This is a genomic window from Pseudalkalibacillus sp. SCS-8 (genome assembly GCF_040126055.1).
Taxonomy (GTDB): Bacteria; Bacillota; Bacilli; order Bacillales; family Fictibacillaceae; genus Pseudalkalibacillus; species Pseudalkalibacillus nanhaiensis.
Map to the genome: position 1 here is coordinate 1,842,981 of NZ_CP143541.1, position 230,686 is coordinate 2,073,666.

At 42.0% G+C, this 230,686-nt stretch carries 257 protein-coding genes, 1 other RNA gene, 2 pseudogenes and 1 riboswitch (2 of these 261 only partly in view); of the genes and pseudogenes, 142 read left to right on the plus strand and 118 right to left on the minus strand.

Annotated features, from left to right (window positions below):
* A protein-coding gene (locus V1497_RS09540) for a M20/M25/M40 family metallo-hydrolase (RefSeq protein WP_349407331.1) crosses the window boundary here: on the minus strand, positions 1–298 show its beginning. 758 nt of this gene lie to the left of the window's left edge; only the first 298 of its 1,056 coding nucleotides appear in the window; its start codon is at positions 296–298; the stop codon falls past the left edge of the window.
* Positions 299–470: 172 nt separating this feature from the next.
* On the opposite strand from V1497_RS09540, the gene V1497_RS09545 reads away from it, so the two are divergent.
* Complete coding sequence (locus V1497_RS09545) at positions 471–1,151, plus strand: GDSL-type esterase/lipase family protein (protein ID WP_349407332.1); 681 nt, start codon at positions 471–473, stop codon at positions 1,149–1,151.
* 49 nt (positions 1,152–1,200) lie between these two features.
* Here the strand turns inward: V1497_RS09545 and V1497_RS09550 are convergent, their stop codons facing one another.
* Together V1497_RS09550 and V1497_RS09555 are read right to left on the minus strand one after the other, a co-directional pair.
* Positions 1,201–2,049, minus strand: a complete 849-nt coding sequence (locus V1497_RS09550) for a metallophosphoesterase (protein WP_349407333.1) — start codon at positions 2,047–2,049, stop codon at positions 1,201–1,203.
* Between the two features lie 70 nt (positions 2,050–2,119).
* Entirely contained in the window at positions 2,120–2,689 is a 570-nt protein-coding gene (locus V1497_RS09555) for a YkoP family protein (protein WP_349407334.1), read from the minus strand.
* A 148-nt stretch (positions 2,690–2,837) separates the two neighbouring features.
* On the opposite strand from V1497_RS09555, the gene V1497_RS09560 reads away from it, so the two are divergent.
* From V1497_RS09560 to V1497_RS09570, 3 genes are all read left to right on the plus strand, one after another.
* Entirely contained in the window at positions 2,838–3,959 is a 1,122-nt protein-coding gene (locus tag V1497_RS09560) for an MGDG synthase family glycosyltransferase (RefSeq protein ID WP_349410785.1), read from the plus strand.
* Positions 3,960–4,001: 42 nt separating this feature from the next.
* Positions 4,002–4,421, plus strand: a complete 420-nt coding sequence (locus V1497_RS09565; protein ID WP_349407335.1) for a YhcN/YlaJ family sporulation lipoprotein — start codon at positions 4,002–4,004, stop codon at positions 4,419–4,421.
* Between the two features lie 100 nt (positions 4,422–4,521).
* Positions 4,522–5,151 carry a TVP38/TMEM64 family protein gene (locus V1497_RS09570; RefSeq protein ID WP_349407336.1) on the plus strand — a complete coding sequence of 210 codons (630 nt, stop codon included), beginning with the start codon at positions 4,522–4,524 and terminating at the stop codon, positions 5,149–5,151.
* 19 nt (positions 5,152–5,170) lie between these two features.
* Here V1497_RS09570 and V1497_RS09575 read toward each other — a convergent pair whose 3' ends face one another.
* Positions 5,171–5,422: a hypothetical protein gene (locus V1497_RS09575; protein ID WP_349407337.1), complete on the minus strand. Its 252-nt coding sequence runs from the start codon at positions 5,420–5,422 to the stop codon at positions 5,171–5,173.
* A 79-nt stretch (positions 5,423–5,501) separates the two neighbouring features.
* On the opposite strand from V1497_RS09575, the gene V1497_RS09580 reads away from it, so the two are divergent.
* Together V1497_RS09580 and V1497_RS09585 are read left to right on the plus strand one after the other, a co-directional pair.
* Positions 5,502–6,380 (plus strand): 50S ribosomal protein L11 methyltransferase, encoded by an 879-nt coding sequence (locus tag V1497_RS09580; RefSeq protein WP_349407338.1) that lies wholly within the window; start codon positions 5,502–5,504, stop codon positions 6,378–6,380.
* 78 nt (positions 6,381–6,458) lie between these two features.
* Positions 6,459–6,749 (plus strand): hypothetical protein, encoded by a 291-nt coding sequence (locus tag V1497_RS09585; protein ID WP_349407339.1) that lies wholly within the window; start codon positions 6,459–6,461, stop codon positions 6,747–6,749.
* Positions 6,750–6,798: 49 nt separating this feature from the next.
* Here V1497_RS09585 and V1497_RS09590 read toward each other — a convergent pair whose 3' ends face one another.
* Positions 6,799–7,704, minus strand: a complete 906-nt coding sequence (locus V1497_RS09590; RefSeq protein WP_349410786.1) for a LysR family transcriptional regulator — start codon at positions 7,702–7,704, stop codon at positions 6,799–6,801.
* Positions 7,705–7,903: 199 nt separating this feature from the next.
* Between V1497_RS09590 and gltB the strand changes: the two genes are divergently transcribed.
* From gltB to V1497_RS09655, 13 genes are all read left to right on the plus strand, one after another.
* A complete protein-coding gene (gltB, locus tag V1497_RS09595; protein WP_349407340.1) occupies positions 7,904–12,424 on the plus strand; it encodes a glutamate synthase large subunit in 4,521 nt (1,506 codons plus the stop codon).
* A gap of 14 nt (positions 12,425–12,438) precedes the next feature.
* Complete coding sequence (locus V1497_RS09600) at positions 12,439–13,920, plus strand: glutamate synthase subunit beta (RefSeq protein ID WP_349407341.1); 1,482 nt, start codon at positions 12,439–12,441, stop codon at positions 13,918–13,920.
* A gap of 72 nt (positions 13,921–13,992) precedes the next feature.
* On the plus strand, positions 13,993–14,136 hold the full coding sequence (locus tag V1497_RS09605; RefSeq protein ID WP_349407342.1) for a hypothetical protein: 144 nt from the start codon (positions 13,993–13,995) through the stop codon (positions 14,134–14,136).
* Positions 14,137–14,300: 164 nt separating this feature from the next.
* Entirely contained in the window at positions 14,301–15,578 is a 1,278-nt protein-coding gene (gene egtB, locus V1497_RS09610; protein ID WP_349407343.1) for an ergothioneine biosynthesis protein EgtB, read from the plus strand.
* 145 nt (positions 15,579–15,723) lie between these two features.
* On the plus strand, positions 15,724–16,665 hold the full coding sequence (locus V1497_RS09615; protein ID WP_349407344.1) for a S8 family peptidase: 942 nt from the start codon (positions 15,724–15,726) through the stop codon (positions 16,663–16,665).
* A gap of 129 nt (positions 16,666–16,794) precedes the next feature.
* Complete coding sequence (locus V1497_RS09620; protein ID WP_349407345.1) at positions 16,795–17,649, plus strand: chemotaxis protein; 855 nt, start codon at positions 16,795–16,797, stop codon at positions 17,647–17,649.
* 77 nt (positions 17,650–17,726) lie between these two features.
* Positions 17,727–18,557 carry an aldo/keto reductase gene (locus tag V1497_RS09625; protein WP_349407346.1) on the plus strand — a complete coding sequence of 277 codons (831 nt, stop codon included), beginning with the start codon at positions 17,727–17,729 and terminating at the stop codon, positions 18,555–18,557.
* Positions 18,558–18,797: 240 nt separating this feature from the next.
* A complete protein-coding gene (locus V1497_RS09630; protein ID WP_349407347.1) occupies positions 18,798–19,703 on the plus strand; it encodes an ABC transporter ATP-binding protein in 906 nt (301 codons plus the stop codon).
* Entirely contained in the window at positions 19,693–20,490 is a 798-nt protein-coding gene (locus V1497_RS09635) for an ABC transporter permease subunit (protein WP_349407348.1), read from the plus strand. Before V1497_RS09630 ends, V1497_RS09635 begins: the two co-directional genes overlap by 11 nt.
* A 14-nt stretch (positions 20,491–20,504) precedes the next feature.
* Positions 20,505–21,149, plus strand: a complete 645-nt coding sequence (locus tag V1497_RS09640) for a TetR/AcrR family transcriptional regulator (protein ID WP_349407349.1) — start codon at positions 20,505–20,507, stop codon at positions 21,147–21,149.
* Positions 21,150–21,214: 65 nt separating this feature from the next.
* Complete coding sequence (locus V1497_RS09645; RefSeq protein WP_349407350.1) at positions 21,215–21,814, plus strand: DUF502 domain-containing protein; 600 nt, start codon at positions 21,215–21,217, stop codon at positions 21,812–21,814.
* A 2-nt stretch (positions 21,815–21,816) separates the two neighbouring features.
* On the plus strand, positions 21,817–22,332 hold the full coding sequence (gene mug / locus V1497_RS09650) for a G/U mismatch-specific DNA glycosylase (RefSeq protein ID WP_349407351.1): 516 nt from the start codon (positions 21,817–21,819) through the stop codon (positions 22,330–22,332).
* Between the two features lie 81 nt (positions 22,333–22,413).
* Entirely contained in the window at positions 22,414–22,743 is a 330-nt protein-coding gene (locus tag V1497_RS09655) for a hypothetical protein (RefSeq protein ID WP_349407352.1), read from the plus strand.
* 97 nt (positions 22,744–22,840) lie between these two features.
* Here the strand turns inward: V1497_RS09655 and V1497_RS09660 are convergent, their stop codons facing one another.
* Positions 22,841–23,035 (minus strand): hypothetical protein, encoded by a 195-nt coding sequence (locus V1497_RS09660; protein WP_349407353.1) that lies wholly within the window; start codon positions 23,033–23,035, stop codon positions 22,841–22,843.
* A 47-nt stretch (positions 23,036–23,082) separates the two neighbouring features.
* Complete coding sequence (locus V1497_RS09665) at positions 23,083–24,468, minus strand: MATE family efflux transporter (protein WP_349407354.1); 1,386 nt, start codon at positions 24,466–24,468, stop codon at positions 23,083–23,085.
* A gap of 131 nt (positions 24,469–24,599) precedes the next feature.
* Between V1497_RS09665 and V1497_RS09670 the strand changes: the two genes are divergently transcribed.
* The 4 genes from V1497_RS09670 to V1497_RS09685 all read left to right on the plus strand — a co-directional run bounded on the left by V1497_RS09670 (position 24,600) and on the right by V1497_RS09685 (position 27,884).
* Entirely contained in the window at positions 24,600–25,610 is a 1,011-nt protein-coding gene (locus tag V1497_RS09670; protein WP_349407355.1) for an NADP-dependent oxidoreductase, read from the plus strand.
* A 77-nt stretch (positions 25,611–25,687) separates the two neighbouring features.
* Positions 25,688–26,308 (plus strand): LysE family translocator, encoded by a 621-nt coding sequence (locus tag V1497_RS09675; protein WP_349407356.1) that lies wholly within the window; start codon positions 25,688–25,690, stop codon positions 26,306–26,308.
* A gap of 17 nt (positions 26,309–26,325) precedes the next feature.
* The gene (locus tag V1497_RS09680) at positions 26,326–27,063 is read left to right on the plus strand and encodes a hypothetical protein (protein ID WP_349407357.1); all 738 of its coding nucleotides are present in this window, start codon (positions 26,326–26,328) and stop codon (positions 27,061–27,063) included.
* Positions 27,064–27,164: 101 nt separating this feature from the next.
* A complete protein-coding gene (locus V1497_RS09685) occupies positions 27,165–27,884 on the plus strand; it encodes a class I SAM-dependent methyltransferase (RefSeq protein WP_349407358.1) in 720 nt (239 codons plus the stop codon).
* A gap of 42 nt (positions 27,885–27,926) precedes the next feature.
* Here V1497_RS09685 and V1497_RS09690 read toward each other — a convergent pair whose 3' ends face one another.
* Positions 27,927–28,694: a DeoR/GlpR family DNA-binding transcription regulator gene (locus tag V1497_RS09690; RefSeq protein WP_349407359.1), complete on the minus strand. Its 768-nt coding sequence runs from the start codon at positions 28,692–28,694 to the stop codon at positions 27,927–27,929.
* Positions 28,695–28,928: 234 nt separating this feature from the next.
* On the opposite strand from V1497_RS09690, the gene V1497_RS09695 reads away from it, so the two are divergent.
* From V1497_RS09695 to V1497_RS09705, 3 genes are all read left to right on the plus strand, one after another.
* Positions 28,929–29,441 (plus strand): DUF6141 family protein, encoded by a 513-nt coding sequence (locus tag V1497_RS09695; RefSeq protein ID WP_349407360.1) that lies wholly within the window; start codon positions 28,929–28,931, stop codon positions 29,439–29,441.
* Between the two features lie 119 nt (positions 29,442–29,560).
* On the plus strand, positions 29,561–29,875 hold the full coding sequence (locus V1497_RS09700; RefSeq protein WP_349407361.1) for a thioredoxin family protein: 315 nt from the start codon (positions 29,561–29,563) through the stop codon (positions 29,873–29,875).
* Between the two features lie 160 nt (positions 29,876–30,035).
* Entirely contained in the window at positions 30,036–30,254 is a 219-nt protein-coding gene (locus V1497_RS09705; protein WP_349407362.1) for a hypothetical protein, read from the plus strand.
* Positions 30,255–30,349: 95 nt separating this feature from the next.
* Here the strand turns inward: V1497_RS09705 and V1497_RS09710 are convergent, their stop codons facing one another.
* A complete protein-coding gene (locus tag V1497_RS09710; RefSeq protein WP_349407363.1) occupies positions 30,350–31,714 on the minus strand; it encodes a YjiH family protein in 1,365 nt (454 codons plus the stop codon).
* Positions 31,715–32,103: 389 nt separating this feature from the next.
* Between V1497_RS09710 and V1497_RS09715 the strand changes: the two genes are divergently transcribed.
* Positions 32,104–32,193 carry a YjcZ family sporulation protein gene (locus V1497_RS09715; RefSeq protein WP_349407364.1) on the plus strand — a complete coding sequence of 30 codons (90 nt, stop codon included), beginning with the start codon at positions 32,104–32,106 and terminating at the stop codon, positions 32,191–32,193.
* 274 nt (positions 32,194–32,467) lie between these two features.
* Positions 32,468–32,689, plus strand: a complete 222-nt coding sequence (locus V1497_RS09720) for a spore germination protein (RefSeq protein WP_349407365.1) — start codon at positions 32,468–32,470, stop codon at positions 32,687–32,689.
* An 82-nt stretch (positions 32,690–32,771) separates the two neighbouring features.
* Here V1497_RS09720 and V1497_RS09725 read toward each other — a convergent pair whose 3' ends face one another.
* The 6 genes from V1497_RS09725 to V1497_RS09750 all read right to left on the minus strand — a co-directional run bounded on the left by V1497_RS09725 (position 32,772) and on the right by V1497_RS09750 (position 34,969).
* Positions 32,772–33,197 carry an Hsp20/alpha crystallin family protein gene (locus tag V1497_RS09725; RefSeq protein ID WP_349407366.1) on the minus strand — a complete coding sequence of 142 codons (426 nt, stop codon included), beginning with the start codon at positions 33,195–33,197 and terminating at the stop codon, positions 32,772–32,774.
* Between the two features lie 30 nt (positions 33,198–33,227).
* Complete coding sequence (locus tag V1497_RS09730) at positions 33,228–33,455, minus strand: spore germination protein GerPB (protein ID WP_349407367.1); 228 nt, start codon at positions 33,453–33,455, stop codon at positions 33,228–33,230.
* 12 nt (positions 33,456–33,467) lie between these two features.
* The gene (locus V1497_RS09735) at positions 33,468–33,839 is read right to left on the minus strand and encodes a spore germination protein GerPE (RefSeq protein ID WP_349407368.1); all 372 of its coding nucleotides are present in this window, start codon (positions 33,837–33,839) and stop codon (positions 33,468–33,470) included.
* Between the two features lie 4 nt (positions 33,840–33,843).
* Positions 33,844–34,023 (minus strand): spore gernimation protein GerPD, encoded by a 180-nt coding sequence (locus V1497_RS09740; protein WP_349407369.1) that lies wholly within the window; start codon positions 34,021–34,023, stop codon positions 33,844–33,846.
* Positions 34,013–34,648, minus strand: a complete 636-nt coding sequence (gerPC, locus tag V1497_RS09745) for a spore germination protein GerPC (protein WP_349407370.1) — start codon at positions 34,646–34,648, stop codon at positions 34,013–34,015. Before gerPC ends, V1497_RS09740 begins: the two co-directional genes overlap by 11 nt.
* Positions 34,649–34,744: 96 nt before the next feature.
* The gene (locus V1497_RS09750; RefSeq protein ID WP_226548762.1) at positions 34,745–34,969 is read right to left on the minus strand and encodes a spore germination protein; all 225 of its coding nucleotides are present in this window, start codon (positions 34,967–34,969) and stop codon (positions 34,745–34,747) included.
* Positions 34,970–35,116: 147 nt separating this feature from the next.
* Here V1497_RS09750 and V1497_RS09755 point away from each other — a divergent pair, with 147 nt between their 5' ends.
* Both V1497_RS09755 and V1497_RS09760 read left to right on the plus strand, forming a co-directional pair.
* A complete protein-coding gene (locus V1497_RS09755; protein ID WP_349407371.1) occupies positions 35,117–35,341 on the plus strand; it encodes a spore germination protein in 225 nt (74 codons plus the stop codon).
* Positions 35,342–35,369: 28 nt separating this feature from the next.
* Positions 35,370–35,837, plus strand: coding sequence for an Hsp20/alpha crystallin family protein (locus V1497_RS09760; RefSeq protein ID WP_349407372.1), 468 nt, complete (start codon positions 35,370–35,372; stop codon positions 35,835–35,837).
* A gap of 103 nt (positions 35,838–35,940) precedes the next feature.
* Here V1497_RS09760 and V1497_RS09765 read toward each other — a convergent pair whose 3' ends face one another.
* Positions 35,941–36,375 (minus strand): hypothetical protein, encoded by a 435-nt coding sequence (locus tag V1497_RS09765; RefSeq protein ID WP_349407373.1) that lies wholly within the window; start codon positions 36,373–36,375, stop codon positions 35,941–35,943.
* Between the two features lie 237 nt (positions 36,376–36,612).
* Positions 36,613–38,007, minus strand: a complete 1,395-nt coding sequence (locus V1497_RS09770) for a S8 family peptidase (protein WP_349407374.1) — start codon at positions 38,005–38,007, stop codon at positions 36,613–36,615.
* A gap of 363 nt (positions 38,008–38,370) precedes the next feature.
* Here V1497_RS09770 and gvpQ point away from each other — a divergent pair, with 363 nt between their 5' ends.
* The 11 genes from gvpQ to gvpU all read left to right on the plus strand — a co-directional run bounded on the left by gvpQ (position 38,371) and on the right by gvpU (position 43,554).
* The gene (gene gvpQ / locus V1497_RS09775; RefSeq protein WP_349407375.1) at positions 38,371–38,817 is read left to right on the plus strand and encodes a gas vesicle protein GvpQ; all 447 of its coding nucleotides are present in this window, start codon (positions 38,371–38,373) and stop codon (positions 38,815–38,817) included.
* A 23-nt stretch (positions 38,818–38,840) separates the two neighbouring features.
* Positions 38,841–39,104, plus strand: a complete 264-nt coding sequence (gvpA, locus tag V1497_RS09780) for a gas vesicle structural protein GvpA (protein ID WP_349407376.1) — start codon at positions 38,841–38,843, stop codon at positions 39,102–39,104.
* Between the two features lie 79 nt (positions 39,105–39,183).
* Entirely contained in the window at positions 39,184–39,444 is a 261-nt protein-coding gene (gene gvpO, locus V1497_RS09785; RefSeq protein WP_349410787.1) for a gas vesicle protein GvpO, read from the plus strand.
* Positions 39,445–39,474: 30 nt separating this feature from the next.
* A complete protein-coding gene (gvpN, locus tag V1497_RS09790; protein WP_349407377.1) occupies positions 39,475–40,374 on the plus strand; it encodes a gas vesicle protein GvpN in 900 nt (299 codons plus the stop codon).
* A 14-nt stretch (positions 40,375–40,388) separates the two neighbouring features.
* Entirely contained in the window at positions 40,389–41,156 is a 768-nt protein-coding gene (locus V1497_RS09795; RefSeq protein WP_349407378.1) for a GvpL/GvpF family gas vesicle protein, read from the plus strand.
* Entirely contained in the window at positions 41,156–41,413 is a 258-nt protein-coding gene (locus tag V1497_RS09800) for a gas vesicle protein GvpG (RefSeq protein WP_349407379.1), read from the plus strand. The genes V1497_RS09795 and V1497_RS09800 overlap by 1 nt, the downstream gene beginning before the upstream one ends.
* A gap of 10 nt (positions 41,414–41,423) precedes the next feature.
* Positions 41,424–42,233 carry a GvpL/GvpF family gas vesicle protein gene (locus V1497_RS09805; protein ID WP_349407380.1) on the plus strand — a complete coding sequence of 270 codons (810 nt, stop codon included), beginning with the start codon at positions 41,424–41,426 and terminating at the stop codon, positions 42,231–42,233.
* Positions 42,234–42,251: 18 nt separating this feature from the next.
* Positions 42,252–42,518, plus strand: coding sequence for a gas vesicle protein (locus V1497_RS09810; RefSeq protein ID WP_349407381.1), 267 nt, complete (start codon positions 42,252–42,254; stop codon positions 42,516–42,518).
* On the plus strand, positions 42,472–42,756 hold the full coding sequence (locus V1497_RS09815) for a gas vesicle protein K (protein WP_349407382.1): 285 nt from the start codon (positions 42,472–42,474) through the stop codon (positions 42,754–42,756). Before V1497_RS09810 ends, V1497_RS09815 begins: the two co-directional genes overlap by 47 nt.
* Positions 42,757–42,805: 49 nt before the next feature.
* Entirely contained in the window at positions 42,806–43,144 is a 339-nt protein-coding gene (locus V1497_RS09820; protein ID WP_349407383.1) for a gas vesicle protein, read from the plus strand.
* Complete coding sequence (gvpU, locus tag V1497_RS09825; protein ID WP_349407384.1) at positions 43,141–43,554, plus strand: gas vesicle accessory protein GvpU; 414 nt, start codon at positions 43,141–43,143, stop codon at positions 43,552–43,554. Before V1497_RS09820 ends, gvpU begins: the two co-directional genes overlap by 4 nt.
* A 358-nt stretch (positions 43,555–43,912) precedes the next feature.
* On the opposite strand, the gene V1497_RS09830 is transcribed toward gvpU, so the two are convergent.
* Complete coding sequence (locus tag V1497_RS09830) at positions 43,913–44,191, minus strand: hypothetical protein (RefSeq protein ID WP_349407385.1); 279 nt, start codon at positions 44,189–44,191, stop codon at positions 43,913–43,915.
* A gap of 428 nt (positions 44,192–44,619) precedes the next feature.
* A complete protein-coding gene (locus tag V1497_RS09835; protein ID WP_349407386.1) occupies positions 44,620–46,239 on the minus strand; it encodes an ABC-F family ATP-binding cassette domain-containing protein in 1,620 nt (539 codons plus the stop codon).
* 182 nt (positions 46,240–46,421) lie between these two features.
* On the opposite strand from V1497_RS09835, the gene V1497_RS09840 reads away from it, so the two are divergent.
* Both V1497_RS09840 and V1497_RS09845 read left to right on the plus strand, forming a co-directional pair.
* Positions 46,422–47,132: a SatD family protein gene (locus V1497_RS09840; protein WP_349407387.1), complete on the plus strand. Its 711-nt coding sequence runs from the start codon at positions 46,422–46,424 to the stop codon at positions 47,130–47,132.
* Positions 47,125–48,015, plus strand: coding sequence for a DUF3307 domain-containing protein (locus tag V1497_RS09845; protein WP_349407388.1), 891 nt, complete (start codon positions 47,125–47,127; stop codon positions 48,013–48,015). Before V1497_RS09840 ends, V1497_RS09845 begins: the two co-directional genes overlap by 8 nt.
* Positions 48,016–48,091: 76 nt before the next feature.
* On the opposite strand, the gene V1497_RS09850 is transcribed toward V1497_RS09845, so the two are convergent.
* Positions 48,092–48,598, minus strand: coding sequence for a DoxX family protein (locus V1497_RS09850; protein WP_349407389.1), 507 nt, complete (start codon positions 48,596–48,598; stop codon positions 48,092–48,094).
* A gap of 209 nt (positions 48,599–48,807) precedes the next feature.
* Here V1497_RS09850 and V1497_RS09855 point away from each other — a divergent pair, with 209 nt between their 5' ends.
* Positions 48,808–48,999 (plus strand): hypothetical protein, encoded by a 192-nt coding sequence (locus V1497_RS09855; protein WP_349407390.1) that lies wholly within the window; start codon positions 48,808–48,810, stop codon positions 48,997–48,999.
* A 57-nt stretch (positions 49,000–49,056) separates the two neighbouring features.
* Here the strand turns inward: V1497_RS09855 and proC are convergent, their stop codons facing one another.
* Positions 49,057–49,866 carry a pyrroline-5-carboxylate reductase gene (gene proC / locus V1497_RS09860; RefSeq protein WP_349407391.1) on the minus strand — a complete coding sequence of 270 codons (810 nt, stop codon included), beginning with the start codon at positions 49,864–49,866 and terminating at the stop codon, positions 49,057–49,059.
* 131 nt (positions 49,867–49,997) lie between these two features.
* Between proC and V1497_RS09865 the strand changes: the two genes are divergently transcribed.
* The 13 genes from V1497_RS09865 to V1497_RS09925 all read left to right on the plus strand — a co-directional run bounded on the left by V1497_RS09865 (position 49,998) and on the right by V1497_RS09925 (position 62,068).
* A complete protein-coding gene (locus V1497_RS09865) occupies positions 49,998–52,196 on the plus strand; it encodes a beta-propeller domain-containing protein (RefSeq protein ID WP_349407392.1) in 2,199 nt (732 codons plus the stop codon).
* A 98-nt stretch (positions 52,197–52,294) separates the two neighbouring features.
* Positions 52,295–52,729, plus strand: a complete 435-nt coding sequence (locus V1497_RS09870) for a DUF4395 domain-containing protein (protein WP_349407393.1) — start codon at positions 52,295–52,297, stop codon at positions 52,727–52,729.
* A gap of 93 nt (positions 52,730–52,822) precedes the next feature.
* Positions 52,823–53,359: a DinB family protein gene (locus V1497_RS09875; RefSeq protein ID WP_349407394.1), complete on the plus strand. Its 537-nt coding sequence runs from the start codon at positions 52,823–52,825 to the stop codon at positions 53,357–53,359.
* A 236-nt stretch (positions 53,360–53,595) separates the two neighbouring features.
* Positions 53,596–55,011 carry a sodium:alanine symporter family protein gene (locus V1497_RS09880; RefSeq protein ID WP_349407395.1) on the plus strand — a complete coding sequence of 472 codons (1,416 nt, stop codon included), beginning with the start codon at positions 53,596–53,598 and terminating at the stop codon, positions 55,009–55,011.
* Positions 55,012–55,152: 141 nt separating this feature from the next.
* On the plus strand, positions 55,153–55,803 hold the full coding sequence (locus V1497_RS09885; RefSeq protein WP_349407396.1) for a methanogen output domain 1-containing protein: 651 nt from the start codon (positions 55,153–55,155) through the stop codon (positions 55,801–55,803).
* A 208-nt stretch (positions 55,804–56,011) separates the two neighbouring features.
* Positions 56,012–56,179 carry a hypothetical protein gene (locus V1497_RS09890; protein WP_349407397.1) on the plus strand — a complete coding sequence of 56 codons (168 nt, stop codon included), beginning with the start codon at positions 56,012–56,014 and terminating at the stop codon, positions 56,177–56,179.
* A gap of 112 nt (positions 56,180–56,291) precedes the next feature.
* Positions 56,292–56,495, plus strand: a complete 204-nt coding sequence (locus tag V1497_RS09895; RefSeq protein ID WP_349407398.1) for a hypothetical protein — start codon at positions 56,292–56,294, stop codon at positions 56,493–56,495.
* Positions 56,496–56,597: 102 nt separating this feature from the next.
* Entirely contained in the window at positions 56,598–57,758 is a 1,161-nt protein-coding gene (locus V1497_RS09900) for an acyl-CoA dehydrogenase family protein (protein ID WP_349407399.1), read from the plus strand.
* Between the two features lie 151 nt (positions 57,759–57,909).
* The gene (locus V1497_RS09905; RefSeq protein WP_349407400.1) at positions 57,910–58,416 is read left to right on the plus strand and encodes a hypothetical protein; all 507 of its coding nucleotides are present in this window, start codon (positions 57,910–57,912) and stop codon (positions 58,414–58,416) included.
* 165 nt (positions 58,417–58,581) lie between these two features.
* Positions 58,582–59,127, plus strand: coding sequence for a sigma-70 family RNA polymerase sigma factor (locus V1497_RS09910; RefSeq protein ID WP_349407401.1), 546 nt, complete (start codon positions 58,582–58,584; stop codon positions 59,125–59,127).
* Positions 59,128–59,814 carry a hypothetical protein gene (locus tag V1497_RS09915; RefSeq protein WP_349407402.1) on the plus strand — a complete coding sequence of 229 codons (687 nt, stop codon included), beginning with the start codon at positions 59,128–59,130 and terminating at the stop codon, positions 59,812–59,814.
* 15 nt (positions 59,815–59,829) lie between these two features.
* Positions 59,830–61,158: a D-alanyl-D-alanine carboxypeptidase family protein gene (locus tag V1497_RS09920; RefSeq protein WP_349407403.1), complete on the plus strand. Its 1,329-nt coding sequence runs from the start codon at positions 59,830–59,832 to the stop codon at positions 61,156–61,158.
* 79 nt (positions 61,159–61,237) lie between these two features.
* Positions 61,238–62,068, plus strand: coding sequence for a hypothetical protein (locus V1497_RS09925; protein ID WP_349407404.1), 831 nt, complete (start codon positions 61,238–61,240; stop codon positions 62,066–62,068).
* Here V1497_RS09925 and V1497_RS09930 read toward each other — a convergent pair.
* A complete protein-coding gene (locus V1497_RS09930) occupies positions 62,055–62,501 on the minus strand; it encodes an OsmC family protein (protein ID WP_349407405.1) in 447 nt (148 codons plus the stop codon). The genes V1497_RS09925 and V1497_RS09930 overlap by 14 nt on opposite strands.
* A 148-nt stretch (positions 62,502–62,649) precedes the next feature.
* Here V1497_RS09930 and V1497_RS09935 point away from each other — a divergent pair, with 148 nt between their 5' ends.
* From V1497_RS09935 to V1497_RS09950, 4 genes are all read left to right on the plus strand, one after another.
* Positions 62,650–63,624 (plus strand): ring-cleaving dioxygenase, encoded by a 975-nt coding sequence (locus tag V1497_RS09935; RefSeq protein ID WP_349407406.1) that lies wholly within the window; start codon positions 62,650–62,652, stop codon positions 63,622–63,624.
* Positions 63,625–63,639: 15 nt separating this feature from the next.
* Positions 63,640–64,248 carry an alpha/beta hydrolase gene (locus V1497_RS09940; protein ID WP_349407407.1) on the plus strand — a complete coding sequence of 203 codons (609 nt, stop codon included), beginning with the start codon at positions 63,640–63,642 and terminating at the stop codon, positions 64,246–64,248.
* A gap of 100 nt (positions 64,249–64,348) precedes the next feature.
* Entirely contained in the window at positions 64,349–64,891 is a 543-nt protein-coding gene (locus V1497_RS09945; RefSeq protein WP_349407408.1) for a metal-dependent hydrolase, read from the plus strand.
* 28 nt (positions 64,892–64,919) lie between these two features.
* On the plus strand, positions 64,920–65,447 hold the full coding sequence (locus tag V1497_RS09950; protein ID WP_349407409.1) for a peroxidase-related enzyme: 528 nt from the start codon (positions 64,920–64,922) through the stop codon (positions 65,445–65,447).
* A 31-nt stretch (positions 65,448–65,478) separates the two neighbouring features.
* Here V1497_RS09950 and V1497_RS09955 read toward each other — a convergent pair whose 3' ends face one another.
* Positions 65,479–66,063 carry a CDP-alcohol phosphatidyltransferase family protein gene (locus V1497_RS09955; protein WP_349407410.1) on the minus strand — a complete coding sequence of 195 codons (585 nt, stop codon included), beginning with the start codon at positions 66,061–66,063 and terminating at the stop codon, positions 65,479–65,481.
* Between the two features lie 187 nt (positions 66,064–66,250).
* Here V1497_RS09955 and V1497_RS09960 point away from each other — a divergent pair, with 187 nt between their 5' ends.
* From V1497_RS09960 to V1497_RS09985, 6 genes are read left to right on the plus strand one after another with little or no spacing between them, the layout of a single operon-like run.
* Entirely contained in the window at positions 66,251–67,489 is a 1,239-nt protein-coding gene (locus V1497_RS09960; RefSeq protein ID WP_349407411.1) for an ABC transporter substrate-binding protein, read from the plus strand.
* Positions 67,470–68,336, plus strand: coding sequence for an ABC transporter permease (locus tag V1497_RS09965; protein WP_349407412.1), 867 nt, complete (start codon positions 67,470–67,472; stop codon positions 68,334–68,336). The genes V1497_RS09960 and V1497_RS09965 overlap by 20 nt, the downstream gene beginning before the upstream one ends.
* 2 nt (positions 68,337–68,338) lie before the next feature.
* Positions 68,339–69,133, plus strand: coding sequence for an ABC transporter permease (locus V1497_RS09970; protein ID WP_349407413.1), 795 nt, complete (start codon positions 68,339–68,341; stop codon positions 69,131–69,133).
* A gap of 19 nt (positions 69,134–69,152) precedes the next feature.
* On the plus strand, positions 69,153–70,160 hold the full coding sequence (locus V1497_RS09975; protein WP_349407414.1) for an ABC transporter ATP-binding protein: 1,008 nt from the start codon (positions 69,153–69,155) through the stop codon (positions 70,158–70,160).
* Positions 70,144–70,827, plus strand: a complete 684-nt coding sequence (locus tag V1497_RS09980; RefSeq protein WP_349407415.1) for a TVP38/TMEM64 family protein — start codon at positions 70,144–70,146, stop codon at positions 70,825–70,827. Before V1497_RS09975 ends, V1497_RS09980 begins: the two co-directional genes overlap by 17 nt.
* Positions 70,811–72,247 (plus strand): dihydrolipoyl dehydrogenase family protein, encoded by a 1,437-nt coding sequence (locus V1497_RS09985; RefSeq protein ID WP_349407416.1) that lies wholly within the window; start codon positions 70,811–70,813, stop codon positions 72,245–72,247. Before V1497_RS09980 ends, V1497_RS09985 begins: the two co-directional genes overlap by 17 nt.
* Before the next feature lie 32 nt (positions 72,248–72,279).
* Here the strand turns inward: V1497_RS09985 and V1497_RS09990 are convergent, their stop codons facing one another.
* Positions 72,280–72,957: a Crp/Fnr family transcriptional regulator gene (locus V1497_RS09990; RefSeq protein WP_349407417.1), complete on the minus strand. Its 678-nt coding sequence runs from the start codon at positions 72,955–72,957 to the stop codon at positions 72,280–72,282.
* Between the two features lie 123 nt (positions 72,958–73,080).
* Here V1497_RS09990 and V1497_RS09995 point away from each other — a divergent pair, with 123 nt between their 5' ends.
* Positions 73,081–73,365, plus strand: coding sequence for a glutaredoxin family protein (locus tag V1497_RS09995; RefSeq protein ID WP_349407418.1), 285 nt, complete (start codon positions 73,081–73,083; stop codon positions 73,363–73,365).
* Positions 73,366–73,466: 101 nt separating this feature from the next.
* Here V1497_RS09995 and V1497_RS10000 read toward each other — a convergent pair whose 3' ends face one another.
* Together V1497_RS10000 and V1497_RS10005 are read right to left on the minus strand one after the other, a co-directional pair.
* Positions 73,467–74,123, minus strand: a complete 657-nt coding sequence (locus tag V1497_RS10000; RefSeq protein WP_349407419.1) for a TVP38/TMEM64 family protein — start codon at positions 74,121–74,123, stop codon at positions 73,467–73,469.
* Between the two features lie 74 nt (positions 74,124–74,197).
* A complete protein-coding gene (locus V1497_RS10005; protein WP_349407420.1) occupies positions 74,198–74,722 on the minus strand; it encodes a hypothetical protein in 525 nt (174 codons plus the stop codon).
* 181 nt (positions 74,723–74,903) lie between these two features.
* Here V1497_RS10005 and V1497_RS10010 point away from each other — a divergent pair, with 181 nt between their 5' ends.
* A complete protein-coding gene (locus V1497_RS10010; protein ID WP_349407421.1) occupies positions 74,904–75,338 on the plus strand; it encodes a hypothetical protein in 435 nt (144 codons plus the stop codon).
* 70 nt (positions 75,339–75,408) lie between these two features.
* Here V1497_RS10010 and V1497_RS10015 read toward each other — a convergent pair whose 3' ends face one another.
* A complete protein-coding gene (locus tag V1497_RS10015) occupies positions 75,409–75,690 on the minus strand; it encodes a DUF3817 domain-containing protein (RefSeq protein ID WP_349407422.1) in 282 nt (93 codons plus the stop codon).
* Positions 75,691–76,382: 692 nt separating this feature from the next.
* Between V1497_RS10015 and trpD the strand changes: the two genes are divergently transcribed.
* From trpD to V1497_RS10095, 16 genes are all read left to right on the plus strand, one after another.
* Positions 76,383–77,405, plus strand: coding sequence for an anthranilate phosphoribosyltransferase (gene trpD / locus V1497_RS10020; protein WP_349407423.1), 1,023 nt, complete (start codon positions 76,383–76,385; stop codon positions 77,403–77,405).
* Positions 77,398–78,159, plus strand: a complete 762-nt coding sequence (gene trpC / locus V1497_RS10025) for an indole-3-glycerol phosphate synthase TrpC (protein WP_349407424.1) — start codon at positions 77,398–77,400, stop codon at positions 78,157–78,159. The genes trpD and trpC overlap by 8 nt, the downstream gene beginning before the upstream one ends.
* Positions 78,156–78,803 (plus strand): phosphoribosylanthranilate isomerase, encoded by a 648-nt coding sequence (locus V1497_RS10030; protein WP_349407425.1) that lies wholly within the window; start codon positions 78,156–78,158, stop codon positions 78,801–78,803. Before trpC ends, V1497_RS10030 begins: the two co-directional genes overlap by 4 nt.
* Entirely contained in the window at positions 78,781–79,986 is a 1,206-nt protein-coding gene (gene trpB, locus V1497_RS10035) for a tryptophan synthase subunit beta (protein WP_349407426.1), read from the plus strand. Before V1497_RS10030 ends, trpB begins: the two co-directional genes overlap by 23 nt.
* Positions 79,979–80,779 (plus strand): tryptophan synthase subunit alpha, encoded by an 801-nt coding sequence (gene trpA, locus V1497_RS10040; protein ID WP_349407427.1) that lies wholly within the window; start codon positions 79,979–79,981, stop codon positions 80,777–80,779. Before trpB ends, trpA begins: the two co-directional genes overlap by 8 nt.
* The gene (locus V1497_RS10045) at positions 80,766–81,731 is read left to right on the plus strand and encodes an aldolase catalytic domain-containing protein (RefSeq protein ID WP_349407428.1); all 966 of its coding nucleotides are present in this window, start codon (positions 80,766–80,768) and stop codon (positions 81,729–81,731) included. The genes trpA and V1497_RS10045 overlap by 14 nt, the downstream gene beginning before the upstream one ends.
* A gap of 36 nt (positions 81,732–81,767) precedes the next feature.
* A complete protein-coding gene (locus V1497_RS10050) occupies positions 81,768–83,948 on the plus strand; it encodes an anthranilate synthase component I (RefSeq protein ID WP_349407429.1) in 2,181 nt (726 codons plus the stop codon).
* 647 nt (positions 83,949–84,595) lie between these two features.
* The gene (locus V1497_RS10055) at positions 84,596–85,813 is read left to right on the plus strand and encodes an erythromycin esterase family protein (RefSeq protein ID WP_349407430.1); all 1,218 of its coding nucleotides are present in this window, start codon (positions 84,596–84,598) and stop codon (positions 85,811–85,813) included.
* Positions 85,814–86,033: 220 nt separating this feature from the next.
* Entirely contained in the window at positions 86,034–86,282 is a 249-nt protein-coding gene (locus V1497_RS10060; protein WP_349407431.1) for a hypothetical protein, read from the plus strand.
* Between the two features lie 5 nt (positions 86,283–86,287).
* Positions 86,288–86,767, plus strand: coding sequence for a GNAT family N-acetyltransferase (locus tag V1497_RS10065; protein WP_349407432.1), 480 nt, complete (start codon positions 86,288–86,290; stop codon positions 86,765–86,767).
* A 103-nt stretch (positions 86,768–86,870) separates the two neighbouring features.
* A complete protein-coding gene (locus V1497_RS10070; protein ID WP_349410788.1) occupies positions 86,871–87,146 on the plus strand; it encodes an MGMT family protein in 276 nt (91 codons plus the stop codon).
* A 163-nt stretch (positions 87,147–87,309) separates the two neighbouring features.
* Positions 87,310–87,915, plus strand: coding sequence for a superoxide dismutase family protein (locus V1497_RS10075; RefSeq protein WP_349407433.1), 606 nt, complete (start codon positions 87,310–87,312; stop codon positions 87,913–87,915).
* 169 nt (positions 87,916–88,084) lie between these two features.
* On the plus strand, positions 88,085–88,273 hold the full coding sequence (locus V1497_RS10080; protein WP_349407434.1) for a hypothetical protein: 189 nt from the start codon (positions 88,085–88,087) through the stop codon (positions 88,271–88,273).
* A 128-nt stretch (positions 88,274–88,401) separates the two neighbouring features.
* Positions 88,402–89,046: an HAD family hydrolase gene (locus V1497_RS10085; RefSeq protein ID WP_349407435.1), complete on the plus strand. Its 645-nt coding sequence runs from the start codon at positions 88,402–88,404 to the stop codon at positions 89,044–89,046.
* A 39-nt stretch (positions 89,047–89,085) separates the two neighbouring features.
* Positions 89,086–89,547 carry a DinB family protein gene (locus tag V1497_RS10090; RefSeq protein ID WP_349407436.1) on the plus strand — a complete coding sequence of 154 codons (462 nt, stop codon included), beginning with the start codon at positions 89,086–89,088 and terminating at the stop codon, positions 89,545–89,547.
* 75 nt (positions 89,548–89,622) lie between these two features.
* Complete coding sequence (locus V1497_RS10095; protein WP_349407437.1) at positions 89,623–90,384, plus strand: NRDE family protein; 762 nt, start codon at positions 89,623–89,625, stop codon at positions 90,382–90,384.
* 37 nt (positions 90,385–90,421) lie between these two features.
* On the opposite strand, the gene V1497_RS10100 is transcribed toward V1497_RS10095, so the two are convergent.
* Positions 90,422–90,880: a DUF2512 family protein gene (locus V1497_RS10100; protein WP_349407438.1), complete on the minus strand. Its 459-nt coding sequence runs from the start codon at positions 90,878–90,880 to the stop codon at positions 90,422–90,424.
* 132 nt (positions 90,881–91,012) lie between these two features.
* Here V1497_RS10100 and V1497_RS10105 point away from each other — a divergent pair, with 132 nt between their 5' ends.
* Positions 91,013–92,590, plus strand: a complete 1,578-nt coding sequence (locus tag V1497_RS10105) for a multicopper oxidase (RefSeq protein WP_349407439.1) — start codon at positions 91,013–91,015, stop codon at positions 92,588–92,590.
* 147 nt (positions 92,591–92,737) lie between these two features.
* Positions 92,738–93,928 carry a GTP-binding protein gene (locus tag V1497_RS10110; protein WP_349407440.1) on the plus strand — a complete coding sequence of 397 codons (1,191 nt, stop codon included), beginning with the start codon at positions 92,738–92,740 and terminating at the stop codon, positions 93,926–93,928.
* A 58-nt stretch (positions 93,929–93,986) separates the two neighbouring features.
* On the opposite strand, the gene V1497_RS10115 is transcribed toward V1497_RS10110, so the two are convergent.
* Genes V1497_RS10115 through V1497_RS10125 form a run of 3 tightly spaced genes read right to left on the minus strand, consistent with a single transcriptional unit; the run spans position 93,987 to position 96,466 of the window.
* Positions 93,987–94,412 carry a hypothetical protein gene (locus tag V1497_RS10115; RefSeq protein WP_349407441.1) on the minus strand — a complete coding sequence of 142 codons (426 nt, stop codon included), beginning with the start codon at positions 94,410–94,412 and terminating at the stop codon, positions 93,987–93,989.
* Between the two features lie 54 nt (positions 94,413–94,466).
* Positions 94,467–96,152, minus strand: coding sequence for a sodium:solute symporter family protein (locus V1497_RS10120; RefSeq protein WP_349407442.1), 1,686 nt, complete (start codon positions 96,150–96,152; stop codon positions 94,467–94,469).
* Positions 96,149–96,466: a DUF4212 domain-containing protein gene (locus tag V1497_RS10125; protein WP_349407443.1), complete on the minus strand. Its 318-nt coding sequence runs from the start codon at positions 96,464–96,466 to the stop codon at positions 96,149–96,151. Before V1497_RS10125 ends, V1497_RS10120 begins: the two co-directional genes overlap by 4 nt.
* Positions 96,467–96,751: 285 nt before the next feature.
* Between V1497_RS10125 and V1497_RS10130 the strand changes: the two genes are divergently transcribed.
* From V1497_RS10130 to V1497_RS10145, 4 genes are read left to right on the plus strand one after another with little or no spacing between them, the layout of a single operon-like run.
* Positions 96,752–97,582, plus strand: a complete 831-nt coding sequence (locus tag V1497_RS10130; protein WP_349407444.1) for an electron transfer flavoprotein subunit beta/FixA family protein — start codon at positions 96,752–96,754, stop codon at positions 97,580–97,582.
* Positions 97,579–98,613, plus strand: coding sequence for an electron transfer flavoprotein subunit alpha/FixB family protein (locus V1497_RS10135; protein WP_349407445.1), 1,035 nt, complete (start codon positions 97,579–97,581; stop codon positions 98,611–98,613). The genes V1497_RS10130 and V1497_RS10135 overlap by 4 nt, the downstream gene beginning before the upstream one ends.
* On the plus strand, positions 98,597–99,892 hold the full coding sequence (locus V1497_RS10140; RefSeq protein WP_349407446.1) for an FAD-dependent oxidoreductase: 1,296 nt from the start codon (positions 98,597–98,599) through the stop codon (positions 99,890–99,892). Before V1497_RS10135 ends, V1497_RS10140 begins: the two co-directional genes overlap by 17 nt.
* Entirely contained in the window at positions 99,892–100,188 is a 297-nt protein-coding gene (locus V1497_RS10145; RefSeq protein WP_349407447.1) for a ferredoxin family protein, read from the plus strand. The genes V1497_RS10140 and V1497_RS10145 overlap by 1 nt, the downstream gene beginning before the upstream one ends.
* A gap of 183 nt (positions 100,189–100,371) precedes the next feature.
* On the opposite strand, the gene V1497_RS10150 is transcribed toward V1497_RS10145, so the two are convergent.
* Positions 100,372–100,698, minus strand: coding sequence for a hypothetical protein (locus V1497_RS10150; RefSeq protein WP_349407448.1), 327 nt, complete (start codon positions 100,696–100,698; stop codon positions 100,372–100,374).
* A gap of 150 nt (positions 100,699–100,848) precedes the next feature.
* A pseudogene (locus V1497_RS10155) lies at positions 100,849–100,965 on the minus strand (YjcZ family sporulation protein); the annotation flags it as partial.
* A gap of 398 nt (positions 100,966–101,363) precedes the next feature.
* Here V1497_RS10155 and V1497_RS10160 point away from each other — a divergent pair.
* Positions 101,364–101,897, plus strand: coding sequence for a thioredoxin family protein (locus V1497_RS10160; RefSeq protein ID WP_349407450.1), 534 nt, complete (start codon positions 101,364–101,366; stop codon positions 101,895–101,897).
* Between the two features lie 119 nt (positions 101,898–102,016).
* On the opposite strand, the gene V1497_RS10165 is transcribed toward V1497_RS10160, so the two are convergent.
* Entirely contained in the window at positions 102,017–102,295 is a 279-nt protein-coding gene (locus V1497_RS10165) for a phospholipase (protein WP_349407451.1), read from the minus strand.
* Between the two features lie 239 nt (positions 102,296–102,534).
* On the opposite strand from V1497_RS10165, the gene V1497_RS10170 reads away from it, so the two are divergent.
* Positions 102,535–102,627 carry a YjcZ family sporulation protein gene (locus V1497_RS10170; protein ID WP_349407452.1) on the plus strand — a complete coding sequence of 31 codons (93 nt, stop codon included), beginning with the start codon at positions 102,535–102,537 and terminating at the stop codon, positions 102,625–102,627.
* Between the two features lie 107 nt (positions 102,628–102,734).
* A complete protein-coding gene (locus V1497_RS10175) occupies positions 102,735–102,980 on the plus strand; it encodes a hypothetical protein (protein ID WP_349407453.1) in 246 nt (81 codons plus the stop codon).
* Between the two features lie 56 nt (positions 102,981–103,036).
* Here V1497_RS10175 and V1497_RS10180 read toward each other — a convergent pair whose 3' ends face one another.
* From V1497_RS10180 to V1497_RS10190, 3 genes are all read right to left on the minus strand, one after another.
* Positions 103,037–103,597, minus strand: a complete 561-nt coding sequence (locus V1497_RS10180) for a GNAT family N-acetyltransferase (RefSeq protein ID WP_349407454.1) — start codon at positions 103,595–103,597, stop codon at positions 103,037–103,039.
* A gap of 75 nt (positions 103,598–103,672) precedes the next feature.
* On the minus strand, positions 103,673–103,822 hold the full coding sequence (locus V1497_RS10185) for a YjcZ family sporulation protein (RefSeq protein WP_349407455.1): 150 nt from the start codon (positions 103,820–103,822) through the stop codon (positions 103,673–103,675).
* A 155-nt stretch (positions 103,823–103,977) separates the two neighbouring features.
* Complete coding sequence (locus V1497_RS10190) at positions 103,978–105,723, minus strand: Rieske 2Fe-2S domain-containing protein (protein WP_414703560.1); 1,746 nt, start codon at positions 105,721–105,723, stop codon at positions 103,978–103,980.
* Positions 105,724–105,937: 214 nt separating this feature from the next.
* On the opposite strand from V1497_RS10190, the gene V1497_RS10195 reads away from it, so the two are divergent.
* The 4 genes from V1497_RS10195 to V1497_RS10210 are packed head-to-tail and all read left to right on the plus strand — an operon-like array spanning position 105,938 to position 110,026.
* Entirely contained in the window at positions 105,938–107,470 is a 1,533-nt protein-coding gene (locus V1497_RS10195) for a spore germination protein (protein WP_349407456.1), read from the plus strand.
* Between the two features lie 10 nt (positions 107,471–107,480).
* Positions 107,481–108,680, plus strand: a complete 1,200-nt coding sequence (locus tag V1497_RS10200; protein WP_349407457.1) for a Ger(x)C family spore germination protein — start codon at positions 107,481–107,483, stop codon at positions 108,678–108,680.
* Between the two features lie 5 nt (positions 108,681–108,685).
* Positions 108,686–108,919: a hypothetical protein gene (locus tag V1497_RS10205; RefSeq protein WP_349407458.1), complete on the plus strand. Its 234-nt coding sequence runs from the start codon at positions 108,686–108,688 to the stop codon at positions 108,917–108,919.
* A 12-nt stretch (positions 108,920–108,931) separates the two neighbouring features.
* Positions 108,932–110,026 carry an endospore germination permease gene (locus tag V1497_RS10210; RefSeq protein ID WP_349407459.1) on the plus strand — a complete coding sequence of 365 codons (1,095 nt, stop codon included), beginning with the start codon at positions 108,932–108,934 and terminating at the stop codon, positions 110,024–110,026.
* An 8-nt stretch (positions 110,027–110,034) separates the two neighbouring features.
* Here V1497_RS10210 and V1497_RS10215 read toward each other — a convergent pair whose 3' ends face one another.
* A complete protein-coding gene (locus V1497_RS10215; protein WP_349410790.1) occupies positions 110,035–111,255 on the minus strand; it encodes a DUF2515 family protein in 1,221 nt (406 codons plus the stop codon).
* Here V1497_RS10215 and shc point away from each other — a divergent pair, their 5' ends adjacent.
* The 13 genes from shc (at position 111,256) to V1497_RS10280 (ending at position 122,529) form a co-directional block, all read left to right on the plus strand.
* Complete coding sequence (shc, locus tag V1497_RS10220) at positions 111,256–113,118, plus strand: squalene--hopene cyclase (protein WP_349407460.1); 1,863 nt, start codon at positions 111,256–111,258, stop codon at positions 113,116–113,118.
* 109 nt (positions 113,119–113,227) lie between these two features.
* A riboswitch (cobalamin riboswitch) is annotated at positions 113,228–113,424 on the plus strand.
* Between the two features lie 245 nt (positions 113,425–113,669).
* A complete protein-coding gene (locus tag V1497_RS10225) occupies positions 113,670–114,641 on the plus strand; it encodes an ABC transporter substrate-binding protein (protein WP_349407461.1) in 972 nt (323 codons plus the stop codon).
* Positions 114,604–115,665: an iron ABC transporter permease gene (locus V1497_RS10230; protein ID WP_349407462.1), complete on the plus strand. Its 1,062-nt coding sequence runs from the start codon at positions 114,604–114,606 to the stop codon at positions 115,663–115,665. The genes V1497_RS10225 and V1497_RS10230 overlap by 38 nt, the downstream gene beginning before the upstream one ends.
* Before the next feature lie 2 nt (positions 115,666–115,667).
* The gene (locus tag V1497_RS10235) at positions 115,668–117,146 is read left to right on the plus strand and encodes an adenosylcobinamide amidohydrolase (RefSeq protein WP_349407463.1); all 1,479 of its coding nucleotides are present in this window, start codon (positions 115,668–115,670) and stop codon (positions 117,144–117,146) included.
* Between the two features lies 1 nt (position 117,147).
* Positions 117,148–117,708: a bifunctional adenosylcobinamide kinase/adenosylcobinamide-phosphate guanylyltransferase gene (locus V1497_RS10240; protein ID WP_349407464.1), complete on the plus strand. Its 561-nt coding sequence runs from the start codon at positions 117,148–117,150 to the stop codon at positions 117,706–117,708.
* A gap of 59 nt (positions 117,709–117,767) precedes the next feature.
* Entirely contained in the window at positions 117,768–118,484 is a 717-nt protein-coding gene (gene cobS / locus V1497_RS10245; RefSeq protein WP_349407465.1) for an adenosylcobinamide-GDP ribazoletransferase, read from the plus strand.
* Positions 118,481–119,050, plus strand: a complete 570-nt coding sequence (locus V1497_RS10250; RefSeq protein WP_349410791.1) for a histidine phosphatase family protein — start codon at positions 118,481–118,483, stop codon at positions 119,048–119,050. The genes cobS and V1497_RS10250 overlap by 4 nt, the downstream gene beginning before the upstream one ends.
* Complete coding sequence (locus V1497_RS10255; RefSeq protein WP_349407466.1) at positions 119,002–119,469, plus strand: bifunctional adenosylcobinamide kinase/adenosylcobinamide-phosphate guanylyltransferase; 468 nt, start codon at positions 119,002–119,004, stop codon at positions 119,467–119,469. Before V1497_RS10250 ends, V1497_RS10255 begins: the two co-directional genes overlap by 49 nt.
* On the plus strand, positions 119,450–120,031 hold the full coding sequence (locus V1497_RS10260) for a cob(I)yrinic acid a,c-diamide adenosyltransferase (protein WP_349407467.1): 582 nt from the start codon (positions 119,450–119,452) through the stop codon (positions 120,029–120,031). The genes V1497_RS10255 and V1497_RS10260 overlap by 20 nt, the downstream gene beginning before the upstream one ends.
* A complete protein-coding gene (locus tag V1497_RS10265) occupies positions 120,028–120,522 on the plus strand; it encodes an ECF transporter S component (RefSeq protein WP_349407468.1) in 495 nt (164 codons plus the stop codon). The genes V1497_RS10260 and V1497_RS10265 overlap by 4 nt, the downstream gene beginning before the upstream one ends.
* Positions 120,519–121,235 (plus strand): ATP-binding protein, encoded by a 717-nt coding sequence (locus tag V1497_RS10270; protein ID WP_349407469.1) that lies wholly within the window; start codon positions 120,519–120,521, stop codon positions 121,233–121,235. Before V1497_RS10265 ends, V1497_RS10270 begins: the two co-directional genes overlap by 4 nt.
* Positions 121,236–121,431: 196 nt before the next feature.
* Complete coding sequence (locus tag V1497_RS10275; RefSeq protein ID WP_349407470.1) at positions 121,432–121,977, plus strand: ribonuclease H-like YkuK family protein; 546 nt, start codon at positions 121,432–121,434, stop codon at positions 121,975–121,977.
* A gap of 102 nt (positions 121,978–122,079) precedes the next feature.
* Positions 122,080–122,529, plus strand: coding sequence for a PCYCGC motif-containing (lipo)protein (locus tag V1497_RS10280; protein WP_349407471.1), 450 nt, complete (start codon positions 122,080–122,082; stop codon positions 122,527–122,529).
* 31 nt (positions 122,530–122,560) lie between these two features.
* Here V1497_RS10280 and V1497_RS10285 read toward each other — a convergent pair whose 3' ends face one another.
* Entirely contained in the window at positions 122,561–123,628 is a 1,068-nt protein-coding gene (locus V1497_RS10285; RefSeq protein WP_349407472.1) for a diguanylate cyclase, read from the minus strand.
* Between the two features lie 282 nt (positions 123,629–123,910).
* On the opposite strand from V1497_RS10285, the gene V1497_RS10290 reads away from it, so the two are divergent.
* From V1497_RS10290 to V1497_RS10335, 10 genes are all read left to right on the plus strand, one after another.
* Positions 123,911–125,476 (plus strand): multicopper oxidase family protein, encoded by a 1,566-nt coding sequence (locus tag V1497_RS10290; RefSeq protein ID WP_349407473.1) that lies wholly within the window; start codon positions 123,911–123,913, stop codon positions 125,474–125,476.
* Positions 125,477–125,552: 76 nt separating this feature from the next.
* Positions 125,553–126,281: a sulfite exporter TauE/SafE family protein gene (locus tag V1497_RS10295; protein WP_349407474.1), complete on the plus strand. Its 729-nt coding sequence runs from the start codon at positions 125,553–125,555 to the stop codon at positions 126,279–126,281.
* Between the two features lie 97 nt (positions 126,282–126,378).
* Positions 126,379–127,011, plus strand: coding sequence for a nitrite reductase (locus V1497_RS10300; RefSeq protein ID WP_349407475.1), 633 nt, complete (start codon positions 126,379–126,381; stop codon positions 127,009–127,011).
* A 126-nt stretch (positions 127,012–127,137) separates the two neighbouring features.
* Complete coding sequence (locus V1497_RS10305; protein WP_349407476.1) at positions 127,138–129,186, plus strand: heavy metal translocating P-type ATPase; 2,049 nt, start codon at positions 127,138–127,140, stop codon at positions 129,184–129,186.
* Between the two features lie 129 nt (positions 129,187–129,315).
* The gene (locus V1497_RS10310; RefSeq protein WP_349407477.1) at positions 129,316–129,621 is read left to right on the plus strand and encodes an AbrB/MazE/SpoVT family DNA-binding domain-containing protein; all 306 of its coding nucleotides are present in this window, start codon (positions 129,316–129,318) and stop codon (positions 129,619–129,621) included.
* Positions 129,622–129,634: 13 nt separating this feature from the next.
* Positions 129,635–130,441: a response regulator transcription factor gene (locus V1497_RS10315; protein WP_349407478.1), complete on the plus strand. Its 807-nt coding sequence runs from the start codon at positions 129,635–129,637 to the stop codon at positions 130,439–130,441.
* Complete coding sequence (locus V1497_RS10320; protein WP_349407479.1) at positions 130,438–131,829, plus strand: ATP-binding protein; 1,392 nt, start codon at positions 130,438–130,440, stop codon at positions 131,827–131,829. Before V1497_RS10315 ends, V1497_RS10320 begins: the two co-directional genes overlap by 4 nt.
* A gap of 9 nt (positions 131,830–131,838) precedes the next feature.
* On the plus strand, positions 131,839–132,057 hold the full coding sequence (locus V1497_RS10325; RefSeq protein ID WP_349407480.1) for a hypothetical protein: 219 nt from the start codon (positions 131,839–131,841) through the stop codon (positions 132,055–132,057).
* Positions 132,054–133,247 carry a F510_1955 family glycosylhydrolase gene (locus V1497_RS10330; protein ID WP_349407481.1) on the plus strand — a complete coding sequence of 398 codons (1,194 nt, stop codon included), beginning with the start codon at positions 132,054–132,056 and terminating at the stop codon, positions 133,245–133,247. Before V1497_RS10325 ends, V1497_RS10330 begins: the two co-directional genes overlap by 4 nt.
* Positions 133,248–133,317: 70 nt before the next feature.
* Positions 133,318–134,028 (plus strand): cytochrome c biogenesis CcdA family protein, encoded by a 711-nt coding sequence (locus V1497_RS10335; protein ID WP_349407482.1) that lies wholly within the window; start codon positions 133,318–133,320, stop codon positions 134,026–134,028.
* A gap of 86 nt (positions 134,029–134,114) precedes the next feature.
* On the opposite strand, the gene V1497_RS10340 is transcribed toward V1497_RS10335, so the two are convergent.
* A complete protein-coding gene (locus tag V1497_RS10340; protein ID WP_349407483.1) occupies positions 134,115–134,423 on the minus strand; it encodes a hypothetical protein in 309 nt (102 codons plus the stop codon).
* Between the two features lie 150 nt (positions 134,424–134,573).
* Between V1497_RS10340 and V1497_RS10345 the strand changes: the two genes are divergently transcribed.
* Both V1497_RS10345 and V1497_RS10350 read left to right on the plus strand, forming a co-directional pair.
* The gene (locus tag V1497_RS10345) at positions 134,574–135,779 is read left to right on the plus strand and encodes an MFS transporter (RefSeq protein WP_349407484.1); all 1,206 of its coding nucleotides are present in this window, start codon (positions 134,574–134,576) and stop codon (positions 135,777–135,779) included.
* Positions 135,780–135,865: 86 nt separating this feature from the next.
* The gene (locus tag V1497_RS10350) at positions 135,866–137,824 is read left to right on the plus strand and encodes an aconitate hydratase (RefSeq protein ID WP_349407485.1); all 1,959 of its coding nucleotides are present in this window, start codon (positions 135,866–135,868) and stop codon (positions 137,822–137,824) included.
* 75 nt (positions 137,825–137,899) lie between these two features.
* On the opposite strand, the gene V1497_RS10355 is transcribed toward V1497_RS10350, so the two are convergent.
* Both V1497_RS10355 and V1497_RS10360 read right to left on the minus strand, forming a co-directional pair.
* Entirely contained in the window at positions 137,900–138,490 is a 591-nt protein-coding gene (locus V1497_RS10355; RefSeq protein ID WP_349407486.1) for a guanylate kinase, read from the minus strand.
* A 197-nt stretch (positions 138,491–138,687) separates the two neighbouring features.
* Positions 138,688–139,119 carry a hypothetical protein gene (locus V1497_RS10360; RefSeq protein WP_349407487.1) on the minus strand — a complete coding sequence of 144 codons (432 nt, stop codon included), beginning with the start codon at positions 139,117–139,119 and terminating at the stop codon, positions 138,688–138,690.
* 272 nt (positions 139,120–139,391) lie between these two features.
* On the opposite strand from V1497_RS10360, the gene V1497_RS10365 reads away from it, so the two are divergent.
* The 4 genes from V1497_RS10365 (at position 139,392) to V1497_RS10380 (ending at position 146,053) form a co-directional block, all read left to right on the plus strand.
* Positions 139,392–140,516 (plus strand): MBL fold metallo-hydrolase, encoded by a 1,125-nt coding sequence (locus V1497_RS10365; RefSeq protein ID WP_349407488.1) that lies wholly within the window; start codon positions 139,392–139,394, stop codon positions 140,514–140,516.
* A 318-nt stretch (positions 140,517–140,834) separates the two neighbouring features.
* Entirely contained in the window at positions 140,835–143,723 is a 2,889-nt protein-coding gene (locus V1497_RS10370; protein ID WP_349407489.1) for a 2-oxoglutarate dehydrogenase E1 component, read from the plus strand.
* Positions 143,720–145,012, plus strand: a complete 1,293-nt coding sequence (gene odhB / locus V1497_RS10375) for a 2-oxoglutarate dehydrogenase complex dihydrolipoyllysine-residue succinyltransferase (RefSeq protein WP_349407490.1) — start codon at positions 143,720–143,722, stop codon at positions 145,010–145,012. The genes V1497_RS10370 and odhB overlap by 4 nt, the downstream gene beginning before the upstream one ends.
* An 84-nt stretch (positions 145,013–145,096) precedes the next feature.
* Positions 145,097–146,053, plus strand: coding sequence for an aminoimidazole riboside kinase (locus V1497_RS10380; protein WP_349407491.1), 957 nt, complete (start codon positions 145,097–145,099; stop codon positions 146,051–146,053).
* 124 nt (positions 146,054–146,177) lie between these two features.
* On the opposite strand, the pseudogene V1497_RS10385 reads toward V1497_RS10380, so the two are convergent.
* Positions 146,178–146,276 (minus strand): annotated as a pseudogene (locus tag V1497_RS10385) (YjcZ family sporulation protein); the annotation flags it as partial.
* A gap of 195 nt (positions 146,277–146,471) precedes the next feature.
* On the opposite strand from V1497_RS10385, the gene V1497_RS10390 reads away from it, so the two are divergent.
* From V1497_RS10390 to V1497_RS10410, 5 genes are all read left to right on the plus strand, one after another.
* Entirely contained in the window at positions 146,472–146,714 is a 243-nt protein-coding gene (locus V1497_RS10390) for an SHOCT domain-containing protein (protein WP_349407492.1), read from the plus strand.
* Positions 146,715–146,832: 118 nt separating this feature from the next.
* The gene (locus V1497_RS10395; RefSeq protein ID WP_349407493.1) at positions 146,833–148,362 is read left to right on the plus strand and encodes a multicopper oxidase family protein; all 1,530 of its coding nucleotides are present in this window, start codon (positions 146,833–146,835) and stop codon (positions 148,360–148,362) included.
* A gap of 126 nt (positions 148,363–148,488) precedes the next feature.
* A complete protein-coding gene (locus V1497_RS10400; RefSeq protein WP_349407494.1) occupies positions 148,489–148,917 on the plus strand; it encodes a DUF1801 domain-containing protein in 429 nt (142 codons plus the stop codon).
* Positions 148,918–149,040: 123 nt separating this feature from the next.
* On the plus strand, positions 149,041–149,301 hold the full coding sequence (locus tag V1497_RS10405; protein WP_349407495.1) for a hypothetical protein: 261 nt from the start codon (positions 149,041–149,043) through the stop codon (positions 149,299–149,301).
* 200 nt (positions 149,302–149,501) lie between these two features.
* Positions 149,502–150,437 (plus strand): NADP-dependent oxidoreductase, encoded by a 936-nt coding sequence (locus tag V1497_RS10410; RefSeq protein WP_349410792.1) that lies wholly within the window; start codon positions 149,502–149,504, stop codon positions 150,435–150,437.
* Positions 150,438–150,677: 240 nt separating this feature from the next.
* Here the strand turns inward: V1497_RS10410 and V1497_RS10415 are convergent, their stop codons facing one another.
* The 9 genes from V1497_RS10415 to V1497_RS10455 form a co-directional block, all read right to left on the minus strand.
* Positions 150,678–151,919, minus strand: coding sequence for an MFS transporter (locus V1497_RS10415; protein WP_349410793.1), 1,242 nt, complete (start codon positions 151,917–151,919; stop codon positions 150,678–150,680).
* Positions 151,920–151,940: 21 nt separating this feature from the next.
* Complete coding sequence (locus V1497_RS10420; RefSeq protein ID WP_349407496.1) at positions 151,941–152,984, minus strand: metalloregulator ArsR/SmtB family transcription factor; 1,044 nt, start codon at positions 152,982–152,984, stop codon at positions 151,941–151,943.
* Between the two features lie 133 nt (positions 152,985–153,117).
* Positions 153,118–153,579: a GNAT family N-acetyltransferase gene (locus V1497_RS10425; protein ID WP_349407497.1), complete on the minus strand. Its 462-nt coding sequence runs from the start codon at positions 153,577–153,579 to the stop codon at positions 153,118–153,120.
* 65 nt (positions 153,580–153,644) lie between these two features.
* On the minus strand, positions 153,645–153,836 hold the full coding sequence (locus tag V1497_RS10430; protein ID WP_349407498.1) for a DUF4177 domain-containing protein: 192 nt from the start codon (positions 153,834–153,836) through the stop codon (positions 153,645–153,647).
* Between the two features lie 197 nt (positions 153,837–154,033).
* On the minus strand, positions 154,034–155,002 hold the full coding sequence (locus V1497_RS10435) for a sugar phosphate isomerase/epimerase (protein ID WP_349407499.1): 969 nt from the start codon (positions 155,000–155,002) through the stop codon (positions 154,034–154,036).
* Between the two features lie 6 nt (positions 155,003–155,008).
* The gene (locus tag V1497_RS10440; protein ID WP_349407500.1) at positions 155,009–156,181 is read right to left on the minus strand and encodes a Gfo/Idh/MocA family oxidoreductase; all 1,173 of its coding nucleotides are present in this window, start codon (positions 156,179–156,181) and stop codon (positions 155,009–155,011) included.
* 21 nt (positions 156,182–156,202) lie between these two features.
* Positions 156,203–157,264, minus strand: a complete 1,062-nt coding sequence (locus V1497_RS10445; protein WP_349407501.1) for a Gfo/Idh/MocA family oxidoreductase — start codon at positions 157,262–157,264, stop codon at positions 156,203–156,205.
* A gap of 221 nt (positions 157,265–157,485) precedes the next feature.
* Positions 157,486–157,764 carry a hypothetical protein gene (locus tag V1497_RS10450; RefSeq protein WP_349407502.1) on the minus strand — a complete coding sequence of 93 codons (279 nt, stop codon included), beginning with the start codon at positions 157,762–157,764 and terminating at the stop codon, positions 157,486–157,488.
* Between the two features lie 111 nt (positions 157,765–157,875).
* Positions 157,876–158,361, minus strand: a complete 486-nt coding sequence (locus V1497_RS10455) for an SRPBCC domain-containing protein (RefSeq protein WP_349407503.1) — start codon at positions 158,359–158,361, stop codon at positions 157,876–157,878.
* A gap of 217 nt (positions 158,362–158,578) precedes the next feature.
* Between V1497_RS10455 and V1497_RS10460 the strand changes: the two genes are divergently transcribed.
* The gene (locus V1497_RS10460; RefSeq protein ID WP_349407504.1) at positions 158,579–158,770 is read left to right on the plus strand and encodes a hypothetical protein; all 192 of its coding nucleotides are present in this window, start codon (positions 158,579–158,581) and stop codon (positions 158,768–158,770) included.
* A 37-nt stretch (positions 158,771–158,807) separates the two neighbouring features.
* Here V1497_RS10460 and V1497_RS10465 read toward each other — a convergent pair whose 3' ends face one another.
* From V1497_RS10465 to V1497_RS10490, 6 genes are all read right to left on the minus strand, one after another.
* Positions 158,808–159,443, minus strand: coding sequence for an FMN-dependent NADH-azoreductase (locus V1497_RS10465; protein WP_349407505.1), 636 nt, complete (start codon positions 159,441–159,443; stop codon positions 158,808–158,810).
* Positions 159,444–159,571: 128 nt separating this feature from the next.
* Complete coding sequence (locus tag V1497_RS10470; protein ID WP_349407506.1) at positions 159,572–159,799, minus strand: DUF3892 domain-containing protein; 228 nt, start codon at positions 159,797–159,799, stop codon at positions 159,572–159,574.
* Positions 159,800–159,893: 94 nt separating this feature from the next.
* Entirely contained in the window at positions 159,894–160,274 is a 381-nt protein-coding gene (locus tag V1497_RS10475) for a VOC family protein (protein ID WP_349407507.1), read from the minus strand.
* A 240-nt stretch (positions 160,275–160,514) separates the two neighbouring features.
* A complete protein-coding gene (gene parC / locus V1497_RS10480) occupies positions 160,515–162,950 on the minus strand; it encodes a DNA topoisomerase IV subunit A (RefSeq protein ID WP_349407508.1) in 2,436 nt (811 codons plus the stop codon).
* Positions 162,951–162,954: 4 nt separating this feature from the next.
* Positions 162,955–164,928, minus strand: a complete 1,974-nt coding sequence (gene parE / locus V1497_RS10485; protein WP_349407509.1) for a DNA topoisomerase IV subunit B — start codon at positions 164,926–164,928, stop codon at positions 162,955–162,957.
* A 261-nt stretch (positions 164,929–165,189) separates the two neighbouring features.
* Entirely contained in the window at positions 165,190–165,600 is a 411-nt protein-coding gene (locus V1497_RS10490) for a CoA-binding protein (protein ID WP_349407510.1), read from the minus strand.
* Between the two features lie 169 nt (positions 165,601–165,769).
* On the opposite strand from V1497_RS10490, the gene V1497_RS10495 reads away from it, so the two are divergent.
* A complete protein-coding gene (locus V1497_RS10495; RefSeq protein WP_349407511.1) occupies positions 165,770–165,895 on the plus strand; it encodes a hypothetical protein in 126 nt (41 codons plus the stop codon).
* A gap of 33 nt (positions 165,896–165,928) precedes the next feature.
* Here the strand turns inward: V1497_RS10495 and V1497_RS10500 are convergent, their stop codons facing one another.
* From V1497_RS10500 to V1497_RS10560, 13 genes are all read right to left on the minus strand, one after another.
* Positions 165,929–167,428, minus strand: a complete 1,500-nt coding sequence (locus tag V1497_RS10500; protein WP_349410794.1) for a carboxypeptidase M32 — start codon at positions 167,426–167,428, stop codon at positions 165,929–165,931.
* A gap of 179 nt (positions 167,429–167,607) precedes the next feature.
* Positions 167,608–167,799: a hypothetical protein gene (locus V1497_RS10505; protein WP_349407512.1), complete on the minus strand. Its 192-nt coding sequence runs from the start codon at positions 167,797–167,799 to the stop codon at positions 167,608–167,610.
* A 47-nt stretch (positions 167,800–167,846) separates the two neighbouring features.
* A complete protein-coding gene (locus V1497_RS10510) occupies positions 167,847–168,998 on the minus strand; it encodes a class I SAM-dependent RNA methyltransferase (RefSeq protein ID WP_349407513.1) in 1,152 nt (383 codons plus the stop codon).
* Between the two features lie 201 nt (positions 168,999–169,199).
* Positions 169,200–169,596, minus strand: an RNA gene (rnpB, locus tag V1497_RS10515) — RNase P RNA component class B.
* 68 nt (positions 169,597–169,664) lie between these two features.
* Complete coding sequence (gene gpsB / locus V1497_RS10520) at positions 169,665–169,970, minus strand: cell division regulator GpsB (protein WP_349407514.1); 306 nt, start codon at positions 169,968–169,970, stop codon at positions 169,665–169,667.
* Positions 169,971–170,068: 98 nt separating this feature from the next.
* The gene (locus V1497_RS10525; RefSeq protein ID WP_349407515.1) at positions 170,069–170,638 is read right to left on the minus strand and encodes a DUF1273 domain-containing protein; all 570 of its coding nucleotides are present in this window, start codon (positions 170,636–170,638) and stop codon (positions 170,069–170,071) included.
* A 243-nt stretch (positions 170,639–170,881) separates the two neighbouring features.
* Positions 170,882–171,184: a CotD family spore coat protein gene (locus V1497_RS10530; protein ID WP_349407516.1), complete on the minus strand. Its 303-nt coding sequence runs from the start codon at positions 171,182–171,184 to the stop codon at positions 170,882–170,884.
* Between the two features lie 337 nt (positions 171,185–171,521).
* On the minus strand, positions 171,522–172,769 hold the full coding sequence (locus tag V1497_RS10535) for a ribonuclease H-like domain-containing protein (protein ID WP_349407517.1): 1,248 nt from the start codon (positions 172,767–172,769) through the stop codon (positions 171,522–171,524).
* On the minus strand, positions 172,753–175,047 hold the full coding sequence (locus V1497_RS10540) for a DEAD/DEAH box helicase (RefSeq protein WP_349407518.1): 2,295 nt from the start codon (positions 175,045–175,047) through the stop codon (positions 172,753–172,755). The genes V1497_RS10535 and V1497_RS10540 overlap by 17 nt, the downstream gene beginning before the upstream one ends.
* A gap of 207 nt (positions 175,048–175,254) precedes the next feature.
* Positions 175,255–176,082, minus strand: coding sequence for an STAS domain-containing protein (locus V1497_RS10545; RefSeq protein WP_349407519.1), 828 nt, complete (start codon positions 176,080–176,082; stop codon positions 175,255–175,257).
* Between the two features lie 160 nt (positions 176,083–176,242).
* Positions 176,243–177,577 carry an aspartate aminotransferase family protein gene (locus V1497_RS10550; RefSeq protein ID WP_349407520.1) on the minus strand — a complete coding sequence of 445 codons (1,335 nt, stop codon included), beginning with the start codon at positions 177,575–177,577 and terminating at the stop codon, positions 176,243–176,245.
* Between the two features lie 44 nt (positions 177,578–177,621).
* A complete protein-coding gene (locus tag V1497_RS10555; protein ID WP_349410795.1) occupies positions 177,622–179,007 on the minus strand; it encodes a YjiH family protein in 1,386 nt (461 codons plus the stop codon).
* A gap of 93 nt (positions 179,008–179,100) precedes the next feature.
* On the minus strand, positions 179,101–180,468 hold the full coding sequence (locus V1497_RS10560) for a sigma-54 interaction domain-containing protein (protein ID WP_349407521.1): 1,368 nt from the start codon (positions 180,466–180,468) through the stop codon (positions 179,101–179,103).
* Positions 180,469–180,746: 278 nt separating this feature from the next.
* On the opposite strand from V1497_RS10560, the gene V1497_RS10565 reads away from it, so the two are divergent.
* A complete protein-coding gene (locus tag V1497_RS10565; protein ID WP_349407522.1) occupies positions 180,747–182,012 on the plus strand; it encodes an S-adenosylmethionine decarboxylase related protein in 1,266 nt (421 codons plus the stop codon).
* 505 nt (positions 182,013–182,517) lie between these two features.
* Here V1497_RS10565 and V1497_RS10570 read toward each other — a convergent pair.
* On the minus strand, positions 182,518–182,718 hold the full coding sequence (locus tag V1497_RS10570) for a cold-shock protein (protein WP_349407523.1): 201 nt from the start codon (positions 182,716–182,718) through the stop codon (positions 182,518–182,520).
* A gap of 301 nt (positions 182,719–183,019) precedes the next feature.
* Here V1497_RS10570 and V1497_RS10575 point away from each other — a divergent pair, with 301 nt between their 5' ends.
* Positions 183,020–183,655, plus strand: a complete 636-nt coding sequence (locus tag V1497_RS10575; RefSeq protein ID WP_349407524.1) for an SIMPL domain-containing protein — start codon at positions 183,020–183,022, stop codon at positions 183,653–183,655.
* Between the two features lie 85 nt (positions 183,656–183,740).
* Positions 183,741–183,980: a helix-turn-helix transcriptional regulator gene (locus V1497_RS10580; protein ID WP_349407525.1), complete on the plus strand. Its 240-nt coding sequence runs from the start codon at positions 183,741–183,743 to the stop codon at positions 183,978–183,980.
* A 6-nt stretch (positions 183,981–183,986) separates the two neighbouring features.
* Here the strand turns inward: V1497_RS10580 and V1497_RS10585 are convergent, their stop codons facing one another.
* The 3 genes from V1497_RS10585 to V1497_RS10595 form a co-directional block, all read right to left on the minus strand.
* A complete protein-coding gene (locus tag V1497_RS10585) occupies positions 183,987–184,328 on the minus strand; it encodes a DUF962 domain-containing protein (RefSeq protein ID WP_349407526.1) in 342 nt (113 codons plus the stop codon).
* Entirely contained in the window at positions 184,321–184,656 is a 336-nt protein-coding gene (locus V1497_RS10590) for a YciI family protein (protein ID WP_349407527.1), read from the minus strand. The genes V1497_RS10585 and V1497_RS10590 overlap by 8 nt, the downstream gene beginning before the upstream one ends.
* Positions 184,657–184,735: 79 nt before the next feature.
* Complete coding sequence (locus tag V1497_RS10595) at positions 184,736–185,011, minus strand: hypothetical protein (protein ID WP_349407528.1); 276 nt, start codon at positions 185,009–185,011, stop codon at positions 184,736–184,738.
* A gap of 199 nt (positions 185,012–185,210) precedes the next feature.
* On the opposite strand from V1497_RS10595, the gene V1497_RS10600 reads away from it, so the two are divergent.
* Together V1497_RS10600 and V1497_RS10605 are read left to right on the plus strand one after the other, a co-directional pair.
* Positions 185,211–186,542 (plus strand): cytochrome ubiquinol oxidase subunit I, encoded by a 1,332-nt coding sequence (locus V1497_RS10600; RefSeq protein WP_349407529.1) that lies wholly within the window; start codon positions 185,211–185,213, stop codon positions 186,540–186,542.
* 8 nt (positions 186,543–186,550) lie between these two features.
* Positions 186,551–187,579 carry a cytochrome d ubiquinol oxidase subunit II gene (locus tag V1497_RS10605; RefSeq protein ID WP_349407530.1) on the plus strand — a complete coding sequence of 343 codons (1,029 nt, stop codon included), beginning with the start codon at positions 186,551–186,553 and terminating at the stop codon, positions 187,577–187,579.
* Between the two features lie 196 nt (positions 187,580–187,775).
* Here the strand turns inward: V1497_RS10605 and V1497_RS10610 are convergent, their stop codons facing one another.
* The 4 genes from V1497_RS10610 to V1497_RS10625 form a co-directional block, all read right to left on the minus strand.
* Positions 187,776–187,973: a hypothetical protein gene (locus V1497_RS10610; RefSeq protein ID WP_349407531.1), complete on the minus strand. Its 198-nt coding sequence runs from the start codon at positions 187,971–187,973 to the stop codon at positions 187,776–187,778.
* 134 nt (positions 187,974–188,107) lie between these two features.
* Complete coding sequence (locus V1497_RS10615) at positions 188,108–188,470, minus strand: YppE family protein (protein ID WP_349407532.1); 363 nt, start codon at positions 188,468–188,470, stop codon at positions 188,108–188,110.
* Between the two features lie 56 nt (positions 188,471–188,526).
* Positions 188,527–189,057 carry a MerR family transcriptional regulator gene (locus V1497_RS10620; protein WP_349407533.1) on the minus strand — a complete coding sequence of 177 codons (531 nt, stop codon included), beginning with the start codon at positions 189,055–189,057 and terminating at the stop codon, positions 188,527–188,529.
* 357 nt (positions 189,058–189,414) lie between these two features.
* Positions 189,415–190,401 (minus strand): DUF2515 family protein, encoded by a 987-nt coding sequence (locus tag V1497_RS10625; RefSeq protein ID WP_349407534.1) that lies wholly within the window; start codon positions 190,399–190,401, stop codon positions 189,415–189,417.
* Positions 190,402–190,535: 134 nt separating this feature from the next.
* Here V1497_RS10625 and recU point away from each other — a divergent pair, with 134 nt between their 5' ends.
* A complete protein-coding gene (recU, locus tag V1497_RS10630; protein WP_349407535.1) occupies positions 190,536–191,159 on the plus strand; it encodes a Holliday junction resolvase RecU in 624 nt (207 codons plus the stop codon).
* Between the two features lie 64 nt (positions 191,160–191,223).
* The gene (locus tag V1497_RS10635; RefSeq protein ID WP_349407536.1) at positions 191,224–193,854 is read left to right on the plus strand and encodes a PBP1A family penicillin-binding protein; all 2,631 of its coding nucleotides are present in this window, start codon (positions 191,224–191,226) and stop codon (positions 193,852–193,854) included.
* A 41-nt stretch (positions 193,855–193,895) separates the two neighbouring features.
* Here the strand turns inward: V1497_RS10635 and V1497_RS10640 are convergent, their stop codons facing one another.
* From V1497_RS10640 to V1497_RS10735, 20 genes are all read right to left on the minus strand, one after another.
* Complete coding sequence (locus tag V1497_RS10640; protein WP_349407537.1) at positions 193,896–195,167, minus strand: glycosyl hydrolase family 18 protein; 1,272 nt, start codon at positions 195,165–195,167, stop codon at positions 193,896–193,898.
* Between the two features lie 45 nt (positions 195,168–195,212).
* Entirely contained in the window at positions 195,213–195,731 is a 519-nt protein-coding gene (locus V1497_RS10645; RefSeq protein ID WP_349407538.1) for a YpoC family protein, read from the minus strand.
* Positions 195,724–196,383, minus strand: coding sequence for an endonuclease III (nth, locus tag V1497_RS10650; protein ID WP_349407539.1), 660 nt, complete (start codon positions 196,381–196,383; stop codon positions 195,724–195,726). The genes V1497_RS10645 and nth overlap by 8 nt, the downstream gene beginning before the upstream one ends.
* Positions 196,384–196,401: 18 nt before the next feature.
* Positions 196,402–197,115 carry a DnaD domain-containing protein gene (locus V1497_RS10655; protein ID WP_349407540.1) on the minus strand — a complete coding sequence of 238 codons (714 nt, stop codon included), beginning with the start codon at positions 197,113–197,115 and terminating at the stop codon, positions 196,402–196,404.
* Positions 197,116–197,222: 107 nt separating this feature from the next.
* Positions 197,223–198,515 carry an asparagine--tRNA ligase gene (asnS, locus tag V1497_RS10660; RefSeq protein ID WP_349407541.1) on the minus strand — a complete coding sequence of 431 codons (1,293 nt, stop codon included), beginning with the start codon at positions 198,513–198,515 and terminating at the stop codon, positions 197,223–197,225.
* A 95-nt stretch (positions 198,516–198,610) separates the two neighbouring features.
* Entirely contained in the window at positions 198,611–199,795 is a 1,185-nt protein-coding gene (locus tag V1497_RS10665) for a pyridoxal phosphate-dependent aminotransferase (protein ID WP_349407542.1), read from the minus strand.
* A gap of 28 nt (positions 199,796–199,823) precedes the next feature.
* The gene (locus V1497_RS10670) at positions 199,824–200,324 is read right to left on the minus strand and encodes a hypothetical protein (RefSeq protein ID WP_349407543.1); all 501 of its coding nucleotides are present in this window, start codon (positions 200,322–200,324) and stop codon (positions 199,824–199,826) included.
* Between the two features lie 9 nt (positions 200,325–200,333).
* Complete coding sequence (locus tag V1497_RS10675; protein WP_349407544.1) at positions 200,334–200,504, minus strand: YpmA family protein; 171 nt, start codon at positions 200,502–200,504, stop codon at positions 200,334–200,336.
* A gap of 213 nt (positions 200,505–200,717) precedes the next feature.
* Positions 200,718–201,629 (minus strand): hypothetical protein, encoded by a 912-nt coding sequence (locus V1497_RS10680; RefSeq protein ID WP_349407545.1) that lies wholly within the window; start codon positions 201,627–201,629, stop codon positions 200,718–200,720.
* Positions 201,630–201,686: 57 nt separating this feature from the next.
* Positions 201,687–204,488, minus strand: coding sequence for an ATP-dependent DNA helicase DinG (dinG, locus tag V1497_RS10685; RefSeq protein WP_349407546.1), 2,802 nt, complete (start codon positions 204,486–204,488; stop codon positions 201,687–201,689).
* A 510-nt stretch (positions 204,489–204,998) separates the two neighbouring features.
* Positions 204,999–205,382, minus strand: a complete 384-nt coding sequence (panD, locus tag V1497_RS10690) for an aspartate 1-decarboxylase (protein ID WP_349407547.1) — start codon at positions 205,380–205,382, stop codon at positions 204,999–205,001.
* Positions 205,383–205,415: 33 nt separating this feature from the next.
* Positions 205,416–206,255, minus strand: coding sequence for a pantoate--beta-alanine ligase (panC, locus tag V1497_RS10695; protein WP_349407548.1), 840 nt, complete (start codon positions 206,253–206,255; stop codon positions 205,416–205,418).
* Positions 206,252–207,088: a 3-methyl-2-oxobutanoate hydroxymethyltransferase gene (gene panB, locus V1497_RS10700; protein ID WP_349407549.1), complete on the minus strand. Its 837-nt coding sequence runs from the start codon at positions 207,086–207,088 to the stop codon at positions 206,252–206,254. Before panB ends, panC begins: the two co-directional genes overlap by 4 nt.
* Positions 207,089–207,343: 255 nt before the next feature.
* Positions 207,344–208,330 carry a biotin--[acetyl-CoA-carboxylase] ligase gene (locus V1497_RS10705; RefSeq protein ID WP_349407550.1) on the minus strand — a complete coding sequence of 329 codons (987 nt, stop codon included), beginning with the start codon at positions 208,328–208,330 and terminating at the stop codon, positions 207,344–207,346.
* A complete protein-coding gene (locus V1497_RS10710) occupies positions 208,303–209,487 on the minus strand; it encodes a CCA tRNA nucleotidyltransferase (RefSeq protein WP_349410796.1) in 1,185 nt (394 codons plus the stop codon). The genes V1497_RS10705 and V1497_RS10710 overlap by 28 nt, the downstream gene beginning before the upstream one ends.
* 19 nt (positions 209,488–209,506) lie before the next feature.
* Entirely contained in the window at positions 209,507–210,652 is a 1,146-nt protein-coding gene (bshA, locus tag V1497_RS10715) for an N-acetyl-alpha-D-glucosaminyl L-malate synthase BshA (protein ID WP_349407551.1), read from the minus strand.
* Positions 210,649–211,359, minus strand: a complete 711-nt coding sequence (bshB1, locus tag V1497_RS10720; protein WP_349407552.1) for a bacillithiol biosynthesis deacetylase BshB1 — start codon at positions 211,357–211,359, stop codon at positions 210,649–210,651. The genes bshA and bshB1 overlap by 4 nt, the downstream gene beginning before the upstream one ends.
* Positions 211,356–211,772 carry a methylglyoxal synthase gene (gene mgsA, locus V1497_RS10725; RefSeq protein ID WP_349407553.1) on the minus strand — a complete coding sequence of 139 codons (417 nt, stop codon included), beginning with the start codon at positions 211,770–211,772 and terminating at the stop codon, positions 211,356–211,358. The genes bshB1 and mgsA overlap by 4 nt, the downstream gene beginning before the upstream one ends.
* A 10-nt stretch (positions 211,773–211,782) precedes the next feature.
* Positions 211,783–212,589 (minus strand): 4-hydroxy-tetrahydrodipicolinate reductase, encoded by an 807-nt coding sequence (gene dapB, locus V1497_RS10730; RefSeq protein WP_349407554.1) that lies wholly within the window; start codon positions 212,587–212,589, stop codon positions 211,783–211,785.
* A complete protein-coding gene (locus V1497_RS10735) occupies positions 212,586–212,924 on the minus strand; it encodes a nucleotide pyrophosphohydrolase (RefSeq protein ID WP_349407555.1) in 339 nt (112 codons plus the stop codon). Before V1497_RS10735 ends, dapB begins: the two co-directional genes overlap by 4 nt.
* Before the next feature lie 168 nt (positions 212,925–213,092).
* Here V1497_RS10735 and V1497_RS10740 point away from each other — a divergent pair, with 168 nt between their 5' ends.
* Positions 213,093–213,980, plus strand: coding sequence for a YitT family protein (locus V1497_RS10740; protein ID WP_349407556.1), 888 nt, complete (start codon positions 213,093–213,095; stop codon positions 213,978–213,980).
* Positions 213,981–214,433: 453 nt separating this feature from the next.
* On the opposite strand, the gene V1497_RS10745 is transcribed toward V1497_RS10740, so the two are convergent.
* The 19 genes from V1497_RS10745 to V1497_RS10835 all read right to left on the minus strand — a co-directional run.
* Positions 214,434–215,111: a zinc metallopeptidase gene (locus V1497_RS10745; RefSeq protein WP_349410797.1), complete on the minus strand. Its 678-nt coding sequence runs from the start codon at positions 215,109–215,111 to the stop codon at positions 214,434–214,436.
* A 39-nt stretch (positions 215,112–215,150) separates the two neighbouring features.
* A complete protein-coding gene (locus V1497_RS10750) occupies positions 215,151–215,963 on the minus strand; it encodes a sporulation protein YpjB (protein ID WP_349407557.1) in 813 nt (270 codons plus the stop codon).
* Positions 215,964–216,102: 139 nt separating this feature from the next.
* Positions 216,103–216,699, minus strand: a complete 597-nt coding sequence (locus V1497_RS10755; RefSeq protein WP_349407558.1) for a DUF1405 domain-containing protein — start codon at positions 216,697–216,699, stop codon at positions 216,103–216,105.
* 129 nt (positions 216,700–216,828) lie between these two features.
* On the minus strand, positions 216,829–217,587 hold the full coding sequence (locus V1497_RS10760; RefSeq protein ID WP_349407559.1) for a menaquinol-cytochrome c reductase cytochrome b/c subunit: 759 nt from the start codon (positions 217,585–217,587) through the stop codon (positions 216,829–216,831).
* 30 nt (positions 217,588–217,617) lie between these two features.
* Positions 217,618–218,292, minus strand: a complete 675-nt coding sequence (qcrB, locus tag V1497_RS10765) for a menaquinol-cytochrome c reductase cytochrome b subunit (RefSeq protein WP_226549444.1) — start codon at positions 218,290–218,292, stop codon at positions 217,618–217,620.
* 15 nt (positions 218,293–218,307) lie between these two features.
* On the minus strand, positions 218,308–218,805 hold the full coding sequence (locus V1497_RS10770; protein WP_349407560.1) for a ubiquinol-cytochrome c reductase iron-sulfur subunit: 498 nt from the start codon (positions 218,803–218,805) through the stop codon (positions 218,308–218,310).
* A gap of 143 nt (positions 218,806–218,948) precedes the next feature.
* A complete protein-coding gene (locus tag V1497_RS10775) occupies positions 218,949–219,410 on the minus strand; it encodes a YpiF family protein (RefSeq protein WP_349407561.1) in 462 nt (153 codons plus the stop codon).
* Positions 219,411–219,614: 204 nt separating this feature from the next.
* Entirely contained in the window at positions 219,615–220,151 is a 537-nt protein-coding gene (locus tag V1497_RS10780; RefSeq protein ID WP_349407562.1) for a ReoY family proteolytic degradation factor, read from the minus strand.
* A gap of 170 nt (positions 220,152–220,321) precedes the next feature.
* A complete protein-coding gene (locus V1497_RS10785) occupies positions 220,322–221,584 on the minus strand; it encodes a tetratricopeptide repeat protein (protein ID WP_349407563.1) in 1,263 nt (420 codons plus the stop codon).
* A 29-nt stretch (positions 221,585–221,613) separates the two neighbouring features.
* Positions 221,614–222,522, minus strand: coding sequence for a hypothetical protein (locus V1497_RS10790; RefSeq protein ID WP_349407564.1), 909 nt, complete (start codon positions 222,520–222,522; stop codon positions 221,614–221,616).
* Positions 222,523–222,769: 247 nt separating this feature from the next.
* The gene (aroA, locus tag V1497_RS10795; RefSeq protein ID WP_349407565.1) at positions 222,770–224,089 is read right to left on the minus strand and encodes a 3-phosphoshikimate 1-carboxyvinyltransferase; all 1,320 of its coding nucleotides are present in this window, start codon (positions 224,087–224,089) and stop codon (positions 222,770–222,772) included.
* Positions 224,086–225,213, minus strand: coding sequence for a histidinol-phosphate transaminase (gene hisC / locus V1497_RS10800; RefSeq protein WP_349410798.1), 1,128 nt, complete (start codon positions 225,211–225,213; stop codon positions 224,086–224,088). Before hisC ends, aroA begins: the two co-directional genes overlap by 4 nt.
* A gap of 22 nt (positions 225,214–225,235) precedes the next feature.
* Positions 225,236–226,333: a 3-dehydroquinate synthase gene (gene aroB / locus V1497_RS10805; protein ID WP_349407566.1), complete on the minus strand. Its 1,098-nt coding sequence runs from the start codon at positions 226,331–226,333 to the stop codon at positions 225,236–225,238.
* A gap of 1 nt (position 226,334) precedes the next feature.
* A complete protein-coding gene (gene aroC, locus V1497_RS10810) occupies positions 226,335–227,507 on the minus strand; it encodes a chorismate synthase (protein WP_349410799.1) in 1,173 nt (390 codons plus the stop codon).
* A 27-nt stretch (positions 227,508–227,534) separates the two neighbouring features.
* Positions 227,535–228,308: a protein-glutamate O-methyltransferase CheR gene (locus V1497_RS10815; RefSeq protein ID WP_349407567.1), complete on the minus strand. Its 774-nt coding sequence runs from the start codon at positions 228,306–228,308 to the stop codon at positions 227,535–227,537.
* 128 nt (positions 228,309–228,436) lie between these two features.
* The gene (gene ndk / locus V1497_RS10820; protein WP_349407568.1) at positions 228,437–228,880 is read right to left on the minus strand and encodes a nucleoside-diphosphate kinase; all 444 of its coding nucleotides are present in this window, start codon (positions 228,878–228,880) and stop codon (positions 228,437–228,439) included.
* 87 nt (positions 228,881–228,967) lie between these two features.
* A complete protein-coding gene (hepT, locus tag V1497_RS10825; protein ID WP_349407569.1) occupies positions 228,968–229,936 on the minus strand; it encodes a heptaprenyl diphosphate synthase component II in 969 nt (322 codons plus the stop codon).
* 8 nt (positions 229,937–229,944) lie between these two features.
* Positions 229,945–230,676: a demethylmenaquinone methyltransferase gene (gene menG, locus V1497_RS10830; protein ID WP_349407570.1), complete on the minus strand. Its 732-nt coding sequence runs from the start codon at positions 230,674–230,676 to the stop codon at positions 229,945–229,947.
* Between the two features lie 4 nt (positions 230,677–230,680).
* A protein-coding gene (locus tag V1497_RS10835; RefSeq protein WP_349407571.1) for a heptaprenyl diphosphate synthase component 1 crosses the window boundary here: on the minus strand, positions 230,681–230,686 show its final stretch. The gene runs 813 nt beyond the window's last position; 6 of the gene's 819 nt are visible here — the last part of the coding sequence; its start codon lies beyond the right edge, outside the window — the gene reads right to left on this strand; it ends in the stop codon at positions 230,681–230,683.

A 230,686-nucleotide genomic window follows, 5' to 3' on the forward strand; every position in this document is an offset into this window, starting at 1 on the left:
CTTTCATGCCGATGGCAGGTTTATGACTGATGCCTCCAAGCTTTGTAAAATGTAGAAACCCATTTTCATCAATGCGGTTGATCATAAAACCGATTTCATCACAATGACCAGCAAGGAGAACCTTGAATGGTGCATCAGGGTTTACAACACCGTACGCGTTACCGACGTTATCGGTTTCGATTTTATGTGCGAATGGTTGGACATAATCCATCCACTTTCGCTGAATCCCCATCTCAAATCCAGATGGTGAAGGGGTTGATAATAACTCTTTCAAAAATTGCTGTGAATTGTATTCCATATCGTACCTCCTCATATCAGTTATCCCCCTACCATCATAACTTTAAAATCGTTAAAACACAAAGCAGATCGTAACCACACACCCATTTTGACTTATCTGAGCGGTTGTCCGGAGCATGATGCGGTTTCTTTCATATCGTAATATGAACGTTTCTGGGATAAGGGGTGGGATAATGGAAGCGAAACCGTTGAAATATGTGGCAATCGGTGACTCATTGACTTTGGGAATCGGGTCTATGTTCCGACCGGATTTTGTAACACTATATATGCAATCCTTGGAAGCTGCCTGCAACCGGAAAGTTGAAAAGTCGACGTTTGCAAAAAATGGAGCGACCACAGCCAAGATACTCAGATTATGTGAAAAAAGAAAGGTAATCAAGGCTATAAAAGAGGCCGATGTCATTACAATAACAGCTGGTGGAAATGACTTGAAGAAAGTGGCTCGGAAATACATGACGTCGAAAGATCATACCATCATCAAGCGGGCTATCGAGAGGAGTATAAATAATATCCATAAGCTCCTTCAGGAAATCAAGTTTATCAAGAAGGGCCAAACAAAACCTTACTTCATTAGAATAGTGGGTCTTTATAATCCTTATCCGAAATTAGAATTCAGTGAAAAGTGGATTCGTTTATTCAATTCGAAAGTGAAAAAAGTGGAGACGGAACATATAAAGGTTGTTGATATATTTGATGTCTTCAAGAGTGAGGGAAGGAGAGTACTATCATTCGATGGTCTACATCCGAATAAGGATGGGTATAAAATGATCGCGGAAGCCCTAGATAAAAAAGGTTATTTACCATTAACAGATGAAAATCTACGAAATGAACCATTTCCTTATCAAAAAAGCTGATAAAAATCAAAGCCGCAAGGCAATCGATTTTTACCAGCATTCAAACATATCAAGATGCAACAATGGCATCCGATTGTGCTTTACTGATTTCAATATGATGAATGGTAATTTCAGGTCTTGAACCAACGCGGATGTTTACACCGGTTTGCCCCAAACCTTCACTGATATAAAATGGTTTATCATGCATATATAATAATCCCTTGACCATATTCATCCGAGCCAACTTCCCCATCTTTACTAGATGATAAGGTTTCGGCCAATGAATCTGGCCATTATGAAAATGACCGGAGAGTAAATAATCAAACTGGGTCGAATTCATTTCCAGAACGACATTCGGGTCATGTGTCAAAACAAGGTTGTAATCAGAATCCTTTAATCCGTCATAGGAAGCAGTCAAATTACTATTTCCAGTTCCGTAATCATCAATTCCGATTATGTTCATCTTAACACCGTTCATTACGATCTGTTTATGCTCATTTCGTAAGGTTATACAACCATGGTTTTGCAACGTTTTTTCCAACTGCTCGAAATGTTTCCCTTTCAATACATAATCATGATTGCCGAATACGGCATAGATGCCATGTTTGGGATTGAGCTTTTGAAAGATATCGAGATAGGATGGAAGCTTCTTTAATGTGCGTTTCCGATCCAAGAAATCACCTGTTAATGCAATCAAATCAATTGGTTCCTCTTTTAAACGATCATATAGCTCTTCCGGACTTACTGAGATGTTCTCCAAATGCATATCAGAAATTTGCAGAACATTCAATCCGGTAAGTGGTTTTGCCTGTTTTTTCTTTATGTGTACCTTTTCCAATTTGATATCTTTCGTGTTCTTGTGGGCTTTGAGCAATGCAACGATTATACCGAGAAAAAATAAAAAAGCAATTACGTACAAGCCAATCCCCTCCCACATACAATTATAGGAAAATGAGAGAGAATTGGAACCGGTAAATGCTGGGATAACCTTATTTATTCAGTTTATAACGCTGACAAAGCTGATTCTTCGACATCATTAAATATTGAGGTTCTTTATTGAATAATCGTTTGTTTCCACTCCTGGTCAACAATGATATAGGCAGCAACGCAGATAGTTTGAACAGCTTATACCATCGATTATGAATCGAGTGCGGCTCGAACCCAAGCTTCCTACACCCTTTATTCAATAATGTAATGCCGATGATTCCTTTTATTCTGTCGTGTTGATGGTGAGTCTCCAAGTATTCCGCTACATAGGGTAACGACGACTGGATCTTTTTATATAAATAGATGACTTTCTGGAAGTCATTTTCGATATTGTAGATGTCTTTCAAGATACGGACATTATGCAGATGGATCTTAACCAGTACATCATTTTTCTTGATCTGTGTCCCATCAGAAAGTACGATTGTTCTTCCTTTATAACGAGTTAATCGGACACGAAAGATACATTCACTCGCACCTTCTTTTCGATCTAGATAAGTAAGCCGTGTGACCATGTAATAGACAGGATCCAACAAGCTCCAAACTGTTATCGCATAACCTCTGATGAACTCCATATTCGTTACTCCTTTTACAAATTAAGCTTTCTCGTCATTATTGTTCTCCGCACAACCTCTCTGTAAAAGAGGTAATAACAGGATAAAGAACCACCTGTATGAATTGACGATATTCACCAAACAATAAAGGAAAAATGGGTTGGTGGAGATGAAGAGAGCTCTGATCATGCCATTACTGAAAATGAATTCCGGTCATCATCATGTGGCAGATAGTGTCGTACAAGTAATAAGTGATCATTACAAGTGTGAAAAGATCGAACTTCTTTCTTATACGTTCGGTAAGGGTGAATCCATCCTTTCCAACGTGTATTTGAAGTGGATCACATTCAGTCCCTCATTTTACAGCTCTGTATACAGACGAATTGCACTTCCATCCAAAGAAGGAAGTGTGCCGTTCAAGTTTTATGAAAAGCTCTTTTTGAACAACATGCGAAAAATCCTCATGGAGTACCAACCGGATCTTGTCATCTGTACACATGCCTTGCCATCCTTTCTATTGCAAAGCATGAAAAGGAGAGGAGAAACCCACGTTCCCGTGCTGAACATTTATACAGATTACTTCATTAATGATCTTTGGGGAACAGATGGAATCGACCTGCATTTCATCCCAGATGAACCGTTTGTTGAACGCTTGAAAAAAAAGAACGTTCCAGAAGCAAATATCATGACGACTGGAATACCGACGGATCCAGCAATAGGTACAGTTGACCGGAGAACACATAAAAACAAGGCTAAATATAAAATAATCATCTCTGGGGGATCTCAAGGAACTGGAAGGATCGAACGGTTCATTCATATGTTAAAACCTGGCGGACGTATCGATTATAGGGTACTTTGTGGAAAGAATAAGAAGCTGTACGAAAACATCAAACAAATGAACAACAGAAATATCCAAGCCCATTCTTACATCGAGGACAAAAGTGAACTGAATGATCTTTATGAAGAAGCGGATGGAATCATATCCAAGCCTGGGGGTGTGACAGTTACAGAAGGCTTGATGAAACGACTCCCAACGTTTATTTATGACTTCTTGCCTGGTCAAGAAGAATATAATTTCATCTACCTACAACAGCAAAACCTGGTACAAGATTTAAGGGATTGGAGATGGATTGAGGAACAACTTGTCCAATTCTTAGATGATGGAAAATCATTTGAAGCACTTCAAGATGCGATAGAGGACTATCATACCCGACGGACGACTCAAGAGATTTTACAAACTATATCGAACAGTATCAGCAATCATGAAAGAGAGAAGATTAATGCTAAGTGAAGAGAAAGGTTGGATTTGATGAAAATTTTCAGGGCTAGAGGAATGATAGTAGTGTTTACAGCAATCCTGCTCCTTTCGGGATGTAAAGAGGAACCTCAATCAGAATCGAAGAATACGATATCGACAAAGGAACTATCGACAGCTGAATCCACATCGATTGAGAAAGAAATCAAAAAGATGAAGGGCGTTTCTGATTTAAGATTCATTCATTCCAAAGACAAACTGCTCGTAGCCATTAAAGTTACGAATATGGATCGGTTACAGCTTGATAAGATCCAGAAAAAGGTGAAAAAGAAGATGAATTCGGAATACCCAGAGATGGATATTACGGTTTCAGCAGATAAGAAAATCTTTATGAAGATAGAAGAACTAGAGGCGAAACATGCTAAGAAGAAAATGTCCGAAAGGGATATCCATAAAAAAATCGTGTCATTGATTAAACTTTCAAAGGATGAAGGTTGATCGAAAAATATTATGTAAACAAAAAGTCCATTCTACATAAGATCTCAAAATACGCTTCAATAGCGTATAGAGGGACAAGTGATAGAAGGGGCTTTTTCTTATGGGGATTGTTTTACAACTTATAAAATATACTGCACCTATCATAGTATTGATTGCATTTTTCGTGCTTGGGGACCATCTCAGTCATGAACCAGAGGAGATAAGAAACTGGATCATGTCCTCAGGTGTATTTGCACCAATCTTTTATGTCCTGGTTTGTGCGATCAGACCTTTTTTCTTTTTTCCATTCCTCATTCTAACGGTTACAGGTGGTTTGGTATTCGGTCCCATCCTAGGAATCATCCTCACGACCGTTGGAGGAGTAATCGGGGCATCATTCTCATTTATTGTGGCTAGAAAATACGGAGATTCCTTGAAAATGAGGAAACGGGAAAGATGGCGCCGTCTCGAAAAGAGAATCGAACAAAAAGGATTCCAATATATCTTAATTTTACGTGTATTTCCGTTTTTGAATTTTGATCTAGTAAGTTACGCATCCGGATTGTCATCTGTTCGTTTTAAACCTTTCTTCCTTGGTACTTTATTTGGCATGTTACCCGGAACGATTGGATTGAATTTGATCGGCGATTCCATCGTCAGTGGTGAGTACATTCGTATGCTAGCTTTTTTAGCAGTATTCATGATCATTGGCTTTTTAGCCTACAGATTGGTTCGAAAATGGAAAAGATGACCAAGAAGTGGCGGTCATCTTAATGGATTACATTCGTTTCCCAAGTAGAAAGATCATAATATCCTGAGTCGATTTTTCTCTTTTCACGGTTCAGCAAGCAATATAGTTCCTGTGGGATATCAGGAGTAAGTTTATGATTCAGGTCCATTGAATCGTCAGGCGAGTACACGAGGATTGAAAAAAGCTTCCTGTTGAGCATATCCATCCCTGTTATGGTGATGAAATGGAGGTCCCTTGTGCGGAATGTATAGAAAATACGGTATAATTCCATTGTTATCATCCTTTTTACAACTCATTATCGCCAATAGTCAAACCCCGCATACAAAGTAAAGACGAAAGGAGCTCTGCACATGCAGTATGAATTTATCATGACGATTCCTTACCGTAATGCTGATTTGTTTATGGAAAAGCTTGCGGTGGGAGGATACTATAACACATATTATGATCAGCCAATCAACGTTTCAAAAAGTGATAATGGTTACGAATATACTGTGGAACAAGAAGATTTAGTGGATTTACATATCATCATTAAAACGGAATCGCCCTCCAACATGACAAAACAATTAGCAGATTTACTTAACCAGGATCCTGAGAAAATAGAATTTAACCCTTATGAACTGGAAGATTGGCAGCAAGCGTTTCCGCGTATTGAAGTGAACGAAGAGTGGGAAATCATCACCCAGCAGAATGAACCCACACCGGGGAAAAAACAACTTTTCTTAGAATCCATGGGTGGATTCGGAACAGGGGCCCATGAAACGACGAAAGATTGTTTGCGTGTGATTTTTAATGAGGATTTCACGTCGAAAACGGTGATGGACATCGGGACAGGCTCTGGGATTCTGAGTATTGCAGCAGCAAAAATGAATGCTCGAAGGGTGATCGCATTTGATGTGCAACCAAGTGGAAGAGAAGTACATGAAAATGCGAGACTCAATGCAGTAGATTATATAGAGGTCCATCAGAAGGACCTGATTGGGGAAGAAATAGAGTGTGGAATCAATCCAGATTGGGTCTTTATCAATATCGGTATGGAAGAGACGATTCAAATTCTAGAGAGACAACAATTCTTTAACCATACTGTTGAAAACTTCCTCATTTCAGGTTTGGTCGAATGGAGTCATGAAAAAGTCATTGCGTATTTCAGACGCAATAGATATGAGATTGTGCAAAAGAGAATGAATGAAGAATGGGTCACACTCCATTTTAAGAAAGGTCAGGGTGGATAACATTCCCTTTACAAGACCGATCGACTTTCTGTTATATTCTCATAGAGATGAAGTAGTTATGGGGGTATATCAATCGGTATGAAGTTGATCTTATTCGTCATCAGTCAGGCTTCCATCATATTTGGAGGCGTACTCTTGATGTATTGGTTCCTCTTTACGGATGAGGGGAAACGATTTTGGAGAACAAAACTGAAGAACTTGAATATGCAGCCTTTGGATGAGGAAGAGAAGGAAATTCATCCGAAGGGATTGAAGGATTTTACGAGGATCATCCAGAACAGCTCCATACTATTGAAGCTAGCTCTAGGGTCCTGGGGAGTCTTTTTTATCACATTCATCATGATGATCCTTTACGCAATTTTGACGTAATATGTGATTTAGTGGATTGAATGTGAAAGGCCCTATAAAGGGCCTTTTTTTATTGACCAAAACGATTCAGTTTTTCATAAAACTCCTTTAGGAATTCAAAGAATATCTGTTCTGATGGGGCCAGTTCCCGATTTTTCGGTATGATGATTCCTACCGTCCGTTTCACATTCGGTTCGATCACCTCAATTGCGACAGTATCGCGATCTGGCCGTTCATGAAGGGTGATTTCAGGTAATAGGCTTACACCAAGACCTGCTGATACGAGACCCTTGATTGTATCCACATCTTCTCCTTCAAAAGCAATTCTTGGGTTGTATCCGACCTGCTGGCAAGCCCTCATCACAAGATCTCTTAAAACATATCCTGATCGGAACATAACAAATGGGTCGTGACGAAGCTGACCTAACCGCAAATGAAGTTCACCAGCCAATTCATGTTGAGCTGGAAGAAGTGCCAGAACCTTTTCAGTGAACAAAATGTGCCCTTTTACATCGGTTTGTTTACCAGGTACAGGGGAAACAAAGGCGAGATCGATATGGCCTTGAATAACGGCAGTAGTCAATTCACTAACCGTACCCTGTCTTAATTGGAATCCGATCTGAGGGTGCTCTTTTCGGAATGCTGAAATGACAGAAGGGAGCGTCTTGGCAGCAAGGCTGGTCGGGAAGCCGAGACGAATCGTTCCGGTTTCTGGATTGAGGAATTCATAAACCTCTTGTTTTGCCTTTTCAATCTCTAATACCGCTAATTGAGCACGCTCTAAGAATATCCTGCCGACTGGCGTCAGTCTTATGTTTCTCCCTTCCCGGAAGAACAACTTCACCCCAAGCTCCTCCTCCAGATTGGCAATTTGTCGACTTACAGCTGATTGCGCAACGTGCAAAGACGCTGCTGCATCACTTACATGTTCCATTTCTGCAACTTTAATAAAATAATTGATTTGTCTTAGTTCCATCATATCAACCCTTGTAAGCGCTTAATCTCAAAATGAGATCAATTCGATCTAATTTATATATTGAAAGCATAACAGAAAACCCATAGTATTAAAACTAACCTTTTGTCAGAAATTTTCGAACGATTAGCAGAGTCCGGACCGTTTCTCCATTCATGGGTTCGGGTATATCTGATTTACGATAAATGCTAGGGGTGATTCGATGTTACGAACAGGACTGCCACAGAAACAGGGTTTGTATGATCCGAAGTATGAAAGTGATGCTTGTGGAATCGGTTTTGTTGCACAAGTAGATGGAAGATCAACACATCAAACGATTGTAGATGCGCTCACAATCTTATGCCGTCTGGAACACCGAGGCGGGCAAGGAGCTGATCCTGATACAGGGGATGGAGCAGGAATCATGATCCAAGTTCCTGATCAGCTCTTTCGGAAAACTTGGAATGAACTTCTTCCGAAGCAAGGGGACTATGCTGTCGGCATGGTATTCCTGCCGCAGGAAGAGGCTTTACGTAAAAAGATTGAAGAATTGATGGAACAGATAATCGAAGATGAAGGACATCAGCTCTTAGGTTGGCGTACGGTACCTGTTGACGAGACGATTGTCACCTCTACCGCAAGAACAACGATGCCGTATATTAAACAGGTGTTTATAAAGAAGCCGGAACACACACATACAGTTGAGAGGTTCAATCAATCGCTCTATCTGATCAGAAGATTGATTGAAAAACGTATTCAGTCCCTAGAAGGGATTGGCTCTGGTCCCTTTTATATCGCGAGTTTATCCCCGGATGTCATTGTCTACAAAGGAATGCTCACTTCTTATCAGCTCGACCAGTTTTATCTCGATCTCGCAAACCCTTTGACAACATCCATGTTTGGGATGGTGCACTCCCGATACAGTACGAATACGTTCCCGTCCTGGGAACGTGCTCATCCGAATCGTATGTTGATGCACAACGGAGAGATCAACACGATTACCGGAAATGTCAACTGGATGAAAGCCCGTGAAAGTGCGGCTGTTTCAAGTGTGTTCGGAGATCGACATAAAGACTTGTTGCCAGTCGTTTCAGAGGACGCAAGCGATTCTGGTATGCTGGATCAAACCTTCGAATATCTCTACATGAACGGGAGATCCCTTCCGCATACAGCAATGCTGATGGTGCCTGAAGCATGGGACTTCAATGACCAGATGACAGATCCTGAGCGTGCGTGTTTCGAATACATGAGCTGCATCATGGAGCCGTGGGATGGTCCTACAGCTTTAGCTTACACAGATGGAAAACGAATTGGCGCATCCATCGATCGGAATGGTCTTCGACCAGCACGTTATTATTTGACTGATAAAAATACCATCATTTTTTCTTCAGAGGTAGGCGTTCTCGATATACAGCCGGAAAAGATCATTCAAAAGGGACGTTTGGCTCCTGGGGAAATGATCCTTGTGGATTTAGAAAAAAATCAAGTTCTATTGAATGACGAGGTCAAAAGGGAGGTCGCTGTTCAATACCCTTATCGAGATTGGTTGAATGAGTCTCTCGTCCAATTACATGTCCGTACAGACAAACCACGGTTAGAGGGTATGATCGACAGCGAAATGCTTACCTACCAACTTGCCCATGGTTATACGAATGAAGAAATCATGAAAAACATCCTTCCGATGGTGAATGAAATGAAGGATCCGATTGGGTCAATGGGAAATGATACACCTCTTGCAGTTTTGTCCAATCGCCCTCAGCTTTTATTCAATTATTTCAAACAATTGTTTGCTCAAGTAACAAACCCGCCGATTGATGCCATCCGGGAAAAAGCGATTACGTCCACCACCTCGTACATCGGTGCGAAAAGCAATGTATTGGATGAAGGTCCACAGCATTGTAAGCGAATTCGATTGTATACGCCTATTCTCAAGAAAGAAGAGTTCGAGGAAATCATCCATAATGGACATAACGAATTTCGATCGATTAAAATTTCAACCTGTTTCAACGGTAATCCGGCCGGGCTGGAATCCGCATTGGAGCAAGTGTTCAAACAAGTGAAGCAAGTGATACGACAAGGTGTATCTTTAATTGTACTTTCTGATCGAGACATGAATAATGAACGAATCCCGATTCCGTCTTTACTTATGGTGAGTGGTCTCCATCATCATCTGGTAGAAAACGGACTACGGACGAAAGCAAGCATCATTGTCGAAACTGCAGAAGCAAGAGACGTCCATCAATTTTCGATGCTCATTGGTTACGGGGCTGATATGGTTTATCCGTATCTTGCTTATCGTACGATTCAAAGCTTGATCGAAGAGGAGCACATCACAGATTTCGATTACGTTGAAGCGGTAGATCGATTCAGGGATGCCGCTACTTCAGGAATCGTCAAAGTCATGTCCAAGATGGGAATCTCGACAATCCAAAGTTATCGAGGTGCCCAAACGTTTGAAGCAATTGGTATCTCAACTACGGTCATAGAAAAATACTTTAGAGGGACTTCATCTAAATTAGGTGGTATTGGGCTCCAAACCATTGCTGAAGAGACGATTAAACGGCATAAAAGGGCGTATTTTGAAATCAATCCATCGCTCGAGACAGGTGGAGATATGCAGTGGAGAAGTACGGGTGAACACCATTCATTCAATCCTAAAACGATCCATCTGCTGCAGCACGCATGTCGAACGAATGATAAAGAGCTGTACAAACGTTTTTCTGAAGCCGTTAATACAGAAGAAATAACCTATTTAAGAGACCTGTTGGAATTTGATTCAAAAGGCGCGACACCTATCCCGATTGAGGAGGTTGAACCCGTCGAATCGATTTTCAAACGATTCAAGACAGGTGCGATGTCTTACGGTTCATTAAGTAAAGAGGCTCATGAGATCCTTGCAGTTGCAATGAATCGAATCGGCGGAAAAAGCAATAGTGGTGAAGGGGGAGAAGACCCTGACCGCTTTATTCCGGAAGCAAATGGAGACAGTCGTAAAAGTGCAATCAAGCAGGTTGCCTCTGGAAGATTCGGTGTCAATAGCCATTACCTTGCGAGTGCGGAAGAGATTCAGATCAAGATGGCGCAAGGCGCAAAACCAGGAGAAGGCGGACACCTCCCAGGAAAGAAAGTCCACCCTTGGATTGCAGAAGTACGAGGCTCGACTCCTGGAGTCGGGTTGATATCACCTCCTCCACATCACGATATTTACTCGATCGAGGATTTGGCTCAGCTGATCTATGATTTGAAGCATGTTAATCCTAAAGCGCGAATCAGTGTGAAACTGGTCGCAAAGTCAGGGGTCGGTACGATTGCTGCAGGCGTTGCAAAAGGGAAGGCGGATGTCATCCTCATCAGCGGTTATGAAGGCGGAACAGGTGCTTCACCGAAAACAAGCATTCGACACGCTGGCTTACCTTGGGAACTAGGCCTAGCAGAAGCGCATCAAACACTTGTCCTCAATGATTTGCGAGACAAGGTTGTACTTGAAACAGACGGGAAGCTGATGAACGGGAAAGATGTCGTCAAAGCAGCACTCTTAGGAGCAGAGGAATATGGTTTTTCTTCCGCCCCACTTGTCGTGCTTGGATGCATCATGATGAGAGCCTGCCATCTTGACACATGTCCTGTAGGGATTGCAACTCAAAACCCTGAATTACGGAAAAAATTCATGGGAAAACCCGAGCATGTTGTCAACTACATGCGATTCATCGCAGAAGAAATGAGAGAAATCATGGCTTCTCTTGGCGTGCGAAAACTTGATGAGTTGATTGGAAGAACGGATCTTCTCAAATTAAAGGACAACGCACACCCTAAGGCGAAGCAACTGGATCTTACACCACTTCTGCTCCAAATGAGTCATGATTGGAAAGGAAAACGTAGACCTTATCGAACGGAATACAATGAAAATCATCTTGATACTGCTCATCTCATTCCAGATACAATTGAGAATATCATTAATAGACAGCCTGTTTCGTTATCCTATCCGATCCGAAATACAGACCGGGCTGTTGGTACGCGATTAGGCTATGAGATCACTGAGAGGTACGGAAGCAAAGGTCTTCCGGAAAATACAATCCAACTTACTTTCAATGGATCAGCTGGTCAAAGCTTTGGGGCATTTATCCCGAAAGGTCTGAAACTGAAGGTGATTGGTGACGCAAACGATTACGTCGGAAAAGGATTATCAGGGGGAAGTATTATTGTGGCGCCGCCCCGATTTAATACACTTCAACAGATGGATGAAGTGGTCATTGGTAACGTCACGTTATTTGGGGCAACCTCCGGCAAGGCATTCATCAATGGTGCTGCTGGTGAACGTTTTGCAGTTCGGAACAGTGGTGCTCATGCTGTAGTTGAAGGTGTAGGAGATAACGGATGTGAATACATGACTGGTGGCCGTGTACTCGTACTAGGTTCAATCGGAAAGAACTTTGCTGCAGGTATGTCCGGTGGAATCGCATATATATGGACGGATGATGCTAAACAAGTCAAGCAGCGGTGTAATCCAGAAATGATTCTTTTCGAAGAGTTAGGCGAGAATGAGGAAATAGAGCAAGTTAAAGCGATGTTATATGAACACATTCAATCCACTGGTAGCCCAAGAGCGAAATACATCTTGAATCACTGGAAACAATCAATCGGCAAATTTATTAAGATCATACCTGAAGAATATAAACGAAAACTTCAGCAGGACAAAGATAAGCATGGTAAGTCTTCAAATGATATAGCATCACTTACTAAATAAGGAGGGATCGTATCGTGGCTAATCCTAGAGGATTCTTAGAATATACTCGCAAAGAGAGGGATGAACGCAATCCGATCGAACGCATCAACGATTGGAACGAATATACCCTCCGACACGATGATAAGGATTTGAAAGAGCAAAGCGCAAGATGCATGGACTGTGGAACGCCATTCTGTCATACAGGGATGGAATGGGAGCGGTCTTCGATCGGATGTCCAATCAATAATCTTATACCTGAATGGAACGAACTCGTCCATCAAGGAAAATGGAAGGTAGCTCTTGATCGTTTAGAAATGACGAACAATTTTCCTGAGTTTACGGGGAGGGTTTGTCCTGCACCTTGTGAAGGGTCATGTACTTTAGCCATCAATGATGACCCTGTAACAATCAAATCCATCGAAAATGAAATCATTGAACGAGGATTTGAAAACGGTTGGGTTACTCCTACGCCACCCTCCTTCAGAACAGGGAAAAAAGTTGCCATCATCGGTTCAGGACCAGCGGGATTGGCTGCGGCAGATGAACTGAATAAAGCGGGTCATAGCGTGACTGTTTTTGAACGTGATGATCGTCCTGGTGGACTTCTTATGTATGGAATCCCAAATATGAAGCTTGAAAAGGAAACCATTGAAAGAAGGGTTAAGCTACTCGAAGAGGAAGGCATTACGTTTACTTGTAATACCGAAGTCGGAGTCGACATCAGCCGTGAAAAGCTTCAAGAAGAATATGATGCTGTCATCCTTTGTACAGGAGCTCAGCAACCCCGAGATCTGCCTGTTAAAGATCGTGACAGCAAAGGGATCCATTTTGCAATGGACTATCTTACAGACGCTACGAAATCGTTGAACAATGATGAGGAGCCAACCATTACAGCTGAAGGTAAAGATGTGATTGTCATCGGTGGAGGAGACACAGGGGCTGACTGTGTGGCCACAGCATTACGTCAAAAGTGTAAAAGTGTCGTGCAGTTCGGTAAACACCCTGAACTGCCACAAGATAGAGCTTCGGATAACCCTTGGCCCCATACACCGATGACCTTTTCATTGGAGTATGGCTACGAAGAGGCGTTCAAGCAAACGAAAAAGGATCCACGCGAGTATGAAATCATGACACAGTCCTTCAACACTACAAGTGAAGGAAACGTCAAGTCGTTAAAAACAATCCAAGTCCGAAAAGAAAAGGTAGATGGCAGGATCATCACGAAAGATCTTCCAGGAACGGAAAAGGAATGGCCAGCACAGCTTGTGTTGATCGCGATCGGTTTTACTGGACCTGAGCGTGAAATACTTGAACACTTCAACCTCGAAACGACAGAACGAGGTATGGTTTGGACGGAGCCTTCTACTTATAAGACGAGTATTGAAGGCGTCTTTACAGCAGGCGATGCGAGGCGTGGACAAAGCCTCGTCGTCTGGGCTATCCGTGAAGGAAGGGAAGCGGCATCAGAAGTAAACAAATACTTGAACAGCTTGAGTCATTCGGCTCAAACTGGCTGAGTGAATAGAAATAAAATACTGCCTTCTTGGACATCATAAACGAAATGATTTCTTATCCAAGGAGGTATTTTCATGGGAAGAGGCAAAAACTTCGAACATAAGCGTCAGGGTACGATTAACCGTCCCCCAAAAGGGAATAAAATAGCCCGAGAAGAATTCGCTCGCGATGAACCAATCGACCTGCAAAAGCAGGAGGATGAAAAAAACGAACGTTGATGAAACGAACTGTTGGTGGTGCATGTTTGAAAAACATGTGTCACCTTTTTTATTGTATATAAACAATAACAGCTAAAAGAACTGACACCAATCGTTTGCAGGAATCGTGAAAAGGGAACAGAAGAGTATATTTGTGTAAGCAATGAAACACTTGGAGGGATTGCATGTCAATGATCAACCAACAATCTACAAACCTCACTCAACAGTTCAAACAAATTCGGGAATTTACAGAAGAGATCGTGTCTCCACTTGAAACTGAAGACTTTGTCATTCAATCAATACCTGACGTAAGTCCGCCCAAATGGCATCTTGCCCATACGACCTGGTTCTTCGAAACGTTCATACTTGTCCCCTATAAAGAGGGATTTACAAGGTACAATGCTACATACGATTATTTATTCAATTCCTATTATGAAACACATGGAACACCTTATCCGAGGCATGCCAGGGGGTTGTTATCCAGACCTTCGGTAGATGAAATTTTCAAATACCGGAATTACATCAATGAACATATGACCGAGCTATTGGAAGGATGCAGTCAAGAAACGTATAGACAAATTCAACCGATCCTTGAAATAGGACTCCACCATGAACTGCAGCATCAAGAATTATTAATTACAGACATCAAATACAATTTCTCTATCAATCCATTGAAACCGATTTACCAAGAATTTGAACAGGATGATGACAACGCAATGGATGTTCCAGGTTTAGAATGGATCACTTTTAACGGAGGAGTTGTTGAAACAGGCAGTTCATCAGAGGGTTTTTCATTCGATAACGAACGGCCTGTGCATAAGTCCTATCTGAATGACTATGCAATTGCCAATCGGCCTGTAACGAATGACGAATTTCTATCCTTTATAGAGGACGGAGGGTATGAAAAGCCTGAGTACTGGTTGTCTGAAGGCTGGTCAGCTGTTAAAGAACAGAATTGGAAGGCTCCTTTATATTGGGAGAAACGAGATGGTGAGTGGTATACCTTTACCATGCATGGCATGAAAAAAGTAAGTGAAAATGAACCAGTCACTCATATCAGTTTTTTTGAAGCGGATGCATTCGCTCGATGGGCCGGTTATCGGCTTCCGACTGAAACAGAATGGGAACATGCAATGAGAGATGTTCAGATAATGGGCAATTTTGCTGATCAAAACCGTTATCATCCTTCTCCCAATTATGAAAGAAAAGGACATCCATCAATTGTCAAAGCCTTCGGGGATAACTGGGAATGGACCTCAAGCCCTTATGCGCCATATCCACAGTCCAAACCACTAGAAGGGACGTTAGGTGAATATAACGCGAAATTCATGTGCAATCAAATGGTCCTTCGTGGCGGTTCATGTGCAACCCACTCCACACATATCCGATTAACTTACCGGAATTTTTTCCACCCGGAAAAGAGATGGCAATTCAGCGGTTTACGCTTAGCGAAAGATCTTTAATACCTTTTAAGGGGGCTGGACAAGTCTACAAACCTTGTTCAAGCCCCTTTTTGCCTTTATCAGGACAAGACCCCATACCAAACCCCTTTCACTTGAATTTAATAAATAGAAGAGAAATGTGATTCAAGTGTAAAGGAGATAAAACATGGCAGACCTACAATTGTTTCCCACTCCAATGATCCACACACATAGTTACCGCAAAGAGATTCCTTATGGCGTCCGCATGATTCATGCAAATCGAATGTGGGAACTAGGGTTTAAAGGGAAAGGGGTAGTCGTTGCAGTGTTGGATACGGGGTGTCAACCAGACCATCCAGACCTTCGTGGCAGAATCATAGGTGGACGGAATTTCACCTCTGATCACGGTGGAGATCCTCGAAACTATTCAGATAATCACTTCCATGGTACTCATGTTGCTGGTACGATTGCAGCGAATCTGAATGGATTCGGGGTAGCAGGTGTAGCTCCAGAAGCAAGCTTGCTCATCTTGAAGGTGATTCATGGTAGTGGAGCAAGTTCTTACGATAGTCTAATCCGTGGAATCAATTATGCAATTAACTGGCGAGGACCCAATCGAGAAAGGGTTCGCGTAATATCTATGTCTCTAGGAGGACCAGTCGATGATCCAAGGTTACATGCCGCTATAAAACGAGCAGTCTCAAAAAATATTCTTACTGTATGTGCTGCAGGAAACCTTGGGGATGGACAGGCATATTCATTTGAGAGGACATATCCAGGATTCTATCCGGAAGTCGTTTGTGTCGGAGCTGTAACGGAGGATTGTACACCTGCTGCTTTCAACAATACAAATGATGGAATTGACCTGGTCGCTCCAGGGGTAAACATTGCTTCTACTTACGTTGGTGGAAAATATGCCAAAACATCCGGTACTTCAATGGCCACCCCGCATGTGTCCGGTGCAGCCGCACTTTTGATACAGGGATATGAAACTCAGTTGAGGAGAAGGTTGACCGAAAGGGAAATCTATAACTTACTTATCAATAACACACAAAGATTGGATTTTGATCGATCATCTGTAGGGAAAGGATTACTCGATCTATCCAAAGGGATTAAAGGAAAACATTAAGAAGTATAGGGCAGGACTCGGTATCATTCAGTCCCATAAGCTCTATACTTTTTATTTTGCAGAAAAGGGTTTCCAGGAAGATGTGTCGAAAGGCTTGTGGGCATACGGTTCATTGAAGGAGGAGAGATGATGTCAAAGCCGATAGCTGTTGCCGTCATTCACGGTGCCGGCATCCAGAGAGAAGACTTTGCGGAGATCATGATAGATCGGCTCAAAAGAAAAATTTCGAAATTACAAGGACAATCCGGCCAACGTGATGCTTTCATATTTCAGCCGATCTATTGGGGAGAAATCTTCCATGATAAGGAACGGAAGCTGTGGGAATCCGTCCAAGAAGGGGGAGAACTCGATTTTTTAACAATTCGGAAGTTCATCATTGAATTTTTAGGTGATGCCATCGCATATCAGCCTACAAATGAGCACTTTGAAAATTATGAACGTGTTCATGCCATCTTTCGAGATACGTTAGAACGTTTAAGTAAGAAAGCCGGTGAAAAAGCCCCCTTGGTTGTTTTGGGTCATAGCTTAGGGACCGTAATATCCAGCAACTACTTTTATGATCTGCAGAAAGAAACAGATCCGTTACCTTACATCGAACAATGGAAAAAGGATGCAAGCCCACTAATGAAAGGAGAGACATTGGTTCAGTTCATCTCCCTCGGCTCACCTCTAGCACTATGGAGTTTACGGTACGTAGATTTCAACAAACCGATCCAAGTTCCTTCAGAAGCCTTTAAAGCAATGTACGAAAAAGGGAAAGGTGGCTGGTGGAACATTTATGATCGGGATGATGTACTGGGATACCCATTGAAGTCGTTAAATCAATCCTATGATAAGGCTGTCATGAAAGACATCGAAATGAATGTCGGTAACTGGGTCTCCAGCTGGAATCCCGTTTCCCATTTTCATTATGTCAAAGACGAACAGGTTATCGCTTTCATTGCAAAGAAACTGTTGGAATTACAGGCCTCATTATCCGATTGACAATGAGCATATTTCTTAATCACCGATTTACTTTTCTATATAATGAGCTTAATTGAAGAAAAGGAGTGAATCTTGGAATGATTACAAAAATTGAAGATACCGTACAATTACATAATGGTCTTGAAATGCCTCGGCTTGGTTTTGGCGTGTTTAAAGTCGAAGAGGGCTCTGAGGTTGTAAGTGCTGTTAAGACTGCTCTGGATATCGGCTATCGTAGCATCGATACGGCCGCTATCTATAAAAACGAAGAAGGTGTCGGAAAAGCGATAAATGAATCCGACGTCCCACGAAACGAATTATTCATCACAACAAAGGTGTGGAACTCTGACCAGGGTTATGAAAGCACACTGAACGCATTTGATACCAGTCTTGAGAAGCTGGGTCTCGATTACGTGGATTTGTATTTGATCCATTGGCCTGTTGAAGGGAAATATAAAGACACATGGAAGGCAATGGAGAAGATCTATGAGGAAGGCCGCGCCAAAGCGATCGGTGTGTGTAATTTCCATGTCCATCATTTACAAGATCTGATGAAGGATGCCAATATCAAACCGATGGTCAATCAAATTGAATTCCATCCAAAATTGATCCAGGAAGAGGTACGTGCGTTTTGTAAGCAAGAGAATATCCTCGTTGAAGCCTGGTCACCATTGATGCATGGTAAATTGCTCGATCATCCGACCTTAAAAGAGATCGGTGATAAATACAAAAAGTCTCCAGCGCAAGTCATTTTAAGGTGGGACTTACAGCACGACGTCATTACGATACCAAAATCGGTAACACCTGCTCGAATTAAGGAAAACGCTGATCTCTTCGATTTTTCTTTGACAGAAGAGGAAATGGATCAGATTGATGCTATAAATGAAAATGAACGATTCGGACCAGACCCAGACAATTTTGATTTTTAATTGAATGAATGTTTTAAGATGCTGACTTGATGGATAGAAGTCAGCATCTTTTTTTAGGCTCTATTAAGTATCGTATTGATTTTGTTAGCTTCATGCGGACGCTTTCCGCTTCTATTTTTCTTTAACAATCAATAATAAAAGCTGACAGAGCCTTTTCTAAAAATTAGAGCTGATGGTCAAATCTGGTATGATATAATAAATATTGACCAGGTGGTCAATACCGTGGAGTGGGGGATGATCATGAAAGCGATCGAGGTGCATCATCTTACGAAGTATTATGGCAAACATCGTGCAATCAATGATTTAAGCTTTACTGTTGAAGAAGGGCAGGTTTTTGGTTTTATCGGCCCAAACGGTGCTGGAAAAAGTACGACAATCCGGACATTGTTGAATTTTATTTTCCCTACGAAAGGTTCTGCAAAGCTTCTCGGAAAGGACATTGTTACGGAAACAAAAGCGATAAAACAAGAAGTCGGTTACCTTCCATCCGAAGTCCACTATTATGAGAATATGAAAGTCAAAGAATTACTTCAGTATTCAGCTAGATTCTATCGAACGCAAGCAAATAACCGTGTCCGTGAACTGACTGAAAGGTTGGAACTTGATGTCAATAAAAGGTTTGAAGATCTTTCTTTTGGCAATCGAAAGAAGGTAGGGATCGTGCAGGCTCTGCTACATGAGCCCCGTTTGTTAATTATGGACGAACCGACAGGTGGACTTGATCCACTGATGCAGCATACATTCTTTGATATCTTACTTGAAGAAAAGAAAAAAGGGGTAACGATTTTCTTTTCCTCCCATATTTTGAGTGAAGTCCAAAAAATGTGTGATCGAGTTGGTATCATCAAAGAAGGAACATTGATTGCGGACGATTCAATTGAAAATTTGACAAAAAATCAATTCAAAAAGGTCCTGGTCCTTCTTGAAGAAAACCAGGAACTAAAGTTGTCCATCAACGGAATTATCCAACAGGAGCAGATTGGACAAACATTAAGCATTCTCTTCAGAGGAGACGTCCATGAGTTGATTACGGCTCTGGATAAAGCATCCTTCATCGATGTTGTCATCGAAGAGCCCTCTTTGGATGAAATTTTCATGCACTACTATGAATCAGATGACCAAAGGAGGGAGCACGATGATCTTTAAGCAAGAATTCAAATGGAACGTAAAAGCTTTAATGATTTGGTCGATTATTTTAGGTGGCCTCGTGTTCTTAATGATGCAGATCTATCCTGATTTTGCGAAACAACAAGGGAACTTGGAGGCTTTATTGGAAGCGTATCCAGAGGGGATCAAGAAGGCGTTTAATATGGATCGGTTAAGTATGGGAACGGTGCTAGGTTTTTATGCTATTGAAGGTTATATGTTGATTACGCTGATTGGTAGTATTTACGTTGTTCTCCTCGCTGGAAATATTCTGGCGAAAGAAGAAGGGGAAAAGACGATCGAATTCCTGTTATCGAAACCGATATCCAGAACGTCACTTCTGAGTCAGAAGTTAGCGGTCGTCATCCTGAATATCGTGTTATTCAACCTTTTTGTTTCCCTGATTAATGGAACAGGATTTTTACTAGTCGATGACGGAACGTTTGAATGGTATCCATACGTATTGATGTCTGTCGCACCGATCTTGTTGCATCTGACCTTTGCTTCTTTCGCTTTCCTACTTTCCGCTATACTGAAAAAAGGCAGGCAAATTCTATCCGTTACCGTCGGGGTTGTTTTCATTACGTACTTTCTACAGGTCATTTCGAGTGTTTCTGAGAAGTTGGAGGGATTGAAATTCTTAAGTCCTTTCGTTTATGTCGATGCAGCGGACATCATCATCGATGAGCGTATAAAGGGTGTTTATTTGCTGATTATGCTTACAATCATGATTTTGAACATAACCGCTACGTTCCTCATCTATCGAAAAAAGGATATAGCAGTGTAATAGAGGAGGACTTTATGAATCCAGCTTTTGAAAAATTGCCAGAAAGGAAGAAACAAAAGATCCTGACTGTTGCAATCGAAGAATTTGCAATGAATGGATATGAGAACGCATCCACGAATAAAATGACAGAACGTGCTCAAATTTCCAAAGGGCTATTATTTCATTACTTTACGAACAAAAAAGGGTTGTACCTTTATCTGTTTGAGCATGTGATGGGATGGGTCTCCAATGAAGTGATACGACGTCTCGAAACGTTAGAAGAAACGGATTTCTTCGAGAGAATCAAAAAAACAGCAATGCTGAAAATAGATGTCTTCTTGCATCATCCAGATGAATACCACTTCATGATGAAAGGGATTCTTGAACCAACTGAGGAGGTAAAAGAAGAGATTCAGGCGATTCTTCTAAACGTAAACCGTCAATATTCCCGTTACAACGACGAATTATTGTTTGCCTACTTGAACGAGGATGATTTGCGGGTAGGATTGACGAAGGAATTCGTTGTTGAATACGTGATGAACGTGATGGAGCAATTCTCGAACTCGATCCTGAAGCAATATAAAGGAAAGGAAAGTGCCTTACTTCATCAGTCTGAATCGTTGCTAAAACGGTTGGATATGTATGTAGATGTTCTGAAATATGGTGTATACCGGCCATAATGTTATAATGAATGAGGTTAGGGAGTGACGATTCGTTGCTCCTATTTCTTATCGTGGAGGTCAATATGAAAGTTTTCGCTAAAAATTTCTTGAACGGGATCGTGACAGTCGTCCCAATCATTCTTGTCATCTATGTCGTCATAAAAGTGTTCGAGTTTTTAGATAACATCCTAGGTCAAACCTTCCGTGGTTTACTTAAGGAGGATTATGTCCCAGGTTTGGGTCTGCTAGCTTCAATTCTACTTATCACACTATTAGGCTGGTTGTCCAAACAGTATATCAGCGGAAAAGTTGTCGAACTTTTAGACAGGTGGTTGGATCGAATTCCTCTTGTTAAGAGTTTGTATTCCATCATCAAGGATACGATAAAATCCTTTGCAGGAGATAAAAAATCCTTCTCAAAAGTTGCGTTGGTCCATATTCCAGGTACCAACATGAAGGCAATCGGCTTTGTCACGTCCGAAGAAGTGGAAGCAATCGCTGATCCATTGCAGGATCACATTGCTGTGTATGTCCCTCAAACCTTCCAGGTTGCAGGGATGACATTTCTAGTACCGAGATCAGACGTAGAAATATTGGAAATGAAGGCCGAGGACGCAATGAAATTTGTCTTGTCAGGCGGAATGAGTATCAGAAGAAATGAAACAGTCAAAAAGGAGGGCTAAGCATGCTTGAGCCTGTACCTGATTTGCTGAAGCACAATCTGAGAATCGTTTTTGTCGGTTTCAATCCTAGCCTGAAGTCTAGTGAGACAGGCCATAATTATGCGAACCCGACGAACCGGTTCTGGAAGATCCTTTATCATTCCGGGCTCACAGACAGACAGTATAAACCTGAAGATGGTGCACGATTAATGCATGAATATGGGTATGGTTTTACGAACATCGTCTCAAGGCCAACAAAGGAAGCAGCTGACATAACAAAAGAAGAGTACCAGAAAGGTAAAATAGAGTTAAAAGCTAAAATGCAGTATTTTCAACCCAAAGTGGTGTGCTTTGTAGGAAAAGGTGTATATCAGCAATTCAGCGGAAGAAGACAAGTGGATTGGGGATTCCAAGCAGAAACGATCTTACCAGATATACAGGAATTTGTGGCTCCTTCTTCTAGCGGATTGGTCCGCATGAAAGTAGAGGATGTCATAAGCATTTACCACCAGCTTGCCAAAAAAATATCGTCATATTGATGTTGTTATAGTGTGTCGATTGGTTTACCAACCGGTTAGAACGGATAAAGTATAGTAACATACTGTTGGAGGCTAAGAAGGATGGTAAACGATACAGATCGATCCATTATAGAAAAATGCAAAGAATGTCGAGATCAATGTTCAGATTGGCTGGAAAAAAATCAAATTGATCCGGATTCACATACCATTGACGATTGTACCATGTTGATTTTAGAATGCTATGATATATGTTCCTACACAGTAACAGCATTGAGCCGCGAATCACAATTTGCCAAAGAACTGTGCCAGTTAGGGGAACTGATATGTGAAGCATGCGGAAATGAATGCAATAAGCAGGAGAGTCCATGTACTGTTGAATTAGCAGAGACTTGCTATGAAGTTGCAGAACGATTCCGGAATCGTTTGTTCTAAAGAATGATGACTTGTATATCGTTTTGACGAAATAATGTCAACTCAGTTTGGATAAACAAAGGGACAGACCATGTGGTCTGTCCCTTTGTTTATCCTGTTAACCTCTCAGATCGATGCGATGTCCTGAAGTCGGATGCTGTATCTGTTGTTGTGTTTCCTGTAAATCCTTCAGCATCACTGTGCTTTGTGCAGCTTGTTTCGCTAGATTGCTATCCAATAGATTCATGTTTAACGTATGTCGCAATTGAGACAGGTTCTTAGCCATCATGGATGATAACGCTAAATCAGACACCTTCCACCTCCTAACGCATCCTTATTTCTTTTATCGGATGAGAGAATTCATTTTGAAGGGTCTGTTTGTGCAGCTAATGCAGTGGATTGATCCTCATATTTTTTTTGAAGGAAACGCAATCTGAGATATAGCGTGACTGCTCCACTTGTTAAACCTGTACTTAATCCGATCCAATACCCAAAAGGACCGAAGGATGTATCGTTCGCCAGGACATAACCTAGCGGCAAACCAATGACCCAATAGGAGATCAGTGCCATGATCAGCGTTACATTAACATCCTTATAGCCTCTTAAGGCTCCTTGAATCGGTGCAGCAACCGCATCGGATAATTGGAAGAAAATTGCGTAGATCAGAAAATGTGCCGTCAAGTCCAAAACAGCCTTGTCCTTCGTATAAAGCCCTGCAATCTCGTCGTTAAGGAACCACAGAAATACAGCAGACGTTAAAGCGAACACTACTGCAATTCCGATTCCTAATCGACCGTATTGTTTAGCATCGCTTGTTCGTTTTCCTCCAATTTCAAATCCGACTGCGATCGTCAGTGCCATTGAAACACTTAATGGGGCCATATAAAGTAAGGAAGCAAAATTGATGGCCGCTTGATGTGCTGCAATCGTAATTGTGTCAAATCGACTCATCAAAATCGTGACAGCCGCAAATATGCTGACCTCAAAGAAAATGGAAAGTCCGATGGGAATCCCAATCTTCATAACTTCAATCCACTTACGGATCGAAATCCGATAAAAGCGATTGAATACCTGATAAATCGCAAAAGGCTGAACGCGATGTACGACAAAAGCAGCCACAAAAAAGATGAACCAATAGGTAATCGCCGATGCATAACCCGCGCCGATCCCCCCTAGTTGTGGAAAACCGAATTTCCCAAATATGAGAAGATAGTTAAAGAGTATATTAACAGGCAGTGATAGAAGAGTGATGAACATCGTTATTCTTGTTTCTCCTAATGCATCGATAAAGCTTCGTAATGCAGTATAAATAAATAATGGTAATATACCTACCGAAAGACCAACCAAATAATGCTTCGCAATATAGGAAACATCAGCCTCCAGATCCATTGCACCTAAAATTGGGGGAACAACGATAAAACCAATCAAAAAGATGAGGAACGAGAGAAAAATGGCGAGATAAACGGTTTGTAAGACAGAAAAAGATACTTCCTCACTTTTCTTGCCCCCGATCAACTGAGCAACGATGGGGGTTAAAGCCATCAAAATCCCACTTAATCCTGTGAAGACGGGTACCCATATGCTTGATCCAATCGCAACTCCTGCCAAGTCTTCCGCTCCAGCACGTCCACTCATGACTGTATCGAAGAAATTCATAGCTAGCAGTCCGACTTGAGTAATCAATATCGGTAATAGAATCGTCATGAATTGACGTAGCTTTTCACCTAACGTATACGTTTGATACATCTGTCATACCCCGGTTTCTATCTAATGATTTGGTCATTATATCATAATTTGGAGATCTTCAAGCAATCTATTTCCTTTCTGACGGTTTGAAATTTATAATGGATAACATGTTGAAAGGTGGTATGAACAAAATGAAAGCAAAACAAATTCGCTTAGCAACTCGACCAAACGGCATGCCTACATATGAGACATTCAAATGGACCGAAGAAACTGTAGCTGATCCTGCACAAGGAGAAGTTGTTTTGAAGTCTCTTTATGCTTCTGTCGATCCTTATATGAGAGGCCGAATGAACGATCGTAAATCGTATGTTGAACCATATGAAGTTGGGGAAGTCATTGCTGGAGGTGTTATCGCTGAAGTGGTGATGACGAATAGCACCCAATTTGAAGTCGGTGATATCGTCATCGGTAATTTAGGTTGGGCCACTCATCAAATCGCCCATGAAGATTCACTTCGAAAGATCGACCCGTCTAAGGGACCATTGACAAACCACCTAGGCATACTTGGAATGCCAGGGATTACAGCTTATTTTGGATTGCTCGACATCGGAAAGCCAGCCGCAGGGGAAACCGTAGTCGTTTCTGGTGCTGCAGGCGCAGTAGGGACAGTCGTCGGTCAAATCGCCAAAATCGTTGGAGCGAAAGTCGTCGGTATCGCTGGTACTGAAGAAAAAATTTCGTATTTGAAACATGAATTGCAATTTGATGAGGTCGTCAATTATAAATCTGAAAACTTCCAAGAGGAATTAAAAGCAGCTTGTGCAGATGGAGTAGACGTTTATTACGATAATGTAGGCGGTACCGTTTCGGATGCTGTATTACGACTTATAAACAAATACGCCCGCATCCCGGTTTGTGGACAAATCGCCTTATACAATTTGGAAAAACCGGATCTCGGTGTGAGGGTACAACCAAATCTCCTTGTTAATAGTGCATTGATGAAAGGATTCATCGTATCCGATTATGGCGCGCATTTTGAAGAAGCCATAACAGACCTGGCCAAATGGTTGAAGGAAGGAAAGCTTCAATCGAAAGAAACGGTTCTTGAAGGATTCGAGAAACTTCCTGAAGCCTTCCTAGGATTATTTAAAGGAGATAATATCGGAAAGTATCTTGTAAAGATTGCAGAGCCATCTGAATAATCATATGAAAGATTGATCCCATGCCAAAAGGGATCAATCTTTTCTTGATAAGTTGATACATAAGGAGAGAGAAGATCATGGATTGGAACACTATCAGTTATTTCATCCTAGCTTCCGTTTTACTTACCATTACACCCGGACCGGATTTCATGTTCGTATTTGCTCAAAGTGTCTCTCATGGTAAGCGTGCCGGTTTCGCTACTGGGCTCGGTTTATGCACAGGACTGATCGGACACACGCTTGCAGCAGCCATCGGCATTTCTGCAATTATTTATCAATCAAGCGTTGCTTTTACGGTTATAAAAGTGGTCGGTGCCGTCTATCTTTTATATCTTGCTGTCCAAGCATTCCGTGAAAATGCACAACCGGAACAGCAAACTGTCAAACGTTATACCCTTATGGCTTTATACCGGAAAGGGATATTAATGAACATACTGAATCCGAAGGTTTCCATATTCTTTCTAGCTTTTCTTCCGCAATTCGTCCATGTAGGAAACGGTTCTGTTCCAGCTCAAATGATTCTGTTGGGTGTGTTATTCATCATACAAGCCTTGCTCATTTTTGCATTGTTGTCTTTCTCAGCTGGAACAATTGGTGAAAAGCTTTGGAACAATCCCGTAATCTTAAAATGGATCAATCGTATGAAAGGACTTGTATTTGCCTTTTTCTCAATACGACTACTATTTGAACAAAAATAAGAAAGGGGATGGACAAATTGGCGAAACGATTAGGAATCGGATGGGATGTCGGAGGATGGATGGGAACGAAGCAAGGCATCGCAGCTGCTTATTTTGATTCGTCCACAGATACTTTTTCATGGATCGGACAACCGAGAAACACGAACATCAAACATCATAAGGAATGGTCTCCGGAAGGAATCATAGATGCGCTTGATTCATCGGTTTCGTTGGATGATTTTGAAGACATCGTTGTTGCCATTGATGCTTCTCTCGGATTTCCGTTAAAGTTTCAGCAACTTGTCAATATGTCCAAGTCAGAGTTGGACATTCCACCTAAAGAAATTTATAATCCGTTCGCTTATCGTGAAACGGAACGACATATCTTTGAGAAATTCAATAAAAAACCATTATCGGCAACGTTCGATAAACTAGGCAACAACACAACGCTTGCATTATCGTATGCATTATCCTGGACTGCCAATCACGACTTTAAAATCATTCCTCAACAGGGATCCAACGATGAATCAAGATCGATTATCGAGGTATATCCAGCTCTTATAAAGGAATCAGAACAAGGTTTCAAAAAGGAAGGCTTATTGGATCTCATTCCAGCGGATCTCCCAAAGAAATCGGATGCGTATGATGCATCCATCTGTGCTTTGTTAGCGCTTCTATTTAAAGGAAATGGCGATCTTATCGAGAATGTAATGTTAACCCATCCACCTGATGAATTCCCATATGTGAAAGAGGAAGGTTGGATCTACTATATCTGAATCGACAGATGTTGACTATAGTCCGCAACCCATTTGTCATTATTTCTGCACTTTTTCAGGCTATCTAATTGCAAAATTGCTGGAATTGGGGATGAGAGAAGTTGAAAAAAACACGGTTATATAAGAGAGATCAAGAGTCGATCGGATACATTTTTCAATATGCTGAGTCAATAGACTATCATACGTATTATGAAAGACCTGCAACGCTCTCATTAATCCCTGATGTCGAACGGAAAGATGTTCTAGATGCAGGCTGCGGTACTGGATGGTATTCAGAATGGTTAGCGAAACATGACGCATACGTAACGGCTATCGATTCAGATGAAAATATGGTGAAAGAGACCAAAGCGCGCATCTTCAGCAGGGGGAACGTTCTTCAAGCTGATTTGAATCAACCGTTAGGAGCGTTAAAAGATCATTCATTTGATCTGATTATTTCTTCATTGACGATGCATTACATAAAAGATTGGGAAAAACCAATGAAAGAATTCAATCGGATCCTCCGAAATAAAGGACGGCTGATATTCTCCGTCATCCACCCTTTTCTGGATTACACACGATTCCCAAACGAGAATTATTTCTCACTTAAACAATTGACGGAAGTACAGGCATCGGCAAAATATAATAACGAGATAAATCTTTATCTTCGCCCTTTGAATGAGATCATAAAACCTTTATATTTAAATGGATTTATCATTGAGAGAATTATAGAACCTCTACCTACTGAAGAATTTCGCAGGGTACATCCGAAGGAATACGAAGATTTAATGAAACACCCTCATTTCCTTTTTATAAGAGCACAAAAAATGACAAGTTTGTAAATTGGGCGACCCTGATCATTAAGAATGTCTAATGGGTCGCTTTTATCTGTTTGCATTTGCGATGACGATTTGAATGTCATGTTCCTTCAAAAGCTCGTGATACCGTTTGCCAGGATCATTGTGGAATATGACGATATCGATCACATCTAAATCAATACTCCTGCAGTATCCCTTATGACCAATGATGGAATCTTCGACAAGCACAATGACTTGATCACCACATTCAGTCATCCTTTTCAAAACGAATGCTTCCTCTTCACTCGAGTGATAAAGACCAGCAGAGGTGAATCCGGTGGCTCCTATAATGACATCGTCCACGTAAGACGTATTGAGTTCTTCGATCAATGAAGCACCAAACAAAAATTTCCCCCGTTTGTCCAACAATCCTCCTAGTAACCGGACATTTGCATGACTATTCTTCGAAAGTATATTCACCTGTTCGATTGAATTGGTTAAAACCAAAACATCATCAATCTCCAATAGATGAGACAAATATTGAACTGTTATAGATCGGTCTAACAGTAGGCGGTCGCCAGACTTTATAAGTGATAATGCAGACTTTGCTAAAGCGCGTAATTCTAAGGATTGAAATTGTTCTTGGGAGTCGACAACAGTTGGTGGAAGAGGGGGGACAACCAATTTCGCTCCACCCCGGGTACGTATGATTTCATCATCATCCTCAAGCCGCACGAGATCCCTTCTGGCCGTATCACGTGATATCCCGAATAAATCAATCATTTGATTGATGGAAATACGTTTATGCTTCTTTAAATACGCTTTGATTTCAAGCAAGCGTTCGTCTTGATACATATAAGAATCCACCCTAGCTTCGTTTTCATTCATTATAAGTGTTTTAAGGCAAACGGGCAATGCATATAACGCTTAAAATGACTTAAAATAATTGAACTTCACTTTCCTTAAAACAGCTTATTTTTGCTTAAGGATAAATAAGTGGTAAAAGTGTCATATAGTAAGTGTAGAGTAGAGGATTTAAGGAATCTTCTAAAGAATGTATGATATACAGAGCTTTAGGGGGGAGTGCGAATGAAACATCCGATTTATGAAGAAGAACAACGATTCAGTGTATGGTTTGTTGTTCTAATCCTCATTCTAGTTACAGGACTTATGTGGTTTGGAATCATCCAACAGATCATCTTTGGTATTCCGTTTGGTACAAATCCTGCTTCTGACGAAGGATTAGTTGTTTTATGGGTAATCTTCGGAATTGGTTTTCCCATCTTTTTTGCATTCATCCGTCTGAAAACTGAGATATACGTAGATGGAATTTATGTTCAATATTTTCCCTTTCATTTTCGTAAGCGGAGGTTTGAATTTGATGAGATCAAAACCTTGAGAGTAGAAACCTATCATCCACTTAAAGAATTTCTAGGCTATGGCCTCCGTTTTAGTTTTAAAGGTGTGACCGCATACAATGTAAAAGGGAAACAGGGAATACGAATTGAAATGATCGATGGAAAGAAATACTTGATAGGGACCCAAGAACCAGAAGCAATCAAAGAAGTCTTGCAATCCCTAAATATAGACGTCAATAATTAAGCTATACGTACTGCCTTTCAATTAGAATCGTCGTATTAGGTTAACAAAAAACAGATTAATTAACAACGGATCATATACTCGGTATACTAGTATTTGAAGTAATAAATAGGGGGATAAGCATGAAGCAAATCAAAAGTGAAAATGATTTCTACAACCTCATTGGTCAAAATACTCACACGGTAATTAAATTCGAAACCGATTGGTGTCCGGATTGCAAACGATTGGATATGTTCATCGGTGAAATCATTGAAGAAAATCGTGATAAAGAATGGTACCAAATCAATAAGGATGAGCATCCTGAAATCGCGGAGAAATATGAAGTGATGGGGATTCCTAGCCTGCTCGTATTCAAGGATGGGGAGAAAATCGGTCATCTACACAGTGCTAACGCAAAAACCCCGGAATCTGTACGAGATTTTCTAAAATCGCAATAATAAACAAAACGGTTGATCTGAATGTGATTGAAACATTTAGGTCAACCTTTTTATTTTGATTCATGGGCGAGTATCCGTATCGTATCTTCAATTTTCCAATACCTTATTAATAAATGGTGGATAGGTTAGGCTATTTCCGTAACATGAGGAGGGGATTTTGGTGGAGAAAAAGAAGAGAAAAATCGAAAAACAGGATGAGAGTATCGTGAAGCCGCATTCTAAAGAAAAAGAGGAGCGAGAAATCAATCCTTGGGATGCGATGTGGGGAATCGGAGTAGACCGGGATGATGAAATCGAAGTGGAGAATACTGATGAGAGCAACGAGACAGATGAAGATAAAGAGGAAGAAGATACACGGGATTTCTGGTTCAATTGGTAACCCATCAAGCTGAAGAAGCTATCAAAGGCTGATTCAGCTTTTTTTGTGTACAAAAAAAGCTTGTAGAGGGTTTCTCTACAAGCTTAACCATTTAATTAAAAGATAATATGTGCCATGAGGACAATTACCGGTAACGTAATCAATGTTCTTTCAAGGAAGATCAATACAAGATCCTTGAAACTGACAGGGATTTTCGAGCCAAGTAACAATCCTCCGACCTCGGACATGTAAATCAACTGTGTGACAGATAGACACGCAATGATGAAACGTGTCATTTCGCTTTCTACAAGCTCAAACCCGATCAATGCTGGTAAGAACATATCAGCAAATCCGACTACCATTGTTTGAGCTGCTGCCGCAGCTTCTGGTACTTGCATGAGTTGTAGTAATGGAACGAAAGGTGCTCCAAGCCATTCAAAGAAAGGTGTTTCTTCAGCTACAATCAAAGCGACTGTTCCGATCGCCATTACAATCGGAATGACACCCATCCACATATCAAGGACGTTTTGTACACCACCCTTGAAGATTGCTTCAGAACTATTTGTTTTGTCCGCTTTACGGGCAGCGGATTGCAAGCCCCATTTCAAGGAAGACATCCCTTCAGGTATATCCTCACTCTTTTGTACATCAGACTCATCCACATACGTATCTTTCTTACGTGAAAGCGGTGGTATACGCGGCATAATCAGTGCTGCAGCAAGACCAGCGAGCACGATAGTCAAGTAATAGGGACCAAAGTAAGCATCCAGTTCCATTTGTTTGAGGACGACAATCGTGAAGGTGATGGATACGACAGAGAATGTGGTTCCAATAACGGCTGCTTCACGCTTCGAATAATTTCCTTCCTCATATTGCTTACTCGTCAACAGGACACCGATTGTCCCATCTCCTAACCAGGATGCAAGACAGTCAATCGAGGACCGGCCTGGCAATGTGAAAATCGGACGCATGATCTTGGTGAGTAGTGCTCCGAATAATTCAAGTAAACCAAAGTTCAAAAGAAGTGGAAGGAATAAACCAGCAAACAAAAATACAGAAAATAATACCGGTATGAGACCTTCGAGCAAAAGACCTCCTGTAGCATCAGACCATACCTGCTCTGGTCCGAGCTTGTATAAGGTCATTATTGCAAAAATCATGCCTAGAATTCTAGCAATAACCCAAACTGGTTTTACATGAAGTAATGATTTCAAAAAAGGACGATCCATAATGTAGGAAGGTTTTGCAATCGTTGCTATCAATGTCAGGATGACTGTCAATGTAATGATAACCGTCATCAAGGTTGGCAGTGTTCCTTCCAACACCCCTTGAATCCAATCAGCAAGAAGTGCAACAGGTATCGTGACTTCTCCTGCGTAACTGATCGGTATCATGAATAGGAAGATCCCAATCAGTGAGGGGATGATGAACTTGATATAACTTGCTGTACTAGGTTTAGAATACGTCTGTTCTTTGTCCATTTGCTAAGATCACCTCTACAATGTTTTTTTCGTGTTGACGTTATGTTTGGATTAATTACTAGACTACCACAAAGATACCTACTTAGAGAACTGTATAAACATGTAAAACTGTGTATTTCTCATAGAAAGGCATATACCTGTGGTGTAAAAGTTTTACTATAAAATAGTAATGCATATGGATGCAAAACTAAAAACGAAACAGCATAATTATAACATACTTAAATTTTCAAAAAAAGATGAAATTTCGAGCAAAACCTACGGAATTCAGCAAGAAGTTCAAAAAATTCACCACTTGTCCCTATCAAAACTCGTCCAACTACATAGTATGTAATGAAAAGAATATTCTTATGGGTATTCTTTTAACGACCTGAAGGAAGGAGGATGTCTTCATGGGTTACGGATATGGAGCAGGATTTGCTTTGATCGTCGTTTTGTTTATTCTCCTTATTATTGTGGGAGTAGCGTTTGTAAGCTACTAGGAGAATCCTAGGCTTGCAAAGGAGTATTGGACTCCTTTTGCAGCCTGATCTTATATAAAAAATTTTATCCAACTTATCTTTAAGGGTTGGCCTATTTGGCAGTAAGGCGAATTCAGCGCAATCTTGAAAAGGTTGTTTAACCAAAGTAAGGAGCCTACCGATGGGTCTGACTCTTTTCTTTTTAACAGATCGTTATTGATTCTGGCTTGCAATCGCTTACTACCATAGGAGTGTCTTGATTTTCCATAATAAACGATGACAAAGGAGTGGAGACATGCCATCCATTATTTTAGCTCCAATAAAAATATCCTCTGTTAATGACGGAAACGTTAACTTCGGAGATTTGTTTTACAACTCACCTGTATCGACCTCGAAGGCCGTTACTGGATCAGGTGGAGGGAATACCGGAGATTTTTCTCAAGTGAATAATTTGTTCAGTGCAGTTATTGCCATTGACCCAGATGTGTCAGATAGCAATAATGTCGGAAATGTATAAAAGAAGAGGGCTTACCCAGAAAGTTAACGACTTCACACACCAAGCGATGTGAGATGTCTTTCCAATCAGGCAAGCCCTTTTATCATTCACCAGAATCTTTTATCTGTACTTTTTTCTTTGGTCGATCATCTGTTAATAGCCGGTACAACCGAATGTACAGAACGCCCTTCTGATAATAGGCATCAATCGGATCTTCACGGACAGAGTAAGGGAGGCTGATTTCCCGCTCGAATCGTCCTTGAAAAATTTCATCCTGTTTAAGTGACATTCCATGAGTTTGTAAACTTGTATTTCCGATTAATTTTACTGAGCTCTTGTATACATAAACCTCGACATCATCAACATTATTCAAACCTGGTAAAGAAATAAGACAAAGCAATTCATTGTCAGATTCATAAATATTAACTTGGGGGCTCTGCTTTTTTGGTTGAGAATCAGGAAAAAAGCTCTGGTTCATGTATTTATCAGCAACTTGTTTCCATTCCATCATTTTAGACCAAGTATCCATAAAATCGCCTCACATGATTTTTGCAATTGGTTACCGCGGTCCTGAGAGCGGCACAAGAGGACCTTCATACGGCTGTTCCACTACACTACCGAAAGGATTTTCAATAGCAGGTGCCGGACCAGTGAAACCTCCCGAGTTGGAGAGATAAGAAACGGGTTTAATTACTCCACTGGTTCCGATTTGTAGAACAGAAGAGTTGGACAGTCCATCAATACGGATTGTTTGAATTGATATGCTCTGGTTCACATAGACATTCATTTCCAGACCCTCCTATTCATAGGGATCGATTGTAAACTGGCGAATATGTTTGACTCTCGCTTCACTGCAAACATAATCCGTCTTTCCCACACGCACGACAGATGAGGCTGCAACCCCGATGATGTTAATTGACTTGACATGGATTGCCGGTATTTCTTGGATGGTATTTACAGGAATGCATTCATATTGAAAGGGAGGGAAAGGAGCAGTGAACATCGGGTACATCTCAAATTCATGTTCACCTGGATCATATGTGGATTCCTGTCTTTGAACTGCAAGGGCCTTTGAAGAGGGCGTAAGTAATCTTGCATCCCCAATCTGGACAATTGATGCGGAAACCAAAGATACAATTTCCATCGTTTGTACAATAGAAGTCCGGTCCATAATCCTATTCCTTTGAGAGCGGGACGAGAGGTGTACCGATTATCAAAGACTCTGGGGGGGTATCAAACATGGACTGACAATTGATGACCTCGCTATCTCCAACCAGAACCATCGCGGACGTACCAAGGCCAATGATTCGAATATCTCCTACGGAAATATCACGGTTGATTACATTAAGTTCCATCCTGTTGCCCTCCTTGGAATTTCTTACGTTCGTTATTCATATATATTTCAATTCCGCTTAAAATATCTTTCTTTATCTGAGTCATGATACGTTCAGCCTCTTGTGCAGGGTTTCTCTGGGCGTTATCTTTTTTGGCAGCCATCATATAATGAGGGAGACGCACGCCCATCTGTTTTTTTATGTCTTCAATGATCAATTTTTTCTGTGAATCATCTAAATGGAATTTGGCTTTCCGTTCTTCCTTATTGATGTCATTGAAAATATCATGATTTAGATAATGATCGACTCCTTGATTGATCCAGTTATACATCTCATCGGTAAAAGGAGTATCGGGTGGTTTTTGTTGATTAACTTGAAAATTGCCTCCGTTCACACCGAGGTCTTCAATATTTTCAAAGCCATTTCCACCAGGTGTCAATCCGATGTTCAACGTTCCTTCAAGCGTCTCGATTTTCAGTTGATCAAACTTGTATTCAATAGAGGTATGAGGGGCATTTTTCAATTGTATCAATTCGTTCTGGAGGGAGGAAAGCAGGTTTTCGAATGAGTCAGATTTTGCTTGCAACTGCCTGACCAATTCTTCCAATTGCTGTATCCGTTGGTGTAAATAATCCAAATTGTTCAAGCCCTTCACCTCCTTATTTCTAACCTATGCGGAATAGAGGAGGATTTAACACAGACTACGCACAAATATATGAAACAAGTTATAGGGATGAACAATCTAGCCTTGGTTACCGATGTTACTTGAATCGATGACATCCGAGTCGATTGTATGCGTAACACTGTAACCGTTATTGACTTGTAAGTAATCCCCTGTATTGAAGGAGCCAGCCCCAGCAAATGTTTTCGTTTGACTTTGAGGTGCCATATGATACACATCTCCGACATTGAAAATAGCCGTACCTGATATTTCGTTGATTTTTATGGCTCCAACCATGGCAGGCATACATAAAACATCCTTTTACTTTCGCGTGGTTTACTTCAACATATGCGTATACCTAATGGAATGTTAAAAGGTACCTCTTCCAACCATCATGCATACACTACAATAGCAAAACCGCCTATATGATCTTTACAGAAAGGAGAGGATCATTTGCCTTCCATCATATTAGCTCCAATAAAAATCAGTACAGTTGAAAGTAATGGTACGGTAAACTTTGGTGACACCTTATACATTTCACCGAAATCCACCTCAAAATCAGCAAGTGGTTCAGGTGGCGGAAACACGGGTGACTTCATGCTTGTCAACAACTTCTGGAATATGACCAATACATTGGATCCGGATATCAGTGATTCAAATAACCTGGCGAACTTCTGATGGTAAGTTAAGGGAGGAGATGTGAAAAGTGGATTTTTTGAAAAACCAGCTGAAAAACCTCTTTAATGATGAAAGATTTGATCAATTATTGAAATCGATCGATCAGCACTTGGAGCACTCTTTGAAGGAATTCGACCATCATTTAAGTCACTTCAATAACAATTATTTTTTTCATGTAGACAGTGCGGAAACTGAAGATGAAGTGATTATCCAGGCTACCTTACCTGTGGGGAATGACGATAAGGTCCATCTGGATATGGTCAACCACCAGCTACGAATCCTGATTCAACGATTTGAAACCGAACAAATCCAGAATAATGAAGGAGAAATATTGAAAAAGGAGAACTATTCCAAACGGATTGAAAGGTATTTGCCTTTACCTCCGAACGTAGCACCTGAGAGCATCAAAGCCTCGATGTCTGGGAACCGTCTGACTGTCAGAGTTCCTAAGGTGAGCAACCAGCATTCGAATATCATAGAAATTGATGAGGAATGATCGATTTTACGTTCATCTCAAAAGAAAAGACGATAATTGAATACCCATATATGAAACAAGAGATCTAAGAGGAAGCACCACTTCCAAATAGATCTCTTTTATTTTATGGATGATGAAGCGGAACCGGCATCTCCATATGGACGAGCGGTGCTGAATAGATCGTCAGTACAATGAAACACAAGGCCCCGAAGATAAGTACACCTTTTATCTTTAATGTCAAAATGCTTGATCCAAATCTTCTATGCAAGTAAAAAAGGTTCATTGTCAGTACAGTAAAATACAAAAGCAGTAGGAAACGAATCAGCTGGTGCCAATCGTGTACCGGTATCATTGCACCGAACATCACGCCCATCATACCTCCCATGATCCCCGTAAGCATACCTTCTAACGCAATAATGTAGTGGATAGGGGATCCACCAATAAGTCCAATAACAGCTCCAATCAACATGGAAAGTAAAGTTACATAAAAGAGGTTTTCATGAAAGAAGAACATAATGAAAAAACCTGCCGTCAAACTAGTTACCATGGTCGTGGACATAACTATACTCTTTGCTTCCATAATATTAATTGCCTTTCTGAATTTGATGGTGATTAAAAGTGTATACAACAACAGAATAAGCAAGATGTAAACAAGTAAAACTGTAGAAAAAGACAATTTCATCGACTCCCTCAATATTTTCCTTCTCATACTTATGCTTCTAGCTGCTGGTACATGTATAACTCGTTTAAGAAAGAGAGACCCTCCTTTTGAATGGAGGATCTCCCTTTGTCTTTTTTAACGTATTGATTGAAACCACTCGCCGAATTTTCCTAAAGGTTGTTTTTTTCGATTTACTGCTTCAAGAGCTGCTTTCACATTGATGACTCCGTTTCCTGTATATTGATCTCTTCCAGGTTGTCCTACATCATCGGTTGTATCCTCAATGATTTTGATAATTTCAGCATTACTCAGCTCTGGCTTATAGGACCTCAGCAATCCGGCAAGTGCCGCCACATGAGGGGTGGCCATCGACGTTCCAGATAGAGACGCATATTGTCCCTTAATATACGTACTGGCAATGTCTACTCCTGGAGCTGCAACATCAATATAATCCCCATAATTTGAGAAATCCGCCCGATTCAGCCTCAAATCAACTGCGGCCACGCCGATTACATTATCAAACGCTGCGGGATAGCTGGTTTGATCCGTATTTTCATTTCCAGAGGCTGCTACCATGATTACATTTTTATCATACGCAAAGTCAATCGCTTCTTTAAGCGCTTTTGATGCTTTATAGTTACCAAGACTCATATTTATGACATCTGCACCGTTTTCAACAGCCCATCGTATTCCTTGCGCAACATCAAACGAGGTACCGTATCCATCCGCATTCATGGCTTTGATTGGCATGATACGGTTATACCACGTCATACCAGCTGTCCCAACACCATTATTGGTCTCTGAAGCGATGATACCGGCAACATGTGTCCCATGTCCGTTGTCATCAATCGGCAAAGGAGAGTCATTCAACACATTATACCCATCAACCAACCGTTTGGAGAGATCAGGGTGCTTTAGGTCGATGCCAGTATCTATGATCGCAATAAGTACATCTTCATTTCCTCTTGTAATTTCCCAACCTTCTTCCGTTCGAATTGCTGGCAAATTCCATTGGTATTGCTGATAGAGCTCATCATCGGTTTCATTCTGTAAATAGATATAATTCGGCTCTGCAAACAAAACATTATTTTTGCTACTGAAATATGTGACCATCTCTTGGGTGGATTGAGATTTGGATTGAAAAATATAAGTAGCATCCAACTCCTTGGATACATTTCCGTTTATTTCGGCTGAAAGCCTTGTCAGTTCTTCCTTGGTTGGTTTCACTTTAAAACGGACGGTCACTTCACGATCGCGGAAATGACTGCTCACTTTTGTTCGATTATGCTTGATGACTCCGATGGATGGGCTTGTATCTAGTTTTTGTACAAGATCTTTCCCATATTGGATGGAGTCCTTTTTTACAAGGTGATTTGACTGCTTCGTACCTAATTTTTCAGGAAGAATCCTTTTGGCAGATTGATCTTCATTAACAAGCGGTGCTTCCACTTTATCTGCCGGCAGGAACAGGATGACCCCTGCAATCAACACTAATAATCCGATTGATAATGCCCAGTTATTATTTTTCATACATCTTCCTCCTCGAACGTCTATCAATAGGATGCGTCGTTCAGAGGAAAATATGAATAAGCTTCAAATTACAGTTGGAGGTTCTTGAACTGTAATGTAATTGTTATCTTTGTATTCTTATCATTTTGAAATTTACATTTGTACCTTCATATCAGTCATTCATGAATTCACAAAATACGAAAATTTTTAATAATTGATGCAAATATTGCCAAGTGGGATTGGTATTCATTCATCATTGGTTTTAAATCATTTTTCCATGGGGAATAGACCCACTGTATTAAGAGACCATTCAGCGTCCTTCTACTAACATTCAATGAAAGGAGACGTGTACGTAAACAACCAGAGGAAGCATGAGGTGATAGCGTGGCGGACAAGCCTATCAAAAAGGTCATGAAAAAAGCTGCAAAGAAAGTGATTGACAAAGCGCCATCGCGTTTGAAAGAGGAAATGAAAGAGGAAGCGATGGATCATGCGGTGGAAAGGATAGAGGATCGTGTCCAGTCAAATGCAAAAACCACTGCAACCCATATATCCAGAGTGAAGGAAGAAAACGCTGAAAAAGCTCATCATCGTGCTGAGAAAGTGAAAGAAAATCTCCAAGAAGTATTACTTTCTGCTAGGGAGAAGCTTAAAAAAGTGAAAGAAGCCGGAAACGAGTTTCAAGAAAAGATGGCTTCCGGCAATGAAACAAATAACAGAATAAAGAGTACAAGAGACATTAAAGGCGTGCGAGATATAAAAAGTTCTACTGAATTGAAAAGCTCAAGGGATATTCCATCAGCAACATCGATAAAAACACTCGGTTCTTAACCTGATCGAAAGGAGAATGTCATATGGCTGTTCAAAAAACAACTGATAGTTCAAGTTTGGCAGAGGTAATCGACAGGATATTGGATAAAGGAATTGTAATTGATGCTTTCGCTAGAGTTTCTGTAGTAGGTATTGAAATATTGACAGTAGAAGCGCGTGTTGTTATTGCAAGTGTTGATACGTGGTTACGTTATGCAGAAGCCGTCGGACTGTTGCGTGATGAAGTGGAAGAGGAAGGGTTGCCTTCTCAATCAAATGAACGGAGAAATGCTCAATTCAGTGTTTAAGAGTTAAGGGTGGTCCATTATGTCAAAGTTTTGGGTCACCCTCTCTATTCTGAAAAACGATAGCAGACTGGAGGAGATTATGGAAATTAAGAAGATTATGGATCATGTCGCGGATTTCTTTCATGAGCATGTAGCCCCTCCACATAAATTTACTTCGGTAGAAGCAAATGGTGATGATGGATGGAAGGTCACGCTTGAAGTGATTGAAGAAAAAGAATACATGAAGAAATATGCAAAGGACGAAATGATTGGAACCTATGAAGTCTTTATAAATAATGAGCAAGAGGTCACCTCATTTAAAAGACAAGACGTTCGGTTCCGAAGTGCTGTGAATGTATGAAGAAGGAAGGGTGACCATTAGGAGGCTCCAATGACTGCATTGAAGGAACGGATATACAAAGATTCACGAACATTCATTCAAGACCGTAAAACAAATCAGTTGATTTCACGCTCCCTTCAATACTTACGGGCTGGTTTTCCAGTTCATTTCACAGGTCCTACTGGAACGGGTAAAACGTCCCTAGCTCTTGAACTGGCGGAGAGACGAAGCAGACCAGTAAGACTCATACACGGTCACACCGAATTGAACAACAAGGATTTGATTGGTAATTATACTGGCTATACCACAAAGAAGGTCATCGATCAGTATGTCCGCTCGGTATATAAAAAGGATGAAACCGTGTCAGAATCATGGGTGGATGGACGCCTGCTTGAAGCAGTTAAGAATGGATACACATTGGTCTACGATGAATTCACGCGTTCACGACCCGTTACGAATAATCTCTTCCTCTCCATATTGGAGGAAGGTGTTCTCCCATTGTACGGAGTGAAGCAGACCGAATCTTTTTGCAGGATTCACCCTGAGTTCAGGGTGATTTTCACAAGCAATCCTGAGGAATATTCCGGCGTTTATCAAAGTCCGGATGCTTTACTTGATCGGATGATTACCATGTACATTGATTACAAGGATATTGAGGCGGAGGCAACAATCCTTACAGAAAAATTCGGTATAAACAAACAAGAAGCCTACTTAATTTCGTCTTTAACCTCTAGACTGCGTAAGAATCAAAATGGCCCGAGTATCCGGGCATCCATGATGATTGCGCGAATTTCAATTGAAGAAGATATTCCGATTGATGGTGGCAATGAAGAATTCCAACAGTTATGTATTGATTTATTATGCTTTCCGATAAGCAGGTCCATTGAATCTGAAGATCCTTTTTCTGAAGCAGAAAAGACAATCTTAGAACTTCTAAACAATTTGAAATAAGGGAGAGGAACGATATGGAACAGAAGGATGAACTCGGAATCTATTTGTTTTGCGGGATCCAAACAGATCAAGAGGATGAGTTTGGTACGGTGGAGATTGAAGGACAATCAAGGAATATTTTCACCATTCATTATAAAGATGCTGCGATGGTAGTGGCTGAGGCTCCATTGAAAATTTACCATCCGAATAAGGAAAACCTTATGTTCCACCAGAATACCGTTTCTGAAGTAATGAACCGTAACGACACAGTGATTCCAATCAGCTTCGGTAATATTTTCAAAACACGTGAAGATGTGAAAGTACTCTTGGAAAATCTTTATCCGCAATTCAAAAAATTGTTCCCGGAAATCAAAGGGAAAATGGAACTTGGATTAAAGGTGATAGGCAAGAAAGAATGGCTCGAATCAAAAGTGAATGAATATGAAGACATTGTGAATAAAGCAGCATCAGTAAATAACAAATCTGAGGCTGCCAGTTATTACGAGCGAATCCAATTAGGAGACTTCGCCCAAAAAATGGTCTCACAAATTCAACAAGAAATAATTGCGGAAATCTATGAACCGCTGAAGGATACAGCTGAAGCTGCAAGGAACAATCCACCGCATGGTGAGAAAATGTTGATGAATGCTTCGTTTCTCATTGATCGGAAGCAAGAGGGTATGTTTGATGAGAAAATAAATGCTGCCCATGAAAAATGGAAGGATAAAGTTGATTTTAAATATACAGGACCTTGGCCAGTTTACAATTTTGTCAACATCCGCTTAAGTGTGGAAGAAAGCTGATGCTCCACAAGCTGGTTACTGCACCTATGAATCTGGTGATCAAAGTAGGTGAAAAGGTCCAAGAGGAGCTCGACAAGGAACTTTATGATCTCCCCACCATCCAACAGAAGCTTATTCAATTGCAAATGATGTATGAATTAGGAGAAATCTCCGAAAGGGCATTCCAAAATAAAGAAGAGGAACTATTAGCCCGCTATGAAATTGCGAAGAAGATGGAGTTGGAAGAATGGGAAGAGCTGACTAAGAAGAAGGAATGAGGAGAAGAAGATGGAACGCTTAATCTACTTATATGGATTTATACGATCTTCTGAATTAACACACAGTTCCTTACCTTCACTAGAAGGTTTCGATCGTAAATCCGAACTTTACCCGATACAAGGGAATACAATCACAGCAATCGTTTGTGGTTTGGATTCGAATGTATATACAGAAGAAACACTACAACAAAAGGTTGATCAGGATGTAGAGTGGTTGAAAAGGAAGGCCCTCCACCATCACGAAACCTTGCTTTCAATAAATGAATTTTTTAATCCTGTAATTCCGTTATCGTTTTGTACCGTCTATAAGTCAGAAAATAGTTTAATCAATAAGATGATTGAAAATGAACAAATGATTTCTGAGACCTTGAACACACTTGATGGAACAGAAGAATGGAATCTGAAAATCTACTGCGATCAGGATAAAGTAAGGGACGTTCTGAAGCAAAGCAGTAAAGAACTAGAAGCAAAAAGAAAAGAGATTCAAGCATTGCCACCAGGCAGGCAATATTTCGAGAAGAAAAAACTTGATAAATGGGTAGAATCACAGCTTGAAAGTAAAAACAATCAAATTTGTGAGCGTATTCATGAGAAGCTGAAAGCATTCTCTATTCAACAAGAAGTTAAGAGCACATGGAGTAAAGAGGTTACTGGATCTAAAGATAAGATGGCCTGGAACAGTGTGTTTCTTCTTCCGGAACATAGGATTAAAGACTATTTGAAAGAGATCGAACGAGAAGAAAGGGCGCACGGAAATAACGGATGGCGATTTGAAGTATCAGGTCCGTGGCCAGCCTATCACTTTTCGAGTATATCTTAGAAATGAGGGATGGATCGTATGTCCCCGAGGCAATCAATTGAAAATAAAGAAGTGGCACTTGTTGATATTCTAGATGTCGTTCTGGATAAAGGGGTTGCAATCAGAGGAGATATACTGATTTCGATTGCTGGAATCGATCTTGTTTATTTGGATTTGAAGGTATTGATCTCTTCAGTTGAAACCCTCGTGAATAACAGTGAATCTGAAAATATGGAGTTTAAAGAAGGTGATATGTGCCATGCATCAAGGTCATCAAACCAACTCACAAATCAATATCGATCCTGATAACGCTCAACAGGGTCTTGCACAATTGGTCATGACTGTAATTGAACTGTTGAGACAAACCATTGAGCGTCAAGCGATGAGAAGAGTAGAAGGCGGGACACTTACAGATGAACAAGTAGAGCAACTAGGTGTCGCCCTCATGAATTTAGAAGAAAAAATGGAAGACCTGAAAGAAATATTTGATTTGAAGGAAGAAGACTTGAACATCGATTTAGGTCCGCTAGGGAATTTGCTTTAATCCGAATTTAACAGACTCCTGCCAAAAGCGGCATAAGGAGGGAAATCGTATGTCTATAGAACATCCTGGACAATCTCATTCAATCGTCGATGTCTTGGAGAAAGTATTAGATAAAGGTGTTGTTGTTGCCGGTGATATACGAGTAGGTCTTGCTGATGTTGAACTATTATCGATAAAAATCCGTTTGATCATCGCATCGGTCGATAAGGCGAAGGAAATCGGCATGGACTGGTGGGAAACGGATCCTTATTTAAGTTCTAAGGCAGCCGAAAAACAAACCCAAGCATTAGAAGAAGAGAACAATGAACTGAAAGAACGCCTGGAGAAGCTGGAGAACAGTCTTCTCCAAACAAACAGATGGAATGCAAATGAGGAGGGGAAAGAATGACGACAATTGCTCAGACTGATAAAGATAGTATATTAGAGTATTTTGTTAGAGCTTCAAATACAGAGGACTTATCTCTAGACATTACATTGAATGTAAAGGGAGCATTGATTTCAGGAACGATGATATCGGCTAAAGAGTATTTCGAAATATTGAGCGGGAAACTGGAAAACGGAAGCAAATCCGCTCAAAAACTTAGTGAAGAGTTTGCCGCGGCAAGTGATGCGGCAGAAAAGCAAGATAATAGAGAAGTCGATTATATTCATATGAAGAATACACGGGTATATTGTGGTGACCGTCATCCGACGCCATCCAAAGGGAAGATTCTCTGGAGAGGGAAGCTGGATCAAATTGACGGATTCTTTCCAGGTAAGATTTCAGAATCAAAAAATGATTCGAAAGAGGAATCCTGACCAATAATGCCAAAAGAAATCCCCCTGAATTTCTCAGGGGGAAACAAGTATTAACCAATAACATGACTTGTCATGCCAAGAAAAGAACCTGCAAAAATGCTTACGATGACCAGGCGCTTCCGGAACAAGGTGAACCCTCCAAACATAATAAAATCCATTGGGCTAATTACGACTGTACAGTATTAATTACCTTTTGCCGTAAATTTTAAACCTCTTCAAAAAGATGGTAAATATCAAGTTGCTTATATGTTCTATAAGAGACACATAAGTTTATCTTATTGAACTGAAATGCGTTCAATAAAAAAAGCTGACTCGAAATCAATCCAGTCAGCTTATCTCTCATCCATGAGTCCTTACTTTATTCAACTGCTACATTATCACAATCGTCACAATAGACATTCTCAATCAATATGTTTTTCGATTCAAAAAACTCTTTAACCTTATCATTGGATAACAATTGACTCACAATAAAGCCGTGACGACTAGGGTCCCTAAGCAGTTCTTGGTCGTAGGTTTGCAGGTTCCAACGGCCTTGTTCGTGTGACCACTGCATTAACATCGTATAGAGACGGCCATTATATACAAAAGCGAACCGCACTTCGTCATTTTGATAAGAGCGTATAACAATCGATTCCATGCTACAACCTTCTTTCTTCAAGAGAATAACTTCTTAGCGTGAGTCTTGGTTCTCAGTGAGGAGACAAGCTGTCGAACAGAATTTATAGAGAACGATTCTTTCGAAAACGGAATAGTCGGGGGTTGATGATAACGTAGAGTGATGGATGATAAATAAGAATGGATGATCGAAAGCAAGAAGACTCTAACGAAAATTTAACGTTCGTAAAAAACATCTACCCTCAGTATATCGGAGATTCTCGTATAAATAAATGTTTCTTTCTTAAAATTAGTACAATTTTAAATAAACAGCCGAATATTACTATCCAATAAGACAAGTATTGAATAGATATTACAAAAACAAGGAATTTGATAGGATACCAATATACTCATTCCCACTGAATAGACATAGAAAACCACCCATCATTTTGAAGGGTGGTTGGAAAGTTTTTAGGCGTACATTTTTTCTAATTCAGCTTGAATTTGTGCATCTTCTAAATATTCGTCATAGGTCATCACTTTGTCCATAAGACCATTGTCTGTGATTTCAATGATACGATTCGCTATCGTTTGAACGAATTGGTGATCATGTGATGCAAAGAGCATGGACCCTTTAAATTTGATCAATCCATTGTTCAATGCTGTAATGGACTCTAGATCCAAATGGTTCGTCGGCTCATCCAGCAATAATACGTTGGCATTGCTGAGCATCATTTTCGATAACATACAACGTACCTTTTCTCCTCCAGATAGAACACTGGCCTTCTTCTTAACTTCCTCTCCGGAGAAAAGCATCCTTCCAAGGAATCCTCTCAAGAACGTATCACTATCATCTTCTGGAGAGTATTGACGCAGCCAATCAACAAGATTCAGATCACAACCCTCGAAGTACTTGGAGTTATCTTTCGGGAAGTAGGCTTGCGAGGTCGTGATGCCCCATTTGTATGAACCACTGTCTGGTTCCATTTCACCCATCAGGATCTTCATGAGGGTGGTTTTTGCGATTTCATTTTTCCCTACTAAAGCGATTTTATCGTCTTTATTCATGACAAAGCTGACATTGTCCAACACTTTAACGCCATTCACAGTCTTTGTAAGTCCTTCAACTCGTAACAAATCATTTCCGATTTCTCTAGCAGGGGAGAACCCTACGAATGGATATCGGCGTGACGATGGCTTGATATCATCCAGAGTAATCTTCTCGAGCAATTTTTTACGAGAGGTCGCTTGCTTGGATTTGGATGCATTCGCGCTGAACCGGGCGATGAAGTTTTGCAAGTCTTTGATTTTTTCTTCCTTCTTCTTATTTTGCTCTTGTGCCATTTTCTGTGCCAATTGACTGGATTCATACCAGAAATCATAGTTTCCGACATAGATCTGAATCTTACCAAAATCCAAATCTGCAATATGCGTACATACTTTATTCAAGAAATGTCGATCATGTGAGACGACAATAACGGTGTTTTCGAAATTAATCAAGAATTCTTCAAGCCAGTGAGTCGCTTTCAAATCCAGACCGTTTGTCGGCTCATCAAGTAAAAGGATATCAGGATTACCGAATAATGCTTGAGCCAACAAGACCTTTACTTTCTCGCTGTTCGTCAAGTCCTTCAATTCTTCCGAATGCAAGTCTTCCTCAATTCCAAGACCTTTCAGAAGGACTGCAGCATCTGATTCTGCTTCCCATCCGTTAAGCTCAGCAAACTCTCCTTCAAGCTCTGCAGCCTTGATTCCATCCTCTTCAGAGAAATCTGGCTTGGCATATATGGCATCCTTTTCTTGGATGATCTCATAAAGCCTTTCGTGTCCCATCATTACTGTATCTAATACTTTATATTCTTCATATTCGAAATGGTTTTGCTTCAATACGGCGAGACGATGTCCTGGTGGGATGTGCACATCACCTTGTTGAGGTTCGATTTCCCCCGATAGGATTTTCAAGAATGTGGATTTACCAGCACCATTGGCCCCAATCAATCCATAGCAGTTACCAGGGTTGAACTTGATGTTCACATCTTCAAACAATTTGCGGTCTGCAAAACGTAAGCCTACGTTTGTCACATTTATCATAATTTAACATTCCTCCAAAAATCAGCTACGTGGAGATTATATCACGTTCTTTTAATTAGAGCGAGGCAGGTGGCAATTCGTACGTTAAGATCATTGCAAAAACGAATCAACATGATATAGTTGTTATAAATATATCAACTTATTTAGGGTTGTTAGATTTACAGCGACCAGGAGGTGACCGAATGGTGATGCAATCGTGTGTATGTATTGCTTCTGATGTGAAAGACTCACGGAAAAAGAATAAGACAGAGCTGCTGGAATCGTTAATGTCTTGCATCAAGTCTCTGAATGATACTTATAAGGAAGATCTATTGGTTGATTTCGACATCCGTAATGGAGATGAATTGATTGGAGTAGTGAAGTCTTTTAAAAAAAGTTATGAGATCGCGGTTACGATGAAATCCATCCTTCAGAAATCCAACATCACGTTATATATCGGGTTGGGGCTTGGCGAGTTGGAAACATCCAATCCTACGATCCACACGATGAATGGGTCAGCAATTTTGAATGCGTTCGATGCTAGAGATCGTTTTTTGAAAGAAAAACACCCGGATTCAAAACATTGGATTCTAGATGAAAAGGAGAGTTCCTTGTTCTTTTATGGGAAGGGGTACCCTTATCAAGCTTTGAATGCCCTCCATTTTGCCATTCAAGAGAAAAAAGAGAAACGAAGTGACAAACAAAACGAAGTGATTTCTCTTGTGAAGAAAAAGCCAGATGCCACTTATGAACAAATCGGAAAAGAGCTCGGATATAAATCAGCTAAATCAACGGTATCCTACTTGCTATCCAGGGCTCAATTCCACATCGTCAATGAGATGGAGAAGGGCTTGACTGATTTATTGAGAAACCTGCAAACAGAGAGGAGGAAGGGGGGACAAAACGATGCATGAACTCCTATTTTTATTTCTTTTCACCCATTTTGCAGCTGATTTTCTATTTCAAACGAACCGTATGATTGAACTGAAAAAAAACAAAAAGCATAAAGGCTTGGGGCTACATATTCTTGTCCATTTCCTTCTGACTTCCGTCGGGGCTATCTTATTCATTTTCCTCACGCAGGGCGGTATGATCCTTATCAGTCAAATTTCCATAACGATCGTACTTGTTCTGATTAGTCATTATCTTATGGATTGGTTAAAGGAGTACCTCCTCTCGCAAGAACGCAGTGTGACATATTCAGCGACATTATTTCTTCTTGACCAAGTTCTTCACGTTTTCTTTATTATCTTGTTCTTCAACGTGACAGGACTGCTGTCCATTCCATGGTCTGAATATTTTGAGATCAGTATGACCTTCTTATTTGATGGAGTCGAAGTATCCAACCTTTCTAAGCTTCTATTAATCGGGATATTTCTTATCCTTGGAACAGAAGGAGCTGGATATTTATTAGGAATCCTTCTAAGGAATTTAGGGCCGAACCCAACACTGCATAAGGACATGTACAGCATTACAGATGAAAAGACAGAAATAAAATCCTCTTTCAACGAGAAAGGGGAAGAAGTGAATGAAGTAACGACGATCAGAACAGAACAATTCTATAAGGATTCTCCACAAAAAATCGGTCGATATATCGGTATGATTGAACGAGTCCTCATAATTGTCTTCATTGTTCAAGGGATTCCTCATGGGATGACGTTCCTTATTGCCGTTAAATCATTGACGAGATTCAAGCAATTTGAAAGTAAGGATTTTGCCGAATATTATTTGATCGGTAGCTTACTGAGTGCCGGCATTGCAATTTTACTTGGATATGCTGTAGTAAGGGTGATTTGATTCTTACCAGCCGGATAACAAGTAAAGTTAAAAACAGACACCTAGAAAGGTGTCTGTTTCATTTTTCATAGCCTGATTAATGATGAAGAGCAGGCTTTTTAGCTTGTGATTTTACTTCGTCCTGATTCGTATGACGGAATATCCAACGGTCCAATCCCAAAACGGCTGCGTTGGATCCAGCAACTATAATCAGGAAGCCTAGAATAATCATGCTCGGATTTTGACCAGCTGAACCAGAAAAAATATATGAAAAGTTCATTATCAAACCCATTAATACGGAAAAGGTCGTGAACACCCCAAGGATGAGTGCAACGCCTACTAAAAACTCTCCCCACGGTACGAGGAAGTTAATGATGGACACATTCGGTAAGGCGACGTGTTCAATGAAATTCGCCCACCATGATTGGACAGCAGGGTGTTCACCTTCTGCTTTCGATAGTGCTCCTTTCAAATAACCTGTAGCATCAAATGAACCCGTGATCTTACCCCAACTGGCTTGTAACCAAACAAAACCTAGATAGATACGTATCAAAGTAAGAACGTATCTGGCTCCTTTATTCGTCCTTAAAAAGTTGATCATCATTTTACCTCCAGACTATTTGTTTACCTAATGCAACATTTTGGATTATATGCACATTATAGGATTGACTTGATTAAAAGACAATACGGAATCCCATAATCATGACAAAACGCACACTAAAAAGGAAATTAACGGAAAGGAAGGGGATGTATAAATTTTATAATTGGTAAAAACCTAATTAATGAAGTGATTTAAACAAAGGAGGATCTGATATGAGTCATAAACGGAATGACGGACAGCGTGCAGTGGAAAGAACTGCGAAGACAATTAAAGATGGCGCTGATACAGCATTTGATAGTGTACAAAACGCTGTTGAAGCAACTGAGAGTGCTGCTATGAATGCAGTAGATAAGACTGCTGATGCACTCAATAAACAAATCGAGAGAAACAAAGATCGTTTTTAAGCAGGTTAAGGATGAAATATAATGAGGCTGACCTTTTGGGTCAGCCTCTTTTTCTTGTTATTCTTTCGTACTTTTACGGGCGTGTTCATTCGTCGCGATAATTGCATCTTTTATGATTTTCTTCAAGCTTTGTTCCTCAAGGACACTTACGCCAGCAGCGGTTGATCCTCCTGGTGTGGTGACCTGAGCTCTTAGTTCATCAGCATTGGTCCCGGTCTCAAGCATGGCGGCTGATCCACTGATCATTTTTGTTACAAGCCTTTTCGCTTGTTCGTTCGTTAATCCATATTCCTTTGCGGTCTCTTGGAGTGCTTCTGTAACAAGATAAAGAAATGCAGGTGCACTTCCAGTAACGGCAGTTAAGTCGTGAACTTGCTGTTCAGTCAATTCTTCATACTCACCAATGGAAGAAAGGATATGTTCAATAATCTTCCGATGATGGTGTTCAATGCTTTTCCCACATGCGAAGGTGGTCATTGATTTTCCAATCAACGCAGCCGTATTGGGCATGAACCAACATACTGGAGTATCTTCAGGTAAATGTACTTCCATTGTAGATGGATCAATTCCGGCTGCAACAGTTATGATAAGTTGTTTATCAAGATGGTTAGAAAGTTCTGAGAAGAGTGCTTCATGAGCTGATGGAGGTGCAGCGAGGATGATGACATCACTCTTATGTACGACTGATTTCCAATCGCTCGTAGTATGAACTTGATATTTTGTCTTTAGTTTTGATAGTCGTTCCTGATCTGATTTGTTAGACACCGTAATCGAGTTAAATGCAGTTTCTTCTTTATTCCTCAGACCGGATACGATCGCTTCTGCCATACGTCCAGCACCAATCATCAACAGATTATAGTTGGCCATTTCTCATCAATCCTTTCCCAATATAGCCATTCTTTAACGTTATCAAAACTCTTTTCTTTTTGAAAGCGATTCATTCCTATTGTGTAACGAAATGTTGGTCTTGAACGTCAAAAGGGGAAAGGGGGATTGTCATGAAGAAAAAATGGTGGATGATGATCGGAATGGGCATTCTGTTGGCACTGTTTACGGTGGGGCTACAACGGCCCGAATTCGAGGTAATGAATGAGTGGGATGAGGAACAAGTCGTGATGCAGAACAAGACATGGAATGTTATTTTTTCAGATAAAATAGATGTTTCAACGATTACATCTCATACGATTTATGTAGAAAATAGTGAAGGTGAGAAGCAGTCGATTACTCTTTCCATTGATCGTGATGGGCATTCTGTGAACGTCCAGCCCCCTGAAGATGGGTATGGTATGGCTTCTGAACCCTATACGCTTCATATAAAAGACAGAGTTCTTTCTCAAGATGGAGAGAAATTATCGAGTGGGAAAACACTTCCGTTCATCGTGAAGAAAACCTTGCCTGTAATTGGTTCCAAACAAAAATTGGAATCCTATTTTACACGTGTGATGCAAAAACAACAAAGGGACCATCCCCGTTTTCATGTTGATGAACAAGCGACTGCTGAATCCAGTGATGCAGCTGGTCAAAACAATGCAGGTCCGCAACAGTACTCAAAAACCAATAACCAAGTCAAGGGGATCGATGAACCCGATTTCATTAAGAATGACGGATCATTCATTTATCAGATTGCCGAAAACAATGTGATCATCACAAAAGCAGCTCCCGTCAATAAAATGAAAGTGATGACGACTCTTCAATATGAAGATGAACAATTCTCTCCACACGAACTACTTTTGTATAAAAACCATTTGATTGTCATCGGTCATCAATATCAGGAATTTGCTGAGGATGGACGAGAGAACGAAAGCCTCTCAAAAATCATGCCTATGAACCACTCAGTAAAAGTGAAGGTTTACAATATAAAAGATCATGGAAATGTCACCCTTGAACGTGAGGTTGAAACAGAAGGGTATTTTGTATCGGCACGTAGATCAAAAAATCATGTTTACCTCATTACACAGTACCACCCAAATTGGTTGTACTCGATGGAGAAGGAATCATCGGATAAGGATCTCCGGCCTCGTATTCGAGATACTGCAGGATCTAAAAACGCACAATTCATCGATTATGATGATATCCACTACTTCCCTCAATCGAGCGAAACGAATTACACGATGGTCACCTCTTTAAATATGGATAAGTTGAACGAGCCGATGAAAGTGGAGACATTTTTAGGTGGGGGAATGAGCCTATACATGTCACACGAGAATCTCTACATTGCCCTACCAATTTATCCTGAAATACAGGCTGATATGGCTGGACCGATTCATGTAAATACAAACATATACAAGTTGAAGATCGATGAAGGAGTTGTCACTTTTGATACGACCGTTGAGGTAGAGGGCAGAATATTGAATCAATTTTCCATGGACGAATACGAAGGGAATTTTCGAATAACAACAACAAGCGGATCAGTATGGAATGAGGAAGAACGATCAGCTAATCATCTTTTCATTTACGATGAAAACCTCCATCTATTAGGAAGCATCAAAGGGCTTGCAGAAGGAGAGAGGATCTATTCTGCACGATTTATGAAGAATCGGATTTATATTGTGACCTTCAAACAAGTTGATCCTCTATTCGTCATTGATGCAAGTGATCCGAAGAACCCAGTCGTAAAAGGAGAGCTTAAAATACCTGGTTTCAGTAATTACCTGCATCCAATCGATGAGAATTACATCATTGGATTCGGTCAAAATACAAAGCTTGTCGAGAATTCTTCTGGTGGTGAGCCACTAGTGCAAACAGCTGGTGTGAAAATCTCGATGTTCGACGTGCGTGATATGCAACACCCGAAAGAGCGTTTCACTGAAATTATCGGGGGCAGAGGAACATACTCTCCTCTGAATCATGATCATAAAGCGATGCTCTATTTGAAAGATCATCAGATAATGGCATTTCCTGTATTCATTTATAATGATGCACCACATTCTGAACCTTCTTATCATATTAACTTCCAGGGAGGACTTGTTTATCGGGTTTCACCTGGAGAAGGGTTTTCTTTGGCAGCAAAAATCAGTCATACAGACAAGGTTTCCACTGAATATCTGTGGCTGAATGAAATCAGAAGAATGGTTTATATTGAAGGGCAGCTTTATAGCATTTCGAACAGCAAAATCACCACACATGATATTACCACTTTTGAAAAGACTGGTGAAGTCGACTTGACGAAATGGATTTTGACCGATTCAAAAGGATGAATATACTATTATTTTAACAAAGTAAATGCGCACACTTCACAAATGGATGGAATATGTTTATGATAATCATATATTCTGATGCGAAAGGTCGGATTTGTGTGTCACATAAACAAGAAACAATTCCTCGTCCCCTTGTTCGAATAAACCAATGGTTCATCCTATTATCTGTTGTGATTACTTGGATTACAGGGATCAGCCTTATATTAATTCTTCCACTTCTATCCGGTGTTATGGCATTGTTGTTCAATGTAAATCCTGTCATGAAGATCGCTAAACTGTTTTTAAAAGACCCTCCAAACAAGTATGTGTTAGAAGATCGAAAACAACAACAGTTCAATCAATGGATTGCAACGATATTATTAGGGTTAGCGCTCCTCAGTGCACATTTTAATTTCCTTGCTGTCTTCTGGATAACGACCATCATGCTCGCAATGGCTACATTCATTGCTATTCTCGGCTTTTGTATCGGCTGTTACATCCGCTACAATTGGAGTCAATTCCAATATCGGAGATCTCAGAAAAATTCATTATAGTAGGAAAGAGGTTGACCAATGGTCAATCTCTTTTTTATTTTCCGTTGTACGATTTCATGTAAAATTAAGAAAACGAGTAAGAGGAGGAGAAGGATGCAGTTTGAATTCCATGAAGCTCTAGAAATCTTGAGACGCACACCTGCTGTTTTATCGTCGATGCTTGAAGGATTGCCTGATTCTTGGACCCGATGTAATGAAGGAGAAGGTACATGGGGCAGCTTTGATGTTGTCGGTCATCTAAATGATGGGGAGAGGAAGGATTGGCTTGAACGCGTTTCAATCATCCATGAACAAGGGGAAAACCTAAACTTTCGGACATTTGATCGTTTTGAGCACCTTAAACGGAACAGCAACCGGACTTTGACTGAACTCCTCGAAGAGTTCAGAGCATTACGTATGCATAACATTGAAAAACTCGAATCCCTCATTACACCTGAAACGGATCTGAAATTGAAAGGGATACACCCGGCTTTTGGAGAAGTGACCTTGCACCAGCTTCTATCCACTTGGGTTGTTCATGACTTGGATCACATCAGTCAAATTTCACGAGTAATGGCAAAACGATATCAAGAGGATGTGGGACCCTGGAAGGCGTATTTACGAATTCTATCAGAAGCTAAAAGAGACTAGTAATACATCCCGCTTTTTTCCATAAAACACCACATTTCTCACTGTTACAAAAAATTCTCTCCGAACGAATAAACATGTAAGAAAGTGTTGATTTATAAGGGTTTATCGCTGTTATTTCGGCCTCCGAAATGTAAGAATATGCAGAAAATTGTTGCAAACAAAAAATCATATACCTATAATTATATTTAAGTTAAAAATTCAGAAAAAACAAAAAAAGGGAAAAGGGGTTAGGTATCGTGTTAGAAGAAATTGTAGGTTTTCTTAATACGTATTTATGGGGTTATGTCCTTATCGCCGCATTACTTGGTTTGGGAGTGTACTTCACAGTAGCAACAAGATTCGTACAGTTCCGTTACCTTGGCGAAATGACAAGAGTACTATTTGAAAAATCAACGATTACAGATGGAAAGAGTATCTCTTCTTTCAAATCTTTCTGTATCGGAGCAGCTACACGTATCGGAACAGGTAACCTTGCAGGGGTTGCTGTAGCAATTGGACTTGGTGGTCCAGGGGCTGTATTCTGGATGTGGATCGTAGCTTTAGTAGGTGGAGCAACAAGTTTTGTAGAGAGTACACTTGCTCAGGTTTACAAAATCAAGGATAAAAAAGCATTCCGTGGAGGTCCTGCTTACTACATCGAAAAAGGCCTCGGGAAAAGATGGCTTGGAATTATTTTTGCAGTACTCATTGCTTTGACTTTCGGACTTATTTTTAACTCGGTACAAAGTAACACAATTTCAGCTGCATATGAAAACGCATTTAACATGAATGGGACTGTAGTTGGTATCGTCGTTACAGTTCTTACAGGATTGGTCATTTTCGGTGGAGTACACCGTATCGCAAATGTATCTTCTGTAGTCGTTCCGATTATGGCAGTACTTTATATCATCCTTGCGATTGTTGTACTAGTCCTGAATATTGGACAAATTCCAGCAATGTTTATGTTGATTGTGAAGAGTGCATTTGGTTTAGAACAGGCAATCGGTGGTGGAATCGGTGCCGCAATCATGAATGGTGTTAAACGTGGACTATTCTCAAACGAAGCTGGTATGGGTAGTGCACCGAACGCAGCAGCGACTGCAAGTATTTCCCACCCAGCTAAGCAAGGTTTCATCCAGACGTTAGGTGTATACCTTGATACGTTGATTGTGTGTTCTGCAACAGCCTTCATCATCTTGATGTCAGGTATTTACCAAACAGGTGATGTAGCAGGAATTCAATTACTTCAAGATTCATTAGGGGATCATGTAGGTAACGCAGCTACAATCTTCATTGCGGTAGCAATCTTCTTATTCGCTTTCAGTTCGATTATCGGAAGCTACTACTATGGTGAAACGAACATTGAATTCATCAAGGAAAGCAAACCAGCCATTTTCGTTTACCGATTAGCAACAATGGGAATGGTCATGGTCGGTGCAACGCTCCCACTTGCGTTTGTTTGGAGTCTAGCTGACTTGTTCATGGCATTAATGACCTTGATTAACTTGATTGGGATTGCCTTGCTCGGTAAAGTCGCTTTCAAAGTTCTTAAGGACTATGAAATGCAGCGTAAGGAAGGAAAAGATCCAACATTTGATCCGCAGAAGCTTGGCATTCCTAATACAGAGTGTTGGGGTGCGGATGCAGGTAAGAAGAAGGATATTGCAGGATAATCTGTATGAAGAGGCAGGCATTGAGCCTGCCTCTTTTTTGGATAAAAGACTTTTATATTAAAAACTTTAGTAAGGACCTATTAAATTTTCTTAATTTTCTGTATAATAGACTTACCAATAAAGTTTGAGAGGAAGGTTCATTTGAATACACAACCAAAGCTAACAGGAACAATCTTTCTGTCCAAACTTATAACGCAATATGCCCATCTTCATGGTCGTACAGTTGGGAAACATGCTGAAGAATATATTAAACAAATTGGAATCAAAACGGGAGAATGGATTGAATCCTTTTATAGTGGACAGGATGAAGTTTGGTCAGTGGACAGGTATGCTGAGGTCATTGTAGATTTAAAGAATTCAATCGGCGGGCACTTTCAGATCGATGAAGTACATGATGATCATGTAATTGTGAAGGCGAAAGATTGTCCATTCGGAGAAGTTGTAAAAGATGCCCCTCATCTTTGTATGATGACATCAAGTGTTTTCGGTGGAATTGCCGCACGTCGTTTTGGGTTTGGCAAAGTAAATTTGAGGAAACGAATCGCAACCGGGGACAGTGGCTGTGAGGTTGCCATTTACTTTAAGCCTACCGATGTCGAAGAAGGAATTGAGTATGCGGACATCCCTATCACTCCTACGCATGGCAATCCTTTTATATGGGAAGAGGAAACCATCATGTACCTTAATGAAGAATTGCAAAAGAGCGATGAAATGGTATTGACCTTGTTGGAGGAGCTTGAAAAAATGAAGGGTGAAGTGGACCGGCTTCGAAATCGCACGGTAAAACAATGAAGCATCAGGCTAGTCAACACGACCAATACGTGTAACACCCATTTGAGAGGTGTTTTTGTCGAACGATAAGAACTTTCGACGAAGGGGTATCAATATCCGAGAAAAACCTTCATACTGAATGATAATACAAGTCATTCTAGTGGATGATTGCCTTAGTTTTTTGTCTGACTTTGGGATTGTCTGTATTCTAGGGATGGAGGGGAGTCGTTTGGTCATAATGGTCACGGATCCTAAGAGTACTTCTATGAAGCAATGTATGAATCATATGGAGGTTCTCGGGGTTGAACCGAAGATTCGTCAGTTGGTCGCGATGTATCTGGAAATGGCCTATAAAGAAGGGGCGGACAAAGAACGACAACAGGCAATAAAAAAATGAAACCCTTTGAAATCTTTTGGATGAATTGATCCAAAGATTTTTTTTGTTCATAAAGAAATCTCCTTTGGTGAAAAATAGGATTAAAAACTAAAAACCATAGGAGTGACCATTTATGAATCTTAAAGATGGTACCGTTTATGAAATTCTGGATCCTTCTTCTCTTAATTTCAATTCAGCCCGAACACTCAGAATCACTTCGCACTTCAGAAGTGTCGTTTCTTTTTCATTAGGCGAAGAACAGGGGTATGGGTCTATGCCCGTACAACATTTAAGGTATCTGTTAAAGCGAAATTTCTTGAAAGAAGCAGCGAATTAATCAGGGTTCCCCACTTTAAACTTCTAAAAAGCGTAAGGGTTGGATAAATTCTGACAGGTTTAGTAAGCTTTATGTATCCATAAACGTTGGAGTGGTCTGAACATGTGGAATTTATACAAACCATTTATAAAATCAAAAAGACAAAATGAATTGTTTGAAAAAGCGGATCAGTTGGCGACAAGGATCAAAACGAGAGCATCGGAAACGGATCGGATAGGTAAATTTTCAAACGAGAATTTAAAAGATTTGAAAGAGATGGATTATCACTCGCTTACATTGCCTAAATCTATGGGCGGAGAAGAACTTTCATTGTATGAATTTGTACTTCTGCAACAAAAGCTTGCTGAAGGTGATCCTTCTGTGGCTCTTTCGATAGGTTGGCATCTCGGGATCATCATGGAGATTCGGGATGAACAATTATGGGAAGAGAAAACATTCGAATGGATGGGCCGAGAGATTAAGGAACATCAAAAACTTATCAATCGTGCAGCTACAGAGCCAGCAACAGGTAGTCCAACACGTGGGGGAATACCAGAAACAACAGCAACTAAAACGAAGTCTGGATATATTCTCAATGGAAGAAAATCATTTACGACCATGGCTGAAGTATTGGATTATTTCATCGTATCCGCTTTTATTCAAGAAGAAGATGATATCGGATGGTTCATCGTGGAGCGAGAACAAAATGGGGTTTCCATTAAACATACGTGGGACACCTTGGGAATGAGAGGGACTGGCAGTGATGATCTCCTATTAAAAGATGTCATTATCCCGAGTTCACGACATGTTGAGAAAAAGCAAGAAAGAAAGACAGTGCCGAAGGGTTGGCTGCTACATATCCCAGCCTGTTATTTAGGTATCGCCATCGCCGCTCGAAATGAAGCGATTCAATTTGCAAAACACTATCAGCCTAATAGCTTGAATAAACCAATCTCAGAGGTCCATCATATCCAAGATAAAATCGGGAGAATGGACTTGGAGTTGTTAAATGCTCAGTATTTCATGTATGCTGTTGCTGATAAATGGGATCAAAACCCTGAGTATAGAACAGAGCTTGGACCAGATCTTGCAGCAGTGAAAACACAGGCGACGAACGCAGCGAATAAAGTGGTCGATCTGGCGATGAGAATTGCAGGTGGGCATGGGCTTTCCAAAACAGCTGATTTTGAACGATTTTATCGAGATGTCAGGGCAGGCTTACACAATCCCCCAATGGATGATGCGGTGCTCCAAACACTTTCAAAAAGAGCCCTTGATGATTAAATACAAGAACCGGTTCATTTCAGAACCGGTTTTTATCATGATTTGAATTTTCACCTTTCGTATTGTAGAATGGACAATTGTGTATGGGTAATTCGTATGAGTTTAGCACAATCGAAGGTACAAAACCTTTCTGCAAATAAGGGGGATTCGAATGTCTACTGCACTGCGACAATCCTATTTCCAGGAAGATACACGCGATTTGGAACAACTGGAATTCCAGGTATTCCGAATGCAGGAAGATATGAAACGTATTGCAAAGAAATGGGATGTATTAGGAATTGACCAGACGAAGGAAGATAATTTAGTCATTGTCTATAAATCAGAGGAAAAGAATCGTTGTTCGATCATGTTGAATGATTGTGAGGATGCCTTTAAAGGGGTATGGGATTTCTCTCTCCAAACGTATCGCCCTGATCATGACCGAATTCATATAGGGGATATCAAGGGGCCAGAAGATAAAGGCTATGGATCGATTTGTATGAGCTACTTGAAGGATTTAGCGAGGGAAAGGAATATTCCATATATTACAGGTGATATTGCGGAGAGAGATTGGAACCATCTGGATCGCCTCATCCACTTTTATGAAAAACACAATTTCCAAGTGGAAGTCGACTACGATGCCAAGAGTGGAAAGATTATATGGAATCATAGTGACTGATTATAAGGATTGATTGATAGCTTTTGACCATTACAGGTCAAATCGTTGTCATCAATCCTTTTTTAATTTCCAATTAATTGGGTATATAAAAATAAAGTGGTTTTTGAATTGTTTATACAAGTTAGTCGTCTAATTAAGTGGAAGGTAAAAAGGGTGGTTGTAAATTTGGACAGCTTACTTAATCGATATAGGGAAAGACAATTGAATAAAGAAGAAGTCTTATCTGAACTCATGAATGAATATGGTACGCAAATCACTCGATTGGCTTATTCCTATGTTAAAGATTTAGCTAAGGCTGAGGACATTACGCAAGAGGTTTTTCTAAAATGTTATATGAAGATCGACTCATTCAAAGGGAAGTCTTCGCTTAAAACATGGCTCAATCGGATTACGATAAACAAATGTAAGGATCACCTGAAAAGTGGCTGGAAGAAGTATATCCAATTTGAGCTACCCGTTTTTAAAGAACCGAAAACTCGAACCTCTCCAGAAGACCAGATAACGAAACGAGACGAGCACGATGAACTAACCTCTTATGTATTGCAGCTGCCTATCAAATATCGAGAAGTGATAATTCTTCATTATTTCCAAGAACTCTCAACCAAAGAAATCAGCCAATTATTGAACCTGAAGGAAACATCCATCCGAACAAGATTGAGGAGAGCTCGGAACATTCTAGAAGAGTACTGGGAAAAAAGGAATGACGCATAAATGAAAAAACACCTTCGTGAGTTGAAAAAACAATCATCCTTAAACAAAATACATTTCTCTGAACAAAAGAAGCGGGAAACCTTCCAAAAGATAAAAGGAATGACACCGCGTAAAGAAAAACCATCCTTTTTGTTCAATAAATCATTAAGCTTTGCCGCATTGTCCATCTTACTGGTGCTCGTAGGTACAATCGGTTATGAATCATTAACATCCGAATCCGGTGGCAAACATGAAAACCAGCCATCTAAAAACCATATTGAACAGGAAGACGTTCAGGATGAGAAAAGAGATATTAAGTTGACTGACGATAAAGCAAAAATGATATTGAACACATTTTATGAAAAGTTTTTCCCGGAAGTTGATGAGAAACATTACGTCAAACAATACAACACGAAGGAAGAGATGATAAAGCAAATGCAAACGATAGCTTCTGAAGAGGTCACAAGCTATTGGATGGACCATTTTTATCATGAAGAAAATGGGAAACTACATCTGGAAACCTTACATGGCATGCCAAAAATCAACTTCAAACTTATGACATTAGAAAGAGTGGATGAAAAAGTCTATTCCATAGACCAGGAACAAGAAAACAATTTGAATGGTCGTTATGCAATCCATGTTACATTCGAATACATCTCAGATAAATGGATGATTACGAAGTATGATGTTGACTATCTAGAAAATTAAAAGGAGGCATTAGAAATGAAGGTTTTGTCGGTACTACTTTTTTCAATGCTGATTGTTCTAGGAGGGTGTAACCAAGAACAAGCTGGTACTGACGAGCAAAAGAACCAAGACGAAGTAAAAAATGAAGAGCGTAAAGAGAAAGAAGATCATCAATACCAAGAGTCAAAACCTGATGGATCACCTGATGTGGCCATGCTTGAGGCGGACCTTAGAGATAAATTGATTCAGGAAACAAATGAAAATGATAATGTGGAAAGATTTGATACGAAAGATGCCCTTTCTGTCTATCTTGAAGACATTCTAGTGAAATCATTGGCAGACACTTATGTGGAACGGTTCTACAAAGAGAATGGACAAGGCTTATTTTTGCAGCAAAAAGAATCCCTTGTATGGTTGGATACGAATGAATCCTATCAAACAGAAAACCTCTCAGAACGAAAATACAAGATTGTCCAAAGCTCAGAGAATGAACTGCTCGGAGAATATGAATTAACGATTACCTATATCTATGACAACGAAACGTGGAAAATCCAAGAGCGGAATCTGCAATCAGAAAAGGACGAGAAATCACAAGATAACAATGTTGCAAGGAAAGATGATTCTGAGGAATCAAATGATAAGAAAGAAACAGAGCAAAATGATAGAAATAAAGAAACGGAAAAGAAGAAACCAGTTGAAAAAAAGAATGATAACAAGGATTCAAACCAAAAGGAAGACCCACAACAAGAGAAGCAACAACAACCAACAGAACAATCTCCAAAAGTGGTAGATGACCCGGATGACCTCCTTGTTGTCGTTAACAAGAAATATCATTTACCTGAAGGATACGTTCCTCATGATCTCATTGAAGCACCTGTGCCTTTTCCATTTAAAGAGGACCTACCAAAGAAACAAATGCGCGCAGAGGCTGCAGCTGCATTAGATAAAATGTTTCAGGATGCGAACAGCCAAGGATTGAATCTTTATGCTCAATCCGGTTACCGTTCCTATGAACGACAGGAAGCCATTTTTGCGGCGAATGTTGAGCGGTACGGCAGTAAAGAAAAGGCAAACCGTGTGAGCGCAGAACCTGGAGAAAGTGAACATCAAACCGGCCTCGCCATGGATGTCACGTCACCAGCAGTTGATTACCGGCTTGTACAATCGTTCAGTCAAACGAAAGAAGGACAATGGGTTGAGAAGCACGCTAGTGATTATGGCTTCATCATCCGTTACCCTAGGGGAAAGTCGTCCATTACGGGTTATGATTTTGAACCGTGGCATTTAAGATACGTTGGTAAGGAAGCAGCCAAATACATTGATTCCCAGAACATTACACTTGAAGAGTATCTAGGTGTACAATAAGATTGGAGTAAAGGGTGATTCATAAAAGTGAATCACCCTTTATTTATCACATACACACGAAGGAAGAGAGGTGAAAAGGATGAAGGTCATAATAAGCCGAAAAGGATTCGATTCTTCATCTAGTGGTTACCCAAGTCCAATTTTGGAGGATGGCACCTTATTGTCACTCCCGATACCAGATCCTGATTCCCTTGTGTCCTACCATCACCTTACATCAAGAGAAAAAAACTATTTTGACTACATGAAATCAATTAATAACACGATCAAACTAAAGAATAATTGGAAAGAGCTCGATGAAACGATTACATGTCATCTTGACCCGGATCTTGATGCGAATACGCTTAAAAGAGAGAAGGGATGGAAAGGGGTGTTCGGACAAAGTGGAGCCGCTCAACGTCACCTTGAAAATCAAGGGGTAGAAGAGGGCGACCTATTCCTTTTCTTTGGATGGTTCCGTAATACAATCGTTAAAGGAGATCGAATCCTTTTCGATCCCCAAGATAAAAAGGGCAGACATATCATCTATGGATACTTACAAATCGGTGAAATTCATAAAGTCGATTCAGCATTTAACATACCAAAATGGATGAGTGATCACCCACATGTGACTCCCCAGAAACGTGAAAAAGAGAGAAATACCATCTATGTTGCTAGAGATTCCTTGAACTGGTGTGAAAATACACCCGGATATGGAACATTTAATTTTCATGAACGACGTGTTTTGACGAAGCAAGGAATGAACAAGTCTTGTTGGGACCTTCCTGACATCTTCAAGGACCGGTCGATCAGCTATCATAAACCCTCAAGCTGGAAGGAAGGCTATTTTCAATCAGTCGCCCGAGGACAAGAATTTGTCGTGGAATCAGATGAAAGCGTTCTCCAATGGGCGAAAGAGCTTATTCATACTTGATGATCGGTTCAACAGTTACATTTACATTACCTTTAACTGCCCTTGATATCATGCAAGATTGTTCCGCTTTTTCAATAAGCTTCAGTGCCTTCTTATACGCCTTATCCGAATCGGTTTCGTTCAATACCAGTCTCGGGCGATGAATGATTTCTTTATATGTAATTACCTGATTCGTTACATCGACAATTCCTTCCGATTCCATGGACAAAGACGTTTTTTCGATTTTACCTCGCTCTAGCATGGCTGCAAGCGTAATGATATAACAAGTCGCTGCCGCTCCAAGCAACATCTCGTCTGGATTCGTACCAACACCTGGTCCATCCATTTCGGTAGGGATTGAAACTTTCGTTTTCAAATTTGCTGTTTCAATTTCACCAATGTCATTTCTAAGTCCTGGCCATTCAGCCTTCAAAAGAAAGCGATGCTGTGCCATTATTTAACCCCCCTATTCCTATTTCTAAAGACTATTTTATGTTTATTAACCCACAAGCACAAATGTTTCATATCGGTTTTTATATGGTATACTATAAAGTAAAGTTTCACTTACTATTTGTTAGTAAAACAAGATTGGAGTGTTGGACATGAGCGATAAGAGGTCATTGAAAGGGATCCATCATGTCTCTGCTATAACAGGAGATGCAAAAAGAAATTATCAGTTTTATACAAAAATATTGGGAATGCGTCTCGTAAAGAAAACGATCAATCAAGACGATCCTTCCGTCTATCACCTTTTCTATGCTGATGAAAGAGGCAATCCCGGTACAGACCTCACCTTTTTTGAAATTCCGATGGCTGGCCAGACATATTACGGTACAAGCAGCATTTCAACTTCTTCCTTAAGAGTTCCATCTGATGCAGCGATAAACTATTGGAAGAAACGGTTTATCGAATTTGAAGTAGATCATGATGAAATCAGTCATGTAAATGGAAGATTGGCTTTACCTTTCAGGGACTTTGAAGGTCAACGCCTCATGTTTGTTTCAGATGAAACCAACACAGGTGTAAAAGGTGGGAAGCCCTGGGAAAAGAGTCCTGTTCCAGAAGAGTTTGGGATCGTCGGGCTTGGCCCCGTATTCATTACCATACCAAAACTAGAAAAAACCGAACAAATACTATTGAATGTTCTTGGTTTCAATAAAAAGAACAGCTATGATACACAAAATCGGAATGTTGACGTATATGAGACCGGAGAGGGCGGTACAGGAGCAGAGGTACATCTAATGGAAAGAACGGACCTCCCTCCAGAGAGACCGGGACGTGGGAGCGTCCACCATGTTGCCTTCCGTGTAGAGAATGAAGAGGAACTTCATAAGTGGGTCGATTATATTAAAGAATTAAGGATTCCTAATTCAGGCTTTGTTGAACGGTATTATTTCAAATCCTTGTACTTCAGGGAACCGAATGGCGTTCTATTTGAACTGGCAACCGATGGACCTGGTTTTGAAGGGGATGAACCTTTTGAAACATTAGGAGAGAGCCTGGCACTACCACCTTATTTTGAGAAAGACCGAAAAGAAATTGAGGAAAAGTTGAAACCACTCGATACGAAAGAATAACGAGGAGGAAATTATTTGGAACACATCTATATTGCAGGTAAAGAGAAGCATGGCCCAACCTTACTGCTTTTACATGGTACTGGCGGTAATGAAAAGGATTTGTTACCTCTAGCCGATATAATTGCTCCCAAAGCTTCTGTACTCGGAGTGAGAGGGAATGTGAGTGAAAATGGCATGCCCCGGTTCTTCAAACGAATTCGTGAAGGTGTTTTTGATGAAGAAGACCTGAAGTTCCGGACCGAGGAGCTATACAATTTTATCGGAGAAATGTCAGAACGATACGAGTTTGACCGTGATCAGCTGATCGCGATCGGTTATTCGAACGGTGCAAATATTGCGGGGAGCCTTTTGTATCACTATGAAGATGCGTTGAAAGGCGCCATTCTCTTTCATGCAATGGTACCATTAAAGGGTGTAACATTACCTCCATTAAAAGAAACCCCGGTTTTCATTGGTGCAGGTGAAAATGATCCACTTATTCCAATGAATGAAACAAAAGAACTGGCAGAAGTGTTAAAAGGAGCAGGAGGTAAAGTGGAAGAGTTTTGGACGAATAGTGGACACCAATTGACGAGAGAAGAGGTTGAGAAAGCAAGGGAATGGTACGAAAAGAATTTTCATTAGGAGGATGAGAAATCATCCTCCTTTTATGTATTCTATCTTACAGTAATCTAACGTAATCGATGATTTACTAGAACAAGATAGGATTAAAGGAGGTGGAGAAATGAATACGATCCATCATGGCTTTTGGACCTATTTCTTTTTCCGTAAACAAAAACACCTCGTAAAATACTATGTCTTCGGAAGTATATTACCGGATATCATCTACTACATCATGTTCCTGTATATGGCCATTCGCTACCCCTTAGAAGAAGATACCTTTGATTTACATAGCATTGTCCATCAGATGTTCGATCACCCGATCGTCATCGTTTTGAGACAGCTCGGACATTCCATCATTGTTTGGATCGTATTGATGATCATTACCATCATGCTGTCGAAATGGAAGCTCTCTCCCTGGAAGGCTGTTCTGTATGGTTGGTTTGGGCATATCATCATCGATTTGTTCACACATGTTCGTGATGCTGTTCCAATCCTTTATCCATTAAATGAATACATCGTTCGAGGACCGATTTCATATTGGGATCCGGATTTCTATGGGAGGGAGTTCAGTATCATCCATTCCGTTTTCTTCGTAGCAGCTATCTTTTATTTGATTGTTGAACGGGTGAAGATCAAAAAATCGAAGAAAAGGAAGGAGATCTGATAAACTATTGAAAAGGAGGTCATATCATATGTCTGCTAGGATTGAAGTAATTGACTATGAACAAGCTGAAGGTAAAATGAAAGAATTGTATGATCGTTTCAATGGTCGCATGGCAAACATCCTTCGGGTCCAGTCTTTGAATCCGAAATCTTTGGAAGCACACTTGGATTATTATCGCGTCATCATGTTTGGGAAATCACCATTACCTAGACGCCTGCGTGAAATGATTGCAACAGTCGTCTCTACAACCAATGAATGTTTCTATTGAATGGAACATCATGGGGCGGCGCTCCATCTGCTTGTGAAAGATGAACGATTTGTTCAGCAAATGAAAGAGGATTATCGGGATGCCGATCTTTCTAAGAAAGAACGAGCAATCTTGGATTATGCAGTGAAATTAACTGAAAAACCATCCAGCGTTGTGGATGAAGATGTACATACATTGCGGCAGCTTGGTTGTACAGATCAAGAAATTCTTGATATTTGTCAGATTACTTCGTACTTTAACTTTGTAAACCGAATGGCTGAAGGACTTGGCGTTGAGTTGGAGAAGTAATATCAACTTGGAAAGGGTTGACGATAATACGTCAACCCTTCAGTAGTTTACGGGCTTCGAATAACCTTTGAAACGTCGTGAACAATTCAATGGCAAGGAAGATAAGGGTGAGCACGGTCAAGTATTTAGAGAATAGGATCATTACCGATAAAAGGATGAACCCCTCCGTTCGTTCGGCTAAGCCAGCTTGGTAATAAAAAGACTTGACCCCATTTTTCTCAGATAGTGCACCAACTGTCAGAAATACCGTCATGGCAAAGATAATCGACACACTAAGCAATAGCAGTGCCCACATCGATTCCTGAAAACGGAAGGCCAAACCTAGGATTACACTGATTTCAACAAGGCGGTCAAACGTAATATCTAATAAGGTTCCCCAGGATGATGGTTTTGTCTTACGAGCCATTGTTCCGTCAACGGCATCCAAGAAACCGGATAGCCAAAGAATGACGACGGCGAGCACGGGATGCCCGAAATACACCAATAAACCTGTTGATACCCCAACGAAAAAGCCTAAATAGGTCACCTGATTTGCACTTAGACCTTTGTTTAAAAAAAGATCAGCTGTTTTTTCAATCAAGGGCTGCACATATTTCCTTGCATGAGTATCTAGCATAATTCAACCACCTTTAATAATAGAACTTGACGTATCGTACTAAGTGTAACCATATTTGGGCAGAGTTACAGTAATGCACCTTACATCGACATTGTAAGATTACTTACATAAATATCTGCAGATAACTATTATACTTACATTAGACGAGTTTGAAAAATCAAATAGGAGTTGGAGGTTCAGAAGACAAATGAAGTTTAAACTTACAGCATTCATCATTCTTTTATCAATGGGTCTGGCTGCTTGTAATTCCAGCAGTAGTAATGGTGAAGGACAAACCTCGGAAGTACTCGATAAAGAGTGGAACCAAATAGAAAAAGAAGCCGAAGGTTCGACAGTCAACCTTTTCATGTGGGGCGGGGATAATGGCATCAACCGTTATATTGATGACTGGGTAGCCCCAAGGCTGAAAGAAGAATATGGTGTTACGTTGAAAAGACGTCCTATGGACACAAATGAATTCATCCAAAAGCTTCAAACCGAAAAGAAGGCAGGTAAAGCTGAAGGTACGATTGACATCATATGGATCAATGGGGAGAATTTCAAAAACGCAAAAGAGAATGGGTTATTGATTGGCTCATTCGCATCAAAGCTTCCGAATAACAAGAAATACATCGACCCGAATAAAAATTTCACAAAATCAGATATGGGTACGGAAATCGAGGGCATGGAAGCACCTTGGGGAAATGTACAGTTCGTCATGTGGTATGATGCGGCAAAGGTTGAAAATCCACCGAAAAACACAGAAGAATTAAAAGCATTCGCAGAAAAAAATCCTGGCAAATTCACTTATCCTAACCCAAAAGACTTCACTGGAAATGCATTCCTTAGACACGTTTTATACGAAAAAACCGGGAAGGACAAGATGCTTAACGAAAAAGGAGATCCCTCTTGGCTTGATGCAAAGGATGACGCATTCTGGGACTATCTAAAGGAAATTTCACCGAATTTATGGAGAAAAGGAAAGACCTATCCGGAATCGTTGACTCAGTTAGACCAACTGTATAGTAAAGGAGAAGTGTGGTTCACGTTCGGTTTCAATGAAGCCCGAGGTGAAGGCTTGATTAAGGATGGGGTTTTCCCTGAGACGACGAAATCGTATGTATTGGATGTGGGGTCAATCGGCAACACCCATTACTTGAGTATACCATTCAACAGTCCAAATCCTGCTGGTGCTATGGTTGCCATCAATTTCATGGAATCACCTGATGCACAATTGGCTAAAATGGATCCTTCCATGTGGGGCGAAGGAATGGTCCTGGATACTGAAAGATTACCTGATGATCTTCAATCCGATTTACAAGCTCTTGACCGTGGAAAGGCGGTCCTTTCAACCAATGAGCTAGAAGAAGCTTATTTACCTGAATTGAATTCTACGTATATTGATTGGATCAAGGAGCATTGGCTGAATGAAGTTGTTAAGAAATAAAAAGGTGCGTCCTTACTTGCACATTGCACCAGCATTTCTAATGATTGCTGGACTGCTTGGATATGGAGTAATCAATGGAATTTTGGAAAGCCTGCAAATGGACCTTTCATGGTCGAATGAAGCATATCGATTCCTGTTCGTGGAAAGTACATTTTGGACGTCGCTTTGGTATACCTTTTATATTACGCTCATTTCAACTCTGATCGCTTTGATGATCGGTTTTGGTATCACACATTTTCTTTTCCCCTATCTTGTTAAGGACCGGTGGAAAGCAATCATTTGGGTACCGATGCTTTTCCCACACTTCGCAGCAGGTTATTTGATTGTCCTTTTATTTTCAGATAGCGGCTGGATATCAGGGCTGTCTTATAAGGCTGGTTTCATTTCAGGACTTGAGGAATTCCCAAACCTGGTAAACGACTCGATGGGAATCGGCATCATCTTAACGTATGTATGGAAGGAGATCCCCTTCGTCGTCCTGATGCTGTTACCCGTCTATGTCCAGATGGATAGCAGATTGAAAGACGTCGTTCGTACGTTAGGGGGGAAGAAACGGAATGAATTTTTAACAGCACAGTGGCCATTTCTTTGGCCGACGATTATCGAAATTGCGATCATCTTGTTTGCGTTCATCTTTGCGGCGTTCGAAGTCCCATATTTGTTAGGTGTAACGTTCCCTCAGATGACACCCGTGTTAGCTTTTGAATGGTTTTTCGAAGGGAACTGGGAACAAAGACCACTCGCGTTTGCAGCAATGGTCGTTGTGACACTCATCATCATTTCGTTTACCATTCTCATCTATTCAACCACTCAAAAATACCGACACCGTTTGATGAGAGGAAGTTAACCATGCTTAGGAATCTATTGAAAAAATCGTTGATGGTTTCCGCAGTTATCCTGACAGTAGGACCTGTTATACTCGTTATGCTGCAAAGTATATCATTCCGATGGAAATGGCCTGACATCATTCCTCAACAATTTGGGTTAAGAGCATGGCAAGGCGTATTTCGTGATCCGAATCTTTTACAAGCATTAACCTATTCGATGATCATTACTGGTGCGGTCGTCATGTTGACGATGATCATCAGTATGCCAGCTGCTAGAGCACTCGCTTTTGAACAATTTAAAGGGAAAACCGTCATTGAGACGGTCCTTATGCTCCCATTATTAATCCCTTTGCTATTCATTGTGATGGGCATACATTTAACGATGATTCGACTCAATCTCGCAGACACGATTATCGGTGTTGTCATTGTTCATTTATTACCTGCGGTTCCTTATGCAATTCGAATCTTGCGAACAGGTTATGAACGTATCGGAACACGTTGGTACGAACAAGCGACCGTATTGGGCGCGAGCCGGTTCAAACAATTTTGGACGATCACTGTACCGATGTTGATGCCGAGTATACGAAGTGCGATTGTACTCACAGTCGTCATCACACTCAGCCAGTATGCTTTGACCGCAATAATTGGAGGAGGTATCATCACAACACTACCGATGATTTATTACCCTTATTTCAACAGCGCTGACCAATCGATCATGGCTGCTTTCACCTTATTGTTTGCTGTGTTGCCAATCCTGTTTTGGTTTGGAATCGAATTGGTTTGCAAAAGCATAACAACGATGATCAGACAACCTTGATGGAAAGGATATCGGATTTATGAAGAATTTCATTGAATTGCAAAACATTACAAAAAGATATAGCGACCAAAAGATCGTCTTGAACGATATCTCTCTATCGATAAAAAAGGGTGAAATCTTAAGTGTAGTAGGACCTTCCGGATGTGGAAAATCGACATTGCTCAGGTGTATTGCTGGTCTTGAGGATCATGAGGGCACTATTAAAATGGAAAATACTGAACGGTCAGCACATGGTACGGAACAACGAACAATCGTCCTTATGTTTCAGGATTCACTCCTTTTTCCACACATGAATGTATTGGAAAACGTAACGTACGGATTAAAAATGAAAAAAATACCAAAAAAGGCACGTATTCGATGTGCTCTTGAAATGCTTGAAAAAGTGGAAATGGAAGATCATCTTAAGAAGTTCCCTTATGAACTATCCGGGGGCCAGCAGCAACGTGTCGCATTAGCCAGAGCTCTTGTCACAAAACCTGATTTACTTCTATTGGATGAACCATTCAGTAGTCTAGATCAGTCCCTTCGTCTTGAGTTAAGGCAGTACGTGAGAAACGTTCTCTTGGAAGAAGGGGTAACTGCTCTTTTCATCACTCATGATATTGAAGAGGCGTCATTCATGGGCAATCGTTTGGCAGTGATGGGAAAAGGCAGCATTCAACAAATCGGTGACCCTATCAATCTTTCTTTAAAACCTGTTAACTCGTTTGTTGCGCGATTCTTTTCAGATGGTCTATTAGTTGAAAATGGATTCATCCCAACACGTGCATTAAGCGTCAAGCCTTCAATAACCGGCAAATCGGAGTTTCAACTAGAAGGGGTAGTTAAGAATTCAAGCCTGGAATATGGGCAAACAATCTATCATATCTACATCCCTAAGATAAATCAGATGATAAGCCTCCCTTCAACGAATTATCATTTCTCAAAGGGAGATCCAATTTTGTTGAATTATACGGAGGAAAGCATTCATTACTTTAATGAACTAACAACGGAAGGGGGAGAGAAGGACAATGAAAACCTTGCTTAACAACAAATGGGTAAAATGGACATTGATTTCTGCTTTTATTCTTTTTGCCATCTGGTTCAGTACCACTCAATTGGATTTGAATGCTAATGAAATTCGAGATTGGATCATCGGTTTCGGCGTTTTTGCGCCGCTCATCTATATGATTTTATATACCGTCCGGCCATTGATTTTCTTTCCTGCTTCAGTCCTATCTATCACTGGTGGACTGGCATTCGGTCCGTTGTTCGGTACGATTTACACGGTACTCGGAGCCACAGCAGGGGCGATATTATCCTTCATCGTCGCTCGGAAACTCGGAAAAAATATTGCGAATAAAGAATGGAAAGGGAAAGGACGGGCGATCCAGTCTCAACTAGAGAAAAATGGATTTTTCTACGTTCTCTTGTTCAGGTTCATCCCTTTGTTCAACTTCGATTTGATTAGCTATACCGCCGGAGTTTCAAAGGTCCGTTTCAGAGACTTCTTTCTGGGAACATTAATAGGGATTATTCCTGGTACGTTCGCTTACAACTTTCTCGGTAGTAGTTTGGTGTCAGGAGACCCGAAAATCATCCTCTTTGCCGTCATCGTGTTCGCAGCATTATCCTTGATTCCGATGTGGGTCAGGAACAAATGGGTGAAGAGACAAGAAGTCAAGGAAGGAGTGCTTGATGATGAGACCATATGATTTGATTGTTATTGGAGGAGGTGCTGGAGGACTGACCGTCGCAGCAGGTGCAGCGAGCCTCGGAGCTCAGGTTGCTCTGATTGAAAAGAATGAGCTGCTCGGTGGAGATTGCCTCCATTATGGCTGTGTACCTTCAAAAGCACTCATCAAAAGCGCAAAAGAAGTCTATACCGCTCAAAAGGCAGCGGAAGAATTCGGTTTAAAAATAAATGGTCAACCAGATATAACAGTCGCAATGGAACGAGTCAAGGCAGCAATTTCAGGTCTTCAGCATCATGACAGCCATGAACGGTTCGAATCGTTAGGTGTGGATATCTTTTCGGAACGTACAGGCCGTTTCGTTAATCCCGAACAGCTTAAATTGGATAATGGGAAGATTTTAAAAGGAAAACGGTTCGTTATTGCTACTGGATCCAGACCTTTCATCCCACCGATCGAGGGGATTGAAGAAGTCGATTACCTCACGAACGAAACGATATTCAACTTGAAAGAATTGCCAAAACGGCTCGTTGTCATCGGAGGTGGCGCCATAGGACTCGAAATGGCTCAATCCCTTGCACGATTCGGATCGGACGTTACGGTTGTCGAAACATCCGAAACTTTATTCGGGCGTGAAGACGAAGAAATGATTCCAATCATCACGAACGAACTCCAAAAAGAGCTTCATTTCACCTTCAATTCGATGGCGAAAAGTGTACGTATGACGGAAAATGGGACAAAGCTCCTTACCATTGAAAAAGAAGGGAATACCTTCGATCTCGAAGCGGACGACATACTAATTGCAACTGGTCGAAAACCAAATACAGACAACCTTGGACTTGAAGAGATCGGAGTCAAACTTGATAAAGGCCACGTCGTCGTAAATGACCACTTGCAGACCACAGTTCCGAATATTTTTGCAGTAGGGGATACCAATGGGAAATACCCCTTCACCCATGCGGCAGGAATGGAGGGTAAACTAGTTGTACGGAATGCCCTGATCGGATTTAAGGGGAAGATCAATTATGATAACCTTCCTTGGGTCACGTATACCGATCCAGAGGTTTATCATCTTGGAATGACGGAAAAAGAAGCCATGGACAAGTACGGGGATTCAATAAAAGTTTTTAAAGTGGAAAATAAAGAGGTCGATCGCTTCGCTACTGACAGGGATGAAGTTGGTCTAGTGAAAGTCATTACGACTCAAAAAGGGGAAATACTTGGCGCCCATGCGGTAGGACGGAATGCCGGTGATTGGATGCAAGAGATTGTATTTGCAAAGACTCAAGGGCATAAAATCGGAGACCTTTCAAATGTCATCCATCCGTATCCGACACACGGTGCAATACTAGAAAATACAGCAAACCAGTATTGGAGAGAGAAACTGTTTGAAGGTGTCCTACCAAAGGTAACAGAGAAGTATATACAGTATTTCAGATAAAAGAAGGTGACCTCTTTGGTCACCTTCTTTGGTTAGTCGAGTTCCTGCATCGCTTTGTCCGCATTGATTTTCATAGACACGATGGTCTTTTTGATGATTCCTTCTTTTTTTAATTGACTAATGATCGCACTTACCGTTTCACGGCTTGAGCCGACCATGGTTGCAATATCATGATGGGTGATTTTCACATCAATGGTCTGCCATTCTTTACTCCGTTTTCCAAACTTTTCACTTAACTTCAATAACAATGAGAGGACGCGATAACGGACGTCTCTTAACGCAATTTGTTCACTTACCTCATAAATATCCTTAAGTCGAGAGGAAAGAATTTCAATCAGTTTAATGGCAAGCTTTGGATTTTGTTCAATCAGATTTTCAAACTCAGATTTCCCGATTACACAAAGATAGACATCGGACATTGCTTCTGCATAATCTTGTTCTTCCGTTAATGAAAAAGTAGCTGTTTCACCAAAGATATTACCGTCTCCTAGAATATCTACAGTGAATTGCTTCCCATTCTCGCTCATACGATAGAGACGTACTTGTCCTTTTTTCAATAAATATAAAGCTTGGATGTTCGTTTCAGGAGTGAAGATCGTTGTACCTTTCTTCAAAGGCTGCATATCTGATATTCGATCGATTTCTTCTAATTCGTTCATCGGCATTTCTTCAAATAAGTTGATTTGTGATAGGTATTTAAGCTTGTCCATATCAGTTATCCCTCCTATAGCTACTTCTATTATAAATTGCTTGCACGCTCATAAAAGTAATATACCTTACATACTTTTCACATTTGATTAAGATAGTATGAGGATGAAGAGGAGGTTTGTGTCATGTATGATACACCTGTACTTTATACGATTAATAGTTGCTCTCGATGTCAAATCGTAAAAAACCATTTACTATCAATGGATATCGATTTCAGCGAAGTGAATTTGTCCCAAACACCCGATCGACATCGGGATTTAAAAGCCTATATCGGTGAAGTTTATGTACCGCTTTTCATATATGGTAATCGTATCATTAAAGGTGATTGTCTAGAAGAAATTAATAAAATACTCATCCAAAGTGGTGATAGAATTGTCAAAAGCAACATTAAACCCGATTCAACATGTTGAGTAGGTAATAACGGAGTTTACGAACCAGCCAAGAACGACAAGTAAATCAATACAAATGAAAAACCAGGGTTTCAGATGGGGTAGTCTGTCTCCCTGATTTTTTATTTATTGAGCCATTTTTTCCGGAATACAAAGCCTATGATGGTCAGAATTCCAAGTATACCAATGATGATGAGCATTCTTTCATTGAACGTTTCAATCTCTTTCATATCGTGACCTAATACCGTATAAGCAATCGTTGCCGGCAGCATGCCTATGCCGGTTGAAAGAAGAAAAGTTCTCATTTTCATTCCTGCAAGACCCGCTGCAAAGCTGATCAAATCAAAGGATACGACAGGAATTAAACGAGCGAAGAGAACAATCCAAAAGGCATATTTTCCATTGAGATGATCTAATTTATGGATCAGATGGCTATTCGACACTTTCTTTTTAACATATTCATACCCCAGCTTCTTTGCAAGGTAATAAGCGACTAGAGCTCCCAACATCGCACCCGTCCATGAGATGATCGTTCCCCAAAGCAATCCAAATAACAATCCGTTTGTACTCGTTACAAGAAAAGCAGGGATAGGCGCCGCAACTGCCTGAAATATCATCAATCCAATGCTTATAAGAGGTGCAAGAATCCCCCAAGATTGGACATAAACCACAACATGGTCCAAGGAATCGCTTGTTAATAATCCGATTAAATCCTGCCCGTTATTAATAAGAAAAACTGTAAGGATAATAAAGAGAGCAATGGTTAGCGTTTTTTTCACTATGAAGACTCCTAAAAGATAATTGCTCTCCATTATACTGCTTCTCCTGGTAAAAGACGAATAAACTGGATCTTTTAGAAAATTGAAATATCCGCATCAGCAGTATTCGTTTGTTTCGGAAATAGAAGTCTTTCTGTATAGGCTGAACTTTGATCCCCTTTATTGTAAGCATTGGCGATCTTACCATAAAATGCTCTTGCTTCTCGTACGGTTCGTTTTCCGGTCACGATATCATGCACAAGATTCAACGTCAGGATATTCATTGCTTCATTATGACACTTGACCGAAACTTCTCCTTTTGTCCGGTCTGGATACACACTCCCATCAAAGGTGGCAATTTCATCATAGAGATCAATTGGAATTTTGTAACTGATCGTTTGTTCTAAAAAGTCCTTGTGAGGAGTAGGGAAATCATGAGCAACGGACTCTCGGAACAACATGATATTATTCCATGGTCCTCGATGGAACCAAATGAGAGCACTCGTCGTATATTCATCTGGCATTCCGTATTTTTGTATCAGTTCATAACCGACGTGTCGTTGTGGTTCAGGCCAGTATCCTAACAGTCTCATGATGGTGTAGTAATATTGATGCATCATGTTCCTCCTGTGGGTAGTTAGATGCTGTAAGTATATGAAATGAAGTCACAAATTGTGCGAATGCCTATTCTGACTTTCCTTAATATGGAACTCATTGACCGAATATTTTGTAATTTACCTTACAGTAATGAAAGGGGATTCTTTTTATAATGAAAGTAACTTTTGAAAGGAGTGAAAAATAATGGCAGAAGTCAAAAGTGTGAATGAAACGAATCCATTGACTATGGGAACATCACTGAAAGCATCCGCAATTGGAGGAATTGTAGCTGGTATTGTATTTGGGCTCTTTATGCAGATGATGGGCAAACTCCCGATGGTTGCAATGTTGGTCGGTTCAGAAAGTGTGGCAGTTGGCTGGTTCGTCCATATGGTCATCAGTGTAATTTTCGGATTAGGGTTTGGTGCGCTGGCATCAGGCAGAAGCAACATCTATGGTTTAGCCATCATCTATGGAATTGTCTTATGGATAATCGGACCACTATTAATCATGCCTGCAATGCTTGGAATGGGTGTGATGATCGGAAAGGCGTTTACAGGCGCTCAACTAATGAATTTGATGACACATATCGGTTTCGCCTTAATCCTTGCCTTTGTATACAATAAGACGAACAAATAAAACCCCTTGTGATACCCATTAGAGATATGTAACGAAAAAACCCCGCCAACTGTTGTTGGTGGGGTCAAATTTATGAGTTTTGTATCAATTTCGCGTCGAATACAAAAGGGCCGAATGGAAGGACGGAAGCGATGATTCCTAAGGCAGCTTTTCTCATCGACCAGTCCAGATTGAATTTCAGATAAACCACCATCATGCAGTAGAGGACGAATAACCCTCCATGGATCGCGCCGACAATACTAACAGCGAGCGGATAATCGAATATGTATTTTAATGGCATTGCAATTCCTAACAATAATAAGAAAGACACTCCTTCAGAATATCCTACGTATCGGAACATTTTCAGCATCATATCACTCCTGTTTCTAGATCATTGTACGTGTTCCATTGTCATTATAACAACCTCATATGCATAACATACTTCTTTTTTGTAGACGATTTATGACAATTCCTTTTGAGGGGTTATGCTAAAAATCAGGCTTGATATTAGGAAGAATAGAAGTGTAAGGCGGCGACTCCAGCGGGAAAAGCAACAGCTGAAGACCCCACAGAGCGAGGAATTAAGGATCTTCGACTAACAACCACCACGTCCTGTGGTGAACGTCGAAGCCACCACATCCTGTGGAAGTGAGGAGGCTGAAGCGTTGCCCGCGGAAAGCGTCCGCCTGAAGCATACTATATGCATCCTTTAACAAAGCGAAACATTGTATAACAATTAATCCTTGACAAGTTGTCAGTAAATTTACTAAGATATGTTTAAGTTTTTAGAATAAAGTTAGATTAGTTGAGATGAGAATGAGAGACGAGTTTGAGAGAGTTGAGGCGAGCTAAGGTACGTTTAAGCATGACGATTCCTTGGGTACCTTTATGTCCTTGGGATTTTTTTATTTTATACCTTCCAATATTTATACCTCAGCTCTATCAGTCTCCATAAATAGGAGCGTGATAGAGATGTCTATTCATTATGTTAAACAATTCAAATTTATCCCACCTTGAACTTCTCTTGGTCTATGAACGATAAAAAAGATCGAGAGGAGACTCTAAATGATACAAACCCAATTAAAACACGCCATAGAAGGGGCGACATTTTCAGAAAAAGAAGCCCACTCTATCATGGATCATATTATGACAGGCAAGGTCAGCTCAAACCAGATTGCGAGTTTACTGACCATCTTACGTATGCGAGGAGAAACCGTCGATGAATTGACTGGTTTCGCAAAATCGATGCGAAAACATGCTGTTCAATTCCCCCAACCACTGGAAGATGCAGTTGATACATGTGGTACTGGCGGGGACGATTCTGGGACATTCAACATTTCAACAGCTTCTGCCATCGTGATGGCAGCGTTAGGTGTAAAGGTAGCGAAGCATGGAAATCGTTCTTTTTCATCAAAAAGCGGTAGTGCAGATGTCTTGGAACAATTGAACATACCCACCCAATCGGGAGTGGAGGAAGCGATCCAAGCACTCGATTCGCATTCCATGACGTTCCTGTTTGCACCGTTATATCACCCTGCGATGAAGCATGCTGTTCATCCAAGAAAAGACATCGGATTCCGAACAGTCTTTAATATTCTAGGACCACTCTGTAACCCTGCAGGCTGCAGCCGTCAGTTGATCGGAGTATATGATCACAACCTTGCCCGTAAAATGGCCCAGGTCGTACAAAGACTCGGTATACAAAAAGCACTGATTGTTTCAGGCAAGGATGGCTTGGATGAATGTACGATTACGACAACCACGAACGTACTCGTGGTGACGCCAGATAACATTGAGTCAATGGTCATTCACCCTGAAGATGTTGGACTAAAACAAGGCTCCTTAACAGAGATCCAGGTGAAATCACCACCTGAGAGTGCAGCCTTGATTCGGCGGATTTTCAACGGTACATCCAATCCTTCCGCTAAGAATATCGTCATCCTGAATGCTGCTGCAGGCCTTGTCGCTTCAGGTAAAGCTGAAACGTTTACAAGTGCTGTTCCGATCGTGAAGGATGCACTTGAGTCAGGTCGTGTTCTCAATCATTATCACCACATGACAAACACAGAGGAGAGATCCTATGCTTAGTCAGATTGTGGATACCAAAAGACAGGAAGTTAAGGAAATTCCCGATACGTTTCCTGAAAAACCTTATCCAATCCGCTCATTGTCAGAAGCTATCCTTAATCCGAATCAAGCGCTCGGACTCATAGCGGAAGTAAAAAAAGCTTCCCCGTCTAAAGGACTCATCCGAAAGGATTTTGATCCGGTTATGATTGCGAAAACGTACGAGAAATCAGGCGCTCACGCCATTTCCGTGCTAACCGATCGCGATTATTTTCAAGGAGCAAAAGAGTATTTGACACAAATAAGGGAAATGAACAACCTCCCGCTTTTGAGGAAAGATTTCATCATTGATCCGATTCAAGTCAAAGAAAGCAGGGCAATCGGCGCCGATGCCATTCTTCTCATACAAGCGATACTCGAGCCCAATCAAGCCAAGGAACTTTACTTGAGTGCAAAAGAGATTGGATTGGAGGTCTTAATGGAAGTCCATTCCGTCAGAGAATTAGAAACCGTACTGGATACCTTTACACCAGATCTACTCGGAATCAATAATCGCGACTTACGGACGTTCGAGACGAACGTGGAACATACTCAGGTTATCGCGCAGCATGTACCGAAGCATATCCCATTCATCAGTGAGAGCGGGATTGCGAGCGCTAAGGATATCAGCTTAGTCAAACAAGCAGGAGCGAAGGGCATCCTGGTCGGAGAAACCTTGATGCGTGCCACGTCAATAACGGATTGTATATCAAGTCTTTTTGGTGAGAACACATGACGAAATTAAAGATCTGCGGAGCACGTACACAAGAAGATTTTCACTTAATCAATACGAGCTCAGCCGACTATGTCGGATTCATCTTTGCAAAAAGTAAACGACAGGTTACACCCCAAACAGTGAAACAATGGATACCTGATGATCGGAAGAGCTTGCTTGTCGGGGTGTTTGTCGATCCAACAGTAATGGAAGTCCAGGAGGTATTAGAGGAAGTCGATTTGGATGTCCTTCAGCTTCATGGCACCGAAAGCATTACGTTTATAAAGGATCTGAAGGTACGCACAGGAAAGGAAATCTGGAAAGCACTTTCCCATTCTGAACGTACGCTCGACGAAATGGAGATTTATGTGGACGTAGTGGAGGGCTTCGTCATTGATACGAAAGTGAATGGTCGAACTGGCGGGACTGGAGTCCGATTCGACTGGAAGGCGATTCCTTCCTACACGCATTTTGCCAAAAAACATAACAAACTTTGCTTTATAGCAGGCGGTTTGACTGCCAAAAATGTCCAAGAATGCCTTGGCTATGGACCGATTGGCATCGACCTATCCAGCGGGGTAGAACGAGATGAAGCGAAAAGTGAAACGGAAATAACAAAACTGATAGAAAGGATGAATGCACATGCATACGGTATATCCAGATGAAAAAGGACGGTTCGGCCAATTTGGCGGACGTTATGTACCAGAAACGTTGATGTTTGCACTTGAAGAATTGGAAGAAGCCTTTCAGAAAGCGATGGAGGACAATACGTTTCAAGAACAACTCAATAAAGAATTGACCTTGTATTCGGGAAGACCCACACCGCTAACTTTTGCCGAGAATACGACGAAACGTTTCGGAGGAGCGAAGATCTACTTGAAACGTGAAGATTTGAACCATACAGGCGCACATAAAATCAACAATGCAATTGGACAAGTGTTACTTGCCAAAAGGATGAACAAGACGAAAGTTGTGGCAGAGACAGGAGCAGGACAACATGGGGTTGCCGTCGCCACTGCATGTGCCAGATATGGTCTTTCCTGTAAAGTGTTCATGGGTCAGGAAGATATTGCAAGACAATCGTTGAATGTATTTCGAATGAAGCTTCTGGGAGCTGAAGTCGTCTCAGTGACAAGTGGAAGCAAGACATTGAAGGATGCCACCAATGAAGCGATTCGTTATTGGGCTGGAGCCGTACAGGATACGTTTTACTGTATCGGATCGGTTGTAGGACCACATCCTTATCCACGAATCGTACGAGATTTCCAACGGATTATCGGTTTAGAAACGAAGGAGCAGTTCAACGAATACGAAGGAGGAGCTCCTGAAACAGTCATTGCTTGCGTTGGAGGTGGGAGCAACGCGATGGGAATGTTCCATCCATTCCTTGAGGATGAAGAAGTGGAACTCATCGGAGTGGAAGCAGGGGGATTAGGCCTCGAAACTGGAAAGCATGCTGCCTCCATTACAACGGGATCAATCGGTGTTCTACATGGATCGATGACTTTTTTGAACCAGGATGAGAGCGGTCAGATCCTAGAGCCTTATTCCATTTCAGCTGGGCTCGACTATCCAGGTGTCGGTCCTGAACATTCTCATCTCGCAGCAACAAAGCGAGTCACCTATAAAACGATTACGGATGCTGAGGCCCTTGAAGCCTTGAAAATCTTATCAGAGGAAGAAGGGATTCTTCCTGCAATTGAGAGTGCACATGCGCTAGCCCAGGCATTCGAGGAAGCCGTCAATCAACCTGAACATACATCCATCGTTGTATGCCTTTCAGGTCGTGGCGATAAGGATGTATCAACAATCATGAACCTTCTGGAGGAGGATGGAAGTTATGAATAACCGATTCCAAACATTGAAGAATGCACCGAAACCTATGTTCATCCCCTTTATCATGGCTGGAGATCCATCACCCGAAGACACAATTGAAACAGCACTTCTTTTACAAGAAGAAGGAGCAGATGTATTGGAACTCGGAATTCCATATTCTGATCCCCTCGCTGATGGCCCTGTTATCCAGGAGGCAGCAAAACGTGCGAAGGGGATGACGATCGGGAAAGCAATGATCCTTGTCGGAGAAATGCGGAAACGGGGATTGGATATACCTGTGCTCATTTTCACCTACATCAATCCGTTTCTAAAACTTGGAGAGGATCGATTTTTCCAATTGGCAAAAGAAAACGATGTAGATGGACTCCTTATACCAGATCTGCCGTTTGAAGAAAGTCATAGCTTGAGGGGTAGATGTCGAGCAGAAGAAATCAGCTTCATATCCCTTGTCGCTCCAACCACGTCACGTGAAAGGCTGTTCCGAATTGCTGAAGAAGCTCAAGGATTCTTATATTGCGTTTCTTCACTTGGTGTGACCGGTGAACGTTCAGACTTCCATCCAGAAACGAAACGGTTGCTGCAGGAAGCGAAGTCCTACACAACGATACCTGTTGCTCTCGGCTTTGGAATTTCAACCCGACAACAGTTCGTCGATGTCGGGGAATTATGTGACGGAGTTATTATTGGAAGCTCTTTGATTAAAAAAGCACATGAAATTCGAATCGATCCTACATTGGAATTTGGAAGCAGCTTCAAAGCTTATGTTTCTTCACTCGTAAATGGTGAGCAACATGTCAACAGCTGAGAGCTTGAATATCATCGACTGTACAATTAGAGATGGAGGGCTTGTGAATCAATGGAACTTTGGTGTTGAGTTTGTAAGCCGTCTATATGAAACGCTCAACCAAGCAAGGGTTGAATACATGGAAATCGGCTATCGGAATTCGCCTGAACTAGTAGGCGAGGTAGGTATAGGACCTTGGCGTTTTTGTGAGGAAAAAGTAATCAGAAAAGCCGTTCCTGTAAAAAAAAGCACGAAGCTGTCTGTCATGGTGGACATTGGAAAGTTTTACGTAAATGAAATTCCGCCTAAAGATGAGAGCATTGTTGATTTGGTGCGCGTCGCTTGTTACAGTTCACAAATTGAGGAAGCAATCGGCGCAATTAACGACCTTCATGTAAAAGGCTATGAAACCGCATTGAACATCATGGCGATCTCACGTGTCAACGAGACGGAACTAAGACAACAACTATACAAAGTACGATCATCTAAAGTTGATATCGTCTACATTGTCGACTCATTCGGCAGCTTATATATGGATGATATCAACAGGTTAACAAAGATTTATAAAAGATCCCTACCTGGTAAACAGATCGGCATCCACGCACACAACAACCTGCAGCTGGCTTTTGCGAATACCATTACCGCAAATCAAGCTGGATGTCGTTTCATGGATTCTACCGTCTATGGGATGGGGAGAGCAGCTGGCAATTGCCCAACAGAGTTATTGATCGGTTATCTCTATCCGAAATATAACATCAAGCCTATTCTAAAAGCGATTGAAGAATTGTTCATACCACTTCGCGAATTAGAAGAGTGGGGATATCTGATACCCTATGCATTATCAGGCCAATTGAATGAGCACCCAAGAACTGCAATCGAGTTACGTAATCAAACAGAAGCAAAAGACAACTATCTAGAGTTTTATGAACAGACGACTAAAGATAAAGATCGCCCACTACAAGTGGCGAGATAGTTGAGAGAAGAGCTGAGACAGGAGAGTTAGGTGAGCATGCAGAATTTCTTACAGTTGATGAAAGATGGAATCCAGCACAAATATGTGTCCAGTGGTGGAATTCAGATTAGCCGGACGAAAAAAGTGGTAGATGGCACAAAGCAACTGAATCATATCCTAGAAAAGGTAGATGAATACCGTGGGGCGCTATTTTCAAGCCGTTACGAGTATCCCGGTCGATATTCAAGGTGGGATGTCGGGTTCATACATCCTCCCATCGTCATCCGTGCAAAGGAGAAGAGCTTTACGGTTGAGGCACTGAATAAACGAGGGTTTGTGTTGTTGCCCCCTATTTTTGAGCAGTTGAAGAAGCAAAACGATTTATCAGCCCTCTCAATGGAGGAGTCCGTTATAAAAGGATTGGTTTCTGATTCAACAGGTGTATTTGCTGAAGAGGAACGGAGTCAGCAACCGTCCATTTTTACGGTCATTAGAGAGATCAAGTCGCTTTTCGCATCCGAAGAGGATTCGTTTCTGGGATTATATGGTGCGTTTGGGTACGATCTCGTCTTCCAATTCGAGCCGATTGAGCAAAAACTGGAAAGGTACGATCATCAATCCGATATCGTTCTCTATTTACCAGATGAAATCATTGTGGTCGATCATCAGGCAACCAAAGCCTATCAATTGTCCTATGAATTCCAATATGAACATTTGTGTACGAACGACAAGGAAAGAATCGGCGACAAGTCAAGAGGACAACGAAATCGTGCTCAACCTTCCGAAGAATACCGACCAGGCCATTATGCAAGTCTCGTCCACAAGGCGAAAGCCGCTTTTAAAAGTGGTGACATGTTCGAGGTCGTACCCTCACAGACCATCTATGAAACGTGTCATTCCAAACCTTCGGAGGTGTTTAATCGACTCCAGAAAATCAATCCAAGTCCTTATGGTTTCATAATCAACCTCGGTGAGGAATTTCTTGTCGGTTCATCACCTGAAATGTATGTCAGGGTAGAAGGAAAACGTGTTGAAACGTGCCCGATATCAGGAACAATCAAGCGAGGAAGCAATGCACTGGAAGACGCAGACCAGATCCGGAAACTCCTCAATTCAAAAAAAGATGAAGAAGAATTGACGATGTGCACGGACGTCGACCGAAACGATAAATCACGAATCTGCATCCCCGGTTCTGTAAATGTGGTGGGAAGAAGACAAATTGAACTGTATTCCCATTTGATTCATACGGTTGACCATGTTGAAGGGTATCTACGTCCGGAATTCGATGCACTGGATGCATTCCTATCGCATATGTGGGCAGTAACTGTGACCGGTGCTCCAAAAAAATCAGCGATTGATTGGATTGAAAGACATGAAGAGACACCAAGAGGATGGTACGGCGGCGCCGTGGGCTGGTACAGCTTCAATGGTGATCTGAATACGGGTTTGACGTTGAGGACAATCCGCTTGAAGGATGAAATTGCTGAGATTCGAGCAGGCGCAACACTTCTTTATGATTCGATTCCGGAAGCGGAAGAAGAAGAGACATTGATCAAAGCGGCGGGTCTGCGAAAAGCAATCCAGGAAACCGAAACGAAACAGGAGACGAATCGGGAAAAGCAACAGGGTGTGGGAAAGAGAGTGCTCATTATCGATCATGAGGATTCCTTCGTCCATACGTTGGGGAACTACTTTAAACAAACCGGTGCTGAGGTCGTGACGATGAGAGCTCCAATTGCCCGACAGGTCATCCAGGAGGGTCTTCATTATGATCTGGTTGTCCTTTCACCTGGCCCTGGTTTACCAGAAAGGTTTCAGGTGTCGAATACGATTCGCTTATGTTTGGATAAGGAAATTCCGATTTTCGGTGTCTGCTTAGGGTTCCAGGGTATTGTCGAATACTTCGGTGGAAGGTTGGATGTCCTCAGCTACCCTCAACACGGGAAAACCTCCAGAATTACTCAACTAGGAGAGAATCAATTGTTTGCGGGATTACCAGAAGCGTTCAACGCCAGCCGTTACCACTCCATTTATGCTGAGACGATCCCTGAAACGTTGAAAGTGACTGGTTGCTCTCAGGACAACATTCCAATGGCTATCGAGCATCGTGATTTTCCGATCTATGGTGTCCAGTTTCATCCGGAATCCATAGTCAGTACAAACGATCAAATCGGCTTGAGAATCATTATGAATGTCATGAAAACCATCGTCAATAATGATAGAAGTGTAAGAGTGTAGATAACAAAAACAAGCAGCCTAATAGGCTGCTTGTTTTCTTTTTTAAGAACATTATGCAGAGCTGCTATCCTACCCTCAAAACTGTATTTCTCTTATTTTCAGGGAGGATAGAGGCGTTACCTTACCCTCAAAACGCCATTTCTCTCATTTTTGGTGAGGATAGAGGTGTTATCTTACCCTCAAAACTCCATTTCTCTCATTTTTGGTGAGGATAGAGGCAATACCTTACCCTCATAACTCCATTTCTCTCCTTTTGGGTGAGGATAGAGGTGTTATCCTACCCTCAAAACTGTATTTCTCTCATTTTGGGTGAGGATAGAGCTGTTATCTTACCCTCAAAACTGTATTCCTCTCAGTTTTAGGGGAGGATAGAGGTGTTATCTTACCCTCAATACTCTATTTCTCTCATATTCGGAGAGGATAGAGGCGTTTATTCCCCCAAAATTCACATCCACTTTTAAAGGAATATTCGTCTGGTTGTTTAATAGAGAATTATACAACTTTCCATTATCTAACAAAGAGGGTGCTTCAAAATCAAGTATTCTTTTATAGGAATCCTACTCATTACTCTTGTTGCATGTACGAACACTGATCCACCCAACACAGAGACTGTAAAAGAATCAACAGAAAATGATGTAGAAACCCACATGGAATGGGTTGATTGGGCTTCTGAAAATGCAAAACCCATCCAATCTGTTGACTCTTCAGACTTCAGTGACCTACAGTTTTTGAAAGAAGTGCTGGAGGACAAGCAGGTGGTGTTTTTGGGAGAGAGTTCCCATGGTGTTTCGGAATACCAGGCACTAAAAGCTCGCCTGATTAAATTTTTACATAAGGAAATGGGCTTCAATGTTTTAGCGTTCGAAAGCGGACTTGCAGAGACGACGAGTTCATTTCACTTGATGGAGGGCATGACATCCGAAGAGATGATGAAAGAATCGATCTTTGGCGTCTGGCACAGTGAAGAATCGTCTTCATTGTTTTCTTATATCCAGCAAAAAAGCAAAACCGATAGACCGTTAACTTTGACAGGGTTTGATATTCAATTCCAGAACAGCAACATCTATCAACAATACTTCCAAACAACGTATCAATTCTTAGATAATGCTGAGGAGAATATAGCCAGCCTGGAAAAACGCTTTAAACGTCTTTGGGATGAAACGTCACAGGAAGAATTGACGACTTTAGCCCAAGACTACGAGTCTTTATTAAACACAATCGAACAGCACCCTCATCCTGATTCAAAAATACAAATGCTACATGAGAGGATACTTGAGTATCGGATCATCGCCATCGAAAAATTTTACACTGTTCAAAACTCACCAGAATTTAAGACGTCAGATGAAAAAACGAGTCTGTTGTACAACATACGTGATGATTGGTCGGCAAAAAATTTAGAATGGCTTATTGAAGAGTATTTTCCCGAAGAGAAAATCATTGTATATGCTCACAACGGTCACATTGAGAAAAGCCGATCAAATGCTTTCCAATGGAACAAAAACCTTCAAGGTTCTCGATTCGATTTCATATCAATGGGGGAAAGAATGGCTACTTCGTTAGGAGATAGGGCTTATTATATCGGCTTATATATGAATGAAGGGAAAGCAGCGTTCAACGATCGTAAAGAATACGTCATAGCCCCACGGCCAAAAGGAAGCATGGAATGGATTGTAAGTTCAAGCAACCATGACATTTCATTCATTGATTTTGGGAGCGTAGAAAAAGAAAAAGGGAGTGAATGGATTTTCAAGCCTACACCTAGTTTCATTGACGGTAATCGACTCTTTAATATGATTCCGAGTCGTCAATACGATGGTGTCATCGTGTTTAAAGAAGTCACTCCACCAAGATATATAACCAATTAACTATTTTCATTCTAGTAAATCGACGCATAATTTTTGAAATAGGTTCATTTTTTCTAATCTAGGTTCATAATTTCCAAAATAGGTTCATAAATCTTAAATTTGGTGTGATTTAACGTCAAATAGGTTCATAATTCCTATCCGCTCAACATAATCAAATTCATTAGAGGATAATGAGTTTAATGATCGAAATATTTGAAAAGCGAATTAGGAGGGATGAATAGTGAGGAAAGGCTTTGTTTCCATACTCCTAGGTGTCTTAATTGGTGTTTCCATCGCGTATTTTACACTCGATTATAACGGATGGACCTTTATGTATCCTGGTCCCGATGGTGAAGCGGTGCGGACCATCCACGAATTGGATGTTGATTTGTTATTGGACGGTACTTTAATCGTTGTTGGTGTTTCAGCATTCATATATACCATCTGGACGATGATTGAAAAAGGCAAAAGGAATCGAGAGGTGCAATAAAACGGATGTTGATAAGAAACAGTGACACGCGTGATTTTAAACGGATCATTCCTCGATTAAATGAGTGGTGGGGCGGTAGAGAGGTAGCTCATCTATTGCCTCGCTTTTTATTTGAACATTTTCAGGATACTAGTTTCATTGTTGAAGAAGATGATCACATTGTCGGATTTTTAATCGGATTTCGATCACAGACGAGAGAAGATGAGGCGTATATCCATCTCATAGGAGTCCATCCTGATTTCCGAAAACTCGGACTCGGCAGGAAGCTTTATCATACGTTTTTCGCTAAGGTACAAGAAATGAACATTAACAAGGTTTACGCCATCACGTCACCGATAAACGAGCATTCCATTCTTTTTCATAGACAGATGGGATTTTTAATCATTCCGGGAGACGAGGAAGTAAATGGGGTAAGTGTGCAAACAAATTATGATGGACAAGGAAATGATAGAGTTTTATTTGTGAAAGATTTGTCAAAAAGATAAAATGAAAATAGAAATTTGAGTTAAAAGGAAGGTTACATCCCATTTGAAGCCATTTACTAAGAAAGTTATTACCATCATAAGTGATATTCCTTCCGGCAAGGTGATGACATACGGACAAATTGCAAAGTTGGCAGGGAGTCCAAAAGGAGCAAGGCAAGTCGTTCGTGTCTTGCATACGATGAGTAAACCTTATGATTTACCCTGGCACCGGGTGATCAATTCGAAGGGCGAGATTTCAATTCAAGATGAAGTCCTAGCCTCACTCCAAAAACAAAAACTCCATCAAGAAGGCGTGCCAACGACCTCACCGTTAAAAATTGATTTAAAGCATTATCAGCACCATCCAGAAGAATGGATTGATGATGTTAACATCATATGATTATGGTTAACTAAAACTTCAGCCCAAGGGTTAGAAGTTTTTTTATATGGGAAAAATGATAGAATCCATTAGGAAAATAGACCATTCTTTCTTGGATAAAGTTTAATGACAGATAAAGATGTGAAAGGTTTTTGTAACGAAATCAATGGAAGGGGGAGCTCTGATGAAGCGCTCGTTATGGATTTTCTTTCTTGTCATGTTCGTTGTTTTATTAGCTGCCTGCGGATCTGATACGTCTGATGATGCTCAAAATGATGAAGAAAACCCATCATTAAGCGGGAACGAAAATGAAGGTAATGTGAAGGATGAAGTCGTCCCAATAAGTGTGGATCTGAAAAACAGTGACGGTGATAATATCGGTACGGTTGATCTCGAGCAACAATTCGAAGGCGTAAAGATCACGGTTGAAGCGTCAAATCTATCTCCGGGAAAACATGGATTCCATATTCATGAGAAAGGTGTTTGTGAAGCTCCAGATTTCAAATCGGCTGGAGGACATTTCAATCCGGATGATGTGAGTCATGGGACTGAACATGGTGAAGAAGCACATGCAGGAGACCTGCCAAATCTTTCAGTTGACGAAAACGGTGAAGTACAAGAAGAGTTTGTTGCTGAAAAGGTAACGCTAAAAAGCGGGGAACCGAACTCCTTGATAGGCTCAAATGGGACAGCCTTCATCATTCACAAGAAGGCGGACGACAATAAATCACAGCCCTCAGGTGATGCAGGTGACCGTGTAGCATGCGGTGTCATAAGCGAAATGAAATAAAATAAAGGATAGACTCTTACCAAAACACCCCAAAGGCTGTGATCTCCTACAGGGGTGTTTTGTTTTCCCATATTTACAAAAATAGAAACATATTCTGGCTAAATGCTTCATACACTTGCACCACTTACCTTTTTTTGTTTCAAAAAACAAGAGGAAAGGGGTGAGTGAGGTGCAAGGGAATATTTTCACGTATTTTGCTGCGTTAGTAGCGGGTTACATGTTACTTGGAATTTCTTTAGATGGCACCTTTTTAGAAAGCTTTGGCTCCGCAATCGATATCATTGGAATTATCACTGTCATTGTTTTTGCAGCTGTTCTTATTTTCAAAGGTGTGAAACAGCTTATTCACAAAGCTTAACTGGATGTACATGAAGGCGACCTTCTGGGGTCGCCTTTTTCTAATTAGGTGAAAAATTCAGACACATAAGGTACGCTTAGGATAGAAATTATTTTCTCTCAACTGAGAGAGAGGAAGGAGGCGGTTGAATGAAAGCAGCCATTTTTGATTTTGATGGGACCCTGGCAGATACCTTGCCCTTATGTTTCCATTCTTTCAATCGTGTGTTTTATCATTTCGATCAGAAGGACTTTACGTCCGATGAAATAAAGGAGATGTTCGGTCCTCCTGAAACGGATATCATACGAAACCAATTGAAGAGTGACGATCATGAAGATGCGATTGAAATGTATTATGAGGAATATATGAGTAAACACTCAGACTTTGTTCAATTCCATGAAGAGTTGCATCACCTGTTAACACAACTCAAGCGTGAAGGTATAAAGCTTGGAATTGTCACAGGAAAATCTCGTAGAAGTCTCAAAATATCCATGGATGAACTACGAATGAATGAATTCTTTGATATAACGATAACGGGAGATGAAGTCGAGAACCCAAAGCCTCATCCAGAGGGTGTTATTCAAGCATTGAGAGACCTGAATATCAAGAAAGAAGATGCTGTTTTTCTAGGAGATAGTGATGCGGATATTGAAGCCGGGAAACGAGCAGGTCTTTACACAATCGGCGTAAAATGGTTACCGAACACACAAGTTACCGAGTTTGCGGTAAAACCGGATCATGTCATGCAGGATGTCAATGAATTCATGAACCTGGATTTGCTCCAGAAAAAATAAGATCCTAATCCAAATTAATCGATGGGGGATACGACGATCATGCAAACTTTATTTGAATACAATTGGCAGGTCCGTAATGAATGGTTTGAATGGTGCAAACAAGTACCTGAGAATGAATTACGAGCGGAACGTACTGGTGGGGTAGGAAGCATCATTCGGACGTTATATCACGTTGTCGATGTCGAATACAGCTGGATACAGCTTCTACAAGGAAAGCCAGACATAAAAGAAGCTTATGACCGTTATGACACGCTTCAAAAGGTCATTGACTTGTCAAATGAATTTCATCCGGAAGTTGAAGCGTATATTCGAAGCTGGAGTAGTCAAATGGAAAACGAGCTTGATCACCGATTTAACAAGTACAAAAAAGGTGAAGTGCTCAGACACATCATTGCACATGAGATCCATCATATTGGACAACTTTCCATCTGGTCAAGAGAACTAGGGAAGAAGCCTGTTTCGGCTAGTCTGATTGACCGAGGTCTCGTCATATCCAATTAGAAAAGCCTTTTACGTGTATGATCCTCTCTCGTCAGGTACACTATCTATAGTGAACAGAAGAAACGAGGGAAGTGAATGTGTGTCTTATTTTTCGCATTTAAGGTCCATGACGATTATCCGTTGATTGTTGCGGCGAATCGTGATGAATTCTATGAAAGACCTACTGCACCGCTGCATTTCTGGGAAGACGATCCTTCGATCCTTGCAGGGCGGGACCTGAAAGAAATGGGAACCTGGATGGGCATCTCCAAACAAGGAAGGTTTGCTGCGTTGACGAATTTCAGGGATCCTAGTGAATCGACAGAAAATAAACGTTCAAGAGGAGAACTTGTGTCTGACTTTCTCCAAAATGGAGAGGAGCCACTGGAGTTCCTTAAACAAAAGCAACTGGAGCGTCACGAATACCGGGGATACAACCTCATTGTCGGAAACAGCGAAGTACTCTTTTATTACTCGAATGTTCAAAATGAGATTCGAAAGCTTCAGCGAGGTATTTATGGTTTGAGTAATCACTTCCTTGATACACCATGGCCTAAAGTCATGAAAGGCAAGGAAGATATGGAGCGATGTCTTTCAGGTACAACCGTTATTGATCAAGAATGTTTGTTCAACATCCTAGATAATCGTGATCCTGCTGAACAGCACAGATTACCTGACACAGGTATCGGATTAGAGTGGGAAAAGAAGCTGTCTCCGATCTTCATTGAAACGGAAAAGTATGGGACACGCTCCTCGACGGTCTTGACGGTTAAGTCTGATCGTCATGTAAATGTGACCGAACGAAGTGTAAAAGACAATCATCTGAATACGGAACGATTTACCTTTCGAATTGAATAGTGAAAAGCTGACGCAAATGCGTCAGCTTTTTTATTTGTTATTTATCCTCATCACTTTCGTTAATCAACTTATCATCGGCCGGAGCGAACTCTTCTCCTACTTCAACTGCGTAGCCATGTCCTTTCACGTCGGCTTTCGACGGGTGCAACGGGTTGGTCACTTCAATGAACATGTGGTAGACGAACTCAGAAGCCGCTATTCCGAATGAAGCGATTCCAGCACCCAACATACGGTTGTAAGGGGTATCGACGATCGGTTCAGCTAACAGCCACAGAACAATGAAGACGAATCCGAAGTCGATAGCAGTAGCAAAAAAGTTCCCTAGCTTCTTGAGGATATATAAATCTCCGATTACATATCCAATTGCTGTAATCACTGCTGAAACCCATAAGGCGTTGATGATGGAGACACCAAAGAATGGTGTTAACGTTGCAATTGAAATACAAAACACGATCAAAAACTTGGATGAAACGGCAACAACATGTCTAATATTCAATGTTGATAACTCCTTTATCTTATAAGTCTATCCCTATGATTGCCAATTTACGATGTAATATTACCTGGATCATGGTACAGGTCCTTCCCGCATACAAAAATAGAAAGGAATTCGATGATGAGGAGGGAGTTAATGAAGCTCACCCCTTTCAATACCAGGCTACCGATACCTAAAATTCAAAGACCTTTGTACGTTAAAAACGGAATCGCTCATTTTGAAATCAATATGAAGCAAGTATTCCAAAAGCTTCATAAAGACTTGCCTGATTCAGTGGTATGGGGTTATCAAGGACGATATCCAGGACCTACTTTTGAAGTGAACAAGGGAGAGCGTATCCGTGTTAAATGGCTGAACATGCTTCCAGACGAACATATCTTACCGTTGGATCATACAGTCCATGGAGCTGGTCAAGATGTTCCGAATGTAAGGACAGTCGTCCATCTGCATGGTGCACGTGTAAATCCAGAAAGTGATGGCTATCCTGACGCATGGTTCACAAACAATTTTAAGGAAGTCGGTCCATTCTTTGTTCAAGAGACCTATGATTACCCGAATGATATGGAAGCGACCTTGCTTTGGTACCATGATCATGCGATCGGGATTACCAGGCTGAATATATACGCAGGATTAGCAGGCTTGTATATCATCAGAGATGATAATGAAAAACGCCTGAAGCTACCGGAAGGGGAATATGAAATACCGTTATTGATCCAAGACCGGTCGTTCAATTCAGATGGAACGTTATACTACCCTGCAAAGCCCGATGACGAACAGACCAACGTCTTTCCTTCAGTCGTACCCGAGTTTTTTGGGGAAACCAATTTGGTAAATGGGGTTGTCTGGCCCTATTTTGAGGTAGAACCACGGATGTACCGATTCAGGATTGTGAATGGCTCGAATGCCCGGTTTTACAGAATTTCGTTAAGTAATCGGCACAAATTTCATCAAATTGGTACGGATGGTGGGCTGATCGATCACCCAATCGAGCTTAATGAATTTTTGCTCGCCCCAGCAGAACGGATTGACCTGATCATTGATTTTGCAAAATTGAATGGACAGACGATTATCATGAAAAATCAAGCGCCTGCACCTTTCCCGGATGGAAACATGCCCGATCCTACAACAACGGGTCAGATCATGGCATTCAAAGTGATTAAGCCTTTGAAGGGAGAGGAGGACACTGTACTGCCAGATCAACTGAACACAATTAACTATTTGAAGGAGAGCCAAGCGTCCATCATTCGACCTTTAACCTTAGTACACACGAAAGACGCATACGGGCGTCCCCTAATGCTATTGGATGGTAAGCGATGGGATGATCCGATCTCAGAAAACCCACAGCTTGGAGCCATCGAGATCTGGAGCTTGATCAATTTAACTGATGACACACACCCGATCCATTTGCATCTGATCCAGTTTCAAATATTGGATCGGCAGCCTTTTGATGCAGACCATTACAAGGAGACAGGTAGCCTTAAATTTACAGGTGAGAGAAGGGAACCTGCACCATATGAGAGAGGATGGAAGGATACAGTAAGCGCGAATCCTGGGGAAGTGACCCGTATTATTGGAAAGTTTCAGCCGTACACAGGACGGTACGTATGGCACTGTCATATGCTCGAGCATGAAGATCAGGAAATGATGAGACCGTATGAGGTGATCCCGAAGAAAAACATCATCGAAAAACTGTTCTCCAAAAATAAACATTGATTATTTGAGGTTTAATAATTATAATAATTTTATAAATCGTAATCGTTACGATTTAAACGAGTGATTGCTGGAACAAAGTCAGCAATCCTTTTTCTTTTTTTCTAAATCGTAATCATTTCGAAAAACATCCTAGGAGGCACGACAGTTATGAAAAAAATCCCTGTTACTGTTTTAAGTGGATATTTAGGGGCCGGGAAGACAACCTTACTGAACCATATATTGAAAAATGAAGAAAATAAAAAAATTGCGGTTATCGTTAATGACATGAGTGAAGTGAACATTGATGCATCGATGGTAAAAAAGGGCGCATTCAGCAGAACGGAAGAAAAGCTTGTAGAGTTACAAAATGGATGCATCTGCTGCACCTTAAGGGAAGATTTGATTAAAGAGGTTGAAAAATTGGTTACGCTCGATATCGATTATATTGTCATTGAATCCACCGGAATTTCTGAACCCATACCTGTTGCGCAAAGCTTTACATATGAAGATGAAGAATTGGGGATTAATCTATCAAGGTATTGTGAACTTGATACGATGGTGACCGTTGTTGATGCCAATCGCTTTTGGGAAGATTTTGCGAGTGGAGAAAGTCTGCTCGATCGGCATCAAAATCTTGATGAGAACGATACGAGAGAAGTAATTGATCTATTAATTGATCAAATCGAGTTTGCCAATGTCATTTTGTTAAATAAGGTCGATTTAGTCTCACCTGATGATAAACTGGAATTGCTTGCCGTACTTCACAAATTGAATCCCGATGCACGAATTATTGAGACCTCTTACAGCAACGTGTCATTAGAAAATGTGTTGAATACCGGATTATTCGATTTTGAGAAGGCTAGTCAAGGCGCTGGTTGGATTAAGGAACTTAACGAAGAACATACGCCGGAAACAGAAGAATACGGAATTTCATCCTTCGTCTACAAAAGAAGAAAGCCATTTCATCCAGAACGGCTCACAGAGTGGCTTGAAAACTGGCCCGTGGAGGTAGTTCGAGCAAAGGGGTTCTTCTGGTTATCTTCCAGAAATGATACAGTCGGTCTTTTATCTCAAGCAGGAACCTCCATTTCCATTCAAGGTGCGGGAGATTGGATCGCGAGCTATCCTGTGGAAGAACAGAAGAAAATCTTGATGGAAGAGGAAGAAGTAAGACGAAATTGGGATGAGGCAGTGGGAGATCGGACGCAAGAACTCGTATTCATTGGAATCAACATGGATAAAGATCGAATAGAGAATTCTTTAGATGCCTGTCTACTGACAGAAGAGGAAATGAAACTAGAGTGGAGCTTGTTTCCAGACCCTTTACCACCATTTACAATGGCTGTCGTGACTGAATAAATGTTCAAATAAAGAGACCTGCACTACACGTATGCAGGTCTCTTATTTCTATCAGAATTTAGTTGGGTGTATGAGAATCAGACTTGATAAAATGACCCGAACCTAGCCAAGCGGACAATGCAAACATGAGATAAATAGCTTGAGTGGCGTAGTTTCCTTGAAGGACAAGCTGTAAACCAACTCCGATTCCAAGCGAAGGGATGACAAGAAGGAAAGTACGCATAATCCGTTCAAAGCCTTTATGTTTGGGTAACGGCCAGATCCGAGAAAAAATAACACCTAGTGCGACACCTAATGCAGCTACAATAATGATTTGAAAGATGACAGTCGGTGTCGGGAACGGCCAGTCTGAGAGATAATGTCCAACAAGATAGAAAAGTTCCAGAAACAAAGCGATCCCTAGTGCTTTTCGTATGACTTTCAAATCCAAATAAGGCTGGAACATATAGAGCGCTAAGGTGAGCAGGCCGAAAAAGACCGTCATATTTTCATCCCTCCTTATATGTATAAAAAGGGGGACAGAACCCCCTTTTAACAATCATCCAGTCTTATCCATCACTTTCGGCACACGGATATCTTCCACCATTTGCTGGATTTCTTCTGGTGGAGCTGCCGTTCTACGGGAAACGATGAATGAGATGATGAAATTCAAGAGGGCACCAACTACACCGATCCCTTGTGCATTGATTCCGAAAAAGCTTTCCAATACAGGAGCTTCCGTACCGAAGATTTGTGGAGAACGCATCAGTAAGATCATAATGACGGTAAATGCTAAACCGACTGATATTCCCCAAATCGCACCTTCACGATTCATTCTTCGATCGAAGATACCGAGCAAAATCGCTGGGAATAAGCTTGCGGCTGCAAGGCCGAAAGCGAAGGCAACAACTTCTCCAACAAAACCTGGCGGATTGATGCCAAAATAACCAGCAACAATGACCGCCAGGAAAATCATCAGCCTGCCGACCTTCAAGCGTTGCTGTTCACTGGCATTCGGTCGATAGATCCGGAAATAGATATCATGGGAGACCGCACTGGACATGGCCAGCAACAATCCAGAAGCGGTGGACAAGGCTGCTGCTAATCCTCCTGCCGCAACTAACGCGATGACGATCGGAGCAAGTCCTGCAACTTCTGGAGTTGAAAGGACAATGATATCGCGATCAATCGTCACTTCATTCGCTGCTTCATCTGAAGAAAAGGCGAGAACGCCATCTCCATTTTTATCATCCAATGTCAGCAGTCCCGTCTCTTCCCACTTCGTGACCCAGGCCGTTTCACGAACTTCATTGATCGGCTGGTCATTAAAACTGTTGATCAGGTTATACTTCGCAAATACTCCGATTGCAGGAGCAGTCGTATATAGCAAGGCGATGAACAACAGAGCCCAGCCTGCAGACCATCGAGCTGCACGGACATTCTTCACCGTATAGAAACGGATGATGACATGTGGTAATCCAGCGGTTCCGATCATCAGCGCTAAGGTGACTGCAAACACGTTCAATGCAGACATGTTTTGGAACGGAGCCAAATATTCCTTCAATCCAAGCTCCACCTGCAACACACTTAGTTCTTTCGCAATGTCACTGAATGTCAACGCTAATTGAGGAACTGGATTTCCAGTTAATTTGAAGGATATTGCCACGGCAGGAATCAAAAACGCTACGATTAAGATGGAATACTGCACGACCTGAGTCCATGTAATTCCTTTCATCCCACCAAGGACAGCGAAGAAGGCGACAATCGCCATTCCAATCAATACCCCGACGATAATATCCACTTGTAAATAACGGCTGAAGACGATTCCTACACCACGCATCTGTCCAGCTACGTATGTAAGAGAGATGAAAATCGTGGCAACAGCAGCAACAGCACGAGCACCGTTTGAGTAATAACGATCACCGATAAAATCAGGGACCGTATAACGACCAAACTTTCGAAGATAAGGAGCCAACAAAAGAGCAAGGAGGACGTAACCACCCGTCCAACCCATTAAATAAATGGTTCCGTCATAACCTAGAAATGATATCAATCCAGCCATTGAAATGAACGATGCAGCAGACATCCAGTCCGCAGCAATTGCAGCACCGTTAGCGACTGCAGGGATATCGTTACCGGCAACGAAAAAGTTACTCGTATCTTTCACCTTTGAACGCCAACCAATATATAAATAGATCGCAAAGGTTAGGACGACGAGGGATAATGTAAGGGCTTCTACACTCATGTCGATACCCCCTTATCCTTTGTTTTCTTCTTCGTCAAGATAACTTCCTGTACGTCATACTCTTCATCAAGCTTATCCATCCGTTTGGCATAATAAAAAATCAAAATGAGAAAAATGATGATCGATCCTTGTTGAGCAAACCAAAAGGCTAATGGGACACCAAAGAATTGCACTTCACTAAGAGGTTTGGCAAGAATGATGGCAGCGACCAGAGAGACAAGAGCCCAGATCACTAATAAAACCTTGATCAGTCTCGTATTTTTCTTCCAATATTCATGCTGCTTTTTTGTCATATCCTGCTGAATATCTTTCATTTCTAAACACCTCCTGAATAGGATTCCTTGATACGAGCATTCAAGCTACTTCCTGATGTCTGCTTCGGATCCTCACCACCTCTCAATAAAGAATACCTTTCATCCAAGATTATACAATAAATGTTTGAATATTTTAAATTTTAAAATAGATAAATGAATGCTTTCTTATGAATTCCTCTGTAAAAATCCGCATTATCCCATTCTGTTCCTAATATAGTTAAAGTGTATAGACATTTGATGAATCCGTGATTTGCACGATTTTCGTAGAAAAAGGAGAGGTGTCCAATGCTACATATCGTCGCTTGCATCAAGCAAGTGCCTGATACGAAAATCATCAAGATGAATCCTAAGACAAATACAATGGATCGGGCCAGTGCGCCAGCGATTTTGAACCCATATGATGCACATGCCGTGGAGGAAGCAGTAAGAATAAAGAAGCGATATGGAGGTACGGTGTCCGTATTGACCATGGGACCCCCACCAGCTGTAAAAGCCATCAAGAAATGTATTGAAATCGGCGCTGATGAAGGGTATATGATTTCAGACAGGAAGTTTGCAGGTGCTGATACGTTGGCAACGAGTTATGCATTGACAAAAGCAATTGATAAAATTTCAAAAATCAAACCGGTCGATCTCGTTCTTTGCGGTAAAATGACCATCGACGGTGATACTGGACAAGTTGGTCCCGGCATAGCCCGACGATTGGATATCCCACCATTGACGTCAGTCAAAAAAGTGGAGGAAGTCAATCAAGTTGGTGGGTATGTTATTATCCACCGAAAAATCGAGGATGGACATGAGGTCATCCAGTCGAGTTTACCGTGCTTGATGTCAGTAGAAAAGGAAATCAACGAAGTCCCATATTCACCATTTCCGAATATGCTCAAAGCTGCACGTTACGAACCAACCATTTGGTCCGTTGAAGATTTAGAAGATGTTGATGTTAAACAATTAGGACTGAAGGGTTCACCGACCATCGTCGCTAAGGTATGGGCACCTCCGAAACCTGAAGGCGGAATAATGCTTGAGGGGAATGCAAACGAACAAGTAAAAGAGCTTCTTTCGATCGTTTTAGAAAAGAGAGAACTGTTCCAATCAAAGGGGGGAGCTTCATGAATTTCGAGGAGTACAGTGGGGTGTGGGTTTTCATAGAAGAACAGGGAGAAGGCATCGCTCCCGTTTCACTGGAGTTACTCGGTGCCGGTAGACGACTAGCGGATAAGCGGGGAGTTCAACTGGGTGGTGTCATCATCGGAAACAATGTGGAGCATCTTCCTCAAATTGCGTTTGCATATGGAGCTGATGTCATCTACCTCTATGACCAGGAAATTTTCAAGCATTATCGCACGGAATCCTATATGAAGGCTCTTCTCCACTGTAGTGAGAAACATAAACCTGAGATCATCTTATTTGGGGCTACTTCCACTGGAAAAGACCTGGCTAGTGCTGTTGCGACGGATTTACCAACAGGATTGACCGCTGATACGACTGAACTGGATGTAGAAGAGGATACAGGCTTACTTTTAGCGAGCAGACCAGCTTTTGGCGGGAACATCATGGCAACGATTTTGTGTAAAAAGTACCGTCCACAAATGGCTACTGTTCGGCCGAAAGTGATGAAAGCACTTGATCCAGAAGATGGACGAACAGGGAAGCTCGTCAAAGAAAACATAGATGTAAATGAAGAAGATATTCGGACCAAGGTCCTCGAAATCGTCCGGACCACGACCAAAAAAGTAAGAATCGATGAAGCAGATATCATTGTTGCTGGCGGTAAAGGCCTCGGAAGTGCACAAGGTTTTCAGCTTATCCATCAACTGGCGGCTACAATCGGTGGAGCAGTTGGAGCTAGCCGGGATGTCGTGGAAGCGGGATGGATCGATCATCATCACCAAGTCGGGCAGACCGGTGTTACTGTCACTCCGAAAATTTACATTGCTGTAGGAATTTCAGGCGCGATCCAACACCTCGTCGGAATGAAGAACTCCGGTATGATTATTGCAATCAATAAAGATCCGGATGCAGCGATATTCGAAGCTTGCCATTACGGAATTGTAGGGGATGCATTTGAAATTCTTCCACTCCTAATTGAAGAATTCAGTAAAGCGTTAGCTAGAGAGGAGGTCGACCATGTCCGAAAGGTTTGATTGCATTATCGTAGGTGCTGGACCAGCCGGCATCTCCTGTGCATATGAACTGGCTAAGGGTGGCGCAAACGTCTTGTTGTTGGAGCGGGGCGAATACCCTGGCTCAAAGAATGTTATGGGAGGGGTCCTGTACAGAAAAATGATGGAGGACGTCATCCCCGAGTTTTATAAAGAAGCTCCACTTGAGCGACCCATTGTCGAGCAGCGATTCATGATGATGGATAAGGAGTCAGCGGTCACATTCGGCTACAAAGGAATGGAGTGGGGGCAAGAGCCCTATAACAATTTCACGGTTTTGCGGGCGAAATTTGACCAATGGTTCGCTTCAAAAGCCGTTGAACAAGGGGCACTCTTAGTCAATGAAACGGTCGTTACGGAATGTATCGTGGAGAATGGAAAAGTTGTCGGTGTAAGAACAGACAGACCGGATGGTGATGTCTATGCTGACGTTGTCGTTCTTGCTGATGGTGTCAATTCGCTCCTCGCTAAATCGCTCGGTTTCCATAAAGAGTACCGTCCTGATGAAGTAGCACTTGCTACAATGGAGATTTTAAAGCTCGATAAAAAAATCATCGAGGATCGTTTCAACCTTGAGCCGAACCAAGGCTGTACAATCGAACTTTTCGGGGATGCGACGAAAGGGATACTTGGCACAGGCTTCCTATACACGAACAAGGACTCATTGAGCATCGGAGTTGGAACGTTGCTCTCTGGTTTAATTAAACACAAGATCCGGCCATATGAATTATTGGATTATGTGAAAAACCATCCGATGATCCGACCTTACCTCCAAGGCACCGAGCAACAGGAATACCTGGCTCATTTGATTCCTGAAGGTGGTTATAAATCGATGGGGAAAGTCGTCGGGAATGGCGTCATCGTTGTCGGAGATGCAGCACAGCTCGTCAATGCCATCCACCGTGAAGGCTCGAATCTGGCGATGACCTCTGGAAGGATTGCCGCGGAAACCGTTATGAACGCGATGGAGAAAGGTGATTACTCAGAAGGTACATTAGATCAATACCGTATGAAGTTGATGGCTAGCTTTGTCGGTCAAGATATGAAGAAGTATAAAGATTCAACCCATCATTTTGATAAGTTCCCTCAGTATTTCGATCAATATATTCCGATGATGAACAAAGCAGCCAGTCAAATGTTCACCGTTGATGGCAAGTCAAAATGGGAAAAACAGAAAAAGATTTGGAAGGACATCGGCTCACCAAGGGAAAAAATCAAAATCGCTCGTGATTTCTACCGAGCATGGAAGGTGATGAAGTGATGAGTGAAGAAAAAAAGCCTCAGTCCATTGAAGAGAAACAATACCTTGTCCGGTTCAATGCAGATACGAAATCTCATCTCCACGTCAAAAACCCTGAAATCTGCTTGACCGATTGCCCGGACAAAATCTGTACGATCTTCTGTCCGGCTGAAATTTACAAATGGGAAGACATACGAATGCATGTCGGATACGAAGGCTGTCATGAATGTGGAAGCTGCCGAATCGGGTGCCCACATGAAAACATTGATTGGGTATACCCAAAGGGTGGCCATGGGATCATTTTCAGATTAGGTTGATCGAGTAGGTGAGTTGACCTTCTTGGTCAACTCTTTTTTTATTTGTTTAAAATTAATCCTATAAAATGAAAAAACACCCTCTCAACTGGAGGCGTGTTCCAACTCGTATGTATGTCAGGTGTTTGTATATTGTTTCACAAACTATGTTAAAAAGAGAGAAAGATAGTCCTTCATCTCTATCTTTTATTTGATCAATGTGAACATTTGACCTTCTTTGGCCTTCTTTTCTAATTGGCTTGTGTAATCAATTGCCTCATAAATTGAGGTGAAATTTCCAGAGACATAGTAGGGCATTTTATAATTGAAGCCGCCACACTGCTTAGAAGGGAAGACGAATACATTCCATTGATAAGCCCCGGTGACCTTATCCATTTCACTGCCTTCTAAAGCGATGAGCCAATGCGTGCAACTCTCACAATGATTTTGTTCCTTGACTGTGGCTTGATCGCTTTCACCTATTAAGACTAGTGCTCGCTGATAAAACTCTCCATAATTAGGTGCACTCTTCATCGGCAACACTCCTTTCCGAAAATAAACCTGAAAACGTAAAAAAGGTCTTATAGCAGTATATGTACGACCTCGGAAAATGATTATTCAATTTTCTGATAATAACTAAAAAAGAGAGACTGACTAAAAACGTCAATCTCTTTATACGCGATATTAGTAGTAACCGAATCCGCAACATCCGCGTCTGCGGCGGCGAGCACCACCTACGCCAGCTGCTCCTACGATAATCAGCAAAATGAACAGTACGACCACCAAAGCAAATGCTTTCCCAGTGAACCCTGCAACTGAATCACTCAAGTGAAAAACCTCCTTTCATTCTACTATATGAATCGTCAGAGAGATTTGGACAGGCTATTGAGTATGAGATAGAAAAATAGGCAAATCTTTTTCCAAGATGACTTGAACGATTTATACTTGACTGAAAGGAGGATGAAAACATGTTGCTGGAAAAATTACCTGAGATCCGTATGCAGGATTTAAACGGAAATCCGTACAGTACGAAACAACTCGAAGGGAAAAAAGCATTGATTTTCATGTGGGCATCCTGGTGAAGGTGCCGCCAACAACTGCCAGGATGGCAGAAATTTTACGAATCAATTAAACATGAAAACTTTGAAATCTTATCGGTCGCGGTAGATGTGCAAGGTCCTGAAGTGGTGAAGCCGTATGTGACAGGTACAACGTTTAAGACAGTCGTTGATACGGAAAATCGATTAAGCAATCATTTTCAGTTCAAGATTGTCCCAAATGGGATTTTTGTTGACGAAGATGGCACAATAAGACTCGTCAAACAAGGATTTAAAGTCGACGAAGAGACACATGTCGAGGCTGTAAGAGAATTGATTGATGAGCAGGTGGATAAGGTAGAGCTGACAGATGATTATTACACTCCTCCAACTGATTTAGAGAAAATACAACAACAATTAGCCGAAACAAAATACAAATTAGCCATGCAGTATTTGCAGCATGGACAAAAAGAAGATGCGCTGACAGAGTTGGATGAAGCGATTAAACTCGATCCTGATAACTTCCTGATCCGGAAACAGAGATGGTATATCCGGTACCCAGAAAAGTTCGAAGGTACGATTGATACTGACTGGCAGCAGGCATTATTGAGAAGAGAACGTGAACAAGAGGCTCAAGAAAACGGCTCATCCGAATGTGGACCAGAAGGCTGTGAAATACCAGGAACAGACCGGTGAGATAACACTTGGACGGTTCCTCAATGGAATAAATTAAAAATGATATGTAGGGAGGACTCTGACAGAGTTCCTCTTTTTTTTGCTCTTCATCAATATTTTCTTATGTTAAATAAAAGGGACTAAAAGCGGGCAAAAAACGTTTTGATTTTCATATAGTTATACATGATTCGTGCATGACGGGCTTCTTCGGTATCGTATTGCATTTCCTCACGGAGCCGTTCCATGAATTCAAGATCACACTCCAAGCAAGGTCCATAGCATTCATAACATTCATCATGTGCTTTGCATGCTGCATCCACATCATTGATTGGAAAACCAGGACCACTGCAGCCAGGTCCACACCAACGATAGCCTGGAAACACGCAAAAGCCCTTTCTAGGTTTCCTTCTATCGCACATCTCAAGAAACCTCCTCTGTTGAAATGACATACCCATCTATAAGGACAGCCTTTACTAGTACGATATGCTTTGTCCTTACTCCAGGTTTGTCCAAACACCCACGGAAGAGGAGGTTTGTATCAATATGGGAAGAAATTTGGACAAGGTCTATAAACCCTTGTCCAAACAATTTGTTGGTACAAGCATAGCTTATTAATAAGAAGCATTCCTTCTTAATCCATTGAGAAAGGAGTTTTTTCATGTCATACGCACGTGGAGGATCAGGATTCGCACTGATCGTAGTTCTGTTTGTCCTACTAATTATCGTAGGTGTCAGTTTCGTAAACTGGTAAGCTAGATGATTGAGTGAAAATGGGGTTTGGCTGGAAGTTCTCAGTCATTCCCTTAACTTTTGTGTTTTTCGGAATGGCTCAATGATATGGTGAAGGAGGAGAATCAAATGTCAGCTGAATATTACCATGGTTTATTTTGTGAAAACATTGGAAATTGTGTAGAAATCACATGTCATGACGGCAATGTCTACCACGGTTACATCGATCATTGCGATCATCGAAATGTATACCTTCGTCCATTAAACGATGATGGTGGAAATGACACAGGTCTATTTTTCTTTTTTGGTGCCGGACTTATCGCAGTCGGTTTAGTTGCGATTGCTGCTGCAAGTTTTTCACCGTTCTTTTGGTAGGAGATAATGGCCTATCCTCTATGATGGCGATCTGTACATAGGGTTTAGGCTTTTCCTTATTTAGATGGAGCTTCATATTCTTCTTTTAACATCGCGTACAGATTGATATTCGAATACCTTTCCTTTTGGAATATGGCTTTACGTAGGGTTCCTTCTAATTTGAAATCATTTCGTTGTAGTATTCGATTTGCTGGAGCGTTCTCTTCGATTACGCGGGCATACAGACGATTCAACGAGAGTGTGTGGAAACCGAAGTCCATGATCGTAGTCAGCATCTCTTGGCCGTATCCTTGTTTCCAATACACTTTTGCAAGCAAAGCACCGATTTCGCTTTGATGAGAAAGACGATCCAAGTGTCGGAAGCCGGTCAAACCAATGAAATGGTTGGTCGCCCTTTCAAAGACAGCCCAATTAAATGGATGATTTGCAATCAGCCGTTCTATAAAATACGTTGCTTCAGTCATGCTTGAAACCGTGTAACCCAAGTCGTATTGGACGACGTCATGATCTGCCAGCAACTCCGTTACAGCAGGAAAATCCTCCGATTCAATCGCTCGATACATAAGTCGTTTAGACGTAAGTTTGGGAAGATCAACAATCCGCTTCTTTCCATCCATTATGAAGCCCCCTGACCCAGTCAAATAAGAAGGAGCTGCCCTGATTTCATTTGGACAACTCCATTGCCGATCCAATTATTTTCCGTATCCCCCATGCCCATATCCATCGTATCCGTATCCATCATAGTAGCAATAGCCACAGGCTGCTACCCCGATGATAATTAGCAGAATGAAGAGAACAACGATTAACGCAAAGCTTCCCCCATGTTTATATCCGTCACTCATTCCTATTACCTCCCAAAATTCAAATACAATAGCAATATATGTACCTAAGGGCGTTTGTGAACTGAAAAAAGGTATGATTGGGGTAAAATAGGCATTCGTGTAGAATATGGAACTATAAAAGTCGACCGGAATCTTCGGTCGACTTTTTCTGATTCTTAATCCTCTTCAAATAGTTTCTCTCCACGATGGAGTCGCATTGCGATTGTTGCCATATGTGGCGTTTCACGATGAGTGGGGGCATGAGCAGCCAAATATCTTGTCATAGCGATAATCATTGTTTCTTGTGCACGCTCTGCTAAAGCAGAGGATTCATCCTCCCAGAGGTCATGCTCCATTAATGCGGCTTCATACATCTGGAAGGAATGGAACTCTGCATCCTCACGGAGTAAAGCATGCCCGAGTGTATTGAATAATGCTTGTTTATCTCCTCCGCTTGTTAAATAGGTAACGACCCATTTCGCTGCTTGATTAACCTGTTGCTGTTTATTCAGCATTTCAAGTAATTCCGATGGATGAGCACTGGATTCCAAGTGTTCCGGCTTAGGTTTTTTTGCTTTAGGCATATTCAAGAAGCGATCCAAATAAATGCTCATTGCACTATGGAAAACAGCTCTTGTCAATTCTACGCTCGTTGAACGTCGCAATGATTCGTGTACAGCATGTGCATGCGTGAAGGTATGGAGAACAGTGATCCAATCATTGAAGTCGTTCTGCGTATGGAATCTGGCAATACGTTCAGCAGCAGCCAATGTAACAAGTTGTGCAAGACGGGCAGGGGAGACGCCTTCTCCAAGTGCTTCCATCATTGAATTTACTGTTTTCACAGGATCATCTGATAGAATTTGTTCAAAGAGTGCCTCTTCATTAATGCTGCCATCCCCATTCATGGCGATTTGTTCTGGCAATCGTTCAAAAGCTTGATGCAAGGGTTTGACCAAATTGACTGGAGATTGCCAGCTATGCGACTCTTCACTCCTCGAAACGTCTGATATTCCAGGCAGAAGAGAAGAAAGGACGTAAGGTCGAACATCGTTTCCTGTGTGGCTCAACATTTCAAAAGCTTTATTGTGGAAGTCTAACGTGTGACCGACATTAATATAAAAATGGTCTGTGACAGCGGCCAACATCATATCTGCAATCTGTTCATTCGACCAATTGGACTCTATGGCGGTCAAAAGAACCCTTTCTGCACCCTGGCTGTCCCGCACCTCCACACAATGGCGGTACCATTTTGTAAGTGTTTCAGGTGATTGTCCTTCCTGATCGGATTGAGGAAGAGAACCGAGTAAGAACCGCGTACCCATACCCGCACTTTCACGGGCAACATGTACCAGGCCATGATATAAAGCAAGGATTTGCCCGGTCTTATCCAGTTTCGGCAGAATGTTCGTCATGGCAGTAAGAATTGTCAGACCTGAACGCCAGCCGCTTTGTCGGTGCTTCGTCCCGAATTCGACTCCAACTTTTGAAATTTCTTTTGGAGAAACACCTGCTTCTACCAAACCGACAACGGCTTTTGCGATAACGAGGCTTAAGCTTTGCTCCAATCCTTCACGTAAACGCCTTAGCAACTTTTGGATGGTGGTTTTCTGGTTTGGGATCGGGGAGACATAGACCTTATCTTCTTCAATTTGAATCGGGTATGTTGGCACATCATCAGCCCAAGGATCCAGTGTCCCACCACTTTTTACATCAAAACGGGCATGATGCCAGTGACAAGTCAAGATGCCATCACATAAACTCCCCATATGTAACGGAAACCCCATATGTGGACAGCGGTTATCTACCGCATGGACTTCACCCTCATGGTAAAAGACTGCAATCGCATGATTATCTCCTTTTATGATTTTTGCACCTTCTTCTTTAATACTTGAAAGTGAACCTGCGAGAATTCTTTCCATCAGCGTACTCCCTCCTTAAATTTCAACCAAATCTGTTTTCTACCTACTACTTTAATTTAAGGAAAGGTTTAATGAATCCTTCATAAGTTGAAATTTTTCTCATTCAAAAGTCTTAGAAAGAGGGAAGGATACACTTTCTCACATATCCGGTAAATGTATAATGAAGAATCCGTAAGGGAAGCTATAGAAAAACGTACATCGGGAGCGTACTCTAATGGGCTTCAAACGAAGACATAAAAATCGTAGACAAAATCAGGATCATGGAATTGGGTATGATGACCATTTTCAAAATCGTACAATCTCGACCTGCATATCCGACAATATCGAAACCGCTACGTCCATCCTAGGTGATAGTTCAGATGTCCAAATTAAAACCTTCAAACTTAGAGCTGATCAACATCTAACCGCAAGTCTGATTTTTATTAAAGGATTAGTCGAACAGTCCTCAATTGATACGTTCACTGCCTCTTTGACCGTCGGGAGTCTTGCTGAAAAATCACTAATGATTGAAACATTACCAATCAGTGAGTTGGACAGAATTGATGATTGGCACAAAATCATTGAAGCCATACTTTGCGGGAATGTTGTCCTTTTTATTGATGATGAAGATCACGCGTATCTATTGGAAGCCAACAATGATAATTTCAGATCTGTCCAAGAGTCCACAACTGAACCAGTTGTGAGAGGACCGAAGGAAGCATTCACCGAAACAATTCAAATGAATACGGCAATGGTACGAAGAAAAATCAAAGATCCAAATTTACGGATTCAAACAAAGCACATCGGACGCTCCACGCGAACAGAGGTTGCAATTGTACATATTCACGGTATCGCCAATGAAAAGATCATTCAAGAAGTCGAAGAACGATTGGACAAAATTGATATTGATGGAATTTTGGAGAGCGGGAATATTGAAGAATTGATTGAGGATGAAACCTATTCTCCTTTTCCGACTACCTTTAATTCAGAGAAACCGGATGTAATCGCTGCAAGTCTGTTGGAAGGAAAAGTCGCTATTTTCGTTGATGGAACACCGTTTGTACTGATCGTTCCAGCTCTTTTCGTACAATTCTTCCAATCCGCTGAGGATTATTATCAACGTTGGGATATCGCCACCTTGCTACGTTTACTGCGGTTCTTCAGCTTTTTCATATCCTTATTGGGCCCAGCTTTTTACATTGCATTAACGACGTTTCACCACGAAATGCTTCCAACGAATCTCTTGATCAGTCTGGCAGCGCAGCGAGAAGGCATTCCATTTCCTGCAATATTCGAGGCGATTCTTATGGAGGTGACTCTTGAAATTCTACGAGAAGCTGGAATCCGACTACCTGTTGCTATCGGACAAACCATATCGATCGTAGGGGCACTCGTCATTGGCCAGGCGGCTGTTGAAGCAGGTTTCGTGTCACCAGCAATGGTCATCGTCGTAGCCATTACAGCGATATCGAATTTTATCATTCCATCCTATAACCTTGCGATTTCCATTCGGATCTTACGATTTTTTTTCATGCTTTTTGCCGCTACATTCGGACTCTATGGCATTGCATTGGGGCTATTTGCTCTTTCCCTTCACTTGTGCAGTTTACGCTCATTCGGTATTCCTTATATGTCCCCGTTGGCGCCATATAATTCCCAGGATCAAAAGGATACGTTATTGAGATTGCCGTATCAATTCCTTTTCACACGTCCAAAATTGATCAGCCAAAATAACAATGTTCGTCAGAAATCCAAATCCTCCAAATAAGGTGATTGTCATGAAGGCGAAAATGTTGATTCCCTGTATATGTCTCATATTTTTGTTAAGTGGTTGCTGGAACAGTAGAGAGCTGAATGAAATAGGGATTGCAGTTGGAATGGGGATCGACAAAACAGAAGGCGACCAAGTTCTCGTAACTGTCCAACTCGTGAACCCCGCGGAAATATCCACAAAGCAAAGCGGGGGTGCCAGAGCTCCTATCGTAACGTATCAAGAAAGAGGCGATACTGTTTTTGAAGCACTCCGTCGAATGACAAAGACCGTGCCTCGAAAAATCTTTTTCCCTCACTTGCGGATGCTTGTCATAGGAGATGGGGTTGCAAAAGAAGGGATTTCAACTTATTTGGACTTATTAGAACGTGATCAAGAATTCCGACCTGATTTTTATGTTGTGATTGCAAGGGATCTTGAAGCGCAGGAAATTTTAAAGTTATTGGTCCCTGTAGAGAAAATCACAGCACAAAATCTTTTCTCGAAGCTCGAAACGTCCGCCCAGGTTTGGGCACCTACCGTTGCCTTGAAATTCGGAAAATTACTGGATGAATTGACAAGTGAAGGGAAGCAGCCGGTCATCAGCGGGGTCAGGATAAAAGGGGATGAAGAGCAAGGTGAATTGATGGAACACCTCCAATCGGCTGACCCAGCTACCCGGCTCCAATATACGGATTTGGCTGTGTTTAAAGAGGACCAGCTTCAAGGATGGTTAAATGAATCTGAAAGTAAAGGCTATAACTATATTATGGGGAATGTTAAGAGCACCATCGTGAACGTCCCGTGTGAGGATACAAAAGGAGATGTGTCGGTTGAATTACTCAGAACCCATACTGAAATGAGAAGTGTGGTGAAAAAAGGAGAGCCTTCCATAAACCTGAAGTTACAAGTTTCAGGTAATGTCGGAGAAGTAGAATGCCCAATTAATTTACAGAAGGCTGAAACGATTCACAAATTAGAAAAGCAAGTTGAAAAAGATGTAATAAAGCAAATGAAGAATGCCACTAAAAAAGCAAAAGATGACTTCCAGCTCGATATTTTCGGGTTTGGTGACGCCTTCCACCGTCAGAATCCTACATACTGGCGTAAAGAGAAATCGAATTGGGACCAGATCTTTGTTGAGTTGCCTATCACATTCCAAGTCGAAGCCCGTATTTACCAAACGGGGAGAAGAAGTAACTCTTTCATAAATAACATAAAGGAGTAGGTTCGATGTGGAGTGCAATCGGAACAATTCTATTAATCGCCATGATTGTCTTAATCGATGGTGTTCCTCTTAGGAAGCGAAAACAATCACGTGACTTAAGGGTTTATGCCATTTTATTGGCAGTTGGGACTGGTTTGTTGATTTACCAAACTACTGGAAATGAACTTCCGACACCGTTGTATGCTATCAAATGGGTATTGGATCCTGTGAGTCGATCGTTTTATCAATTCTTCGAGTAAGGAGGTAGTGGAATGATCGAAAAAGGAAGAATAAGTGTCAGGCAATTCACGATATTGGTGTTACTTTATACAATCGGTACAACCATATTGATCATTCCTTCCATTCTTGCATCTAATGCGAAACAGGACGCATGGATTGCAGGACTTATTGGCCTTGCTATTGCAGTTGCTGCCACACTTTTTTACTTTCATCTCGCCTCTAAATTCCCTGAAAAGAATCTAGCAGAGATTTTTGAAATCCTGTTTGGAAAATGGGTAGGTAAGCTGTTTTCTTTTATCTATTTCTTCGTCTTTGTCTTTCTATTAGCGATATTTGTACTAAGGGATATTGGGGATTTCATGGTTACCGTAATGATGGTTGAAACACCGATCCAAGCCATCCATTTGTCTTTTCTGATCATCGTCATCATTGCCGTACGGTTAGGGCTTGAAACGTTTACACGGGCAGCAGAGCTGTTTCTCCCTTGGGTCGTCATGCTCTATATCATACTCTTTCTTACCATCACACCCCAAATTGATATGCGGTATGCACAACCCGTTCTCGAAAACGGAATAAAACCCGTTTTAAACGCTGCATTTTCTTTTGTAACGTTCCCTTATTTTGAAATGATCATTTTTTTGATGGTCATACCCTATGTAAATACGCCTAGCCGTACAAAAGGGGGATTAGTGATCGGTGGAGTGATTGGTGGGTGTTTCCTTATCATCCTATCCATGCTTTCCATCCTCGTCGTAGGAGTAGAAGAAACGAGTGAAAGCATCTATTCTTCCTATGATCTTGCGAAACAAATCAACCTGGGAGGCTTCTTTCAGCGAGTTGAAGCGATGATGGCGTTCATTTGGTTTACGACTGTTTTTGTTAAATTGACACTTTTGATTTATGTCCTCTGTTTAGGACTAGCGCACACATTCGGTCTTTCTAATTATAAAACCTTAACGCTGCCATTAGGTCTTCTCACATTCGTCTTAGCCAATGACATCTTTCCAAACATGGCTTTTCTGGTTGAATTCACTCGAACGATGCAGTTATATGTCCTCTTTTGGGGATTAATTATCCCATTACTGTTGTGGATCATTGCAAAATTCAAAAGAATTGATCGGACATAATCGGTGACTTAAGACCTTCGGTTAAATATCAATTTTTTCGTAAATACCACAAAACTGAGCTTTTCTAGTGATTTACAATGAAATTTAGTAATATTCCCTGCATCAGTTCCTTGAAAAGGAAGGAAAAGCTTCTCTACATCCTTCCAATCCTGAAACCATTCCTCATCTGCCGGATGATCATGCTCAACATTATTCCACGCATTCAAAAGCCTAGGGCTATACAGTCGGTTAGCACCTTCCTTCAGGGCACATCCTTCGATCTGCGGGTTATAGAGCCTTCCAGGAAGCGATTCGCGCACGTCATTGAAAAGATGAGGCCAATAATCTTTTCGAGATCCTGTATGAATCTGTTTATTTGTCCAATTGGTTATCCGATCTAAACGTTCATCATCTTGGAACAAGAGGGCATATAGTTTCTTACCGATGGTGACCCGTTCCTCCAAAGAAGTGAAATCGCGAACAACCGTACCAATCAGCTCCACTTGCTCTGATGATTGGCGATATGGGAATACGAGACAGTTTAGATTCAAATAATCTTGTAAGGAGAATGGCAGGGTATCTGTCACCTTTTTTTTATAGACTGGATTTTTGATTATGCGGGATTCGATATAGTTTTGTTCGTTAATTATTAATGAAATTGTTAACTGATCTCGATTACCATCCTCCCAGAAGCTTGACCATATGGCATACATGAAGATGGATACACCAAGATGAGGAAGGAGATGAAACAATGACTGATTTGCTTGTTTGGATGCCTCATAAAGCAACAGCTGTGGAAAAGCATCCTGGAAAATCAACCAATTCCCCCGTTCCAGCCATAAAAAATAGTCAACTTGTTCCTGCTCGCTCAATAACTTGGGCAGGAATTCCCCCTTCAAATCGGTCATGTTCCATCCTGCGTTTCGTGAAACAAGATGAGCAAGTAAAGCCCAGTGAATTTCAGGGTGTTTCATAAAAAAATGTAGATAAGCCATCGTTCGAGTGACATTGTTTACATTCATTGCTCTCGTCATATTCCTTATATCGGTGATTAACCTACGTCCTGACTGTGAAGGAGGGATGTTTTTAGAAGAAAGAGCTTTTTGAAGATGAACGTCAAGATAGCTTAAGTCCCATGCCCCGCCAAATGATCGCGATCTATCATTTAGAAATCCGACCAAAACACCCACTCCTTTCTTATGTATGCCGTTTTCCTTTATAGAATAGGAATGTAAGGGGAGGAGATACATGTGGTAGGTGCAATCGAACAAGAAATTAATCGTATCGTAAACATTCTATTGAGAGATCAGAAAGAGGATGGTTCATGGGATTATGCTTTTGATACAGGCATCATTACAGATACGTATACCATCATCCTATTACGAACATTGGGGATCAATGATGAGTATCTGATCTTATCTTTAATGGAACGAATACTGAAAAAACAAGAAAAGGATGGCAGCTGGAAGCTTTTCCGTGATCAAGCTGAAGGAGATTTATCAACAACAATCCAGGCCTACAACGCCTTATTATTTTCAGAGTATATCGGAAAGGATGACCCCCCTCTAAAAAAAGCGAAACAATTCATCATCAAAAACGGGGGCATTGGAGAATCAGGTACATTTACAAAAATACTTCTAGCGGTCACAGGTCAATTCGACTGGAATGATCTCGTTCCAGTACCGATTGAGATCTTGCTCCTTCCGAAGACATCTCCTTTGCAATTCTATGATATCTCGGTATTTGGAAGGGCCAATATCGCACCAATACTCATCCTTCGCGAAAAGAAATACCAACTGAAAACCAAGCATACCCCTGATCTCTCAGATTTATATATCAACCAAAATAGGTCGGTTTCAGAAGAAGTACGAGGGTTACTGGCATCTGTAAAAGATGAATTAAAGAAAATTGCAGAAAGCCCTGCTAGGCTGAAGGAAAAAGCCTTAAAAGCCGCGGAATCCTATATGTTAAAACGAATTGAACCGGATGGAACACTCCTCAGTTACTTCAGCTCTACCTTATTTATGATCTATGCTCTTATGGCATTGGGATATAACAAAAATCATCCTCTTATTCGGAATGCTATCAATGGAATCTGGAGCATGGCTCAGGAAGTGGATGGCACGATGCATATGCAATATACGACGGCGAATGTATGGAACACTTCCTTAATCAGTCATGCTTTACAACAGGCAGGAGTTGATGCTCAGCATCCGAGCATTATTCGTGCAAATCAATATTTGCTATCTAAACAACATCACCTATTTGGAGATTGGGTATTGAACAATCCCGATACAATGCCGGGCGGGTGGGGGTTCTCGAACATCAATACGATCAACCCCGATGTGGATGATTCGACTGCCAGTTTAAGGGCACTCCGAACACAAATCAGTCATCAACCCGTTTACCAACCGGTATGGACGAGAGGGACGAAATGGGTTCTTTCCATGCAGAATAAAGATGGTGGATGGCCAGCCTTTGAAAAAGGCGTGGATAAACATTGGTTAGCGTTAGCACCGATTCAAGGGGCTGAATACTTACTTCTCGATCCATCCACAGCAGATTTGACAGGGAGGACACTTGAATTCTTAGGAAACTATACACATCTGAATAAGAACCACCCTTCAATGAAGCAGGGTGTGAAATGGCTCATTGAACATCAGCTTGAAGATGGTTCATGGTATGGCCGGTGGGGAATTTGTTATATTTATGGAACTTGGGCTGCCTTAACAGGAATGGCAGCCTGCAGCGTAAGTGCTGACAACCGTTCAATTCGTAAAGCAATCAATTGGCTGAAATCCATTCAGAATGAAGATGGCGGATGGGGAGAGTCCTGTAATAGTGATATTGAAAGAAAATATGTTCCTCTTGGTGAAAGCACACTTACACACACTGCTTGGGCAGTAGATGCGTTAATCGCAGTATCTGAGCTACCTACACCCGAAATCGAAAAAGGCATCTCCTATTTGACGCTCAATGGAGGGAAGATGGATTGGACAGAACAATACCCGAAAGGCCAAGGAATGGCTGCAGGATTTTACATCCATTATCATAGTTATCGTTACATCTGGCCTTTACTGGCGTTAAGTCATTACAAGTCAAAATACGAGTGAAGCATCGAAGCTCATTCTGACAAAAGTCCTGGCATTTCGGCAGAGTTCGAATTAAAGGGTTGCGTTTTTAGAGGGTTGCTGGTGTATAATGAAAAAGTAGTAGAAAAATTTCATACATTAAGAATTTGGTGGAGGTGCCTCTATTGAAGGTAACCTTCTTAAAAGGGAAGTTGGTGCAATTCCAACGCGGTCCCGCCACTGTAATTGGGAGCTTACTGCAACCTGCCACTGTACATACTTTGTATGGGAAGGCGCAGAAAGTGATGACCATGAGCCAGGAGACCTGCCATATTCTGAAAACACTTACAAACCTACGCGGATGGGGAGGTGTGTCTCGAATTTTCGAATATTATGTCCAAGAGGCAATTCGAACATTTCAACGACATCTTCATGTTCAGGTGAAGATGTTTTTTTAATTTCTTTATTTTTGTTGATTTCTGAAATGGAACCGTAAGGCGGCGACTCCAGCGTTGCCCACGGAAAGCGCCCGCCTGTAGTTAAAATATCAACAAAAAGCGATCAATCTATCAAACCAAACAGGAGGCTTCACCATGAAAAGAATGTCTAGCTTACTAACTGCAATTTTGCTCGTAATCGGCCTATTAGCGGGGTGCGGTGCTGAACCGACAACAAGTGATTCTGATAAATCTGAATCTAGCAACACGGGACAAGCAGAACAGGATAACTTTCCGGTTACGATAAAGGATGCACTTGACCATGAAGTGACAATAAATGAAAAGCCTGAAAGAATTGTTTCTTTAATTCCTAGTAATACTGAAATTGCCTATGATTTAGGACTAAGCGAAGAAATCGTCGGGGTTTCGGACTTCGATAATTATCCAGAAGAAGTCAATGAAAAAGAGAAGGTCGGGGGACAGGAGATCAACGTGGAAAAGATCCTTTCATTGAATCCAGACCTCATTCTAGCACATGAATCTGGAGCACAGGTTGCCTCAGAAGCGTTGAAGCAGTTAAGAGATTCAGGCATAAACGTCATTATCGTCAATGAAACTGCTAATTTTGAGGAAGTTTATGCAACGATCAAAATGATAGGAAAAGCGACTGGCCAAAATGAGGAAGCTGCAAAGACGATCGAATCAATGAAGGAACAACTCGAAGGCATTCAAGAAAAGGTTGCTCAGGTTGAAGAGCAGAAATCCGTCTTCATTGAAGTATCACCTGAGCCCGAGATCTATACACCAGGCAAGAATACCTTTATGAACGAAATGCTTGCCCTCATTAATGCAAAAAATGTTTCAGCTGACATTGACGGATGGGCGAAGATTGATCAAGAATCCGTCATTCAGAAGAACCCGGATGTCATCATAACGACTTATGGTTATTACTCTGAAAACCCGAAGAAGCAGGTTCTGGAACGGGAAGGATGGAGTAACGTTAAAGCCGTGAAAAACGAAAATGTATATGATGTCCATTCCGACCTTGTTACGCGTTCAGGACCAAGATTGGTAGAAGGGGTAGAGGAACTTGCGAAAGCCGTTTATCCAGAAGTCTTTGGTGAATAATCGGCTATTCGCTTACTGTTCATCCATTTGTTTCGTGCTTGTCAGTCTGTTACTTGGCATTTCAATCGGAACTGTTCATGTTCCTATAACCAGTGTACTTAAAATTATAGGGCATGAACTATTTCCGTTCATACAAATGGAACAGGTAGACCCTATGTTCAGAAACATTGTCATGAATGTCCGTCTCCCAAGAGTTATTCTGGCAAGCCTTGTAGGAGCAGCTCTAGCGATCGCTGGTGCTGCTTTTCAAGGGTTACTCCGGAATCCACTCGCTGATCCTTATACGTTAGGGGTCTCATCAGGCGCATCAGTTGGAGCGGTGGTGACATTGTTCTTCCAACTATCGATTCCATGGGTCGAATCCTTTACCTTGCCGTTGCTCAGCATTGTTAGTTCTTTTCTGACGATCCTACTAGTGTTGAGCTTTGCGCAAAGGATTGAAAAGTCGATGAAGGTCGAAACGATCATCCTAACAGGGATCATCTTCAGCTCCTTTCTAGGTGCATTCATTTCGTTGATGATTGCACTGACGGGTGATGAGTTGAGGCAAATTATCGGCTGGTTGCTCGGAAGTGTTTCGATGCGTGGTTGGGCGTATATTCAGATCATTTTACCTTTTTTGATCATCGGTTCATGTATTCTCCTTTTCAATGCAAAAGAGCTCAACGCGATGTCCTTTGGGGAAGATCGCGCACATCACCTAGGAGTGGATGTACAGCGGCGGAAATTGCTCATTTTGACAGCAGGTTCCATCCTTACTGGTGCCGCAGTAGCTGTGTCCGGAACAATCGGTTTTGTCGGACTCGTAATCCCTCATTTGACGAGACTGCTTTGGGGACCTGATCATAAACATTTACTACCGCTTTCGATTATGACAGGTAGTGGATTTTTGATTCTTGCCGACCTGCTTGCACGAACCATCATTTCACCTACGGAGCTTCCTATCGGTGTCATCACGGCTCTTATCGGTGCTCCAGTATTCGGATTCATCCTCATGAGGAGACGAACAGAAGGAAGTGGATAACGATGCTTAGCGTTCAAAAGATAACAGGAGGATATGCCGGCGGTGATTCCGTTATTGAAAATGTAACCTTCGACGTACAGAAGGGAGAGATGTTCGGTATTCTCGGTCCAAACGGAAGCGGGAAAACGACACTTCTCAAAATGATCAGTGGCCTTCTCCCGGTTAGTTATGGATCTGTCAGCATAAATGGGAAGCCGGTCAACCAATACTCCAGAAAAGAGTTAGCGAGGATCATTGCGGTTCTTCCACAGCATTCGAATGAAAGCTTTTCCTATTCTGTAAAGGATACGGTCTCTCTAGGGAGATACGCTCATCAAAACGGCTGGTTCCAGTCATGGACTGTTCATGATGAGGAAATCGTACAGCGTGTTATGGAACAAACAGGCGTCCGCCATTTTCAAGAGAAAGATATTCAAGCCCTTTCTGGAGGAGAGAAACAGCGCGTGTTCCTTGCACAAGCTTTGGCTCAAGAACCCGAGATTCTGCTGCTGGATGAGCCGACGAATCATCTTGATCTTTCTTTTCAGAAGGAGCTGTTGGATGCATTAAGGGAGTGGACGATTGAGCGGGGCATGACGGTCATTTCCATCTTCCATGATTTGAATTTAGCTGGTTTATATTGTGATGAGCTGTTGTTACTAGAAAAAGGGCAGATGAACATTAAACATAAGCCAAATGAGGTCTTGAAGGAAGACCGGATCCAGTCCGTCTATAAAACAAAAATTCAAAAGCAACCACATCCACGAGTTCCTGCACCACAATTGGTTCTTTTACCTGAATCATCCATAGAGAGGGATATCGACCCACCAATCAACTCGTCCTTGTTGAATGTATCAAGTGAGAAAATTGTACTGCAATCCCCATACCCGTTGAAGACGCTGTCCTCGGGAGTGATCGGCTCGGGAACAGGGTGGCATGATACCTTTGTCAATAGGCGAGTGGGAATGGACTATGATTGTAGTGATCACCGTACTGAAATGACAGATTATTTGCGTATGAATGGGTACGAGCCTAGTGAGTGCGTAGGTATGATGACAGCAGTCCAGCTCGAGGACCTATCTTATCTATTCGTAGAAGAGGAGTCGTTTTCAGTCTTCGCTGTGGTCACTGCAGGAGTCGGCCATGCAATCGACGCTTCGAGAGGAACGGATCATGCTTACAACCTGCAACCCGGCACAATCAATACGTGGATTTTCATCAACGGACAATTGACTGAAGAGGCTTTTATCCAGAGTATGATGACGGCAACTGAAGTAAAGACCAAAGTGCTCCATGACCTCGAAGTGAAAGACCCTGTTTCAGGAACCTACGCGACAGGAACAGCGACGGACAGCATCCTTATTGCTGCGACACAAAGAGGAAAAGAGATTCCTTTCGCTGGAACGATCACCCCTCTAGGAAAGGTGATCAGCAAAGCCGTCTATGAATGTACGTCAAAAGCGATCCAGAATTATTTCAAAAGAAAGTTACAGGTGAACTAGCATGGGACGTCTCATATTCATCAGTGGAGGTGTACGCAGCGGAAAAAGCAGCTTTGCTGAACAATTCGCTGTAAACGTAGCATCATCACAAGGGGGAAAACTTCATTATATCGCCACGGGCGTACCATGTGATAAAGAAATGGAAGACAGAATCATAAGGCACAAATTTTCTCGTTCATCCTATGGATGGCAAACGTGGGAGGAGCATATGGATCCCGGAAAATTAGCTGGAAATTTCACTAAAAGAGATGTCATTTTAATCGATTGCTTAACAAATTGGGTTAATAACCTCTTGTTTAATGGTGGAAAGCATTCCATCCTTCAAATGAAAGAAGGCATTTTGAAGGATGTTTTTAAATTACGAATGTGTTGTCACACCCTCATCATTGTCAGTAATGACGTTTCCTTCGATACGTTGTTTGAAAATAAGCTTGTATTTTCTTTCAAGCATCTTCTTGGAAAGGTTCATCAAGATCTTGTCAGGGTTACGGATCAAGCTTTTTTAGTGGAAGCCTGCACTCCGGTCCAAATAAAATGTCTGGAAGCAGGTAGGTGGAAATGAAAGGTCTACTCATTAATTTCCAGTTTTTCACTTCCATTCCCATTCGGACACAATTTCCTATGGATCAACAACATTTAAGTAGTGCGATCAAATCATTTCCGTTACTCGGATTGTTTCAGGGTATCATTTATTATTCAATGGTCACGATCTTGATGGAGTTTACCCCTTTCTCCACATTAGCTATCTCATTTTTGCTTTGGGCGTTCATGATCGTGCTTACAGGAGGCATTCATCTTGACGGTTGGATGGATGCAAGCGATGCTTACTTTTCCTATCAGGATCATGATAAGAGACTTGAAATCATGAAGGATCCCAGGACGGGTGCTTTCGGTGTTCTTTCCGTCATCTTTATCCTCGCTGCGAAGTTTTTCTTCATCTACGAGATTTTCGCTCTTCACTCAAACAATACGCTCTACACGATCCTATTGATTCCGTTTTTAAGCAAACTGGGAATGGGGTTATTGTTACAAATACCCCCAGCTAAGCAAGAAGGTTTAGCACACATGTTCCATAAATCGTTTAGTGGGCAGGTTTTCTTCATTTATCCACTATACGTTTCTATGATAGGAGCAGCTTGGATTGGAATGGCTCCGAACCTTCTTATTCATTTCTTTACAATGGTCGTCATCACATCTGGAGCCTATTTGTTCATTCGTTTGAAATGCAAGCGTTGGTTTAGCGGAATGACGGGTGATGTGCTGGGAGCAGCAGTGGAAGGGATTGAAACGATTTTATGGATGAGCGTGTGGTTGTTACATTATTTCGTCATGGTATGACAGAAGACAATTGCAAAAAGGTATATGCGGGTTGGCGGGATCAGGGTCTAATTCCATCTGAAGCAAGCCGTTTAAAGCGTTACAATAAAGAGTTTGATGAAATTTTTTCAAGTGATCTTAGGCGTTGTGTGGAAACAGCAAAGCTCCTTTTTCCTAACAGGACCCACAGAGAAATGAGAGAGCTACGGGAAATCCATTTTGGAGAGTGGGAAGGGTTTACTTACGAAGAGTTGAAATCCAATGCGTCATATCAACAGTGGATTTCTGACTTCGAAAATCGCAAACCACCGAATGGCGAAAGTTTAGCAGCATTTCGATTCCGGATTTTTCGTGGATGGAACAAAGTAATGTCAGTGAATAAGGGAAACCGAATCGCGATCATTACACATAGTGGCGTCATTCGAGAGTTTTTGACTGCATATGCTCCTGAAATAAGAAATCCATGGGACTGGACAGTGCCTCATGGTGGAGGCTTTGAGCTTATATTTGAAGTTAAAGAACTTAGGAGGGGTGCGCGATGCACTTTGTTACAGGAGGTGCCTTCACCGGAAAACGGAGATGGGTGACCGAGTATTATCAATTGGATCAATCCAATGACTATAAGTGGTTTTCAGCTTACCAACATGATGATCTTCCCGGTCACTGGAAGTCGATTAATGAATCCATCGTCGTTGTTGAAGGGATGGAAACATGGATTAAACATGAGTGTAAATTCGGAGATTGGTCAGACAGAAGTTGGATGCAATGGCTTGAAGCGATGCTAGTGTGGGAGAACGAGAAAAGCAGAACGTGTATCATTATCGGAACAGACATCTCGAAAGGCATCGTTCCATCAATGAAATGGGAACGGGATTGGCGTGACCAAACTGGACGTTGGTATCAATCGATTACCTCGAACGCTGATCAGGTGGATGTCATTTGGAATGGATTGAATCTAACACTTAAAGAAAAAGGAGTGAAGACTCATGAAAATCTATACACGTAAAGGGGATTCAGGCAAAACGAGTCTGATTGGCGGACGTACAGATAAAGATGACGTTCGAGTAGAAGCCTATGGAACCGTTGATGAAATCAATTGCTTCGTTGGTCAAGCAATGGCTGAATTAGATCCTTCGATATTTAAGGATATCCTTGAAGACTTGGAAAAGATCCAACACGAACTTTTCGATTGTGGATCTGATCTTTCCAATGTAACCGATTCTGAACGTAAGTTGAAACAACCATCGGTTTCTTACTTGGAAGAAAGAATCGATGCTTTCATGGAAGAAACCCCTGCGTTGGAACGTTTCATCTTACCTGGAGGCACAAAACCTGCCGCATCAATACATATTGCTCGTACGGTTACAAGAAGAGCGGAGAGGATTCTCGTCCGATTGACCAAGCATGACCCGAATGTATCAGTTACGACCTTGCGCTATTTGAACCGCTTATCCGATTTTTTCTTTGCTTTAGGAAGAGTCATCAATCACCGTTTACATGTGAAGGATATCGAATATATCAGAAGTGCCAAGGTGTTCAGTTCGAAAGAAAAGGATAACCAAAAATGAATAGTAGTAAGAAAATCAGCTCCATCAGCATCTTCATTGCATTAACCGCAGTTGGGGCATCTTTTAAAATCCCTGCAATCGTCGGGAGTATCGCATTAGACATGATTCCCGCTCTAATCGCTGTATCGTTATTCGGAATTGTCCCGGGTGCACTTGTAGCAGTACTTGGGCATCTGCTTTCAGCTTTACTTGGGGGAATGCCACTTGGATTTCTTCACCTTCTTATCGGAATTGAAATGGCCTTCCTCGTCGCACTGTTCGGTAAATTTTATCAAAATGGTAAACGATTTTACGGAGCGTTCTTCTTTTTGATCGGAAATACGTTCCTCGCACCGATGCCTTTTATCTATTTGGTTAGTATGGAATTTTACATTGGTATTCTCCCATCCTTATTCATTGGCTCTCTGATCAATCTCATCGTTGCACTGATTGTCTTACCTAAACTCGTTTTCCTTAAGCAAGACAAGAGTGTGAAAGGTTTGGGAACATGAGAAACGCACAAATCCATCCCATTACCAACGTTGATTACCTTATTGTTACGAGTGATAACAGTGGGGCAATCGGGGAGAAGTTGGAAGACACTATAAGAGTAGACTATGAGACGCTAGCTTATTATTCCTTTCGAGTGGCTGTAATGGAGTGTATCGCTGCAGGGGGGACACCAATATCAATCACCATCCAGAATTTCTGTGGGGATGACAAATGGGACCAACTCGAAAATGGAGTAACGAACGGGCTGCAGGAACTCCACATCTCGGATGTCCCGATCACAGGGAGCACAGAAAGTAACTTTGGAATGAGTCAATCCGCGCTTGGAATCGTTATTATCGGTAGATGTTCCAAGCCCAAAACTCCTATGCCCCCAGCCATTGAAGGTAAATGGGCTGTCATCGGAAAACCGTTGATCGGTCAGGAAGTCCTTGATCAATCAGACGAACTCGCTCCACTGGATTTGTATAAAAGACTGAGTGAAATAGAAGGGGTCTCTCTCTGGCCGGTCGGCTCAAAAGGAATCCTTCATGAGTGGAATCAATTTACAAGTGATGAGGGCTACAAGGACACGATCAAGTGTGAACTTGATATACATAAGTCGGGTGGGCCTTCAACATGCTTTATTCTTTCATATCCAGATCAAATAGAGAAACGAATTAAAGTTCTGGCAGACCGCTTGTTTTTTCCAATACTATTGTCCTTCAAAGGCTGACTCTATGGGTCAGTCTTTTTATTGCTTATTTACCCACACATTGATTTGCACATCTGAATAAACTACTAGTAAATCAATAATCTTTTAATTTGAGTACAGTTAGATGTATGTGAAGCAAGTTTTGTCATATGATTTTTATAACTAAAGCTTTTTTGGGTAAATTATGGACAAGAAAATAAAAAGGAGATAAGGACATATGGTCGACCATTATTATTTTGCAGATCAGCCGATGGTGTTCAGGAATCTGTCCTATGCTCACTTGACATTCAATGAAGTACGTAACCATATGATTACATTCATGAAGAAAGAGCCGATGGGCAACTATAAGCTTATGATCGGTACGGATTCCCACGTATATCAAAATGAAACGATCTTCATAACGGGTCTCGTCATGCAACGTGTCGGTAAGGGCGCATGGGCATGTTATCGCAAAATCCGATACCCTAAACCAATCCACAACCTACATCAGAAAATCTCCTATGAAACCTCGTTGACCGAAGAGGTCGCTGCTCTCTTTGATGAACCGCTCAAAAATGAATTTATAAGTATCGTACTTCCTCATGTTTATAAGGGATCCACCTTTGTAATGGAGGGACATTTGGATATTGGGAAAGGCAAGAAGAATAAAACCAGGGAATTTGTAGCTGAAATGGTTGCGCGAATTGAAGCGCATGGCATCGAAGCTAAAATCAAACCCGAATCCCTCGTTGCATCCAGCTATGCAAACCGCTATACCAAATGATGATTTTCATGAAATAGTAACAAAAAATGTCGTAATTCTGTTGTATTTACAAATATATCTCTTATACTGAACTCATACGACGAATTTGTATGGGGAGAAAACATGAAAACGAAATTGTCTTTGATCATTCTTGTATGTGTAATTGTACTTTCCGCATGCAGCAGTAATGACGATGAACATTCGTCAATGACCCATGATATGGAAAGTCATGATTGGTCTCACCTTGAAGAACTTGGTGCAGATGCAGCAACGATTGAAGCATACGATTTTGCAGTAAAACATCCAGAAGTCCTTGATTACATACCTTGTTACTGTGGTTGCCATCATGATGCAGGACATGAGAGTAATACGGATTGTTTCGTCGATCAAGTTGAGGACAATGTCGCAATCCTTGATAACATGGGGCTTGGCTGAGGGATCTGTGTTAATATAGCCCGGGAGGCTAAATTTCAGTATGAAAATGGTACAGATTTGAAGAAAATACGAAAAAATATCGAAGCGAAGTATGGACAAGGCGATTTAGAACCGACGCCTACTCCAGAACCAATCTAAAAAAGACTGCCCGTGCTGGGCAGTCTTTTTTTCAATTCATGCAAACTCTGTTCCGTCCATGATGTTTCGCCTGGTAGAGACCTTCATCTGCTTCCTTATATAAAGAATCAATGTGTTGTACGGTGTCAGGGTAAGATGCGATTCCAATCGAAATCGTCATATGAATCAACCTTCCATCCGGCAATTCAAATGGGTGTGATTCCACCGCCTTTCTAACTCGTTCAGCAATATCTTGTACAAGGTCTAGCGGACACCGGTGAAGAAGAACAGAAAATTCCTCTCCACCATTTCGTGAGACGATATCTTCTTTACGTGAGTTCTCCTTCAATAGCTGACCAAGCTGCCTTAAAACAGCATCACCGGCCTCGTGTCCATATGTATCATTGACTTGTTTGAAGTGATCGATATCAATTAAGAGAATCGATAACCGTTCTCCTTTAGGTAACTTATATTTCTTATACAAATTCATTTCATCATCGAATTTACGGACATTGTTCAATTCGGTCAAGAAATCTACATTCGCTTGTTGTTTGTACATTTTGACCAACTCATTATAACGGTGAAGATAAAGACTTAGCGCTACGGTAAGAAAACCCACTGGAATGGATAAGAGGGTGAGATACATCGTGCTGACAAAGCCTTGTTTCATATCCACTAGATGCTGGATTGTCAAAAAGATAAGTGGAAGTGTAACGACATTCATGAGGAATCCTTTAACATAATTGCTGAATCTCAGCCTGGTAATCCAGCTGTAAACGGCCCCAAGAATGAGGAACAGAGCAGCTACGAGTAGAGCAGCTTCATTTACGCCAAACATTAGGATTCTTCCACTTGCTATACACACAGCAGCAACCATTGCAGATACAGGTCCACCAAACAATGCAGCAATGATCAACACGAGATGTCGTAAGTCCAAAATGACATTCTCTGAAATTTCAATTGAAAAGTACATCAAAACAATCCCCATCATGCCACAGGATACTCCGATGAGGATTCTGTTAATGAATGGACTGAAGGCTTGTTCTCTCCAGCTCATTAGAAAGCCAGTCAAAAATAAATAAGATAGAATTAACGACGTGTGAAATATCAAATCTTCCATGTATGTAGAAAACCACCCGATAATATGTTGTCACACCCATTTTACCATAGCTCTTATAGGTAGAAAGTTTCCATTTGGACTTTCACAGATAACAATCCTACATCCTAAAGATGGATCCTTTAATTTTAAAAAAACCATAGATTCTTCACAATTACCTCTTAAAATGAATATTGGCGATGCAAATTCTTTTGAAAGGTTGATGAAAAAACAATAAGTAGCAGCTCTCTATATAAGTTGGCTTTGATCGGTAGTTTAAAAAATTCATTTAAGCGGGTGGCTAGCTTGAAAAAGTATATTGTACTTGTCATTACAGGAATTCTATTATTGATTGCAGGTTGCTCCAATTCCCTATCACATCAAGGACATGACATGGGGAACGAGAGCACAAACGAGAAAAAAACAAATTCAACAAAGAACACGAAAGAAACAGAAGTAATCAGTACAACTGAATTCACCATCGTCGCAGAAGAAACAAACTTTAGTATTAATGAAGACACTACGCTTCCTGTATGGAGTTTCAATGGTTCAATACCTGGGTCGGAAATCCGCGTTCAACAAGGAGACCAATTAACGATTCATCTAAAGAACGAGTTATCAGAACCTATCGCGATTCATTGGCATGGCGTTCCTGTTCCGAATGAAATGGACGGAATTCCCGGTGTCACGATGAATGCGGTTCAACCAGGTGAAACGTTCACGTATGAATTTGAGGCAACTGTCCCAGGGACATATTGGTATCATTCTCATCAAAATGGTGCTATACAAGTGGATAAAGGTCTATATGGAGCTTTTATTGTCGAGCCAAAGGATAAGAAACAAGTGTATGATAAGGACTTCACGCTACTTTTGGATGAATGGGCAAGTTCAGGGATTGAACATGGGTCCGGGACATCTATGGGACATGGTGAACATGGCGGACATAGTGATAATCAAGAACAGGAAACGAATGCGAATCAACCCGCTCATGATATGAGTATGTATGATGTATTCACCATAAACGGTAATACGGCTGATTCAAGTAAGCCACTACTCGTCCAAGAAGGGGATAAGGTACGCCTAAGGCTTATTAATGCTGGGTTCATGTCCCATAAAATTCATTTACATGGTCACGATTTCAAGATTATAGCTGTTGACGGACAAGACATCCATAAACCCCAGAATTTAAAAGATTCATTGATTGAAATCGCACCGGGAGAACGTTATGATATCGAATTCACAGCGGACAAACCAGGTACCTGGCCGATTGAAGCACATGGCGAAAACGAAGCCTCCAAAGGAATGAGAACGTTCATCCAATATGAAGGGCTGACCGCTAATGGTGAAAAGAAAGATGATCGTAAAGAAAAAGCGGCTTTTCAAACGGTTAACATGCTGACCTATGGAAAACCTTCATCTAAACGTGCTTTTACATTGGAACAAGACTATGATTTTTCGTATACGATGGACCTTGGTACTGAAACAAATGGGGAAGGTACTTATTACACCATTAACGGTGAAAAGTGGCCAAATATTGATCGGCTATCCGTGAAGGAAGGTGACAAGATTAAAGTCACCATGAGGAATACATCACCGGATGAGGATCATCCCATGCATTTACATGGACACTTCTTTCAAATCCTTAGCAAGAATGGAATGGAAGTAAAAGGTTCCCCATTAATGAAAGATACAATTAACATAAAACCAGGTGAAGAATACACCATTGCCTTTCAAGCCGATAATCCTGGTAACTGGATGTTCCATTGTCATGACTTACACCATGCATCACAAGGAATGGTCACTCAAGTGGATTATAAAGGATACAAGTCGACATTTACCCCTGATCCTGAGGTAGACAATCAACCTGAATAAAATATCCTCAAACATCAAGGGCTGACCGAAACATACGTGTCAGCCTTTGAAATCTTTTTATAGCGAGTGGTTCCACATGTACGAATTATTCACAAATATAACAAGGTTATTCTATGATCCTCTTATTAATGCTGTATACAATACGGAAGGAATTCCGATTCTTTCTGCACTTTTCTTAGGGATTCTCGGCTCAGTTGCGCCTTGTCAATTAACTGGCAATATTGGTGCGATAACGATTTACGGAAATCGTTCTCTTCAAAAGGAGGTTTCTTGGAGTCAACTATTCTCGTTCATCTTAGGGAAGATTATGGTCTTCTCAACTCTTGGCCTTGTTGTTTTACTAGTTGGAAGTGGCATCGAACAATCCATGACCGGCATTTTACCATGGGTCCGTAAAATGGTTGGACCGCTTTTTATCTTTATCGGACTATTCATGGTTGGAATCATTCCATTAAGATGGAGTCTTGCTTTCAATCATTCCAGAATTAAAACGGATGGAAAAAGCGGTTCATTTTTAATGGGTGTCCTTTTTTCATTAGGATTCTGTCCGACGATGTTCTTATTGTTTTTTGGTATGTTTATGCCGATCGTTTTATCAACGTCGTATGGAATGGCTCTTCCTCCTGTATTTGCGATCGGTACTTCAATTCCCGTCGTTCTAATCCTATTTTTAATGTGGTATTTCGAAATCAACCGAAATTTATTGAAAAAAAGTCGTAGAATTGGTTCAATCATCCAAAAAACTGCAGGCGTATTCATTATACTGATTGGTATTCTAGATACGATTACGTATTGGACCATATAATCCAATATAACATGCGGAAAATTCATACAATTATGTTGAATACACTACGGAGGTATAGTATATTATCGGTAATGATTGTTACTAAAGGAGATATACGATGACAACCACTACTAAGAAGCTTACTTTAGCCGTCAATCCTGGAATTGGTTTTGGATCGAAGCTTACACCGAAAAAACTACTGGTACTTGCTAATTATTTGGATGATGATACGGAAATCGAACTGACCACATTTCAACAGCTTTATGTACAAGTTGCAGAAGAGAAAGTTGATCAGGTAATCGAAGAGTTTAAGAATTGTGGATTAAGCGTATACAAGGTAGGACGTTATGTGAAAAGTCTACGCACATGCAGCTTTTGTAAGGGTGAGGAAGAAGAAGGCATGCCTGTTGCGAAAGAGTTGAATGAACGAATAGCAGGCCAAGATGTGCCGTTCACCCTTCGACCTGCTTATACAGGTTGTGCCAATGCTTGCGGCGAACCCTTGATCAATGACATCGGTGTCATCAAGCAGAAAAAGGGCTATGATCTGTACATAGGCGGTAAGGCAAATGGTATGGATGCTAAAACAGGGCAATTATTTCAAAAAAATTTAGAGCCGGAACAGCTTTATAGTCTGGTAGACCAAATTCTAGAGATCTATCGCCAGAACGGGAAAAGAAGGGAACACTTTTCGAAGTTCCTGAACCGGTATACCATTGCTCAATTAAAAGAGGACCTAGGAATTACATAATGACAGCAGATGTGAACTCATTTTTGAGTTCACTTTTTTTAACCCTATAGATAAGTAGAAAGTTTATCCCACCAGCATATAGGGCAAAAGATAAATAAAGAACTTATACCGATAGGGGGTAAATGTATGTCTAATCACCATTCACATAAGGAAGACAAGCATCATGAACAAACTGATCATCATGATGGGCATCACGATCATGACTCGCATGGTCATGACCATGATCATGGCGATCACCATGCCCATATGGTAGAAGATTTTAAGAGACGTTTCTATATTAACCTAGTGGTCACAATACCAATACTCATCCTCTCACCAATGATCCAGGAATTCTTCAACTTCCAGGTAAACTTTACAGGGGATAGGATGATCCTGTTTCTTCTCTCGACATTTGTATTCTTTTACGGTGGATGGCCTTTTCTTAAAGGTGCGCTCGATGAATTCAAAGATCGCAACCCAGGAATGATGACCTTGATTGCCTTGGCAATTGTCGTTGCGTATGGGTATAGTTCATTAGCCATATTTGGACTTTCAGAAAAGAACTTCTTCTGGGAACTCGCTACGCTAATCGATATCATGTTACTCGGACATTGGATTGAAATGAAGTCAATCATGGGTGCTTCCAGAGCTTTAGAAGAATTAGTGAAGATGATGCCATCAGAAGCCCATTTGATTGATGAGAATGGCGAAACAAAAGAAGTTCCGGTTTCAGAGCTTGTAAAAGGGGACAAAGTCTTGATCAAGCCCGGAGAGAAAGTTCCAGTTGATGGCGTTATCCAAAAAGGGCAAACCTCCATTGATGAATCGATGTTAACAGGAGAGTCTGTACCCGTTGAAAAGAAAAAAGATGATCCTGTAATTGCAGGTTCCATAAATGGGGAAGGTTCATTGACCGTGAAAGTTGAAAAAACGGGTGAAGAAAGCTATCTTTCCCAGGTGGTTGATATGGTGAAGGAGGCACAGGATTCGAAGTCCAAAACGCAGGATTTATCAAATCGAGCAGCGAAGTGGTTGTTCTATACAGCTCTGTTAGCTGGTCTCATCACAATTGTTACTTGGTTAGCTATCGGATATGAATTTTCCTACGCTTTGGAAAGAATGGTTACGGTTATGGTTATTGCATGTCCCCACGCTCTAGGATTAGCTGCACCTCTAGTGGTCGCTCGCTCTACTGCCTTATCTGCAAAAAGAGGCTTGCTCATTCGTAATCGTGCAAGTTTCGAAGGGGCCCGTAACTTGGATGCGATTGTCTTTGATAAGACGGGTACGTTGACTGAAGGAAAATTCGGCGTGACAGATATCATCATCGAGAATGATATGAAAGAAGACGAAGTACTAGAATTAATCGCTTCACTCGAAAGCCAGTCCGAGCATCCAATTGCAAGTGGGATTGTAGCAGAAGCGAAAAAGAGAAATATTAAAATCCAAGAGCCTGATCAATTCGAATATATGACAGGAAAAGGACTTATCGGAAAGGTGAACGGAAAAGACATCGCTGGGGTAAGTCCTGGATATGTCAAAGAAAAGAACATTTCATTTAATGAAATGGAATTCAATCGCATGTCCGAAGAAGGCAAAACCGTTATATTTGTATTGATCGAGAATGAGTTGGCTGCCATGATTGCGTTAGCAGACCAAGTCCGTGAAAGTGCGGAAAGAGCAATCAAAAAGCTTGAGGATATGAATGTTCGGTCAATCATGTTGACCGGTGACAATCAAAAGGTTGCCCATTGGGTAGCAAAACAATTGAATTTGGATGAAGTTTACGCTGAAGTCCTTCCACACGAGAAAGCTGACAAAATTAATGAGATTAAAAAGAAGAGCCTTAAAGTAGCGATGACAGGTGATGGCGTAAACGATGCGCCAGCATTAGCTAATGCCGATCTCGGAATCGCAGTCGGGGCAGGAACAGATGTTGCCATGGAGACAGCGGATGTCATCCTAGTAAAAAGTAATCCTGAAGATGTCGTTTCCATCATCGAACTTTCTAAGGCTACCTACAAGAAGATGATACAAAACCTATGGTGGGCGACAGGCTATAACATCGTTGCGTTACCTTTAGCAGCAGGTATTTTATATCCTGTTGGAATTGTCCTGAGTCCCGCAGTCGGTGCTGTATTGATGTCATTAAGTACAGTGGTGGTTGCCATAAATGCCAAGCTATTTAAAGGGTAGTGGAGGGAGGCTGACATAAACGTTTTATGTCAGCCTTTTCCTATTTCTCAAAATCTCCATACAATCTACAAATTTAAAAGGTATAGTAGGGATGCGAAAACAGATTATCAAGAGGGAAGGTTAAGTAACATGAAAAATCCTGTAAAATTCTTTAATATCCATTCACGGAGCATGTTTATCATCCCGAAAAAATGGCGGAATGAACTGAATATCCAAATTGGTGATCTGGTGAAAATAGAAAGGAATCAAAACCATATTATAATCGAGAATGACAAGCTTGCTCCAGATTGTATGGTCAGTATAATTGGTCGAGATGGGACACTCTATCTGCCGGCTGAAGTTCGTCAATACTTTTTACAAAAAGGAATTGAAGAATTCAAAGTAACAGTTGATCGACTTTTTAATCAGATCATCCTTTCTCCGATTCAGGCATAATCGGAGGTAAGGCTTGTATGATTCGTTGTTTTTTACAACAATTGAAATATCTCCATACAAAATTCACACTTTACTACTACAATTTGAACAGAATACGGAGCAAAGAGGGTTGGTTATGCTTGGCAAGATATTAGTTGTTGATGATGAATGGAACATGAGGAACCTTTTGAAAATTTATTTATCAAGTGAAAACTACCAGATTGATGAAGCTACGAATGGTATGGAAGCAATTGATCTTGTATGTACCCATAGGTATGACTTAGTGATTCTTGATATCATGATGCCAGAAATAGATGGCTGGCAGGTATGTAAATCCATTCGAGAGTTTAAGGACATTCCTATTCTAATGTTAACGGCAAGAGATGATGTTAAAGACAGAGTAAAAGGGTTGAATCTAGGTGCGGATGATTATTTGGTCAAACCATTTGCACCAGAGGAGCTAGTGGCGAGAGTGAAGGCACTTATTCGCAGAAATAAAATACACAACACTGACGAAGAAGTGGGCAAAAATCTCGCATTACCTCAATTCACGGTCAACTATGATAGTCGAGAAGTCCGAATAAAAAATAAGCATGTGGAGTTAACTCCGAAAGAGTTCAATTTATTGTATTTGATTGCCAAACAACCGAAAAGAGTTTTCACCCGTGATATGCTTTTGGATCAAATTTGGTCACTTGATGATTATCGAGATTTACGAACTGTGGATACTCATGTAAAAAATGTTCGTGAAAAACTCCGTAAAGCCGGCCTGAGCTATAACCCGATACAGACGGTTTGGGGAGTAGGGTATAAGTTCAATAATGTCGAGGAAGAACAATGAAATTCAACCGAATCGTATTAAAGCTGGGCGGTACCATCATTATTCTTTTCTTGGTTGTACTCATTCCTTTAGGATATGTGACGAGCCAAATCTTTTCAAATTTCTATTACAGTGAAATAAAAGAGGAAATCAATGAGCTTTCTGCTAAATATGCGAGTACGATAAAGACACTTGACGACCAACAGATATTGAGTATCTTTGAAACTCTTGCAGAGCTTACGAATAAAGAAGTCATCATCGTAAGACCAACTGGTGAAGTGATTGTGAATTCTGGGATACAGAACCCTTCATTCACGAAACGTGAAAAGAAAGAGTTATTAGCAGGCAGGAAATTGAGTAAAACCTTTTCGGAAGAAGAAGACGAGAAGACCTATCTAGGATCTGGTCACCCGATATACCAAGACGGTGAACATATAGGGTCTATTTTTGTATTAGGTTCAACAGACGGGATCCAGGAGTCCATAAAAAAAGTAAAAGATCTTCTCATTCTGTCTGGAATAGGTGCTTTTTTGCTTGCCCTCGGATTTACGTTCATCGCTTCAAGAAAATTATCTGATCCATTGTTGGAAATGGAGAAAGCGACCAGAGAAATTGCAAAAGGAAATCTTGATGTTCGCCTTAAACTATCGTCGAAGGATGAGTTAGGGTCTCTCGGTAAAGCCATCAATGATCTTGCTAGAGACATCCATCGGATCCGGACGAATCGGCAGGAATTTTTCGCGAATATTTCGCACGAGTTACGAACACCGATTTCTTATATCAATGGTTATGCAACTGTACTTCGTAAAGAGTTATATCAATCTGAAGAAGAAAAGAATCAGTATTTGACCATTATTGAAGAGGAAACACAACGAATGATCCGACTTATTGAAGATTTATTCGACTTATCAAAAATGGAAGAAGGAAAAGTAGAGTTGAATCGTGAAAAACTCGATCTTAATGAACTATTCACAAATACACTCCTGAAAATAAAAATCAAATTACAAGATAAAAATATTGAACTGGAGTCTGCCATTGAAGAAAACTTACCACCAATCTTTGCAGACGGTCATCGAATCGAGCAAATTCTAACCAACTTACTCGAAAATGCAGTTCGTTATACAGAAACAGAAGAGGGTAGTATCCAGTTCCGTGCATGGGCTACTCCAAAAAAACTCATTGTGGAAATTGAAGACTCAGGTGTCGGCATCCCACCAGAGGAACTTCCATATATCTTTGAACGTTTCCATAGAGTGGACAAATCTCGATCAAGAAAATTAGGCGGCACAGGGTTAGGGTTAACCATTGTAAAACAATTGGTCGAATTACAAAATGGGACCATTAATGTTGAAAGTGAAATGAACAAGGGTACGAAGTTTACTCTGTCATTTCCACTTTCTACGTCATAAGGAGGCACCATGAAAGCAAGAGAATGGTTCTTAGTTATTTTTATCATTCTGCTAGGTATTATTTGTCTGACGATTTCGGCTACTCATATGCTGGGCCCGGAGCCGATGCATACTTATTTCTTTACATTCATACACTTATGTTTGCTCATGGGAGTCCCTTTACTACTCGTTGGACTTGTTTATTTACTTCTATTACTTAAAGAGAAAAAGAAAGGAACGAAAGAATGAAATCTATCCGATCTCTGTTCTATATACTCACGATATTCAGCATCTTACCTACCAAAGCGTTCGCTCACGGGACGGAAGAAGAGCATCAGAAAGAATTGTTAATCGATAATCTACTCGATTACACAAGTATTTTCGCTATATTTTTAATTGTGTTGTTTGCAGTGTTGATCTACTTCACCAGGAAGAAAATGCAGGGAACGCATGTGAAGACGAGCGAAGGGAGAAATCGCAGAAAGAAGCTGGCACAAAAGAACAAATATTTTATTTGGTTAGCGATTGTTTCAACGATTATTCTTGTCATTTCCCTTGGCATGAAAGGCTTCACAAACGGAGAGAGCGAATCCGTATCTTTTCCGGACATCCACGGTTTAGCATTTACTGATAATGGCCAACAATTATACGTACCAGCACATGATGGTATCAAAGTGTTTGAAAATGGAAGTTGGTCAGTTGCTGACATAGAGAAGAACGATTACATGGGCTTTTCGAAAGTGGACGATGGATTTTATAGCAGCGGTCATCCATCACCTGGCTCAAATCGAAAAAATCCTTTAGGTGTAGTCAAGTATACAAATACAGATGAAAAGTTGGAACCGTTGGATCTATACGGAGAAATGGATTTCCACGGAATGGCTGTCGGTTACCGGTCCCATGCTATCTATGTATTCAATCCTAAACAAAATTCCAAAATGGATGAAATAGGCCTTTATTATTCACTGGATGACACGAAATCATGGACTCAATCTGAAATGACAGGTCTAGATGACAATCCTACATCAATGACCGTACATCCTGATAAGGAAAATGTAGTGGCCATAGGTACCCAGACAGGTGTCTATCTGTCTGAAGACTTTGGTAAGACATTCAAAAAGGTGATTGAAAATGTTCAAGTGACTGCAATCAACTTTAATGAAGGTGGAAATCTGATTGTAGGTGGAGTAGGCATGAATGAGCATCAAAAGCACGGTATCATGCTCATGACGTACGACCTTGGATCAAAGGACCAAAAAATCCTCTTCAATCCGGTAGAAAAGGAAGATTATATTCTCTATATTGCACAGGATCCTACAAATTCGGAAACGATCGCTCTTGCTACCGGAAACAAAGATATTTTCCTAACGGAGGACCTAGGGGAAACCTGGAATGAAATTGCAGATGAAGGGGAAAGCAAACCCCTTGAAATGGAATGATTGAGAAGAGATCTCGGGAACCGAGGTCTCTTTCGATTGATTAGTACTCTTCATAGAAAGTAGGGAAAGCATGACGGACTTAAATATTTTCTTAGCATTCGGTGCAGGTTTCCTCTCCTTTATATCGCCATGCTGTTTACCGTTGTATCCAGCCTTTTTATCCTATATAACCGGGGTGTCAGTTGATGAGCTGAAAGAAGGAAATGGGATGTTGAAAAAACGTGCCATCTTGCATACCCTTTTTTTCCTATTAGGTTTCTCACTCATCTTCATTGCACTTGGTTTATCAGCATCGGTATTTGGAAACCTGTTTCTGAAATATAATGATTTGATACGAGAGCTTGGAGCGATATTAGTTGTCTTGATGGGGTTAGTCGTTCTGGGAGTCTTCAAACCGAAGTTTTTGATGATGGATAAGAAAGTGACTTTCCGTAACCGTCCGACAGGTTATCTCGGTTCAAGTGCAATCGGTCTAGGATTCGCTGCCGGATGGACACCTTGTACCGGTCCAATTTTAGCAGCTGTACTTGCACTGAGTGTCTCAAACCCCGGAGCAGGGCTAATGTATATGCTGGCCTATATTCTCGGCTTTTCAATCCCGTTTTTCTTTATGGCATTCTTTATTGGAAAAATGAAATGGATAAAGCGGCATAATCGCACATTTATGAAGGTAGGGGGCTACACCATGATTCTAATGGGAATCGTTCTCTACATGGATTGGATGACGCTGATTACGTCTTATTTAACGAACAATGTTTTCGGTGGTTTCACGGGGTTTTAACGAGAGAACGAGGGTGACCAGAATGTCTATTTAATGATCCGGTCATCCTCTTTTTTATTGTCGGGCTCGTCACATATGTTAAATCCTTATTGCTTATTTTGCTTTCGATTCTCGATTTCTTCGTTAACGACAATAGCGAGATCATCATTGCCGAATAACGACAGAACACCGAGTACAGTTTGATCTGGAATGGATTCAGCTTCTTCCTTCGATACGGTCAGTTCGATGGCTTGTCGAAGTGCAGGATTTTTTTCCTGATCAGGATATGCTCTTACATATACTTCATGTGGATCCAGGTCATGATTGACACACCATTGGGCAAAGACCAGAATCATCATATGCTCGTCTTTCTGATAATTATCAATGATTTTCTTTTCAAGATCTTTTGAATTCAACTTTCATTTCCCCTTTATATCTTATACTCTCCATTATATCGGACACACCATCCTAATCCAATTTTTACAGCATGCATATTTACATTCTGATAGGTAAAAATGTTGAAAGCATAGATATGAATCCAACTATCCTATTCGGAGCGGACCACGATGAGAGAGAACATTTGGGCACTATTCGCATTAGCTTCTATTCCACTATTGATGACACTCGGCAACTCCATGTTCATTCCGGTGTTGCCGATTATAGAAAAAGAAATTAACATCTCCTCTTTTCAATCCAGCCTTATCATTACCATCTATTCCGTTGTTGCGATTTTCTTGATTCCAATTGCGGGATATTTATCTGATCACTTCGGCCGTAAGAAAATCATTATACCAAGTCTGATCCTTGTAGGAATCGGTGGCATCTTGTGTGGATGGGCTTCGATTGCAATGGAGGATCCCTACAGCATGATTCTTATTGGACGCTTTTTACAAGGCGCTGGTGCAGCTGGAGCATTCCCTGTCGTTATTCCGACAGTAGGAGACCTTTTCAAGAGCGAAGAAGAGGTTAGTGCAGGTCTTGGAGTGATTGAAACCTCGAACACATTCGGAAAAGTTCTAAGTCCGATATTGGGCGCATTTCTTGCCATTTGGGCATGGCATATCCCTTTTTGGTCAGTTCCAATCCTTTCATTAGTGGCAATCGGTTTTATGATTCTTTTTGTAAAACCACCTAAGGCAGAGAACGAACCGATTCCTTTTGCAGCCTTCGTAAAGCTTATCAAGAAGACCTTCTCGCGTAACAAAGGCTGGCTTTCAGGTGTCTTAATCATTGGTGGCATCAATACATTCGTGTTATTCGGATTTTTAATCTATTTGTCCTTGGTATTAGAGTCGACCTACAACATTAAAGGTGTGATGAAAGGGATCTACCTTGCGATTCCCCTTCTCATACTTTGTTTAGCCTCTTATGTGACAGGTAGGAAAATTGGAAAAGAAACCACACTCATGCACCACTTGGTTCTGTCAGGTGGAGTAATCACGACTTTTTCCTTGTTTAGCATGGTATGGGTGGATCGTCTTTTCATGATTCTCCTTATTTTATCTATTGCTGGATTAGGAATCGGCATTGCCTTACCTTGTCTGGATGCATTGATTACAGAAGGGATTGAAAAAGAAGAGCGAGGGACGATCACGTCGTTTTATAGCAGTACTCGATTTATCGGAGTAGCGCTCGGTCCTCCTGTCGTATCGATTTTGCTGAAGTCTTCTGTTAACGTTGTTTTCCTTACCTTGGCTTTTATAAGTCTAAACGGCATTGTAATAACGTTATTTTTATTAGAGCGAAAACGCAGAATTGCAAGCATGCCTTAAATTTTATACTTACGATTAATTCCTCCTTCATTGGGGAACAGGACTTATAGACTATGGGTTCGTAAATCATGAAGGAGGGAATTCCATTGGCATTGAACGTTTCGCAAAAACTGATCAAGGACCATCTGGTATTTGGAGAGATGCGTCCTGGAAGTGAAATCGGACTGAAAATTGACCAGACCCTCACGCAGGATGCTACGGGTACATTGGTAATGCTGGAATTGGAAGCAATGGGATTGGATTATGCAAAGACTGAAGTGTCCGCACAATATGTAGACCATAATATTATCCAGGAAGATAGTAAAAACCCCGATGATCATGTCTTTTTACAAAGTGCAACCAAGCGATTTGGATTATATTACAGTCGACCTGGCAACGGTGTTAGCCACCCTGTGCATATGCAACGGTTAGCTCAACCTGGTAAAACATTATTAGGATCGGACAGTCATACATGCGCAAATGGCTGTATGGGAATGTTGGCCATGGGAGCTGGCGGAATTGATGTAGCGATGGCGATTGCTGGTGAACCGATCTACATCAAGATGCCGGAAATCTGGGGAGTCAAATTGACAGGAGAACTGCCAGATTGGGTGAGTGCCAAGGACGTCATCCTCGAGATGTTACGGCGTCACGATGTAAAAGGTGGCGTCGGTAAAATCATTGAATACTATGGACCTGGATTGGAAAACCTTTCGGCGATGGACCGACATGTCATCGCGAATATGGGTGCAGAGCTTGGCGCGACAACAACGGTTTTTCCGTCTGACGATGAAGTGCGACGATTCCTTAAAAGCCAGGAAAGGGAAGAGGATTGGGTTGAACTCGTAGCTGATGAAGGTGCTGAATATGATGAATATGAAGAAATTGACCTTTCTGAACTTGAACCTTTAATTGCTAAACCATCAAGCCCTGGAAATGTCGTACCTGTAAGAGAGGTTGACGGAGAACCGATTTATCAATCCTATATCGGTTCATCGGCTAACCCAGGTTACAGGGATTTCGCAATAGCTGCTGAAATCGTGAAGGGCAAAAAAATCGCCAGAGGTATTTCGTTTGATATTAACCCGACCTCAAGACAAATGTTAAGTGATCTAGTTGATGACGGACATATCGGAAGTCTTTTGACAGCAGGAGGGAGACTGCACCAGGCGGGGTGTAACGGATGCATCGGTATGGGACAAGCTCCTGCAACAGGCCGTAACAGCTTGCGTACAACACCTCGAAACTTTCCGGGTCGATCAGGTACGAAAGAGGACAGTGTCTTTTTATGCAGCCCTGAAACTGCAGCCGCTTCTGCTTTATCAGGTGAAATCACGGACCCACGCAGCTTAGATATGGATTACCCAAAAGTGATAGATAAGGACCAACCGACAGTTGATGACGCCCTGCTTGAAAAGCCGCTGTCTAAAGAGGAATCACAAACAGTGGAATTAGAGAAGGGGCCGAACATCGCTTCTATACCTGAAATGGAAGAACTACCAGATCGAATAGAGATCCCAGTCCTGCTGAAGATGAAGGATAATATTTCGACAGATGAGATTCTTGCCGGTGGCGCACGTGTACTACCTTTTCGAAGCAATCTCCCAGAAATCAGTAAATTCACCTTCGAACAAGTGGATGAATCGTATCACGAACGCGCGATGGACGTGCGTGATAAAGGCGGCCATGCCATTATTGGTGGTTACAACTATGGTCAAGGGTCAAGTCGCGAACATGCTGCATTGGCCCCACGTTACCTTGGTCTAAGGGTGGCGATTGCCAAGGATTTTGCGCGTATCCATTGGCAGAACCTTGTGAATTTCGGCATACTCCCACTTACATTCCTTGATGAATCGGACTACGAGGATTTAGAAGAAGGGGATGTTTTGGAGATTGTTGATGTGAAAGAACAGTTGAATTCTGGTAATGAATTGACCGTTCAGCTGAAAAAGAAAGATAAACGTTTTAAAATCGAGCATCATTTATCAGAGCGACAAGTGGATATCGTCTTGAAAGGCGGTTTGATCAACTGGGAAAGAAAGAGACAAGAATCACACACGAGTTAATATCTGTTAACAGTGAATAAACGTAGAGAGGGTGACCAAAATCATTTCTCAAGATTTTGGGTCACCCTCTTTGTATTAATAATCTGATTCAATATAATCTCTGTCAAGATATGATTCAACCAACTCACTGATTTGGTAGGAAACCTGTGGCAGGTCGTAATTTTCAAATGTATGCTCACACTTTGTCTTATAGGACATTGTTTCATCATAATGGTTCATATGTCTTGTGATATCTGAGTCGCTATCTTGCCGTTCTTTTTGCCTTTGTATGACGGTATCCCTGTCTGCGTATACAAATATACGGATCACTTTCTCCCCGAACATTTGCTTTAATTTATCGGCACCTTCAGGATTGAGTGCTAAATAGAGGAGTCGATGATGTTTGAATGCATTTTTGATCTCTTGTTCGCGAATCCCATATTGAAATCCATCTATATCGACAGATTCAATAAATTCACGATTCTGCTTCATCTTTTGAAACGTTTCCTCACTTACAAAGTGGTAGTCTTTCCCATCCGTTTCGTAATGCCTTGGACTCCTTGTCGTATAGGAAAGTACCGTTTCCATATCATAGACAGTCGCCACCATTCTTGCCAACGTTTTACGCCCAGAGCCATCAGGTCCAGTGTAAATGAAGATTTTCTGTTCTTCATCAAATGAATGCATCTCATACCACCTTTCTATTTTTTGAAATTTCTGTCTATTATTATACCATTTTTTAGTGGATACGTCTTTATTAAAGTAAAAAAGTGACCAACACCGCTGTACTTGAACGGTATGGTCACCCGCTTTTATTAAACAATAGGTTTCTTTTGGTTTGGGAACTGAAATGCCAAACAATTGCCCAGTCCATTTTAATCCTCCTACCAAACATTGTCCCCTGTGATTTTCATGGCAGATTGCTTCGCATCTTCTAAATGAAATTCAGCATAATCTTGCCAACGAATGATTGTTTCAATGAAGGTTTTATAGGAGTTTGGTGAATCATCGAGCATGATCATGAGATTGCTTCTTACTTCCTTATCCTGCTTTTCAGCGTTTTTGATACAACCAATATAGGTTTGAAGTAATGATTCTGATGTATTGCCATTCATTAAACGTAGTGCAGCCCCGGATGCTGTCACACGGTGGTAAGAAGCAGGAACCAGGTGAGTATGCATCTGCTCGTTTCCTTTCAAATTTGCTGTCTCTGGGATATAGAATAATTGCGTACTCATCGAACAAACCATCAATTCCCCATAAAGACTCCGATTGATGGCTGTAGCAGCGGGCTCCCACATATTGTTCTGCCTCATCAAGAAGACCTCCTTCAAGTAGGAATCGTCATATGCTTAAGCTATTGTATGTCAAGGCTGCTTGTTTTCTTGCAAAATAATAAGCCAGCATATTAGCCTGCTTCCCTATATATTCAATCCTTGTAGAACAGGATGGAACTGCTTTTTCGTTATCATCTGTATCATAGAATGTTTTTCTTAATACGGACCAGGGTATCATCAAAATGTAAGCATTTATAAGACAGGTAAGGGCAAACTATTTCAATGAAATGAATTACCAGGAGGTTGATATCATGGCTCTGGAACCTATTTCTGTGGACACGCTTGCAAAAAAGGTTTTGAAAAAGGAAGATGTATTTCTTCTTGATGTACGGAAACAAGAGGATTACGAAGACTGGTCCGTAGAAGGTACGTCGGTACGAAGTATGAATATACCGTTTAATGAATTAAAAGAGGATGTAGAAGGGGTCAAGAAACAACTCCCTAGCGATCAGACGATTTATGTCATGTGTGCCAAAGGGGTTTCATCCCAAAAAGCTGTAGATCACCTGAAAGAAGCTGGAGTAGAAGACATTACGTATGTAGAAGGTGGAATGACTGCTTGGAGTGAACACCTTGAACCGATCAAAATCGGGAATACTTCAAAGGGCGCTTCCATCTATCAATTCGTACGGATCGGAAAAGGTTGTTTGTCTTATCTTATCGAATCAAATGGTGAAGCAGCCGTCATTGATTCCAATCGTATGATTGATGTTTATCAGGATTTTGCGAACGATAAAGGATGGACGATTAAATCCGTAATGGACACACATCTTCACGCAGACCATATCTCGGGAGGTTACTCACTCGCCAAAGCAACAGATGCATCCTATTGGTTCCCACCTAGCGATGATGAAGGAGTCACTTTCTCTTATCAGTCTCTTAAGGAAAACGAACACATCAGCATCGGCGACACGATCATCAATCCAATCTACTCACCAGGACATACACAAGGAAGTACAAGCTTGCTCGTCGATGATGAATACCTATTAACAGGTGACATCCTTTTCGTCGAATCAATCGGACGCCCTGATCTTGCTGGAAAAGCGGATAAATGGGTTGATGACCTTCGGAAGACCCTTTATGAGCGGTACGAGAAACTATCTGATGACTTGACTGTTTTACCTGGTCATTTTGGAGAGATGAGTGAGATGAATGAAGATGGTAGCGTACATGATAAATTAAAGGACTTATATAAGAAGAATGAACGGTTACAAATTGAAGACGCTGAAACATTCAACCACATGGTAACAGACAACCTGCCACCACAACCTAACAGCCACGAAGAGATCCGCAAAACGAACATGGGCCAACAAGACCCTGACGAAGAGGAAAAGCAAGAGATGGAAGTAGGACCAAACCGCTGTGCTGTAAGCTGAACAAGAAAGTGACGGAAAGATACCAAATATCATAAAATACTCACGAAAGAATATAAGGGGGCATGACTTACGTAAGTCATCCCCCTTATATTATGTTAAATGTCGTTTTTGTTCGAAATTTATCATAAATTGAATTCTTTCTAGTCCATTGAAAGCGTTGTTATGTTACTATGGTCTAGGAAGTTTAGTTTACTGCATTATAAGGAATTCTAAAGAGTAGATTATGCTTCGAAAACCTTTGTCATTTCTTATTAATTAAAGACGAATGAAAATGGTCAAAAAAGTGTTAAACCATATGTACTAGGAGGGTATTATGAAATGGCTACAAAAGGACCAAACAACGAGAAGCCGTGGCAGGGATTATCCGGCCCAAACCTTGGCTATGCGATCGAATTGTATGACCAATACAAATCTGACCCTGATTCGGTCGAACCTAACTTAAAAGAAATTTTCGATAAATGGGGACCTCCACCTACTTCAGAAGATGAAGTTGGTCCAACGCCTTCATCTAATCATGGCGAAATGAAACAGGATGCTGCGACAATGAAGAAGGTGGTCGCTGCAGTCAAACTAGTCGAGAACATCCGTACTTACGGACATCTCGCTGCTGAAACAAATGCTTTAGGTGACATAGAAAAGGATTCACACCTTTTAGATCCTGCTGAATATGGACTTACTGAAGATGATTTGAAGGCGATTCCTGCTGATATTGTATGGAGTGAAGCACCTGACAATATTAGAGACGGATATGAAGCCATTTCACGACTGAAGGAAATTTACACGAAATCATTAGCGTACGAATTCAGTCATGTCCATGATGAAAAGGAACGAAAATGGTTGTATGACATGGTAGAAAGCGGTTCCGTATTCCCATCAATGTCATCAGAGGATCGAGTGGGGCTTTTGAAGCGCCTTACTGAAGTGGAAGGTTTTGAAAAGTTCTTGCACCGTACATTCGTCGGGCAAAAACGCTTTTCGATTGAAGGACTCGACTCCATGGTCCCGATGCTCGATAGCATCATCCAGGACGGGGTGAAGGATGGAGCAGAGAATGTCATGATCGGCATGGCGCACCGAGGACGTCTGAACGTACTCGCTCATGTGCTTGGTAAGCCATATGAAAAGATATTTGCAGAATTCGCCCACTCTCCGAACAAAGAGCTTGTCCCATCTGAAGGTTCTACAGGAATAAACTATGGATGGACAGGGGATGTGAAATATCATCTAGGCGGAAACCGTGAAATAGAAGAAGGAACCTCTAAACCGGCAGTCTTGACCCTGGCCAATAACCCGAGTCATCTGGAATATGTCGATCCAGTTGTTGAAGGGTACACGAGAGCCGCACAAGAAGACCGAAGTGAAGCTGGTTATCCGAAACAGGATGTCTCGAAATCCTTCTCCATCCTCATTCATGGGGATGCGGCTTTCCCTGGCGAAGGTGTCGTTGCGGAAACGCTTAACTTGAGTCAGTTGCCGGGTTACAAGATTGGTGGTGCTGTGCATATCATCGCCAACAATCTGTTAGGATTCACAACAAAAAGTACGGATTCGCGGTCTACGAAATATGCAAGTGACCTAGCCAAAGGATTTGAAATTCCGATCATCCACGTTAGTGCGGATGATCCAGAAGCATGTATTGCAGCAATTAAGTTAGCATATCATTATCGCATGAAATTCAAGAAGGACGTCCTTATCGACCTCATTGGCTATCGCCGTTATGGTCATAACGAAATGGACGATCCAAACGCAACGAATCCAAGGCTATACAATAAAGTGAATAATCGGGACACTGTCCGTTCACTATATGCAACGACTCTTCAAAATAATGGAGTCATTGATGAAGAGAATGCCAAGAAAATGGAACAAGATGTTCAAGAATTGCTTCAAGCCAAGTACGATAAAGTGGAAAAACATACAGATGATGATGATGAAGTAAATGAAATAAATACGCCAGAGGAAATTGTGAATGGTCTTCCGAAGGTCAAAACATCCGTTGCATTGGATGAACTTAGAACGTTGAATGAAGGTTTACTTGAATGGCCTGAAGATTTCAAAGTCTATCCAAAACTCGAAAAAATCTTGAAGCGTCGTGAAAAAGCCTTGCTTGATGACGGAAAGGTTGATTGGGCACTAGCTGAAACGTTAGCATATGCAAGTATATTGAAGGATGGTACACCGATTCGATTAACCGGGCAGGATTCGGAAAGAGGTACGTTCGCTCAACGCCATCTTGTCCTACATGATCATGAAACGGGCAAAACGTTCTCGCCGTTACACACCCTTCCTGAAGCAAAGGCATCCTTTGCGATTCATAATAGCCCACTATCAGAAGCATCTGTTGTCGGTTATGAATATGGGTATAATGTCATTGCGCCAGAAACATTGGTACTATGGGAAGCTCAATACGGTGATTTCGCAAACGCTGCACAAGTCATCTACGATCAATTCGTTTCTGCAGGACGTGCTAAGTGGGGACAAAAATCAGGAATGGTCCTCTTGCTTCCTCATGGATACGAAGGTCAAGGGCCTGAACACTCAAGCGCACGTTTAGAAAGATTCCTGCAGCTGTCGGCTGAAAACAACTGGACAGTGGCAAACTTGACAAGTGCTGCTCAATACTTCCATATTTTGAGGAAACAAGCTGCGATCTTGGATAAGGATGAAGTTCGTCCTCTCGTCATCATGACTCCAAAGAGCCTGTTAAGAAACCCGCGCGTTTCTTCCGCTCCGAAAGAATTCAGCGATGGAGAATTCTTGCCTGTCATGAGACAGCCTAAACATGATGTTAAAGAAAAGGAAGTTAAACGCCTACTCTTATGTTCAGGTAAGGTGGCCGTTGATCTCCAGACTGCAATGGAGTCCAATGATAAAGATTGGAATTGGGTAGACGTTCTTCGTGTTGAACAGCTTTATCCATTCCCAGAGGACGAAATCATTGAATACCTGGAGAAGTATGAAAACCTAGAAGAAATTATCTGGGTACAAGAAGAACCGAAGAACATGGGAGCTTGGACTTACGTGGAATCCAGAATCAAATCGATTGCTTCCAACCGCGTCACCATCTCTTACATTGGTCGTCCAGACCGCTCCAGTCCTGCTGGAGGAGAGCCAGATGTTCATAAGAAAGAACAAGAACGAATCTTAGATCAAGCACTGAACCTGAAACAGACGAACACTGTGACAACTGAAGGAGGTAATGTATCGTGAGTGATATCAAAGTACCAGAACTTGCAGAATCGATTTCTGAAGGAACGATTTCAGAATGGTTAGTGAACGTAGGAGATAAAGTCAGCAAAGGGGACCCTGTCTGTGAACTAGAAACGGACAAAGTCAACGTTGAAGTTAGTGCAGAAAACGATGGTGTCATCGAGGAGTTCTTGAAAGATGCCGGCGATACTGTTGAAGTCGGTGAAGTCATCGCTAAACTCAATGAAAACGGAGAAGCTTCAAGTTCATCCGATCAAGAGGAAAGCAAAGAAGCTTCCAAAGAAGAAGAGAAAACAAACGAAACCCCAAGTGCTAGTAAAAATGATGCCGAGCATAAAGCAGAAGAAAACCAGGATGAAGAGCAACAGGATGATACGGACCGTCCAATGGCATCTCCTGCAACACGCAAGCTAGCTCGTAAACTCGGTGTTGATTTGAATAAAGTGAAACCAAGCGATCCATTAGGACGAGTTCGTTCAGATGATGTCCGTGCTCATGCAGAGCAGTCTCAGTCTGATAAGAGCTCTGAACCTAAACAGTCTAAAGAGAAAAAAGCATCAAGCACTTCTGAGCAGCAACAATTTGATAAGCCTGTAGAACGAGTGAAGATGTCCCGCCGTCGTCAGACGATCGCAAAACGGCTTGTTGAAGCACAGCAAACGGCTGCGATGCTGACAACGTATAACGAAGTGGACCTTACTGCAATCGACGACCTTCGTAAGCGTCGTAAGGAGCAGTTCCTTGAGCAGAATGATGTAAAACTTGGCTATATGTCCTTCTATACAAAAGCTGTTGTAGCTGCATTAAAGAAATTCCCGAGACTGAACGCTGAAATTCAAGGCGATGAAATCGTCCTTAAGAAATTCTACGATATCGGGATTGCAGTCGGTGCAGAGGAAGGACTGGTCGTTCCAGTCGTACGAGACGCGGACAAGTTGAGCTTTGCCGACATTGAAAAGGAAATCAAGAATCTGGCTCAAAAAGCGCGTTCGAAGAAATTGACGCTGGATGAACTACAAGGTGGATCCTTTACAATTACAAACGGTGGCGTATTCGGCTCATTGATGTCATCTCCGATCCTGAATGCTCCTCAAGTCGGAATCCTTGGTATGCATAAGATCCAATGGCGTCCGGTTGCGATTGATAAAGAACGTATGGAAAACCGTCCAATGATGTATATTGCTCTCTCTTACGACCACAGAATTGTCGACGGAAGTGAAGCAGTAAGCTTCCTTGTAAAAGTGAAAGAACTGCTTGAAGACCCAGAATCACTATTATTAGAAGGATAATTACTCTTTACCTGGAGGCTGGCCATATTGGTCAGTCTCTATTTGTATGACATTTAAGCTGAGCGACTTAAGGGGGGAAAGACTATGAAACGAGGTATACTGTCACTTGGTGAGGCATTAATCGATTTCATCCCTTTGGATGAATCAAACAGTACCTACCAAAAGAGCCCTGGGGGAGCACCCGCCAATGTTGCGGTTGGAGCAGCTCGACTTGGAGCGAAATCAACCTTTGTCGGTAAAGTAGGAGACGATGTACTTGGTCATTTCTTAAAAGATACGTTTACCCAATACGGGGTTCATACGCACCATTTGTCTTTGTCTAAGGATCATCGTACAGGCGTAGTATTTGTTACGAACGGAAAAGATGGTGAACGGAGCTTTGACTTTTATATCAACCCAAGTGCTGATCGTTTTCTTGACCGAGAAGAAATCAATCAAGAGGATTTATCAAATCATAAAATCCTCCATTTCGGCTCCATATCCCTTATTAGCAATCCATCTAAAGAGGCGACCGAATATGCTGTACGATTAGCAAGAGAAAATGGCCTTCTCATCTCCTATGACCCGAACCTCAGGCTCAGTCTTTGGGACTCTGAAGAAACCGCCAAAACGACAATTCGATCCATGCTTAATCTAGTCGATGTTTTGAAAGTCTCTGAAGAAGAGCTTCAGTTTTTAACGGGGGAGGATGATATCGTTGAAGGAATGAATCGTTTGATGCTCCACCATTCCATTCCAATGTTACTTGTCACATTGGGGGCAAAGGGAAGTTATGTTTGTATGAAGAATGGCTATGAACATGTACCAGGGATACCCGTACAAGCCATTGATACGACAGGTGCTGGTGATGCATTCATGTCAGGTATCCTCTATTCATTGGATCAACATAATGAAGCACCTCATGAATTGACCTTAGAGGAGGCTGTAAAAATAGCAAAATTCGCTTCCGTATCAGGAGCTTTAGCCGCCTCGACAAAAGGAGCGATGACTGCACTCCCCACTTTAGCAGAGGTCAACCAGCATCTTGAAGACATGAATTAATTGAAAAAGGTTATGTACAAGAAACACGCCTAATAAAGCAATCAAAGAGGGACCCATTGTCCCTCTTTTTCATATCCTACCAGAAGCAGCATCCATCGTATGAACCACTGCTGTATTTTTTCTTACCGCCAGTGAAAGAAGCTCCCACAATAATCAACAGAATAAACAAGACTACAATCAAGGCAAAAGATTTACCTTTAAAGCCATGTTTTTTATCACACATCTACTTGACCTCCTCTCAGGTATACGTAATATGTATATGTAAAATTTCGTTAAAAGGACAGGCTATTATTCTATGAACTCTATAAAATGGGCATAATTTTGTGGTTGAGTTACAAAAATAACGGTTTTACGATTACTAGTTTAGGATATACCTATCGGGGAATGGGTATATTGAGATGGAAAGGAGCTGATCGTGATGATGGATGATGGAGGCATGAATGGTGGAATGATGGGGGGAGGATTTTTCGGGTACGGAATCCTATTTATATTAATCATTCTTGCTATCATTTTCATTACTGTATGGATGTTCCGATCCAAACCAAAACATCGTGAGGATCATTCGTCTGAAACTTCTCATGAAACCCTAAAAAGACGGCTCGCAAAAGGTGAAATTTCAGAAGAAGAATATGATCGAATGAAGCGAAAATTAGAAGAGTGAAATATTGGACTGTATGATGTATATCATGCAGTCTTTACATTTGCGTCATCCCTTCATAGTTTCTCCACATTTGCAGGGTACAGTAGCTCTGAATACTAAGAATCGAGAGGTGAACAAGATGAACAAAAAAATAATCGGCTCGGTTCTCATTGTTGTTTTAGTAGCATTGGGCTTTTGGGTCTTTTATCAATCTCCATTTTACAGTGGAGGTGCCCAAACGCTGCCCAATGGGGTAACCGAAGGCGGTACAAGCATCATGAACATTGGAACACAACAAACAGGTGAACGAGAAGTCAAAACTTTCAACCTGACAGCAGAACAAAAAGAATGGGAAATCGACAATGGTAAAACAGTAAAAGCTTGGACCTATAACGGAACGGTCCCTGGTGAAGCATTGACGGTTACCGAAGGCGATTATGTGAAAGTAAATTTAAAAAATGAGCTTGATGTGCCAGTAACGATTCATTGGCACGGTGTTTTGTTACCGAACAAAATGGATGGGGTCCCAGGGTTGACCCAAGATGCTGTACAGCCAGGTGAATCCTTCACGTATGAATTTATCGCAGATGATGCGGGGACTTATTGGTATCACTCCCACCAACATAGTTCAAAACAAGTGGATAAAGGCTTGTACGGAGCATTTATTGTAGAAGAAAAGGAGAAAAAATACGAGAAGGAAAAAGTATTCATCTTAGATGAATGGGCCATTGAGGATGAAAAAAGAGAAATGTCCAACATGCCGGGGATGATGATGGGTGGCATGGATGGAGATGGTGAAGCGGATACCAAACAAATGTATGATACCTTCACCGTTAACGGAAAGTCGGGAAAACAAATTGAACCTTTACAATTGAAAGACGGTGAAACCGCAAGACTCCGATTCATTAATGCAGGCTTTCAACAGCATCGTTTGGTATTTCCTGAAGGAACGATGAAGGTGATTGAAAATGATGCTGAAGCAGTTGTCGGATCGGATGGTTCAGCAAAAGTGCTGGAGATTGCACCAGGTGAGCGGATTGATGTAGCGTTTACGATGAAAGGTGACAAACTGGTTATCGGGGAAGACCCTGACGTAGAAAATGCGGAAGACCTGCAGATTCCGGTGATATCCGATTCCAATGGAAGTCAAGTTCAAAAGGAAAAGTTAAACGTTTCAGCAGGTAGGTCAGTAGCAGACGGCACTTCTTTTGGGAGTGAAAATCTAATTTTTGATAAAATACCTGATGCGGATGTTACGTATGATATGAACCTCAACATGGGGATGGAAATGGGTGAGGGAATGCAGTTCCAAATTAACGAAAAAGTATTTCCAGATACTCCTCCGATCGAAGTGGAGGAAGGAGATGTCGTAAAAGTAAAATTGAAAAACACTGGGCATATGAATCATCCGATGCATCTACATGGCCACAGATTTCAAGTTACTTCGAAAAACGGACAAGAATTCGAGCAACCGATTGTAAAAGATTTAATCCACGTCAAACCAGGTGAAGAATATATCGTCTATTTTAAAGCCGATAATAAAGGCGAATGGCTGTTTCATTGTCATGATAACAATCATGCTGCCAGGGGTATGGTGAAAATCGTGGATTACAAGGAAGTCTTTTCCCCATTTCAGATAGGCGGAGAACATGGAAATGAACCAAATTAAGCCTAAACTCGAGCTCCATCAATAAGATGGAGCTTTCTTTCTGCGGTAAATATAAAGGAATAGAACCGATTTCAAAGAAAATATAGAGATAAGAAATACTTAGTCTGAAAGAGAGGAATTATACCTATGTATGAATTGAAAACAAAAGAGAATGACAATAGTGTAATTGAGTTCATAGAGAATGTAGAGAGTCCAAAAAAGCGTGAGGATGCCTACCGCCTATTGGATATTTTCACCGAAACCACAGGTTATAAGGCGAAAATGTGGGGACCAAGCATTATAGGATTCGGCTCGTACCATTATAAATATGAATCAGGACATGAAGGGGACGCTCCACTTGTGGGATTCTCACCTCGGAAAGCAAAAATCAGCTTGTACTTTGCTGTCGGTGATGATGAGAAACGTGAGGAACTGTTAAAAGAGTTCGGGAAGCATACTTCTGGCAAAGCTTGTGTTTATATAAACAAAGTGGCAGATATTGATGTGGATGTCCTACAAGCACTTATCAAAAGATCGATTGAATTTTTAGAGGAACGATATGAGGTAAGAAAATAAATACTTTAAGAGGGAGACTGTTTACCACAGTCTCTTTTTTAATGCAATTTGTTCAATAGTTCGCATCCATAAAGGAAATACTCTACTCTAGGGGGATTTGTTGGAAAAGGAGGGGCAGATGTAATGAAATTCCACATACTCGGTGATGAGACAGCGATTGTAATTGACGTCATAAAAAGAATGTATCCTGAAGCAACCGATTTTTGGGATGTAAATTGGCTAAAATGTAACATCGATATTCGTATACCAGGCTATAAGGCTCATTTCGAAGCTGCTTTACAAACGAATGAACTGGAAACATTCTATTTAAATATAGAAAAAATGCAAAAACGAATGCTAGGGAAAGCAGTTTTAAATAATATGGAGGAGTATATTCAACTTTGATCAAACGTACTTAAAAGGAACAATAAAAGAACTGAAGGAGATCTTAACCAAGTATCCTGTAATCGGAAAACCTACATAAGGAACCGTTCTAATTTATCCCAATAATACCTTGTGTTTATTATTATGTCTTGCTGAACAAGCAGAACGCTTTATTATTTATTGCAAATGTTTTATATTTCTTCTTTAAGGAGGTTTTAATGATGAAAGCAATTGTTATCGATCAATATGGTGGAAAAGAGACTTTAAAGGAACGTGAAGTAAATACACCATCTATAAATGATGAACAGGTATTAGTTGAAATTCATGCCACATCTATCAATCCTATTGATTGGAAAGTAAGGGAAGGCTACCTTAAAGAGATGCTCCCATTTGAATTCCCGATCATTCTCGGTTGGGATGCAGCTGGGGTAATCATACAAAAAGGTGAAAATGTTACGGGATTTGAAGTTGGAGACCGTGTTTTAACAAGACCGGCAACAACCAATCATGGTACTTATGCAGAATATGTAGCTGTCGAAGAGAACCTACTGGCGAAAATGCCTGGAGATATGAGTTTCGAGGAAGCAGCTTCCATTCCTCTTGCGGGACTTACGGCATGGCAATGTCTAGTTGATTTCGGTAAGATCAAAGAAAATGACAAGGTGCTTATCCACGCTGGTGCTGGTGGTGTAGGGAATTTCGCTATCCAGATCGCCAAAAGCTTCGGTGCCTATGTCGCAACCACAGCCAGTGAGAAGAATCATGAGTTCTTAAAATCACTTGGAGCAGATGAAATCATTGATTATAAGCAAGCCGATTTCTCAGATGTACTACAAGATTACGACATCGTCCTGGATTCGATCGGTGGAGAAGTCCAATCCAAAAGCTATGAAATCTTGAAAGAAAATGGAAAGCTCGTATCAATCGTACAACCGCCTAACGAAGAAGAAGCTGCCAAGTATAAAGTTGAAGCAGGATTTGTATGGTTACAGCCTAATGGAGAACACCTGACGAAGCTAGCTGATTTATACAAGACCGGGCAATTAAAACCGATAGTCGGTGAAACTTTCGATTTCACTGAAGAGGATTTACGTGAAGCACATGCTCTCAGTGAAACACATCACGCAAAAGGTAAAATCGTTATAAAAGTAAAATGAATTTGTTAACAGCAAGTGCTTAATCAAAGCATTTGCTGTTTTTTTAAAAGGAAAAGAGGGATAAGGGCTTAGGAACTATATTGTCCTTTTTTGTTTTTCTAGTTTACATAAGATTCATTATAGGAACCAATTGAAAATAAAACAAAATCCCGTCTCAATATTAAGTATACTCGAGATATTGAGACGGAACGGAAAAATTCCACTTTTACAATATAGATTGCATTTTATTGTGAATCGTCATTAATCGTTTATTCCATCTAACGCTGGATGAATAAATAAAAATGCAGCAATTGTGGCGATCATCCCTCCAATGATGATTGTCACTGCTGTTCCGAAATAAGCAGAAAATAACCCGGATAAAAACGCTGCAATTGGCACGAATCCCCATGTCATAAAACGACTTGTAGCCTGCACACGTCCTAACAAGTGATCCGGAGTCACTCTCTGTCTAATCGTTATAATACATGGATTTTTTATGGAAGCTGCAAACGTTCCCACTGCATTTAAAATAATCAACGAAATTAATGTATCTATAAAACCGAAAAATACAATTGAAAGTCCTCCAACGAATGAAGAATAAAACAATATCTTTTGATACGTATATTTTTCTTTTAAGTAACTTGAGCTGATTGCTCCTAATACAGCAGCCCCTCCACCAACTGATAGTAATAATCCGATTTCTTTTGCACTTAAATGAATGGTATCTTTTAAATGGAACACAAGGATCGTCAAAAACAATGTTAATCCGAATATGGAAAACAATTGCGCTATGTTCGTGATTAGGATTGGTTTTGTCTTTATAACAAAGCGAAAACCTTCAATGAGATCTTCCTTTATACTTTTTTGCTGAAGCTCCTTTCTTATGGATATTTCGTATGTATACGGTATTGAAATCACAGTGAGCGCTGCAAGTATGAACGAAATGCTGTTAATCAGAAGTGCAAACCCTGGATTCATCAGGCTAATGATTATCCCTCCTAGTCCAGGTGCTATCATCGTCACAGAATTGAAGCTCCCTGTATTGATAGCATTAATCGTAGGAAGGTCCTCTTTTCTTGCTAAATGAGGGATGGTTGCAAATTGGGATGTATTGTAGATCTGACTTAATAAGCCGATGATAAACGCACAGCAAAACACATGCCAGATCATCAATTGATTGGTGATGAACATTAGAGCGATAAATCCAATGAGGATGGCCCTGCCAATATCACAGCCTATTAAAAGCCATTTCCGGTTAAGACGATCTGAAAGAATACCTGTTAAAGGCTGCAGTAAAACAGGTACCCGTTCCAGAGCAGCAACAATCCCCATACTCATAGCAGATCCAGAAACGGCCAATACCGTTAGCGGAAGTGCAATCATATAAATCTGATCACCGAAAAAAGAGATAATATTTCCCCCAATAAGGCGAAAAACCAGGTGATTTTTCTTTAGTGGTGGAATATTTGTTTTTCCTTCGAAATGAATGGCCGGCTCTCTCACATCTTTCAACTCCCCTCTTCCCTAACCATCGATATAAGCCTTCAAGTCATGCAAAATCGTTTCCAGAACATTCGTTCGCAACCCGTATATTCCGCTCTTCGCTTGAACAATTTGAGCCGCTCTTAATAACTTCAAATGGTGATGTACAGTCGTTTTTCCCATTTCCAACCGCTCCGTCAGTTCCTGTAATGATTGATCACGTTCCGACAACAATTTAACGATCCGTAGTCTGGCTTCATCACCTAACGCTTTGTGACGCTGTATTAAAGAAGGACTTGGTTTGTATGGGTCTCCTTGCTCCAAACTTTCATCGGCAACTGGATAGTAGAAGACCTTCGTTCCCTCTAAATCCGCTTCCATGTTCCATGGCCGGTAAATCGTATGTGGGATAAGTAATACTCGATGAACACCTGGCTCAGGTAAATACTCAATCCCACCCGTCGCCCATTCCACCAGCTTTTCAGAAGCCAATATCTCTACCATTTCCCACTTAGCAGCAGCATCTTTCTCTAAGATGGGGACCACTTCATCCGCTTCCTTCAAGATGATGTCCTCATACCAGCCCTGCATTACAGTGGTTAAATGATCTTTTAGCTCTATCGGGTCAACCGAGGTAATGTATTCAATATAACGAGGAATGAAAAGGTGCCCTTCTGAAGCTTGTTTTAAGACATCTATCGCAGTTTGATCCCCTCGTGCAGCCCTTTCACGTTCCCTCTCGTATTCCTCACCTAAGAAAGGAATAGCTATTTCTTTTAACTGTTGCTCAGGCAATTCATGTATGTACCAGATAAATTCTTCAATCGTGCTGAAGTCGTCTTCATGCAAAAGCTGTAACAACGTCTTCCATGTATTGTTTTCCTCCACATCCTTCAGAGCCTTTGCTGCTCCAGGTGATAACCGCTCCCTCATCTTCTGCCAATCCTCAGCCGTTTTCTCAAGCGTATGATGCAAAGGTCTATTTGTTACCGCTGCAATCCCTAATGCACACTCCCACAATAAAGAATGTTTAATTTCCACTTGATACGTTTTACGCTTTCTGCTGGTAGCTTGTAATCGTTCCATAATAGCCTCCATTTCTAAAAACTGGTTATTATTATTCTATATTTGTTGTATAAATAATTCAATATTTATTGAATCTATTGTTTCAAAAAAGCTCAGAGGTAATGGTCTCTGAGCTTTGGTTGCTAGTATAATTTTAAGTTATAAAATGTTCCATCGGTTCTGTACAATGTACATAACCGTTTTTCTTATAATAGTTGATGCTTTCCTCGCTCGGCCATACGATGATGAATTCATACCGATTTTCCTTGGCCCATTCATTTATAGTGGAAAGAAGTTTGCTTCCGATCCTTTTATTTCTAAAATCTTTAACCGTATATACATTCGTCATAAAAGCAAATGGGTAAGTTTGTCTACCTGGACGCGGAACTTTGTGGATCAATTCTATGTAAATATGGGATACAACTCTTTCATTTACCTCTGCAACCCAAATAAACCATTGATTACCTTTAATCGCATCTTCTAAAAAAGCTTTACATTCCAATTCAAAATCATCATAAGATGCCGTCTTTTTACTTTCATCATATTCAATGGTAAAATCCCACCTCATTCTTACGAGTTGTGAAATGTCTTTATTTTCGGCAAGTCTTATATTCATTTTCAGTTCCTCTCCTTACATACTCTGTCGTTAGATTTTAAGAAATTAGAGGTTATCCTATTTGGTTATTCTTCTGTCTGACGCTTAAAAATCAGTTCGAAATAATCAGGTGTTCCATAGTTTTTAATCCCTGGAGCAAATATTTGAACTAATTCCCAGCCTTGTTTTTCATGTTCATGAACAATTTCACGATAATCTTCCTGAGGCTTAAGCTTGAAAGATGATAATTTAACCTTAACAAATTTATGTTCCCACACTTTAATTTCCCCCTTTTTCAATTCCTTTATTTTACATACGAATAATGTTCAGGGAAGTTTCATCTTATATGTCGGCTTTAATGATCATTATTAAAGGGGGATAAAAAATCGAGTATAAAACCATTTCGATTTCATACTCGATTTACTGAATTGATTGTTTCTCTATTCTCTTCTAGTAGAATCAGCTGTCTAACGAGTTAGGCCCAATACATTTGAGATGGCTTTTCCGAAATCAGAACAGATTTCAGGTTGGTAACGGCTCGGTTAAAGCCTTCATCCACTGACATGATTGGATCTTCATGTTCAATGCTGATAACATGATCATAGCCGTAGATCCGAAGTGTACTGATGATATTGGACCATTCCTCTAGACTGTGACCACATCCAACAGAGCGGAAGGTCCATGCCCTCGTTTTCACTTCATGATAAGGCTGCATATCTGTCAATCCGTACATATTCACATTGTCTTGATCGATGTACGTGTCCTTCGCATGGAAGTGATGGATCGCATTCGCTTCACCAAGGATTTTTATCGCAGCAACAGGATCAATGCCTTGCCACCAAAGGTGACTCGGATCAAGATTAGCTCCAATCGCATCACAGGTCGCCTCTCGAAGCTTCAGCATTGTATAAGGTGTATGGACCATGAATCCGCCGTGCAATTCTAGGCCGATTTTCACTCCGTATGCTTCCGCATACTCGCCGATCTCTTTCCAATATGGAATCAGTTTGTTTTCCCATTGCCATTCGTAAATGTCACGAAACTCACCTGGCCAAGGAGTTACAGGCCAGTTCGGATAAGTAGCCCCTTCGTGATCGCCCGCAGTTCCAGAAAAGCAGTTCACGACAGGAACATCCATCATGGAAGCCAGCTTGATCGAGCGGCGCAACGCTTCGTCAGAGGCTTGCGCGAAATTCTTATCTGGAGAGAGCGGATTCCCGTGACAGCTGAATGCACTAATCGTCAAACCACGGTCATGGACCTTTTGTAAATATTGTGACCGAGCATTCGCATCCTCCAACAGTTCTTCGGGATTACTGTGCGCTGTACCAGGAAAACATCCTGTTCCAATTTCTACGGCTTGTAACCCGCTCTCTTTCACATGATCCAGCATCTCTTCAAATGATTTATCTCCGAATAATACGGTAAAAACTCCAAGCTTCATATACCATCACCTCATATTTGAAATTTGAACCCATTGCTTGCGTTCATGACTTTCAAGGATTGCTTCAATCAGTGTCATGATTCGATGACCATCTTCCAAAGTGGCAAATGAGGAAGTGTTCCCATAAGTATCATCCTGAATACGATCTCGCTTTTCAATTTCCCCGTAAAAATCAACCATCAAGTTCTTCAATCCGTCTGGCCAGCCTTCCTGATGACCACCTGGGTAATGGGCATATTTTGCTGCTTCAGACGTTAACAGCCCTGGATCCTTCACCAATTCTCGGTTTGCTTCATTACGACGCCCGATCCATAACCTGTTCGGTTGTTCTTGGTCCCAGGAGAACGTCTCATGCGCTGTTGTGATATCAAAATAAAATTTGTTCTTACGGCCTGGACTGACTTGAGAAACCGTGAACACACCATGAACCCCGTCCTCAAAGTGAACGAGTACACTTCCGTAATCTTCTGTCTGTATTGCGACGTCCTCTGTATCCTCCGCTTGGACGGAAGAAAATGTCGTCACATCAGATGTTGGTTTCTTCCGCGTTTCGTGCACGGTCTTCAGATCTGCGAAGACTTCAACAATTCGTTTACCGAGGATGTATTGGACCGTATCACACCAATGAGAACCGATATCCGCGATTGCACGGGAAGGACCATTTTTCTCCTCATCCATTCGCCAGCTATAATCGGTATCATATAAACACCAATCCTGCACATAGCCACCGTACACAAGATTCACTCTTCCTGGATTACCACTAAGGATTTGTTCCTTCATTTCTCTGACCATCGGATAGTGACGGTAGTTGAAGCATACGGCACTCACACGATTCGTCTCAGATGCGATCGCGTTTAGCTCAGCGGATTCTTTACTGTTCAAGGCTAGAGGCTTTTCCGACAATAAGTGCTTGCCCGCTTGCAGGACTTCTTTGTTGAAAGGAAAGTGAAGATGATTGGATGAACAATTGTGTATAACGTCTATATCTGGGTCCTGAATCATTTCATCGACTTGATCGAATGCTTTTTCAATATGATACTGGCGCGCAACTCGTTCCGCTTTCTCACGTTTACTCGAAGCAATCGCTACGACTTCAACATTCGGTAACCTTTTCAATGCTTCTAAATGAGACATTGCTGAAAAGCCTGTCCCGATAATTCCTGCTTTCAAACGTTTCATACCATTCCTCCTTGCTTTGACTTAAACCTGGATCGCTCGTTGCAGCTTGATCGCTTCGCCTTTTTCTGCTGATTCGTACAACCCATTGATGATTTGTTGCAGGTAGACACCTTCTACACCGTTGCTTATTGTCGGACCACCCGTTAGGCATGCTTCAACAAACCGTTCGATTTCGAGTTCATGATTGCCTTTATGAGGCAGATGAGAAGGAGTCGTATTAACTAAGAGGTCATGCTTTTCTTGATAAATCTTTAGCGGGAAGACATCTGCACCACCTTTATCCCCCATCAAGCTTACATTCATATCATCATGCTTCTCGACATTCGCTGCAAAAGCTGTGTCCAGTAAAATGGAAGCACCGTTTTTGAATGTAATCATTCCACGTGCCATATCCTCAATCGAGAAGTTTTCCCAATCCCATTCACCCATGAGACCGACACCTTTTCGTTTTCCTAGCTTCTGGTAGGTGACGCCAAACACCGTGTCCGGTTCTGGATAGTCCATCAGGTATAAGGCTGTATCCAGCATATGGACACCGATATCAATCAGCGGTCCGCCACCCTGGAGCTCTTTATTCGTAAATACGCCCCAGCCTGGAATTCCGCGACGACGCATGGCTGTAACGCGAGCGGCATATATTTCTCCGAGTTCACCCTGTTCAGTGAAACGTTTCAACGCTTCAACCTCGGGAGCATGGCGGAAGTGGAATCCATATGTCAGGATTTTTCCGACTTTCTCAGCGGTTTCTGCCATCTCTGTAGCCTCCTCAACAGTCATTGCTGGAGGCTTTTCACATAGGACATGGCAGCCAGCATTTAATGCAGCAATGGTTGCAGGATAGTGGAACTTATTCGGTGTACAAATGCTCACCGCGTCAATTTCGACGGATTTGAACATTTCTTCGTATGAGGAAAAAGCATAAGGAATGTTCACTTTCTGTGCCAATGCCTTCGCCTTTTCTTCAATAACATCACATACAGCGACAAGCTCTACTTTTTCTTCGCATTTCAGGTAATTGGGGATATGGACACCCTCTGCAATAGCTCCCGCTCCAATGATCGCTACTCTTACTTTCTTTTTCATTCGTTCTCCTCCATTTCGGGTGAAATTATCGAACTGTTCATCTCAATGACCTGCTGTGTATTTGCATTATGTAAGTGGTTGAAACGTTTCGTTTTTATCGTGTGAATTAATTTAGCGAATCGACTTTTCCTCCTTTTAACTTAATGACGTATGAGGTTAGATTATTTTAAGAATAGAAAATTGTCAAGATTTAGAATATTTAAATTGTGGTTGTAATCCAATCACAACCACTTTCTTAAGCGTTTAATATAACGTTTTGAGCGGAAGAGAAGTTCTGTTTTTATATACTTGGGGGCATCAATTGCATTAATGGACTTCACGGAGGGAAAGACGCCATCATCGTTGAATATGACATCAAATACAGCATGACAAATGATCTGACCCGTATCTTTATCAATAACTTCTGCATCCACAGAAGCGACTCGATTGATCAACTGTTTATCTGACGATTGTCCATCAACCGTTTGTACCTCCAGAACTTTAAACAGGAATTGCGGCAATGGAACCCCTCCTTCGCGGTTTAACTGTATCCTAGCATGGAAGGACCGATGTGAATGAGTAATATGCTCAAACCAAAAACGAAGGCAGCCTTTTTTAGACCGCCCTCATCTTTATTTCCATTTGATGTTGTCAACCGAGTCATCATCGTACGGAGAACCTTCACCTGTTTCCACGTAAGATTTGAGACTGTGTATATAATGACCCCATCCTCGTTCACATGCATCGTAGCATTCCAGCTGTGGAGTTAAACCCTCGTGGACGAATACCAATTTACTTTGGTTGTCACCTGCTGGTTCGATTTGAAAACGGATGGTCGTCCCAGTCCAGTCCTCAAGATCTTCAAATCCACTTGATTCGGGATGCTTGGATTCAACGACCTTCCAAATCACTTGTTCATTTAGGGTTAACTCTTCCGTTCGAGTTATCACGTAAAAACCTGCCGCAGGAAATCGGAAAGTTGATTTAGTGCCTTCTTGTTCACCGATATCTGCAAACCTGGTCCACCAGCCCCTTACTCCATCTTCAGTGTAAATGGCTTTGTATAGTGCATCTCTAGGTGCCTCAACGGTTAATTCAGTACGAAAATCATTTGGCATAATTCGAATCCTCCTTAGATGAATGTGTCTGTTTAATATGTGACTTAAAGGTAACATATTAATTCTTTATGGGCAATACTTATTCATAAGCAATTTTTTCCTATTAAATCATTGAGGAATCGTTTTGTATAAAAATTGAAAATGCACATAATTTATGAAGGTATCCTTCCATTAGTGGCGAATAAAATTTGGACATCTAAATAACGCAGGAGGTACCATGATGTTTGATCACAAGCAGGAAATCCCATTAACACATCTTCCAATAGAGACAGAGTCGAAGAATGCAAACCCATTGAATGATTCCGTTATGGACTATCAGAATGGAGCTGTACACTCCGATTCGTATGGCTATGATTATTCTTTAGCCATCCCATTGGACCAAGTCCCTTATCGACCGCATAATGAATAGAAAAAGGCTGACCATTTAAGGTCAGCTTTTTATTAGATTAGAATGTTTGAGCGATTGTTTTTGCCTTATCCATAGCCTCAGCTTTAATCTCATCCGTCTTATCCGGCATCATTGCATGCCCTTCAATAATGATTGAGTTATAATCATCTACTCCTAGGAATCCCATCACCGCTTTAATGTATCTGTCGCCCATTTCAAGCTCAGCTGCTGGACCTTCAGAATAAATGCCGCCACGAGCCTGAATGTGGAGCGCTTTTTTGTTTTCGAGCAATCCGACTGGACCATTTTCCGTATATTTGAAGGTTGATCCTGCAATCGAAATGGTATCGATATAAGCTTTCATTTTCGGTGGTACACCAAAGTTCCAAAGTGGTGTTACAAACACATACTTATCTGCCTTCTTGAATTGCTCTGTAAGTACATTGATTCTTCTTACCTTATCCTGTTCGTCCAGACTTAGTTCTTCATATGCTTGACCTTGCTGTAGCTTTCCCCAGCCATTGAACACGTCTGTATCAATATAAGGGATGTCATAATCATATAGATTGAGACGAATCACTTCATCATTCGGATTTGCTTCTCGATATGTTTGGATGAATTCTTCTCCAACTGCTAAACTGAGGGATTCCTCTACCGATTTAGGATTTGCTGTAATATATAAGACTTCTGCCATGAAAAAATGCCTCCAATTTGTTATTTTGTTACTTTTTTATAGTAACTATTGTTACGAATGTATATTATCATGATTTCATTAGGATTGAAATTGATATGCTCATAGCAAAAGGCTGGATCTCCCAGCCCTTAAAAAATCGGCAATCCATCCAAATTGTTGTCCTTTCGATTGTCAGGATTGGACCTGATGTAGGTCTCCCCGTCCTTTTCACGAATAACACTGACCCCTTCAATTCTTTCTTCGTCAACTTCTTGAATGGCCTCAGGATAAGATAATTCTCTACCCGAGCTTGTTTTGAACATTTGTATATTTCCGTTCTCATCTTTCCTCACTGCAGCAAACCGTTCTTTATCCATAGAATCACCCTCCATGACCTTAGTTTTATCGAGATTCCAGTTAATATTCAAAAAAAAAAGAAGGGACCTAATTGAAGGTCCCTCGATTGGCGTATTATTCCTGGTTTGAAATCAATGCAAGAACAGCACCTTCCGGATCTTGAATCACACAGAAGCGGTTCGGACCCATTGTCCTTGGTCCGTCCAGCACCCTTCCGCCTAGTTCCTCGCACTTTGTTACACTCTGATCGATATTTTCCACATTTACGTACATCAACCACTGTGGTGGCAGATTCGCATTTGATCCTCTTGCATGGCAAATACCTGCAATCGTCTCTTCACTGTCTTTAGAAGGCTTTATTTCGAAATCATCATAATCACCCATAGGATGATTTTTTGACGTCCAACCGACAACCTCCGAATAAAAATCCTTGATTTTCTCAGCATCTTTTACGGTCAAATCCTGCCAAACAATCTTTCCAAATTCAGCGTCCATAGGGACCTCCTACCATTTTATAATGAGCTTATAATCATTACACAAATTTTCTATCGTTTCCTTCTGTTTTTAATCCCCGAGGAGACAGCGATAAGAAAAATCAGAAAGAAGAATACACCTACTCCGGTCAATATCGAAAATAAGTCCATATGGCTCCCTCCTTATTTACGGTTTATCTATATTCTACCAGTTTTGAACATAAAGAAGGCTACCAAATTAGTTGGCAGCCTTTCTTTGAGGTTAACTTTCTTCTTCTTTTTCCATTTTCCACACTTCTGTGACGGGCCCTTCAGTCGTTACATCAATCATAAATGAACCATTGTTGTATCGGTCTGCAGGTCGTAATAGAGCAGGATCGACTGTTTCTTCTTTTCCTTTATCCGATTTCATCGTTACAAGATCATTATCATCGACAGGCAGGACTTTAACGACTCGATGCGGATTATTCTTCAATTCTCTAAGCATCACGACCCCTCGTTTTGCCCGTGTTGTCTTTTCAAATTCATTTTTCAAGCGCATTTTCTTCACGGCGCCACGATTCGTGACCAATATCATATGGGCTTCTGTATGCTTTTCTTTGACAAAGCCACTGACAACATAGTCTCCATCTTTCAAGTTGATGGCTTTTACCCCTGCAGCTCGCTGGCCGACAATGCTGATTTCCTCTTCATCATACCAGAGACCATAGCCATTCCTTGTGGTAAGGAAAACTTCTTTCTTACCGTCTGTAATATATACATCAACAAGTTCATCTTCAGCTTTCAACTTAAGGGCGACGAGCGGTTTAGAATACCGTTGTGCTTTATAGTTCGAAAGCTCCGTTCGCTTTACCATTCCATTCTTGGTGAAGAATAACAAATATTCGTCTGATTTGAATTCCTCGATGATCATCGCATCCACAATGAATTCATCCCTGTCGATGGAAACGATGTTCGTCACATGCTGACCAGCATCCTTCCATCTGATATCAGGAAGCTCATGGACAGGGATGTACAAATAATTCCCTTTATTCGTGAAAATCAATAACGTATTGGTTGTGTTTGCATGGAATGCCTCTAAAACCCTGTCTGTCTCCTTCATCCCAGGTGGCTCTCCATTTGAAGCGGAATACGAACGAGGACTTGTCCGCTTCACATAACCCTCTTTTGTTACGGATACGACGACATCCTCAGAAGGAATCATGACTTCAAGGTTGATCTTGATTTCGGATATCTCTGCTTCAATCACAGAACGCCGTTCGTCAGCATATTTCTTCTTTACTCTTGCTAGTTCCTTTTTGATGACTGTAAGGAGTTTTCGCTCACTGTTCAAGATCGCAAGGAGCTCTTGAATTCGTTTCTGAAGTTCTTCCGCTTCCTCTTCCAACGTCTTGATATCCGTATTCGTCAGACGATAAAGCTGCAAGGTGACGATTGCTTCAGCTTGAGGTTCTGTGAACTCAAACTGACTGATAAGGTTGTTTTTCGCATCTTTCTTGTCTTTTGATGCACGGATCGTTGCAATAACTTCGTCCAAGATCGATATCGCCTTAATCAAGCCTTCAACAACGTGCTGCCGATCCTGTGCTTTCTTCAGCTCATAGTTCGAGCGGTTCGTGACAACCTCTCTTTGATGCTGGATATATGCATCCATCAGTTGTTTCAAGCCCATCAATTGCGGCGTGCGATTATGGATTGCAACCATATTAAAGTTATAGGAAATCTGTAAGTCTGTATTTTTGAACAAGAAATTAAGAACACCTTGTGCATCTGCGTCCTTTTTCAACTCAACGACAATTCGGAGACCGGTACGGTCCGTTTCGTCACGAACTTCTGAGATACCATCGACTTTTTTATCAATGCGAAGCTCGTCCATCCGCTTTACGAGATTCGCTTTGTTCACTTCATATGGAATTTCAGTAATGACAATCTGTTGGCGTCCACCACGAAGCTCTTGTATCTCTGTTTTCGCCCGGACGACAATCTTACCTTTCCCGGTCTTATAAGCCTGCTTGATCCCATCTAGTCCTTGAATGATACCACCTGTCGGGAAGTCCGGTCCTTTGATGACCGTCATCAGCTCCTCGATGGAGCATTCAGGGTTATCAATTTGCATCGTAACCGCATCAATGACTTCACCCAAATGATGAGGTGGTATTTCCGTCGCATAACCAGAAGAGATGCCCGTCGAACCATTTACCAACAAGCTAGGAAACAAAGCGGGCAGGACAACAGGCTCTTCCTGGGTATCATCAAAGTTCGGTGTGAAATCAACCGTATTTTTCTCGATATCCTTTAGCAATTCAGAAGCAATCGGAGAAAGTCTCGCTTCAGTATAACGCATTGCTGCTGGAGGATCTCCATCAATGCTTCCGTTGTTTCCGTGCATTTCAACGAGGACATTCCGCACTTTCCATTCTTGACTTAGACGGACCATTGCATCATAAACCGAGGTATCACCATGTGGGTGATAGTTACCAATAACATTACCAACCGTCTTTGCTGATTTACGGTATGGTTTATCAGCTACATTTCCATCCTGATACATCGCATAAAGAATACGTCGCTGTACAGGCTTCAATCCATCACGCGCATCTGGAAGGGCACGTTCTTGAATGATGTATTTACTGTATCGACCAAATCGGTCGCCAATGATATCTTCTAAAGGTAAATCTAGATATTTTTCTGCGTTCGCCAAAACTTTACTCCCCCTCAACTACAGCCAAGTTCTCGTTTTCTAAGATGTTCGTTTCTTCATCCAGTCCGAAAGCGACATTCGATTCAATCCATTTACGTCGAGGTTCAACTTTGTCACCCATCAGTACCGATACTCGACGTTCTGCTCTTGCAATGTCTTCGATCTTAACACGAATGAGTGTACGAGTTTCCGGGTTCATTGTGGTTTCCCATAACTGATCGGCATTCATCTCACCAAGACCTTTGTAACGTTGAATCGTATATCCTTTACCGACTTTTTTGATGGCTTTTTTGAGGCCGTCTTCATCCCATGCATATTCAACGATTTCTTTCTTGCCTTTTCCTTTGCTGATCTTATAAAGCGGAGGAAGGGCGATGTACACTTTACCCGCTTCAATCATCGGTTTCATGTAACGATAGAAGAAGGTAAGCAACAATACTTGGATATGCGAGCCGTCTGTATCGGCATCTGTCATGATGACGACTTTATCATAATTGGAGTCTTTAATCGTGAAATCCGCGCCCACACCTGCTCCTATGGCATGTATGATCGTGTTGATTTCCTCATTCTTGAAAATGTCTGCAAGTTTGGCTTTTTCAGTATTGATTACCTTTCCTCGAAGGGGAAGGATCGCTTGGAATCGTCGATCACGCCCCTGTTTAGCGGAGCCACCTGCCGAATCACCCTCAACGAGATATAGTTCGTTCTTATTCGCATTCCTCGAAGAAGCCGGGGTCAGCTTTCCGCTCAACATCGATTCCTTTCGGTTCTTTTTCTTTCCGTTTCGTGCATCCTCACGCGCTTTCCTCGCAGCTTCCCGTGCTTGTGATGCTTTTACCGCTTTACGGACGAGCATTTCACTCACTTTCGGATTTTCTTCCAGGAAGTAGTTAAGCTGCTCCGATACCACTGCATCGACAGAAGATCGGGCATCACTCGTACCCAGCTTGCTCTTCGTTTGTCCTTCGAATTGGAGTTTCTCTTCTGGTATCCTTACCGAAACAATCGCCGTAAGACCTTCTCGAATGTCGGATCCATCCAGATTTTTATCTTTTTCTTTCAAGAGTCCTGTCTTACGTGCATATTCATTGAATACACGTGTCATTGCCGTTTTGGAACCTGATTCATGGGTGCCTCCATCCCTTGTTCGGACGTTATTGACAAAGGACAGCATATTCTCTGAATAGCCATCGTTGAATTGGAAGGCAAATTCAACTTCAATTGCATTTTGATAACCCTGGAAAGACACGACAGGGTGTAACGTATCCTTTTCCTCATTCAAGTAATGGACGAACGCTTCAACCCCTGTTTCATATTGGAATATGGTCTTCTCGTTATCATTATCGCGTAGATCCTCAAGCTCGATTTTCATGCCTTTAAGCAGGAAAGCTGCTTCACGAAGACGTTCACTCAATGTTTCAAAGTTGAATGTCGTCGTCGAAAAAATCGTCGGATCTGGCTTGAAATGGACAATTGTGCCCGTCTTTTTTGTCGTACCCACTTTTTCTAAAGTAGAAGCGGGCTTCCCACCATTTACGAAACGCTGGTTATATATGATTCCATCTCGATGGATGGTTACTTCCAACCATTCAGAAAGGGCATTCACGACGGATGAACCGACGCCGTGAAGTCCTCCACTCGTCTTATAGCCACCTTGTCCGAATTTCCCACCGGCGTGCAAGACGGTGAAGATAACCTCAGGTGTTGGTTTCCCTGTCTTATGGATACCGGTTGGCATACCTCGCCCTTCATCCACCACACTGATGCTGTTATCTTTATGTATTTTGACAGTGATGGCATTTCCATAACCCGCTAATGCTTCATCCACTGCATTGTCTACAATTTCATATACGAGATGATGTAATCCTCGACTATCTGTACTACCGATATACATACCAGGTCGTTTGCGGACAGCCTCTAGACCCTCCAACACCTGAATGGCATCATCATTATATGATAGCTGTTCTTTTGTAGCCAAAACCCTCGTGCCCCTTTCAAAAACTCAGACAATCCATTTTTTAATTGTATATTATCAGAACATTTGTTCACATACAATGTTTACTTGTTACAATGTTCATGATTCGTGTGCATTATACTCTCTCTTTTGAACAACTCACAATGAATCATTATATCATACGCACATGTTCCACTTTCTTCATTTTATCATTCGTTTTGCCCGAATGGATTGCTTTTCATTCATAAAGACGAAAGAACCACCCTTTTCCAGGTGGTTCTTGCATCACATAGAAGCATGTTCAACTTTGATGCAACGATCCATAATGACTGTGGTATCCGTGCTAGACAGAATTTCTGCTGCTTGTTCATTCTGAATCCCTAATTGTGCCCAAAAAACATCTGGATTCACTTCTTTTGCTTCCTCAGCAACCTTAGGCAGTTCTTCACTTCGTCGGAACACATTTACAATATCGATCGGTCCTTCAACATCCTTAAGAGATGGATAGGCTTTCATTCCCATCGACTCTTCAATCGTCGGATTCACTGGGATGATCTCATAGCCATTATCCTTCATATACTTGGACACTTGATAGGAGGTCCGATTTGGTTTATCAGATAAACCTACCACAGCAATCCGTTTCTTTGTTTTCAAGATATGACGAATTGTTTCTTGTTCTGGATTTTCAAAAGCCATAATCAACACTCCCCTAAATGGTTATTGTTATCCATACCTTTTCACGAAACCGATGATTTAAAACATTTCAATGTCACGAAGAAAGAAGTAGTCTCATTTTTCTCCTAGCTACATATATTGTAATTAAGAAAATATGTTGCACAAAGGCAAAAAGGAGAGAAGCTTACTTATGTCTAATCATATTAAGAAAAAACTTTCATACTATACTTGTTTGTTGAATTGGCTATCCATCATTGATGAAAAGGAAAAAGATGAAATACTAAAGAAGATCCAGAAGAGAAATCCCCACTTGTAACCAAATAAAAGGTGGGGATTTTTCTTTATGATTTTATTTGATCTTATAGACATCCCGATACTTATCTGATAGGTAGCGGATAAGATGCTCAGCGTTCAATCCTTCTCCTGTCACATCTTTGATAATTTCAATCGGCTTTTTCATCTTTCCGTGTTGGTGGACATTTTCAGTCAACCATTGCTTGATCGGAAGCAGGTTACCGTCCTTCAATTTCTGATCAAAATCCGGTAAATCCTTCAGCATCGCATTCTTTAATTGAGCAGCATAGATATATCCGAGAGCGTAAGAAGGGAAATATCCGAAATCGCCACCTGACCAATGGATATCCTGGAGCACACCTTCAGCATCATTTTTTGGTCGTATGCCAAGGTACTCATTCATTTTTTCATTCCATACTTCAGGAAGATCCTTCACTTGAATCTGATTGCTGAACAATCCCTTTTCAATCTCGTAACGGATGATGATGTGTAGCGGATATGTCATTTCATCTGCTTCAATCCGGATCAAGGATGGTCCAGCGACATTGATTGCACGATAAAAATCATCGATTGAAACGTTGTCGAACTGTCCATTTGCATAAGATTTGAATGCATCATAATTGTTTTCCCAGAAAGCGTAATTACGTCCGACGAAATTCTCCCAGAATAGCGATTGTGACTCATGTATGCCCATGGAGGTTCCCGTACATAGTAGCGTCCCGATTAAATCATCACTTATATTTTGTTCATATAAAGCGTGACCGCCTTCATGGATGGTTCCGAATACAGCTGTCCTGAAATCCGACTCATCATATTTTGTTGTAACACGGACATCGCCAGGGTTCAGACCGATTGCAAATGGATGGCTTGTTTCGTCCAGTCGCCCGGCCTTGAAGTCATAACCCATCTGATCGAGCACATGCATACTGAATGCTTGTTGTTTACTTGCTGGGAATGATTCAAACAAAAAGGAAGTTTCAGGTTGATGCTTTGATTCTACAACTTCCTTTACGAGTGGAACGATGGCTTCACGAAGCTGATTGAATACTCGATCGATCGTATCAACAGTCACCCCAGGTTCATAAAGATCGAGAAGAGTATTATAAGGATGGCCTTCATACCCCCAATAGTTCACGAATTTCTTTTTATAATCGACCAGCTTTTCAAGGTATGGTTGAAGCATCGAGAAGTCAGAATTGGCCTTCGCTTCCTCCCATACGTTCTCAGCTTTGGATTGTGTAATGATATACTCTTTGTATTCTTCCTCAGGAATTTTCCTGTTACGCTCATATTCTTCATTTGCTTCTTCAACGGCACGTTTGGTGATCACATTTAAATTCGTGTGGACGGATTCCTCACGAAGATGATCCAAACAATCTTTCATCTCTTCTGATGTAGAAAGCTTGAATACTTCTGAAGATAGCATCCCGATGACTTCTGAACGTTGTTCGACACCTTTCTTCGGTGCTCCAGTTCGCAAATCCCAGATCATTAATCCGATTGCTTCATTGTAACTTGTAATCCGCTGTGTCAGGTCCTGAAATTTCTGTTCCATCTTATTTGCTGTCGTATTCGTCAATTCATCCAACCCCTTTTATCTTCTATCAAAATAAAATTGACCCATCCTACTAATTAGACGAAATCTTGATTTATCCTCTTTTTTTATGTACGGTACGTGAAATTTAAAGAAAAAAGGTGCCTGTATTCTCTTTTAGGAGACTCAGACACCAACGTTTATTGAAGATGATGTAATTTCGAATATCGGCTCATGTCGGGATGATGCCCTGCCTCAAATGCGATCGCCTCGTTCAATTGATGCTGGATGCTTTCGCAAGAGGTGGAATAGCACTGGTGTTTGGCATCGATCTGTTGTAGTGCTTGCATCGCTTTCGTCACACGTTCGATATCTGAATAACGTTCATACATCGATTTACCACCCTTTCTCTCTCTAGTATGGGTGGTTTCGTTACGTGTTAAACCTCAACATGCTTTCTTGTCGGTTTTTTGCCGAAGTATTGATAATAATGACACTTCAAATCGCCATTATAGAGCTTTCTTTTCTTGGATGCTTTCTTTCCGTATAAGGATTCGAAGCCTTCGTGTGAGGTAAGGATATAAAGTGACCAAGTATCCAGAGCCCCGAACACTTGTCCCAGCTCACTGTATAGCTTCTCGACATAATCCCTTTCATTCAACCGTTCTCCATAAGGCGGATTTCCAACGACATATCCATACTGTTGTTTTGTACGGAAATCCTTCATTTGCATCTGCTTGAAGGAAATATCACCTTCTAGGCCAGCTTCATTCGCATTGTTTTCTGACAGTTCGATCATCTTATGGTCGATATCTGCTCCCATGATTTCGACAGGCTTGTCAAAATCAGCCAAATCATGTGCTTCCTCCACAGCTTGATACCATAATTTCTTATCAAGCCATGTCCAATTTTCTGAAGCGAATTCCCTGTTAAGGCCTGGCGCGATATTCTTGGCAATCATTGCAGCCTCAATCGGTATCGTACCTGAACCACAAAACGGGTCGAAGAAAGGTCGATCCGGACGCCAATTCGTCAACTGAATCAACGCTGCTGCAAGCGTTTCTTTCAACGGCGCTTCATTATGCAAATAACGATATCCCCGTTTGTGGAGTCCTTCGCCACTCGTATCGATCGTCAACGTTGCGATATCTTTATGTAAAGCGACCTCTACACGGTAAAACGCACCGTTCTCAGGTAACCATCCTTTTACGCCATACGTTTCTTTCATGTTTTCAACGATTGCTTTCTTCACAATAGCTTGACAGTCTGATACACTGAACAGCTTTGATTTAACAGAACGTCCGATGACCGGGAACTCGGCATCCTCCGGCAGGAAATCCCCCCACGGAAGTGCTTTCGTCTTTTCGAAAAGCTCCTCAAAGGAAAGCGCCTTGAATGAGCCCACTTTCAATTTGATACGATCTGCTGTACGGAGCCATAGATTAAGCCTCGGAATGGCCCGTTCATCTGCTTCTACGATGATCTTCCCGTTCTCTACGCTTACTCGTTCATATCCAAGTGCCTTTACTTCATTCGCGACAATCGATTCCAAACCCATTGCTGCCGTCGCAATCAAGGTAATCGGTTTCATTAGTTATAGACTCCCATCTGTTTTGTGCTCGTTTCCATTATACCCGAATGGGTGAAAAATGCTTCAAAGAGAAGCAAGATGTGTAAAACAAGATACGCTCTCAATCCTTTCATGAAGAGATTCAACACCACTATGTAAGAAATGAGAGAGCGTATCAGACAAAATAAAAAAAGCCCTGTTAAATGGGCTTTCGGTCATCCGCTTTGTAAGCCATGTTCTGTTCCCAGTACTCATGCAAAGCAAAAGCTTCTCGTACGTGGGCGGTAATCATCTATCTCCGGATGTGATTCAACATCCGCCCTTCTCTTCGTTCAATTCCTCCGAGAAGACTCCCCTACCAAAATTTGGGTTTCTCGCTCGCGGGGTTTACCTCGTTCCACTCCTCCAGTTTCCTGAAGGACTTCGTCACTGTGGCACTTTCAAGGTATTCACACCCTATCGGATCGACGTAGGTGTTTTCCCTGCCGTTACTCCAGTCCAAAACCAGAGTACCCTAACTTATGAATTCATTAGGCACGAACACTACAGTCATCACAGACTGTGCGAGCATGGACTTTCCTCTATACTTCTCTAGGAAGTACAGCGATTACCCAAGCGATATGACCACTGAGTCAAATTCCATTATACAGAACCTTCTTCAGCTTTTCAATGTAAATAATATCCAGATCAATCGTACAGTTTACTTCCGAATACGTGTTTTTCAAGATTGGATAGCCTTTTCAGGATATCGTAATTAGTGATCCCTGCTCCGTTCCCTTGCGTTTTGGTCTGTTCTCCGGAACGTTGTACTTCCTTTCGAAGCTTAACATTCTCCTCGTTCAATCGATCGATTTCTTTATGGAATTGCTCATAGTCCTTAATGATGACATCAAGGAATTGATCGACTTCATCCTGGTCATAGCCACGGAAGCTCACCTTGAAATCCTTTTCCAAAATTTCTTTAGTAGTCAAATTGATTCTCTTATTATCCATTATTATCGCCACCCCGTCATAGCATTCTAAAATTGCATATCATCGACTGACATCCTATCCAACATTATACCAATTTTATAAAATTATTCATCTGTTGATTAGGTTGCCCAATCTGTTTCATTTGATTTCAATTCTTCAATGTAATCATTCACGTCAAGAAAAGAAATGGATAGTATAGGGTATTCGTTACCGTACTCTTGATATTTGTGCGCCGTATTCAAATAATATTCAGGCGATCCCGACTGTTCAGGATCATAGAACACAAGCATAGCATCGGTCTTTTCAATGATGAATCGGTTACACGCCTGGAATTGACCAGGGTTCTCATATGGACGTTTTGAAACGGTCTCTACAAAATCTGCCTGATTGATGATTTGATGGAAATATTCCTGTGTCGGTTCTTTCCATCTGCTTTCTTGATCCTCAAAAGGCAGCAGGACTGCTAAACGAATTACAGGATAGTGCTCTTTCAATTCTAGAACAGCATCTCCGGTCCATAACTCGACACCAGGCTGCCCGGAAATGACAACCCATTCCAGCCCCTCTTCAATCAGTTGGGTAAGACGGTTCTTCATCACACCCTTTATGTAAGGTACCGCTTCGTGCTTATTCGAAAATATGCCTAGTTCATGTGCTTTATACCCTGTTACGGCTATAACTTTAATCATGTGAAGTCTCCTCTCAGGAGGAAGATTGCCTTATCGCTGAATTACTGTAAGACAGCTCCACCTTCTGCACTTTCGGACTCTATCCTAGTGTATCATAAATTCAACTTCAAAATTTGTTGAAAACCGACGCTTTGTTAAATTCATTAACCGTTTTTCAATTTGCAGTTGATCAGCATAAAAAAAGCTGTCGAAACTTTTTCGACAGCCAAATGAACCGATTGGGAACGGTTCGTATATACTATCTTACCATCCCCAGCCTGGACCAGGGCCTTGGCCATACCCACCATAGCCACCGTGACCACCGTCATAGCCTCCGCCATGCTGGCATCCACATTTAGGTGGGACCATACAATGCTTGTGGTGGGTTTTACAACAAGACTTTGTACAATGCTTCTGCATATGCTTGTGTTCATAGATGTTATGGTGGACGTGTTCTTCAATTACCGGATGGATGTGAGGCACGACCTTATAATGACAAAAATGCTTGACACACTTTTTTGGTGGATGAACCACCGGACACATCATCTGAGGTTTTTTATAATGCATCTCAAAGATTCTCCTTTTAGTAGTATTTCTTACGTTTGTATTACTGTATGAGAATTCGATGAGACTTGTCTGAGACAATCGCCTTCTTTCACAGATATCTCCTGAAAATGGTCAAGCACCTAAGGGCTTTGTCCCTGTTGGTTCCATACGTTCATTTCGTTCTAAACCTACCTAGATCCTTTTACATATAGTCCTTTTTAGGCAGTTTTCGACAATCATTGAGTGTTCCGAATCCCTTTTACGTTAAAAACAACACAAAAAAGCCCGGTATAGCACGAAAAGAATCACTTTTTGCGCTTACCCGGGGAATATTGAATCTCATTATTTCCTCAAAAAATCAACTGATTTTCCCTTCCAAACGTTCAATCCTTTTTTGATAAGCCACCCGGTCCTTCTTTTCGTCCTTACGAAGAATGCGGCTCGTCTCCTTCCATGCTTGATAGCCTTTTTCAGCGAAATACAGAGCTTGTTCAAAATCTTTGTGCCGGTGTTCAAAAACCTTCGCAAGCTCGATATAGATTTCCGCATCGTCCTTTTCCTTCAAAGCAGCCGTCCAATAATCAACAGCCATTTCCATGTTTTTGGCTTTCTTATGAAGATCAGCGATCGCCTTCTTAGCCTGAAAGGAATAGGAGGTATCTTCTAACTGCTCGAATCTGGACAAAGCTTCCGGATGGTCACCAAGACTCTCAAACCATTTCGCCACTTCAAACCGTTCCGTCACCGTCAACGAGGAATAATCCGTATCCATTAAGATATAAGAGAGGTGAATGTACAGGGCCATCAAAGTAAGAATATCCTGTTCGTTATGTTCAAACACCCCTTTTAACACTTCCGGATCCTTCTCTCTCAAATATTCAAAGTAAAGCATCGGTGCAAGATAACCAGGGGTATCTTCGTGTCGCTCGATTTGTAACAGCTCTTCCTCAACCACGGAAAGCCTTAAGGATTCATATGATTTCTTCCATACCCTTCTTGAGGCATGTAAAAGGTCGAAATGACCGAAAGGCGGCAGCTTTGGAACCATATCGCGTACAAACGTATGACGTGTTTTCACTTGCGGCCAATCAAAAGCTTTACCGTTATATGTGACCAGATTGCTCATATCTTGGACATCCGTCAAAAAGTGATGATAAAGGGCGACTTCATGACCAGGACCAGGAAGGAAATATTGTCGGACTTGAATTGTATGATCGAGGACTTTTCCTACTCCGAGCATGAAAATCGTATTGCCTGCCCCTGTCCCTAGACCCGTCGTCTCCGTATCGAAGAACAACAGGTCTGAAGGGGAACGCCCTGATGCGGACAAAGGATGCGCTCCCTTCCATTCATGCCATTTGTCGACGACGTTATACAAATCGTCTACTCGATAAGGCCCAATCTTTTTGGAACGATCGAATTGACGTTCCCGGATGATGCAGTGTTGATCCTCAAAATCAGTCCTGGTCGCCTCCAGCCTGCTCCAAGGGTTTTCTTTGTTTTCAATTTCCATGTTATTCTGTTCGTCCTGTTGAATTAGTCTGCCCTCTGAACCGACGTGAGTGAGCTGCTTCTTGAACCGGTTCAATTTATTCTGAAGTGACATATGCCGAATCACTCCTTCCTTCCATCAAGAAACGCAAAGCTAAGCCTTTAATATCGGTATGCTGCATTTCATTCCCAATACAGGATGGACAACCGCGCTCACATGGACATAAGCGGATAACCTTTTCCGCTTCGTGAAGAATGTCAGTAATATGCTCAAATACATATTCACTTAGCCCGATTCCACCTGGGTAACGATCATAAAAGAAAATCGTCGGCTTTTGAGAATGAGAAGCCTTTAATTGTGGAACGACATGTAAATCACTCACATCACACATGACGAACAAGGGTGCAACATGTCTCATGACATTGGATAAGCCGACAAGCCCTTCTTCAAGCTCCTGCTCTGATAATTCCTTGACCATCTCTTCAGGAAAACTGATCCAAGTGGCAGAGGTATGGAGCTCTTCTTCCGGCAGTGTGATCGGTCCTGAACCGATGTTATCATGTGTGCCGAATTTGATTTTTTTAAAGATTGTCGCCATCGCATTAACGGTCACATCACCGAAGGCGACATCCATCATCGGATACGTTTTCGACTTATCCTCCTCCAGCACCTTCAAGGAAACTGCGAGGTTCGCATCCGTGTAATAGTCGACATCCACTTCACGGACAAAGGCTTTCTTTTCTTCATAGTCAAGTTTTTCTACCTGGTATTGGATGCCTTGATGAAGATAGATCGCTTCTTCATGCAGAAGCGTCATTGAACTGAACCGATCCATCTCTCCGATCACCTGCACATTCGCCACATCTGTCTGATCGATGATGACGACGTTTTCTTGCGAAGCTGATCGGAGACTGATGTTATGTGCCGGGAACGATTCATTCATCCAATACCATCTGTTTCCTTGTTCGTGTAAGACGCCTTCCTCGGTCAAAAAATACATGATCTCATCAATTTCAACCCCGTCAAATGTTTCACCTGCTTTGAATGGAAGCTCATATGCGGCACACTTGAGGTGATCGACCAGAATCAAAAGGTTGTCAGGATTAATTCTTGCCGTTTCAGGATTCCTGTTAAAGAAATAGTCAGGGTTCTGTATGATGTATTGATCGAGGGGAGAGGAGCTTGCAACAAGGATGACAACCGACTCATCCTGCCTCCTGCCTGCGCGCCCGCCTTGTTGCCAGGTGCTTGCGATCGTACCTGGATAACCATTCATGATACAGACTTGAAGCTGTCCGATATCAACACCAAGCTCGAGAGCGTTGGTACTCACAACGCCCATGACCTCCCCGATTCTCAGTCCTTGTTCAATTTCACGCCTCTGCTTCGGTAGATAACCGCCTCGATAGCCACGGATAGACTTGTTTCCGATCTTCCGCTGGATCAATTCCTGCAGATAGGTCAACAAAATTTCAACGCGAACCCGGCTTCTCGCAAACACAATCGTCTGGACCTCATTCTCTAAAAACAAAGAGGCGAGCTTCTTCGATTCAAGTGTCGCACTCCTACGAATATTGAGCGGCTTGTTCACGATAGGAGGATTGTAAAAAACGAAGTGCTTCCGTCCAACTGGTGCCCCATTATTATCGATAAGTTGTACGGAATCACCTGTCAGTTTTTCTGCTAATTCCTTAGGATTCGCAATCGTGGCAGACGTACAAATAAAAGTTGGATGACTACCATAATAGGCACAAATCCGTTTCAAACGTCGAATGACATTGGCGACATGACTGCCGAATACGCCCCGATAGGTATGCAGTTCATCAATAACGATATATTTCAGGTTTTCAAACAATGAAACCCATTTCGTATGATGAGGCAAAATGGCAGAATGGAGCATATCCGGGTTTGTCATGACCACATGCCCCGCCTTGCGGATCACCTGCCTGATGTTGGAAGGCGTATCACCGTCATATGTATAACTTTTGATATCCATCCCGATTTCATCGATCAATTCATTCAATTCACTTTTCTGATCCTGAGCGAGCGCTTTTGTCGGGAACAAATACAGTGCTCGGCTGTTTTTGTTCTCAGCAACCTCCTGAATGACAGGCAGGTTATAGCAGAGCGTCTTCCCAGAAGCTGTCGGGGTGACAGCTACAAAGCTCTTTTTTGCTCTCGCCGATTCATAAGCCGAATATTGATGGGTATAAAGGGATTGAATCCCTCTCTTTTCTAATGCCTGTTTTATATTCGGATGCACATCCTCAGGAATCTCCACAGATTTCCCCTGTTTTTCAGGTATCGTCTTCCAATGTGCGATATTGGAAGCGATTGTATCGTCCTGATTCATCACTTTCAGAATCTCATTCAAATTCTTTCTGAATCTCATACCGTTCACTCCATTCTACTTTCCATTTTACCGAATAAACGTTCGCAGGGAAAGGCTTTGGCTTAAGAATGGTACGATAGCAATATAACAATTCTTGCTAATAACGGTGGTTAAAAAACGGCTTTACTCGACGCTTTAATCTGGAAATAAAAACAAGACCCGTTCGAAACGATGTTTCTACGTGGTCTTGTTTCCTAATCATGCTTTTCAGTCTGTCAAAGCAATCGCAAGCTTGGATGTTGTTGTGACTTCATCAAATTCAATACCCAATTGTACCGCAGTCTGGGCGATTTCCGGACGGATGCCGGATAATGTTGTCGAGATTCCAAGCAGCTTCAATGCCTTTATCAATTGAAAGAGCTCATGGGCCACCATCGTATCCACCACAAAAACCCCTGATAGATCAATGTAAAGATGTTCAATATTTCGATCCGCACACTGCTCTAACGTATTTTCAAGGATTGTCTTGGCCCGATGGGTATCAATATCCCCTACTAATGGTAATAATCCCTTTTTATTCGAAAGATCGATGACAGGTGAGCTTAATTCGTTGATCATCGCTTTTTGAGCATTCAACTGATTGTTCAAATAATTATTCTTTTCTTCCGTGAACCGTACCATCGCGATATCGAATTCTTTCACAATCATTTCTTTCCATAACGCGATTTGATCAGTTGAAAATTCACCTGGATGCAAGGAGACAAACTCATCAATTAATGCAAGATATTGTTTTCTAACACGTATGAATTCACGCATCACAAAATGAGTCGGTGTTTGCAAATGTTCTTCATCTCTTGCGACACTCACAACCCACTCCTCGAACTCCTTGAAAAATTCGGTCTCTTCTTCATTGAAGATGCGGATCAGATTCAAGTGGAAATCATAATTTTGTTGCTTCAACGTTTCAATAACTTCAGGATCCCTCGAGGCATAAACACCGACCGGATCGCTTTTATCTAATGATTCATACCATTCTTCCGTAAGCTGACGCGCTTTATCAAGAAGAAACGAATGTAATTTTTCATTTCTTTGCATGACAGTGACCTCCTACACGATTAAATACCTACATCCCTTCAATTCTAAACCTTTTTGGGACGAACTACAATTTCAAACATAAATAAAATTTCGAGAGCGAAACAAAGTTGTAGGTAGGTCACTGTTATTTAATTCCACTTCAAATAAGGACGGCTATAAATTAGAGTCCAACTACCGCTTGTTCTCTTTCTTCTTTATACATCAAGATGGCTTGATCAAGCATTTCCAGGCCTTCGTCGATCTGATCCTTGGTTACGATCAGAGGCGGCACCATACGGATGACATTCCCCTCATTCCCGCACAGGTAAAAGAGGACACCCTTTTCCAGCGCATAATCCAAAATTTTGAGCAGCGCCTCGCCACTAGGTTCGTTCGTGATCGGATCCATAATTTCAATACCGATCATTAAACCGATTCCTCGAATATCCGAAATGATGTCTCTGTGCTTTCTTTTTAGATCAGTCAATTTATCCATTGTATATTTTCCGATCTCATTCGCGTTCGCAACAAGATTTTCCTCTTTCAGCACGCCTATTGTAGCCAGTGCTGCTGAACACGCAATCGGGTTACCCCCGAATGTGGTCCCATGGCTGCCTAGAGGCCATTTTTTCATCAACTCTTTTGATGCGACCGTAGCACTCAACGGAAGCCCTGAGGCTATCCCCTTTGCGATTGCCATGATATCCGGCACGACACCGAAGGTTTGTGCTGCGAACCAATCGCCTGTGCGGCCGAATCCTGTCTGAACCTCATCGAATATGAGCAGGATGTCATGCGCATCACAAATCTCACGGATCTTCTGAAGCCATCCTGAAGGCGGGATGATGTAACCACCTTCACCTAAGACGGGTTCAAGTATGACACATGCAACTTCTTCCGGTGAAACTTGATGTTTGAAGAGCTTTTCAAAATCTTTCTCCAACTTCGATATAACAAAGCTTTCAGGATCTTCGACATCAGCAGGACATTCCGTCATATCCACGTATGGAATTTGATAGCTCCCTGACGGATTAAGGAATTTACGGTATTTACTTTTAGAGGTCGTCACATTCAAAGCCCCCATAGACCTTCCATGGAAACAACCGGTAAATGAGATGACGAATGGTCGTTCTGTCACATGCTTCGCCAGCTTGATTGCTCCTTCAATCGCTTCTGTACCACTGTTTGCAAAAAAGAAGCAATCCAGGTCTTCAGGAAGGATCGTGCCTAGCTCTTCAGCTAATTTCAGAATGGAATCATACATGATGACACCAGACGGCCCATGGATGAGAGAGTCGGCAGCCTCCTTGATCGCTTGGATGACTTTCGGATGACGATGACCCGTATTTGTTACAGCGATCCCCGAGGTGAAATCCAAATATCTTTTCCCATCCACTCCGTAATAATAGCAGCCTTCCTCTTTCACAACCGGAAGGTTCGGATGATCCTTTGCCATAGAGGGGGCTAACAAGTCCGGCATTTTATCGAATCGGTGCTTCCAATCATATGCTGTCATTTATAAATTCCTCCATTACGTGATATTCTCAACACTTGCTTTCCTTAAAAGAACAACAGGTGTGCCATAAGGACAATGATCGGTAATGTAATCAATGTCCGTTGGATGAAGATGATGACCAATTCCAAGAACGTAATCGGTATTTTCGATTTGATTAATAGGATGCCGATTTCAGACATGTAAATGAGTTGAGTGAGCGAAACTGCCGCAATGACAAAGCGGGTAAGTTCACTTTCAATTCCACTGCCCAACACAGCTGGCAAAAACATATCCGCAAAACCGACAATCATTGCAGGGGCAGCTTCCGCAGCTTCAGGAATCTGCATCCATTCAAGTAAAGGAATTAATGGATAGGATAAATATGAAAAGAACGGTGTAAACTCTGCAATGATGAGCGATAACGTTCCAAGTGCCATGACAAGCGGGATAAGACTGAACCAAATATCGAGTACATTTTCGAGTCCTTTTCGGACTACCACTCGGATATCTCTGACTTGTCGAGCTTTTTCAGTCCCCTGATAGATGCTCCATTTAAGGCGAGACGTTTCATTCGGCACCGTCTCGGCAATTTGCTTCCCTACCGGCTCATAATAGGTATCCTTCTTTTTTGATAACGGTGGTATTCGTGGACAAACGATTGCTGCAACAAGCCCCGCAACGACTACGGTTAGATAAAAGGGAACGAACATATGGTCCAATCCGATGAAACTGATAACGACCAGGCTGAAAGCGATTGACGTTATCGAAAAGGTGGTTGCTACGACTGCAGCTTCTCGTTTCGTATAATAGCCTTCTTCATATTGCTTTGTCGTTATGAGGACCCCTACCGTACCGCTTCCCATCCATGATGCAACTGCATCGATTGACGATCGTCCTGGCAGTTTGAACAATGGCTTCATCACCCTTTGAACCATGGTCCCGATGAATTCCATCAATCCGAACTCAAGCAATAATGGCATTAAAAGCCCGGCAAATAAAAACCATGTTGCTAGTACGGGAACAAGCGCATAAAGGACTGTGCCGCCTGTCACCTCAGACCAAACCCACTCAGGACCCCATTTGAATAACGTCATGATCGCAAAAATGAAGCCTATGATTCTCATCGTCAGCCAAAATGGGTGGATATCAAACAGATCGCCCAAAAAGGAACTCGTCGATAGCCATAGTGGCTTGACCGTTTTTGCATATAGAACAAGAAACACGGATAGACCGAAAATGATTGTCATGAATTGTGGTATGTATCCAGCGAACCATCCATTTACGGATTCTGCGAGTATGCCCACTCCAATCGTCATTTTCCCTTGAAACGTTACAGGAACGAGGAAAAGAAAAATTCCAAGTAGTGACGGAATGACGAACTTCAAGAAAGAGGTTGCTGTGATACTGCGACTTTCAGAAATCGTTAAAGTTGACTGATTCTCTAACTCCATTTCTCGTTTTTCTGCTTCCAACAAAATCACTCCTTTTCAATATAAGTTGATGTCGGTTTTGCTAGTAAGAAATGCAAGTTTCGTGCCAAACTATCATTTTATATCGTATTTTTTTAATTTTCTTACAACTGTAGGCTGACTGATTCCGAGTGCTTCGGCTATCTGAGTCGTCGTGCGATAACGCTTCCTTGCTTTTCTTAATATGGATTCTTCTACTTCATTCAGAATCACATTTAAGGTTCCTTTACCTTGAGAGTCATACGGTTCATTCACGCGCTGGATGGATTGTGGGAGGTGCTCCTGGGTAATGACCGTCGAACCAGATGTAACGACAAGCCTTTCAATAATGTTCATCAACTCCCGGACATTACCGTCCCACTCATGATGAATGAGAAGGTTCATCGCTTGAGCATCGATCGTCCGTTTGAGGTTATATTTTTCTGAAAAACGATCCAGAAAGTGGTTGATAAGAGGCAAAATATCCTCCTGTCGTTCATGTAATGACGGAATCGTGATCGGAACGACATTCAGCCTGAAGTAAAGGTCTTTCCGGAATATCCTTTCATGCACAGCTTTCAATAAATCCTTGTTTGTAGCAGCAATCAGACGGAAATTGACCTTTCGAGGCTTTGTCCCTCCCACTCGATAAAATTGTTTCTCTTGAATCAGCTTCAACACCTTCACTTGCTGCTCCATCGGCAATTCCCCGACTTCATCAAGGAAAAGGGTACCGCCTTCCGCTAGTTCAACCATCCCTAGCTTGCCTTTCCGATTTGCACCGGTAAACGCCCCTCCCTCATAACCGAAAAACTCTGCTTCAAAAAGTTGCTCAGGTATTGATCCGCAATTCACTTCAATAAAAGGACCGGTTTTCCGATGGCTTTTTTGGTGGATGAAGTTCGCGAGCATGGATTTTCCCACACCGGAGTCACCTAACAACAGAACATTCGCATCTACTGAAGCGACTTGTATGGAAGTCTTCAAGACCTGCTCCATTTTGCTGCTTTTGGCGATGATGCCACCTGGATGAGTGAAGCGATTTCTCAGGATTTCCAATTCACTTTTCACACGTGCCATTTCGCCCTCCAAGCTCTCCATATAATTCTTCATTTCCATCAGTTCGGTAATGTCATGAGAGTAACTAACGACCTTGTAGATTTCTCCTGTTTCATTGAATACAGGAACTCCAGTCACGAGCAATCTTTTCCCTTTGTCAGTCGTTTGGACAAATGTCACTTTCCTTTTCTCTTCTAATACAAGAGGGGTCGCTAAAGGTGTAAACAAACCTTCTCTTTCCAGTTCATAAACCGATCTTCCAATCAGGACGTCGGATTTTACCCCATATATGGATCCTGTCGTATCACTCACCTTCATAATGATTCCATGTCGATCTGTCACGACGATGTCATCTTGAAGCGAATCTAAAATCGCTTCCGCCTCATTCCATTTCCCCTTTTTCATAATAACCTCCTAATCCCGCCTGAATATTATTCATAACTGAATAACGCTAAGCTTTTACTTTGAAAATTTAAGTGAATTACCTATCCTAGCAGCGAATTCAAAAATGAATAGATTATTCATTTTTGAATTTTCTTTCTTTTTATCATACAAGTAATGTCCACATAAAAAAAGCCCTTTCATCGCTTGTTTGAACATGGGCACCAAATTCAAGACAGGTGTACAAGCCTTCCGAGCGAGATTTTCATAGGGTGTATAAAAAGATAGCGTGGTGTTTATTTATGAATAATCGTTCTGGATCGATTACGGTCCTAGGATCAGCTGGAGGCGTAGCACAATCCTTCCTCTCCATCCTCAATTCAGTCCTTACCGACAAACTTGATCCCCTTTATCCCTTCTTGATCACTTGCAAGCTCTATCTGATTGATTGGAAGCAAAAAGACCTTTCTTATTATCAGAAACGGTTTCCAAATCTAAAAGATCATATCGTTCTGCGTGAGTTTGACTTAAAAGATACGGCTATATTTTCAAAGCATCTGGTCGAATCAAAAACATATTTGGTTGTCGATCTTTCCTGGGCTGACACGATTGAGATGGTCACGTGTTGTGATGATTTAGGGATTGCATACGTGAATACAGCTTTAGAGAACACATGGGTAGATGAGAATGAAGACATATTCGAAGGGTTTCCGCTAGCTGAGAGAATGGAACAATTCGAGGCGAAGAAAAATTCGTTCAAAAATACCTCAGCAATCATTGGTTCAGGAATGAATCCCGGGGTTGTTCAATGGATGGCCCATGAGCTGATGAGAAAGTCACCAGATCAATTGCCAGATGGATGTTATATCGTGGAAAAAGATACATCCTTCTATCGAGACCAAAACGAAGCGAAGCAAAATGTCGTTTATACGTCATGGTCACCTGAATGTTTTTTGGATGAAGCGATCCTTAGTTATCCCATGTTCATGAAACAAGGAACGCCATTGTATTTATACAATCAGCCTTATGAATTGCAATTCCATGTAACATTAGGCGATCAATCGTTTTCTGGATGCCTCATGCCTCATGAAGAGGTGTATACGTTAGGCCGATTATACAATATGGAGACCGGATTCATTTATCAGGTTAATGGGCATACGACTCAGTTGATCAGAGACAATCTATCGAACCCAAACGAGATATGGGATTTCGAAATGAAAGTGCTGGATCCCAATGATGCGCCTTTATCGGGAGAAGACCTGGTCGGAATCCTTTTGGTCTATGAAGATAAGGAACGTTTTATGTACAATGTCATGAATAATGAAGATGTATTCAACAAATTCAAAACGAATGCGACCTACTTCCAGGTTGCATGTGGTCTTTATGCGGGAGCGTGTTCCTTACTATTGGACAAGTTGCCGAAAGGCATTTTCTATGTTGATGAGCTGCTTGTTGAAACAGAAAATCAATACGGAAATTATTTAAAGCAATATATGAAGGCGTTCATAACTGGAGAAAATGCCTCTTCGGAAGGTTTGATCCTCGACCGCATCAAAAAATGGAATTAAAAAATGGGATACGTCTTGTATTGATGGTTGAGTTATGTAGAACTGGTCAAGTTATTTTCCCGTGAGCTAGATCTAACTCGAACCAGTTAATGCTCCTCAGACAGGTGGATAGCAATCATACGACAAGTGTGTCCACTGTACTACCCTTTTCTTATTAGAACAATAACCGAAACAACGAAAGCCCTACCTCTCTTTCGTCCTTACGACTCCTAGGCCGTGCCAGTGTGATTCCGTTATCTAATCGTCTTATCAATCTCCTCTCGTTTTTCAAAGTGTTCATGTTTTTTGGAATAATCAAGTTATGGAGAATGGAAAAAGGGGGTTGGAAAATGTGTTATAAACGTTTGTTGTGCACACTTCTTAGAGGAGCACCGTCCCTTTGAGCGATATGACGACAAAGGAAGCTTAAACCATTTTCATCTTATGAGGTCTTGAATCAGCTTAATAACATAAAAAAGGTGGTATGCTAACGCATACCACCTCTTAAACAATTTATTAGTTTAAGTTACGCTTTCACTACGTTAGAAGCTTGTGGTCCACGGTCGCCTTCAACGATGTCGAAAGATACGTTTTGACCTTCTTCAAGCGTTTTGAAACCTTCACCTTGGATTGCTGAAAAGTGAACGAATACGTCGTTACCTTCAGAGATCTCGATGAATCCAAAACCTTTTTCTGCGTTAAACCATTTTACTGTACCAGTATTCATATACTGTACCTCCTAAAAATCTTACAAAATTTCACCTAAAGTTTACCGTTATACTTTAACTTGTATTTAAAAAAACCGCCCTGCATTTGTTGTTTCAGACAAATTTATCGTCCACAACAGAATACAGCTGCGACTTCCATCTATCCACCGTTCAATATAACTAACTTTTAAGCGTTAACCCTACTATAAAACATTTCGCCCCCATTGTCAAACACATTATGAGGATAAACCGCTTCTTTCTATAGGTAAGCGTACATATGAATGAATAGATTGAGAATAAAGCACGAAGTGAGGGATGACTATGAGCATTCACAACAGCGGTTTGAATAACGTCATTCAAACATTTGGTGAAGGAGAAATCTATGCCCCACCTGACATGATTTATCTGACAATCGGTGTCATCACTGAAGACAAAGACGTGAGTACCGCTACGAAGGAGAACGCAGAACGATCGTCCAATGTTTTGAAATCTCTACAACAACTTGGTGTTCCTGCAGCTCATATTGAAACCCTCCAATACGATATCCAACCTAGGTACGACTATGAGGAAGGTAAATCGACATTAAAAGGGTTTCGAGCTGAACATCTCTTCCGGGTACGGATGAAAGACGTGTCATCTGCCGGTATGATCTATGATACATCGATTCAAAATGGGGCGAATGTAGCAAGAGGGATTTCATTCGAAGTCTCTGATCCTTCCTACTATTCTTACCAGGCAATCCAGATGGCGTATACCGAAGCTTTAAACAACGCAACCGCCCTGGCGATCCGCATGAAGGTCAACCTGCTGCCACGACCATTGAAGGTTGAAGAACAAGCCCCAGGACGTAACGGCATTCCTTTCAAAGCTGAAATGCTTCAAGCTGGCGGAACTCCGATCCAGCCTCAGAGAGTGAAGATCAACGCGATGGTGAAAGCTTGGTTTTGCTATCAATAAATTTATTGTCGTTGATGTGAACCTGTATTAAAATAGAGGATGTTGACTATAGTCCGCTCTATTTTAATAGCTGGAGGTCGCTTTAATGAAATTGGAACAAGCTGTTGGATTAGTCATTCGTAAGCACCGGACGGTTGAAAAGATTTCCCAGTTCAAGCTTGCCGAATTGACAGGTTATGACCGCTCTTTCATCAGTCTTCTCGAACGAGGACACCGTGTCCCAACTGTAAAAACGATCTTTACGATTGCTTACCACTTGAATATTTCTCCCGCTCAATTCATTGATGAAGTCCATCAACTGGTAGAAAGTGATATTATGGAGTAGCTCTTTCTATGCAGACCGCTCTTCATTTTGTACATATTTTTCAACTTCCTTATTTATATTTCCAGTCAACGTGTACCCGAACATTCTGAAGTCTGCACGTAAAGACCAAAAAGGATGGCCGAAGGTAGCAGGTTTGTTCCCCTCAATGAAGAAATGACTGATCCAAGCAAAAGAATAAGCGATTACAGGTGCAGCGACCAAATACCAGGCATTCATGGATAAGAAAGCTAATCCTAAACAGATGAACACAAAACTGGTTCCGACAAAATGCCAACGACGAGTAGCTGGCTTACGATGTTGACGTAAATAAAAAGGCCAAAATTCTTCAAAGCTTTTAAAATCAGCCATTCGTAATCTCCTCCTCTGCCTTCTGTACATCACCATTAAAGGTTTGCATCAATGAAACCCGATAAGGATGTAAGGATGCTTTCATGATGCCTGCTTTAACAGCAGGATCCTGTTCCATCAAGTGTTTTGCCCGGTCAAATGACGAGGTCCGAAGAATGACAAGACCGAGAGTTCCATCCAGACAAGGACCCGCAAGCACCAACTCGCCTGTAGCCAGCAAGTGCTTCAAATGGTTGAAATGCCTCTCAAGAATCGCCTCTTCCTCTTCTGTGACTGTGTCGATGAACCCTTCTCTGACAGGAACGAGCTTATACAAAAATTCTTCCATGGTTTCCCCTCCCCTTATTTCTACTTAATGATTTCTATGTATATCGTCATTATCCTTTTTTATTACGGTACGTGAAATTTCAAGTTGTCTCATCCCAGTATTGGGCGATACCAGCAATATCCGAATCCAACTCATTTCGTTGTTCTGCTGCAATCATGATCGGGATCTGATCATGCAACGTAATCATGATCGATTCATTGAGCTGATGCGTTTCCAGGTAACTTCGAAGTCTTGTGAATTGTTTTTCAGTCAGCACGGACTGAACGTCGATCTGCTTGACCCTTTTGAGGATGAATTCAGATGTTACGTCATCCCATTCACCACTCAATACTTGACCGTCGTACTTCTCCATCACGTTCTTCCTCCTTTTTATTAGACGTTATTTTTCCTTATTCAGTAAAATGGACAATAAATCTTTCAAATATGAAAATATCTCAATTTAACGCTAGCTGAAGGTGACTACATAGTCACCTTTTTTCATGGAATAAATCACCCTTCATTGTTCAGAATAAAAGAAGCTACCAATAACGGGCGAATTCGAAAGGATAATGGAAATGGATGATTTATTGATTGCAAGAACGTTATTCGGAACGACCATGGGTGTCCATATCATTTATGCAACGTTAGGGATCGGAATTCCTCTCATGATCTTGATTGCCGAGCTCGTCTACCAGAAAACGGGAGACCGCGATTATGCCATAATGGCCAATCGTTGGACGAAAGGTTTTGCCGTCCTCTTAGGAGTAGCCATTCCGACCGGGACGATTGCGGGTGTCCAGCTGACCCTTCTCTGGCCAGGATTCATGGAGGTTGTCGGAAAAGTCATCGCCCTCCCCTTCCAAATCGAAATCTACGCCTTTTTCCTTGAGGCTTTGTTCATGTCGATCTATGTTTATGCAGCCGATCGGCTCAGTCCCCTAATGCGGATATTAAGTGTATTCTTTGTTTTTGTAGGTGCAGCGGCATCTGGCATCCTGATTACGAATGTCCATGCTTTTGAGGGGACACCGGCCGGATTCAGGATTGAGAATGGTGAAATCGTCGATGTAGATCCGTGGGCTGCATTCTTCAACCCTAGTTTTCTCGTGACAGCAGGTCATGTCGCTGTTTCAGCTTTCATGACGGGTGCGTTCGTCATCGCCTCGATTGCAGCGTTCAAAATGTGGAAGGAAAAGCAGGTGAACAGGACCTATCGCTTCCACCAGAAGGCTTTAATGATGGGTTTGATTGCTGGCGGGATTTTCTCATTGATGACCGCCGTGAATGGGCATGAAAGCGCCCAGATGCTTCATGAGTACCAGCCGGAAAAATTAGCTGCAGCGGAAGGACTTTTTGAAACACAGCGGTATGCTCCGCTTGCGATCGGTGGTTTCACTGATCGGGAGGAACAAGAAGTGAAGTGGGCGATTGAAATCCCTTGGGCATTGAGCTTCCTCGCAGGTGACCGTTTCGATACGGAAGTGAAAGGGTTGAATGATTACCCAGAAGAACTATGGCCTCCCCTGTTCGTGCATACCCTTTTCAATGCAATGGTCGGAATCGGTACGATGTTGATCTTTCTTTCCATGATCGGCTTCACAATTCGTCATATTTTCAAGAAGGAACAGTTTCCTCGCTGGTTGATGACACTTTTCATAACTGCGGGACCACTGTCGATCGTCGCGATCGAATTCGGTTGGATCTTCGCCTGTACGGGTCGTCAACCGTGGGTCATCTATCGCATATTGAAGACAGAAGATGTCGTAACTTCAGCATCGAATTTAGGGACGTTCTTCATCATGTTCGTCATCGTTTATATCATTTTGATGATCTCAACCGTATTGGTCCTTCGTTATTATTTCAGACGTCATCCGATTGAACATGAACTTGAGCCGAAGACAGAATAATAGGAGGAATGGACATGCCTGATGCTTTACTCGCAATCACCCTGCTTTGGATTTTCGTCTTCATTTATGCTGTCGCCGCTACCATTGATTTTGGAGCAGGATTTTGGTCGATGATCTATCTTGGAAGAAGGCAAATGAGAGCGACTAAAATCGCGAACCGATATTTATCGCCATCATGGGAAGTGACGAACGTCTTCATCGTTCTTATCATTGTCGCATTAGTCAGCTTCTTCCCTGGGGCAACCTATACGTTGGGAACCGTACTGTTGATCCCAGGGAGCTTCGTCATACTATTACTCGCCCTCCGCAGTGCATACCTTGTTTTTTCACACACTGCGAAAGATTATGAAAGAGTCCTGACCTATATATCCGGGATTTCCGGATTTTTGATCCCCGGGCTCCTCATCTTGATCCTGCCAATTTCTCATGGTGGTTACATCGAAACGATAGACGGAACAGGGCAATTAAGTATCGGCGCCTTGGTTACAAGCTGGAGCACCTATGCTTTTGTCGCCTTTGCGATCTCCAGCACCCTTTTCTTGTCCTCTCTCCTGCTTTGTGACTATTCGAACGTAGCGAATGATGATGAAGCCTTCCAGATTTATAAGAGAGATGCCCAGATGATTGGACCGATCGTCCTTCTTTCTGCCTTCTTCATCATGCTCGCGATAAGAATGGAAGCATACTGGCTATATGAAAACATGATGGAACAAATCAACTGGCTGATCGCCTCAATTGTCGTGTTCATGATCGGTTATGGCGTTCTTTGGCTGAAAAAACCAATTCCACGACTCGCAGTCCTCGGAATCGTCGTTCAATATTTGCTTGCAAGCTATGCTTACGGAGTCAGCCATTTGCCTTACATCGTCTATCCTTCCGTCACGATAGAATCTGGATTCACCCACCCGAGCATGTTCAGAGCATTGTTCGTATCTTATATCGTCGGTTTTGCCATCCTCATCCCAGGATTCATCTATTTCTGGCGCTTGTTCATGAAGGATCGTCGTTATATCAAATCCGGTGAGCCTGATTCTTGATGGTCCGTACGATACGTGAAATTTCCAGTATGTTTTTTTCCAAGGATTAAACTCAACAAACCTTTATTAAAATATCAGCTCTGTAAGCTTTATTTTTGAAAATGGAGCTATTCAACATCACCAACATTATTTAACAGTGTCAAAATATAAAAAGGCTGTCAGAAAATCAGTTTGCACCGATCTTCTGAACAGCCCTTCATTTATCCGTTTGCTCATGTACATTGGTATCCTTACAAGCTTCTGAATGCTTCTTTTCAAATTCGTTCAATTCTTTTGCGGAATGCTTACGAATGAACACTGTTGCGATGATGGCCCCAGTTATGAATATAAGTAGCATGATGACAGAAGGAATGTATTCCGATTTATCGTCCGGAAAATACAGGAATTCCATCATACGCGTCACTTCCTCTCTCCGTTTCCTAGCTACATTATAACAGACAGTCCTCGCTCATGTTATCCATACATCTTTTACAATTTCGTGAAAAGAAAAACCCGAGAGGTCGTACAACTCCACTCGGGTTTTCGTTATCATATCTGTTCCACAATCGATTCAAGGATATAGTCGATTGATTTCGTCATCGCGATGAACCTTTTTTCTCTCGTATCCTTTTGAAACGCCTGGACGGCTATGATCGTCATGTTTTCATACGTATCCTTGAGTTGGATCGGATAGACATACTTTGGCTTCTCTTTCAACGCCCAATCCGTTGCGAGAGGCTTCCATTCATCAGCCAGCACTTGCATCCGATCTGCGAATGGCTTCACTTCACCATAAAAATCAACCTCATAGTCTTCCCTGGATGTATGTTCGGTGAATTGGAGATAGGCCTTTTCTGTCATGTTCCGTAATTCAATCGTCAATTCTTTTAAGCGTCGTCTTTCCGTGTTCATCGTTTCACCTCGCTGAACCTATCCTAACAGATTCGATTCAGAAAAGCGATTTTCTATCAGAGCGTGAACAGGCTGACGAGCCAATTGCGCTTTTTTGCTGTTTTTACAGGATTGAATTCCGACCGGATTTCATGGGTGGCGGTCACTTGCAATAGAAGCTGTTCTTCTAGCACGAGCATCTTCTCCTCAAGCTCTGTCAACCGGGTCGACATCTGGTCCATATCCTTCCGGTGCTGCATGACCTGATAGGACAATACTTCATCCGCTTTTTGAGAAACCTTGGATTCCAACAAGTTGAGCTGCTCCTGAAGCTGATTGAAGCTAGCATCCATTTCTTTCAGCCCAGCCCCTTTTTGCGGTTTGACAACTTCCTCTCGATCGTTCAGCTTGATGTCACTCATTTGCAAGCCCTGTTTAAGCAGCTGCTGTATCTCATGTAAACGGTCAATGTCTTCTTCACGGAACAAATAATGGCCATGGTCATTTTTCGGGCATGGGATATCGAAATACTTGACCCATCGTTGAATGGTGGTCGGATTGACATTCAGCTTCTTGGAAACGACTTTCGTTTTCACCAATCTCTCCATAGTGCGGACCTCCCGATTTATTGGTAAGAGATATATTCGAGAGGCTATATTTTTTCCCCTTCCACCATGACAAAACTAGTATCCGTTCGCCAAAGAAAGTGGTTCTTCCACGATTATCCTTCCATTCGACAGCATCAACACGCTGTATAGATGAACGGTGACGTATCATACTAACAATAGGAGGTGAGGTAAATGAGCAAAAGACGCGGACCGACAAAGGAAGACAAGAAGAATGTCCAGACTGCAAAAACCGGCTACGGGGACAAAAAGCTGGAAGGACCGAACCGACCTGCAACATAAACCTGAAGCTCTGGTTGACCAAAAGCGATGTCGAGGACTCGTGAAGGTCAACCTTTTCTATAGCAGGTGTGCTTTCACTTTTGACAATACGTACAATTCATACCTTTTATGTGCGTACCATTCATTGAGATGGAGGTGCTTCGGCAGCTTGACTGGTTTGAAAAAAGGTTCGACTTGGTGACCCGATTTTGACCAATCACTGAAATCTTGCCGATGATGACCGATAATTGGATAAACAGCTCTTAACGGAAAACAGTGATCCTCATATCCCCGGGAACGGAAGTATTGTTCATAGTCTGTCCTCGCCCCTGTCGGTTCTGTGTGGATTGCAAAACGGATGAAATGATCCTTAAGACAACTTGAAGTCAGAAGAGCCAGAAGCCTCTTACCAAGTATGATCCTGTTTCGCAGCTTTTTGAATCCATGAACGGACAATCCATATAAATCACCCGATCGTGTCGGAAACAAGACAGTACTGAAATGGAATCGTTCTTGCAGCCAAAATGGCATTGTGTTGAACACCGAGGTTTGATACCGGGGATTTTCAATGACGGGTTTTTGGATCAGATTTTGTTCATTGATAATTAAAGCGGTGTCTAGCCGATTACGACCTTTTTCTTCCCAATAACGCTTCCACTCTGTTTCCATGAACGATGAAACATGAAAATGCTCAAGAAGATGGAATAACGGCCGGGAAGCCTGTTTGGAGGCTTCATAGACAAGGAGTTGTGGATACGCATCTGAAAAGATGAGCCAGTTCGCCCGTTCGTAGGTATCAAATATCCAGCGCCGATCCTCTGCTCTCATCATTACTCTGAATTCCTTTAGGATCAGATCACCCATGTTCCATCCCGCGTTCCGTGAAACCATACTTGCCAGAAAGGGCCAAAACAACTCAGGATTGCGAAGGAAATAGGATTGATAGGCTTTCGTCCGTGATATGTTGTCCATATTCCATCTGTCCGTAGCCTTCTTTATACGGGAGAAAACCTCCTTTTCATAAACATTCAATGATTCGAATCGATTTGAACGTACATCCATCATATCCATTCTCCATTCACAAACATAGGTTCGTAAAAAATCGTCATCCTACTCGACATACGTTGTAAATATGGTATATTTTTAGAGACGATGATATCATTGTCATTTACTCAATCGAAATGAAGGAGGGTGGAAATGTGAACTTCCGTTATCCGAACCGAAAGTCATCCACCACCGTCAAGCGGGTACCGCAAGCTGCACAAGGTAGTGAGCAAAACCGTTCCTACGCAAACCGTGGTATGACATTCGAAGAGGATATCAACCACTCCAATTCTTATTATTTACAGTCAGGTAAAGCGGTTATTCACAAAAAACCGACGCCCGTTCAAATTGTATCAGTCGATTACCCGAAGCGAAGCGCAGCGGTGATCAAGGAAGCGTATTTCAAACAGCCGTCAACGACCGACTATAATGGCGTCTACAAGGGACGGTACATCGATTTTGAAGCGAAGGAGACGAGAAACAAGACCTCCTTCCCATTGACGAACTTCCATCAGCACCAAATCGATCATATGAAACAAGTCATTGATCAAGAGGGAATTTCCTTCATCCTTGTCCGCTTCAAAAGCACACAAGACATTTATTTGCTGGAAGCAGAGCACTTATTCCAATATTGGGATCAACAACACGACGGTGGAAGAAAATCCATACCAAAAACCTACTTCGATCAGTATGGTCACAGGATCACCCTTGGGTATAATCCTAGAATCGATTATCTTGCTATCATCGATCGTATTTCTTTTCAAGTTCAAAAAGGGTAGTAAACTTTCCATATGATGCGAATGATATGATTGGCAGTTTACGTTCAGAAAGGTAGGAGCAACGATGAGTGATAAGATCAACTCTCGACAACAAAGACGAAAAGCGTCTTCCAATAATAAGAAGAAAGGGCCGAATAAAAGACTGTTCAAGAAGATTGCAGCGTTTCTTCTCGTATTGGCCCTCATTGGAACGACGGTAGGTGCAATCGCTGTATTCGCAGTGATCAGCCAGGCACCGGAACTCGACCCGAAGGAATTGGAAACACCTGTTTCTTCGAAGCTATATGATAAAGATGGGAATGAATTCGGCACCATCAATAATGATGAAAAGAGAATCAGGGCGAGTTTTGATGAAATCCCACAAGTCATGAAAGATGCGGTCATCGCAACTGAAGATATCCGCTTCTATGACCACTTCGGAATTGACATCCGTCGTATCGGTGGAGCCGCGATCGCAAATATTACAGGTGGATTCGGTTCCCAGGGTGGTAGTACGATCACCCAGCAGGTCATCAAGAATGTCTTTTTCACACACGAAAAGAAAATGACCAGGAAAATAAAAGAAGCGTATCTCGCAATCAAAATGGAACAACAGTTTTCCAAGGATCAGATTTTTGAAATCTATCTGAATAAAATCTATTATGGCCAACGTGCACATGGTGTGGCGACAGCAGCTAAAACGTATTTCAACAAGGACATCCAGGATCTTGAGTTACATGAAGCGGCTTTGCTTGCAGGTCTTCCGAAGGCCCCGTCGACGTATAATCCTGTTGATAACCCTGAAAAAGCAGAGGAACGTCGTAATGTCGTCCTATCTCAAATGGAGAAATACGGATTCATTACAAAGGAAGAGAAGGAAAAAGCACAGGCTATTAAAGTGAAGGATTACGTAAGCAAGAATGAAATCGAAAGCGAAAAAGATTCCTTCGATACGTTCAAAGCACAGGTCGTAGAAGAGGCTGCAAAACTCGCGGGTTTTGAGGATACGAGCGAGGTGTATACATCCGGTTTAGAAATCTATACGACACTCGATCCAAAAGCCCAGAAGGCGGTTGAAGAAGCCCTCTATACGACGAACATCATCAAGGAAGAGAACATCATGGGAGGACTTGTCGTCACTGACACGAAAACGGGTGCAGTAAGGGCGATCGGAAGTGGACGTAAGAGCTCACCAAGTGCGTTTTTCGCAACCCGTATGGATACGAGACAACCCGGTTCAACAATCAAACCGATCCTTGACTATGGTCCAGCGATCGAACACTTGAAGTGGCCGACTTACAAGATGGTGAGTGATGATAAGCTTGTCATCAATGGACACGAGTTCCACAACTATGACAATAAGCATCATGGCGACATGTCGATCCGAAAAGCGCTGTATGAATCCTATAACCTCCCTGCTATCCGTACATGGCAGGAAGTCGGTGCAGATAAAGCGAAGGATTTCGCTACCAAACTCGGTATTGAAATTGAAGATAAGCATTATAGCCCTGCTTATGCAATCGGTGGATTCAATAAGAGTCCTTCCCCGATGGAGTTGGCAGCAGCCTATGCAGCGTTCGGGAACGAAGGCGTTTATAACAAGCCATTTACCGTGACGAAGATCAAGTTCCCTGATGGACGTGAAATCAAACATGAAAGTGATCCTGAGCCAGTGATGGAGGATTATACCGCATATATGGTGACGGATATGTTGAAAGACGTCATTACGAAAGGGACTGCAAAAAATCATGTCAGCTTGAACTTCCCTGTAGCAGGAAAAACAGGAACGACCAATTTCGGGAAAGAGGTCGGATCAGAATATGAAGGGAAAACGAAGGATGCATGGTTTGCAGGTTATTCATCCGAATTGTCAATGGCCGTCTGGACCGGTTACAAAGGCAACCGTGACGAGAACGGCAATCCGCTTTATTTAGATCGTGACACAGATGATTATTCCAAGCTCATTTTCGATTATGTCATGGAAAAAGCAAGTGAAGGCTTGGATAATAAAGACTGGAAACGACCAAATTCGGTGATTGAAGTGGCGATGGAGAAAGGCACGGGTAAACGCGCAAGCGAATATACCCCTAAGGAAGAGATCGTCCGTGAACTAGCTGTAAAAGGTACAGATCTTCCGAGCGTTTCAGAAGAATATGAGAAATTGGAAGCACCACAAAATCTTCAAGCCAAGTATAATGAAAAGAAACAAGAAGCGAAATTGAAGTGGAAATATCCGAAAGAACGTCTTGAGGATGGCGTCTCATTTAAAGTTATGTATTCCATTGATGGCAGTGGATTCCAAGAATTAAGCCAGCAGAAGGAAACAGAACTTGTCGTGGAAAACTTGACCCCAGGCGTTACGATCACCTTTGCTGTCGTTGCAGTTGATGAAGAACGCGGTAAAGAAAGTGAACCTGCTACCGTCGATGTCACAACGAAGCAAGAAGATACGGAAGAACCCCCTTCTGATGAAGATGAAAATGAAGGCGAAGAAGAAGGCGATGGCGAAGAGCAAGGTGATAAAGAAGAAAAAGAAAACGGTGATGGTCAAGGAGATCAACAAGGTGATGGTTCTGAAGAAACGCCACCAGGTTCCGGTGGGGACACGAGTCCCGGCTCAGGGGATGAAGATGGATCTAACGACAACGAAGGCCCTGGTTCTACAGTACCTGGAACCGGTGGCATCGTCCCACCACTATCAAGAGAATCAGCATAATGAAAAAACCAGGATGCGCACGCATCCTGGTTTTTTTGACGTTATCTTTTGACGTTGAAACGATCCTTGATCAATGGCCAGACCGGGGTATATGGGAAAGCAAGGTTCCAAAATGACATACCGGCAAGGTCAAGCTTCTTCAACAATTCAAACTTGGCTGCCATGCTCCTTAAATCTTCGAACCAAACGATATGTTCCTTCCCGTCCTGATCATAATACGTATAGAATGGGGCCTGGGATTCCTGATCATATTGGATTTCTGCGTTTTTCGTATACGCAAGCCTCGATGCTTGTGGAACACTCAATGCTTTTGCGAATTTTCCGCCTTCGACATACGGCAACGTCCAATCATACCCATACAAATTGACGCCCATGATGATTTTTTCTTTCGGTATTTCGGTCAACGCATAGTTCAACACTTCCTCAACTTCAGGTAAAGGGCTGACAGGGAGAGGCGGCCCTCCGCTCCATCCCCATTCATACGTCATGATGATGACATAATCGACGATCTCGCCATGTGCTTTGTAATCATGCCCTTCGTAAAGAACCCCTTTTTGATCCGCTTTCACCTTAGGTGCAACAGCAGTCGAGATGATATACCCTTGCGGCTTGAGCTTTTTCGTCAGCTTGCGTAGAAATTGATTATAACGTTCTTTATTTTCTTTACCTAGAAATTCGAAGTCGACATTGATCCCTTTATACCCTTTGTTCTTCATTTCTTTCTCGATATTTGCGATGAGTGTGTCCTGTATTTTCTCACTTTTCAAGATCGTCGTCGCTAATTCCGTGTCGAATTCGGCCCCTTCTTTAATATTCGTTATCGTCATGACCGGCTTGACATTATTTTTCTTCGCGATGTCAATTAAGGATTGGTCCTTCTCAAGTGCCTTCAAATTTCCTTTTTCATCGACGTGATAGCTGAAAACAGACAACCAGCTCAGCGTATCCGCAGCGGATTTGGCATAATCGATCGTCTTCTCGAATGGTTCACCGTACGCATTGACGATGGTGCTTGTTTTCGGTTTCGCGGGTACGATGACGACCTGACCCGGATAAAGCGTCATACCTTCGATCTGTGGATTGGCCTTCTGTAGTTCTTGTATGGAAACGCCTGTTTTTTGTGCAATCGTAAAATAAGAATCCCCTGGTTGAACGGTATACCGATTTTTCGTCGGAATGAGCAGCGTCTGACCGATCGCCATCTGATCCGGATTCTCAAGTCCGTTCAGATTGACTATTTGCTGCCAAGGTATACCATACAGCTGAGAGATTCCCCATAAGGATTCACCAGATCTGACAACATGTATTTGCATGAATGTCCCTCCTGCCGAACGTCATCATGCTAATATCCTATGTTGTCATTTCCTGTCCATATGCTCTTTTTTTCGCAGGTTCATCATCCACTTCTTCTCAAGTTCATCGTATAGTTCGGTCAATTGAATATAAGCGAGGTAATGATCCGGGTTTTCGAGGATAAAAATCAACCGTTCCTTCAAATTAAAGGGCTGGTCAGGAAGGGAAGAACAGTCTTCAACGAGGTGGGTCAAACGTGCGACACGCTGTCCGTTGATCCAAAACAGAATCGTAATGAACCAGCCGATTCCTTTTATCATGGCAGGCTTTGCAGCGTGGCGATCTCGGTTCTTGAAAGAGGCTGCAATCTTTTCTTTTTCGCTTCGCCATAATCGGAAGAGATGATCGATGAGTTCATTTGTAACGACCAGTCCCGCCTTTTTTTGCTGGAATTTAAAATCGAGCAGAAACGGGATGGAAGCAAGCTCTTTTATGTCGTCGATTTCCCTTTCTTTTGTGAACGCCTCGTTGAAAAACAAAGGGTGATGAAACAGTTTTGATTGTTCCGATGTACGATCAGACATTTTCCTTCACTTTCTTCATACGCTTCTGCCCTTCTCTGCACAAATATAACAGTGGGCATACCGTGCATTGAGGATTTTGTGCCTTACAATGATAACGGCCGAAAAAGATCAGACGGTGGTGTGTTTCCGACCATTCTTCTTCGGGAATTTTTCTCATCAATGTTTTTTCAACCTCTAAAACACTGTCCTTCCATCTGCAAATTCCCAGACGTTTTGAAACCCGTTCGACATGCGTGTCAACCGCAATGGCAGGTATGCCGTAAGCAACAGAAACGATGACATTTGCTGTTTTTCGCCCGACACCTGGGAGCTTGACGAGTTCATCCCTATTATCAGGGATGTTTCCTCCATATTCATGAATCACCATCTCGGCCAATTTTCTGATATTCTTCGCTTTGTTACGGAAAAGACCGATCGAGCGTATGTCCTCCTGCAATTCTTCAAGAGGTACCGCCAGATAATCTTCAGGGGTTTTGTATTTTTCAAATAATCGCGGAGTCACTTTATTGACTAGGGCATCCGTACATTGTGCGGATAATAGGACCGCTATGGTCAATTCAAACGGATTCGAGTGATTCAGTTCGCAGTGGGCTTCAGGAAACATATTCCCCATTTCGTCCAGAACTTCTCTTATTTGCTTCTTCGTCAACATACCATATCTCGTCCTTTGCTAGGATTGTTCCAACCAATTGTAATAAGGGAAATCGGTGGAAGGCGATTGTTTAGAATCTGTCGTCGGCGTCCGTTTGTATTTTTGCTGCCTGAATTTCTCACCATATTGTTTTGCCTGCTCGACTGTCTGAATGCCATTTTTCTTCCATTCGAACAAAATCCTGTCGATATAACGGAAGTTCAATTTTCCTGATAAAACCGCTTCTTTCAATGCAGAGATGATGATAGCCGGGTCATGCCCATCCTGGTCAAGCCACATGTTCATCGTCTCGCATTCAATGGGGGATAATGGCCTTCCGAACTCTTTCTCCATAATCGAGTAGATCTGCATCTCTTCTTGTTGCTTTTCCTGTTGTGTACGCTCGACCTGATCCTCTTCCAAAGCACGGATCAATTTCTCCCAGAGCGGTCTTAGCGTATACGTTTCAGAATGGATATGCTGGACAGGATCATCATGCTCTTCGATCTTCAGCATGCCCTTCTGGATGCACGACCTCAAAAGCTGCATGCAATGATGCGTGGAAACAGCCATCCTTGAGGACAGCTCCTCAGGAGTCGGAAAATAGTTTCCTCCTTCTATGAAGGAATGCATATGTATCAATACCATCATTTCTTCTTCGTCAAGGCCTAACTTGTGATAATTCATTAATAATGCATTCGGGATGGATACCGTTCCCATCTCCATCCATTGGATAAAGCTTTCTTTTCTCATCTCTGACACCTCCCTCTTATTATAACAGTTCGACGCTATTGGCACGATAGGTTCCGCTACGAAAATGAAAATGCCCCCGCCGTTGCGGAGGCATTCAATTTAAAGGCTTATGGATAGAGACGGTTCAACAAACGTGGGAATGGAATGGATTCACGGATGTGTTCAATTCCGGACAACCATGCGACTGTCCGCTCCAATCCTAATCCGAAGCCTGAATGAGGAACGCTGCCATATTTACGTAATTGCAAATACCATTCATAAGCTTCTGGTGATAGATTATGCTCCTCATAACGCTTCTGCATTAACTCAAGGTCGTCGATCCGTTGGCTTCCCCCAATAATTTCGCCGTATCCTTCCGGTGCGATAAGGTCCGCGCACAATACGACTTCGTCACGTTCAGGGTCAGGCTTCATATAGAAGGCTTTAATGTCTTTCGGATAATGTGTGATGAAGACAGGCTTGTCATAGCTTTCTGCAATAGCCGTTTCATGCGGTGCTCCGAAATCTTCGCCCCATTCGATATCATCGAAACCTTTTTCTTTCAACAGTTTGATCGCATCATCATACGTAATGCGTGGGAATGGTGCTTTGATTTTTTCTAACATCGAAATGTCCCGTCCAAGCGTCTCCAGCTCGATCTTGCAATTTTCCAATACGGATTGTGCAAGATACGAAACATACTGTTCCTGGATTTCCAGACTTTCCTCATGCTCGACGAACGCCATTTCTGGTTCGATCATCCAGAACTCGATCAAGTGTCGGCGAGTTTTGGATTTCTCGGCACGGAATGTCGGACCGAACGAAAAGACTCGACCGAATGCCATCGCTGCCGCTTCCATATAGAGTTGTCCACTTTGTGAAAGATAAGCATCTTCATCAAAATAACGCGTATGGAACAGCGTGGTGGTTCCTTCAGCGGAGCTGCCTGTCAAAATCGGCGGATCGATTTTGACGAATCCTTCTTTATTATAGAATTCATATGTAGCGCGAATGATTTCGTTTCTTACACGCATGATTGCATGCTGCTTTTTGGAACGCAGCCATAGATGACGGTTGTCCATCAAGAATTCCGTACCGTGTTCTTTCGGTGTGATCGGATAGTCGACCGATTCGGAAATGACTTCGATATCCGTAACGACCAATTCTACTCCAGTCGGTGAACGGTCATCCTTCTTGACTGTACCTGTCACATATAGGCTCGTTTCTTGAGTAATCTCTTTCGCTGTATGCCAGATCTGTTCGTCGACCTCACTTTTTACAACGACGCCTTGGACGAATCCAGTACCGTCCCTTAATTGTAAAAATGCAATCTTACCGCTGGATCTTTTATTCGCAAGCCATGCTCCGATGGTCACTTGCTCATCAATATGATTACGTAATAATTGAACTGTGGTTTTCACGATTGTTCCCTCCACCAATCTGATGTGTTCCTATGATTTATTGCTTCTTCAGCTTTTTATATTGTACATAAACAAGAGCCGATAAACAACCGGCTCTATTTCTGATGCTTCTCCATGAAGCTTCGGATTCGATCGAGCGCTTCCTCCAGGACCGGCAGGGATGTCGCATAGGATAAACGGACATTATCCGGGGATCCGAATCCGCTGCCAGGTACAAGTGCAACTTTTTCATATTCAAGAAGCGCCTCAACCCAGCTGTCGACGGAATCAAATCCTGTCATTTCCACCGCTTCGGTCACGTTCGGGAACAAATAGAATGCACCTTTCGGCTTTTCGCATCTGAATCCCGGAATTTGAATCAATTGGTCATACACTTTGTTGAGCCGTCCTTCAAACGCTTCCTTCATCTCATTCACTGGCTCCTGTGGGCCATCATATGCCGCAATAGCAGCGAATTGAGCAATCGAGGTCGGATTGGATGTACTATGGCTCGCAAGGTTCGTCATCGCCTGGATGATGTCCCTGTTTCCGACAGCATAACCGATTCTCCATCCCGTCATCGCATGAGATTTCGAGACACCATTGATAATGATCGTTCGTTCTTTCAATTCAGGCGAAAGCTGTGCGATCGAGGTATGTGTTTCCCCGAAGTATGTCAACTTCTCGTAAATCTCATCTGAAACGATGATCAGATCATGTTCGACACAAACCTTTCCTAACGCTTTCAATTCTTCCGCGGTATAGATGGCGCCTGTCGGATTTGAAGGTGAATTGATGATCAACGCTTTCGTATTGCTGCTTATCGCCTGTTTCAGCTGATCAGCAGTGACTTTGAAGCCATTTTCTTCTTTCCCTTCAATATGGACAGGGACACCTCCGGCAAGTTTCACTTGTTCCGGATAGCTTACCCAATACGGCGTAGGGATGACAACTTCATCCCCCTCGTCTAGAATGGCTTGGAATAATGTATAAAGCGCATGCTTCGCTCCAGTCGTTACAATGACTTCACTCGGGTCGTACTGGAGCTTCTGATCAGCTTGAAGTTTATCAACAATGCTTTTCTTCAACTGAGCCAGCCCACTAGCTGGTGTATATTTCGTGAATCCTTCCCGCATTGCCGATTCTGCTCGATCGATGATATGCTCCGGTGTATTGAAATCCGGCTCACCGGCACCGAGACCAATCACATCATGTCCTTCAGCCTTCAAAGCGTTCGCTTTTGCGGTGATCGCCAATGTACTTGAGGGTGTCAATGCTTTTACACGTTTTGCTAAATTCATATTCTAACCTCCAGGAATTTTGTAACCATTACGATTTCTTCATCTTGTATGTTTTGAAGTGTGTGCCATCATCATATCTGATGTAGTGGAATGTATATTGACTCCCACTGTCCTCGTAGACGATTTCCCATACTGGTATGAAAGGAGAGGTTTCTCTGAACTTTTCCAATCCCAAACGGATGGAGACAAGCCGATCAGGTGAAAGTTCTTGTCGTACGTATTGTTTCACCTTGTTCCGATCCCATCCTTCCTTCCCATCAATCATCTGCAAATCCCCATTTTTGTCCAATGGAACAAAAATGATCCGTTCTTCTCCTTCTTTCTTTGCATGAATGACATCATAGGCTGCATATGAGCCGTAATAATGATTGATGTCCATGACCTCGCTGATGCCGTATTCCTGTTCAGCAACCGCGATACTGTTCTGTTGCTCATCGCCATGCTCATTCCATACATAATAATAATAAGTGAGACCGAGTAGAAAGGTTCCAACAATGATGGTTCCGACGGTATAAACGATTTTCTTCATACTGATCACCTATGTACGATAGATGGTGAATACCATTTTATCTTGATCTTCTTTATCAAGTGCTAAGCCGAACATCAAATCCTGATGCTTTAATGTACGATTCAATGCGTCAACGATTTTGTATAGGTCCGGAGTGGATTGGACTTTTACCGTCGACAAGATTTCAATTTTGCTCTCCATTACCAGTACACCCCATTAATTGTTGCTCATTTTTACTAATAACTCGATCAATGGAGGGAAGAATAAGACTATCGATCAATAAGCAGCCTCCATGAGACGGCTGCAATATAATCTTCCTTCCCTACACCTTTTTTAGGCTGACTTGTGCAAGTCAGCCCTTTCTTTTTCTTAACCTACCTGTATTTTCAATGAAAACCGGATGATTTTCAATACCTAATTCTTTGCTGAATAAGCCATTTCAGGTTTGAACAAAGGAACTTGAGTGATTTCATAGGCTGTCTTGTTCCATTTCACCATGACTATTCCCTCTTCAAAAGGCTTCAGCACTTCAATCCAGTGTTCATCCAACCGATCGATTACTTCATCACTTGCGATATACCCTTTCCTCTTGAAAAGGACGGCAACTTCAGGTTCAATATGATTCAACAGTTCTTCACTCGTTCCGAAATAATGACCGAATCCTCCTATTTTAAGAAGAGAGATATCCAGTGGTCCTTTCTGAATCAATGAACGATCGATTTCCATATTCGATACACCCATATAAAGGAAACGGTGGGTACCATACTCCATGAGAAGGACGAGACCACCTTCATTGTACTCGCTCCTCGTCTCGACCGTCAGAAGTCGGACATTGAGCTTATGGAAAACCGTCCATTCATCCCCCTGTTTAAGAGGTTTGATTTTATTTCTGGACAATTCGAACTCCTTCATCAGCTCATCTGCGATCAGTTCAGATGTATGAATGGATCCAACCTCCATTTCATCAACCAGCCACCCTAAATTACCTGTATACTGCTTACCAGCATTCGTAATGATCAACGCATCGATCTTCTTTACGTTGAAAATCTTCAATTGATGCTTGAATTGAGAGAGGGATGTTGAACTGCCCGTATTAAGGAGAACGTGGTGTCCTTTCTCATCCTGTATTAAAGCAGCTTCTCCGCTATCCAGTTCCAGGAAGGATATCGCGATATCATCCGCCTTAAGGTTCAGATCCAACTCTTTGATGGCATTCCCTTTCGATTCTTCCGTCATAAAAAATACCGGCTCATCACTAACCGGAATGGCACTGAAAAGAAGCATAAGCAAAAACAAAAAGAAAACGATCAACGGCTTCGCATACACATGGATCCCTCCGCATTAAACGGTATCTTATTCCTAGTGTATGCGGAGGTCAATTTCTTAATCGATGAACTGCTCCAGGTCGTCCAACAATTCATCCATCGTTCCTTGTTGTACGGGCACTTCAGGAAGGGAACGGATGAACAAATTACCATATTTCGTCGTTACTATCCTTCGATCAAAAACAAATACCGCTCCCCGATCAGACGATGAACGGACCAGACGTCCAAACCCTTGTTTGAAACGAATGATCGCCTGGGGCAGAGACAATTCCATGAACGGGCTCTTTCCTTGTTTCTTCAGCTGTTCACTTCGTGCTTCCATGACAGGATTATCTGGTGGATTGAAAGGAAGACGGACGATAATCAAACAGGAAAGATCATTCCCAGGTATGTCCACACCCTCCCAAAAACTGCTCGTTCCGAATAAGATGGCCTTGTCCATCTGTTTGAAGTGCTTGGTAAGCCTTGCTCGACTGCCGCTATCAATTCCTTGACCGATCAGTGAAAAATCCTCAGGTTCAGCATACTCTTTAAAGGAATAATACGTTTTCTTCAGCATGTCGTAGCTTGTGAACAGGACAAGCATCCGCCCCTCCGTCACATGTGCGATACGATAAATGTTCCCAGCAATCGTCGAAGCATATGAATCTGTCGACACTTCCTTGATCATCGGAAGATCCGTCGGAATCATGATTTTGGACTGATTTTTGTAATCGAATGGTGAGTTCAGTTTTACTGTCTGCGTATCTTCTCCCATACCAAGACGGTCCAGAACAAAGTTGAAACGATTGCGGATCGTCAAAGTAGCGGAAGTGAGGATGATACTCCTTTTCTTCCCGAAAAAATCCGCAGCCAACCTGTCCGAAATATCAATCGGTTGATTGTACATGGAAACAGCATTCTTCGCTCCCCCAGGATCCGTCTCCAGCCAGCATACTTCCTCTTCATTGGATGAGAGGATCATGTGTGCAAGCGTCGATCTTTCTTCATCCAACCTGTTCATGAGCCCCGTATAGTCCACAAGTGTCCCTTTTTGGCTTACTGTGAGATGTTCTTCCTTCTTCTGAGCTTTTTTGATCAAATCCCTGCCATCTCGCAACACATCATTGGTCATCAATTGGACTCTCGCAAAAACTTCCTTTAAATGGGCATACCATTCAGGGTCGAGATCATCAATCGCAAAACGGAAATTGATTTTACCGATCTCCGATTTCTTTTGGCCTTTTGCAAGTATATAGATTTTCATCATGCTGAACAATTGATCGATTTCCACTTTCAAGTCCCTCATGACCGTCAACAAATCCTCTTTGTTGTAATCAATATCGAGGGTCTTCAATACGTTTTCCAGCTTCGTCCAGAGATTGACGTTCATGTCTTCCGAAATACCGAGTCGATCCAAAAGTCGGTGGAACGAAAAGTAATCCGTTTGAAGTCCGAAGTGGTCACTTGCTACGTCATCAAGGTGATGCGCCTCATCAATGATCGCTTCCTGATAGCCCGGAATCAATGAATGATCGTTGACAAGATCGGTAAATAAAAGCGCATGATTAGTAATGATGATGTCCGCATCATAAGCCTCACGTTTTGAGCGATGGTAGAAGCATCTCGAGAACCACGGACACTTATGGTTGAGACAAGAATTGGCATCACTTTTCACTTGATGCCAGTATAACTGACCGCCTGATGGAAGGTTCAACTCTTCGATATCGCCTTCCTCTGTCGTTGTCAACCATACGAGCAACTGGGCTTTGGCCAGCAAAACATCATAGTTGTTATCATAAATCTGATCAAGCTGCTGTTCGAATTTCCTCAAGCAGAGATAATGGTTCCTTCCTTTGAGCACTGTCGCTTGGAAATCGAATGGCACCATGTTTTGCAATAAAGGAATATCCCTGTCAAGCAGCTGTTCTTGCAGCTGGATCGTATGGGTGCTGACAACAAGCGGTCTTCCGGTTTTCTTAGCATTCAACAAACCAGGGATCAGATACCCCATCGATTTACCGATACCCGTCCCTGCTTCGATCAAGGCATGACGTCCTTCTTCCAGTGCCTCCCCGACCGCATCCATCATATCCACCTGAGCAGGACGCTTTTCATAATCCGGCATCGTTTGTCCCAGGTGCTTTTCAACCTCGTGGTGGGAAAGCGTTTCGTCTATAGGATCGTCTTCCTTTTCGATGGCGGCCCATTTCTTCAAAACAAGCTGCCGATAGGTTTCTAACTCTGGTTCATCTTCTTCGAGCTGAGTAAGCTTTTTTTCCACTTGAGCTTCAACAAGGTCCGCGACATCACTGTGCATACCTTTCACTAAAGGAAGTAAACGCTGAAGCGTCAATAGTGGCAATGAACGTAATTGATCCAATAATTGTATCAAAAGATAGCCTGTCGCTTCAGCATCACTATCCGCTTGGTGGGGGTTTTCATGGGTAAGCTCCAGTGCTTCTGACAGCTGTGAAAGTTTATAGGAATCCAAGTTCGGCATGAGGATTCTCGTAAGCTCTACTGTATCAAGTGACATCCCACGCCATTCGAAATAACCCGCTTTTTCAAGCTCAGCATTCAAGAAATTCAAATCAAATTTGATATTATGGGCGACTAAACAGGCTCCATCAAGAATTTTCAAAAGACGGGGCGCGACGTCATCGAATTTAGGTGCCTCAGAAACCATTTTCTGATCAATTCCGGTCAAGGATGTAATAAAGGTCGGAATCGGAATTTCCGGATTAAGATATGTCGAAAATCGATCCACAATCGATCCTTCTTCGATGACGACCAAACCAATCTGGATGATTCGATCTTTATGTTTCGGGGAGTGTCCCGTTGTTTCCAAGTCTAATACGACATAACGATTGTTCATCATTTCACCTCAAAAAGAAAGAAACCTGGTAAGGGCAATCCCAAACCATGGTCGAAACAAGCCAATAAACTGTAGCGGCATGACCGCCATCTCCATCTCGTGTTTCCTCTCGTCTTATTTTACGCTTCCTCCACCAATTCTGCAATGACGACGAATGGGCTGAACCATGCAAGTCTTGATTGGGAGTGTATGCTTTTATTTTTTGTAGTGGAGAATGGACCGGTTTGGTGATTCTTCGTTTTTGTAGATCATTTTTGCTTTTTGTAGATAAATTTAAATTTTTGTAGATAATTCTTCATTTCCGTAGATAATTTCTTTTCGTAGATCATTTCACTTTTTGCAGGAAAATCTTCTGTTTTTGTAGATAAACACTGCTAAAATCCTGGTCTAATCCTCAAATTAGCAGTAAAATCATCAGATTACCTTTCTAAAACATGTAAAACAATTAGAAAAAGCTGTCGAGACATGCTCGACAGCCTTAAAATCCCTTGCGCTATACAATTGGCTAAATGATCAAAGGATCGTTGATGCTGGCTCAGCGCTGATTTTTTCGATGATCTTGTTGTTCTCATCCATAATCGCAATGGTTGGTTGGTGAGTTCTTGCCGCCTCTTCTGTCACCATCGTGTAGTTCAGAATGATGACGACATCCCCTTCCTGGACGAGACGAGCAGCAGCTCCATTCAAGCAGATCGTACCGCTCCCTCTCTCACCTGGAATGATATACGTTTCAAATCGGGCTCCATTGTTGTTATTGACGATTTGGACCTTCTCATTTGGAAGCATATCCACAGCATCGAGAATATCTTCATCGATTGTGATACTGCCGACATAATTCAAATTCGCCTCTGTTACCCTTGCTCTATGGATTTTACCTTTCAACATCGTACGAAACATGATTGTTTTCTCCTCCTACATGAACATTTATCGTTAACGAATGATGATATTGTCTATCAAACGGGCCTTCTGGAAACGGTACGCCAACGCAATGATTGTCGGTTGATCGAAGGTTTGGACAGCTTCCAATCCCGGATAAGATAAGATTTGGACATAATCCGTCTCGCCCAAAGCCATCTGATCAAGTTCAGACAATAGCTGGGATCGCACCGTCTCGACATCGGCTCCTTCCTCCGCCAACTTACGTGCAGAGAGAAGATGTTCATAAAGCTTCGGAGCCGCCTTTCGTTCTTCCGTGCTTAAATTGACATTTCTTGAGCTTTTCGCCAGTCCGTCTTCCTCCCGGACTGTTGGGCAAGCGACCAGTTCAACCGGAAAGAAGTAGGACCTGATGAGATCATCCACGACCGCAACCTGTTGCGCATCCTTCAGTCCGAAATAGGCACGGTCTGGTTGAATGATATGGAAAAGCTTCGTCAATACTGTGACGACGCCATCGAAATGGCCTGGACGTTTCTCGCCACAAAGAACATCGGTACGGGAAGTCACCTTCATTACCGTACCAGCTCCTTTTGGGTACATGGCCTCGGCGGAAGGATAGAAAAGGATGTCCGTCCCCCGTTCTCTCGCAAGCCTTTCATCTCTTTCAAAGTCTCTCGGGTATTGATCAAAGTCTTCATTCGGTCCGAATTGAAGCGGGTTCACGAAAATGCTTGTCACGACGAGATCGTTTTCATTCCTTGCCCGCTCAATAAGGGAAATATGCCCCTCATGCAAAAATCCCATTGTAGGGACAAACCCGATTTCTTTTCCTTGTATTTTCAAATCTTTCACGATTTGCTGCATCTCATTGATGTTACGTATGACCTTCATACTTTCCCCCCATAAAGTGAGGCAAGCTGATCCTCTTTCATCGTGAAGCTGTGTCGCTCTTCAGGGAATTGTCTCTCCCGTACATCCTTCACATACTTTTTAAGCGATTCCTCAATCTGTAGAGCAACATTCGTATATTGTTTAACGAATTTAGGAACATGGTGTGACCCATACCCAATTAAATCGTGATAGACGAGCACTTGACCATCCGTACCAATTCCCGCACCAATTCCAATGGTAGGAATGTTCAACTCACGGCTGACGACCTCTGCCAATTGACGAGGGACACATTCAAGGACAAGAGCAAACGCACCTGCCGCTTCGATCTCTTTGGCATCGTTTATCAACTGCCTTGCAGCTTCTGAATCCTTCCCCTGAACCTTATATCCGCCTAAGACAGCTACCGATTGTGGTGTGAGTCCTAGATGCCCCATCACAGGGATACCTGCAGCCGTCAACCTGTCAATGACCTTTATCACTTCCCCTGCCCCTTCAACTTTAACGGCATCGGCGGAAGCTGCCTGCATCAACTGACCAGCATTCTTCAATGCATCCGATACTGAGGTGTGATAGGTGAGAAATGGCATATCTGTAACGATGAAGGTGTCTGGAGCACCGCGCTTCACCGCTTTTGTATGATGGATCATATCATCAAGGGTGACTGGGATGGTCGATTCATAGCCAAGGACAACCATGCCAAGAGAATCCCCAACCAATATCATGTCTACCTCTGCCTGTTCAGCAAGCTTAGCTGATGGATAATCATAGCTCGTCAACATCACGATCGATTCATCTTGTTCTTTCATTTTTCTAAAGTCACTTGTCTTTTTCATTCTTCTCCTCCTTACTTATTCAGAGGAAGATGAAAGCAAACAGAAAGAATATGGACAACATGTTCCTTCCATGTAAAAAACCTTCTTTCAGACATGCTGAAAGAAGGATATGAAACGCTTACAACTTTCATCCCTCTGTCCATGTCCTTTGTGGGATCAAGGCAGAATAAATTTTGAAATGATTGTGATCGAATGGGTAAGAAAAGTGCAGTTCGTCCTATACGATACCGCCTACAAAACCATTATAGCAGAATTTTACGTATTATGGGGAAGTTCTATGTCGGCAGAATAGACACGGTGAACCGTCCCCTCGTCATCCTCGACGAGCAAGACACCTTCTTCCGTAATCCCTTGAGCCCTTCCAAACAGTACTCCTGTAATCGTCCGTACACGTACTCTTTTGCCAAGACTAGCTGCTGACCCTTCCCAAAGCAATTTGATCGGCGCAAAACCATGCTCAAGATAGAGAAGGTAAAGTTTCTCCATCTTCTCGAGGATTGCGCGAACGAGCTTAGCCCTCTCAATTTCTTCCCCTGCTTCGACCTTCAAGGACGTCGCAGTATTGGCGATCTCTTCTGGAAAGGCTTCTCGTGGTGTATTGACATTGATCCCGATACCCACGATCACTGAATTGATGCGATCGGCTTCAGCCTGAAGTTCAGTGAGGATTCCGACCACTTTTTTTCCATCGATTAAAATGTCATTCGGCCATTTGATTTGTCCATTCAACCCAGTTACTTCTTCAATTCCTTGAACCACACTCACTGCTGCCAGCAGGGTGAGTTGTGGTGACTTCTGAGGAGGGATGTTCGGTCGAAGGATAATACTCATCCAGATTCCAGATCCCTTCGGAGAATGCCACGCTCGACCTAACCGTCCTTTTCCGGATACCTGTTCATCTGCAATCACGATCGAACCTTCCTCGGTACCGTCCAATGCATGCTTATGAGCAAGCTCCTGTGTAGATGTGACTTGAGATTCATAATAAATCGTATGGCCAAATTTCTCGGTTTTCAGCTGATGCTTGATTTCACCAGGATTGAGATTGTTCGGTCTCTCGATGATCCTGTAGCCTTTTTTTTGGACCGCTTCTACGACATATCCTTCTTTTCGAAGCTCCTCGATATGCTTCCAGACTGCTGTTCGTGAACACCCGATGATTTGGCTTAATTTCTGACCGGATAAGTATCCGTCGGATTCTGAGAGGAGACTGATCAGTCGTTCTCTGGTAGTTGATGACACTTTGTAATCCACTCCTTAATTTCAGAAGGATCATTTTTAATCGATCCTTCCAGGACACGTTGTTCAATTTGTTCTAGCAAGCTCGCAATCCATGGTCCAGGCTTCCGATTGCAGATCTCCTTAAGATCATTGCCATCGATTCCCAACTCACTCCGTTCCTGGATCGGCAAGCGAGTAAAGCTCTCCCTCATTTCTTCGATTGTTACGTGAGGTTTTTCTCCGAGATAGGCTTTGACTTTATGTACGGCTTCCAAGCTTTCCAATCCATGCATATAAAGGTTCACAGGACTTTGAAAATCGATGTCGGAACGGACAAGTCGGATTATGCTGTCTACACGGGCACGTTTTTGATTCGGAAGCCTCCAAGCTTTTAACCAATCATAAGGATCAGCGACCTTGATCCTCAATAGAAAACCCGACCACCTTTGGACATCATCATACAGTATTTTCCAGTCAAAATCATACTCCTTCTTGTCCAACGAGTAAGGACCGTGTGGGAGGTGCTTGCTCATTCCACTGTCGATCAGTAGCTTAAGGGCAACTTCTGCATGAGCACCTGCAAGAAGCTTCTCGAATTCCTCCCTGATCCGTTCTACAGATATCTTTTCAAGTAAATGGGCGCGGTCAATCAAGGCAGCGAGTGTATCTTCATGTAATGTAAATCCTAGTAACGAATGAAAGCGAATCCCCCGCATCATACGAAGCGGATCCTCTTGAAACCGTTCAAAAGGATCGCCTACTGCTCGGATGATACCGTCCAGTAGATCTTGTTTACCACCATACGGGTCGATGATCGTACCATCCTGCTTCAACGCCATCGCATTGATGGTGAAGTCACGCCGAGCTAAATCTTCCTCAATGGAATCGTGGAACTCGACATCAGAAGGGCGACGATAATCCTCATACTCGCCTTCCGCCCTGAAGGTGGTCACCTCAAAGGATTCTCCATCTTCTCTGACGATGACAGTCCCATGAGAAAGACCGATCGGAATCGTCTTCGGAAAGATCCGCATCACATCCTCTGGATGAGCAGAGGTCGCAATATCGATATCCCCTAACGACTTGTCTAAAAGACGATCACGAACGACGCCTCCTACGATATAGGCTTTAAATCCGTTCGCCTGCAGCGTTTCGATAATCTTTTGCGCTTTAGTCATCGACAAGATGCTTTCACCTCTACACTTCGACAGATTGAATTCCGAGTGTTTTCAAATAAACATCCAGATATTCCTTGACGATCCGTTTTGAATGGAAGCGATTATGGACATGCTGGATGGCATGTTCTGACATCGTTTGGTGGAGTCTTTCATCTTTAAGGATATCCAATGCTTTCGAGCTTATATCCTCCAAGTCTCCGACTTCACAAATGAATCCAGTAACACCATCTTCAATCACTTCTGGAATTCCCCCGATGTTCGTACCCACAACCGGTACACCGCATGCCATCGCTTCGAGCAGAACAAGGCCAAAACTCTCTTTTTCAGACAAGAGAAGCTTCAAATCACTAATGGAAAAGAGTTCAGCAATGTTATCCTGCTTCCCCAGGAACAACACATCATCTTCAATCCCGAGCTCCCTTGTCAGCCTGCACGCAACCGTCAACTCCGGGCCATCTCCGATTAATAACAGTTTTGCAGGGAGTTCCTTGCGGATCGTGTGGAATGTTTTGACGACATCCGGCACTCGTTTGACACCACGGAAATTTGAAACATGGATGATGACTTTCTCGTCTTCAGTTATGCCATATTCTTCACGCAGGTTGCTTGATGATTTTTTGTAATAAACACTCTCGTCAATGAAATTATGAATGCAGGTGATGTCCTTTTTCGTACCAAGCAATACTTTGGTCTGTTCAATCAGACTATTTGAGACTGCTGTCACTGAATCAGATTGTTCAATCCCGAATTTGATCAATTCACTCAAGCTAGGATCATATCCGAGTACCGTAATATCTGTGCCATGAAGGGTTGTAACAATCTTCAGATGGTCTCCAACCATCTGTTTTGCCAAATACGCACAGATGGCATGAGGGACAGCATAATGGACGTGTAGGAGGTCAAGCTCCTCACGCTTTGCAATTTCAGCCATTTTGCTCGCTAACGTCAAATCATACGGAGGGTAGCGAAATACGGAATATTGATTCACTTCAACTTCGTGGAAATGGATGTTTGAATAAAATTTCTCAAGTCTGAAAGGAATACTTGAAGTGATGAAATGGATTTCATGACCTTCTTTCGCGAGCATCTTTCCGAGTTCTGTTGCGACCACACCTGACCCTCCGACTGTCGGGTAGCATGTGATACCGATTTTCAATTTTCTCATGATGATTCTCCTAACAGGTTATCCATCCGGATTGGTCTTTTCGTATGGAAGCCTTCTGCATACCGTATTCCTGCTTCTTTTCCAAATAATGCGTCCCTTGCTTCCACCGTTTCCAGATAGCCGTTGTTCAATGGTGTTACAACTCCGCCTTCTACTGTTGTAAATTGACTATTATAGGCTTTCAGGCTATCCATTTTCTGTTTTTTGACTGAAGTGATATCCACAATCATGGTCGGATGGTCAAAACCATTGATGAAATAATAATAGACCTGCTCTACTTTATGTGCAGGAAGCTTCCCCTCTGTTTCATACTTCATGATTCCTGCAGAAAAGAGAGCTTCTTCCACGAGCTTTGTACAATTACCATGATCCGGATGCCGGTCCTTCGGATAAGGGATGAATACGATTTTAGGCGCATAAGTGCGTATGGTTTCAGTAATCTTCTTAATGAATTCTTCCTTATGAACCAATCCACGATCCGGAAAGCCAAGGTTGATCCGTTCACTCAAACCTAGAATACCTGAAGCCTCATTGGCTTCCTGTTGTCTGAGATCTACATCCCCATTGGAAGACAATTCCGCTCTTGTCAAATCACAAATACCCGTCTTATAGCCTTTCTTCGCATGAAGGATGAGTGTTCCGGCCATCCCGATTTCCACATCATCAGGATGTGCACCGAAAGCAAGGATGTCCAATGTTGGTGTCATGCTTCTTCTTCACCCCTCTTACGGATGATTTCTCTCCAATCCAAGTCCCCTCTTTCAAGCGCATGGATGAAAATTTCCGCACTCGCCATATTGGAAGCCAAAGGGATCTGGTACACATCACATAGTCGGATAAGCGCAGCAATGTCAGGCTCATGCGGCTGTGCAGTCAACGGATCTTTGAAGAAAATGACAAGGTCCATTTTATTGTCTGCGATCATTGCGCCAATCTGTTGATCACCGCCTAAAGGACCTGATTGGAAACGATGAATCTCAAGACCTGTCGCTTCAGCGATTTTCATTCCCGTTGTTCCCGTCGCAAATAATGAATGATCCTTTAAAACTGGTGTATAAGCTACAGTGAAATTGATTATATCTTGTTTCTTCTTATCATGAGCAATCAATGCAATGTTCATATCTGTTCTCCTACTCCATAAGGTTTTCCAATCCGTAGACGAGGATATCGAGTTTCATGACCATTTCGACAGCCATCTTAACGCCAGGCATGAATGCACTTCGGTCGATTGTGTCATGGCGAATTGAAAGCGTTTGTCCAGTCGCTCCCATCAGTACCTCCTGATGCGCAACGAGTCCAGGTAAACGGACACTATGAACACGTACGCCGTCATAATCCCCGCCTCGGGCACCTTGTAGATCCTCTTTTTCATCCGGATGTCCTTGTTTTTTTGAAGCGCGTACTTCTTTAATCATTTGAGCGGTTTTCATCGCTGTTCCTGATGGGGCATCCAGCTTTTGATCATGATGCTTTTCAATGATTTCAACATCTGGCATATATTTTGCTGCCATCTGAGCGAATTTCATCATCAAGATTGCACCTACTGCAAAATTAGGAGCAATGACTGCACCAATCTCTTTTTCTTCTGCTATTCGGCTATAGTCCTCGATATCTTCATCTGAGAAGCCAGTCGTGCCGACAACAGGACGGATACCATACTCCAAGGCGATCTCAAGGTGCTTTTTACCGGCTTCAGGTCGTGTAAGGTCGATGAGAACATCCGCTTCAACTTCAGAAACACAGGTACGTAAATCATCATAGACCGGTACATCAATATCAGGTTGTCCTTCTAACTCTCGTAGCTTTTTACCGCCATTTTTCCTGTCAATGACAGCTACCAATGAAAAATGTTCGGTCTCTTTCACCATTTTGACAGCTTCTTTCCCCATCTTTCCTCTCGGTCCTGCGATGAGGACACGGATCATCTGTTCACTCATACATTTTCCTCCTCTATTCTTGTCCAACGATCTTTATCCCTTTGGTTGAATTTATCCATAACGATGCGAAGAGCATCGTCTAAGTCTATATGTAACGAATTCGCAAAGCAGATGATGACGAATAACAGATCACCAAGTTCTTCTTCCATTGCCTTTTCGCTTTCGGAATCCTTTTTCGGTTTTTCTCCGAATCGATGATTGACCTCACGGGACAGTTCACCAAGTTCCTCTGTCATTCTTGCAAGCATGGCTAAAGGGCTGAAATAGCCTTCCTTGAATTGACCGATATAGTCATCAACGGCTTTCTGCATTTCTTTCATTGTTCGTTCGTCCATGATTCCACCTCATTTCATACTCCTCTTCATGTTAGCTAAATCGAAACCGTTTGACAAATGTTTGAGACATGGATAGATTGATTAGGTAGTCATATTCAATAAGGTTGGAAAGAATAGTTTCAAGGCTTATTATGACCAAACCCTAAGACAATCAACAGACAGACCAGAATGGAGGTTGAACATTTGCTTAAAATCAAATTTAAAAACATCTTTTTCATTTTATTAGGAGCTGCGATTTTCAGTTTTGGCATCATCCATTTCAATATTGAAAACAACCTCGCAGAAGGCGGCTTCACCGGGATCACGTTGATCTTGTATAACTTATTCGAAATCGATCCGGCAATATCAAACCTTGTCTTGAACATTCCATTATTCCTGATCGGTTGGAGACTGCTAGGTAGGAATGCTTTCATTTATACGATAATCGGAACAGTAGCAGTATCCCTTTTCCTCTGGATATTCCAATATCATATCCGGCTGTCCATTCCTTTGCATGAAGATTTGACATTAGCTGCGTTATTCGCAGGCGTCTTCATTGGAATTGGGCTTGGAATCATCTTCAGATACGGTGGAACGACTGGCGGAGTCGACATCATCGCCAGGCTTGTCAATAAATATGTAGGATGGAGTTTCGGTAAGACGATGTTCCTATTCGATGCATTTGTCATCCTATCGGCCACAGTCACCTATTTGAATTACAAGGAAGCCATGTATACATTGGTAGCGGTTTTCGTAGGGGCAAGGGTTATTGATTTCATCCAAGAGGGTGCATACGCTGCAAAGGCTGCAATGATCATTTCCGAAAAAAATGCAGAAATCGCTAACAGAATCATCAAAGAGTTGGACCGTGGTGCCACCATACTTAATGGACGAGGAACATTTACGGGATATCAAAAAGAAGTCCTTTATTGTGTCATTGCCCGGAATGAAATTTTCCGCTTAAGGAACTTGATACAGCAGATTGATCCTCATGCGTTTGTCGCCGTCAACGATGTTCATGATGTACTTGGAGAAGGCTTCACACTCGACGAAAACAAAAATCCGTTACACGATTAAAAAAGGATTGCAGACATGGTCTGCAATCCTTTCTCTTTAATTAATGGCTCCGTTAAAGAATGTTGTTGTTTTTGAACAGCTTCAGGCGGACGCTTTCCGCGGGTTAAGAAATGCGGAATCGCCTTGTTCAGGTGCGACAAGCGCTGGAGATTCCTTATAAAAAACACTATTAGTGTTTTGAAGGAATCGAAGCGACCTCGAGCACCTAGGCGATGGAGCTGGACAAACGCTTCAGCCTCACTTCCACAGGATGTGGTGAATTCGACGTTCACCACAGGACGTGGTGGTTGTTAGTCGAAGAACCTTAATCCCTCGCTCTGCGGGGTCTTCAGCTGTTGCTTTTCCCGCTGGAGTCGCCGCCTTATGCTTCTGAATCTCACTAATAAAAACTAAGAGAAACCAAACAATAAATCGAGCTTTTTCTCAAAGTCGGGTACTCATTGAGACTTGGTGTCAATCCGATTGGTTCATACCGAGGAATATGAGCACGAACCTTGCCAATTCCAATACTGCTACGAGAGCAGAAGCCACATACGTAAGTGCTGCTGCATTCAATACCTTTCGTGCTTGTCGTTCTTCGTCATTCCGAATCAAGCCGAGCTGTACAACTTGGTTCATCGCTCGGTTACTGGCATTGAATTCAACCGGTAAGGTTACTAGTTGAAACAATACAGCCCCCGCCATCAACAAAATGCCTGGAAGAATCAAATCAGCAGCTCCTAGAAGAATTCCGATCAGGATGAGGATGTATGAAAGATTAGAACCGATTGAAGCCACGGGAACCAATGCATGCCGGACCCTGAGTGGTCCATAGTGTTCTGCATGCTGAATGGCATGCCCGACTTCATGTGCAGCGACTGCCGTACCTGCAATCGAATGGCCATAGTAATGATCCTCCGATAAACGGACGACCTTAGAACGGGGATCATAATGATCAGACAACCGTCCTCTGATTGGTTCGATACGCACATCATGAATGCCGTTATCATGCAGGATTTTCCGAGCGACTTCCGCCCCTGACATTCCTAAGGAAGAAGGCATTTTCGCATACTTGCTGTATACCTTCTTCACTCTGAATTGGGCCCATAAAGGGATGGCTAACAACAAGAGGAAATAGACGATGAACATGATTTATCCCTCCATTTGAACTTACCGTCTACGTTTCCGTCTTTAACGGAAACGATTATACTCTTTCTGTTTCGAGAACGTTTGGATCGCCTTCTTTTCTCCTGAATATTTTCTCCAACCTACATAAAATAATGTAGAAATGATGCCGCCACCGACAGTAAAGATTAGCCATAAGATGGATGGATCAGCACTGTCCTGCCTATTCAGGTCATAGGCATCCATCAAGGCAGTCTCAATCGTATGGATCTGTTGGATTTGATGGTCAGTCGTCACGATCAGCGCTCGATTCTCGTCCAGATAGCTGATATAGGAATCAATCCGGTTCAGGAGGTCTGGGGGCAGATCGACACTTAAGGCAGCGTATATCTTATTATATTTGGTCAAGAACTGATTGAAGTACGTATAAAATGCTTGAAGCTCCTGATCGGTTGCTGCTTCTTTCATCTTTTCAATCGTTGAGAAGATTTCCGACCTGGTTGATTTCCAGAGAGGCTGATGGGTGGAATGAACCGCATCTACGACCAAATGGAGACCGATCAATGCATTCACCCTTTCTTCATGCGATGCAGATGCTTTGGTCAATGCTTTCACTGATTCTTCATAACTGGTTGTAAATACCCTTAAATTATGGATCGATAACTTCTTCTGATCGTCCGACAATTCTTCGAACTCATCTCCAAAGTAGATCAAGACATCTTTCGCATCGGCATATTTCTCTGCCTTCGTCAATTGCAACGCTTTGAATGATAGTTCTCCAAGCTTCTTCCACGGACTTTCTTCTTGGTGAGCAGCGAACACTGTCATTGGCAATTGTAGGAAACATGCAATTAATAAGGTAAGGAATATCCGTCTCATAAAAAACTTGTCCCTCCTAGAAAGAAAACTCTTTCCTCATACAAGGTGTCCAGCATTTCTTTCTGAATCATGCCAAACGTCCGGTCGTACAAGTTATAGTTCATCTTATGTAGGATAGGACAAGAGTAGAACGAACTTTCTATTGATGGATAAAAGCGTTGCTAGAAGAGCGACGGATCGTTAATAGATAGACGATCGAAATCGATAGAACGCTGAGCCAGAAGGTGAAATACCCGATTTCAGTATAATACGCATCCAATACTGAGTAAGTAGGCATCATATTAAAAAGGTAATCTATCATTTCATTATGGAATACCCAGATTGCTGCAATGAAGATATGGCGTCTTTTGATTTTATAGAATGGCGTATACAGCAGCCCTTGGATCGCCATGCCCAAGTGAGAAAATATCAACATATAATTTACGAACGTCAATGTGCCGCTCACCGATCCACCGAACAAATTCATGAATACCGCCCAAATTCCGTATTTGAATAATGTGATGGCAGCCAGCGCTTCCATCAACGGCCAATTTCTTCGTAACAAAAACGCAATCAGTACAAATACGAAAAATAAGCTCGCTGTGGGGCTGTCAGGTACAAAAGGCAGAAAGTACCACGGGGTCCTTTCCAGTTGACTTGCATACCAGTAGTAGCCATAAATCGTGCCGAGAATATTGATGATGAGTAACATCCAGAGGAATGTACGGTGACGTAAAAGCATCAATAGAGTATTCATCTTGAAGCTCCTTTAAGAAGTGTTTTTTCCGATTGTGAATCACTCCATCCCCCGTAAGGAGTGTCAAATCTTCATTATGTAAAAAGAGACTGACTATATCTGTCAGTCTCTCCTTATACGTATCCATTATTACTTTTCAAGTTCGGCGATGAACTCGGATAGTTGATTCAATTCATCCTCAGTACCTTTGAAGATGCCTCCTGGCATGCTGCCAACACCATTTTTAGCTATGTCTGCGATCTCTTCAGGGGCAAGTCCAGTACCAATCAAGGAAGGTCCGCTACCTCCTTGCAGGTTGTTTCCGTGACACCCTATACACCCTTGCTCTTGATAAACCTGATACCCAGGTGCAGACTGATCGATTTCGACTTCAACAATCTTACCTTGTTTCTCAGCCTTTTCCCAGTTATGGTTGACGACTGATTCCCATGTCAAGAAGACGATCGAAATCAATGCAAGCAGCATCAATCCGACTGCTACAGGTCGTTTATTCGGACGTCGTTCTGGTCCTCGGTCTAACCAAGGAGCTAATAGAAGGGCTCCGAATGCCAGTCCTGGCATGATAACCGTACCGATCAACGTGTAATCACCAGCGGCATATTTATACTTCAATAATTGGTATAAGAATAAGAAATACCAGTCAGGTAATGGTATATAACTTGCATCAGTTGGATCCGCTTTACGCTCAAGCGGTGATTCATGAACGACTGTCAAAATGAGATAACCGATCAAGAATACGGATCCGACCATCCATTCTTTTAATAGGAAGTTTGGCCAAAACGCTTCCGTCTTCCCAGGATACTCGGAGTAATCCTTAGGAACATTCGGCTTACGTTCAGCAGGGATACGGGAGTCCCCGACAAACTTCATACCTTTGCCACGATGCATCTTTCTCCCTCCTTTATCCTATCGCATATTTTACAGTGGTCCAGAAATTCCTTGCTTTCGAATCATGATAAAGTGCGCTCCCATGAGCCCGAGAAGAGCACCTGGCAGGAAGAAAACATGGATTGCAAAGAATCGAGTAAGCGTTTGTGCGCCGATTATCGTCGCGTCACCCGCTAACAATGTTTTCAATGCTGGTCCAATGACAGGAACCGTAACCGCGATTTCAAGTCCTACTTTCGTTGCAAATAGCGCTTTCATGTCCCAAGGCAATAGATAACCTGTGAAACCGAGACCGAGCATGACACCGAAGATCAAGACTCCGACAACCCAGTTCAATTCACGAGGTTTCTTGTAAGCACCCTGGAAGAAAACACGTAGAGTATGTAGAAACATCATTACGATGACCAGACTCGCACCCCAGTGGTGCATACCACGAACGATAACGCCAAACGCTACTTCGTTCTGAAGATAGTAAACGGATTCATAGGCATTGATAATGTCTGGAACATAGTACATTGTCAGAAACATTCCAGAAAGGATTTGGATGACCGTTATGAAAAACGTCAATCCACCGAAACAGTAAACGAACGCCGAGAAGTGGTGAGCAGGGTTTACGTGCTCTGGTACTTCATGGTCTGCAATATCTCGCCACATAGGCGTAATATCAAGACGTTCATCTACCCAGTCATACATTTTTTGTAACATCGATTACGCCCCTTTCTACTGTGGTACTGCTTGACCTAAGTAAAGTTTGCCGTCTTTTACCTCTTTCTTATATACATCAAGCGGCGCAAGCGGCGGTGTGCCAGGTACATTCGTTCCATCTTTCGTATAACGTCCAGCATGACAAGGACAGAAGAACTGGTTTGGATAAGCCGGGTTCGTTGCCCAGTCTACTGTACAGCCAAGGTGTTTACAAATAGGCGATAATGCAACGATTTCACCATTTTTGTCTTTGTACACCCAAGCAGCCTGTGTGACTTCAGATTCGTACCAGCCATCTTTTTGTTTTACTTTGAATGTAAATCGTTGTGGTTCTTGTGTAAGTTTACTCTCTTCGACAACAGCTACCATATCTTGACCGGCACCTTCTTTTAAGACAGGGTCGATCGCAAAACGTACCATCGGTAAGAGCATGCCTGCAGCCATGAATCCACCGACACCCGTTAAGGTATAGTTCAAAAATTGTCGTCTGGAGACTTCATCTTTGTTGGCCATTGGTTTCCCCCCTTACGCAGTAGACTAAGTCCAACCGGACAATTTCCTTATATTACACATATATTACTAGGACATTAACATGATAGCGTAACTTATCATCATCGTCAATAATATCATTGTCCAATTCAATCAATCTATTCGTTTTAAAATGAGTTTTGCCACTTTTTTGTGACAATTTGTAGAATATGCTTGACTTGTTCCGATACAATTTCCCTCTGATAGGTTTCCTCCATATGTTCGAGAGGAACAGGCGGTATGACAATCAGCCGATCCTGGATATCCTCCAAACCACTCCATCTTGTATCTGAGGTGACGAAAACCGTATAAGGGAGTCCCTCCTTTTCTACTTCATCAGAAAAGGCAGTAATCCGTTTCAACACATCTTCTTCCGACTCACTCTCCAAATAAGTGAGGGCGGGGAAAAGGACCACTCGACCTTTCAACTGTCTCTCCAATTCCTCTGTAATCAAGAGAGGAAATTCACCTTTAAGGACAACATTTTTCTTTTGTGCGCCCCATGAAATAGGTATGAGTGGAATAATCGCGGTATCGACGTATTCGGAAGCTTGCATGTATACATCGACATCTGTTGAACGCCACTTCATCTTTTCACATCCTTTATCTTCCCAATTCGACTCCTCATTCAGTGTATCATTCCGTTCTCCAGTAGTAAAAGCATTACCTGTTCCTATTTGATCAAAATAAAAAATGTCTGATTTTCCATACCTTCTGGTGAAGGACAGGAAAATCAGACACTGCTTGTATGCAATCGATCCAAGATCTTTATTATTCGCATTGGACTCATTGGATTAAAGTTTATTGTATTCTTTACTTAAACGTTCAAAGGTGTCGTAATCCTTGCGATCCAAAGCTTCATCAATTTGGGCTTGCAGCGATTTCTTCCTGAATCGGCTGAAGGATTGATCAAGAATCATTTCTGCCCACAGTCCATACTTTTTATCCGGGACCATATTCTCAGGAATATGCGGATTCTCCTCCAGTACTGCTGCATATTGCGGCGTACGATAGGCACCCTTGAATTTCAATTCGATATAAACATCTTCCTCTTGGTTCAATCGAATATCATGAAACGACTTTTCTGCATCGGTCGTAAGTATATTTTGCTTATAGAACCTGAAAGGTACACCATCTACACAGTTGGTGGACATGATGATGGCCTTCGGACAGTACTCAGCATTTTCAACAAAATGGACATTTTCCATCAATGCCTCATCGCTGACCAAATAATTCAACAACCATACACATTCACGCTTTTTCAATTGGTAGTGGTTCAGGAACCATTTGAGAAAGTCCTTTTTTTCTAAGACGGTTACGGTGCTGCCCATTGCAATCCCTCCATCATTCACGTGTCATTCGAGATCTTACAATATCTTACAGCCTGAATAGCCTATAAACTCTACTCCAAGTATTTAATATTTTCGATATCCGCCCTATCGATTCCTTCTTATCCGAAAACTTTTTGGGAAAATATGAATCGTGTTCTCTCTTCCCACTATCACATTTCCTCTAAACGTAGCAGTTCTTCTTCAAGGTGTATTTTATTCGGATCCTTTTGAAGTGAAGCCTTAAACAAATCCTTCGCGGTTTCTCGTTTACCGATTTCAAGATGGTACCAACCGAAATCCTCAAGAAAATCAGCCTGTTCCTTAAGTTCAGTATATGCAAACTCGTAATGTTTTAATGCGTTATCATCATCTTCAAGCTCCCGGAAAGCCATGGCAGCCTTCCAATGAGCCTCCGAGGACAGATCGCCATAGCGCTCCACCTCTTTTGCAAGATCAGTCACTTCCTCGAACCTTTCCTCTTTCATATAGAGGTCCATGAGGGTCGCAGTGGCTTTCATGTTTGATGGATCCAGACTCAAAGCATGCTTCAATAGGTCGTGTCCTTTTTCCTCTTGGTCGAGCTTCAAAGCAAGCTTAGCTGCATGGAAGTAAAGCTCGGGATTGAATTCATCCAGCCTGATCCCTTCGAGGTATACATCCATCGCTTCTTTAATGGCACCTTCCTCTTCATAAGCCTTAGCCAATGTTGGATACAATGTCGTGTATTGTGGATCAAGGTCCTTTAAATGATTCAATGCTTTTATCGTTTTCTGATGGTCTCCGACTCGCTCAGTCGTCAGCGCATATCCGAACCAATCGTCTGGGTTCGATTCATCATTCAGACCTTTTTCGTAATATGCCACAGCTTCTTCAAACTTTCCTGAACCGGTTAGAGCCTCAGCTAAGCGTAATGCGACGGAAGTATGGTTGAAGGTTTCATGCCCTTCATTCAACAATGCTTCAAAATAGATGGCACTTCGATTGAAGTTCCCGTGATGCAGATAAAATTCACCTAATCCGAAGGTGATGACAGGCTCGTTCGGGGCAATCCTCTTTGCTGTCAACAGCTTCTGTTCTGCAACCTCTGAGAGACCTTGCCTTTCATATAGATCTGCTGCTAACAGCAGGGACTCTAAATATTCGTCGGAATCTTGATCGACAGAGGATAGGAGATCAATCGCTTCCTCTTCCCTTTCCATTTCCATATATAATTCCGCAGCAAACATCTTCAATTCATCAACATCCGGGTGGAAGGCGATGAGCTCTTCAGTGACATCGATCGCATCCTCGATCAGCCCTAGTTCATAATAAATTTGAGCAATTTGGAGGAGCGTTTCATGATCACTCTTTTCTCTAAGGTCCTTCAACAATGAAAGGCCTTCTTCGTGCTCTCCCTTTTCGATCTTTTCTATGGCTTTTTCTACACTCGGCATGATGAACATCCTTTCTTCCTTAAAACAACCTATAACAAATCATTGGACATGACACGAAAGATACCTGGGCGTATGATTTTCATCTCTTTACCTGCCCCTGGTGTCAATCGAATTTCATCGTTCACTTTTATGACTGTACCGTTTTGGACGACAATTACAGGATTTTTATTTCTATCATACTTGACTCTTTCCTCACCATCAACCGATATGTCTCCTTCGTAAATCAAATAATCCACATCACTACCGGTTACCCACGATCCTTTTTTCGGGTAAATGCCAAGACATTGGAGGTGGTGCTTGTTCATACGCTGACCTTCATTCGGAAAATCATCGATTGTACAGATTGACTTCTCCTTACAGATCCTCCTCCATTTATCTTGAAGCTGTGCTAAACGTTTCTCATGCAAGGGAAGGTGGGACCAATCTGCGAGAATCGGGACGGTATAAGGGAAGTTCACATTACGGATCCACTCCCAGACCACCGTGTCTAAATCTTCCTCTTGCTCCACGACTGCATTCACGAAAGGGATCTTTGCTTTCTGACACATACGGATGAGAGCAGGGGACACTCTGTTCATCGGCATTTGGACCCCGATGATGTAATCGATCGGTAGAGCCGAAAACTTTTGCCGTATTGCATTGAGACGTAAAGGGAATTCCTTTGTGAACGTCAGTGATAAAGCCGATACGATCGAGGTGCAACCTTGGTTCACCAACTCTTTACACTGATCAAGCAGGGACGTTTCATCCATTTCACATAGTGAAAAATCCCTGAAGACGTAACCGGGAACGATATCAAATCCGGTTGAGCTGACCGTAAAACACTTCATTTTCAACGGTCTCTCAGAAACATACCGCACAGTATTGTCTTTCACGTAGACATGTTTTTGCCTCGGATGTTGATCCGTGGTCCATACATTTTCCAATATATATTCCATTGACCTGTCCCCCTCCAAAAAAACACTGGTGTTATAGACAGGCTATGAATGGATAACGAAATTAAGAACTATCCGATTCTGTACATGCAAACAGAAAAAGACCCGGTAAACGTGTATTGTCTACATGTCTACCGGGACAAATGTCCATAATTATTATGGATAGGAGTGGAGAGAAACCATACTAACCTCATTATAACAAGCCTTATTGAAAAATCAATATATTTTTAGAAAATTTATATAATTTTGGTTATTCTGATAAAGAGTCGAGATCAGCTAAAAAGGATGGGTATGAAATCCCTACTGCTGAAAGGTTGTTAATCTTTATAGGGGCATCTGAAATGCACGAAGCGACTGCCAGCATCATGCCTATTCTATGGTCCCCCATGCTGTCCGCGTCCCCACCTGCGATGCTTTGCTTCCCTTCGATGATCATACCGTCCGGAGTCGTTTCGACCCTGATTCCGATGTTGCGTAGCTGCTGAGCGACTGCCTCTATACGGTCCGTTTCCTTATAGCGTAGCTCGGAAGCATCCTTGATGGTCGTTGTCCCCTCCGCTTGGGTTGCCAACAAAGCGATGATCGGCAGTTCGTCTATGAGCCTCGGGATGATATCACCTTCTATATCAACTGCTTTCAGGTTGGAGGTTGAAACGACAAGATCTGCAATTGGTTCTTCAGTGAGTACACGTTCATTTTTTATGGTCACATTGGCTCCCATACGTTCTAGAATATCGAGGATACCTGTCCGAGTGGGGTTTAATCCGACCTCCATCAAGGTGAGGTGACTGTTTGGAGTGATCACAGCAGCCGCAAGCATGAATGCTGCAGATGAAATATCCGCTGGAACATCCACTTTCGTCCCCTTTAATGTCTGCCTCCCCTGAATCTCGACTGTAGAGCCTTCCCTTCTAACCTCCACACCGAATCCTTTCAGCATGCGCTCGGTATGATCTCTTGATAGGTACGGTTCCGTTACTGTTGTCGTACCGGAACTATGCAGACCGCAGAGAAGGATAGCGGATTTCACTTGAGCACTGGCGATCGGACTTTCATAAAGGATCCCTTCCGTTCCACCACCATTAATGGAAAGAGGCGCCAACCTGCCACCATCCCTGCCAATGATCTTCGCTCCCATCCTTCTCAAAGGATCCGATACACGGCTCATTGGACGGCGATGGATAGATGAATCCCCTGAAAGCACCGTATAAATCGGTAATCCTGCCAATAAGCCAGATAATAATCGGATGGTTGTGCCTGAGTTCCCAACATCCAATACCTTATCAGGTTCTTTTAAACCTGAGTAACCTAGCCCTTCAATGTATAACGAATCGTCCCGTTCTTCAATTTGAACGCCAAGATCACGCATACATTGGACAGTACTCATGCAATCTGCACTCTTCAAATAATTCCGTACGATGGTTTGCCCCTCTGCTATTCCTCCTAACATGATCGCTCTGTGGGTGATCGATTTATCACCTGGAACCTTCAACGTCCCCTTTAAACCATTGGTCCTTTTCGATAATCCATGCTGCTCCAGCTGTATTGGATCTTGATTCCTGATGGTCATTCTGAAGCCGCCTCCGTTTTTGGGTGGATTCCTTTACGCTTCAACCAATCTGAAAGGAGATGGATGATTCCTTCATTTTGCTCTTTGCTTCCAACAGTGATCCGTACACAAGTAGGAAAACCTAATGCATTTCCTGACCGAACGATATATCCCTTCGTCAAAAGGTAATGGAACACTTCATCTCCTTGACTCGTTTTAAAATCAATCAAAATGAAATTCCCTTGCGAAGGATAATAGTCAAGTTGATGCTGTTTACAGAAATTCTCATACAACAACATCCCTTCTCTATTCCTTTCGCGACATGTCTCGATGAAATCCAGATGATCCAATGCGGTTATAGCAGCACGTTGAGAGACTCTGGACGTATTGAAAGGTTCCCTGACTGGTTCCACGACTTTCATTAGATCCTCATGAGCGACACCGTAACCGATTCGAAGAGAGGCCAGTCCGAATGCTTTGGAAAAGGTCCTGAAGATCACTAGATTCGGGTATTGCCGTTGCAAAGCAATCGTATCAGGATAATCGTTTGCCACCACATACTCGCGATAAGCTTCGTCACAACCTACGAGGACATGCGAAGGAACCTGTTCCATAAAGGAAACGAGCTCCTCTTCTGTGATGTATCTTCCGGTCGGATTATTCGGGGTGCAGAGCCACACGATCTTGGTATCTTCGTTGATTGCTTGCAGCATTTTATCCAAGTCATGCTTTCCATCATCAAGTAGTGGTACTTCAACGATTTTGGCACCTTCAATGACTGAATTATGTTTATATTGCGGGAACGTAGGCGTGGCCATAACAGTATTGGATTCAGAAGAAAGAAATGTCCGACAGAACATCTCTATCACCTCATCGGAACCATTTCCGAAAAGAATCTGCTCTGGCTTGACCGCAAGATACTCAGACAGTTTCGTCCTGACCTCTGCTGCATATCCATCCGGATAGATCGACACCTGTTCAAGTTCATCAAGAACAGCTTCCTTTACAGCAGGTGCACAACCGAATGGATTTTCATTAGACGCGAGCTTCGTAACAGATGTGAGGCCGAGTTCCCGTTTCACTTCTTCAATCGGTTTCCCAGGTTTATAAGCTTTTAACGAATAAATTTGTTCTTTTGCTTTCATCATTACACCCCTATTCTCTGTACTACTTCGTCATGTTTTCTTTCACCCAGCTCCTGTAATTCATCAGCTCTTCAATCAACAGCCGATCCTCTACACTTTCCAGCTTGACATCACCACATTTTTCAAGTAAAACCATCCTGATCTTATTTTCTTTGACTTTCTTATCTTTTTTCATCGTTTCAAGTAGAAGCTCGCTTTTATTCAGAGTCGGATGCCAGACCGTATACCCAAGTCGTTGAATCCATGATACGAATTCAGCTGGCATGATATCCTTGTCGAACATTCGTTCACTCAGTCTCATCGCAAAAACCATGCCGATCATGACAGCTTCTCCATGAGAAATCGTCTGGTACCGGCTTTCCGTTTCAATGGCATGTCCCAGCGTATGACCGAAATTCAAAAAGGCTCTGACACCTGATTCCTTTTCATCCTTCCCGACAATGTCCGCTTTAATTTCAATTGCATGCTTAATGATCGGAATGAGTCCTTCCCGTTCTATAGGAAGCTCCTTGACCTTGGCGAACAGTTCATTGTAGAAAGAAGGATCCTGGATTAAAGCTAATTTCAACACTTCTGCAAACCCCGACCGCCATTCTCTCTTCGATAATGTATTCAGAAATTGGACATCATATAAAACCGCTTCAGGTTGATGGAAAGATCCAATCAGATTCTTACCAAGAGGATGATTGATGCCGACCTTCCCACCGACACTGCTGTCATGGGCAAGAAGCGTCGTTGGAATCTGAATGAATCGAATACCGCGTAAATATGTAGAAGCGATGAACCCAGCCAGATCACCAACTACTCCACCGCCGAGAGCGAGGACGAGGGCATTACGGTCCAACTGACAACGAAGCGCATATGTAATCCCTTTGTCAAACTCCCGTAAAGACTTGCTCGTTTCACCAGCCGGAATCACCCATTCAAAAACCGACTGGTTCGTTATGCACGCCTTCACCTTTTTCAAGTACAAGGGAGCAACATTACTATCTGTAACGATCAACACACTACTGCATTGTGGGACATGCTCATCAATAATGTTCTGCAGCTGAGTAATATTTCCTTCAGAGATATAGACGGGATATGATTTCGTACCCGTATTGACATCTACCGTTTCCACATTAAAACTCCCTTGAGTAGTCGTTATATCGTTTATGTTGATCCAACATGCGGTCTATGGACTCATTTCCGAACTTTTCGGTGAAAGCTGCTGCCAGTTCCCAAGCGACGACGGCCTCGGCAACGACACTTGCAGAAGGGACTGCACAGCTATCGGAGCGTTCGATACTAGCTGCAAACGGTTCCTTGGAATCGATATCAACGCTTTGGAGGGGTTTATATAAGGTAGGGATGGGTTTCATGACCCCGCGAACAACGACCGGCATTCCGTTCGTCATGCCCCCTTCGAACCCTCCTAATCGGTTCGTCTTTCTGTAATAGCCTTTATTCTGATTCCAAACGATTTCATCATGTACTTCACTACCGGGGTTATGTGCAGCATCGAAACCGATACCGAATTCGACTCCTTTGAACGCGTTGATACTGATGATTGCAGCCGCAATCTTAGCGTCAAGCTTTCGATCATAGTGAACAAAGCTACCAAGTCCTATCGGTAGACCTTCTGCTATGACCTCGACAATCCCTCCGATCGAATCGCCCTTCTCTTTCGCCTGATCAATGGCTGTCATCATCTTTTCTCCAGCTGAAGGATCATAGCAGCGTACTGGGGATTCCTCGGTGACCTCTTGGAGCTCACCCAGCGTTTCAAATGACCGGTCTTCTGCTTCAACGCCTCCGATTTCGGTCACATGCCCCGCAATGTTTACTCCGAATTGCCTGAGCAACGCTTTCGCCACAGCCCCGACAGCAACCCTTATCGTCGTCTCCCGCGCAGAGGAGCGTTCTAATACATTCCGCATATCTCTATGGTTGTACTTGATTGCACCATTCAAATCAGCGTGGCCTGGTCGGGGTTTTGAAATGACACGTTTCATGTTTTCCTGCTCATCATCTGAAATCGGATCAGGCCCCATGATGTTTTGCCAGTGCTTCCAATCCTTGTTTTCTACAGTCAGAGCGATCGGAGCACCTGTCGTTTTTCCGTGCCTTACACCACCGACGATATGAACGGCGTCTGTTTCAATCTGCATCCTTCTGCCTCTTCCATAGCCTTTCTGCCTTCTTCTAAGCTCAACATCAATCATTTCCTGGGTCAGTTCCAGATTCGCTGGAACTCCTTCGATTATTGCGGTCAATTGAGGACCATGTGATTCTCCAGCTGTTAAATAGCGCATCATCCATATCCTTTCTTTCAACCAGTATTATTTCTTGACATAAAAAAAAGTCGCCACTGATTCAAGACCATATTGTTTTGGATTGAAGATCTGTTCAGTGCTGCCCACGAACAGGATGCCCCCCGGCCGTAATGCATCGCTGAACTTTTGATAAAGCAGCGCTTTTGCTTCTTCCGTAAAATAAATCATCACGTTCCGACAGACAATCAAATCAAAATTGGCCCCGAATGGATCAGCAAGCATATTCTGTTTTTCGAATGTGATGTTTTCTTTCAGTACATCATCTACTTTAAACCCTAAGCCCTGTTTCTCAAAATACTTTGCCTTCATTTCTGAAGGAACTTCCTTCAAGCTCCGTTCAAGATATGAGCCCAGCTTCGCCCTTTTCAGTGCGATCTCGTCAAGATCTGTGGCAAGGATCGTAAAGTCCTTTAATTGTACAATCTTCCGCAAGATCATCGCAAGCGTGTAAGGCTCTTCGCCTGTCGAACAGGCTGCACTCCACACCTTCAGAGAATCACGATCTTTTAATAAACCCGGGAGGAGTTCCTTTTCGAGCACTTCCCACCTGGAGGGATTTCTGTAAAACTCCGAAACATTGATCGTCATTCGATCCAGGAATTCTTCCAATAGCCCTTTGTTCTTGTGCATTTCCTCATACATTTCAATAAAGCTTTGAAAACCTTTCTTTTCCCTTAATGCGGTCAACCGACGTTTCATTTGTGCTTCCTTATATAAACTTAGGTCAATTCCTGTCTGTTTTTTGATTTGATTTGAAAAATCTGCATAATCTCGGTCCATTGACTTCTCCTCTGTTTACGTAATCTATCCTTAATATCGGTTGGATCGAATAAACATCAAGATTGATCTTTATCTTAGTCATTAAAAAAACCAGCCGTCATGAACGGCTGGTCTTTCGAAACCTATTATTATACCCACTTAGCAATCGTTTTCTCGTAGTTTACAAGCTCTTCTTCCTGGAAGAACAAGTTGATTTCTCTTTCAGCACTTTCAGGAGAATCGGATCCGTGAATGATATTTTGTCCAACTTGGACAGCGTAGTCGCCACGAATTGTTCCAGGTGCTGCTTCTGCAGGATTGGTTTTCCCCATCATGTTACGTGCTGTTGCAATAACGTTTTCGCCTTCCCATACCATTGCGAATACTGGTCCGGAAGTAATGAAATCCACCAATTCACCGAAGAATGGGCGTTCCTTGTGCTCACCGTAATGATTTTGAGCAAGCTCATCAGAAATCATCATCAGCTTAGCACCAGCTAGTTTGAAACCTTTCTTCTCAAAACGGTTAACAATTTCCCCGATCAAATTACGTTGAACACCGTCAGGCTTGACCATCAAAAACGTTTTCTCCATGTCACGCACTCCTATCGTATGTATGTTTTCGGACCTGCTGCCTTGTCCGAAGATGATTTTAACAAATTTTAAGCGTTTTCACAACTTTTAATAATTTCTACGTCCGATATATTCCGCTATCTGTCTTAAAGATTTCCTCGCACGATTTTGCGGAAGTTGATCGAGTGCTTCCAAGGCTTTCTTCAAATATAGATCTGCAATTGCTTTTGAACGTTCAATCGCCCCGCTAGCTTTAATTTCCTGGATCAACGTCTCAACATCAGCTCTGCTGACCGGTTTATGTTCGAAAGCTTCCTTCAGTCGCTCATCGAAATCAGTGTTCTCCCTAGCAAAGAAAACAGGCAATGTGATGTTCCCTTGTTGAAGATCTCCACCGGCTGGTTTCCCTAATTGTTTCTCCGTCCCCGTAAAATCAAGAATGTCATCCGTTATCTGGAAAGCCATTCCGACATAATAACCGAACCTTTTCAAATGGAATTGTATTGCCGGATCCGCTTCTCCAGCCAGAGCACCTAGTTCACAGCTTACAGAAATCAACAACGCCGTCTTCCGTTTAATTCTGCGCAGGTAATCCCGTAAATTTTGATCAAGGTTATATTGATCGCGGATCTGCTCAATTTCACCGAGACACATATCGACAATCGCTTCAGATAATACATGATGCGCTTCCAGATTATTCAAATGCGTAATGTATTCTAAAGATCTGGCAAAGATATAATCCCCTGTATACATTGCGACGCGATTATCCCATTGGGCTTTTATAGTCGATTTCCCACGACGCAACGATGCATCGTCAATGACATCATCATGTACAAGCGAAGCCATATGGATCAATTCTAGTGCTACCGCAGCACGCTTCACCCGTTCGGTATCATTTTTTCCGAATTGTGCAGACAAAAGCACAAAAACAGGGCGAATTCGTTTCCCCCCTGCTTTCAATAGTTGTTGGGATGCATCCTGAAGGATGGAATGCTGGGCCTCAATCGTCTTTTCCAGATCCTTTTCAATGTTGGACATGTCGTTACGAAGATGAGAATAAATTGTCGTCAATTTCATAATTTCACCTAATTCGAATCTACTGGTTGGCTATGAGGTTTGTGTCCGATGTGAGTTGCCGCTACCCCGCCGGAGTATGGGACGACCTCGACGTCCTTGAATCCCGTCTTTCTGAAAATATCAGCAAGCTCTTTTCTTCCAGGAAAGTCCCTTGCAGATTCCTGTAACCAGGAATACTCTTTATAGCTCTTGGCAAAAAGGCGTCCAAAGGCTGGCATGACATACTTGAAATACCCATAATACAATTGACGGAAAACCGGGATCGTCGGCTGGGAAGTCTCAAGACATACGACTTTCCCACCAGGCTTTACAACACGGTACATCTCTTTCAGGACTTGGTGAAGATCAGGCACATTCCTCAATCCGAAGCCTATCGTAACATAATCGAAGCTATTTTCCGGAAAAGGCAGTTCCATAGCGTTTCCATGCAGCAATTCGATATTTTCAAATCCAGATTCAGAGACTTTTCTCTTCCCTACTTCTAGCATGTTTTTGCTGAAATCAAGTCCATAAGCCTTTCCTTCAGATCCTACTGCGCTGGCCATCGCTAATGTCCAATCGGCCGTACCGCAACAAACGTCCAAGGATGAAGCACCTTTTTTGACATCCATCCGTTTCATCGTATCCTTCCGCCACGCAATATGCCGTTGGAAGCTGATGATCGAATTCATCTTGTCATAATTCTTTGAGATGGATTCAAATACTTGATGTACACGTTGTTCTTTCGTTTCTTGTTGCATGACATTACCC

What these genes read in the sequence shown, in the direction of transcription:
- gpsB (WP_349407514.1), bottom strand. Translation starts at nt 169,970, where the DNA reads ATGGATAATAAGAGAATCAATTTGACTACTAAAGAAATTTTGGAAAAG.
- V1497_RS09835 (WP_349407386.1), bottom strand. Translation starts at nt 46,239, where the DNA reads ATGATAAATGTGACAAACGTAGGCTTACGTTTTGCAGACCGCAAATTG.
- gltB (WP_349407340.1), top strand. Translation starts at nt 7,904, where the DNA reads ATGTTACGAACAGGACTGCCACAGAAACAGGGTTTGTATGATCCGAAG.
- V1497_RS10445 (WP_349407501.1), bottom strand. Translation starts at nt 157,264, where the DNA reads ATGAAAAAGAAAGTAAGAGTAGCGATCATTGGAGCGGGAGCTATTGCA.
- V1497_RS09830 (WP_349407385.1), bottom strand. Translation starts at nt 44,191, where the DNA reads ATGGAATCGATTGTTATACGCTCTTATCAAAATGACGAAGTGCGGTTC.
- V1497_RS10150 (WP_349407448.1), bottom strand. Translation starts at nt 100,698, where the DNA reads ATGAAGAGTGCACCTAATTATGGAGAGTTTTATCAGCGAGCACTAGTC.
- trpD (WP_349407423.1), top strand. Translation starts at nt 76,383, where the DNA reads ATGATACAAACCCAATTAAAACACGCCATAGAAGGGGCGACATTTTCA.
- qcrB (WP_226549444.1), bottom strand. Translation starts at nt 218,292, where the DNA reads ATGTTACAAAAAATGTATGACTGGGTAGATGAACGTCTTGATATTACG.
- V1497_RS10440 (WP_349407500.1), bottom strand. Translation starts at nt 156,181, where the DNA reads ATGAAACGTTTGAAAGCAGGAATTATCGGGACAGGCTTTTCAGCAATG.
- V1497_RS10005 (WP_349407420.1), bottom strand. Translation starts at nt 74,722, where the DNA reads ATGATGCATCAATATTACTACACCATCATGAGACTGTTAGGATACTGG.
- V1497_RS09865 (WP_349407392.1), top strand. Translation starts at nt 49,998, where the DNA reads ATGAAGAAAAAATGGTGGATGATGATCGGAATGGGCATTCTGTTGGCA.
- V1497_RS09845 (WP_349407388.1), top strand. Translation starts at nt 47,125, where the DNA reads ATGCATGAACTCCTATTTTTATTTCTTTTCACCCATTTTGCAGCTGAT.
- V1497_RS09840 (WP_349407387.1), top strand. Translation starts at nt 46,422, where the DNA reads ATGGTGATGCAATCGTGTGTATGTATTGCTTCTGATGTGAAAGACTCA.
- gvpO (WP_349410787.1), top strand. Translation starts at nt 39,184, where the DNA reads ATGGAAATTAAGAAGATTATGGATCATGTCGCGGATTTCTTTCATGAG.
- V1497_RS10365 (WP_349407488.1), top strand. Translation starts at nt 139,392, where the DNA reads ATGGCTCTGGAACCTATTTCTGTGGACACGCTTGCAAAAAAGGTTTTG.
- V1497_RS09560 (WP_349410785.1), top strand. Translation starts at nt 2,838, where the DNA reads ATGAAGAGAGCTCTGATCATGCCATTACTGAAAATGAATTCCGGTCAT.
- V1497_RS10335 (WP_349407482.1), top strand. Translation starts at nt 133,318, where the DNA reads ATGACGGACTTAAATATTTTCTTAGCATTCGGTGCAGGTTTCCTCTCC.
- V1497_RS10225 (WP_349407461.1), top strand. Translation starts at nt 113,670, where the DNA reads ATGAAAAGAATGTCTAGCTTACTAACTGCAATTTTGCTCGTAATCGGC.
- V1497_RS10135 (WP_349407445.1), top strand. Translation starts at nt 97,579, where the DNA reads ATGAATTTCGAGGAGTACAGTGGGGTGTGGGTTTTCATAGAAGAACAG.
- V1497_RS10110 (WP_349407440.1), top strand. Translation starts at nt 92,738, where the DNA reads ATGAAAAAAATCCCTGTTACTGTTTTAAGTGGATATTTAGGGGCCGGG.
- V1497_RS10115 (WP_349407441.1), bottom strand. Translation starts at nt 94,412, where the DNA reads ATGACGGTCTTTTTCGGCCTGCTCACCTTAGCGCTCTATATGTTCCAG.
- V1497_RS09665 (WP_349407354.1), bottom strand. Translation starts at nt 24,468, where the DNA reads ATGTATCAAACGTATACGTTAGGTGAAAAGCTACGTCAATTCATGACG.
- V1497_RS10655 (WP_349407540.1), bottom strand. Translation starts at nt 197,115, where the DNA reads ATGAGAAAAGAAAGCTTTATCCAATGGATGGAGATGGGAACGGTATCC.
- V1497_RS10425 (WP_349407497.1), bottom strand. Translation starts at nt 153,579, where the DNA reads ATGAATATAAGACTTGCCGAAAATAAAGACATTTCACAACTCGTAAGA.
- V1497_RS09695 (WP_349407360.1), top strand. Translation starts at nt 28,929, where the DNA reads ATGAAACATCCGATTTATGAAGAAGAACAACGATTCAGTGTATGGTTT.
- V1497_RS10525 (WP_349407515.1), bottom strand. Translation starts at nt 170,638, where the DNA reads ATGATTAAAGTTATAGCCGTAACAGGGTATAAAGCACATGAACTAGGC.
- V1497_RS09875 (WP_349407394.1), top strand. Translation starts at nt 52,823, where the DNA reads ATGCAGTTTGAATTCCATGAAGCTCTAGAAATCTTGAGACGCACACCT.
- V1497_RS10240 (WP_349407464.1), top strand. Translation starts at nt 117,148, where the DNA reads ATGGGACGTCTCATATTCATCAGTGGAGGTGTACGCAGCGGAAAAAGC.
- V1497_RS10320 (WP_349407479.1), top strand. Translation starts at nt 130,438, where the DNA reads ATGAAATTCAACCGAATCGTATTAAAGCTGGGCGGTACCATCATTATT.
- V1497_RS10255 (WP_349407466.1), top strand. Translation starts at nt 119,002, where the DNA reads ATGCACTTTGTTACAGGAGGTGCCTTCACCGGAAAACGGAGATGGGTG.
- V1497_RS10640 (WP_349407537.1), bottom strand. Translation starts at nt 195,167, where the DNA reads ATGCAAATACATGTTGTCAGATCTGGTGAATCCTTATGGGGAATCTCT.
- V1497_RS10090 (WP_349407436.1), top strand. Translation starts at nt 89,086, where the DNA reads ATGCAAACTTTATTTGAATACAATTGGCAGGTCCGTAATGAATGGTTT.
- V1497_RS10370 (WP_349407489.1), top strand. Translation starts at nt 140,835, where the DNA reads ATGGCTACAAAAGGACCAAACAACGAGAAGCCGTGGCAGGGATTATCC.
- V1497_RS09900 (WP_349407399.1), top strand. Translation starts at nt 56,598, where the DNA reads ATGTGGAATTTATACAAACCATTTATAAAATCAAAAAGACAAAATGAA.
- V1497_RS09805 (WP_349407380.1), top strand. Translation starts at nt 41,424, where the DNA reads ATGGAACGCTTAATCTACTTATATGGATTTATACGATCTTCTGAATTA.
- V1497_RS09895 (WP_349407398.1), top strand. Translation starts at nt 56,292, where the DNA reads ATGAATCTTAAAGATGGTACCGTTTATGAAATTCTGGATCCTTCTTCT.
- V1497_RS09630 (WP_349407347.1), top strand. Translation starts at nt 18,798, where the DNA reads ATGAAAGCGATCGAGGTGCATCATCTTACGAAGTATTATGGCAAACAT.
- V1497_RS10535 (WP_349407517.1), bottom strand. Translation starts at nt 172,769, where the DNA reads ATGTCACTTCAGAATAAATTGAACCGGTTCAAGAAGCAGCTCACTCAC.
- V1497_RS10175 (WP_349407453.1), top strand. Translation starts at nt 102,735, where the DNA reads ATGTCAGCTGAATATTACCATGGTTTATTTTGTGAAAACATTGGAAAT.
- V1497_RS10050 (WP_349407429.1), top strand. Translation starts at nt 81,768, where the DNA reads ATGCAGAATTTCTTACAGTTGATGAAAGATGGAATCCAGCACAAATAT.
- gvpN (WP_349407377.1), top strand. Translation starts at nt 39,475, where the DNA reads ATGACTGCATTGAAGGAACGGATATACAAAGATTCACGAACATTCATT.
- V1497_RS10565 (WP_349407522.1), top strand. Translation starts at nt 180,747, where the DNA reads ATGAATAATCGTTCTGGATCGATTACGGTCCTAGGATCAGCTGGAGGC.
- V1497_RS10015 (WP_349407422.1), bottom strand. Translation starts at nt 75,690, where the DNA reads ATGATGCTGAAAATGTTCCGATACGTAGGATATTCTGAAGGAGTGTCT.
- V1497_RS10540 (WP_349407518.1), bottom strand. Translation starts at nt 175,047, where the DNA reads ATGAGATTCAGAAAGAATTTGAATGAGATTCTGAAAGTGATGAATCAG.
- V1497_RS10580 (WP_349407525.1), top strand. Translation starts at nt 183,741, where the DNA reads ATGAAATTGGAACAAGCTGTTGGATTAGTCATTCGTAAGCACCGGACG.
- V1497_RS10470 (WP_349407506.1), bottom strand. Translation starts at nt 159,799, where the DNA reads ATGGATAAAGAACGGTTTGCTGCAGTGAGGAAAGATGAGAACGGAAAT.
- trpA (WP_349407427.1), top strand. Translation starts at nt 79,979, where the DNA reads ATGAATAACCGATTCCAAACATTGAAGAATGCACCGAAACCTATGTTC.
- V1497_RS10260 (WP_349407467.1), top strand. Translation starts at nt 119,450, where the DNA reads ATGAAAATCTATACACGTAAAGGGGATTCAGGCAAAACGAGTCTGATT.
- V1497_RS10360 (WP_349407487.1), bottom strand. Translation starts at nt 139,119, where the DNA reads ATGAGGCAGAACAATATGTGGGAGCCCGCTGCTACAGCCATCAATCGG.
- mug (WP_349407351.1), top strand. Translation starts at nt 21,817, where the DNA reads ATGCTTGAGCCTGTACCTGATTTGCTGAAGCACAATCTGAGAATCGTT.
- V1497_RS10405 (WP_349407495.1), top strand. Translation starts at nt 149,041, where the DNA reads ATGAAATTCCACATACTCGGTGATGAGACAGCGATTGTAATTGACGTC.
- V1497_RS10325 (WP_349407480.1), top strand. Translation starts at nt 131,839, where the DNA reads ATGAAAGCAAGAGAATGGTTCTTAGTTATTTTTATCATTCTGCTAGGT.
- V1497_RS09605 (WP_349407342.1), top strand. Translation starts at nt 13,993, where the DNA reads ATGGGAAGAGGCAAAAACTTCGAACATAAGCGTCAGGGTACGATTAAC.
- V1497_RS09700 (WP_349407361.1), top strand. Translation starts at nt 29,561, where the DNA reads ATGAAGCAAATCAAAAGTGAAAATGATTTCTACAACCTCATTGGTCAA.
- V1497_RS09590 (WP_349410786.1), bottom strand. Translation starts at nt 7,704, where the DNA reads ATGGAACTAAGACAAATCAATTATTTTATTAAAGTTGCAGAAATGGAA.
- menG (WP_349407570.1), bottom strand. Translation starts at nt 230,676, where the DNA reads ATGCAACAAGAAACGAAAGAACAACGTGTACATCAAGTATTTGAATCC.
- V1497_RS10410 (WP_349410792.1), top strand. Translation starts at nt 149,502, where the DNA reads ATGAAAGCAATTGTTATCGATCAATATGGTGGAAAAGAGACTTTAAAG.
- V1497_RS10235 (WP_349407463.1), top strand. Translation starts at nt 115,668, where the DNA reads ATGCTTAGCGTTCAAAAGATAACAGGAGGATATGCCGGCGGTGATTCC.
- V1497_RS10180 (WP_349407454.1), bottom strand. Translation starts at nt 103,597, where the DNA reads ATGGATGGAAAGAAGCGGATTGTTGATCTTCCCAAACTTACGTCTAAA.
- gvpA (WP_349407376.1), top strand. Translation starts at nt 38,841, where the DNA reads ATGGCTGTTCAAAAAACAACTGATAGTTCAAGTTTGGCAGAGGTAATC.
- V1497_RS10265 (WP_349407468.1), top strand. Translation starts at nt 120,028, where the DNA reads ATGAATAGTAGTAAGAAAATCAGCTCCATCAGCATCTTCATTGCATTA.
- V1497_RS09710 (WP_349407363.1), bottom strand. Translation starts at nt 31,714, where the DNA reads ATGGACAAAGAACAGACGTATTCTAAACCTAGTACAGCAAGTTATATC.
- V1497_RS10460 (WP_349407504.1), top strand. Translation starts at nt 158,579, where the DNA reads ATGATGTTTGATCACAAGCAGGAAATCCCATTAACACATCTTCCAATA.
- V1497_RS10555 (WP_349410795.1), bottom strand. Translation starts at nt 179,007, where the DNA reads ATGGAGTTAGAGAATCAGTCAACTTTAACGATTTCTGAAAGTCGCAGT.
- V1497_RS09735 (WP_349407368.1), bottom strand. Translation starts at nt 33,839, where the DNA reads ATGGACCGGACTTCTATTGTACAAACGATGGAAATTGTATCTTTGGTT.
- V1497_RS10195 (WP_349407456.1), top strand. Translation starts at nt 105,938, where the DNA reads ATGGGCTTCAAACGAAGACATAAAAATCGTAGACAAAATCAGGATCAT.
- V1497_RS10130 (WP_349407444.1), top strand. Translation starts at nt 96,752, where the DNA reads ATGCTACATATCGTCGCTTGCATCAAGCAAGTGCCTGATACGAAAATC.
- dapB (WP_349407554.1), bottom strand. Translation starts at nt 212,589, where the DNA reads ATGAGTGAACAGATGATCCGTGTCCTCATCGCAGGACCGAGAGGAAAG.
- V1497_RS10300 (WP_349407475.1), top strand. Translation starts at nt 126,379, where the DNA reads ATGACAACCACTACTAAGAAGCTTACTTTAGCCGTCAATCCTGGAATT.
- V1497_RS10500 (WP_349410794.1), bottom strand. Translation starts at nt 167,428, where the DNA reads ATGGAACAGAAATTTCAGGACCTGACACAGCGGATTACAAGTTACAAT.
- V1497_RS09720 (WP_349407365.1), top strand. Translation starts at nt 32,468, where the DNA reads ATGCCATCCATTATTTTAGCTCCAATAAAAATATCCTCTGTTAATGAC.
- V1497_RS09580 (WP_349407338.1), top strand. Translation starts at nt 5,502, where the DNA reads ATGCAGTATGAATTTATCATGACGATTCCTTACCGTAATGCTGATTTG.
- V1497_RS09640 (WP_349407349.1), top strand. Translation starts at nt 20,505, where the DNA reads ATGAATCCAGCTTTTGAAAAATTGCCAGAAAGGAAGAAACAAAAGATC.
- panC (WP_349407548.1), bottom strand. Translation starts at nt 206,255, where the DNA reads ATGAAGGTCATACGTAACATCAATGAGATGCAGCAAATCGTGAAAGAT.
- V1497_RS10140 (WP_349407446.1), top strand. Translation starts at nt 98,597, where the DNA reads ATGTCCGAAAGGTTTGATTGCATTATCGTAGGTGCTGGACCAGCCGGC.
- V1497_RS09960 (WP_349407411.1), top strand. Translation starts at nt 66,251, where the DNA reads ATGAAGTTTAAACTTACAGCATTCATCATTCTTTTATCAATGGGTCTG.
- V1497_RS10030 (WP_349407425.1), top strand. Translation starts at nt 78,156, where the DNA reads ATGACGAAATTAAAGATCTGCGGAGCACGTACACAAGAAGATTTTCAC.
- V1497_RS10085 (WP_349407435.1), top strand. Translation starts at nt 88,402, where the DNA reads ATGAAAGCAGCCATTTTTGATTTTGATGGGACCCTGGCAGATACCTTG.
- V1497_RS09800 (WP_349407379.1), top strand. Translation starts at nt 41,156, where the DNA reads ATGCTCCACAAGCTGGTTACTGCACCTATGAATCTGGTGATCAAAGTA.
- V1497_RS10590 (WP_349407527.1), bottom strand. Translation starts at nt 184,656, where the DNA reads ATGGAAGAATTTTTGTATAAGCTCGTTCCTGTCAGAGAAGGGTTCATC.
- V1497_RS10075 (WP_349407433.1), top strand. Translation starts at nt 87,310, where the DNA reads ATGAAGCGCTCGTTATGGATTTTCTTTCTTGTCATGTTCGTTGTTTTA.
- V1497_RS10345 (WP_349407484.1), top strand. Translation starts at nt 134,574, where the DNA reads ATGAGAGAGAACATTTGGGCACTATTCGCATTAGCTTCTATTCCACTA.
- V1497_RS10465 (WP_349407505.1), bottom strand. Translation starts at nt 159,443, where the DNA reads ATGGCAGAAGTCTTATATATTACAGCAAATCCTAAATCGGTAGAGGAA.
- V1497_RS09655 (WP_349407352.1), top strand. Translation starts at nt 22,414, where the DNA reads ATGGTAAACGATACAGATCGATCCATTATAGAAAAATGCAAAGAATGT.
- V1497_RS10400 (WP_349407494.1), top strand. Translation starts at nt 148,489, where the DNA reads ATGTATGAATTGAAAACAAAAGAGAATGACAATAGTGTAATTGAGTTC.
- V1497_RS10785 (WP_349407563.1), bottom strand. Translation starts at nt 221,584, where the DNA reads ATGCCGAGTGTAGAAAAAGCCATAGAAAAGATCGAAAAGGGAGAGCAC.
- V1497_RS10545 (WP_349407519.1), bottom strand. Translation starts at nt 176,082, where the DNA reads ATGCAAAGAAATGAAAAATTACATTCGTTTCTTCTTGATAAAGCGCGT.
- V1497_RS09985 (WP_349407416.1), top strand. Translation starts at nt 70,811, where the DNA reads ATGATGAGACCATATGATTTGATTGTTATTGGAGGAGGTGCTGGAGGA.
- hepT (WP_349407569.1), bottom strand. Translation starts at nt 229,936, where the DNA reads ATGAAATTGACGACAATTTATTCTCATCTTCGTAACGACATGTCCAAC.
- V1497_RS09690 (WP_349407359.1), bottom strand. Translation starts at nt 28,694, where the DNA reads ATGTATCAAGACGAACGCTTGCTTGAAATCAAAGCGTATTTAAAGAAG.
- trpC (WP_349407424.1), top strand. Translation starts at nt 77,398, where the DNA reads ATGCTTAGTCAGATTGTGGATACCAAAAGACAGGAAGTTAAGGAAATT.
- V1497_RS09820 (WP_349407383.1), top strand. Translation starts at nt 42,806, where the DNA reads ATGTCTATAGAACATCCTGGACAATCTCATTCAATCGTCGATGTCTTG.
- V1497_RS10495 (WP_349407511.1), top strand. Translation starts at nt 165,770, where the DNA reads ATGTCTAATCATATTAAGAAAAAACTTTCATACTATACTTGTTTGTTG.
- V1497_RS09555 (WP_349407334.1), bottom strand. Translation starts at nt 2,689, where the DNA reads ATGGAGTTCATCAGAGGTTATGCGATAACAGTTTGGAGCTTGTTGGAT.
- V1497_RS10605 (WP_349407530.1), top strand. Translation starts at nt 186,551, where the DNA reads ATGGACATGCCTGATGCTTTACTCGCAATCACCCTGCTTTGGATTTTC.
- V1497_RS10055 (WP_349407430.1), top strand. Translation starts at nt 84,596, where the DNA reads ATGGAATGGGTTGATTGGGCTTCTGAAAATGCAAAACCCATCCAATCT.
- V1497_RS09855 (WP_349407390.1), top strand. Translation starts at nt 48,808, where the DNA reads ATGAGTCATAAACGGAATGACGGACAGCGTGCAGTGGAAAGAACTGCG.
- V1497_RS10510 (WP_349407513.1), bottom strand. Translation starts at nt 168,998, where the DNA reads ATGAAACCGATTACCTTGATTGCGACGGCAGCAATGGGTTTGGAATCG.
- trpB (WP_349407426.1), top strand. Translation starts at nt 78,781, where the DNA reads ATGCATACGGTATATCCAGATGAAAAAGGACGGTTCGGCCAATTTGGC.
- nth (WP_349407539.1), bottom strand. Translation starts at nt 196,383, where the DNA reads ATGTTGACGAAGAAGCAAATAAGAGAAGTTCTGGACGAAATGGGGAAT.
- V1497_RS10250 (WP_349410791.1), top strand. Translation starts at nt 118,481, where the DNA reads ATGACAGAAGACAATTGCAAAAAGGTATATGCGGGTTGGCGGGATCAG.
- V1497_RS10045 (WP_349407428.1), top strand. Translation starts at nt 80,766, where the DNA reads ATGTCAACAGCTGAGAGCTTGAATATCATCGACTGTACAATTAGAGAT.
- V1497_RS09905 (WP_349407400.1), top strand. Translation starts at nt 57,910, where the DNA reads ATGTCTACTGCACTGCGACAATCCTATTTCCAGGAAGATACACGCGAT.
- V1497_RS10210 (WP_349407459.1), top strand. Translation starts at nt 108,932, where the DNA reads ATGATCGAAAAAGGAAGAATAAGTGTCAGGCAATTCACGATATTGGTG.
- V1497_RS10390 (WP_349407492.1), top strand. Translation starts at nt 146,472, where the DNA reads ATGATGGATGATGGAGGCATGAATGGTGGAATGATGGGGGGAGGATTT.
- V1497_RS09730 (WP_349407367.1), bottom strand. Translation starts at nt 33,455, where the DNA reads ATGAATGTCTATGTGAACCAGAGCATATCAATTCAAACAATCCGTATT.
- gvpU (WP_349407384.1), top strand. Translation starts at nt 43,141, where the DNA reads ATGACGACAATTGCTCAGACTGATAAAGATAGTATATTAGAGTATTTT.
- V1497_RS09930 (WP_349407405.1), bottom strand. Translation starts at nt 62,501, where the DNA reads ATGGCACAGCATCGCTTTCTTTTGAAGGCTGAATGGCCAGGACTTAGA.
- V1497_RS10620 (WP_349407533.1), bottom strand. Translation starts at nt 189,057, where the DNA reads ATGGAGAGATTGGTGAAAACGAAAGTCGTTTCCAAGAAGCTGAATGTC.
- V1497_RS09545 (WP_349407332.1), top strand. Translation starts at nt 471, where the DNA reads ATGGAAGCGAAACCGTTGAAATATGTGGCAATCGGTGACTCATTGACT.
- V1497_RS10420 (WP_349407496.1), bottom strand. Translation starts at nt 152,984, where the DNA reads ATGGAACGATTACAAGCTACCAGCAGAAAGCGTAAAACGTATCAAGTG.
- V1497_RS10145 (WP_349407447.1), top strand. Translation starts at nt 99,892, where the DNA reads ATGAGTGAAGAAAAAAAGCCTCAGTCCATTGAAGAGAAACAATACCTT.
- V1497_RS10570 (WP_349407523.1), bottom strand. Translation starts at nt 182,718, where the DNA reads ATGAATACTGGTACAGTAAAATGGTTTAACGCAGAAAAAGGTTTTGGA.
- V1497_RS10505 (WP_349407512.1), bottom strand. Translation starts at nt 167,799, where the DNA reads ATGTATGAACGTTATTCAGATATCGAACGTGTGACGAAAGCGATGCAA.
- V1497_RS10770 (WP_349407560.1), bottom strand. Translation starts at nt 218,805, where the DNA reads ATGGCCAACAAAGATGAAGTCTCCAGACGACAATTTTTGAACTATACC.
- V1497_RS09975 (WP_349407414.1), top strand. Translation starts at nt 69,153, where the DNA reads ATGAAGAATTTCATTGAATTGCAAAACATTACAAAAAGATATAGCGAC.
- V1497_RS09935 (WP_349407406.1), top strand. Translation starts at nt 62,650, where the DNA reads ATGAGCGATAAGAGGTCATTGAAAGGGATCCATCATGTCTCTGCTATA.
- mgsA (WP_349407553.1), bottom strand. Translation starts at nt 211,772, where the DNA reads ATGAACATTGCATTGATTGCTCATGATAAGAAGAAACAAGATATAATC.
- bshA (WP_349407551.1), bottom strand. Translation starts at nt 210,652, where the DNA reads ATGAGAAAATTGAAAATCGGTATCACATGCTACCCGACAGTCGGAGGG.
- V1497_RS10010 (WP_349407421.1), top strand. Translation starts at nt 74,904, where the DNA reads ATGGCAGAAGTCAAAAGTGTGAATGAAACGAATCCATTGACTATGGGA.
- V1497_RS10185 (WP_349407455.1), bottom strand. Translation starts at nt 103,822, where the DNA reads ATGAGTGACGGATATAAACATGGGGGAAGCTTTGCGTTAATCGTTGTT.
- V1497_RS09945 (WP_349407408.1), top strand. Translation starts at nt 64,349, where the DNA reads ATGAATACGATCCATCATGGCTTTTGGACCTATTTCTTTTTCCGTAAA.
- V1497_RS09955 (WP_349407410.1), bottom strand. Translation starts at nt 66,063, where the DNA reads ATGCTAGATACTCATGCAAGGAAATATGTGCAGCCCTTGATTGAAAAA.
- V1497_RS10165 (WP_349407451.1), bottom strand. Translation starts at nt 102,295, where the DNA reads ATGTGCGATAGAAGGAAACCTAGAAAGGGCTTTTGCGTGTTTCCAGGC.
- V1497_RS10645 (WP_349407538.1), bottom strand. Translation starts at nt 195,731, where the DNA reads ATGTCTGATCGTACATCGGAACAATCAAAACTGTTTCATCACCCTTTG.
- V1497_RS10760 (WP_349407559.1), bottom strand. Translation starts at nt 217,587, where the DNA reads ATGCATCGTGGCAAAGGTATGAAGTTTGTCGGGGACTCCCGTATCCCT.
- V1497_RS10750 (WP_349407557.1), bottom strand. Translation starts at nt 215,963, where the DNA reads ATGAGACGGATATTCCTTACCTTATTAATTGCATGTTTCCTACAATTG.
- V1497_RS09750 (WP_226548762.1), bottom strand. Translation starts at nt 34,969, where the DNA reads ATGCCTGCCATGGTTGGAGCCATAAAAATCAACGAAATATCAGGTACG.
- V1497_RS09920 (WP_349407403.1), top strand. Translation starts at nt 59,830, where the DNA reads ATGAAGGTTTTGTCGGTACTACTTTTTTCAATGCTGATTGTTCTAGGA.
- egtB (WP_349407343.1), top strand. Translation starts at nt 14,301, where the DNA reads ATGTCAATGATCAACCAACAATCTACAAACCTCACTCAACAGTTCAAA.
- V1497_RS10755 (WP_349407558.1), bottom strand. Translation starts at nt 216,699, where the DNA reads ATGAATACTCTATTGATGCTTTTACGTCACCGTACATTCCTCTGGATG.
- V1497_RS10610 (WP_349407531.1), bottom strand. Translation starts at nt 187,973, where the DNA reads ATGATGGAATTCCTGTATTTTCCGGACGATAAATCGGAATACATTCCT.
- V1497_RS10285 (WP_349407472.1), bottom strand. Translation starts at nt 123,628, where the DNA reads ATGGAAGATTTGATATTTCACACGTCGTTAATTCTATCTTATTTATTT.
- ndk (WP_349407568.1), bottom strand. Translation starts at nt 228,880, where the DNA reads ATGGAGAAAACGTTTTTGATGGTCAAGCCTGACGGTGTTCAACGTAAT.
- V1497_RS10815 (WP_349407567.1), bottom strand. Translation starts at nt 228,308, where the DNA reads ATGGACCGAGATTATGCAGATTTTTCAAATCAAATCAAAAAACAGACA.
- V1497_RS10530 (WP_349407516.1), bottom strand. Translation starts at nt 171,184, where the DNA reads ATGCATTATAAAAAACCTCAGATGATGTGTCCGGTGGTTCATCCACCA.
- V1497_RS10205 (WP_349407458.1), top strand. Translation starts at nt 108,686, where the DNA reads ATGTGGAGTGCAATCGGAACAATTCTATTAATCGCCATGATTGTCTTA.
- V1497_RS10585 (WP_349407526.1), bottom strand. Translation starts at nt 184,328, where the DNA reads ATGGCTGATTTTAAAAGCTTTGAAGAATTTTGGCCTTTTTATTTACGT.
- hisC (WP_349410798.1), bottom strand. Translation starts at nt 225,213, where the DNA reads ATGAAAGCAAAAGAACAAATTTATTCGTTAAAAGCTTATAAACCTGGG.
- V1497_RS09815 (WP_349407382.1), top strand. Translation starts at nt 42,472, where the DNA reads ATGCATCAAGGTCATCAAACCAACTCACAAATCAATATCGATCCTGAT.
- V1497_RS09635 (WP_349407348.1), top strand. Translation starts at nt 19,693, where the DNA reads ATGATCTTTAAGCAAGAATTCAAATGGAACGTAAAAGCTTTAATGATT.
- V1497_RS09925 (WP_349407404.1), top strand. Translation starts at nt 61,238, where the DNA reads ATGAAGGTCATAATAAGCCGAAAAGGATTCGATTCTTCATCTAGTGGT.
- V1497_RS09795 (WP_349407378.1), top strand. Translation starts at nt 40,389, where the DNA reads ATGGAACAGAAGGATGAACTCGGAATCTATTTGTTTTGCGGGATCCAA.
- V1497_RS10190 (WP_414703560.1), bottom strand. Translation starts at nt 105,723, where the DNA reads ATGGAAAGAATTCTCGCAGGTTCACTTTCAAGTATTAAAGAAGAAGGT.
- V1497_RS09770 (WP_349407374.1), bottom strand. Translation starts at nt 38,007, where the DNA reads ATGAAAAATAATAACTGGGCATTATCAATCGGATTATTAGTGTTGATT.
- V1497_RS09575 (WP_349407337.1), bottom strand. Translation starts at nt 5,422, where the DNA reads ATGGAATTATACCGTATTTTCTATACATTCCGCACAAGGGACCTCCAT.
- aroC (WP_349410799.1), bottom strand. Translation starts at nt 227,507, where the DNA reads ATGCGCTATTTAACAGCTGGAGAATCACATGGTCCTCAATTGACCGCA.
- cobS (WP_349407465.1), top strand. Translation starts at nt 117,768, where the DNA reads ATGGATCAACAACATTTAAGTAGTGCGATCAAATCATTTCCGTTACTC.
- V1497_RS10455 (WP_349407503.1), bottom strand. Translation starts at nt 158,361, where the DNA reads ATGCCAAATGATTTTCGTACTGAATTAACCGTTGAGGCACCTAGAGAT.
- V1497_RS10670 (WP_349407543.1), bottom strand. Translation starts at nt 200,324, where the DNA reads ATGAAGAAAATCGTTTATACCGTCGGAACCATCATTGTTGGAACCTTT.
- V1497_RS10275 (WP_349407470.1), top strand. Translation starts at nt 121,432, where the DNA reads ATGGTCGACCATTATTATTTTGCAGATCAGCCGATGGTGTTCAGGAAT.
- V1497_RS09625 (WP_349407346.1), top strand. Translation starts at nt 17,727, where the DNA reads ATGATTACAAAAATTGAAGATACCGTACAATTACATAATGGTCTTGAA.
- V1497_RS10625 (WP_349407534.1), bottom strand. Translation starts at nt 190,401, where the DNA reads ATGATGGATGTACGTTCAAATCGATTCGAATCATTGAATGTTTATGAA.
- V1497_RS09675 (WP_349407356.1), top strand. Translation starts at nt 25,688, where the DNA reads ATGGATTGGAACACTATCAGTTATTTCATCCTAGCTTCCGTTTTACTT.
- V1497_RS09765 (WP_349407373.1), bottom strand. Translation starts at nt 36,375, where the DNA reads ATGTCCACGACCATGGTAACTAGTTTGACGGCAGGTTTTTTCATTATG.
- V1497_RS10710 (WP_349410796.1), bottom strand. Translation starts at nt 209,487, where the DNA reads ATGACTAAAGCGCAAAAGATTATCGAAACGCTGCAGGCGAACGGATTT.
- V1497_RS10305 (WP_349407476.1), top strand. Translation starts at nt 127,138, where the DNA reads ATGTCTAATCACCATTCACATAAGGAAGACAAGCATCATGAACAAACT.
- V1497_RS10170 (WP_349407452.1), top strand. Translation starts at nt 102,535, where the DNA reads ATGTCATACGCACGTGGAGGATCAGGATTCGCACTGATCGTAGTTCTG.
- V1497_RS09725 (WP_349407366.1), bottom strand. Translation starts at nt 33,197, where the DNA reads ATGGATACTTGGTCTAAAATGATGGAATGGAAACAAGTTGCTGATAAA.
- V1497_RS10775 (WP_349407561.1), bottom strand. Translation starts at nt 219,410, where the DNA reads ATGAAGTGGCGTTCAACAGATGTCGATGTATACATGCAAGCTTCCGAA.
- proC (WP_349407391.1), bottom strand. Translation starts at nt 49,866, where the DNA reads ATGGCCAACTATAATCTGTTGATGATTGGTGCTGGACGTATGGCAGAA.
- V1497_RS10560 (WP_349407521.1), bottom strand. Translation starts at nt 180,468, where the DNA reads ATGAAAAAGGGGAAATGGAATGAGGCGGAAGCGATTTTAGATTCGCTT.
- V1497_RS10780 (WP_349407562.1), bottom strand. Translation starts at nt 220,151, where the DNA reads ATGGGCAGCACCGTAACCGTCTTAGAAAAAAAGGACTTTCTCAAATGG.
- V1497_RS10665 (WP_349407542.1), bottom strand. Translation starts at nt 199,795, where the DNA reads ATGAATTTAGCAAAACGTGTAAAAGCATTGACACCCTCAAGTACATTG.
- V1497_RS09645 (WP_349407350.1), top strand. Translation starts at nt 21,215, where the DNA reads ATGAAAGTTTTCGCTAAAAATTTCTTGAACGGGATCGTGACAGTCGTC.
- V1497_RS10125 (WP_349407443.1), bottom strand. Translation starts at nt 96,466, where the DNA reads ATGAAAGATATTCAGCAGGATATGACAAAAAAGCAGCATGAATATTGG.
- V1497_RS09810 (WP_349407381.1), top strand. Translation starts at nt 42,252, where the DNA reads ATGTCCCCGAGGCAATCAATTGAAAATAAAGAAGTGGCACTTGTTGAT.
- V1497_RS10380 (WP_349407491.1), top strand. Translation starts at nt 145,097, where the DNA reads ATGAAACGAGGTATACTGTCACTTGGTGAGGCATTAATCGATTTCATC.
- V1497_RS10435 (WP_349407499.1), bottom strand. Translation starts at nt 155,002, where the DNA reads ATGAAGCTTGGAGTTTTTACCGTATTATTCGGAGATAAATCATTTGAA.
- V1497_RS10200 (WP_349407457.1), top strand. Translation starts at nt 107,481, where the DNA reads ATGAAGGCGAAAATGTTGATTCCCTGTATATGTCTCATATTTTTGTTA.
- V1497_RS10270 (WP_349407469.1), top strand. Translation starts at nt 120,519, where the DNA reads ATGAGAAACGCACAAATCCATCCCATTACCAACGTTGATTACCTTATT.
- V1497_RS09980 (WP_349407415.1), top strand. Translation starts at nt 70,144, where the DNA reads ATGAAAACCTTGCTTAACAACAAATGGGTAAAATGGACATTGATTTCT.
- V1497_RS10215 (WP_349410790.1), bottom strand. Translation starts at nt 111,255, where the DNA reads ATGTATCTCCTCCCCTTACATTCCTATTCTATAAAGGAAAACGGCATA.
- V1497_RS10330 (WP_349407481.1), top strand. Translation starts at nt 132,054, where the DNA reads ATGAAATCTATCCGATCTCTGTTCTATATACTCACGATATTCAGCATC.
- V1497_RS10490 (WP_349407510.1), bottom strand. Translation starts at nt 165,600, where the DNA reads ATGGCTTTTGAAAATCCAGAACAAGAAACAATTCGTCATATCTTGAAA.
- V1497_RS10740 (WP_349407556.1), top strand. Translation starts at nt 213,093, where the DNA reads ATGGAGGTTGAACATTTGCTTAAAATCAAATTTAAAAACATCTTTTTC.
- V1497_RS09850 (WP_349407389.1), bottom strand. Translation starts at nt 48,598, where the DNA reads ATGATGATCAACTTTTTAAGGACGAATAAAGGAGCCAGATACGTTCTT.
- V1497_RS09990 (WP_349407417.1), bottom strand. Translation starts at nt 72,957, where the DNA reads ATGGACAAGCTTAAATACCTATCACAAATCAACTTATTTGAAGAAATG.
- V1497_RS10675 (WP_349407544.1), bottom strand. Translation starts at nt 200,504, where the DNA reads ATGGAGAGCAAAATTGAAATCTTGTCGACGGTAAAAGTCCAATCCACT.
- V1497_RS10790 (WP_349407564.1), bottom strand. Translation starts at nt 222,522, where the DNA reads ATGGAATATATATTGGAAAATGTATGGACCACGGATCAACATCCGAGG.
- V1497_RS10120 (WP_349407442.1), bottom strand. Translation starts at nt 96,152, where the DNA reads ATGAGTGTAGAAGCCCTTACATTATCCCTCGTCGTCCTAACCTTTGCG.
- V1497_RS09585 (WP_349407339.1), top strand. Translation starts at nt 6,459, where the DNA reads ATGAAGTTGATCTTATTCGTCATCAGTCAGGCTTCCATCATATTTGGA.
- V1497_RS10095 (WP_349407437.1), top strand. Translation starts at nt 89,623, where the DNA reads ATGTGTGTCTTATTTTTCGCATTTAAGGTCCATGACGATTATCCGTTG.
- V1497_RS10065 (WP_349407432.1), top strand. Translation starts at nt 86,288, where the DNA reads ATGTTGATAAGAAACAGTGACACGCGTGATTTTAAACGGATCATTCCT.
- aroA (WP_349407565.1), bottom strand. Translation starts at nt 224,089, where the DNA reads ATGACCATCAGGAATCAAGATCCAATACAGCTGGAGCAGCATGGATTA.
- V1497_RS09620 (WP_349407345.1), top strand. Translation starts at nt 16,795, where the DNA reads ATGTCAAAGCCGATAGCTGTTGCCGTCATTCACGGTGCCGGCATCCAG.
- V1497_RS10475 (WP_349407507.1), bottom strand. Translation starts at nt 160,274, where the DNA reads ATGGACGCTGAATTTGGAAAGATTGTTTGGCAGGATTTGACCGTAAAA.
- V1497_RS09965 (WP_349407412.1), top strand. Translation starts at nt 67,470, where the DNA reads ATGAAGTTGTTAAGAAATAAAAAGGTGCGTCCTTACTTGCACATTGCA.
- panB (WP_349407549.1), bottom strand. Translation starts at nt 207,088, where the DNA reads ATGAAAAAGACAAGTGACTTTAGAAAAATGAAAGAACAAGATGAATCG.
- V1497_RS10615 (WP_349407532.1), bottom strand. Translation starts at nt 188,470, where the DNA reads ATGAACACGGAAAGACGACGCTTAAAAGAATTGACGATTGAATTACGG.
- V1497_RS10735 (WP_349407555.1), bottom strand. Translation starts at nt 212,924, where the DNA reads ATGGACGAACGAACAATGAAAGAAATGCAGAAAGCCGTTGATGACTAT.
- V1497_RS09615 (WP_349407344.1), top strand. Translation starts at nt 15,724, where the DNA reads ATGGCAGACCTACAATTGTTTCCCACTCCAATGATCCACACACATAGT.
- V1497_RS10070 (WP_349410788.1), top strand. Translation starts at nt 86,871, where the DNA reads ATGACATACGGACAAATTGCAAAGTTGGCAGGGAGTCCAAAAGGAGCA.
- V1497_RS09995 (WP_349407418.1), top strand. Translation starts at nt 73,081, where the DNA reads ATGTATGATACACCTGTACTTTATACGATTAATAGTTGCTCTCGATGT.
- V1497_RS09715 (WP_349407364.1), top strand. Translation starts at nt 32,104, where the DNA reads ATGGGTTACGGATATGGAGCAGGATTTGCTTTGATCGTCGTTTTGTTT.
- V1497_RS09670 (WP_349407355.1), top strand. Translation starts at nt 24,600, where the DNA reads ATGAAAGCAAAACAAATTCGCTTAGCAACTCGACCAAACGGCATGCCT.
- V1497_RS09915 (WP_349407402.1), top strand. Translation starts at nt 59,128, where the DNA reads ATGAAAAAACACCTTCGTGAGTTGAAAAAACAATCATCCTTAAACAAA.
- V1497_RS10575 (WP_349407524.1), top strand. Translation starts at nt 183,020, where the DNA reads ATGAGCATTCACAACAGCGGTTTGAATAACGTCATTCAAACATTTGGT.
- panD (WP_349407547.1), bottom strand. Translation starts at nt 205,382, where the DNA reads ATGTTTCGTACGATGTTGAAAGGTAAAATCCATAGAGCAAGGGTAACA.
- V1497_RS09970 (WP_349407413.1), top strand. Translation starts at nt 68,339, where the DNA reads ATGCTTAGGAATCTATTGAAAAAATCGTTGATGGTTTCCGCAGTTATC.
- V1497_RS10395 (WP_349407493.1), top strand. Translation starts at nt 146,833, where the DNA reads ATGAACAAAAAAATAATCGGCTCGGTTCTCATTGTTGTTTTAGTAGCA.
- V1497_RS10550 (WP_349407520.1), bottom strand. Translation starts at nt 177,577, where the DNA reads ATGACAGCATATGATTGGAAGCACCGATTCGATAAAATGCCGGACTTG.
- V1497_RS10600 (WP_349407529.1), top strand. Translation starts at nt 185,211, where the DNA reads ATGGATGATTTATTGATTGCAAGAACGTTATTCGGAACGACCATGGGT.
- bshB1 (WP_349407552.1), bottom strand. Translation starts at nt 211,359, where the DNA reads ATGACACCAACATTGGACATCCTTGCTTTCGGTGCACATCCTGATGAT.
- dinG (WP_349407546.1), bottom strand. Translation starts at nt 204,488, where the DNA reads ATGATGAACAATCGTTATGTCGTATTAGACTTGGAAACAACGGGACAC.
- V1497_RS10635 (WP_349407536.1), top strand. Translation starts at nt 191,224, where the DNA reads ATGAGTGATAAGATCAACTCTCGACAACAAAGACGAAAAGCGTCTTCC.
- V1497_RS10105 (WP_349407439.1), top strand. Translation starts at nt 91,013, where the DNA reads ATGAAGCTCACCCCTTTCAATACCAGGCTACCGATACCTAAAATTCAA.
- V1497_RS10355 (WP_349407486.1), bottom strand. Translation starts at nt 138,490, where the DNA reads ATGCATTCATTTGATGAAGAACAGAAAATCTTCATTTACACTGGACCT.
- V1497_RS10310 (WP_349407477.1), top strand. Translation starts at nt 129,316, where the DNA reads ATGAAAAATCCTGTAAAATTCTTTAATATCCATTCACGGAGCATGTTT.
- V1497_RS09570 (WP_349407336.1), top strand. Translation starts at nt 4,522, where the DNA reads ATGGGGATTGTTTTACAACTTATAAAATATACTGCACCTATCATAGTA.
- V1497_RS09740 (WP_349407369.1), bottom strand. Translation starts at nt 34,023, where the DNA reads ATGGAACTTAATGTAATCAACCGTGATATTTCCGTAGGAGATATTCGA.
- V1497_RS09565 (WP_349407335.1), top strand. Translation starts at nt 4,002, where the DNA reads ATGATAGTAGTGTTTACAGCAATCCTGCTCCTTTCGGGATGTAAAGAG.
- V1497_RS10295 (WP_349407474.1), top strand. Translation starts at nt 125,553, where the DNA reads ATGTACGAATTATTCACAAATATAACAAGGTTATTCTATGATCCTCTT.